At 46.9% G+C, this 229,735-nt stretch carries 223 protein-coding genes and 6 pseudogenes (2 of these 229 running past the window's edge); 140 read left to right on the forward strand and 89 right to left on the reverse strand.

Annotated features, from left to right (window positions below):
- Window positions 1–453 carry the 3' portion of a sensor histidine kinase gene (locus CWM47_RS31455; protein WP_240625544.1) on the forward strand. The gene continues 2,847 nt to the left of window position 1, outside the view, so 453 of the gene's 3,300 nt are visible here — the last part of the coding sequence; the start codon falls outside the window, past its left edge; it ends in the stop codon at window positions 451–453.
- Window positions 454–566: 113 nt separating this feature from the next.
- Here CWM47_RS31455 and CWM47_RS31460 read toward each other — a convergent pair whose 3' ends face one another.
- The gene (locus tag CWM47_RS31460) at window positions 567–1,454 is read right to left on the reverse strand and encodes a helix-turn-helix domain-containing protein (protein ID WP_100992519.1); all 888 of its coding nucleotides are present in this window, start codon (window positions 1,452–1,454) and stop codon (window positions 567–569) included.
- Between the two features lie 212 nt (window positions 1,455–1,666).
- On the opposite strand from CWM47_RS31460, the gene CWM47_RS38990 reads away from it, so the two are divergent.
- From CWM47_RS38990 to CWM47_RS31485, 5 genes are all read left to right on the forward strand, one after another.
- Window positions 1,667–1,960: a cupin domain-containing protein gene (locus tag CWM47_RS38990; RefSeq protein ID WP_206170559.1), complete on the forward strand. Its 294-nt coding sequence runs from the start codon at window positions 1,667–1,669 to the stop codon at window positions 1,958–1,960.
- 7 nt (window positions 1,961–1,967) lie between these two features.
- Window positions 1,968–2,525 carry a DapH/DapD/GlmU-related protein gene (locus CWM47_RS31470; RefSeq protein ID WP_100992520.1) on the forward strand — a complete coding sequence of 186 codons (558 nt, stop codon included), beginning with the start codon at window positions 1,968–1,970 and terminating at the stop codon, window positions 2,523–2,525.
- Window positions 2,526–2,556: 31 nt separating this feature from the next.
- Entirely contained in the window at window positions 2,557–3,093 is a 537-nt protein-coding gene (locus CWM47_RS31475; RefSeq protein ID WP_100992521.1) for a cupin domain-containing protein, read from the forward strand.
- 49 nt (window positions 3,094–3,142) lie between these two features.
- The gene (locus CWM47_RS31480) at window positions 3,143–4,321 is read left to right on the forward strand and encodes an alpha/beta hydrolase (RefSeq protein WP_100992522.1); all 1,179 of its coding nucleotides are present in this window, start codon (window positions 3,143–3,145) and stop codon (window positions 4,319–4,321) included.
- A 478-nt stretch (window positions 4,322–4,799) separates the two neighbouring features.
- Window positions 4,800–6,014, forward strand: coding sequence for a hypothetical protein (locus tag CWM47_RS31485; protein WP_100992523.1), 1,215 nt, complete (start codon window positions 4,800–4,802; stop codon window positions 6,012–6,014).
- A 401-nt stretch (window positions 6,015–6,415) separates the two neighbouring features.
- Here the strand turns inward: CWM47_RS31485 and CWM47_RS31490 are convergent, their stop codons facing one another.
- Window positions 6,416–6,967 carry an RNA polymerase sigma factor gene (locus CWM47_RS31490; RefSeq protein WP_100992524.1) on the reverse strand — a complete coding sequence of 184 codons (552 nt, stop codon included), beginning with the start codon at window positions 6,965–6,967 and terminating at the stop codon, window positions 6,416–6,418.
- 385 nt (window positions 6,968–7,352) lie between these two features.
- Between CWM47_RS31490 and CWM47_RS31495 the strand changes: the two genes are divergently transcribed.
- Window positions 7,353–8,774 (forward strand): Dyp-type peroxidase, encoded by a 1,422-nt coding sequence (locus CWM47_RS31495; protein ID WP_100992525.1) that lies wholly within the window; start codon window positions 7,353–7,355, stop codon window positions 8,772–8,774.
- A 172-nt stretch (window positions 8,775–8,946) separates the two neighbouring features.
- Here the strand turns inward: CWM47_RS31495 and CWM47_RS31500 are convergent, their stop codons facing one another.
- Window positions 8,947–9,324, reverse strand: coding sequence for a recombinase family protein (locus CWM47_RS31500; protein ID WP_100992526.1), 378 nt, complete (start codon window positions 9,322–9,324; stop codon window positions 8,947–8,949).
- A 511-nt stretch (window positions 9,325–9,835) separates the two neighbouring features.
- Here CWM47_RS31500 and CWM47_RS31505 point away from each other — a divergent pair.
- From CWM47_RS31505 to CWM47_RS31515, 3 genes are all read left to right on the forward strand, one after another.
- Complete coding sequence (locus CWM47_RS31505; RefSeq protein ID WP_100992527.1) at window positions 9,836–10,252, forward strand: hypothetical protein; 417 nt, start codon at window positions 9,836–9,838, stop codon at window positions 10,250–10,252.
- A gap of 296 nt (window positions 10,253–10,548) precedes the next feature.
- Window positions 10,549–12,312, forward strand: a complete 1,764-nt coding sequence (argS, locus tag CWM47_RS31510; protein WP_100992528.1) for an arginine--tRNA ligase — start codon at window positions 10,549–10,551, stop codon at window positions 12,310–12,312.
- Window positions 12,313–12,404: 92 nt separating this feature from the next.
- Complete coding sequence (locus CWM47_RS31515; RefSeq protein ID WP_100992529.1) at window positions 12,405–13,685, forward strand: amidohydrolase family protein; 1,281 nt, start codon at window positions 12,405–12,407, stop codon at window positions 13,683–13,685.
- Between the two features lie 141 nt (window positions 13,686–13,826).
- Here CWM47_RS31515 and CWM47_RS31520 read toward each other — a convergent pair whose 3' ends face one another.
- Window positions 13,827–14,480, reverse strand: a complete 654-nt coding sequence (locus CWM47_RS31520) for an alpha/beta hydrolase (protein ID WP_240625546.1) — start codon at window positions 14,478–14,480, stop codon at window positions 13,827–13,829.
- Between the two features lie 176 nt (window positions 14,481–14,656).
- Window positions 14,657–17,047 carry an outer membrane beta-barrel family protein gene (locus CWM47_RS31525; RefSeq protein WP_100992531.1) on the reverse strand — a complete coding sequence of 797 codons (2,391 nt, stop codon included), beginning with the start codon at window positions 17,045–17,047 and terminating at the stop codon, window positions 14,657–14,659.
- A 178-nt stretch (window positions 17,048–17,225) separates the two neighbouring features.
- On the opposite strand from CWM47_RS31525, the gene CWM47_RS31530 reads away from it, so the two are divergent.
- Both CWM47_RS31530 and CWM47_RS31535 read left to right on the forward strand, forming a co-directional pair.
- Window positions 17,226–18,236 (forward strand): sensor histidine kinase, encoded by a 1,011-nt coding sequence (locus CWM47_RS31530; RefSeq protein WP_100992532.1) that lies wholly within the window; start codon window positions 17,226–17,228, stop codon window positions 18,234–18,236.
- On the forward strand, window positions 18,233–18,946 hold the full coding sequence (locus CWM47_RS31535) for a LytR/AlgR family response regulator transcription factor (RefSeq protein ID WP_240625548.1): 714 nt from the start codon (window positions 18,233–18,235) through the stop codon (window positions 18,944–18,946). The genes CWM47_RS31530 and CWM47_RS31535 overlap by 4 nt, the downstream gene beginning before the upstream one ends.
- 129 nt (window positions 18,947–19,075) lie before the next feature.
- On the opposite strand, the gene CWM47_RS31540 is transcribed toward CWM47_RS31535, so the two are convergent.
- Entirely contained in the window at window positions 19,076–19,447 is a 372-nt protein-coding gene (locus CWM47_RS31540) for a hypothetical protein (RefSeq protein WP_100992533.1), read from the reverse strand.
- Window positions 19,448–19,769: 322 nt separating this feature from the next.
- Here CWM47_RS31540 and CWM47_RS31545 point away from each other — a divergent pair, with 322 nt between their 5' ends.
- The 4 genes from CWM47_RS31545 to CWM47_RS31560 all read left to right on the forward strand — a co-directional run bounded on the left by CWM47_RS31545 (window position 19,770) and on the right by CWM47_RS31560 (window position 23,180).
- Window positions 19,770–20,717, forward strand: coding sequence for a polysaccharide deacetylase family protein (locus tag CWM47_RS31545; RefSeq protein ID WP_100992534.1), 948 nt, complete (start codon window positions 19,770–19,772; stop codon window positions 20,715–20,717).
- A gap of 230 nt (window positions 20,718–20,947) precedes the next feature.
- On the forward strand, window positions 20,948–21,748 hold the full coding sequence (locus CWM47_RS31550; RefSeq protein WP_100992535.1) for a penicillin-binding transpeptidase domain-containing protein: 801 nt from the start codon (window positions 20,948–20,950) through the stop codon (window positions 21,746–21,748).
- A gap of 476 nt (window positions 21,749–22,224) precedes the next feature.
- A complete protein-coding gene (parS, locus tag CWM47_RS31555; protein ID WP_100992536.1) occupies window positions 22,225–22,662 on the forward strand; it encodes a type II RES/Xre toxin-antitoxin system antitoxin in 438 nt (145 codons plus the stop codon).
- 17 nt (window positions 22,663–22,679) lie between these two features.
- Window positions 22,680–23,180, forward strand: a complete 501-nt coding sequence (locus CWM47_RS31560; protein ID WP_100992537.1) for an RES family NAD+ phosphorylase — start codon at window positions 22,680–22,682, stop codon at window positions 23,178–23,180.
- A 199-nt stretch (window positions 23,181–23,379) separates the two neighbouring features.
- On the opposite strand, the gene CWM47_RS31565 is transcribed toward CWM47_RS31560, so the two are convergent.
- A complete protein-coding gene (locus CWM47_RS31565; protein WP_100992538.1) occupies window positions 23,380–25,755 on the reverse strand; it encodes an ABC transporter permease in 2,376 nt (791 codons plus the stop codon).
- Between the two features lie 612 nt (window positions 25,756–26,367).
- Here CWM47_RS31565 and CWM47_RS31570 point away from each other — a divergent pair.
- On the forward strand, window positions 26,368–27,612 hold the full coding sequence (locus CWM47_RS31570; RefSeq protein WP_100992539.1) for a T9SS type B sorting domain-containing protein: 1,245 nt from the start codon (window positions 26,368–26,370) through the stop codon (window positions 27,610–27,612).
- A 225-nt stretch (window positions 27,613–27,837) separates the two neighbouring features.
- The gene (locus CWM47_RS31575) at window positions 27,838–28,584 is read left to right on the forward strand and encodes a CPBP family intramembrane glutamic endopeptidase (protein WP_100992540.1); all 747 of its coding nucleotides are present in this window, start codon (window positions 27,838–27,840) and stop codon (window positions 28,582–28,584) included.
- Window positions 28,585–28,993: 409 nt separating this feature from the next.
- On the opposite strand, the gene CWM47_RS31580 is transcribed toward CWM47_RS31575, so the two are convergent.
- From CWM47_RS31580 to CWM47_RS31590, 3 genes are all read right to left on the reverse strand, one after another.
- Entirely contained in the window at window positions 28,994–29,899 is a 906-nt protein-coding gene (locus CWM47_RS31580; RefSeq protein ID WP_100992541.1) for a DUF3667 domain-containing protein, read from the reverse strand.
- A gap of 300 nt (window positions 29,900–30,199) precedes the next feature.
- Entirely contained in the window at window positions 30,200–31,156 is a 957-nt protein-coding gene (locus tag CWM47_RS31585) for a DUF6624 domain-containing protein (RefSeq protein WP_100992542.1), read from the reverse strand.
- 43 nt (window positions 31,157–31,199) lie between these two features.
- Window positions 31,200–33,590, reverse strand: a complete 2,391-nt coding sequence (locus tag CWM47_RS31590) for an ABC transporter permease (RefSeq protein ID WP_100992543.1) — start codon at window positions 33,588–33,590, stop codon at window positions 31,200–31,202.
- A gap of 556 nt (window positions 33,591–34,146) precedes the next feature.
- Between CWM47_RS31590 and CWM47_RS31595 the strand changes: the two genes are divergently transcribed.
- The 3 genes from CWM47_RS31595 (at window position 34,147) to CWM47_RS31605 (ending at window position 38,786) form a co-directional block, all read left to right on the forward strand.
- A complete protein-coding gene (locus CWM47_RS31595) occupies window positions 34,147–34,473 on the forward strand; it encodes a PadR family transcriptional regulator (protein WP_100992544.1) in 327 nt (108 codons plus the stop codon).
- A 3-nt stretch (window positions 34,474–34,476) separates the two neighbouring features.
- Window positions 34,477–37,131 (forward strand): ABC transporter permease, encoded by a 2,655-nt coding sequence (locus CWM47_RS31600; protein ID WP_100992545.1) that lies wholly within the window; start codon window positions 34,477–34,479, stop codon window positions 37,129–37,131.
- A gap of 356 nt (window positions 37,132–37,487) precedes the next feature.
- Window positions 37,488–38,786: a hypothetical protein gene (locus tag CWM47_RS31605; protein WP_100992546.1), complete on the forward strand. Its 1,299-nt coding sequence runs from the start codon at window positions 37,488–37,490 to the stop codon at window positions 38,784–38,786.
- 210 nt (window positions 38,787–38,996) lie between these two features.
- Here the strand turns inward: CWM47_RS31605 and CWM47_RS31610 are convergent, their stop codons facing one another.
- Both CWM47_RS31610 and CWM47_RS31615 read right to left on the reverse strand, forming a co-directional pair.
- Window positions 38,997–39,545, reverse strand: a complete 549-nt coding sequence (locus CWM47_RS31610; RefSeq protein WP_157816101.1) for a CPBP family intramembrane glutamic endopeptidase — start codon at window positions 39,543–39,545, stop codon at window positions 38,997–38,999.
- 624 nt (window positions 39,546–40,169) lie between these two features.
- Complete coding sequence (locus tag CWM47_RS31615) at window positions 40,170–41,315, reverse strand: sensor histidine kinase (RefSeq protein ID WP_100992548.1); 1,146 nt, start codon at window positions 41,313–41,315, stop codon at window positions 40,170–40,172.
- Window positions 41,316–41,496: 181 nt separating this feature from the next.
- Between CWM47_RS31615 and CWM47_RS31620 the strand changes: the two genes are divergently transcribed.
- Window positions 41,497–43,884, forward strand: coding sequence for an outer membrane beta-barrel protein (locus CWM47_RS31620; protein WP_100992549.1), 2,388 nt, complete (start codon window positions 41,497–41,499; stop codon window positions 43,882–43,884).
- A gap of 14 nt (window positions 43,885–43,898) precedes the next feature.
- Here CWM47_RS31620 and CWM47_RS31625 read toward each other — a convergent pair whose 3' ends face one another.
- The gene (locus tag CWM47_RS31625) at window positions 43,899–44,687 is read right to left on the reverse strand and encodes a LytR/AlgR family response regulator transcription factor (RefSeq protein ID WP_100992550.1); all 789 of its coding nucleotides are present in this window, start codon (window positions 44,685–44,687) and stop codon (window positions 43,899–43,901) included.
- 430 nt (window positions 44,688–45,117) lie between these two features.
- Window positions 45,118–45,570 carry a cupin domain-containing protein gene (locus CWM47_RS31630; protein WP_100992551.1) on the reverse strand — a complete coding sequence of 151 codons (453 nt, stop codon included), beginning with the start codon at window positions 45,568–45,570 and terminating at the stop codon, window positions 45,118–45,120.
- Between the two features lie 242 nt (window positions 45,571–45,812).
- Here CWM47_RS31630 and CWM47_RS31635 point away from each other — a divergent pair, with 242 nt between their 5' ends.
- The 3 genes from CWM47_RS31635 (at window position 45,813) to CWM47_RS31645 (ending at window position 46,835) form a co-directional block, all read left to right on the forward strand.
- Complete coding sequence (locus CWM47_RS31635) at window positions 45,813–46,055, forward strand: hypothetical protein (protein WP_100994142.1); 243 nt, start codon at window positions 45,813–45,815, stop codon at window positions 46,053–46,055.
- Between the two features lie 46 nt (window positions 46,056–46,101).
- Window positions 46,102–46,365 (forward strand): IS1-like element transposase, encoded by a 264-nt coding sequence (locus tag CWM47_RS31640; protein WP_100992552.1) that lies wholly within the window; start codon window positions 46,102–46,104, stop codon window positions 46,363–46,365.
- 95 nt (window positions 46,366–46,460) lie between these two features.
- A complete protein-coding gene (locus tag CWM47_RS31645) occupies window positions 46,461–46,835 on the forward strand; it encodes an IS1 family transposase (RefSeq protein ID WP_100992553.1) in 375 nt (124 codons plus the stop codon).
- Window positions 46,836–46,907: 72 nt separating this feature from the next.
- Here the strand turns inward: CWM47_RS31645 and CWM47_RS31650 are convergent, their stop codons facing one another.
- A complete protein-coding gene (locus CWM47_RS31650) occupies window positions 46,908–48,479 on the reverse strand; it encodes a type I restriction-modification system subunit M (RefSeq protein WP_100992554.1) in 1,572 nt (523 codons plus the stop codon).
- 1,046 nt (window positions 48,480–49,525) lie between these two features.
- On the opposite strand from CWM47_RS31650, the gene CWM47_RS31655 reads away from it, so the two are divergent.
- The 9 genes from CWM47_RS31655 (at window position 49,526) to CWM47_RS31695 (ending at window position 62,681) form a co-directional block, all read left to right on the forward strand.
- Window positions 49,526–49,867, forward strand: coding sequence for a hypothetical protein (locus tag CWM47_RS31655; protein ID WP_100992555.1), 342 nt, complete (start codon window positions 49,526–49,528; stop codon window positions 49,865–49,867).
- Window positions 49,868–50,265: 398 nt separating this feature from the next.
- Window positions 50,266–51,591 (forward strand): hypothetical protein, encoded by a 1,326-nt coding sequence (locus tag CWM47_RS31660; protein ID WP_157816102.1) that lies wholly within the window; start codon window positions 50,266–50,268, stop codon window positions 51,589–51,591.
- 12 nt (window positions 51,592–51,603) lie between these two features.
- Window positions 51,604–52,023, forward strand: a complete 420-nt coding sequence (locus tag CWM47_RS31665) for a hypothetical protein (protein ID WP_100992557.1) — start codon at window positions 51,604–51,606, stop codon at window positions 52,021–52,023.
- A 98-nt stretch (window positions 52,024–52,121) separates the two neighbouring features.
- Complete coding sequence (locus CWM47_RS31670; RefSeq protein WP_100992558.1) at window positions 52,122–53,660, forward strand: hypothetical protein; 1,539 nt, start codon at window positions 52,122–52,124, stop codon at window positions 53,658–53,660.
- A gap of 2 nt (window positions 53,661–53,662) precedes the next feature.
- The gene (locus CWM47_RS31675) at window positions 53,663–57,193 is read left to right on the forward strand and encodes an acetate and sugar kinases/Hsc70/actin family protein (RefSeq protein WP_100992559.1); all 3,531 of its coding nucleotides are present in this window, start codon (window positions 53,663–53,665) and stop codon (window positions 57,191–57,193) included.
- Between the two features lie 11 nt (window positions 57,194–57,204).
- Window positions 57,205–58,428, forward strand: coding sequence for a bZIP transcription factor (locus CWM47_RS31680; RefSeq protein ID WP_100992560.1), 1,224 nt, complete (start codon window positions 57,205–57,207; stop codon window positions 58,426–58,428).
- Window positions 58,429–58,456: 28 nt separating this feature from the next.
- A complete protein-coding gene (locus CWM47_RS31685; RefSeq protein WP_100992561.1) occupies window positions 58,457–60,184 on the forward strand; it encodes a MotA/TolQ/ExbB proton channel family protein in 1,728 nt (575 codons plus the stop codon).
- 21 nt (window positions 60,185–60,205) lie between these two features.
- Entirely contained in the window at window positions 60,206–62,077 is a 1,872-nt protein-coding gene (locus CWM47_RS31690; RefSeq protein ID WP_100992562.1) for a hypothetical protein, read from the forward strand.
- 1 nt (window position 62,078) lies between these two features.
- Entirely contained in the window at window positions 62,079–62,681 is a 603-nt protein-coding gene (locus CWM47_RS31695; RefSeq protein ID WP_100992563.1) for an OmpA family protein, read from the forward strand.
- 202 nt (window positions 62,682–62,883) lie between these two features.
- Here the strand turns inward: CWM47_RS31695 and CWM47_RS31700 are convergent.
- The 3 genes and pseudogenes from CWM47_RS31700 to CWM47_RS31710 form a co-directional block, all read right to left on the reverse strand.
- Window positions 62,884–63,156, reverse strand: a pseudogene (locus CWM47_RS31700) (IS1 family transposase); the annotation flags it as partial.
- 732 nt (window positions 63,157–63,888) lie between these two features.
- On the reverse strand, window positions 63,889–64,791 hold the full coding sequence (locus CWM47_RS31705; protein ID WP_206170560.1) for a hypothetical protein: 903 nt from the start codon (window positions 64,789–64,791) through the stop codon (window positions 63,889–63,891).
- 145 nt (window positions 64,792–64,936) lie between these two features.
- Window positions 64,937–65,128, reverse strand: coding sequence for a hypothetical protein (locus CWM47_RS31710; RefSeq protein WP_100992565.1), 192 nt, complete (start codon window positions 65,126–65,128; stop codon window positions 64,937–64,939).
- A gap of 1,208 nt (window positions 65,129–66,336) precedes the next feature.
- Between CWM47_RS31710 and CWM47_RS31715 the strand changes: the two genes are divergently transcribed.
- From CWM47_RS31715 to CWM47_RS38395, 3 genes are all read left to right on the forward strand, one after another.
- Complete coding sequence (locus CWM47_RS31715; RefSeq protein WP_100992566.1) at window positions 66,337–67,464, forward strand: replication initiation protein; 1,128 nt, start codon at window positions 66,337–66,339, stop codon at window positions 67,462–67,464.
- Between the two features lie 163 nt (window positions 67,465–67,627).
- Window positions 67,628–68,116 carry a hypothetical protein gene (locus tag CWM47_RS31720; RefSeq protein ID WP_100992567.1) on the forward strand — a complete coding sequence of 163 codons (489 nt, stop codon included), beginning with the start codon at window positions 67,628–67,630 and terminating at the stop codon, window positions 68,114–68,116.
- A 71-nt stretch (window positions 68,117–68,187) separates the two neighbouring features.
- A complete protein-coding gene (locus tag CWM47_RS38395) occupies window positions 68,188–68,445 on the forward strand; it encodes a hypothetical protein (RefSeq protein ID WP_157816103.1) in 258 nt (85 codons plus the stop codon).
- A gap of 560 nt (window positions 68,446–69,005) precedes the next feature.
- Here the strand turns inward: CWM47_RS38395 and CWM47_RS31730 are convergent.
- Window positions 69,006–69,197 (reverse strand): hypothetical protein, encoded by a 192-nt coding sequence (locus CWM47_RS31730; protein ID WP_100992569.1) that lies wholly within the window; start codon window positions 69,195–69,197, stop codon window positions 69,006–69,008.
- Window positions 69,198–69,309: 112 nt separating this feature from the next.
- Between CWM47_RS31730 and CWM47_RS31735 the strand changes: the two genes are divergently transcribed.
- The 6 genes from CWM47_RS31735 (at window position 69,310) to CWM47_RS31760 (ending at window position 73,724) form a co-directional block, all read left to right on the forward strand.
- Window positions 69,310–69,927, forward strand: coding sequence for a hypothetical protein (locus tag CWM47_RS31735; RefSeq protein ID WP_100992570.1), 618 nt, complete (start codon window positions 69,310–69,312; stop codon window positions 69,925–69,927).
- Between the two features lie 11 nt (window positions 69,928–69,938).
- Window positions 69,939–70,133, forward strand: coding sequence for a hypothetical protein (locus CWM47_RS38400; RefSeq protein ID WP_143100761.1), 195 nt, complete (start codon window positions 69,939–69,941; stop codon window positions 70,131–70,133).
- A 32-nt stretch (window positions 70,134–70,165) separates the two neighbouring features.
- Window positions 70,166–71,842 (forward strand): hypothetical protein, encoded by a 1,677-nt coding sequence (locus tag CWM47_RS31745; RefSeq protein ID WP_100992572.1) that lies wholly within the window; start codon window positions 70,166–70,168, stop codon window positions 71,840–71,842.
- A gap of 43 nt (window positions 71,843–71,885) precedes the next feature.
- Complete coding sequence (locus CWM47_RS31750) at window positions 71,886–72,212, forward strand: hypothetical protein (protein ID WP_100992573.1); 327 nt, start codon at window positions 71,886–71,888, stop codon at window positions 72,210–72,212.
- Window positions 72,213–72,311: 99 nt separating this feature from the next.
- Window positions 72,312–73,100, forward strand: a complete 789-nt coding sequence (locus CWM47_RS31755; RefSeq protein WP_100992574.1) for a hypothetical protein — start codon at window positions 72,312–72,314, stop codon at window positions 73,098–73,100.
- Window positions 73,101–73,190: 90 nt separating this feature from the next.
- A complete protein-coding gene (locus tag CWM47_RS31760; protein ID WP_100992575.1) occupies window positions 73,191–73,724 on the forward strand; it encodes a hypothetical protein in 534 nt (177 codons plus the stop codon).
- A gap of 200 nt (window positions 73,725–73,924) precedes the next feature.
- Here the strand turns inward: CWM47_RS31760 and CWM47_RS31765 are convergent, their stop codons facing one another.
- The 5 genes from CWM47_RS31765 to CWM47_RS31785 all read right to left on the reverse strand — a co-directional run bounded on the left by CWM47_RS31765 (window position 73,925) and on the right by CWM47_RS31785 (window position 77,355).
- Complete coding sequence (locus CWM47_RS31765) at window positions 73,925–74,902, reverse strand: tyrosine-type recombinase/integrase (RefSeq protein WP_100992576.1); 978 nt, start codon at window positions 74,900–74,902, stop codon at window positions 73,925–73,927.
- A 58-nt stretch (window positions 74,903–74,960) separates the two neighbouring features.
- Complete coding sequence (locus CWM47_RS31770; protein ID WP_100992577.1) at window positions 74,961–75,158, reverse strand: hypothetical protein; 198 nt, start codon at window positions 75,156–75,158, stop codon at window positions 74,961–74,963.
- A gap of 417 nt (window positions 75,159–75,575) precedes the next feature.
- On the reverse strand, window positions 75,576–76,220 hold the full coding sequence (locus CWM47_RS31775; RefSeq protein WP_157816104.1) for a DUF2306 domain-containing protein: 645 nt from the start codon (window positions 76,218–76,220) through the stop codon (window positions 75,576–75,578).
- A 178-nt stretch (window positions 76,221–76,398) separates the two neighbouring features.
- The gene (locus CWM47_RS31780) at window positions 76,399–76,899 is read right to left on the reverse strand and encodes a hypothetical protein (protein WP_100992579.1); all 501 of its coding nucleotides are present in this window, start codon (window positions 76,897–76,899) and stop codon (window positions 76,399–76,401) included.
- Between the two features lie 66 nt (window positions 76,900–76,965).
- Complete coding sequence (locus CWM47_RS31785; RefSeq protein WP_157816105.1) at window positions 76,966–77,355, reverse strand: hypothetical protein; 390 nt, start codon at window positions 77,353–77,355, stop codon at window positions 76,966–76,968.
- Window positions 77,356–77,656: 301 nt separating this feature from the next.
- Here CWM47_RS31785 and CWM47_RS31790 point away from each other — a divergent pair, with 301 nt between their 5' ends.
- Entirely contained in the window at window positions 77,657–78,814 is a 1,158-nt protein-coding gene (locus tag CWM47_RS31790) for an acyltransferase family protein (RefSeq protein WP_100992581.1), read from the forward strand.
- Window positions 78,815–78,886: 72 nt separating this feature from the next.
- The gene (locus CWM47_RS31795) at window positions 78,887–79,207 is read left to right on the forward strand and encodes a hypothetical protein (RefSeq protein WP_100992582.1); all 321 of its coding nucleotides are present in this window, start codon (window positions 78,887–78,889) and stop codon (window positions 79,205–79,207) included.
- A gap of 190 nt (window positions 79,208–79,397) precedes the next feature.
- Here CWM47_RS31795 and CWM47_RS31800 read toward each other — a convergent pair whose 3' ends face one another.
- A complete protein-coding gene (locus CWM47_RS31800) occupies window positions 79,398–80,939 on the reverse strand; it encodes a serine hydrolase (RefSeq protein ID WP_100992583.1) in 1,542 nt (513 codons plus the stop codon).
- Window positions 80,940–81,021: 82 nt separating this feature from the next.
- Window positions 81,022–83,508 carry an outer membrane beta-barrel family protein gene (locus CWM47_RS31805; RefSeq protein WP_100992584.1) on the reverse strand — a complete coding sequence of 829 codons (2,487 nt, stop codon included), beginning with the start codon at window positions 83,506–83,508 and terminating at the stop codon, window positions 81,022–81,024.
- Window positions 83,509–83,795: 287 nt separating this feature from the next.
- Between CWM47_RS31805 and CWM47_RS31810 the strand changes: the two genes are divergently transcribed.
- The 6 genes from CWM47_RS31810 (at window position 83,796) to CWM47_RS31825 (ending at window position 90,073) form a co-directional block, all read left to right on the forward strand.
- Window positions 83,796–84,815, forward strand: a complete 1,020-nt coding sequence (locus tag CWM47_RS31810) for a sensor histidine kinase (protein ID WP_157816106.1) — start codon at window positions 83,796–83,798, stop codon at window positions 84,813–84,815.
- Between the two features lie 4 nt (window positions 84,816–84,819).
- A complete protein-coding gene (locus CWM47_RS31815) occupies window positions 84,820–85,587 on the forward strand; it encodes a LytR/AlgR family response regulator transcription factor (protein WP_100992586.1) in 768 nt (255 codons plus the stop codon).
- Window positions 85,588–85,691: 104 nt separating this feature from the next.
- Window positions 85,692–85,823, forward strand: a complete 132-nt coding sequence (locus CWM47_RS39865; RefSeq protein WP_262511984.1) for a hypothetical protein — start codon at window positions 85,692–85,694, stop codon at window positions 85,821–85,823.
- A 148-nt stretch (window positions 85,824–85,971) separates the two neighbouring features.
- Entirely contained in the window at window positions 85,972–86,112 is a 141-nt protein-coding gene (locus CWM47_RS38405) for a hypothetical protein (RefSeq protein ID WP_157627111.1), read from the forward strand.
- Between the two features lie 80 nt (window positions 86,113–86,192).
- Complete coding sequence (locus CWM47_RS31820) at window positions 86,193–89,309, forward strand: lantibiotic dehydratase (protein WP_100992587.1); 3,117 nt, start codon at window positions 86,193–86,195, stop codon at window positions 89,307–89,309.
- 290 nt (window positions 89,310–89,599) lie between these two features.
- Window positions 89,600–90,073, forward strand: coding sequence for a hypothetical protein (locus CWM47_RS31825; protein WP_100992588.1), 474 nt, complete (start codon window positions 89,600–89,602; stop codon window positions 90,071–90,073).
- A gap of 94 nt (window positions 90,074–90,167) precedes the next feature.
- On the opposite strand, the gene CWM47_RS31830 is transcribed toward CWM47_RS31825, so the two are convergent.
- The gene (locus tag CWM47_RS31830) at window positions 90,168–91,430 is read right to left on the reverse strand and encodes a phosphoadenosine phosphosulfate reductase domain-containing protein (RefSeq protein WP_240625550.1); all 1,263 of its coding nucleotides are present in this window, start codon (window positions 91,428–91,430) and stop codon (window positions 90,168–90,170) included.
- Between the two features lie 704 nt (window positions 91,431–92,134).
- Here CWM47_RS31830 and CWM47_RS31835 point away from each other — a divergent pair.
- Window positions 92,135–93,226 (forward strand): NAD(P)/FAD-dependent oxidoreductase, encoded by a 1,092-nt coding sequence (locus CWM47_RS31835; protein ID WP_100992589.1) that lies wholly within the window; start codon window positions 92,135–92,137, stop codon window positions 93,224–93,226.
- A gap of 589 nt (window positions 93,227–93,815) precedes the next feature.
- On the opposite strand, the gene CWM47_RS31840 is transcribed toward CWM47_RS31835, so the two are convergent.
- Window positions 93,816–94,049 carry an integrase core domain-containing protein gene (locus CWM47_RS31840; RefSeq protein ID WP_100992590.1) on the reverse strand — a complete coding sequence of 78 codons (234 nt, stop codon included), beginning with the start codon at window positions 94,047–94,049 and terminating at the stop codon, window positions 93,816–93,818.
- Between the two features lie 461 nt (window positions 94,050–94,510).
- Here CWM47_RS31840 and CWM47_RS31845 point away from each other — a divergent pair, with 461 nt between their 5' ends.
- The 3 genes from CWM47_RS31845 to CWM47_RS31855 are packed head-to-tail and all read left to right on the forward strand — an operon-like array spanning window position 94,511 to window position 95,541.
- Window positions 94,511–94,921 (forward strand): IS110 family transposase, encoded by a 411-nt coding sequence (locus tag CWM47_RS31845; protein WP_240625552.1) that lies wholly within the window; start codon window positions 94,511–94,513, stop codon window positions 94,919–94,921.
- 31 nt (window positions 94,922–94,952) lie between these two features.
- Window positions 94,953–95,231: a hypothetical protein gene (locus CWM47_RS31850; RefSeq protein ID WP_100992591.1), complete on the forward strand. Its 279-nt coding sequence runs from the start codon at window positions 94,953–94,955 to the stop codon at window positions 95,229–95,231.
- Window positions 95,197–95,541, forward strand: a complete 345-nt coding sequence (locus CWM47_RS31855; protein WP_100992592.1) for a transposase — start codon at window positions 95,197–95,199, stop codon at window positions 95,539–95,541. The genes CWM47_RS31850 and CWM47_RS31855 overlap by 35 nt, the downstream gene beginning before the upstream one ends.
- Window positions 95,542–95,744: 203 nt before the next feature.
- On the opposite strand, the gene ltrA is transcribed toward CWM47_RS31855, so the two are convergent.
- The 3 genes from ltrA to CWM47_RS31870 form a co-directional block, all read right to left on the reverse strand.
- Window positions 95,745–97,472 (reverse strand): group II intron reverse transcriptase/maturase, encoded by a 1,728-nt coding sequence (gene ltrA / locus CWM47_RS31860; protein ID WP_240625554.1) that lies wholly within the window; start codon window positions 97,470–97,472, stop codon window positions 95,745–95,747.
- Between the two features lie 387 nt (window positions 97,473–97,859).
- Complete coding sequence (locus CWM47_RS31865; protein ID WP_157816107.1) at window positions 97,860–98,216, reverse strand: IS3 family transposase; 357 nt, start codon at window positions 98,214–98,216, stop codon at window positions 97,860–97,862.
- A gap of 62 nt (window positions 98,217–98,278) precedes the next feature.
- Window positions 98,279–98,578 carry a transposase gene (locus tag CWM47_RS31870; protein WP_100992594.1) on the reverse strand — a complete coding sequence of 100 codons (300 nt, stop codon included), beginning with the start codon at window positions 98,576–98,578 and terminating at the stop codon, window positions 98,279–98,281.
- A 242-nt stretch (window positions 98,579–98,820) separates the two neighbouring features.
- Between CWM47_RS31870 and CWM47_RS31875 the strand changes: the two genes are divergently transcribed.
- Window positions 98,821–99,633 carry a class I SAM-dependent methyltransferase gene (locus tag CWM47_RS31875; protein ID WP_100992595.1) on the forward strand — a complete coding sequence of 271 codons (813 nt, stop codon included), beginning with the start codon at window positions 98,821–98,823 and terminating at the stop codon, window positions 99,631–99,633.
- A 190-nt stretch (window positions 99,634–99,823) separates the two neighbouring features.
- Here the strand turns inward: CWM47_RS31875 and CWM47_RS31880 are convergent, their stop codons facing one another.
- Together CWM47_RS31880 and CWM47_RS31885 are read right to left on the reverse strand one after the other, a co-directional pair.
- Window positions 99,824–100,303 carry a DUF892 family protein gene (locus tag CWM47_RS31880; protein ID WP_100992596.1) on the reverse strand — a complete coding sequence of 160 codons (480 nt, stop codon included), beginning with the start codon at window positions 100,301–100,303 and terminating at the stop codon, window positions 99,824–99,826.
- Window positions 100,304–101,190: 887 nt separating this feature from the next.
- The gene (locus CWM47_RS31885; protein WP_100992597.1) at window positions 101,191–101,634 is read right to left on the reverse strand and encodes a hypothetical protein; all 444 of its coding nucleotides are present in this window, start codon (window positions 101,632–101,634) and stop codon (window positions 101,191–101,193) included.
- Between the two features lie 102 nt (window positions 101,635–101,736).
- Here CWM47_RS31885 and CWM47_RS31890 point away from each other — a divergent pair, with 102 nt between their 5' ends.
- The 5 genes from CWM47_RS31890 (at window position 101,737) to CWM47_RS31900 (ending at window position 106,058) form a co-directional block, all read left to right on the forward strand.
- Window positions 101,737–102,204 (forward strand): low affinity iron permease family protein, encoded by a 468-nt coding sequence (locus CWM47_RS31890; protein WP_100992598.1) that lies wholly within the window; start codon window positions 101,737–101,739, stop codon window positions 102,202–102,204.
- A 797-nt stretch (window positions 102,205–103,001) separates the two neighbouring features.
- Window positions 103,002–103,346: an IS110 family transposase gene (locus tag CWM47_RS39465; RefSeq protein WP_262511985.1), complete on the forward strand. Its 345-nt coding sequence runs from the start codon at window positions 103,002–103,004 to the stop codon at window positions 103,344–103,346.
- A 28-nt stretch (window positions 103,347–103,374) separates the two neighbouring features.
- Window positions 103,375–103,506 (forward strand): hypothetical protein, encoded by a 132-nt coding sequence (locus CWM47_RS39870; protein WP_262511986.1) that lies wholly within the window; start codon window positions 103,375–103,377, stop codon window positions 103,504–103,506.
- A complete protein-coding gene (locus tag CWM47_RS39470; RefSeq protein WP_240625555.1) occupies window positions 103,481–104,035 on the forward strand; it encodes a transposase in 555 nt (184 codons plus the stop codon). The genes CWM47_RS39870 and CWM47_RS39470 overlap by 26 nt, the downstream gene beginning before the upstream one ends.
- Window positions 104,036–104,537: 502 nt before the next feature.
- Entirely contained in the window at window positions 104,538–106,058 is a 1,521-nt protein-coding gene (locus tag CWM47_RS31900; protein ID WP_240625557.1) for an arabinose isomerase, read from the forward strand.
- A 48-nt stretch (window positions 106,059–106,106) separates the two neighbouring features.
- On the opposite strand, the gene CWM47_RS31905 is transcribed toward CWM47_RS31900, so the two are convergent.
- Window positions 106,107–107,021 carry an AraC family transcriptional regulator gene (locus CWM47_RS31905; RefSeq protein ID WP_100994145.1) on the reverse strand — a complete coding sequence of 305 codons (915 nt, stop codon included), beginning with the start codon at window positions 107,019–107,021 and terminating at the stop codon, window positions 106,107–106,109.
- A 267-nt stretch (window positions 107,022–107,288) separates the two neighbouring features.
- On the opposite strand from CWM47_RS31905, the gene CWM47_RS31910 reads away from it, so the two are divergent.
- From CWM47_RS31910 to map, 14 genes and pseudogenes are all read left to right on the forward strand, one after another.
- On the forward strand, window positions 107,289–110,465 hold the full coding sequence (locus tag CWM47_RS31910) for a SusC/RagA family TonB-linked outer membrane protein (protein ID WP_100992599.1): 3,177 nt from the start codon (window positions 107,289–107,291) through the stop codon (window positions 110,463–110,465).
- A gap of 5 nt (window positions 110,466–110,470) precedes the next feature.
- Window positions 110,471–111,964: a RagB/SusD family nutrient uptake outer membrane protein gene (locus tag CWM47_RS31915; protein WP_100992600.1), complete on the forward strand. Its 1,494-nt coding sequence runs from the start codon at window positions 110,471–110,473 to the stop codon at window positions 111,962–111,964.
- Window positions 111,965–112,072: 108 nt separating this feature from the next.
- On the forward strand, window positions 112,073–113,707 hold the full coding sequence (locus CWM47_RS31920; protein ID WP_206170561.1) for a family 43 glycosylhydrolase: 1,635 nt from the start codon (window positions 112,073–112,075) through the stop codon (window positions 113,705–113,707).
- A 220-nt stretch (window positions 113,708–113,927) separates the two neighbouring features.
- Window positions 113,928–114,776 (forward strand): AraC family transcriptional regulator, encoded by an 849-nt coding sequence (locus tag CWM47_RS31925; RefSeq protein ID WP_100992601.1) that lies wholly within the window; start codon window positions 113,928–113,930, stop codon window positions 114,774–114,776.
- 85 nt (window positions 114,777–114,861) lie between these two features.
- Window positions 114,862–115,152 carry a hypothetical protein gene (locus CWM47_RS31930; RefSeq protein WP_100992602.1) on the forward strand — a complete coding sequence of 97 codons (291 nt, stop codon included), beginning with the start codon at window positions 114,862–114,864 and terminating at the stop codon, window positions 115,150–115,152.
- Between the two features lie 175 nt (window positions 115,153–115,327).
- Window positions 115,328–115,864, forward strand: a complete 537-nt coding sequence (locus CWM47_RS31935; RefSeq protein ID WP_100992603.1) for a hypothetical protein — start codon at window positions 115,328–115,330, stop codon at window positions 115,862–115,864.
- Window positions 115,865–116,004: 140 nt separating this feature from the next.
- Complete coding sequence (locus tag CWM47_RS31940) at window positions 116,005–116,745, forward strand: SDR family oxidoreductase (RefSeq protein ID WP_100992604.1); 741 nt, start codon at window positions 116,005–116,007, stop codon at window positions 116,743–116,745.
- Window positions 116,746–116,872: 127 nt separating this feature from the next.
- Window positions 116,873–117,163: a nuclear transport factor 2 family protein gene (locus CWM47_RS31945; RefSeq protein ID WP_100992605.1), complete on the forward strand. Its 291-nt coding sequence runs from the start codon at window positions 116,873–116,875 to the stop codon at window positions 117,161–117,163.
- Window positions 117,164–117,222: 59 nt separating this feature from the next.
- The gene (locus tag CWM47_RS31950) at window positions 117,223–117,816 is read left to right on the forward strand and encodes a hypothetical protein (RefSeq protein WP_100992606.1); all 594 of its coding nucleotides are present in this window, start codon (window positions 117,223–117,225) and stop codon (window positions 117,814–117,816) included.
- Between the two features lie 53 nt (window positions 117,817–117,869).
- Window positions 117,870–118,199: an antibiotic biosynthesis monooxygenase gene (locus CWM47_RS31955; RefSeq protein WP_100992607.1), complete on the forward strand. Its 330-nt coding sequence runs from the start codon at window positions 117,870–117,872 to the stop codon at window positions 118,197–118,199.
- Window positions 118,183–118,605 carry an EVE domain-containing protein gene (locus CWM47_RS31960; RefSeq protein ID WP_100992608.1) on the forward strand — a complete coding sequence of 141 codons (423 nt, stop codon included), beginning with the start codon at window positions 118,183–118,185 and terminating at the stop codon, window positions 118,603–118,605. Before CWM47_RS31955 ends, CWM47_RS31960 begins: the two co-directional genes overlap by 17 nt.
- A gap of 99 nt (window positions 118,606–118,704) precedes the next feature.
- Window positions 118,705–119,136, forward strand: a complete 432-nt coding sequence (locus tag CWM47_RS31965; RefSeq protein WP_100992609.1) for an SRPBCC domain-containing protein — start codon at window positions 118,705–118,707, stop codon at window positions 119,134–119,136.
- A gap of 226 nt (window positions 119,137–119,362) precedes the next feature.
- A complete protein-coding gene (locus tag CWM47_RS31970; protein ID WP_100992610.1) occupies window positions 119,363–120,217 on the forward strand; it encodes an SDR family NAD(P)-dependent oxidoreductase in 855 nt (284 codons plus the stop codon).
- 94 nt (window positions 120,218–120,311) lie between these two features.
- A pseudogene (gene map / locus CWM47_RS31975) lies at window positions 120,312–121,073 on the forward strand (type I methionyl aminopeptidase).
- A 607-nt stretch (window positions 121,074–121,680) separates the two neighbouring features.
- Here map and CWM47_RS31985 read toward each other — a convergent pair.
- The 3 genes from CWM47_RS31985 to CWM47_RS31995 all read right to left on the reverse strand — a co-directional run bounded on the left by CWM47_RS31985 (window position 121,681) and on the right by CWM47_RS31995 (window position 123,763).
- Window positions 121,681–122,085, reverse strand: coding sequence for a VOC family protein (locus CWM47_RS31985; protein ID WP_100992612.1), 405 nt, complete (start codon window positions 122,083–122,085; stop codon window positions 121,681–121,683).
- Between the two features lie 86 nt (window positions 122,086–122,171).
- Window positions 122,172–122,873 (reverse strand): helix-turn-helix transcriptional regulator, encoded by a 702-nt coding sequence (locus tag CWM47_RS31990; protein WP_100992613.1) that lies wholly within the window; start codon window positions 122,871–122,873, stop codon window positions 122,172–122,174.
- A gap of 239 nt (window positions 122,874–123,112) precedes the next feature.
- Entirely contained in the window at window positions 123,113–123,763 is a 651-nt protein-coding gene (locus CWM47_RS31995; RefSeq protein WP_100992614.1) for a hypothetical protein, read from the reverse strand.
- A gap of 378 nt (window positions 123,764–124,141) precedes the next feature.
- Between CWM47_RS31995 and CWM47_RS32000 the strand changes: the two genes are divergently transcribed.
- From CWM47_RS32000 to CWM47_RS32010, 3 genes are all read left to right on the forward strand, one after another.
- Window positions 124,142–124,669, forward strand: coding sequence for a TetR/AcrR family transcriptional regulator (locus tag CWM47_RS32000; protein WP_100992615.1), 528 nt, complete (start codon window positions 124,142–124,144; stop codon window positions 124,667–124,669).
- Window positions 124,670–124,717: 48 nt separating this feature from the next.
- Entirely contained in the window at window positions 124,718–125,551 is an 834-nt protein-coding gene (locus tag CWM47_RS32005) for an SDR family oxidoreductase (RefSeq protein WP_100992616.1), read from the forward strand.
- Between the two features lie 74 nt (window positions 125,552–125,625).
- Window positions 125,626–126,027, forward strand: coding sequence for an ester cyclase (locus tag CWM47_RS32010; protein WP_100992617.1), 402 nt, complete (start codon window positions 125,626–125,628; stop codon window positions 126,025–126,027).
- Window positions 126,028–126,221: 194 nt separating this feature from the next.
- On the opposite strand, the gene CWM47_RS38995 is transcribed toward CWM47_RS32010, so the two are convergent.
- The 6 genes from CWM47_RS38995 to CWM47_RS32035 all read right to left on the reverse strand — a co-directional run bounded on the left by CWM47_RS38995 (window position 126,222) and on the right by CWM47_RS32035 (window position 130,749).
- A complete protein-coding gene (locus CWM47_RS38995) occupies window positions 126,222–126,668 on the reverse strand; it encodes a transposase (RefSeq protein WP_206170562.1) in 447 nt (148 codons plus the stop codon).
- Between the two features lie 120 nt (window positions 126,669–126,788).
- Complete coding sequence (locus tag CWM47_RS39000) at window positions 126,789–127,862, reverse strand: ISL3 family transposase (RefSeq protein WP_206170563.1); 1,074 nt, start codon at window positions 127,860–127,862, stop codon at window positions 126,789–126,791.
- Between the two features lie 556 nt (window positions 127,863–128,418).
- A complete protein-coding gene (locus tag CWM47_RS32020; protein ID WP_100992618.1) occupies window positions 128,419–128,841 on the reverse strand; it encodes a BLUF domain-containing protein in 423 nt (140 codons plus the stop codon).
- Between the two features lie 54 nt (window positions 128,842–128,895).
- Entirely contained in the window at window positions 128,896–129,156 is a 261-nt protein-coding gene (locus tag CWM47_RS32025) for a hypothetical protein (protein WP_100992619.1), read from the reverse strand.
- A gap of 254 nt (window positions 129,157–129,410) precedes the next feature.
- Window positions 129,411–129,776, reverse strand: a complete 366-nt coding sequence (locus tag CWM47_RS32030) for a response regulator (protein ID WP_100992620.1) — start codon at window positions 129,774–129,776, stop codon at window positions 129,411–129,413.
- Between the two features lie 655 nt (window positions 129,777–130,431).
- Window positions 130,432–130,749, reverse strand: a complete 318-nt coding sequence (locus CWM47_RS32035; RefSeq protein WP_100992621.1) for a LytR/AlgR family response regulator transcription factor — start codon at window positions 130,747–130,749, stop codon at window positions 130,432–130,434.
- A 738-nt stretch (window positions 130,750–131,487) separates the two neighbouring features.
- On the opposite strand from CWM47_RS32035, the gene CWM47_RS32040 reads away from it, so the two are divergent.
- The gene (locus CWM47_RS32040) at window positions 131,488–132,225 is read left to right on the forward strand and encodes a hypothetical protein (protein ID WP_100992622.1); all 738 of its coding nucleotides are present in this window, start codon (window positions 131,488–131,490) and stop codon (window positions 132,223–132,225) included.
- A 535-nt stretch (window positions 132,226–132,760) separates the two neighbouring features.
- Here the strand turns inward: CWM47_RS32040 and CWM47_RS32045 are convergent.
- Window positions 132,761–133,282 carry a hypothetical protein gene (locus tag CWM47_RS32045; protein WP_100992623.1) on the reverse strand — a complete coding sequence of 174 codons (522 nt, stop codon included), beginning with the start codon at window positions 133,280–133,282 and terminating at the stop codon, window positions 132,761–132,763.
- Between the two features lie 62 nt (window positions 133,283–133,344).
- Window positions 133,345–133,923, reverse strand: coding sequence for a hypothetical protein (locus CWM47_RS32050; protein WP_100992624.1), 579 nt, complete (start codon window positions 133,921–133,923; stop codon window positions 133,345–133,347).
- A gap of 391 nt (window positions 133,924–134,314) precedes the next feature.
- On the opposite strand from CWM47_RS32050, the gene CWM47_RS32055 reads away from it, so the two are divergent.
- Window positions 134,315–134,881, forward strand: coding sequence for a methyltransferase family protein (locus CWM47_RS32055; RefSeq protein WP_100992625.1), 567 nt, complete (start codon window positions 134,315–134,317; stop codon window positions 134,879–134,881).
- Between the two features lie 200 nt (window positions 134,882–135,081).
- Here CWM47_RS32055 and CWM47_RS40430 read toward each other — a convergent pair.
- Window positions 135,082–135,878, reverse strand: a pseudogene (locus tag CWM47_RS40430) (SDR family oxidoreductase).
- A 136-nt stretch (window positions 135,879–136,014) separates the two neighbouring features.
- Between CWM47_RS40430 and CWM47_RS32065 the strand changes: the two are divergent.
- From CWM47_RS32065 to CWM47_RS32095, 7 genes and pseudogenes are all read left to right on the forward strand, one after another.
- On the forward strand, window positions 136,015–136,308 hold the full coding sequence (locus CWM47_RS32065) for a winged helix-turn-helix transcriptional regulator (protein WP_100994147.1): 294 nt from the start codon (window positions 136,015–136,017) through the stop codon (window positions 136,306–136,308).
- A 645-nt stretch (window positions 136,309–136,953) separates the two neighbouring features.
- On the forward strand, window positions 136,954–137,373 hold the full coding sequence (locus CWM47_RS32070) for an IS110 family transposase (protein ID WP_100992626.1): 420 nt from the start codon (window positions 136,954–136,956) through the stop codon (window positions 137,371–137,373).
- A 31-nt stretch (window positions 137,374–137,404) separates the two neighbouring features.
- Window positions 137,405–137,977 carry a transposase gene (locus CWM47_RS32075; protein ID WP_100992627.1) on the forward strand — a complete coding sequence of 191 codons (573 nt, stop codon included), beginning with the start codon at window positions 137,405–137,407 and terminating at the stop codon, window positions 137,975–137,977.
- 19 nt (window positions 137,978–137,996) lie between these two features.
- Window positions 137,997–139,359: pseudogene (locus CWM47_RS40690) on the forward strand (transposase); the annotation flags it as partial.
- A 324-nt stretch (window positions 139,360–139,683) separates the two neighbouring features.
- Window positions 139,684–140,721 (forward strand): SDR family oxidoreductase, encoded by a 1,038-nt coding sequence (locus CWM47_RS32085; RefSeq protein ID WP_100992628.1) that lies wholly within the window; start codon window positions 139,684–139,686, stop codon window positions 140,719–140,721.
- Window positions 140,722–140,804: 83 nt separating this feature from the next.
- On the forward strand, window positions 140,805–141,212 hold the full coding sequence (locus tag CWM47_RS32090) for a DUF2147 domain-containing protein (RefSeq protein WP_157816111.1): 408 nt from the start codon (window positions 140,805–140,807) through the stop codon (window positions 141,210–141,212).
- 15 nt (window positions 141,213–141,227) lie between these two features.
- Window positions 141,228–142,028, forward strand: a complete 801-nt coding sequence (locus tag CWM47_RS32095) for a helix-turn-helix domain-containing protein (RefSeq protein WP_100992630.1) — start codon at window positions 141,228–141,230, stop codon at window positions 142,026–142,028.
- A gap of 126 nt (window positions 142,029–142,154) precedes the next feature.
- Here the strand turns inward: CWM47_RS32095 and CWM47_RS32100 are convergent, their stop codons facing one another.
- Window positions 142,155–142,997, reverse strand: a complete 843-nt coding sequence (locus CWM47_RS32100) for a helix-turn-helix domain-containing protein (protein ID WP_100992631.1) — start codon at window positions 142,995–142,997, stop codon at window positions 142,155–142,157.
- A gap of 136 nt (window positions 142,998–143,133) precedes the next feature.
- Here CWM47_RS32100 and CWM47_RS32105 point away from each other — a divergent pair, with 136 nt between their 5' ends.
- From CWM47_RS32105 to CWM47_RS39485, 7 genes and pseudogenes are all read left to right on the forward strand, one after another.
- Entirely contained in the window at window positions 143,134–144,015 is an 882-nt protein-coding gene (locus CWM47_RS32105; protein ID WP_100992632.1) for an SDR family oxidoreductase, read from the forward strand.
- Between the two features lie 396 nt (window positions 144,016–144,411).
- Window positions 144,412–145,284: an SDR family NAD(P)-dependent oxidoreductase gene (locus CWM47_RS32115; RefSeq protein WP_100992634.1), complete on the forward strand. Its 873-nt coding sequence runs from the start codon at window positions 144,412–144,414 to the stop codon at window positions 145,282–145,284.
- A gap of 98 nt (window positions 145,285–145,382) precedes the next feature.
- On the forward strand, window positions 145,383–146,315 hold the full coding sequence (locus tag CWM47_RS32120) for a helix-turn-helix domain-containing protein (RefSeq protein WP_100992635.1): 933 nt from the start codon (window positions 145,383–145,385) through the stop codon (window positions 146,313–146,315).
- A 173-nt stretch (window positions 146,316–146,488) separates the two neighbouring features.
- Window positions 146,489–147,079, forward strand: coding sequence for an HD domain-containing protein (locus tag CWM47_RS32125; RefSeq protein WP_100992636.1), 591 nt, complete (start codon window positions 146,489–146,491; stop codon window positions 147,077–147,079).
- 30 nt (window positions 147,080–147,109) lie between these two features.
- Window positions 147,110–147,238, forward strand: coding sequence for a hypothetical protein (locus tag CWM47_RS39875; protein ID WP_262511989.1), 129 nt, complete (start codon window positions 147,110–147,112; stop codon window positions 147,236–147,238).
- Window positions 147,239–147,739: 501 nt separating this feature from the next.
- A complete protein-coding gene (locus tag CWM47_RS32130; RefSeq protein ID WP_100992637.1) occupies window positions 147,740–148,168 on the forward strand; it encodes an Rrf2 family transcriptional regulator in 429 nt (142 codons plus the stop codon).
- A 112-nt stretch (window positions 148,169–148,280) separates the two neighbouring features.
- A pseudogene (locus CWM47_RS39485) lies at window positions 148,281–148,559 on the forward strand (NAD(P)-dependent oxidoreductase); the annotation flags it as partial.
- Window positions 148,560–148,567: 8 nt separating this feature from the next.
- Here CWM47_RS39485 and CWM47_RS39490 read toward each other — a convergent pair.
- A complete protein-coding gene (locus tag CWM47_RS39490; protein WP_240626012.1) occupies window positions 148,568–148,936 on the reverse strand; it encodes a hypothetical protein in 369 nt (122 codons plus the stop codon).
- A 64-nt stretch (window positions 148,937–149,000) separates the two neighbouring features.
- On the opposite strand from CWM47_RS39490, the gene CWM47_RS32140 reads away from it, so the two are divergent.
- The 3 genes from CWM47_RS32140 (at window position 149,001) to CWM47_RS39880 (ending at window position 150,349) form a co-directional block, all read left to right on the forward strand.
- Complete coding sequence (locus CWM47_RS32140; protein ID WP_100992638.1) at window positions 149,001–149,231, forward strand: hypothetical protein; 231 nt, start codon at window positions 149,001–149,003, stop codon at window positions 149,229–149,231.
- 89 nt (window positions 149,232–149,320) lie between these two features.
- Window positions 149,321–150,124, forward strand: coding sequence for an MBL fold metallo-hydrolase (locus CWM47_RS32145; protein ID WP_100992639.1), 804 nt, complete (start codon window positions 149,321–149,323; stop codon window positions 150,122–150,124).
- A 102-nt stretch (window positions 150,125–150,226) separates the two neighbouring features.
- Window positions 150,227–150,349, forward strand: coding sequence for a hypothetical protein (locus CWM47_RS39880; RefSeq protein WP_262511990.1), 123 nt, complete (start codon window positions 150,227–150,229; stop codon window positions 150,347–150,349).
- A gap of 108 nt (window positions 150,350–150,457) precedes the next feature.
- Here CWM47_RS39880 and CWM47_RS38430 read toward each other — a convergent pair whose 3' ends face one another.
- Both CWM47_RS38430 and CWM47_RS32150 read right to left on the reverse strand, forming a co-directional pair.
- Window positions 150,458–150,613 (reverse strand): hypothetical protein, encoded by a 156-nt coding sequence (locus CWM47_RS38430; protein WP_157816112.1) that lies wholly within the window; start codon window positions 150,611–150,613, stop codon window positions 150,458–150,460.
- Window positions 150,614–150,641: 28 nt separating this feature from the next.
- Window positions 150,642–151,334 carry a methyltransferase domain-containing protein gene (locus CWM47_RS32150; protein WP_240625559.1) on the reverse strand — a complete coding sequence of 231 codons (693 nt, stop codon included), beginning with the start codon at window positions 151,332–151,334 and terminating at the stop codon, window positions 150,642–150,644.
- A 642-nt stretch (window positions 151,335–151,976) separates the two neighbouring features.
- On the opposite strand from CWM47_RS32150, the gene CWM47_RS32155 reads away from it, so the two are divergent.
- The 4 genes from CWM47_RS32155 to CWM47_RS32170 all read left to right on the forward strand — a co-directional run bounded on the left by CWM47_RS32155 (window position 151,977) and on the right by CWM47_RS32170 (window position 154,497).
- The gene (locus CWM47_RS32155) at window positions 151,977–152,336 is read left to right on the forward strand and encodes a VOC family protein (RefSeq protein WP_100992641.1); all 360 of its coding nucleotides are present in this window, start codon (window positions 151,977–151,979) and stop codon (window positions 152,334–152,336) included.
- A gap of 37 nt (window positions 152,337–152,373) precedes the next feature.
- Window positions 152,374–153,264, forward strand: a complete 891-nt coding sequence (locus tag CWM47_RS32160) for an SDR family oxidoreductase (protein WP_100992642.1) — start codon at window positions 152,374–152,376, stop codon at window positions 153,262–153,264.
- A 271-nt stretch (window positions 153,265–153,535) separates the two neighbouring features.
- Window positions 153,536–154,003 (forward strand): MarR family winged helix-turn-helix transcriptional regulator, encoded by a 468-nt coding sequence (locus CWM47_RS32165; protein WP_100992643.1) that lies wholly within the window; start codon window positions 153,536–153,538, stop codon window positions 154,001–154,003.
- Window positions 154,004–154,230: 227 nt separating this feature from the next.
- Entirely contained in the window at window positions 154,231–154,497 is a 267-nt protein-coding gene (locus CWM47_RS32170; protein WP_100992644.1) for a hypothetical protein, read from the forward strand.
- Between the two features lie 64 nt (window positions 154,498–154,561).
- On the opposite strand, the gene CWM47_RS32175 is transcribed toward CWM47_RS32170, so the two are convergent.
- A complete protein-coding gene (locus CWM47_RS32175) occupies window positions 154,562–155,530 on the reverse strand; it encodes a hypothetical protein (RefSeq protein WP_157816113.1) in 969 nt (322 codons plus the stop codon).
- A gap of 133 nt (window positions 155,531–155,663) precedes the next feature.
- On the opposite strand from CWM47_RS32175, the gene CWM47_RS32180 reads away from it, so the two are divergent.
- Both CWM47_RS32180 and CWM47_RS32185 read left to right on the forward strand, forming a co-directional pair.
- Window positions 155,664–155,891, forward strand: a complete 228-nt coding sequence (locus CWM47_RS32180; protein WP_100992646.1) for a transposase — start codon at window positions 155,664–155,666, stop codon at window positions 155,889–155,891.
- 40 nt (window positions 155,892–155,931) lie between these two features.
- Window positions 155,932–156,168: pseudogene (locus CWM47_RS32185) on the forward strand (integrase core domain-containing protein); the annotation flags it as partial.
- A 141-nt stretch (window positions 156,169–156,309) separates the two neighbouring features.
- On the opposite strand, the gene CWM47_RS32190 reads toward CWM47_RS32185, so the two are convergent.
- Window positions 156,310–156,621 (reverse strand): hypothetical protein, encoded by a 312-nt coding sequence (locus CWM47_RS32190; RefSeq protein ID WP_100992647.1) that lies wholly within the window; start codon window positions 156,619–156,621, stop codon window positions 156,310–156,312.
- Between the two features lie 129 nt (window positions 156,622–156,750).
- On the opposite strand from CWM47_RS32190, the gene CWM47_RS32195 reads away from it, so the two are divergent.
- The 4 genes from CWM47_RS32195 to CWM47_RS32205 all read left to right on the forward strand — a co-directional run bounded on the left by CWM47_RS32195 (window position 156,751) and on the right by CWM47_RS32205 (window position 159,801).
- Window positions 156,751–157,032 carry a hypothetical protein gene (locus tag CWM47_RS32195; protein ID WP_100992648.1) on the forward strand — a complete coding sequence of 94 codons (282 nt, stop codon included), beginning with the start codon at window positions 156,751–156,753 and terminating at the stop codon, window positions 157,030–157,032.
- A 52-nt stretch (window positions 157,033–157,084) separates the two neighbouring features.
- A complete protein-coding gene (locus CWM47_RS39005; RefSeq protein WP_157816114.1) occupies window positions 157,085–157,228 on the forward strand; it encodes a hypothetical protein in 144 nt (47 codons plus the stop codon).
- A 648-nt stretch (window positions 157,229–157,876) separates the two neighbouring features.
- Complete coding sequence (locus tag CWM47_RS32200) at window positions 157,877–158,467, forward strand: recombinase family protein (protein ID WP_100992649.1); 591 nt, start codon at window positions 157,877–157,879, stop codon at window positions 158,465–158,467.
- Window positions 158,468–158,586: 119 nt separating this feature from the next.
- Entirely contained in the window at window positions 158,587–159,801 is a 1,215-nt protein-coding gene (locus tag CWM47_RS32205) for a tyrosine-type recombinase/integrase (RefSeq protein WP_100992650.1), read from the forward strand.
- Between the two features lie 566 nt (window positions 159,802–160,367).
- Here the strand turns inward: CWM47_RS32205 and CWM47_RS32210 are convergent.
- From CWM47_RS32210 to CWM47_RS32225, 4 genes are all read right to left on the reverse strand, one after another.
- Window positions 160,368–161,237 carry a ParB N-terminal domain-containing protein gene (locus CWM47_RS32210; RefSeq protein WP_100992651.1) on the reverse strand — a complete coding sequence of 290 codons (870 nt, stop codon included), beginning with the start codon at window positions 161,235–161,237 and terminating at the stop codon, window positions 160,368–160,370.
- 1 nt (window position 161,238) lies between these two features.
- The gene (locus CWM47_RS32215) at window positions 161,239–162,183 is read right to left on the reverse strand and encodes a ParA family protein (protein WP_100992652.1); all 945 of its coding nucleotides are present in this window, start codon (window positions 162,181–162,183) and stop codon (window positions 161,239–161,241) included.
- Window positions 162,184–162,299: 116 nt separating this feature from the next.
- Window positions 162,300–163,676: a replication initiation protein gene (locus tag CWM47_RS32220; protein WP_100992653.1), complete on the reverse strand. Its 1,377-nt coding sequence runs from the start codon at window positions 163,674–163,676 to the stop codon at window positions 162,300–162,302.
- An 875-nt stretch (window positions 163,677–164,551) separates the two neighbouring features.
- Entirely contained in the window at window positions 164,552–165,481 is a 930-nt protein-coding gene (locus tag CWM47_RS32225; RefSeq protein WP_100992654.1) for a PDDEXK nuclease domain-containing protein, read from the reverse strand.
- A 297-nt stretch (window positions 165,482–165,778) separates the two neighbouring features.
- Between CWM47_RS32225 and CWM47_RS38440 the strand changes: the two genes are divergently transcribed.
- Window positions 165,779–165,937 (forward strand): hypothetical protein, encoded by a 159-nt coding sequence (locus CWM47_RS38440; RefSeq protein WP_157816115.1) that lies wholly within the window; start codon window positions 165,779–165,781, stop codon window positions 165,935–165,937.
- Window positions 165,938–166,223: 286 nt separating this feature from the next.
- Here the strand turns inward: CWM47_RS38440 and CWM47_RS38445 are convergent, their stop codons facing one another.
- The 9 genes from CWM47_RS38445 to CWM47_RS32270 all read right to left on the reverse strand — a co-directional run bounded on the left by CWM47_RS38445 (window position 166,224) and on the right by CWM47_RS32270 (window position 174,828).
- Window positions 166,224–166,397 (reverse strand): hypothetical protein, encoded by a 174-nt coding sequence (locus CWM47_RS38445; RefSeq protein ID WP_157816116.1) that lies wholly within the window; start codon window positions 166,395–166,397, stop codon window positions 166,224–166,226.
- A 568-nt stretch (window positions 166,398–166,965) separates the two neighbouring features.
- The gene (locus tag CWM47_RS32235) at window positions 166,966–167,370 is read right to left on the reverse strand and encodes a hypothetical protein (protein WP_100992656.1); all 405 of its coding nucleotides are present in this window, start codon (window positions 167,368–167,370) and stop codon (window positions 166,966–166,968) included.
- A gap of 3 nt (window positions 167,371–167,373) precedes the next feature.
- Window positions 167,374–167,643 carry a hypothetical protein gene (locus CWM47_RS32240; RefSeq protein WP_100992657.1) on the reverse strand — a complete coding sequence of 90 codons (270 nt, stop codon included), beginning with the start codon at window positions 167,641–167,643 and terminating at the stop codon, window positions 167,374–167,376.
- A 600-nt stretch (window positions 167,644–168,243) separates the two neighbouring features.
- Window positions 168,244–169,578: a HupE/UreJ family protein gene (locus CWM47_RS32245; RefSeq protein ID WP_100992658.1), complete on the reverse strand. Its 1,335-nt coding sequence runs from the start codon at window positions 169,576–169,578 to the stop codon at window positions 168,244–168,246.
- A 75-nt stretch (window positions 169,579–169,653) separates the two neighbouring features.
- The gene (locus CWM47_RS38450) at window positions 169,654–170,262 is read right to left on the reverse strand and encodes a DUF3500 domain-containing protein (RefSeq protein WP_157816117.1); all 609 of its coding nucleotides are present in this window, start codon (window positions 170,260–170,262) and stop codon (window positions 169,654–169,656) included.
- Window positions 170,216–171,241 carry an IPT/TIG domain-containing protein gene (locus tag CWM47_RS38455; RefSeq protein WP_157816118.1) on the reverse strand — a complete coding sequence of 342 codons (1,026 nt, stop codon included), beginning with the start codon at window positions 171,239–171,241 and terminating at the stop codon, window positions 170,216–170,218. Before CWM47_RS38455 ends, CWM47_RS38450 begins: the two co-directional genes overlap by 47 nt.
- 260 nt (window positions 171,242–171,501) lie before the next feature.
- A complete protein-coding gene (locus tag CWM47_RS32260; protein WP_100992659.1) occupies window positions 171,502–172,236 on the reverse strand; it encodes a LytR/AlgR family response regulator transcription factor in 735 nt (244 codons plus the stop codon).
- The gene (locus CWM47_RS32265; RefSeq protein ID WP_100992660.1) at window positions 172,233–173,426 is read right to left on the reverse strand and encodes a sensor histidine kinase; all 1,194 of its coding nucleotides are present in this window, start codon (window positions 173,424–173,426) and stop codon (window positions 172,233–172,235) included. The genes CWM47_RS32260 and CWM47_RS32265 overlap by 4 nt, the downstream gene beginning before the upstream one ends.
- Before the next feature lie 520 nt (window positions 173,427–173,946).
- Window positions 173,947–174,828, reverse strand: coding sequence for an alpha/beta hydrolase (locus CWM47_RS32270; protein WP_100992661.1), 882 nt, complete (start codon window positions 174,826–174,828; stop codon window positions 173,947–173,949).
- 18 nt (window positions 174,829–174,846) lie between these two features.
- Between CWM47_RS32270 and CWM47_RS32275 the strand changes: the two genes are divergently transcribed.
- Window positions 174,847–175,236, forward strand: a complete 390-nt coding sequence (locus CWM47_RS32275) for an NUDIX hydrolase (protein WP_100992662.1) — start codon at window positions 174,847–174,849, stop codon at window positions 175,234–175,236.
- Between the two features lie 30 nt (window positions 175,237–175,266).
- On the opposite strand, the gene CWM47_RS32280 is transcribed toward CWM47_RS32275, so the two are convergent.
- A complete protein-coding gene (locus tag CWM47_RS32280; RefSeq protein ID WP_100992663.1) occupies window positions 175,267–176,391 on the reverse strand; it encodes a Kelch repeat-containing protein in 1,125 nt (374 codons plus the stop codon).
- A 482-nt stretch (window positions 176,392–176,873) separates the two neighbouring features.
- Between CWM47_RS32280 and CWM47_RS32285 the strand changes: the two genes are divergently transcribed.
- A complete protein-coding gene (locus CWM47_RS32285; protein WP_157816119.1) occupies window positions 176,874–177,320 on the forward strand; it encodes a DoxX family protein in 447 nt (148 codons plus the stop codon).
- A 483-nt stretch (window positions 177,321–177,803) separates the two neighbouring features.
- On the opposite strand, the gene CWM47_RS32290 is transcribed toward CWM47_RS32285, so the two are convergent.
- From CWM47_RS32290 to CWM47_RS32315, 6 genes are all read right to left on the reverse strand, one after another.
- Window positions 177,804–178,259, reverse strand: a complete 456-nt coding sequence (locus CWM47_RS32290; protein ID WP_100992665.1) for a hypothetical protein — start codon at window positions 178,257–178,259, stop codon at window positions 177,804–177,806.
- Between the two features lie 269 nt (window positions 178,260–178,528).
- On the reverse strand, window positions 178,529–179,164 hold the full coding sequence (locus CWM47_RS32295) for a hypothetical protein (RefSeq protein ID WP_100992666.1): 636 nt from the start codon (window positions 179,162–179,164) through the stop codon (window positions 178,529–178,531).
- Window positions 179,165–179,266: 102 nt separating this feature from the next.
- Window positions 179,267–180,259: a hypothetical protein gene (locus CWM47_RS32300; protein ID WP_100992667.1), complete on the reverse strand. Its 993-nt coding sequence runs from the start codon at window positions 180,257–180,259 to the stop codon at window positions 179,267–179,269.
- A gap of 40 nt (window positions 180,260–180,299) precedes the next feature.
- On the reverse strand, window positions 180,300–181,154 hold the full coding sequence (locus tag CWM47_RS32305; protein ID WP_100992668.1) for a hypothetical protein: 855 nt from the start codon (window positions 181,152–181,154) through the stop codon (window positions 180,300–180,302).
- Between the two features lie 148 nt (window positions 181,155–181,302).
- Window positions 181,303–181,665, reverse strand: coding sequence for a hypothetical protein (locus CWM47_RS32310; protein ID WP_100992669.1), 363 nt, complete (start codon window positions 181,663–181,665; stop codon window positions 181,303–181,305).
- Window positions 181,666–181,979: 314 nt separating this feature from the next.
- A complete protein-coding gene (locus tag CWM47_RS32315; RefSeq protein ID WP_100992670.1) occupies window positions 181,980–182,225 on the reverse strand; it encodes a hypothetical protein in 246 nt (81 codons plus the stop codon).
- Window positions 182,226–182,672: 447 nt separating this feature from the next.
- Here CWM47_RS32315 and CWM47_RS32320 point away from each other — a divergent pair, with 447 nt between their 5' ends.
- Genes CWM47_RS32320 through CWM47_RS32330 form a run of 3 tightly spaced genes read left to right on the forward strand, consistent with a single transcriptional unit; the run spans window position 182,673 to window position 186,104 of the window.
- Entirely contained in the window at window positions 182,673–183,194 is a 522-nt protein-coding gene (locus tag CWM47_RS32320; protein WP_100992671.1) for a hypothetical protein, read from the forward strand.
- Window positions 183,194–184,267 carry a phosphotransferase family protein gene (locus CWM47_RS32325; protein ID WP_100992672.1) on the forward strand — a complete coding sequence of 358 codons (1,074 nt, stop codon included), beginning with the start codon at window positions 183,194–183,196 and terminating at the stop codon, window positions 184,265–184,267. Before CWM47_RS32320 ends, CWM47_RS32325 begins: the two co-directional genes overlap by 1 nt.
- 4 nt (window positions 184,268–184,271) lie before the next feature.
- Window positions 184,272–186,104 (forward strand): T3SS effector HopA1 family protein, encoded by a 1,833-nt coding sequence (locus tag CWM47_RS32330; protein WP_100992673.1) that lies wholly within the window; start codon window positions 184,272–184,274, stop codon window positions 186,102–186,104.
- Here the strand turns inward: CWM47_RS32330 and CWM47_RS32335 are convergent.
- Both CWM47_RS32335 and CWM47_RS32340 read right to left on the reverse strand, forming a co-directional pair.
- Window positions 186,031–187,953: a tetratricopeptide repeat-containing sensor histidine kinase gene (locus CWM47_RS32335; RefSeq protein WP_100992674.1), complete on the reverse strand. Its 1,923-nt coding sequence runs from the start codon at window positions 187,951–187,953 to the stop codon at window positions 186,031–186,033. The genes CWM47_RS32330 and CWM47_RS32335 overlap by 74 nt on opposite strands.
- 389 nt (window positions 187,954–188,342) lie before the next feature.
- Window positions 188,343–188,999 carry a response regulator gene (locus CWM47_RS32340; RefSeq protein WP_100992675.1) on the reverse strand — a complete coding sequence of 219 codons (657 nt, stop codon included), beginning with the start codon at window positions 188,997–188,999 and terminating at the stop codon, window positions 188,343–188,345.
- A gap of 928 nt (window positions 189,000–189,927) precedes the next feature.
- Between CWM47_RS32340 and CWM47_RS32345 the strand changes: the two genes are divergently transcribed.
- From CWM47_RS32345 to CWM47_RS32355, 3 genes are all read left to right on the forward strand, one after another.
- A complete protein-coding gene (locus CWM47_RS32345; protein ID WP_157816120.1) occupies window positions 189,928–191,118 on the forward strand; it encodes a hypothetical protein in 1,191 nt (396 codons plus the stop codon).
- 345 nt (window positions 191,119–191,463) lie between these two features.
- The gene (locus tag CWM47_RS32350; RefSeq protein WP_100992677.1) at window positions 191,464–192,336 is read left to right on the forward strand and encodes a hypothetical protein; all 873 of its coding nucleotides are present in this window, start codon (window positions 191,464–191,466) and stop codon (window positions 192,334–192,336) included.
- A 40-nt stretch (window positions 192,337–192,376) separates the two neighbouring features.
- Window positions 192,377–193,669, forward strand: a complete 1,293-nt coding sequence (locus tag CWM47_RS32355) for a metallophosphoesterase family protein (protein WP_100992678.1) — start codon at window positions 192,377–192,379, stop codon at window positions 193,667–193,669.
- A 201-nt stretch (window positions 193,670–193,870) separates the two neighbouring features.
- Here the strand turns inward: CWM47_RS32355 and phnN are convergent, their stop codons facing one another.
- Window positions 193,871–194,425, reverse strand: coding sequence for a phosphonate metabolism protein/1,5-bisphosphokinase (PRPP-forming) PhnN (gene phnN, locus CWM47_RS32360; RefSeq protein ID WP_100992679.1), 555 nt, complete (start codon window positions 194,423–194,425; stop codon window positions 193,871–193,873).
- A gap of 22 nt (window positions 194,426–194,447) precedes the next feature.
- Window positions 194,448–194,948 (reverse strand): DUF6169 family protein, encoded by a 501-nt coding sequence (locus CWM47_RS32365; protein WP_100992680.1) that lies wholly within the window; start codon window positions 194,946–194,948, stop codon window positions 194,448–194,450.
- 657 nt (window positions 194,949–195,605) lie between these two features.
- Between CWM47_RS32365 and CWM47_RS32375 the strand changes: the two genes are divergently transcribed.
- The 5 genes from CWM47_RS32375 to CWM47_RS32395 all read left to right on the forward strand — a co-directional run bounded on the left by CWM47_RS32375 (window position 195,606) and on the right by CWM47_RS32395 (window position 198,744).
- Window positions 195,606–196,589, forward strand: coding sequence for a glycoside hydrolase family 43 protein (locus CWM47_RS32375; protein ID WP_100992682.1), 984 nt, complete (start codon window positions 195,606–195,608; stop codon window positions 196,587–196,589).
- 217 nt (window positions 196,590–196,806) lie between these two features.
- Window positions 196,807–197,463, forward strand: coding sequence for a recombinase family protein (locus tag CWM47_RS32380; RefSeq protein ID WP_100992683.1), 657 nt, complete (start codon window positions 196,807–196,809; stop codon window positions 197,461–197,463).
- A gap of 39 nt (window positions 197,464–197,502) precedes the next feature.
- On the forward strand, window positions 197,503–197,781 hold the full coding sequence (locus CWM47_RS32385; RefSeq protein WP_100992684.1) for a type II toxin-antitoxin system RelE/ParE family toxin: 279 nt from the start codon (window positions 197,503–197,505) through the stop codon (window positions 197,779–197,781).
- A gap of 27 nt (window positions 197,782–197,808) precedes the next feature.
- The gene (locus CWM47_RS32390) at window positions 197,809–198,126 is read left to right on the forward strand and encodes a HigA family addiction module antitoxin (protein WP_317046741.1); all 318 of its coding nucleotides are present in this window, start codon (window positions 197,809–197,811) and stop codon (window positions 198,124–198,126) included.
- 120 nt (window positions 198,127–198,246) lie between these two features.
- Complete coding sequence (locus CWM47_RS32395) at window positions 198,247–198,744, forward strand: DUF6088 family protein (protein WP_206170564.1); 498 nt, start codon at window positions 198,247–198,249, stop codon at window positions 198,742–198,744.
- 234 nt (window positions 198,745–198,978) lie between these two features.
- Here the strand turns inward: CWM47_RS32395 and CWM47_RS32400 are convergent, their stop codons facing one another.
- Window positions 198,979–199,932, reverse strand: a complete 954-nt coding sequence (locus tag CWM47_RS32400; protein ID WP_100992686.1) for a helix-turn-helix domain-containing protein — start codon at window positions 199,930–199,932, stop codon at window positions 198,979–198,981.
- A gap of 94 nt (window positions 199,933–200,026) precedes the next feature.
- On the opposite strand from CWM47_RS32400, the gene CWM47_RS32405 reads away from it, so the two are divergent.
- Both CWM47_RS32405 and CWM47_RS32410 read left to right on the forward strand, forming a co-directional pair.
- Complete coding sequence (locus CWM47_RS32405; RefSeq protein ID WP_100992687.1) at window positions 200,027–201,187, forward strand: FAD-dependent oxidoreductase; 1,161 nt, start codon at window positions 200,027–200,029, stop codon at window positions 201,185–201,187.
- Window positions 201,188–201,200: 13 nt separating this feature from the next.
- Window positions 201,201–202,385 carry an MFS transporter gene (locus CWM47_RS32410; RefSeq protein WP_100992688.1) on the forward strand — a complete coding sequence of 395 codons (1,185 nt, stop codon included), beginning with the start codon at window positions 201,201–201,203 and terminating at the stop codon, window positions 202,383–202,385.
- A 158-nt stretch (window positions 202,386–202,543) separates the two neighbouring features.
- On the opposite strand, the gene CWM47_RS32415 is transcribed toward CWM47_RS32410, so the two are convergent.
- Window positions 202,544–203,308 (reverse strand): DUF3800 domain-containing protein, encoded by a 765-nt coding sequence (locus CWM47_RS32415; RefSeq protein ID WP_206170565.1) that lies wholly within the window; start codon window positions 203,306–203,308, stop codon window positions 202,544–202,546.
- Between the two features lie 206 nt (window positions 203,309–203,514).
- On the opposite strand from CWM47_RS32415, the gene CWM47_RS32420 reads away from it, so the two are divergent.
- Together CWM47_RS32420 and CWM47_RS32425 are read left to right on the forward strand one after the other, a co-directional pair.
- The gene (locus CWM47_RS32420) at window positions 203,515–203,979 is read left to right on the forward strand and encodes a helix-turn-helix domain-containing protein (RefSeq protein WP_100992690.1); all 465 of its coding nucleotides are present in this window, start codon (window positions 203,515–203,517) and stop codon (window positions 203,977–203,979) included.
- Window positions 203,967–204,653: a transposase gene (locus CWM47_RS32425; RefSeq protein WP_240625991.1), complete on the forward strand. Its 687-nt coding sequence runs from the start codon at window positions 203,967–203,969 to the stop codon at window positions 204,651–204,653. The genes CWM47_RS32420 and CWM47_RS32425 overlap by 13 nt, the downstream gene beginning before the upstream one ends.
- On the opposite strand, the gene CWM47_RS32430 is transcribed toward CWM47_RS32425, so the two are convergent.
- Window positions 204,646–204,936 carry a DUF3800 domain-containing protein gene (locus CWM47_RS32430; protein WP_100992692.1) on the reverse strand — a complete coding sequence of 97 codons (291 nt, stop codon included), beginning with the start codon at window positions 204,934–204,936 and terminating at the stop codon, window positions 204,646–204,648. The two genes, CWM47_RS32425 and CWM47_RS32430, sit on opposite strands and share 8 nt — an antisense overlap.
- Window positions 204,937–205,107: 171 nt before the next feature.
- Here CWM47_RS32430 and CWM47_RS32435 point away from each other — a divergent pair, with 171 nt between their 5' ends.
- From CWM47_RS32435 to CWM47_RS32460, 7 genes are all read left to right on the forward strand, one after another.
- A complete protein-coding gene (locus CWM47_RS32435) occupies window positions 205,108–205,692 on the forward strand; it encodes a hypothetical protein (protein ID WP_100992693.1) in 585 nt (194 codons plus the stop codon).
- Between the two features lie 318 nt (window positions 205,693–206,010).
- On the forward strand, window positions 206,011–206,787 hold the full coding sequence (locus CWM47_RS32440; RefSeq protein ID WP_100992694.1) for an SDR family oxidoreductase: 777 nt from the start codon (window positions 206,011–206,013) through the stop codon (window positions 206,785–206,787).
- 7 nt (window positions 206,788–206,794) lie between these two features.
- Window positions 206,795–207,613 (forward strand): helix-turn-helix domain-containing protein, encoded by an 819-nt coding sequence (locus CWM47_RS32445; protein ID WP_317046673.1) that lies wholly within the window; start codon window positions 206,795–206,797, stop codon window positions 207,611–207,613.
- Window positions 207,614–207,715, forward strand: a complete 102-nt coding sequence (locus CWM47_RS40085; RefSeq protein WP_317046742.1) for an AraC family transcriptional regulator — start codon at window positions 207,614–207,616, stop codon at window positions 207,713–207,715. It begins immediately after the preceding gene.
- 319 nt (window positions 207,716–208,034) lie between these two features.
- On the forward strand, window positions 208,035–208,553 hold the full coding sequence (locus CWM47_RS32450) for a heme-degrading domain-containing protein (RefSeq protein ID WP_100992695.1): 519 nt from the start codon (window positions 208,035–208,037) through the stop codon (window positions 208,551–208,553).
- A 306-nt stretch (window positions 208,554–208,859) separates the two neighbouring features.
- Entirely contained in the window at window positions 208,860–209,273 is a 414-nt protein-coding gene (locus CWM47_RS32455) for a UPF0158 family protein (protein ID WP_100992696.1), read from the forward strand.
- A gap of 21 nt (window positions 209,274–209,294) precedes the next feature.
- Window positions 209,295–209,801 carry an integrase core domain-containing protein gene (locus tag CWM47_RS32460; RefSeq protein ID WP_100992697.1) on the forward strand — a complete coding sequence of 169 codons (507 nt, stop codon included), beginning with the start codon at window positions 209,295–209,297 and terminating at the stop codon, window positions 209,799–209,801.
- A 280-nt stretch (window positions 209,802–210,081) separates the two neighbouring features.
- On the opposite strand, the gene CWM47_RS32465 is transcribed toward CWM47_RS32460, so the two are convergent.
- The 5 genes from CWM47_RS32465 to CWM47_RS32485 all read right to left on the reverse strand — a co-directional run bounded on the left by CWM47_RS32465 (window position 210,082) and on the right by CWM47_RS32485 (window position 214,408).
- The gene (locus CWM47_RS32465; RefSeq protein WP_206170566.1) at window positions 210,082–211,383 is read right to left on the reverse strand and encodes a glycoside hydrolase family 2 TIM barrel-domain containing protein; all 1,302 of its coding nucleotides are present in this window, start codon (window positions 211,381–211,383) and stop codon (window positions 210,082–210,084) included.
- Window positions 211,384–211,581: 198 nt separating this feature from the next.
- Window positions 211,582–211,953 (reverse strand): DoxX family protein, encoded by a 372-nt coding sequence (locus CWM47_RS32470; RefSeq protein ID WP_100992698.1) that lies wholly within the window; start codon window positions 211,951–211,953, stop codon window positions 211,582–211,584.
- A gap of 191 nt (window positions 211,954–212,144) precedes the next feature.
- Complete coding sequence (locus tag CWM47_RS32475) at window positions 212,145–212,933, reverse strand: helix-turn-helix domain-containing protein (RefSeq protein ID WP_100992699.1); 789 nt, start codon at window positions 212,931–212,933, stop codon at window positions 212,145–212,147.
- Window positions 212,934–212,948: 15 nt separating this feature from the next.
- Window positions 212,949–213,374, reverse strand: a complete 426-nt coding sequence (locus CWM47_RS32480; RefSeq protein WP_100992700.1) for a DUF2147 domain-containing protein — start codon at window positions 213,372–213,374, stop codon at window positions 212,949–212,951.
- The gene (locus tag CWM47_RS32485; protein WP_100992701.1) at window positions 213,371–214,408 is read right to left on the reverse strand and encodes an SDR family oxidoreductase; all 1,038 of its coding nucleotides are present in this window, start codon (window positions 214,406–214,408) and stop codon (window positions 213,371–213,373) included. The genes CWM47_RS32480 and CWM47_RS32485 overlap by 4 nt, the downstream gene beginning before the upstream one ends.
- 594 nt (window positions 214,409–215,002) lie before the next feature.
- Here CWM47_RS32485 and CWM47_RS32490 point away from each other — a divergent pair.
- The 6 genes from CWM47_RS32490 (at window position 215,003) to argS (CWM47_RS32515) (ending at window position 222,478) form a co-directional block, all read left to right on the forward strand.
- Window positions 215,003–216,064, forward strand: a complete 1,062-nt coding sequence (locus CWM47_RS32490; RefSeq protein ID WP_100992702.1) for a sensor histidine kinase — start codon at window positions 215,003–215,005, stop codon at window positions 216,062–216,064.
- A gap of 12 nt (window positions 216,065–216,076) precedes the next feature.
- The gene (locus tag CWM47_RS32495) at window positions 216,077–217,573 is read left to right on the forward strand and encodes a TlpA family protein disulfide reductase (protein ID WP_100992703.1); all 1,497 of its coding nucleotides are present in this window, start codon (window positions 216,077–216,079) and stop codon (window positions 217,571–217,573) included.
- Window positions 217,570–218,292, forward strand: coding sequence for a LytR/AlgR family response regulator transcription factor (locus CWM47_RS32500; RefSeq protein WP_100992704.1), 723 nt, complete (start codon window positions 217,570–217,572; stop codon window positions 218,290–218,292). The genes CWM47_RS32495 and CWM47_RS32500 overlap by 4 nt, the downstream gene beginning before the upstream one ends.
- Window positions 218,293–218,646: 354 nt before the next feature.
- A complete protein-coding gene (locus CWM47_RS32505) occupies window positions 218,647–219,231 on the forward strand; it encodes a hypothetical protein (RefSeq protein WP_100992705.1) in 585 nt (194 codons plus the stop codon).
- Window positions 219,232–219,480: 249 nt separating this feature from the next.
- Complete coding sequence (locus CWM47_RS32510) at window positions 219,481–220,266, forward strand: bestrophin-like domain (protein ID WP_100992706.1); 786 nt, start codon at window positions 219,481–219,483, stop codon at window positions 220,264–220,266.
- 448 nt (window positions 220,267–220,714) lie between these two features.
- Entirely contained in the window at window positions 220,715–222,478 is a 1,764-nt protein-coding gene (gene argS, locus CWM47_RS32515; protein WP_100992707.1) for an arginine--tRNA ligase, read from the forward strand.
- Window positions 222,479–222,592: 114 nt separating this feature from the next.
- Here the strand turns inward: argS (CWM47_RS32515) and CWM47_RS32520 are convergent, their stop codons facing one another.
- On the reverse strand, window positions 222,593–223,561 hold the full coding sequence (locus CWM47_RS32520; protein WP_100992708.1) for a helix-turn-helix transcriptional regulator: 969 nt from the start codon (window positions 223,559–223,561) through the stop codon (window positions 222,593–222,595).
- Between the two features lie 97 nt (window positions 223,562–223,658).
- On the opposite strand from CWM47_RS32520, the gene CWM47_RS32525 reads away from it, so the two are divergent.
- On the forward strand, window positions 223,659–224,822 hold the full coding sequence (locus CWM47_RS32525) for an FAD-dependent oxidoreductase (RefSeq protein ID WP_100994149.1): 1,164 nt from the start codon (window positions 223,659–223,661) through the stop codon (window positions 224,820–224,822).
- Window positions 224,823–225,039: 217 nt separating this feature from the next.
- Here CWM47_RS32525 and CWM47_RS32530 read toward each other — a convergent pair whose 3' ends face one another.
- Together CWM47_RS32530 and CWM47_RS32535 are read right to left on the reverse strand one after the other, a co-directional pair.
- Window positions 225,040–225,711 carry an ElyC/SanA/YdcF family protein gene (locus CWM47_RS32530; RefSeq protein WP_157816122.1) on the reverse strand — a complete coding sequence of 224 codons (672 nt, stop codon included), beginning with the start codon at window positions 225,709–225,711 and terminating at the stop codon, window positions 225,040–225,042.
- A 273-nt stretch (window positions 225,712–225,984) separates the two neighbouring features.
- Entirely contained in the window at window positions 225,985–226,944 is a 960-nt protein-coding gene (locus tag CWM47_RS32535; protein WP_240625563.1) for a nucleoside hydrolase, read from the reverse strand.
- Between the two features lie 56 nt (window positions 226,945–227,000).
- Here CWM47_RS32535 and CWM47_RS32540 point away from each other — a divergent pair, with 56 nt between their 5' ends.
- Window positions 227,001–227,663 (forward strand): NUDIX hydrolase, encoded by a 663-nt coding sequence (locus tag CWM47_RS32540; RefSeq protein WP_100992710.1) that lies wholly within the window; start codon window positions 227,001–227,003, stop codon window positions 227,661–227,663.
- A gap of 106 nt (window positions 227,664–227,769) precedes the next feature.
- On the opposite strand, the gene CWM47_RS32545 is transcribed toward CWM47_RS32540, so the two are convergent.
- Window positions 227,770–228,402 carry an HD domain-containing protein gene (locus CWM47_RS32545; protein ID WP_100992711.1) on the reverse strand — a complete coding sequence of 211 codons (633 nt, stop codon included), beginning with the start codon at window positions 228,400–228,402 and terminating at the stop codon, window positions 227,770–227,772.
- A gap of 79 nt (window positions 228,403–228,481) precedes the next feature.
- Window positions 228,482–229,735: the 3' portion of a YeiH family protein gene (locus tag CWM47_RS32550; protein ID WP_100992712.1), read on the reverse strand. Its footprint extends 24 nt past the window's final position; only the last 1,254 of its 1,278 coding nucleotides appear in the window; its start codon lies off the right edge, out of view; it ends in the stop codon at window positions 228,482–228,484.

Below are 229,735 nucleotides of genomic sequence, written 5' to 3' on the forward strand. Positions count from 1 at the left end.
TTGTGCCAGCAAGTCATAGCGAGCCATTTTAGTCACCAGCGGGACGGCCGGGTGGTCCAGCTTTCGGTGCAAGGTGTAGCCTATACGACGTTCCTGGATGAAAAGTTGCTGGGGCATACGCTGATCAATTTGCTGTCTAATGCCTTTAAGTACTCCCAAAGTGACCCGCACTTAGTGCTTTGCTATACAACCGAAGCGGTCATGATTCAAGTCATTGATTGGGGTATTGGTATCCCGGCCAGCGATCTTTCATCCTTATTCCAGACCTTTTTTCGAGCGGGTAATACTGAAGGTATTCAGGGTACGGGTTTAGGACTGGTCATTGCCCAGCAGTATGTGGCGCTCCAAGGAGGCACCCTAACGGTTCAGAGTGAAGAAGGTATTGGCAGCACGTTCACTATTGTTTTACCTAATGGGACTTCCGGGTCAAAACAGGATGCTAAACCCACCTAAAGTATGGCTTTAAGACCAGCAGGTCAGAGGGAAACGCTAAACGCCCGTTTAATGAAGTAGACAAATGAAGGCCCCTTCGTCTCAAGGGCGAGCGTTTAGCGAGACATGCAATTTTAGTTCAAACCTCGATACTCAATCGGCGAAACCCCCACTTTTTGTTTGAAGAACCGGGTAAAATGTTGAGGATACTTAAACCCTAGTTCATAGGCTATTTTGCTCACCGATTTACTGGTGTCGAACAGCCGCTCTTTCGCTAGGTCAATCAGATGCAGTTGGATGAATTCCAGGGCCGACTTCCCCGTTTCCTTCTTGATCAGATCGCCGAAGTAATTGGGCGATAAGTTCAGCGCCTGGGCGAAGTAGGCGACGGTGGGCACGCCCTCGGTACCTAATTTTTCGCCGAATAAGTACTCGTTTAGTTCCGCTTCGAACTGCTCCAGGATGCCGTGATTCGCGTGCTCCCGAGTGATGAATTGCCGATCATAAAAGCGCAAACAGTACTTCAAGAGCAATTCCAGGTTCGCCACGATCAACTGCTTACTGTGGCGATCAATGTTTTGGCTGACTTCGCTGGTTATATTATCAAAGCAAGTTATCACGACGTCCCTTTCTTTGTCGGAAAGATGCAAAGCCTCATGAGACTGGTAACTGAAAAATGAATAATCGTGGATCTGTTTACCCAGACTGGTGCCTTTTATCAGGTCGGGATGAAAGACCAGGGCCTTCCCATACGGTTGATGCGGTTCCCCTTCCGGCTCATTGGTGATGATCTGCCCAGGCCCGAAAAAGACCATCGTTCCTTCGGCATAATCATAATACTGGTTGCCGTACCGCAGATCACCGCAGTTCGTCTCTTTAAGGATAATGGCGTAAAGGCTGAGCGTAAACTTCTCCCGGAGAAGGGGCTTCGACTGATTAAAATCAACCAGACTGATGAGCGGATGCTGGGTTCGATTGTTGAACCTATCCGCATATTTTTTGATCGTGTCATAGTGGATCATGGGCGATGTTTTGGTCAAATCTACAGACGAAAATCGGGCTTAGGTAGGCTACCTGTAAAAGTGGTAGGCAAAACCGTAAAATGTATAAAACAGCGTACGTTGGCACAGGGTACCTTTGCACCCTACTGAAAAAACTGTTTCGCAAACCCCTGTCAATGAGACTACCGGGTGATTCGACAGTTCGTTTAGGAAACATCATTCCATTCAACGCTATGAAACCAACCCAGATGCTGCTACTGCCGTTAATGCTGGTTTTCCTCCGTATCCTGGCTTGCAAAACCGACGATCCCATGACCCAGCAGAACCCCATTCTGCCAGCCGGCAATACAACGGCTGCCAACCCCAGAATCCATCCCGGCGATGTCGTATGGTTCAAACCTAACGAAAAGCATTGGCATGGTGCTTCGCCAACGAAGGCCATGAGCCACCTAGCCATTCAGGAAGAGGTAAACGGTGAGGTGATAACCTGGCTGGAGAAAGTAAGTGAGCGTGAGTACGCAATTTGACCCCAACATGACAACAATTTTTCAACGGATGCGGGCTGGTGAACCGCTCCGGAAAGATGATCCTGACTATGCCCGGTTTAGCGAGGTCGTGGCCCGTACCATTCGGTTATGCGTCCGGATGAACGCCACGGCCACCAAGCTGGATCAGGTTCGCAGCCAGTTGAGTGCCATCATTGGTACTGAGATCGACGAATCGACAACGATTTTCCCTCCGTTCTATACCAACTTTGGTCAGTTCATTCGCTTGGGCAAAAACGTCTTTATTAATCATACCTGTTCGTTTCTGGATAGTGGTGGGATTACGATAGAAGACGATGTGCAGATTGGTCCCAGCGTCAAGCTCACGTCCGAAAATCACCCGCTAGACCCCGCTGATCGCAAAACACTCCTTCTGCGACCTATTCTGATCAAACGGAATGCCTGGATTGGTGCAGGTGCCACCCTTCTGGCGGGCGTTACAGTTGGCGAAAACGCGGTGGTTGCCGCCGGAGCTGTCGTCAGTCGGGACGTACCACCCAACACGGTCGTTGCCGGCATACCGGCGAAGGTGGTGAAGACCCTATAAATGAAGCAACAGAAAGACAAACGAAACGATCATGGAAAATTCAATCGACAACCAGATAACCCACATCACCAGTCGTCCGGTGGCCAGGCCGCAGCTTGCCGGCCGGGCATTTAACCTGCTGTTCGTATTCATCGTCTTAGCCCTCTGGCCTGATTTGGCTTCAGGCCAGACAACGAACACCGTGACCGGTCCGCAGGCAGCGAAAAAAGGTCCTGCTGACACGTTTACGGGAACCGTTTGGGTGACGAGCCTGGTCCCCAATGACTCGATCTTTACGACTATTTCGGGCAGTGTCGCCTTTGAGAAAAGTGCCCGCTCGCACTGGCATTCTCATCCGGCCGGGCAAATCCTCATTGTTACGGATGGGATCGGTTACCACCAGATCAAAGGGGAGCCCAGGCAAGTGATTCGCAAAGGCGACGTCGTGAAATGCCCGCCTAATGTAGTTCATTGGCACGGAGCCAGTCCCAACAGTAAAATGACCCACCTGTATATCATCCCAAACACCGAAAAAGGGATCGTCAAGTGGCTACTGGCCGTCACGGATGCGGAATACAATCAAAAATAAGCCGTTAGTCCATTTTCAGTCAAACCAATCGAGTTCACTCCGTTTACCCATGAAACAGTACGCCTTACTCGTTTTATTGACTGGACTTTTGTCCACCACCAGTCAAGGTCAGCAGGCGCTGACTAGAGAGCCTCCGCTCGTTTCTCCTGAAATCCATGACAACCATTCGGTAACGTTCCGGCTAAAGGCGCCAACGGCTACGACGGCTACCATGTCGGGTAACTGGATGCGCAGTGAGGGATTCGCTCGTCCTTCCGCAACGATGCAAAAAGGAGCGGATGGAATCTGGTCTTATACCACGGACGTTTTGTCACCTGAGTTCTATACCTACTCCTTCACCGTGGACGGGTTGAGAGCCATTGATCCTAACAATGCCCATGTCATCCGGGATGTTGCCAATGTGTCGAACGCGCTGCTGATTGATGGAGAGTTCGCCAATCTGTACAAAGTCAATGACGTGCCTCACGGATCAGTGAGCCGTCGCTGGTACAACTCACCCGGTAATACGAAGCGTCGTCGGATTACTATTTATACCCCGTCTGGCTATGAAATGGGCAAAGAAACGTATCCGGTACTGTATTTGATGCATGGGATTGGGGGCGATGAGGAAGCCTGGATGGGTTTAGGCAGAGCTTCCCAGATTTTAGATAACCTGATTGCCCAGGGAAAAGCAAAACCCATGATCGTGGTCATGACCAATGGCAATGTGTCGCAGGATGCTGCGCCCGGTGAAGGAAGTGATGGGTATACGAAACCCAGTTTTATGCTACCCCAAACAATGGATGGCAAATTTGAAGAAACCTTCGGGGATATACTCACCTTCGTGGACAATAATTACCGGACCCGGAAAACCAAAGCCGGGCGAGCGATTGCCGGGTTATCTATGGGCGGATATCACACCGCTTACATCTCGCAGAACTACCCAAACACCTTCGACTATATGGGCTTATTCTCTCCCGCCCTTAACAATAAACCGGAAGATCATCCCCAGTCACTGGCGTATCAGAAGCTGGATTTAAAGTTAAAAAAGCAGATGGACAATGGCTACAAATTATACTGGGTGGCTGTTGGCCGGGATGATGTCCCCATCTTACTGGCTGGTATTGGGGACTTCCGAAAGAAAATGGACACGATTGGTATGACGTATGAATTTAAAGAAACCGATGGGGGCCACACCTGGCCAAATTGGCGTAAATACCTGACGGAATTTGCACAAAAAATTTTTTAACTAAACATCGGATCACCATACTGGTATGTGCTACTAGCAATTCATTTCAATCTGATAGAATCATGACGATTTTACGTTTTATGACCTTTAGTCTGGACGTTTTTTTGACGGTAACCAAGTACCAGGAAGGTTGTCGCAAACTGGCTTTATTGCGGCTAGAAAAACCGCTCAATTAAGTGGCGCACGAATTGTCGTATGCTACGGGTAGCCGTTGACAGTTATTAAAACGAGCCATCTCCTGAAATGCCCAATTAATGAAGCAGATACATGAATAATCCTTCGTCTCAGGAAGGAGGATTTAATGAGACAGTGAGTTTTTAATAACTGTCAACTTCAGCCAGTAGCATACGCTCGTTAAGTTGGTAAGTTTCGTGTCCGGATTTTTAGGACCATACCCTTATACTGCCGATGAATAAATTGAACAATTTAGCTGTGGGTCATATGCTTACCTTTCTCAGCAACTAACTTCTTTCTGCTAATGCGCCATATATACTCCTTCTGTTTACTGGCTTTTTGGCCCGGCTCACTAGTGCTGGCCCAAACGAACTACCTCGTCCTCAAAGGCAATTCATACTCACCCGGCGCTTACAATATACTGATAGGGCACTTTGCAGGCAACACGGAAATGCCGGGTCAAGGTAATGTATTTGTCGGCGCTCAGGCGGGCCCCCAAAACTCAACTGGGACGCTCAATGTGTTTACGGGCTATCAAGTGGGTTACAGCAATACGACGGGTTCCAACAACGTCTTTTTGGGCTCGTGGGCAGGCTACAGAAATACGGCGGGTAATTATAATGCTTACTTGGGCAATCAGGCGGGTTATAATAGTACGACCTGCCAGTTCAATGCCTTCGTGGGCAGTGATGCGGGCTATAAAAACACCTCCGGCGGGTTGAATACCTTTTTAGGCTATCAGTCTGGCTATAACAATACCATTGGTGGGAGCGACACATTCGTCGGCTACCGAGCGGGCTATGCCAATACGACCGGCTTGTACAACACGTTTGTCGGCTATCAGGCAGGCTATAACACCACCACGGGCAGCAACAACATCATCATTGGCCCCAACTCAGGTACGGCCATCACCACCAGTGATGAGAATGTACTCATGGGCTACAATAGCCAGGCCGAGGATGGGCTGCACAACGCCACCGCGATTGGTGCGGGTTCCCGAGTGGCCATCAGCAATGCGCTGGTGCTGGGCAGTGGGGTGAACGTCGGTATTGGCACCTCGGCGCCAACTGCCAAACTGGAGCTCGTGAGTGAGTCACCCCATGAAAGCGGCCTTCGACTAACGAACCTGACCAGCCAAAGCCCACCTACTGCCCAGACCGACCAATTCTTGAGTGTCAATCAGCGGGGAGAGGTCATCAAAGCCCGTTATCAGCTTAGAATCAACAACGCTACCGAATGGAGCGACAAGGTATTCAGCCCGGCTTATCCGCTTCGCTCCCTCTCCTCAGTAGCTTCCTATGTGGGCCAACATGGTCATTTGCCGGGCCTTCCTTCCGCGCAGGAGGTCGTTCAACAGGGAATGGATCTAACCAGGCTGAACACCCTGCTGTTAGAAAAGATTGAAGAATTAACCCTGTACAGTATTCAGCTTGAGCAGAAAGTGAATAGACTTGACGAACAACAGGCCCAAGTGAATGAATTGAAGAGCCTTGTCAAGCAGCTTCTGGATAAGAAATAGAAAGCTACATCAGCACGCTTAGCTAGCCGCAACTATCAATCAGGTGAACTGGACTGGCTACGTTAAACTAAACCGTAAAATCATGCTTACTTTCGTGCCCGCTTAAATGTAGCACGTTCAACAATTAATTCTGATGTATTGGTGGAAGAAATCAGACGTTGAGAAGGTGTGTCCTGGACAGATCCCAGAAAATAGGCGTTTGAGGCCTTTAAAGCGGTAGATGACCTGCTTTTGACGCCGGTCCTGGCAATTGGCTGCGAGTAGGTAAGCCGGAAAGAAGCAGACACCTGTAAGCTCACGTGTCTCGCATAGGTGCGTTTGTTGAGCATGTACTTTTTAATTATCTGTCCAACGCTATCCGTCGCATACGTTCAGGTTCAGTACCTTTCTGTTTACAGACTCTATCGTTTTTCCGCCGTCAGATAAAACTGATAGGCTTTCTGCCGGGTTCGCTTCAACCGCATCTTAACGGCGCTTTCCTGAAGACCCAGCTGCTGGGCAATCTGTTGGATGGACAGCCCCTGCTGGTATTTTAGGCGAAGCAGACTTGCCTCCATAGGCGAGAGTTGCTGGAGTGTTTGGGTAAGCAGTTGCAAGCGCTCTTCCAGGGGTTCCTGCTCGGCTGGATCGGCGAACTGATAAGCCTCCTCAACGTCCAGGTTTGCCATCGGCAATCGCTTGGCGACTTTAATTTGATCCAGGCAATAGTTGAAGGATATCGAGTAAAGCCAGGTAGAAAACGTGGATTTCTCCTGAAACCGATCCAGTCGGTCGAAGGTGCGGATAAATATATCGTGGGTATAATCCTGGGCTTTTTCCGAGTCTTTGGTCATGGATAAACAACGATTATAGACTTTCCCCACATAGCGGCTATAAAGCTCTTCAAAGCAGGCATTGGGATTGGTGGCGAACTGCTGGCGGATCAGGTCTTCGTCGTTAAGTTTGGTTTTCATCGTCTCGGTAGTGAATAAAAATTCTGGGTATCAATAAGTTTCTGATTGGCGTTTATTGATACAAATTTGTTTCTATTGACTGCCCGTTGAGAACTTGATTCGATGAACTGACTGTTTTGCCCGTTTTTCGGTATGAATTACCGAAATATACAGCCGAAAGGGAGTATAAGCAATTGAAATACAGGTGATTATATATTAATTAGATCATATGAATAGGGGGCATATTAATAATGCAAACTATTCATTAAACCAGAAAAAAGGGTGTTTCTCCCATTACTAATAGCCTCACTATTCCTTTTCATTGTACTGTCGAAACTCTTGCTCTAAGCCCAAACTTGTTTAGTGCAGGATCTTAACCTGTTGTTCCACACTAAATTAAAGGGCAATGAAACCTGTTGATCCAAAAGCTTTCGCTACCGACCGCATTCTTAAGAACCTTCAGGGTAATACGATAAAAGGCCATGGACGTGAACACACAACCCATATTTTTATCCATTTTAACGCCAATTGTATTCCTGCGGTAAAAGAATGGGTACGATCCTTTGCAGAAGATAACTTGACCAGTTCCAAGAAGCAATTAGAAGAAAGAGAAGCTTTCAAGAAGGAGGATAAGCCTGGTGGTTTATTCTCCGCCCTTTTCCTGTCAGCCGCTGGATACAAGGCGCTGGGATTTACCGACGTACAAACAAAATTCAGCGATCCGGCCTTTAAAGCTGGTCTGAAAGCCCGCCGTACACAAACCAATGATCCTACAACCAATAAATGGGAGGAGGGCTACAGGCACGAATCTCATGCCATGATTTTATTGGCCGATGATGATCCGAAACGTATGGGTAATTTCACCAAAGTCTTGCTCGACGTACTTGATAAATTTAGCCGAATCGATGTAGTCGAATATGGCGACGCTATTCGAAATTCAGCCCTTGCAGGAATCGAACATTTTGGTTACGTCGACGGCACAAGCCAACCGCTTTTCTTAAAAGATGAAATCGAATCTTATGAACAACTTCATGGGGTCACACTTTCTCCTCCATCTCCTAATCTAAAATTTGATCCTTCTGCCGACACTAATTTAATTCTGATTCCTGATCCTTATGTAACACCCCATCCTGAAAAACCATCTTTTGGCAGTTATTTCGTTTTTAGAAAATTGGAACAGAATGTACGGGCATTTAAAGAAGCGGAAGAAAAAGTTGGAAAGAAGTTGTTCCCTAACTTAGGAGACGAATCGAAACGGGAACTGGCTGGGGCCTATCTTGTCGGCCGTTTTGAGGACGGTAGTCCAGTACTAATGGATGATGAAGATTCTATTCTGAATAGTGCAAGTTTTAACAATTTCGATTACAGCAATGATCCTAGCGGAGGTCGCTGTCCTCATTTTGCCCATATCAGGAAGGCAAACCCAAGAAGAGATGCGTTCGATAAATCTAAAACTATGGCACGGCGTGGTATTCCATTTGGCCACCGAAATGTGGATACAGAATTGGACCCTATTGCCAAACAAACGCCTGAAAGTGGAGTAGGTTTACTGTTTATGAGTTATCAGGCAAGTATAGAAACCCAGTTTGAGTTCATTCAGCAATCTTGGGCAAATAGTGCCGGTTTCCCTACTGGTGGCACAGGTATTGATCCTATAATTGGCCAGTCTGCTGCTGGTGCACCATCATCCGAACGCACCTACAAACTTCCTCAAGCGTATGGCACTCCTGTACCTGGTGTTGAGGCAACTTTTGATCAATTTGTAACCATGAAAGGGGGCGAATATTTCTTCGCGCCAAGTATTACTTTTCTTAAAAGTCTAGTTTAACTACTGATTGTCAGAGGCCCGTTGATTGTTCTCAATTTCAGTCACTCATCAAATGTTTCCCGCTGCGTAAACTAAATTTGTTGACGTGTAAAATAGTCTGGACATTTTACACGTCAACTTTCAGATGTACAACTGTAACTGGAAATTGAGGGCACAAACAAACTCATGCATACTAAAACGGCGATGAATTATATGTCGACTTATTTATTAGTCGCTGGACCTTCACCCGCTGGAACAAATGGCCCTTAGCCGTTCGGAAACCCGACGCATTCAATTCGTCCGCAATTTGCTGTAAAGTTTTCCCTTGATGTAAATATTCTTTGATGGTCAGCAAGGCTAGCTGATTATGTTTGTTGGTGAGCGCTTTTTGCTTAATGGCTTCCACCCCTATCTGTTGCGCTTGTGGCGTCAGATTCTGGGGTGAGCCTAAGACAAAGCCTTGTTGCTTCTTAACGGCTAAGGCCTTTCTGGTGCACTCGCCGATCAGCTCCCGTTCATGGTGGCCCAGCGTAGCGAAGATGCCGATGGTCAGGGTGTTGGCGTCCGGCATATCAACGCACTGGAAATTAACACCTGAATCTCACAGGGGTAAAAATGAACGAGGCATTACGGCTCAACCGGTCGAGGTCAGGAGCCGAAGAAAATAAGCGGCATGGTAGGCGATGTAGTTAGGAAGCTCAAGTCCTGATTGGTAGTTTTATAAACCTTCGCACTAATACCTAAATGTGTATTTGTGTGAAAAGGGTGGGTGAATTAAAAAAAGTACAGCACAGATAGATCTAAAGAACACGGTCAGCCATTATCTTCATAACATCCCTGTATCTATACAATTCCAACCCTAATTGCGTGTGGCCAGTTGTAAAAGAGCTGTAGCATCTCGTTAAAAGAGCCTTTTTCGATATTTAGACACGAGCCGCTAACTGGCTAACTACCTTTTCCAAACGTTACTTCCCTAAGTACGAAAACTATATAACTAGGCTAAATAAATTTGCTTGAAGTTAACCTAAACCTAAGGCGAAGTAAGGCGTTAATTCGTTACAGTAGTCAAATGAACATGCACTATGAATCGCTCCTTGTTTTGGCTGGCGTTACTGATCGTTGCGGCTCCCACCTGTATCGCCCAACGGGTGATTTATTCGAGTCAACTGATTTCGCAATCCTACCAGGGGCCTGCCATCAAGAAGATTCGTGCCCCAGGAAGATTTTCCTCAACGATTACGGTGAAGTATACCGATGGCCGCAAACAGATTATCCCCAGAGACAGCATCTGGGGCTATGAAGACGCGCGGGGTCGGTTGTATCGCAATTACAAGCGTGAGTTCTACCGAGTGACGGCAGTCAGCGATTTGGTTCGCTACGTCGTCACGCGCTCTAATGGCCGGGGTGTGGTCAACACCCGTTACTTCAGCCGAGACTTTGACAGTGCGCTGTATTGGGGTAAAGCCAAGGCCCGCCGTGATTCTAGCCAAGCACTTTAGTGGCTATCAAAAGAAAACCCATTCAATAGGGTTGTTCTTCTTCCCAATCCCGTATGCTAGGGATAGAAGTTTACAGTTAATTGAACAAGCCGTTTCTTGAAATGCCCCTTCGTCTCAATTGGGAGCATTTAGCGAGATGCTGAAACACAGTCGGTTTCTGTACTTCTTCCCGATCTATTTTACCAACCCAACAGGTCACCAGCCACTTAATGGCTCCGGCATTGACGCTTTATGAGTAGATTTGCCTGCACTGGAAAGCTCCATTAGAAGGATGCTTTTCAAGCACCTATTTACCTATGCAATCGATTACTGCCCTGTTGACCCAAAAAATAGCTAACGCTTTTCTTGCCTGTGGATATGACCAAGAGTACGGCACTGTTGTCTTTTCCAAAACCTCGTTTAGTCAATTTCAGTGTAATGGCGCACTGGCAGCCGCCAAACGGCATAAGCGTAATCCAATGGACATCGCCCATGAGGTTAAAGCAACGGTAGGGCAACAAGCGTTTTTTACCGTTGATGTCGTCAATCCAGGATTCATCAACCTAAACCTAGCCGATGATTTTCTAGCCGGCTATTGTTCTCAGATGCTCCAACTCGACCAGTTGGGTTTTGAGCCGAGTGTCAATCCGCTCTCCATTATCATTGATTACGGGGGACCCAACATTGCCAAACCCCTACACGTAGGCCACTTACGATCCGCCATTATCGGCCAAGCCATCAAAAACACGGCGCGCTTTATGGGCCATACCGTCGTTGGCGACGTTCATCTGGGGGATTGGGGCTTGCAAATGGGCATGGTCATGGCCATGTTCATCAAAAGCGATGAGCACTTGGCCTCATTAATCAATCAGAATCGGACAGAGAACCTAATAGTTTATCCAATCGCCATCCAGGATCTGGAGACGATTTACCCTCAAGCCAGTGCGTTAGCCAAACAAGACAACTTGTTTTTAGCGGAATGTCGACGGATTACGGCCGAACTACAAAAAGGAAATGAGACCTATACGGCTCTGTGGCGTAACATTGTCCGTACGTCGGTGGCCGATCTAAAGAAAAATTACGCCAAACTGAATGTCGACTTCGAGGAGTGGAAGGGGGAAAGTGATAGCCAACCCGTCATCCCATCAATGGTCGACGATCTGAAACAGCGGGGTTATGCCTACCCCAGTGAGGGGGCGTTGGTGGTTGATGTCGCTTTACCCACGGACACCTCCCCGATTCCGCCCCTCATCCTGTCAAAGTCAGACGGCGCTTCACTTTACAGTACGACCGACTTAGCCACGATTATTCAACGAAAGAGCCAGTACGAACCAGACTATATCCTGTATGTGGTTGACAAGCGGCAAGACACTCATTTTCAGCAAGTCTTCCGCTGTGCGGATAAGGTAGGCCTTACCCAGCCGGACTTAAGGCTTGAATTCATTGCCTTTGGGACCATGAATGGCAAAGATGGCAAACCCTTCAAAACCCGCGATGGCGGGGTCATGAAGCTAAGTCTGCTGATTGATTTGATTGTGGCCGAGTCCCAAACTCGCCTACAAACTGTCAGCACCTCCACGATCAGCGCGGGAAGTGAACAAGCGGCTATTGCTCAGGTGGTAGGCATTGCGGCCTTAAAATTTGGCGACCTGATTAACGCCCGCGAATCGGACTATATTTTTGATGTGGATAAATTCACCGCTTTCGAAGGCAAAACAGGCCCTTATCTGTTGTATAGTGCGGTACGCATTAAATCCATTTTAGCCAAGGCCGCCGTCCAGCAGATACCGCTGACCGAAGCGATCCAGGTTAACTCCGCCCATGAACGAGCATTGCTACTGAAGATAACGGAACTCTACGACGTCATTCATAGCACGTTTGATAAGCGAATGCCGAATGTACTAGCCGAGTATGTGTATAGTCTGGCGAACCTCTACAACTCGTTTTATCACGAGAGTCATGTGTTGAACGAAGTGGATCAGGCGATTCAGCGTTCGTTGGTTAGTATTATGTCCTTAAGTCTAAAGTGCATCGAAACTTGCGTCGGGTTACTGGGCATTTCGGTTCCGGATCGTATGTAGTTGGATTTCAAGAGCGCAGCATAGTCTTTGACTTTCACTAGGGTAATGGACAGTATTAGGCTGCTCTAAGCAACACACATAGACGTATTATAATGATTGACAGAATTCTGGTCACCAGGATAAAGGGTTACGTTCTACTTTTACTCTACTTGTGCGCGTGGCTCATACCTTTTTCATCGCGAGCCCAAAACACAGTTATCAAAGCCGGGCATTTATTTAATTTCCGCACGGGAGAGTTTAGTCAAGATCAAACTGTCCTTGTCAAAGAGGGGAAAATACTGGCTGTAGGACGTAATTTACCTTACAGTCGCACCGATACGCTGATTGATCTCTCCAATGCCTGGGTACTGCCCGGTTTAATCGATTGTCATGTGCACTTGACGACGAATTTTCCGTACCGAAACCTGAGTCTCGCTCAAGCCTACACCACGGAAAGCTCCAGCCTGCGAGCCTTACGGGGAGGCCATGTGGCAGGGCAGTTATTGCGGGGAGGGTTTACGACCGTGAAGGAAATCGGTAATGACGCCAACTACGCTTCAGCCGATGTGATCAAAGCGATCAATCATGGCTGGTTGGCAGGCCCCCATATCGTGTATGCCGGCAAAATCATTGCGCCCTACGGTGGCCAAACCTCCGGCGTAAACAGTGAGCACGAACATCTGTGGGATTTTGAGTTCATCGATGCCGATACGCCCGACGAAATCAAAAAAGCCGTTCGAAAGAATATCTACTACGGGGCGACGGTCATCAAATTGGTGAGTGGGGACAACGCCTACTATAACGTGGAGGATATCCAGGCGGCGGTTCAGGAGGCGAGCAAAACCGGCCTGAAAGTGACGGTCCACGTCATGGGTGGTCCGGCCGCCCGCAATGCTATTTTGGGCGGAGCGGCCGCCATTGAGCACGGCTTCGACCTTGACGATGAATTGCTTCGGCTGATGCATAAGCGCGGGACCTTCCTGGTAGGCACTGATTTTTCCTTTGCCAACTGGTATGCCTATGGAATGGATTCCACCGCAGCCCACCAACTAGAGAGTCGGGGCATCGACCGGCTACAACGGGCTTACAAGTCGCAGGTCAAACTGGCGTTCGGCACCGACATTATCGTTGATTTACCCGGGCTTAACCGGCTCCAGACTAATCTAAAAGAGTTGCAAACCTGGAAATTAGCTAAGATTCCTGCGGCTTACACCTTGCAAACGATGACCTTGTATGCCGCCGAACTATTAGGGGTGGGCGAAACGAGGGGCGTTATAGCACCGGCTTACTGGGCCGACATTATCGCCCTAAAAAGCAATCCCTTAGCGGACATTACGAGGGTGGAGCAGGTTAAATTTGTCATGAAAAAAGGGAAGGTCGTACGCTTAGACTAATGACAACAGCGCGTACAGAAGAGCGTGTCCTTGAGTCAAGAAACGTATTTCGCTAGATCAGCAGTTTTAAGCTGTTCGGTAAGCCCGAGTGGAGTGGCCAAGGCATTGTAGACCTGAACGCAGACATGCCCAATGGCTTAATTAACGAAGTATAGCTTTCGCATAGTGACTGTTTGCCCATTGAATGCTAGGCTCAATCCACTCGGGTAATGCGTGAAATAGAAAACCATGCTTCTGATTTGTGTTTAGCTCAATCTCTTCAAACCGAGTTATAGGTAGTCTAGACGTTTTCTTTCGCTCAATAGCCGAAACCCCAAATGGATCGGACCGCTCATAAATGGTCAGAATATTACCGCAGAAGTTAATATTGGGCAAGTCTTTAAGATCTGATTCGCGAAAGCAGCCAATGAAAATAAAATTGAGGGCCGGGTTAGCCGCCAGTGTCGAAACGTGTTGAGCGATGTAACCTCCTTTTGAAGTGCCAATGACTGTAATATAATTTGGTTGAACCCCTTTTCTGAGTAGACTATCAATCTGCTGACCTACTTTATTAGCATACTGGTTGACATCTGTATTGGCCGGACGCTTTTCAGAAATGACCTCAAAGCCCGCTTTTTGAAAAGCCATAATAATCTCGGTATATTCTGCTCGCCCATAGGTTGGCTCAACAGCAGAGAGTTCATGTTCCTCCAAGAAGCGATTATGTAAAAAGAAAACATACCGCTGGGCCATCAGGGAGAAAGGCAAGCATAAGAGAACCAGGCAAATGACAAGATGTTTAAGTGGAAAAGGCAAAATTGACGTTGTTTTAGGGGAGCCTAAAAGTACGAATTAACAATGGCAATTAAGGGGACCTCTACTTGCTGAGTCATCGGTTGACTCTTTCCAAGTATCATAGAGCGTTTTCTTGAGAATAAGTAAAAGGCTACTTCACAAAAACTCGCGGCTGAGTAAACCATGATAACCGACGTTTACTCCTGCTTTAAACGGTCTACTTCGTCAGGGGCAATATCTCGTTTATTGCTCAAGACTACCGTTGAGCGGCCAAACGTGTAGTTGACAGTAATGCGCAACGTCCGGCTCTGCCACTTCCTAAGGGTTTCCTGTTGGACTGATCCATACTGATAGCTAGCCTTATAGCGGTCACTGTAAAAAAGGTCGTTCCCATCCAAGGCGATAAAGCCTTTTCCTTTAGCAATCATTTTTTTTAGGCCCACTTCGACCGTTCCAACCGAGTAAAGTTGCCACAGCTCAAACAAACTGGGGGAGGCATATTTAGCCAGCAACGAGGCCGACCAGCCTTTATCCAATTGCCAATCGGAACTAACCTGAGCGGTCCAACTCCACTGTCCTTGATGAGTGGGTACGATAATACGATTACAAAGAGCCGCTAGATCGGTGCTGACGGACCAACCCTTAGCCAGTTGTAGGGCTTGCCCGGTGGCTATGTACCAGGTTTGGACCAGGCCAATACTCTGGGGGCGGGATTGATTGATTTGCCTCAGCGAGTCGTACGTCAGTACGTCCAGCGTCGCATCCTGCATTTGGATAAAGTTGACTGTTAAAAGTCGGGTATTTTTCAAGATATAATTAAGCTCCCCAATGTGAGCCAACGCCGGATTGAGTGCTGGATTCCCGGCCACGGCATTGTAAGCATCCGTATAGTAGGTGAAGGGATTTAGATTGGTATACACGGGCCGGATCAGGCTCTTCCGATACGAAAACGTCAGTTGATGAGCGCCCAATTGGGTCGTTAACGAAGCCGATGGAAACAAATACCCATACTGACGATTGACTACTTGACGCCTTGGATCAAAACCCACGGTATGTTCATAGCGTAAGCCCGTCTTCAGGTCCAGGCCCTTGAGCGGTTTATGAATCGACACGTAAACGGCCTGAATTTGCTCTCGATAGGTAAAGGCATTAGTATACCCTGGTAAAGGGTGTTGATTGGAGCCTAGCAGCGAATCCAGATTTATCCAGCTAGTATTCATTACCGAACTGGCTTTAAAGCCTGATTCCAGCGTGGCAAACTTTGTTTTTTGGGTCCAATCCACTTTGAGGGCGTAGAGGGCGGAAGAACGAACTTGATCTTGATGGGCGTTAAACCTAGCATCGGGCGCTCCACGCACTAAAAAGGTGTTACCAAACCCATCTTGTTGGCTGGATGCCTGGCGGTAATAGTCCCCATCAACGGATAAACTCGAGCCCAACGTATCCAAACGCCAAATATAAAATGCGTGAAAAGCCCTATTTTGTGCTTGCGCCTGGTTATCCCGTCGCAAGCGAACCAGTAACGGAGTAGCCCCGCCGATCTGAGCCAATTGTCCATCCGTTAGACTGCCCGTCCATCGGCGCATCCCCTTACCGTCCAGGCCAATCACCTGCCCAGGAGCGAGCTGGTAGCTGACGCCCAGCATACCCGTCAGATCCGTTGGCTGAATGACTTGACGGCTTTCTTGCCCAAAGCGCCTGCCCGCTACTTGTCGGTCCGTGGTCTCTCGTTCATACGTCGGGCTATGATCCAGGCCAAGCTGACCATAGCTCTCCCACTTCCCCCACCGGCTCGTGACCATCGTTGATAGAGTAGATCGGGGCCTGGCTACCGGGACCACCGAGAAGCTCGAATTGACCGAGTACCCATCGTCGGTTCGCTGTCTCAGGTGAATGTCCATCACCCCCCCCGAGCCCGCTGCATCATAGGAAGCCGGTGGCGTCGGCAAAAAATCAATCGAGGCAATATCGCTGGCGGACAGGCTTTTCAAGTAACTCAGCAGAGCGCTCCCCGTCAGATAGCTTTGCTTGCCATTGATGTAGACCAACACGCCCGTCTTGCCCTGTAAGCTCAGCTCTCCTTCCCGATCCAGCTTTACCCCCGGAATGCGCCTTACTAGGTCAACCGCCTGGTCGCCCCGCGTATTCATAGCTTTTACATCCACCCGGAATCGATCCGACTCATAGCGGATCTGGGGCTTTTTAGCCCGAACCACGATTTCGGCTATGGCTTGCTGGCTCACGGCCAGGCTCACCCAGCCCAACGCCAGGGGCTCCCCCTGGCAAGCGAGCGAATCCATAACCAGGGTTTGGTAACCCACGTGCGACAAGGTTAGCCGGTACAGCCCTTCTTTTAAGTGGTCAAAGCGAAAGCGCCCTTCCTGCTGGGAAGTGGCATAGAGCGGGCTGGTGGGCGATGCATAAGGCACTAAAGTGGCATGTACCCCAACCAATGGCTGGTGCTCCGTTTGGCTTTGGACCTGGCCGCTCAGGGACTGACCGTACGTGGTCCCGGTCGAAAAAAGCGGAAAACAGAGCAGGCCGATAAGACTTAGTAGACGAGAAACAAATAGACGTGCTAAGGACATACAGAATGGATTTGGCGCAAAAATTCTGTTTGCTGCTCGCTAGCGCCAATTTATTATGCCAATGCGCTAGATGCCGATGGGAAAGCGGGTCTGACTCGTCTGATCCGCCTTGACATAACCAAATAAGCCATTCACATAATGTTCGGCTCATCGCCCGATAAAGCCGTATTTTTAGCCTATGAAGCGCAGTCATTTACCCTTGATCCTGGTGCTGATTTGGTTTGGCTCCACCCTGTATCTACTGCTGGGGACCCTGGTCTTCAACCGAGGATCGTGGCCAGGTGTCCTGCTCATTGTCAGTTCGCAAATCCTGCAAATGGGGGTTATTCTACCCTGTGCGCTGGTAATCTTTCCCCGCTACTGGAAACGCCAGACCCTACCGGAACTGACAGGCAGTCTACTCGGCCTACTCCTTGGATTTGTGCTGACGCGGTATGTACTGGAAGAGATTTTATTTGTCCGCTGGTTTGGCCTGGCCAAGAATGAGGGGCTTGAGTTGCTCTTTTTCATCTATGAGAATATGTACTATTCGTTTCCGGGCGTCTTTATTGGCTTCATCATCTACCTCTTGACCCAATCCTACAAGACTGAAGCCAATAATCAACAATTAGCCCAGGAGCTTCGGCAAGCGGAACTGTCGTTGTTAAAGTCGCAGTTGAACCCGCATTTTCTTTACAATACGCTAAACTACCTCTACGCGATGGCCTTACCCCTGCCCGGACCACTGGCTCAGGCAGTGCTGAAGCTCTCGAAGACGTTGCAGTACACACTGGCTAAAAATCGGAACGAGGTAGTCAGCTTAGGCGAAGAAATGCAGTTTATTACGGATTACCTCAGCTTGTATGTGCTGCGCTTTTCGCCTACCTTTCACTACCAGCTTCGGGTTGATGGGCCGATTGAGGGGATTCAACTCCCGCCTTTATTGCTTTTGCCCTTCATCGAAAACGCCCTCAAGCATGGGGTCACTAACGACCCCACTGCGCCGATTAGCATTGCTGTCGCCGTTCAGGATTCGCAACTGGTTTTCCAGGTCATCAACCGGGTCAATCGGCAATCGCGTGCCCCCTCCACCGGGATTGGCCTGGAAAACGTTAAACGGCGATTAACGATGCTGTATCCCGGTCGTCACCGCTTGGCGATTCAAGAGGAAGGCGACCTGTTTCATTCATCGCTAGTCCTTTGCTTATGACCAACGCAAAAATTTACCGCTGCCTGGCGCTGGACGATGAGCTCTACGCTACCCATGTGATCCAGACTTATTTAGACCAGTCGCCCGGCTTTCGCTTGGTTAAGGCGACCACCGATGTGTACGAGGGCATACGACTGGTCAATGAGGGGTTGATTGACCTGGTCTTTTTAGATATTCAGATGCCCGAGCTGAACGGGCTGCAATTTGTAAAGATTTGTGGTGCTAAGTGTAAAGTGATCCTGACCACCGCTTATCCGGACTACGCCCTGGCGGGGTTCAATCTGGATGTGGTCGATTACCTCTTAAAGCCGATTGAGCCGGAGCGTTTCGCTCATGCCCTGGCTAAGTTCTTAGCGCTACAGGGCGATCCCTCGCTCCGTTCCGATCCAGCGAAAGACTATATTTTTTTGAAAGGAGACGCTAAGAACACGTTTCACCGGGTAGCCTTCGGGGATATTCTCTATATCGAGGGCTTAAACAATTATATATCGGTGTATACGGCCCAGCAACGAATCGTCACCTATATGGCATTGAAAGACATTCTGGCCCTCTTGCCCGCCACCCAGTTTTGCCGCGTTCACCGTTCCTATATTATCTCCCTGGCCCATATTCGGCTGATTGATGGGGGTAGGGTGTACATTGGCCAAAAGGGTATTTCGATCAGTGATGGCTATAAATCGAGCTTTTACCGATTAATCAATCGTCAGTAGCCCTTGTTGTTTTAGGCTCCATCGTTTATTACCCAAAAACAAGCTACCTATCTGATCAATACCATCTCAATAATTGTCTCAATCAAGACGCACGGACGTCCTTTCGTCCTAACTTACGAATACATAAGCTCAGTACTTGCCTTCCAGTAACGTAACGACTTCTTTTGACCCACTCGTGAAAACATTATAATTGATCCCCCGCTTCCCCAGCGAATTACCCGAGCAATCAAAAATGTAGCTCATCGGTGAACTGACATAGCCATTCTCATTAGTTAAAAAGTACTCATTGTTATAGTAGTTTACCACCACCCGCAAAGGGCCACTCTTGGGTTGTTGAAAAAAAGTGAGTTGGTCTTTCTGCCAGGAAACGTTTTTGAGGGAATCCTGAGTAAAGCAAGACGTATTAATTTCGACTGGGTTAAGTTCTTGCTTGGATGTACACATTTGAGCGGAAACCAGAAAGCTAACTAGAATGGCAATTGCAGGGATATACTTAATCATACGTTTAGCGATACAAGGGTTTGCAACCGATAGACTCTATTAAACACAAAGTGGTTGGAATTGATAGCGAGAACTTTTCATCGCTCCAGCGACTCGGCAATTGTTGTCTAATTCTCACCGTGGTGGCCGACACCCCGGAGCGGGACCTTACACGTCTATTTCCTACAGCAGACCTATAAGACACACTTCGTCTCCTATAAGAGGGTATTGTGAGAAGTTACACAACTTTTTTAAATCAGACAAATTGCCGCTTTTCACTAACATTGAAGCTTAAATAGTTAATCCGCTTCAATCAACTACCTTTCTTCAGAACGACATCGTTATGACAAAACTCTTTATTCTCCTGCTGCTGGCGACGGCTTGTGGCCTAACTAATCCGGTTGACCTGAAGTTCCAGGCTCAATCCCTACCAGCCGTCAAGCCCACGCTAGCCTTTACCTTTGATGACGGCTCAATCAATGATTTCGGTGAGTATAAATTGGAAACCTGGAATCAACGGTTGCTTAACCATTTGAAAAAAAACAAGCTTAAGGCCATCTTATTTTCAGCGGGCGCTAATAAGTCGAGTCCAAAAGGAAAATACGTGCTAAACTCCTGGAACGATGCGGGGCATCTTATCGCCAATCATACCTTCTCGCATGTCAACTTTAACAGTGCACAGGTCAGTCTGGAGGATTTCAAGCTTGAACTAACTAAAAATGATAGCCTCATTAAGGGCTACGCCCATTACACCCCTTACTTTCGATTTCCCTATCTCAAGGAAGGCGACACCAAAGAAAAAGTGGATGGGTTTAGAGCCTTTATGAAGCAGGAAGGCTATAGAAATGGCCACGTCACCATTGACGCTTCCGATTGGTACATTGACGCTCGCTTAACCGAGCGGCTAAAAGAAAGCCCTAACGCGGATCTGACCGGCTATCGAACCTATTATAAAAATCACTTATTGAACCGGGCTCAGTACTATGATTCGTTGGCCTATCAGCTCACTAAGCGGCGTATACATCACGTGTTGCTACTGCATCATAATTTAGCAGCCGCCCTTTTTCTTGACGATTTGATCAAGCATTTTAAAGCCAACGGGTGGGAGGTTATCGACACCGATCAAGCCTATAAAGACAAGATTTATGCAACAGTGCCCACCACGATTCCAGCCGGTGAAAGTTTAATTTGGGCCTTAGCTAAAGCATCAGGCCAATTTGAGTCGGTATTGCGCTACCCTGCCGAGGACGAGGTCTATGAGAAACCAGGGATGGATAAGTTAGGTCTTTGACTTAAACGGCCCGACTTTTGACGCATCACCTATCTGTAAGCTTCGTCGTCTATCAGCGAAAGAAAATCTACCGATGGCTACTCAGACAGCACCAATAAGAAGATTGACCCTCGACCGTATTGTCGCAATTTATGAGCTGTAAAATTTTCTGTACTATTCGCCCTGACTCAATACGTTGCTAAAATCGTACTGACTTAGAGCGAGTACTATTGTCTAATCTACCTGAACCAATGGCGCAAAACCGTTTACTTCTCCTGGCCCTTCTGCTGATTCCATTCATCGCTGAGGCGCAACTTGACCTTATTACTCCTTTTAAAAACTGTCCCGGAAGTGGCAGTACGACTATCTACGATAACAATCGTCACCAGTGGATTTATAGTGATTCGCTGGACGCGCAAAAAGCGACCTTGCCCGCTTCAACCTTCAAAGTCATCAACTTATTGATTGCCTTAGAAACCAACGTCATTCGCGATGAGCATGAAGTAGTAAAATGGGTTGGTAAAGTGGATACGGTACTCTACGGAAATCGCCCTGAAATCTATCATGACATGTCCATCAAAGAAGCCTTCGAGGTTTCAGCGGGTTGGGTCTTCATTGAATTAGCCAAGCGGGTAGGCCGGGATCGATACCGCAAATACTTGACCAAATGTCACTATGGAAATGATGATTTAAGTGAGGCAGGTACCGATTTTTGGAATTTTGGATCATTTGGTATAAGCCCAATCAACCAGATTAATTTTTTAAGAAATGCTTACTCGGGAGAGGTGCCCTTTTCAAGGCGTAATCTAACCATTCTCAAACGAGTGATGGTGACGGAGAAAGGAGGGGACTATACGATACGGTCAAAAACGGGCTGGACGCGCGATGGGGGTAATGATACGGGCTGGTGGGTAGGATATGTCGAAAAGAATGGGAATATCTACTTTTTTGCGACACGCTTAATCAAGAGCTTACAGGTATCGAACCCAAACTTTGGCCCCTGTCGCAAAGAAATAACGCGAACCATCCTTCATGAATTAAAGGCAATTTAAAACCATTTCCTAAAATGTGACAATACCTGTCACTTAAAACGCCAGATTTTTGAAGCAGATATATGAACGCTTCATCGTCGCAAGCGGAAGCATATGCATGGCGTTTTTTCGTCTCATCAAGAAGCGTTTTTAGAGACGGTTATTTTCTAGTAAATGTTCATTCCGGTCAGTGGCATACGCCTTATAGTGTCACTGCTCTATCCTTCCCAGATGGCCTCTAACTATGAAGAGTTTATTTGACAACGACCAGATTGCAGTAGTGCATAGACACTATACGTTGATCCTACAGCCTCAGACTTGATATACCTGTTCAACGATTCATCCACAAGTAGGCTAGACGCGTACCAGCCGGTGTGGAGCAACCGTACGCAGGCCTTTATCTCCTTTCTGCATAATTATTCTTCTTTAAGCAACGTTATGGTGATAACTTGACAAGTGTCAGTTATCTTAGTGACGCTTTTATATCATCTCCTACTATGGCCACTAAAACTGTAGCGACCGGTGCTCGAACCGATTTTTTACCGCAAGCCCTGCGGGGTGAAAGCCGGCCTTCCCTCATCAGCCGTATCCGCCAGGGCGAAGCCCGCAGTCGGGTCGATGAAGTGGCTAGCCGCATTGGCTTGACCGATAAAGAGATGGCCCGTATCCTTAACCTATCCGAACGCTCACTGCATCGGCAAGCCGGGGACAAGACGTTGGATTCTAACAAAACCGAGCGCCTACTGCTCCTGGAGCAGTTGATCGAACATGGACTGGCCACCTTTGATGATCGCCAGGCGGTGTTTGCGCGCTGGCTACGCACCCCGCGCCCTTCCTTGGGGAACGTGGCACCGGTGTCTTTGTTAGATACCATAGCGGGCTTTAGCTTCGTTGACGATGAACTAAGCCGCATTGAAGAAGGCATGATCAGTTAGTAGCCATTATTAGTTTCATGCCTCGTGTATATCGTTTAATCAAAAAGCGTTTCCTGGATACGTCCCTAGCGGGTGGCTCGGCCAAACGGGGCGAGCGTTGGAATCCTATTGGCATTGATGTGCTTTACACCTCCAGTTCCCCTGAGTTAGCTTTAGTGGAGGTGTTGGCCAACTTGATGCCTATTCGCCTGGATGAACTACCTACCTACTTCTTGATTACCATACACCTACCCGACGAGCAAGCGCTGAAGGCGTACCGGGTGGATCAGCTACCGCCTGACTGGAACACGCCGGTGCGAACCACGCAGTTACAAACCTTTTTGGGCGAGTGGTTAGCAGGCACTCAGGAACTGGCTGTAGCCCTTCCCTCCGCTGTTGTTCCCTTTTCGACTAACGTCATCCTACATCGCAGTCATGTGGCTTTCGAACAGGTAAGTGTTGAGTCGATCCAACCCTTCACTGTCGATGGTCGCTTGGTATTACCCACCAACTATGGTCCTCTCTCAGAAAAGAGCTGATGGAGAAGCGAACGAAAAGTATGTCTTTTGATAACTGATGATATGGTTTGGTAATAGGCTCCTTAAAGGACGAGCCCCATCGTCATGCAATATTTTTTAACACTTCAGATACAAACGGTCCCGCTTGTGGCTACCGACCGCCACGCGTTGTTAATTGTCTCACAAATGAGCATTATTTGAGAATAGCTAATTGGTAATGCTACTCGCTTCGTAGGGACTTTACTGGATTTATCAAAGCCGCTTTGATACTCTGGTAACTCACCGTTACCAACGTAAGCAGTAACGCCCCCACCCCCGAGCCTACAAAAATCCACCCCGAGATCGGCGTACGATAGCTGTAGCTTTGCAACCAATCATTCAGAAAATACCAGGCAATGGGCGACGCCAGAAAACAACCCAATACGACCAGTCCTACAAAGTCCCTGGCCAGCAGAGCCCATACTGTCAGCACCGTTGCCCCCAGTACTTTGCGAATACCAATTTCTTTGCGTCGTTGTTCGGCCGTGAATGAGGCTAGCCCAAACATGCCCAAGCAGGAGATGAAAATGGCCAAGCTGGCAAACAACGTGGCTAGTTTACCAATTCGCTCTTCAGCGCTAAACTTTTTACTATACTCCTCATCCACAAATTTGTAGACGAAGGGCATACTGGGATCATACTGATGGAAGATGCCCGCAATTTTAGTTAGTGCCACGCTAGTGGCTATTGTGGGGGAGAGTTTGAGCGTCAGCACCCCCGCCGAAGCATCGTATAAGACAAAGAGCGAGGGCGTGACCTGCCCAAAAGGGCTGTCCTTAATGAGGTCATTGACAATGCCAATGATGGGTAAATCGCGACCATTCCAGTTGATCATCGTATGCAGGGGGTCTTCCAGGCCCATCAATTTTAAGGCAGACTGGTTCAGCACCACCCCCGCCGAATCGCCTCTGAAAGCCCTGGAAAAGTCACGGCCTGCGCTTAGTTGCCAGCCGATGGTCTTACCAAACTGCTGGGAGATTTGATTAGTCATGAACAAGGGATGTAAATCGGGCGATTTACCGGGCCAGGAGACATTGGTTACCCCCGTCTGATCCACCGTCACGGACCCGTTGGAAACGGCCATCTCTTGAATGGCCCCCGTAGCCAGTAAGTCGGTTCGTAACGCGTCGAAATGACCCATTAGACCCGGCGTTCGCATGTTGACCTCGATGAGCCCCTGACGGCTATAGCCCGTAGGCCGGTCTTTAGCATACTTGATCTGGCGGAGCACAATGACCGTACCAATGATGAGCGTTACGGAGACGGTAAACTGAAAAACAACGAGTGCTTTACGGGGGAGGCTACTGTGCCCCCCAGCGCTGAAACTTCCTTTCAGGACACGGATGGGCTGAAAGGAGGATAAGTAGAGCGCGGGATAACTGGCAGCAATCAGGCCAGTCAGCAAGCTAAAGCTGACGCCGATCATCCAGAAGTAAGGATTGACCCAGGGAAGATAAATTTGTTTGTCGGCCAGTTGATTGAAGAAGGACAAGCTCAGCTGCACCAGTACGAGCGCCAAGAGGAAAGCCAGGCTGGTAAACAACAGGGATTCCCCCACAAACTGGGCAATCAGTTGACCTTGCAAGGAACCGACTACTTTGCGCAGACCCACTTCTTTAGCCCGTTGCTGGGAGCGGGCCGTGGAGAGATTCATGAAATTGACGCAGGCCAGCAGCAGCACAAATCCCCCAATCAAACTAAACAGCCACACAAATTGAATCAGTCCCCCGATATTGACCCCATTGTCGAAGTCAGAATACAAGTGCCATCGGGTCATCGGATGCAGGAAGAATTCGGGCTTATAAGGCGGTGGGTTGTCGCGTTTGATACGAACATCTTTGATCTTCGTCGAAGCTTGTTCCAGGGAAGCCTCCGGCTTCAGCTGCGCGAAGACTTGATAGGAGTTTTCATCCCAATTATCCTGGGCTTTCTTGGCCCCTGGATTAATTCCCAGGAACAAGGACCAGGGGGCCAGGTAGTGCACGACACTCCAGGTACTGTTGGGGGAGAAATCCTGGTAAACGCCCGTCACCCGCAGGCTCACCTTACTATCGAGCTGAACCAACTGATTAAGTGGATTCGTAGAACCGAAGAGCGTTCGGGAGAGCGAACGGGACAAGATGATCGAGTTGACATCCGCTAAGTTCTGGCGTGGCCCCTGTAGCATGTGAACCCCCATCATGGGCAAAAAATCAGCCTCTACGAATCGACCCGTTGGGGTGAACTGGTTTTCTCCCGTTGTCAAAGCCACCTCCCGGTCAGCGGTCGCCAGGGCTACACGAGTAAAGTCAGGATAGTTATGGCGCAGTTCTTCCGCCAGCGGAATTGAGGCGACGTTGTAGGCAGCCTTTTCGCCATCAAATTGGACGATCTGCCAAACTTGGGCAATGCGATCTGCGTTCGGATTCTGTCGATCAAAGGAGAGCTCGTCGTAGACCCAAAGCCCAATTAGGATGGTGACAGCCATACCCGTGGCTAATCCAAGGATGTTGATGACCGAGAATGCTTTGTAACGGGCCAGGTTTCGCCAGGCGATTTTGAAGTAACTGCGTACCATAGTCGTTCTCTAGTAAGCGTTCTGATTGGTTATTGAGAAGTCATGGTCAATTATTGTACCACTCTGCTTAAAAGGTCTCTCCGGCTCAGATACGCCTGTTAGTAAAAATTGCATGTCCATTTTTGGACATTGACAGTTCAGAAGTGGACAGTATTAAGCGTCTGTTTTAACGCCCCTTCTCCGACACGAGAATTCCATACGTCTCAATCGGGAGCCTTTTAGGAGACAAGCACTCAAAAGCGATTGACAGAGTTTTTAGGTTTGTAAAGCTAATCTAAAACAATAACTATATAGATAGTTTAAGTCTTAGGTTTTTTACCACCGCATAGCAGGCAACTAGGAAGCTCATTCATTAGGGCATATTCGTCCTTCTGATCACTGCCGGATGTGCCATCGACACGCCTTGAAAGACCCTGGAATACACCGGATTCATCCCAGAAATGAACAGAACAGCGTATCGTTTAGTGAACAGATAAGGGCTTCATTTCGCGCGAATTATCAAGAGCCCTTCTGGGGAATTAGCCGTAACTCTTGCTTGGCTGGATGGCCCTTGACCCACCAACCGGTAGTTTGCCTGAGTCGGCGGGTTGCGTTACGTCAAGCGCTTAAACAATGCCCTTATCAACAGGCTTTACTACAACGCAGTTTGACAAGACAACGACTCCCCTGGCTATGCTAAAAACGCCCCCCTATCTCTGGCTGATCAGCCTGTGGTTGCTGATGAGCGTTCCCCTCTACAGTCAAGACCTGTCCGCCTACTGGCCTGATCTGTCGGGCTACTGGCAGGGCATGGAACATGATACCAACTCCTTTGCCCGGCCTTACCCCACCTCCCTCACGCTGGTGCAATCAGGCACTAGCCTGACGGGCTTTCTCTACCAGTCGGCCTTCTTCTCCGACACGGTGAATGTGCTGTTTGCGCTGGAGAAAGGTCAGTTTGTCAATGAACTGGGCTCCTTCGAGATTAGCACCCCGATTCGCCAACAGGGGCCCTCCGGGTGGTGTACCGGTCAGTTCCTGTTTAGTTATGATGCCGTTCGCCAGCGGCTGTATATGCGGACCACCTACCGCGAGCAGGCGTGTGCTCCTTCCCTTCTGGAACTCTACCGGCCCACCCTCAAAACCAACCAATTCTGCTCTACCGCGCCCAAAGACCTCTACCTCTATGGCTTTGACACCCGTTGGTATGCCGATGCTCAGCGTCAGGTATTCTTGCATCGGGGCAACGCCTACCAGCCCGCCCTGGACTCTACGACTACCCTGTATGTAACTCAGATGATGTATGGCAGCGAAACCCCCGCCGTACCCGTGGTCATCACGGTCGACAAGGTGAGCCTGAGCGTCCCGACAACGGTGGAGGCTCAGTGTCCCGGCGGCAAAGGGCAAGTCGTGGTGCAAGCCAGGGGCCGTCTCCCGTTGCGCTACCAGTTGAACCAGGGCCCCTACCAGGCATCTCCTCAGTTTGAGCTGACCCAGGTGGGCAGCTACTCGCTGACGGTCGCCGACAGCTTAGGTTGTCAGGTGACTCAGGAGGTGGTACTGGTCAATGAGTGTGAGAGCGGGATTTACCTGCCCACCGCCTTTAGCCCCAATGGGGATGGGCTCAACGACGAACTCATTGTGCGGTTCGGCTTTTCGTCGCTAACGGTGGAGGAGTTTAGCGTTTATGACCGCTGGGGCAGTTTGCTCTATCGCAATACGCTGCCCAAGCTGCTGTACAGCGGGCAGGCGCTGTGGAGCAGCCAGGAGTTGGCCCGCCCTTTGCTACCGGGGGTTTATGGCTATCAGTTGCGGGGGAGGACGGCCAGGGGCCAGCTCTTTCGCTTACAACGTGCTCTAGTGGTGCTACAGGAGTAGGCCGTCGTCTTATCTAGCGGATTACCCGAGCGCACCCACTTATACCGTAGTATTGGCTCATTACGCATAAATACCTTAGCTTCTTAAAGCTCTGGTTAAGGCCCGGATCGATCCAGTTATAAAATCATTTGGGTTTCTAAAAGGAGCGTTTAACGAGATGGGTAATTCTTCTACTCTATAACTACTTTTGCCGGATCAAACATTCAAGTAGCCCTTAACTAGCCTGTGGAAGACGAAGTAAGACCAAGTTGGCAAAAACTCGTTCACTTAAATTGGAAATTCGCTCTTGGTTTACTACTGGTCGTTTGTATCCCCCGCTTTATTTTAGTCTTGGCGGCTAACGCATCGGGCAACTATAGTTCAATCGGAACGATTATGGTCATTTCTGCGCTTAGCCCGTTTGTGTTTCTGACTCCGTTTGGACGCCGAAAAATTGGAATGACAAAGCCTAACCGTTACAGCCAGCTATTGATGGCGTTCGTCGCGGGTATTGCGTTCAGTGGGCTATTGTACGCGATAGGACGAATTTTATACGCCACTTCCTTTGAGAATTGGTATGTCTATATCGGCAAATCCTACAAAATACCAGCCGGTATCTCTCAGCCGGATAGAGCAAGCTTATTCACTATCGTAGCGATAACTGGTATGCTGTTTAGCCCCATCGGAGAAGAATTGTTCTTCCGAGGTATCGTTCACACCAGTTTTGCCCGCTCTATTGGGGAAAAAAGAGCTTCTCTGGTGGATAGTTCTGCTTTTGCGCTGACCCACCTGTCTCATTTTGGTCTGGTGTTCATCGACCAGCAATGGCGTTTTTTGGTGATGCCGGCTTTTCTCTGGGTAATGAGTATGTTTTTGGTGAGTAGGCTATTTTTCTGGTTTAAAACGGCCTCAGGCTCGCTCTTGGGCGCAATTCTATGCCATGCAGGGTTTAATTTGAGCATGACTTACTGCATCTTTTATTTATTGTCCTGATCGAAAGAAGATCTGATCTGGAATCGCTTCTACTTGAGATAGACGATTCTAGATGTCTTGTGTGCTCTATAAACGCCGGAATTATAGAGACTCAGATCGCTCATCGTCTCAGACAGAGCCTTATCTGAGATGTGGTAATTAATACCTCGACTGGGGCCTTCTGGTTGAATTTGTTTTGTAAAGAACACCGTCCCCATATCAACTCCTTATGGACCCAGCTTTGGGAGAAGACAATTATGTTTCGTCAGGTGTGTAACACGGCTCGCAGTCAGTCCATTTGTGGGACTTCCATATGAGGACTATGGTAACTTTGTTCCGATTTTAAGTTGATGCCTACCCCCCTTAACTACTCAGGTTTTTTCACCAACCCATCACTCGACTAGAGGTCGTGGTACCAATTTATTGACGATTAAGAGTGAGCATGCTGACTCGTTGCGGGAACGGCCTTTTTGGGTAATGCTTTAGTGGGTTCACTGCTGATCATCAAGACGATCGTATAGGTAAATACGACTAGTCCAGTAAAGAGCATAAAGCTGGCATAGCCCAGTAAATAAGCGCTTACAGAACGGAGCGCAATGCTCAACGGTTTTAATTTACCCTTAAAAAGCTGTACATAGGCAAAACCAATATAGCCGAGCTGGATCAACAAACTGGCCCCCATAATACTGGAAATTACGTTGGTGGAGTCTCCCAGCGCCCAAAAGGCAAGTAGCATAACTAAGGAGAACAACAGATTGAAATTGGCGATAAAGGTTTGGGCAACTAATTGTTCAGGGTAGTTATAGCCGATGCGCCGAAACAGTAGCCAGCACCAGAAGGCCACGAAGGGCACCATGGCCAAGTCGCTAAACTGCTGGTTTTCATCGAGAAACTGAAAATAACTGGTCAGTATTTCCTTTTGCTTTAGATGAGCGGGTGAATCAGCCTTGACTCTTGCGTTGTCATACATACTCTGACTTGTTTTCAGAAAGTCGACGTGTAGGCCTTGCGAAACAAATACGTAAATAGCGGCCAACATGAGCAGTAGGGCCAGCGGTCGATAATGATTGACCCGCCTGCCGGCCAGAAACTCGCGGATCGAGTAGCCCGGCCGAATAAGGAGTTCGCGCAGGGTGAAGAGAATCCCCCGGTCTACACCCCAAAGACTTTCGGTGATTTCGTGCCCAAGATAGCGCCAATCAACCCGATGGGTTTCGGCCTGTTGACCGCATTTATTACAATACTGACCAGCATACGCATGATCACAATTCAGACACGTCACCTGTTCATCGGTCGGGTGCAGGTGCTGTTCAACAATAAGGGAGGGAGTCGTCATTACGGTTCGCGGATATTCTCAAAAATACATACAATTTTCGCACAAACCCGCTCAGATTTCCTAAAATTCTGCCTGCCCTGACCTCCTCGAAAAGCCCCGCTCCAACCGGTATAAAATTAGCCCGGGGCCTTCAACGGAGTAAACGAGCATTTTATACTGTATAAATCTGAAATAGTTTGTAATAATTGTGTTAACTCAGGAAAGAATATTGTTCCATTAATTCCCCATTTGACGAAGCAGATTAATGAACGCTTTTTCGTCTCAAGCAGGAGCGTTTTTTTTAGACCATTTATTGATTAGCTAATTGCTGGGAATTTTGTACTCAAAACCCCAATGTTTAGCATAGGTTGCCAAAGGGGGTAAGCCAACTTCAGCACGGCGTTTATCTACATTTACTTCATCGTCAATGGGTTCAAAACCTATTGGTTGGCCATTCGCATCGTTATGCACCTGTGAGCCATATAATTGTTTTTGCCCGTTCCTCACGCGAATACGGTCAACGGTTAGTGCTACGCTAGCTTTAGCGAGTTGCCCCTGAGCAGCCGCTTCCTGCAAAAGGGGTAAATAGTTTTCTTGAACCGCTAACGGGGCATGTTGAATCACTAACCAAGCCGTCTCATTCTGTTGCTCACCCACCAATCGTTTGCCTGGATAGCCGTACTGACGGATAATGCGCTCAATTTTAGGCAGATTCATCGAGTCAGCTTGGCGCATTTGCTCCCAGATTGGTTGAGCCTGTGCGGACTTAAACCCATACTGTTTGCCGATGGTGTCTAGTTGCAACCGAGGCCGTTGGTCTTCGACGAAGATCTGTTTCAGTTCACGCTCCAGTGTAGGATTTCGTCCTTCGGCAATTTTTTGTTGATCGATGTAATTCTGGAAGGTTTTCACTAAGGAGCTTTGGCGCAGTATAGCCAGTTCGGGGTACTCTTTGGGGTTGTTCCAGATATCTTCACTAGCCCAGAAATCGATGGAGGTTGCTTTACGCAAATAGGTTTTGGCCTGCTCAAGTGGTCCACATTGATACGCACAACTGGCCGCTCGTAGCAAGCTCATCGCACTCTTCTGAGAAATGGCAAACGCCCGTTGGTATTCGCGCAGACAAGCGCGACAAGCGCCCTGCTTGAGCGAGGTAAACGCTTTCTCCACCGCTCGCACATACGCGGTATCGGGTGTGGCGTATTGTGTTTGTCCAAATAAGGGCGTATACCAGCCTATACATACGGTAGTCGTCACGACCCAAACCATTGATTTCATTACTCGCCTATAGCACATATAGCCAGTTGATGAATGGGATAGACTATTCACTTTTTAATGACTTCACCGGATTGACTAAAGCCGCCCGAATGCTGTGGAAACTAACCGTGACTAGTGTAACACCGACCATGGATAGACCCGCAAAAGCGAAGAACCACCACTCTAGTTTGGTCTTGTAGGCGAACTCCTGAAGCCAACTCGTCATTAAGTACCAGCCCAGAACACTGGCGACCACGAAAGCCCCTAAAACCAGTTTCAAAAAGTCTTTCGTCAACAGACTCACCAAACTAAACACGGATGCTCCTAACACTTTGCGCACGCCGATTTCTTTGGTGCGTTGAATGACCACAAACGTTACTAAGCCATATAAACCTAAGCACCCAATCAAAATAGCCACTAGCGTAGCCGTATCCACCAGGCGGGAAACTAACGTTTTCTTCTCATAGTATTGAGCCAGCGTGCCATCCAGAAAGTTGGCTTCAAATACTTGGTTCGGATAGAATTTTTGCCAACTCTGCTCAATCTGTCGCAAGGCTAACGGCACATCCTGACCCGTTAACCGAATCCCCGCTTGTCGGTACAAATCTGCTTTAGCCGCGATGAAACAGGGTTGAACCGCTTCATGCAAGGATTGAAGCTGAAAATCCCTTACCACACCGACAATCGGTAAAGAAACCCCTGATAGATAATATTGCATCGTCTGACGAATGATCTGCTGGGGATCTCGGATGTTCAGCTTACGCAGCAGGGCTTCGTTGACCAAATAGCCATTAATCGTATCACTCGGCGTTAAATTGCGACCGGCTACCAAATGGAGACCATAGGTGGCCAGGTAATCCGAATCGGCAAAGCGCTCACGAATCGGAAACTTTTCTTCTTCGGCCCGATTCCCAAACTTAAAAAAGCCGCCATACATCCCCGGTGTAGAAGGGGGCAGGAACCCAATGCTTACGTCTTGGATCGTGGGGTAGTTGCGCAGTTCCTGCTTAAAGGCTTGCTGAGTGGAGCCCTGTCCGGTCGGCAGGTTGAGTAGGATGATATTATCTTTTTGAAAACCCAGATCGGCCCGTTGTATATAGCGCATCTGAGCCGTGACGACAACCGCGCCAATCAGTAAGAGTTGACCGATAACAAATTGAGCCCCTACTAAGAGTTGCCGCAACGACAAACCGCCCATCGCTTGCGGCGTTAGTTTGCCCCGTAGCGCTAGAATTGGCTTTAAGCCTGATAAGACCAGAGCCGGGTATCCCCCCGCTAATACAATAACGCTACTGATCAATAAGATGAGGAATACAGTCGTCTGACCATCGACCGAAAGGTGTAGGGGTGTTTGAGTCCAACTACCGAATATTGGTAGAAGTACGAGCGTAAGCAGTAGAGCCACTAGCAACGAACCCAAGGTAATCAGACCCGTTTCCACTAGAAACTGTATGGTCAACTGGCTTCGTGAACTGCCCAGCGTTTTGCGAACGCCGACTTCTTTGCCCCGTCGCATGGCTTGAGCGGTCGCCAGATTGATAAAGTTAATGCAAGCAGTCAGGACGAGTAGCCCCCCTAAGATCCCTAATGACCAGAGCATGGATGACCGAATCACGCCCCCTCGTCGTTTAACATCAAAATGCACATCGGCTAAGGGTTGGGCCAGGAAGCTGATCGTCGCCTTTGCGCCAAAGTTCCTCGTCGTAATTTGAGCTAAAGTGGATTCCAGGCTGGGTAACGAACGGACATCCCGGAGCACGACAAACACCCGGTCGGTGCTATTGAGTACCGACCAGTCATCCGCTTTGTATTCGGGCTTGATGGTGGGCAGGGTCTTAGCCGAAATAAAAACGTCCAAATCCAGGTCGGTTACCCCCGGTGGGTCAGCTACCAACCCGGTTACCGTCACATCAACTTTATCATTTAATCGAATCCGCTGACCAACTGGATTGGTATTACCAAAGTAGCGAGCGGCTATAGTCTGGGTCAGCACCATCGTATTGGGCTGAGTTAAGGCTGTTTGAGGATTACCGGCCAGCCACTGATAATCGAAGATATTAAACCATTGAGGTTCGACAAAGGCTGATCCGGCATGCACCAAAAACCGTTTTACGGCTTGGTCAGGCGTGCTCAGGCTGAGGGTTAATTCTCGATTCATGCTCAGAAAGGCGGCTTGCTGGCCACTTGCCAGCTCGGTTCGCAGAGCGTTGGCCATTGGCCAAGGCGCTTCGGAAGCGTACTCGACGGCCCCATCGGGTAGGTGCTGATCATAGACAATCCGGTAGATGCGATCAAATTTAGTTTGATCGCGATCTGTACTGAGGTGGTATCGCACAAACAAAAAGATCAACAGTCCGCCCGTCATGCCAATGGTTAACCCGAGCACATTCAAGGTCGTGTACCGGCGCTGGTAACGTAGATTACGCCAAGCGGTTTTAAGATAATTTTGGAGCATAAACTAAGGGCGTGACTATAGGATGGACCACTCTAGGAGTCAGCTTTGTTAGTGAAAAAGCGAAAGTAATCTATGTCCTCTAAACCAACCTGTTAAAAGAAGTTAACGAGGGGGAAGTTTAGCGATTGAGGGGACAAATGGTCGCTGCTTTTTAAATCTTCAGTGATATGTTTTGTCCTACGCCCCCCCCAATAAAGAAGCAGATACATGAGGCTTTTATCGTCTCAGCTGGGAGCGTTTTAGGAGATGAAGTAAGCCGTAGGTTACAAAAGGTGATCAGCAAATTTGCTCTATAAGCTACCCCTGATGACTAACTGAAAAGTAAGGCTATTCTTTGGCTCATTATTTTCAAATTGGTTTGTTGTCTTACCCACTTCTTGTCTCACCACTAGTCAACCCCTCTTTTCTACCGTTCAACAGCGGACAAAGCCTGTACGTTTTCGGACACCTACATAATCGCATTAAACTATAACGCGTTGATAGTCTTGCAATTAAGATTATGGCATTCGATTTGTTTAGCAAATAGTAAGAAAATAAAACCAGTAAGCATGGCATTATGGGTAGAACCTATTTGGGGGAATTTGAAGAACTTGTCCTATTGACAGTAGCCATCCTAAATGGGACTGCGTATGGACTGGCCATTGCGGAAGATTTAAAACGTCGAACCAACCGCTCCATCAATCTCAGTGGGGTACACGTCGCTTTGTATCGCTTGGAAGAAAAAGGCTTTGTCAAATCGCAACTAGGCGGGGCAATAGCTGCTCGCGGAGGACGTCGTAAGCGACTCTTCTCCATCACGGCATACGGTAAACGCACACTGGATGAGCTGCGGCAGGTTCGCTATGACCTCTGGGAAGCTATGCCGAACCTATCCCTCTCGTAAACCATGGCAAAATCTCCCCCTACCCCGTTGCCGCCAGCCTGGGCCGATCAGTTATTAGGGGTCTTCTGTCCATCTGAGCTACAAGAAGAACTACTTGGAGACCTATATGAACAATTTGAGCAGCAAGTGACCCAGCTAGGCGAATCGACGGCTCGGCGGTTATACGTCTGGGAAGTCATTCGATTTTGTCGGCCTTACCTGATTAGCCGCCAACTCCGAGCACTGACGGCGAACTTAACCTTCAATTCATCTATATCTTTTCTACCTGCTAACATGTTACGGAACTATCTGAAAATCGCCTTGAGAAGCCTGGCTAAAAACCAGGTGTACTCGTTTATCAATATTTCGGGACTTGCTGTTGGCATGGCTATAGCGATGTTGATTGGTCTTTGGGTGTGGGACGAACTCTCATTTGACCGCTATTACCAGAACTACGACCGCATTGTACAGGTGGCGCAACATGGAACCGTTAATGGAGAAACCTGGACGGAAACCAATTTGCCTTATCCACTGGCTACCGAGTTAAAAACTAATTATCCTACTGATTTCAAACGGGTGCTGAAAGCATGGCAAATTCAGGATCATATTGTAGCCGTGGGCAATGATAAGCTTTCGTTAACCGGCGAGTTCATCGAATCCGAAGCGCCCGAGATGCTTACCCTGCACATGCTCAAAGGAACACGGGCGGGCCTGCGGGAACCCGGTTCGGTGTTGCTTTCTGCTTCCGCAGCAAAAGCACTCTTTGGTGACACCGATCCAATGAACAAAGTGGTGAAGATTAACAACGCTATGGACACTAGGGTCACCGGCGTTTACCAGGATCTACCCCATAACACAGCGTTCCACGAGGTGAAATTCTTTGCCCCCTGGGACTTATATGTGTCAGCAAATCCCTATATCAAAGAGCAGGGCTGGGTAAACAATTTCATGCACGTGTACGCTGAGCTTCAGCCCAATGTAGATGTTGATAACGTATCGACCAAGATTAAAGACATCCACCTTAAAAACCTGGTTGGCAATACGGGGCAGTTAGCCTTCAACTTTCAGATCTTTCTGCATCCCATGAGTAAGTGGCATCTGCACTCGGGGTTTGATAAACAAGGCAACAACACGGGCGGTCTGATTCAATATGTCTGGTTGTTTAGCCTCATCGGGGTGTTTGTGCTGCTCTTGGCGTGCATTAATTTCATGAATCTAAGCACGGCCCGCTCCGAAAAACGCGCTAAAGAAGTGGGTATTCGCAAAGCTGTCGGGTCTATGCGTGGTCAGTTGATTAGTCAATTCTTCAGTGAGTCGTTCCTGGTTGTTGGGCTGGCTTTCGTACTAACCATTGGGTTGGTTGCGGTTTCCATCAACTGGTTTAATGAGGTAGCCGACAAGGAAATGGCTATCCTGTGGACCAATCCTTACTTTTGGCTATTTAGTTTAGGCTTCATTCTACTTACAGGTTTACTGGCGGGTAGTTATCCAGCTCTGTACTTGTCGAGGTTCCAGCCCATCAAAGTGTTGAAAGGCACATTTCAGGTGGGCCGTTTCGCGAGCATTCCCCGTAAAGTCCTAGTGGTTGTTCAGTTTACTGTATCCATAACGCTCATCATCGGCACCATCCTTGTTTATCGCCAGATTCAATACGCTAAAAACCGCCCCGTCGGCTATACCCGTGAAGGCTTGATCGATGTGCGCATGAGCGCGGATGATTTTTATACCAAGTTTGATGTACTTAGGCAGGAGTTGATGAATACGGGAGTCGTCTACGAAACAGCCCAGTCGGCCAGCCGAGCGACGGAGCTGTGGTCGAATAATATTGGTTTTGATTGGAAAGGTAAGGACCCGTCTGTGCAAGCTGACTTTGGCACTTTAACCGTTTCGCCCGAATACGGCAAAACGGTCGGCTGGCAGTTTATGGCAGGCCGAGATTTCTCGCGTGATTTTTCCTCAGATTCATCCGCCTACGTCGTTAACGAAGCGACTGTTCGGTTTATGGGTCTAAAAAATCCAGTGGGTCAAACCATCCGGCGTGATGGGAAGCCATTCCAGATCATCGGTGTGATTAAAGACATGGTGATGGGCTCACCCTTTGAACCGGCCTATCCAACCATCTTTTTCCTTCGAGGACCACTTAATTGGATTAACATCAAGATTAAACCGGATGTATCAGCTGCCGACGCTTTGCCTAAAATTGAAGCGGTATTTAAGAAGGTGGTACCTTCAGCTGGCTTCGACTACGATTTTGTTGATCAAGAGTATGGGGCCAAGTTTGCAGATGAAGACCGTATTAGTTCACTCGCCAGTTTCTTTGCGATTCTCGCCATTTTCATCAGCTGCCTGGGCTTGTTTGGGCTGGCTTCCTACGTAGCTGAGCAACGGACCAAGGAAATTGGGATTCGCAAAGTGCTGGGTGCCTCCGTAACTAACTTATGGGCCATGCTCTCCAAAGACTTTGTGGCACTGGTCCTTATTGCTTTCGGTATCGCTACGCCCGTTTCGTATTATTTTCTGAGTAACTGGCTGGCTGCCTATACCTATCGAACCGATTTATCATGGTGGATTTTTGCGGCTTCGGGAGCGGGTGCGCTGGTGGTAACCCTCCTAACGGTAAGTTTTCAAAGTATCAAAGCCGCTTTACTAAATCCAGTGAAAAGTTTGCGAAGCGAGTAAGGGGGAAGCCTTTCCATTTTTAACAGCATTGATTGATGCTCGATGCTGTTTCTTTTCCACCTCGCAAATCGCCCCATTTTTGGAACATATAAATGAAAGCCATTTCGTCTCAGGCGGGAGCAGGTATATGAACGTTTAATTGTCTCATTTGGGAGCGTTTTAATAAGACGCCTTAAGAATCAAAAAAAGCAGATCGTGGAAGGCCGCTTAATCATGTGCTAGCGTACTTGTTAGCTACATGAACTGAAATTGGCCTTGAAGCCTAATCCTCATCATTCGCTTCACTTATAAACACCTCCTGTTAGCCATCCGTTTGCTCAACGGCCTATGAGCCCATCACTCAACGGATAGAACGAATGAAGTACCTATACGCGCTGCTCATAACCCTAGTAGCGCTAAGTGCCTGGGCCCAGAAAACCCCCACCAAAACTGACGCTAAAATTAAGGTAACCGAAATCCTGAAGGACCCCGAAGCCGCCCCGCCCAAGCTCTTTCTGAACTGTCAGAACGTAAACTGTTTTGAGGACTACGTGCGCACCCAGCTTTCGTTTTTTGACTTCGTCCGCGATCGCCAACTCTGCGACATTGAAATCCTAACCACCCAGCAAACCACCGGGGCCAGCGGCTCGGAGTACACCCTGACGCTGCTGGGCCAAAATCGTCACCAGGGTCTACTCGATACGCTCCGCTTCACCACCCGGCAGACCGACACTGACGCTATGACCCGCCAACGCTTTGTGCAAGCACTTCGACTAGGCCTAGTGCGGTTCATGACTCGAACCAGCTTTATGCAACAGGTCCTGGTCACCTTTCCCAAACGGAAAGCCCAACCGGATGACAAACCCCTAAAAGACCCCTGGCACTTCTGGGTCTTTATCGTGAGCGCCAATGTATCAGCCAACGGCGAAAGCAACCATAAGTACCTGGCCCTGAATGAAGATGTAAAGGTCAACCGCGTCACGCTGGCCTCGAAGTTCAACCTCGATACCTATTACAACACCACCCGCAATCGCTACAATGTCAATGGACAAACCATTGATGTTAAAAACATTGAGTTTGGGCTCTCGGCGCTGTATGTGCGTAGTCTGTCAGAGCACTGGTCGGTGGGTGGTTTCTACAAAGGCTACCACTCCATTTACCAGAATATGGCCTTCTCCCAGAGTGTATCGCCCGCCCTGGAGTATAATCTCTTTCCCAACTCGGAAGTGACCCGGCGGCAGTTCCGCTGGATCTACCAGCTTGGGGTTCGCTCCCTGAGCTACCTTGACTCGACGGTCTACAACAAGACGGCGGAGACATTACCGTTTCAACAGCTGACGGGCGTCTTTGCGTTGACCGAGCCATGGGGTTCGGTCAACGCCAGCATCGCGGGTTATCAGTTTCTGCACGATCTGAGTAAGAACCAGCTGACGTTTCAAACGACCGTGTCGTGGCGCCTCCTGGAAGGGCTCATGTTGCAGCTTACGGGGGCGGTTAGTTTAATCAACAATCAGCTATCGCTGGCAAAAGAGGTAGGAGATCCCAACCAGTTTTTGCTGGGCGGGCGGCAGTTGCCCACCCGGTTTACCTATTCGTCGTCGGTAGGGCTGAGCTATACGTTTGGTTCAATCAACAACGCGGCCGTCAATCCGCGTTTTACGAACGTGGATTTTTGAGCATAAGCCTTAGGATAAGGGTTGACAGTTATTGAAACTAGTGCTCAATTAAAGAAGCGTTTGAAGAGACCGGGAAGTTAAAGTAGATCTACTGAAGCTCAGATTCCGACTGCCTCGTGGGAACCACAGCTAAGCTTTATACTGCGGTCCAATTCGTAGTCCATAGATGTCATCCGAAGAAGGGGTTGGTGAGTCACAGACGGGACCCAATTAGGGTAAAAACGTATCGACTAGCGTATCGGTCAGTTGATGGCTTGTCCAACCGGCCCACAAACTTTTTGCCTTTAAGACGGCCCAAGCCATCAAGCCAGCTCCCAAAGCAATACCTATACTCTTTTCCGTTACTCCATGAGCCAAGCCGAACACCATCGACGTCCACACAACGGCCCACAGTTTAGTCCAATACTTAACACAACAAGCCAGCAGCAAACCCCGACAAATGAGTTCTTCATATAGGTTCGTGACACCATTTACGCTGTATCGATAGACGTCTATTTTATAGGAGAATTTGTGGCCACTCGTTGCCATAAGTAGTAAGGGGACAGCGGCCAGTAGTAGGCCACTAATGAGTCCATATTTTAACGAAACCAACTTGAATGTAGTTGTCCCACTCCACTGCTCCTGGTAGTCTAAGTTTAGTAGATACTTGCCAATCAACCCCATAGCAAGCGATAAGGGGAGTAGCCCCAAAAGCCCATTGCCATAATCATAAAAGAGTAAATCATTTATTTTATCCGGAAAGCCCAAGAACTGGATCACAACTGGTCGACTAACTTGAAGTCCATAAAATCCACCGAAAATGAAACTGCTTAAACAAACTGGAATGTAAAATTTGTCATTCAGTAATCGTATCCTACCTAATACAAAAAGGAGCATACTTACCAATAAGAGGCAACTAGACACGACTAAATAGTCATTCATGGGTTTAAGTTATTGAATAATTTGGTCAGTTTGCACTCACTGAGTTTGAGTAAGCAAGGAAATTTGAGGGTAAGATATACCCATCAAGGGGTGTGGGAAAGGGTGGTGGTTCGGTTGAGACCACATGGCATAGCTTGCTCACAAGCAGGCAGGATTGGGGAATTACTCAGTTTCATAAAAATGCTCCATCTTCAACGAACATACATGAATGACCCTTCGTATCAGGAAGGAGCGTTCAAAGAGATAGCTGACCGCTGGCCAAAAACTAGCTCTTACGTACGTTGTCGTAGTAAAAGTAAGTAGGGCTAACCAGTTACCAAAACAAGATTTTCGAAGGCAAGCCACACAAAACGCGTAAGAGCCCGCAAGTGAGAGGACCTCCGGCACTACCTGGTTAAACAGTACGTCAGGGTAAAACGTATCAGCTGGCTGATCGATAGCCCATCGTTTCCAGCCTGTTGATTACCTAACGGCGTCAAACGGGAGAGCCAGATCGACTTGGTAGCAGTCCGGCTCGTTCACTACCTGAAGAACATGACCCGGGTACAACAAAGCCAACCGCTTCCGGACGTTAACCAGCCCTAACCCGCCGATGCCGGCTTCTGGCGTAACGGGTTTGCTGTTACTGATGGTTAACTGTAGACCCGCTTTATCGACCACGACCGCTAGCTTGATCCAGGATTTACGCGCACTCCGTTGAACCCCGTGCTTGAAGGCGTTCTCCACAAAAGGAATCAGCAGAAAAGGAACAATGTGAACGCTGTCGTTGACGGTTTCGGGAAGGCATACCTGAAGATCAACGCGTTTGCCCGTCCGGGTCTTTTCCAGGGCGATATAATCCCGGATAAACTGAAGTTCCTTTTGCAGCGGGACGGTAGGCTCGGCGGTTTCGTACAGGGTATACTGCATCAGGCCGGACAACTGATGGACGAGTTGGGCCGCTGGTGGGCAATCCTCTTCCGTCAGGGCGTACACGCTGTTCAGCACGTTAAACAAAAAATGCGGGTTAATCTGGCTTTTCAGATAGCCCAGTTCTAGCTGCATATTTTGCTGTTTAAGCTGAGCGTTGCTGATCTGGGAGGCCATGTTGTCGTATAGCGCTTTAAAGGCCAGGAGCAGCGCTGGATAGGTGAACGACAGCAGAAAATTCCAGCCGAATAAGGAAACGTTGGTAAAAAGGCCCAGCGGTCCATGCTGCTCCATGCGGTGCCACATAAGCGAAAGATTCGACCAGGATTTGGCGCGGGGTACCGACAACAGGCCATGATCGGGAAAGCCGACGGTCTGATGAAGCCAGCTGAAGCCCGCGTAGTTGGCCAGATAAACGCCCGTGTACGTCAGGAGAATAAGAGCCAGCAGGGGAAGCGGCCTGAATCGATACAAAAAACGGGGAAAAAGCCAGTAGCCCCAGCCATAGTATATCCCCAGTTGCAACAGAAACTGCCCGTTCATGAACCACTGCCCGGTATCACCGTAGCGGTAAATCAAACTGGCCGTTAGTCCATCAGCGCTCACCAATATATATAAGGCAAGAATAACAATGGCATGCGCCAGTAGCCGACGGGCTGCGCCGGTGAGAAAGGGTAATTGAACCAGGGGCAACTTCATTGGTCAAACTTCGCGTGTTTCCCTGATTTATGACCTATTTTTCGACCAAAGTGCCCATTTTTTCGATGAATATGAGCGGAAGGACTTGGTCGAAAAGAACGGTGGGTTCACCGAATTAACTGGGGCTACCGACGGGCCTGGGCTAGGTTTGCCTCATCAATCACATAACGCAAATCACCCCATGAACGCCCGTCTTGCCTTCTTTTTTCTCCTCTTCTCACTACCCGCGTTAGCCCAGCACCAGCTAACCGGCCGAGTTACCGATACCACCAATCAACCCATGCTGTACGCCAGCGTAGCCTTGCTGCGATCGGCTGACTCGTCAATCGTTAAAGGAGCAATCACCGGCGAGGACGGGCGTTTTGTGATGGACAAACTCGCGTCGGGGACCTACCGCACCCGGATCAGCGCGGTTGGCTACAGTGACCGCTACTCGTCCGTGATCACCTTAACAGCCGAGACGCCAACCGTTGATCTGGGTGTGTTGACCGTAGACGCCAGTACCAAAAACTTAACCGAAGTCACCGTAAAAGCGCAGCCATCACTGGTTAGCCAGCAGGCCGACCGGCTTGTCCTCAACGTAGAAGGCAGCGTTATTACGCGGGGCAATAAGGCGGAAGATCTGCTCCGCTACATCCCCCGCGTTCGCTACGACGGCGGAACAATCAGCGTGGGCAACAAATCCAACGTCCTTTTGCTGGTCGATGGGCGGCAGATGGGGCAGGGCAGTCTGGCCAGCTTTCTACAATCGTTCTCGGCGGAAGATATCCTCCGGATCGAAGTCATCACCAATCCATCAGCCCGCTACGACGCCACCGTGGACGGGGTGATCAATATCATCACCAAAAAGAGCCGGGAGCAGGGCATCAATGGCCGCTCGACGCTAACGTACTCGCAGGGCCAATATAGCCGTTCGTCGGCCAACGGATCGCTGACGTATCGGCAGGGTAAATGGACCATGTTCGGTAGCTTGAATGCCACCCTTCCTTCCACGTCATATTCGACACAGGATCTGAACCGGACCTTTCCCGGTGCTACGCAGCAAAACCGGTTGCTTACCCTGAATACGTACCGATCACTGGCGACCAACCTGAGTCTGGATTACACCTTCGATCCCCAGCACGTACTGAGCCTGCGCCTGAACGGCAACTGGCGCCGGGATAACAAAAATACGGACACCCGGACCCGATCGATGGTTGCACCATTGGCTGACTCGACCATCCGCACCGAGAACCGGGGGCTGGAACAGGCTGGCGTGTACGACATGAACCTAAGCTACAAAGCGACGTTCGGCCCGAATAAGAACAAAGAACTGACCGTTTTCGTAACCGAGTCGATGGTCGATAAAGACGCGTCTCAATTTATTGCCTATCAGCGAATTGGAGCGGATGAGGTAGCGAACGGCCCGGTGACAAGGCTCCGTATTCTGAACCCGAATCAGCAGCGAAACCTGATTGGTCAGCTGGATTATGGTACTCCCGTACTGGGCAGCAAGTGGCGATTAAACGTGGGCACGAAATATGTGTTCATCCGTAATAATAACACGCTTCAGCAGGACAATTTTGTAAACGGTCAGTACCAGTTCGATCCGACGTTTAGCCAGTCGGGGCTCTACCAGGAGCATATCTATGCCGCTTACTCGAATCTGAGCCACTCGTTTGGTAAAGGCTGGTCGTGGCAGGGTGGCCTACGCGTGGAGCGTACCGAGCAGCACCTGACTCAATCGGCGCTAGCCCGTAGTTACGCCGGACTCTTCCCGAGTATGGGGCTGAACCGGAACCTGCCGAACGGACGCTCGTGTGGTGTTACATTCAGCCGGAAAGTAAGCCGTCCCAGCCTGGGCAGCCTGGTTCCCTACCGCAACCTGATCGACCCCTACACGATCATCGAAGGAAACCCGTTGATTCGCCCGTCTTTTGCCCACACGTTTGATGCGTTTTACTCACTGGGCAGCCTGAATCTGTTCGCCAACTATTCCTACATCCGCGATCAGATGACCACCGTGTTACGGGCTGATCCGGCTACGTTAGTGTACACCCAGGTGATGGACAACCTGCGAAACGGCAACGATTTCTATGTGGGAGCAACCTACGCTAAGAACGTAACGAAAAGCTGGCAGACGAATACCACGCTGATGGGCATGGGCAATTACACCAGTAGCCCCGTTAACGAACTGAACCGCTACCAATCAACCGGCCTGTGGGTGATGGCTACGTCCTCGAACATTATCTCCCTGCCCCGCGACTGGAAATACGAACTAACGGCACACTACATGTCGCCCGCCCGGTCGGGACTGTTCACCCAGAAAGGATTTGGGGGCGTATCGATGAGCGTAACGAAATCCCTGCTGGCTAAACAGGCGAACCTGCGGATCGACGTAAGCGATGTGTTCCGGACCATGACTAGCCGACTGGAGTCTGCCTACGGGCAGGTGAACTTCACCATGCGGAGTTACAATGACAGCCAACGCGTTAAAGTATCGTTCAGCTATAACTTTGGTAAGAAGACCGTCAAAGCGGCCCGGCAAGGGACGTTAGGCAACGACGATGAGAAGAGCCGGATGCGTTAGTAGCCCGCTGGTTGTTAGCCGATCTGTTCCCGCCGGATGCGCTCTTTAACGGCATCGCGGTAGCTGGGTCCAATGACCAGATTGTCACCGGTCGACAACAGCACCGAGTTACCCTCCAGGACTTTTACATGGCGGAGCTGGATGATGAACGACCGGTTGATTCGCAGAAAGCGGTCCAGGGGCAGGGTTTCGGCCAGTTTATTCATCGTCAGATGCGTCACCACGAACCGATCCGGCAGAAATACCTTGATATAGTCGCCTAACGCTTCGGCGTAGACCAGCTCATGGAGGTGAATCTGTTCGAGTTTCTTATCGGTTTTTAGGTAGATGAAGTCGGCTGTCGGCGAGTCAATGGCTACCGGCCCAGCGTTAGAACGTGTTCTGGCTTCATCCGACAACGGATGGTAGGCTGCGGGGGGCGGAGCCGGAGCCGTTTTGGGCATCCGCTCCTTGACCCGACCGATGGCTTTGAGAAAGCGGTCGAAGGCAATGGGCTTGAGCAGGTAATCAACGACGCCCAGCTCAAACCCTTCCAGGGCATGATGAGGATTAGCCGTTGTCATCACCACGAGGGGATGGGGCAAAGGGTAAGCCTGTAAGAACTCCAGCCCCGTCATCTCGGGCATGTTGATATCCAGAAAAATAACCTCGGGCTGTAGGCCGGGCAGTTGCTCGAACGCAGTGATGGCATCATCGAAGGTCGCCACCAGATCAAGCGAGGGGACACGCCGGACGTATTTCTCGAGTAGCTGTTGAGCTAATGGCTCATCTTCGATAATAGCGCAGCGCAGTGAACCGGTCATAAAAAAGCAGCAAAGGGAGTAACGTTGTCAGATCAAAATTACGGGAAAAAGTGGTAGCAGTTCTAAACGGGCACGAATAGGTTGTCTCGACAAACGACAACTCTGAGCGATTCGATAGGCTGGTCCAACGTGTCGGCGAATGATAAACGCCATCGACTTAACCGAAAGCAACGTTAACGAGGCGTACAAAAGAAGCGTTCAGTGTCTTAGCCCCCTATTCGTTGGGCCAATTTGAAAAGGCGGCCGCGTTACGATGGCCCCTGCGGTTATGTCGTAAACGAGCGGTGCCATTTCCCATTTTGCTGGGGAATATGCTACGGATAGTCGTTGATCATAATTTAAAACAGGCTGTCCCATTAAACGCCCCATTTAAGAAGCAGGTTCATGTAACCTACCTCGTCTCAAGTAGGAGCGTTTCATGAGCCAAAGACTATTTTCCGCCACCATACTCCTCATCGGTTACCCGTTTAAACCAGATGGTTCGGCCCTTGCGGGTCGATGTCGTTGCGATGTAGGTGACCCCACTGGTGGGGGTGGCCCCGTGCCAATGCTCCACCCCGGGTTGGCATTTGACCACTTCGCCTTTACGAACCGTTCGTAGCGGCTTACCCCGTTCCTGGTAGTAACCCACCCCATCGGTGTAGAGCAGAACCTGGCCGTCCGGGTGCGCATGCCAGTGCAAACGGGCTCCCGGCGCAAACGTAGCCATCGCGATCGAGTAGTTGAAGGTGCTATCGGCGGGGCTTAGTTCGTTGAGCCAGATGGTTCCGACCTGGTGATCGGTCATCGCCTTTTCGCCTTTGGGGAAAATGACCCCATCTTGGGCTAAGGCCTGAGTAGTGAGGGCAATGACCAAAGCCATAGTGGATACGAGCAATTTCATAAAGAAGCAAATTAGTCAATCTCTCGATTTAACGTCCTAGCCTATTTGGTTGTTTTCCATGATGAAAGTTCGAAGTGTATAGGCGAAAGATCTTGTGGACGTTTGGATGTCTATTTCTTAAATGAGGGTTTGTTGAGATGCTGGTATTTAGTACCTGTCCAACGTCATCAGTAGCGTTCGAACTCACGAACCGGCTGTTTTCGTTAAGTTTGTATATCAGTTTATCTTTTCTCGCTATCGTTATGGTTGTCTCGCCACGATTAACCAATGCTCAATTGGCCTTACTAGAAATGTTCAGCTTCGAGATGAGCGAAGCCGAAGTGTTGGCCATGCTCCAAACGCTGATGCAGCATTTCCGGACACGGCTCGAAGAAGAGACTCAGAAGGTCATTCAGCAAAAAGGACTGACCACTGCTCAACTTGAAGAGCAAATGAACTTTGAGAACCGTACCCAGCGGCTTGACCAAATCCGGGCTGCTCAGTGAAAGTAGTGGTAATGGCTTAACTGCGTTTATTCAGGTATCTTTGTGAATGGTCTTAGAAGCAGTTTCCTGTAAGCATTGTGGGCAAACCCAACACGTCAAACGCTATGGTACTACCCGTGCAGGCACCCAACGCTACCGATGCTTTGACTGCGGTCGAACTTTTGTCCAAACCTACACCCATAAGGCCCGGGATCCCTCGGTCAAAGAGCAGATCACTCAGATGGTCCTCAACGGAGCAGGCATACGCGATACCGCCCGTATCCTAGGCGTCAATCGAAACACCGTCAGCGCTCAGTTTAAAAAAAAGTAGTCAAGTCATTCATGTAAACCCCTTGTACGTTGATAGAGGCTTGAAAATGAGTCTCAAAGTCGACGAGATGTGCCGGGCCGCCGGAGCGGTCTTACGTGGGTAAGAAGAAACAGCCCCGCTGGCTGTGGTGGGTCGAGGATGCGGTGACAGGCGAGATCATTGCCTTTGTTTTTGGCCGCCGTACCAACCAAACATTTCGTCACTTATTACATCTATTGGAGGAGGCCAAAATTGAGGTAATCAGATGGATAACGGACTCCTGGTGGGCTTACTTTGATTGCTTAGATCAACGCTTACGCTTAGTTCGAAAAGCCTCTTTACAAGGTCTTGAACGGAAGCATTTAACCCTCCGAACGCGCTTAAAACGGTTAACACGCAGAACCATTTGCTATTCGAAATCAATCGTGGTTCACGACACAGCAATTGGTCTGTTTATCAATCAATTTTTCTTTGCCGATCAACGCAATTAAGCCACTACCAAATATTTCCGAAAGACACTATTTCCCAACCTTTGGGATAGAATTCACTATTTGATCTGTTGCTCATAATCCAATCTCCTCCAGCAGACTTTCTAATTTGGCGTCAATGAGGGCTTCTTTGGCTTCCAGTTCGCGCAGGGCCGCATGAGCGGCAGCTAATTCAATCACTTCGGCGGCTACGCTCCGGTCAATGTAGCGCGAGATGTTCAGGTTGTAGTCGTTGGCTTTGATGTCGGCTACGTCCACCACCTTCATAAACTTGTCGATGTCCAGCCCCGCGTCGTAGGCCGCCAGAATATGCTGTACATGCCGGTCTTCCAGTTCGTTCTGGTTTTTGCCTTCCTTAAACTCCTGGCTGGCGTCGATGATCCGTACCCGCTTCCTGAGGCTGGCCGGTTTGGATTTGGTCAGCACCCAAATGGCCGCCGGGATGCCCGTGTTGTAGAACAGGGCCGAGGGCAGACCCACAATCCCTTCCACGAGGTCATCTTCCAGCAGTTTCTCGCGAATGCTTCCTTCCGCACCACCCCGAAACAACGTACCGTGGGGCAGCACCACGCCTATGCGCACATTCTGCCGCAATACCGCCAGCATGTGCTGCAAAAACGCCATATCGGCGTAGCCTCTGGGGGGCGTACCGTAATGCAGTCGGCCAAAGTTATCGACCACGGCGGTGGCGTAGTTGGGTGTAACTTCCTTTTCCTTACCGTCTTTGTCCAGCTTTTTGGGCAGGTTTATTTCGGCGGGCGTCCACCAGCGGTCCTGCGAGAAGGGCGGATTGGCGATAACCCGATCAAACAGACGTAGTTCGGTATCGGAGCTTTTGTGTTGCGGATTCACCAACGTATCGCCCTTTCTCAGGTCGGCACTGTCGAAGTTGTGCAGCAGCATATTGAGCTTGGCAATGGCCCAAGTGCCTATGTTCTTCTCCTGCCCAAACAGCGATACGTTGATGAGGTTGTTTGGTCCATCAACCTTACCGCCATGCTCCGCTATGTACCGCGCCGATTCGATGAGCATCCCACCAGACCCGCAGGTGGGGTCAAAAATTTCGTTGCCCGGTTGCGGCTTAATCAGGCCCACAATCAGTTTCACCACGCCACGGGGCGTATAGAATTCACCCCCTTTCTTCCCGGCGTCATCGGCAAACTGCTTGATGAGGTATTCGTAGGCATCACCGAGCAAGTCAGGCGTATATAGGTCAGCGTTACGTAACGAATGCTGGTTGAAATGACGGAGCAGCCGTTGTAGCGTGTCGTCGTTCAGTTTTTCCTTATCCCCAAATTTGGTAGCTGTCATCACGCCCTCCAGCTTCAGGTCTTTATTATTTTCTTCGATGGCGGCAAACGCTTTATCGAGCACCACCCCGATGTTCTCGGTCGCCTTTTTCACTTCACCCCAACGGGCTTCGGTGGGCATTTTGAAGTACGTAGCATCTTCGGCTTCCTCGCGGGAATAATCTTCTTCACGCGCCATGATGGCTTCGACTTCCTCATCGAACACGTCATTGGCTCGTTTGAGGAAGAGCAGCCCGAAGATGTAATTTTTAAAATCGGAGCTATCAATGCTGCCCCGCAGGATATTGGCCGAATCCCAGAGCCAGGATTCGAGGGTTTGCAGATCTAATTTGGGCATAGTTGAAAAAGGAAATTCAGAGCGAGATATACCAGTTTGGCCAAGGTATTTTTAATCAGTGTTCACTACGTTGACAGGATGGTGTCGTACTCATGTGCTATAGGTAATCGTAAAATTTAGTTATGTCCTATGCTTCCTAAACAACACTGGTCGAATTCAACGCAAAGTTCAGTGCGGCCTTTTGTTGTTAATAGTAGCTACCCGTTTGTAATTACAAACGGTGAATATACTGGAAAGACGACTCACTCGGATAACGGAAACGACCCGAAACAGGCAAGTTTGAGCGCTTACGTAGCCAAGTCCATGATCTTCAGGAGAAAGCAAATTCAGAACGAAGGACGCCCACTTTGCAAAGCGGGTGTAGGAACTGCTTCTAACTGAACTAGAAAAAAGTATTTCTTTTAACACGAATCCAATAACGAGCCGGGGGAGTGAAAAAAACGGCCAGTACCCGGGGGCGATTAAATCGGTAGCCCCTGGTCTTGCTTGTGTAACACCGTTTTCCTTATCCGTTTCCAGTGCCCCTTTCCGATAAGTTTAAGTGCATTTTTTCTTTCGTAAACGTTTTTGCGTACGATTTTCGCTGCTGCGTACTTGCGAAAGGAATATTGCGCCTAAAAGTGGCGATATAAGTTATTCTATGATAAGATCTATTTTCTGGCAAATACTGCTATAAGCTACTAGTAAAATAAACTTTACGGGCTGACTGCCTTACTGACTCATAAAGAGTGAACTGTTTTTTAATTCGTGATAAGGTTATGTGGTTTTTATGATAATAGTGTATCAATAAGAAATGTATAATTTCAACCCGTCAAAATGATCTTAGAAAGGCCCATTTGGCGCATGTTGGCTTGCTAATGAGGTGATTAATAATCAAAATTAATGTAAAACGGCAGCCATAAAGGCGGTTTTCGGGCCTTAATCTCTGGAATTCTATTGGCGTAGGTGTTAATCGCTGATAGTAAGACAATTAGCGCTATTTCAGTGTTCTTATATAGGCCAAATATTCAGTGTATTTACAACCATAAATCTTAACAATTTACCAAATGGCTGCAAACGTTCTGACAAATTATAATCAAAATCCATATAGGATTGGCAAACGAACTCAACACCTGGTTCTGTTTACGGCTGTTGATCATAAACTAAGCCGCCTGCTTGGCCAGAGCTCCATCGCCTTACGGACCATGATCGTCTTGGCTAGTAAACTTAATGCGGATGGCTATGCTTGTGCTACCCTTAACGAATTAGCGGAAATCCTTGGGACTCGTCGCAGTTATGTCAATAAAGGTGTTCTGGAGCTGGCTAGGTGGAATCTGATCACCAAAAAGAAACGCAGTCAATATTGGATTGGGCCGGACGTGTTTCGGTCTGCTCAGATCGAAATGTAAATAAGTTTATAATTGTAAGATTTCTATGGAAATGGTTTTGGCCTTTCTACTCAGAGGTGGGCTGATGAAAGTGTATTTTGGACGTCTAAACACAGATTATTACAGAGTTACAACTGAACAGTAGTATAATGTCGAATGAGACTGCAAGTAATTAAACCTGAATCAGGATAAAGTATTGACTATTAGGTGACGTCACAGAATAAACAACACTCATCTTAGTTTTCAGTCTTCTCTTTTACTCGCTTACTTTAAAAAATGGGGCAAGTATAGTTATTAAACTGAGGTAAACGAATACATAAAATTGTAATCAAACACCTACCAATTAATAAATATAAGTAGACAATATTGTCATTGTATGTGAAAATATGCTACTTGGAAACGTTTATTCCACATTATCCATGCCCTCTCTTCGTTTTTACTTTCTTGCTCTAGCAAGTTTACTTCTATGTGGCTTACTCACTGTTAGTTGCAGTTCGAGGAGAGGTCGGACTGATAGACATGAAGCTGACAGTGTTTATAAGGTAAGCAAAACTGCAATTGCTAAGCCTATTTTACCAAAACTATATTTAGAACATAGCGGTAGCATGTTTGGCTATGATGGCCCAACAGTCAATGGAAACTTCAAAAACACAATTACCAAGCTGTTAAATCAATTTGATAACCCACAGGCAACATCAATTTTCATTGTCAACGATAAAGTCTATCCTTACCCTAAATCATATAGTGATCTAATCAAATCGGCTACATTATTTCAGTATAAAACGGGTAATGCAGCTTACACCGATTTTGGGCAGATTTTCCAGACTATTGCGGATGACTTAGAGGAAAACCAGTTAGCTATTCTAACGACAGATCTGATCTATTCAGAAAAGTCAGCTACAGGACAGAATGCAGCTAAGATTATGGCAACGGCTCAAAATCTTGCTCAAATTGCCCTTAAAAACTACACTAAAACTGGTTCGTTACTGGTTCTGAAACTCCATTCGGATTACAGCGGACGTTATTATCCGTATAATTCACCACAAAAAGGAAAGCAGTATAAGGGAGATCGTCCCTTCTACGTATTGTTATTTGCTAAAAATGCTACGATGGATCGGTTGTTGACTGAGAACCAGTACGCCGGATTACGTAATTTTAGTAGTTATCCGTCTTTTGAAAACCAGTATTTATTTAGTAGTAGTACACAGGCTCGAACGCCATTTTATACCCTTCTTGAAAATCATCCTAGTGCTAAAGGGACTTATGACAAAGACCGTGAAGGGGATAATTCTAAGGGCCTGCATATAATTAAAAACGTAGAGCCCCCCCATAAATCTACTGAGAAACTGACTATCGTTGTAGCAGTAAAATTGCCAGTGGGAGCATATGGTGAAGTATTTATTCGCAATCCAGCTAACTATACAGTCGAATCAATTAAAGATAACTTCAAAATTAAAGCCATTCAGCCAAGTACTAATCCTGGAACTACGCATGATATTATTCTTGAAGCGTCCAGTCCAGCCTCTGGAGAACGTACAGCTATAATTCGACTTAAACGAATTTTTCCCCCTACATGGATTATATCCAGCAGCAGCGATGATGACACAAATGTAAATCCCAATACAACCTTTGCAACAACAACATTCGGTCTACAGCCAATGATGACGGGGATTCATCATGCATATGAAGCTCATATCACCGATAAGAATTATTTATTCTCTCTTTCTTTACACTTGAACGATTAACCCACACCTATAATGGAAGACATTGCAATCACCATTTACGACTGGTTCACAAATGGAGCTCTCTTAGATGATCTTATAGATCAAGAACTCGTACTTCCCCTGTTTTGGAGTTTATTTGGTGTCAGCCTATTAAGTGTTATTGTCTATTATTATTTGATCAATAGTCCACGTTTCAGTAAGCTGAGCCACTGGTTTACTACACTGACAATTAGTAGCTTACTTATTAGCATCATCCATTTCTCAACCTGTACATCAATGGCTAATCAGCAAATAATACGTACTCCTGGATCGGCTGTGTACTATTTCAATCAGGGATCATCCGTATTTTTTACGTTTGCCTTACAAGTGTTTTTTTTTGCAGGTCTCCTTTTCCTACTCTTTTCTGCAGCATTTAAATGGTGGAGTACAAACGCTCGCAAAACACCATTCTAATCAACGGACCAACTAAGATTAACTCATTCACATTTAGCTGAGGCAATTGTTATGCTTGGCTAATTCTTACTAGTGACTGCCTGTTCACTTATCTTATTATGGCTTCTAAACTATTTATCTTCGCTATCGGTGGTACGGGTTCGAGAGTTGTCAAAGCCCTAACGATGTTACTTGCATCGGGTGTTGAACTCAAAAACACATCGGTTGTGGTACCAATCATTGTCGATCCGCATAAGGCGAATGAAGACCTCAAACGGACCGAAAATTTGCTAAAAACGTACCAGCGCATCCGGAACGTCAGTAAACCGAAGCCGGGCGAATTCTTCTCTACCGAGATTAAAACACTCAGCAACATTATTTCCAATGCAGATCGTATTGAGGATGCTTACACCTTTGAATTAAAGGGGGTGGGTAATCAGAAGTTCGGCGATTACATCGACCACGGCAATCTCGATGCTGCAAACAAAGCCCTTGCTGATCTACTGTTTTCAGCCAGTAACCGCGATACCGATATGGACATTGGTTTCGTAGGAAATCCCAATATGGGAAGCGTTGTACTGAATCAGTTCAAAGAATCAGAAGCATTCCGTCAGTTTGCGGCCAACTTTAATCCGAACGACCGGATTTTTATTGTCAGTTCGATTTTTGGCGGTACGGGTGCGGCTGGTTTCCCGATTATTCTGAAAAACATTCGTGGTGCGGCAGAAGAGCATCCCGATACTCGGGTCGAAAACCCAGAACACCTCAAAAAAGCCAGAATCGGTGCGTTGACAGCCCTTCCTTATTTCGGGCTTGAACCCAGCGATGATAAACGGGTCGATCAGGGAACATTCCATAGCAAGGCCAAAGCGGCTCTGCACTACTACGCACGAGGTGTCGGAAAGTCGGTCAATAAACTGTATTATATTGGTGATCAACTGACCAAGAACTACGAATACGATCCAGGCGATGGTGACAAAGCGCAGCAAAACGATGCGCACTTAATTGAACTAGCCTCAGCGTTAGCCATTGTCGATTTTGCCAATTTATCTGACAATGAATTAGTTACCGATGATATGGGGAGGCCTGTTGGGCCGGTATATGCCGAATATGGCTTACACAATGACGCTGAAACAGTAACCTTCAATGATCTCGGTCAGGGAACACTGTCCACCATTGCCCGTCCCCTGAGCCGCATGGCTCTTTTTAGCATGTACCTGACCAACAATCTCCGTCAGGCAGCTGGCGTGGCTACTTGGACAAAAGATGCGCCTGTAATCGACAGCAGCTTTATGACCGGCCAATTTGTGCGGGTAAATCTGAATGATTTTAACACCGCTTTTCGCGACTGGCTACGTGAGATGGCGACTAATCGGCGGAGTTTTAAACCGTTTGGTACAGATTCCAACAATGGCCTTATATCCGACCCAGCACAGGTACTGGCGGGCTACAAGCCTAAAAGTGGTTTTCTGGGTATTGGTGGTAAAACCGATTTCTTGACAATGGACGAAGAATTGAATGCGTACACCAAAAAAGACAAACAGATTGGCTCAGCGGAAGAAAAACTGTTGCGGTCAATGACACGCGGCTTAGACAAATTTTTGTCAAACCGATTCCCTGATTTGTTCAATAGTTTACCAACAACGCTTAACGACTAACCATGCCAACCAAACCACTAACCCTGCATAATCAAACGAACGGCGAAGACTGGTTCAGTCGGGGCACGGAATATGGTAAAAGAGAAATTGAAGGTATTTCCGACGGCGTAGGCGGTAACACAAAACAGCCCCCGACTTCCATACCAAGCCCATTCGCTCGCTTCGATCTTGTTCGCACAGCCTTTTTGCGGCTAAGCCAGAACGCCCAACTACGAGGTGAACCCAACGACGAACGTTTGGTATCGGAATGCTTCGATGTAAGTCAGTTGTTTTTTCATTTCGACAAATTCCGCGATCAGTTGGAAATTATTCGTTGGAACAGGGAAGAGGATTTAGAAAAATTGGCTGATTCCAGGTCACAAGGTCATAAACGTTTTGGCAAAGCACTAAACCTGTTTCTGGATCAGGATGGTGGCACGGCCAAAACCGATAACGGCTATAATTTCCATAAACTAAAAAGCCTATTTATTCTGCGCTACAACGGAGAAAAGCAGTCGGTTGTGTTGGGAGGTACGTCGACGTCAACCCTATTTTTTAGTTCGCCCGAAGACTTATCGTTCATTGACGATCTGCAGTTAGGCAATTATAAACTCTTTACCCGAAACTTTTGCCCATTGCACCGGCGTAACGACCCGGATTTTCAGAAATTTTGGTATGGATTACTACGTCGTCCAAATTTTTCCGATTATTTCCCGGAAGTAGCCGCTTACCTGCGAAAAAGCCTAACGTTGCTTCAAACGGAGTTCAATGCGACATGGAAGGAAATTGGCAATGAAGCCGATTTGCTGGCCGGTGAAGCTTACAATAAACTGTTCGATGATCTGATTACCCCGGATGGCGGCTATCGCGTTGAAATTCTCGATGAATACTACGTAAAGAAGGCCAAAGCGAATGAGAGCCTGCTCACTAACAGTGATTTTGTGCTTCATTCCGACAAGTTTGATCGGATTTATGGTCCTACCGCTAAGAAGCCAATGCTCCTGCAACATAACTACCAGGGCAAACTCCAGTACACCCGCGACCTCTGGAATCCGGCCCAAGAAGTTAGCCCTTATGTTGAAGACAACTGGAGAGATAATAAACGAAAACTACCTGGGCAGGCCGACTATTACCCCTATCTTACGGTCAGCGATTTTCTGGAACCGTATATTATCCGATTGGTGTATCCGATCAATAGTGAGAAATTTTATGACGGTGGATTTTCGGGCAATGACATCACCAAAAGCTATTTGTTGCCGTTAACCGAAACTTTTTTTGATTTTTTCGATGTCGAAGATCTGTATGCCGGGCAGGGCCGGAAAGTGAGCGTCGATTTTCAGAGGCTCGGCTCCGATAGCGTCAAAGTAACACTAACTATTCCCTTGAAGAACAATGAGTTGCCAATTAAATTTGAGCGGACGTATTATGGTCTTGACGTATCAGGGAACCCGCAGTTAGCTGTTGAAAAAGAGAACAAAGGAGCCATTATGGAATGCCAGTTCGGGGTTAACCTAATGCCTTTTGTTCGTGTCGAAAATTCGGCCTTTACTCCAACGTATCACATACAGGTCATTGACCGGGACATCAGCTACTTTACGGTTGGGAACGATTATCAGCTTCGCTTTATCGACCGGCAGAACACGTCCATCGCACTTGGGCCAGACCAGCCCCGCGAAAGAAGCCGCAAACAGCAGGAAGATCGAAAAACGGCCACGACAAAATACTACCGACTTACCAAAAATTTCGAGTATATAGTCGTCCAAGTGAATGGCAAACGGGGCATTATCGTTCCAAGGTTCGATAAGGTAAGAAAAAGTGTTGGCAGTGAAAAATTCACTTTTGCCGTTGATTTTGGCACTACAAACACGCATATCGAGTATAAGACAATTAACAATCCTACTCCGCAAGCGTTCACGATTGGAGCGGCTGATGCACCCGTCGCTACGCTTCACGATCCGGCTTTTGTTGGCAAAGATTCCTCATTCAACGGCTCTGGAGCCGATAGCCTTTACAAATTAGTTCCAATTGAGTGGCTGCCCGATAGGGTTGGTCGCCCCGCGCCAGCTTCGTTTCCTACCCGCACAGCACTGCTCGAAAACCAGCCAAACTGGTCGCAGAATCTGTATGCATTCAGTGATTTCAATCCGGCTTTACTCTACGAGAAACAGAACCTTTCGGAGCCGTATCATATTGAAACAGACTTGAAATGGTCGAATTACAAACAGGATGACCATGAGGAAAAACGGGTCCGGGGTTATATCGAATCGTTATTACTGATGATTCGCAACAAAATCCTACTGAATGGCGGCAATCTGGCCGAAACAAAATTGGTCTGGTTTTATCCGCTTAGTATGCTAGAAACCAGGCGGGTATTTTTTGAAACACTCTGGAATGAGCAGTACCAATCCACTATCACTGATCAGAATTACCCACAGCGTATTCCCGAAAGCACTGCTCCCTATTACTGGTTTGGTAACAAGGTCAGTTCGGGTACATATCCGGCGGTTAGCATCGACATTGGCGGTGGCACCAGCGACGTAGTGATTTTTGAGGATGAAAAACCAACGCTCATTACCTCATTCCGATTTGCGGCTAATGCTATTTTTGGCGATGCTTTTGCCGAAGAGGGTGATGCTGACAGCAATGGCTTTGTGCGCCGGTACGAAGATGATATCCGCTCTAAACTCAAAGCCAATAACTTCACCGATCTAAGCAATGCTCTAGAAAGTATTCGAAACCGGCAGCGTTCAGTCGATATTGTGGCATTTTTCTTCTCCCTCAAAGATAATCAGGAGGTACAGCAGCGCGTCCAAATCGACTTCAACGAGATGCTAGCTAAAGACGAGCGGTTTAAGGTTGTATTTCTGATTTTTTACATGGCTCTGATTTACCACGTAGCCAGAATCATGAAAGCTAAACAGCAACCCATGCCACGTTACATTGCTTTTAGTGGAAATGGCTCCAAAGTACTAAGGATTCTAAGCACCAAACCCGCCCTACTATCTCAGTTAGCTCGGTGGGTATTTGAGAAAGTGTACGAAACGAACTATCACGAGGACGGGCTGGATATTGTGGTCGAGCAAAAAGAGCCTAAAGAAGCGACTTGTAAAGGTGGTCTGAAACTAAGTAGCAGTTTGAAATTTGACCGAGAAGACGACGGCACCAACGATGAAGTAAACGACAAGATAAAAGCAGTACTGATTGGGACCACCGACGATAAATTCGTTGTTCGGATGGGGGCGCAAAAAGATACTTATCAGAAAATAAATGAGGATAATACCACGCTCAACAGCGTAGCCGAAGAGGTTAGGGCCTTTATTGAATTGCTTTTTAAAGTGAACGACGACATCAGTCTGAAAGATAAATTCGGCATCCGGACAGGCGACTTGGAAACGTATAAAAGGACGCTGTTACGGGATATGGGCGAACGGGTCAAGAACGGATTCAAAGACAAAAAATCCAAGTCGGACGTAACGGACCCTATCGAGGAAACTCTGTTTTTTTATCCCCTCATAAAAGGTCTTAACACACTAGCATCCGAATTGGCTAACTAATCCAACCGACCATGAGAATCTTTTTAATATGCGGACTCCTCATTGGCCTTTCGGCTGGTGTAGTTTGGGCTAAATGCGATCCAGCGAATAGTATTCCAATAAGAAAAGAAGGCTTATACGATTGGGGTACTGATTTTGGCAAACTGGCGAAAAAATACAAAACTCTGCCAGTCAACAATATTAGTCCATTTTTCCAAGATCAGGGGGGCAAAAAGGAATGTATTAGTTTTACCGATCTTCAACAACTTTTAACAACAGCCGATGAAGTTTTCAAAGGACATAGAAATGCTGATGTGAAAAGTTTCTTGATAGCAATCGCTGGAGCGGCAAAAGCAAACAAGCCTGGTAAAAGTGGCGATACAATTCCTAAAAAAGTAGATTCAAGTGTACAGAAAACTTCCTCTACATCTCTATCAGGAAATGGGACGGAGGGGACTCCGAAGAATGATGGTAGTAGTACAAACGGTAGCACTATTGCTGCGGAAAAGAAGGCCAAAGAGATAGAAGACAAATTCGACAAAGTTGCTCAAGAAGTTATAGTATGGCGTGGGATAAGTATAGCATTGGGTATTATTGTATTGGCTTTAATTGGATTGGCTCTGTGGTTAAATTCTACAATTAAAGATCAGGGAAGACAATTCAAGGCTAATTCAAAAGATCAGGAGCGTTCCATACGAGACGATTTACAGCGTCAATTTGATAAAACCAGTAAAGAGAAGATAGCCCGTCTGACCGCCGAAAATCAGAAACTTCAACAGACAAATGACGAGTTGTTACGAGATCTTAACAAATTGGAGCGCCAGGTTGAAACAGATATGTTGGCAACACGAGAAACTCCTGTTGCTTCAGCCGAACTAGCTATTTCCCCTCCACCTGTTCCGCCCACGCCTGAACCACCAATAGCTAAAGCTTTTTTCCTGTCCACTCCCACGCCCACGGCCGACGGCTTATGCACCTTTCTCGATCATCGCAAAGCTCAGTTCGATCCGACTAGTTCGCTTTACCGGTTCGAGTTGGTCAATAACAACGAGAATCAGGCTCAGTTTCGATTTGAAAGCACATCGGGAACCGTTAGCGGTGCCCTCTCTTACCCGGATACGTATCTGCAACCCGCCTGTGAGTACACCGGCTTAGACTCAAAAGCAACCCGAATTGACACCGTCCAGCCTGGCAAAGCTACACGGCAAGGCAATGTTTGGAAAGTGATCGAAAAAGCACGTATTAAATTTTTCTGATTTTTTGCCCATATCCACCACTTCCTTTATGAATGATTTTTTAAACACGCTACTTAGTACCGGCAGTCTGCTTTTACAGGTTCCGGCCAGCGGTGAGTCGTCAGCTATTAGTGAGATAAGTCAGGCTCCATTGACTCAAGTTTCAGGCTCCTTCGTTGAACTGCTCGAATACGGACTGGTAGCAATTGTCATTTTGCTTCAGCTTTGGTTCTTTAATCAAACACGAGGCACAATCCGAAGTTTCAAAAAAAGTCTGCCTGATTACAAACAATTTTCGCTTACTAATGCTACGGTTTTCCGCAGTGATTTAAAAGACGTTCCTCCTCAACAACTATTAGACAATCTAACTAATTACACCAAGCGCGCACAAGCCTCAGCCCCTGATCTTGAAGCATTACGGTATACCCGACTTCAGGAGTATATAGGCCAGGGTATGACTTTCGATGAGGCTGATGAACAAGTGCAGGAAGAATTTGGCAATGAAGGAACTTTAGCTTCTGTACCCATCAACGGTAAAACTACACTGACACTACTTACTATAGCTACAGACGAAGAGAGCCCAATATTGACCAAAATTCGGCGAGCAATCAATACTTATCTAATTAGTAATAAAGGTGCAGTTGCCGACTTTAATTTACTGCGCGATATTATTCAGCGAAATCTTGATACAGTTGAGGAAGAGATTGCGGTTACAACGCCCATTCCAGTTTACCTAGGACTAGTTGGTACAATGCTCGGAATCATCATCGGGCTATTCAGTCTGCCCGATATAGGTTCAGAAAGCTTTATTCAAGGTAATGGTATTGCCAACCTACTGGGTGGAGTTAAAATCGCCATGATTGCCAGTGCCGTAGGGCTAATTCTGACCATTTTCACAAATGGCATACTCTTTCGTGGATCAAAAATATATACGGAAGGTAATAAAAATGATCTATTCACTTTTCTGCAAACAGAACTTCTACCTGTTTTGTCTGATAGTGTCAATGCGGGTGTGAACAGTTTAAACCGGAATTTAGACCGTTTTAGCGCCCAGTTTTCAGAAAGTATACAGCAATTAGATGGTTTGGTTCAAAAAAATTACGATTCGATGCGGGCACAGCAAAGTGCTTTGGATACACTCCAAAAAATCGACGTGTCGAAGGTAGCTAATTTCAATATTAAGGTGCTAGGCGAATTAAAGCAAAGCATGGATGCCCTTGAACGGCTGGCATTTGGACTTAAAAATGTTGATACGTTTGTGCTCAATGCTCGTGCCTTGGTCGAGCGTTCACAGGACGTAGTGGGGTTAACTGATAAGATTGGTCAGGTTCTGGATTACACAAAAGAACTTCAGTTTTACCTAAATGGTCATTTCCAAGAATTAGAAAGTCGGGGTAGTCTCATCACAAATACCGTTACGAAACTTGACAATGTGATCTCGCGCGAAATAGAAGGATTGGAAAAAAATATTCATGCTCGAATTCAAGCTGTTGGTGAGATCAAGATTGAAGAAGATGCTTGGTTGCAACAGGCCATGCGCGAAAATCAGACTGCATTGAGCAAGCTGCGACTACTCGAGCCTTTACAAGCCAGTTTAAATGACTTTATCAAAGAAAATACAACAGCACAACGCAGTTTAGCTACAACAATGCAAAACGTAGCTAAAAAATCAACGGAAACAAATGAAATATTAATGCTCATACTAACAGATCAACAGCAGGGAAAAATTTTCAAACGTTTATCAAGCTGGCTTTTCGAAAAAAAAGATAAATCATAAGTATCATTTATCAGTAAAGACATGAAAATATTGTACGAAAGTGATTTATTGATTTGGCTTCAGGGCGCAATAGTGGCCATTCTATGTGTTATAACATTAAATAAAAAAGCATTTAGTTTAATTAGCAATGCTATTGATGAAATACAACATGTTAAATTATTAATTGGTCTAACAGCATCATGCCTTCTGATGATAGGATTTGTTATTAGCTTTCACGCAGAAGTATTCACATCACACGATCATTATAATATTGCTAAAACAAAAGATGGATCTAAAAGAAACGGATATAATTGGTTTAACTTAGGTCATATTTTTAGATTTCCTGTCGAGCAACTCGTGCCGGAGAGTTCTATTATACAAATCAATACATTTGACATTAGTATGTCTAAAAAGAATAGGTTTAATAACTATCTATATATTGTTGATAAAACAGGCTCGACTGAGGAAACTGTTTTTATGAAAAAATTAGCTCAATCTGTTAAAAAAAATTTACAAAATGGATTATCCCGCGAAAATGCTACCTATAGAGAATACATAAATAGCTTAAATGATTTAGCTGACTTATTACTTATTCAATCTATAAATGAGATTGCTCACTCTAATCCAAATGCTAAATTTAGAGTTGGCCTATATACCGGAAATGATCCCAACCAGCCCATAGACTATTTAAGTGATTACAAAATAGCCTCTTCCGAAAATGTTGGAAATTTTATACAACTTTATAAAACACAAAGTATAGGTGAGAAAAATTCATTGAATTATAAAATTAATTCCCAACAAAATTACAAATACCCATCTTTGTATAGAGTTCATTCTTACCCAACAGATTATGTTGAATTAGTACAGGATATATGCGATTATGGTTGCCATGACTTTAACAAAGATATAGATTCCTTATCTATATCTTTAATTGGTGATTTATGCCACGAAAAAGAAAATAACTTACAAGGACTAAAAAAAAGCTTGTATGCGTTAAGTAGCAAAAATGTTGAGCAAATAAATCTATTTAGATTACCTTTTAATCCACATAGATTGCCATACGGCTGGGACTCAACAAAGGCTGATATTATTGCATCTCAAGTGGCAAATAACTTCAAACAAAATTTCCATCGTGGTTTACTCTACACAGAGATAAACACATCTAACATTATAGCTTCGGAGTACCCGAAAGACTTTATAAATAGCCAAATTATCCAGCCTAATAAACCAATAGGACAAGAGTCAGAAATAAGTGTTTACTTTCCCTTCGCTTCTGCATATTATCTAAACGAGTCCATGTCGAAAATTGAAATCACAAAAGAAAATACCCCCTTTTATGGAGAAATAATTGTGGCGCTAAAAACTTTTGATGGGAAAGAAGATTTAGCAGAAGTAGAGGTAAATGATATTAAAATTAAAGTAGATAATATTGAAAAAATAAACTTAGCTAAGGGTAGCATCAATCTTAATTTTCGTAGTGAGTCAAACCAAGAAAATTATTATTTAGATATGTACTTTCCTAGTGATAAAACTAGAATAACAGCTCCACTTGTTTTTAGAGAAAGACTGACCACAACGGCTTCTTTATGTTTAATATTTTTATATACTTTATTATATATGTCTATTACCCTGCTAATTTCCATAATAGGGTTATTAATCTATAGATTTCCCGTAAGATATCCTAAATCAGTTAGCTCTTTATTTGGAATAATTCTTATAGCATTTCCAATTATTATATTTTGCATTTCATACCTTCCAACTATTTTAGCTATTCCAAAAACAGATGAATCGTTAGCATTATCTATTTCATCTTTATTTCCATTTATATATTTATCTTTTTTTTCCGTTCATATTTACGCAAACACAATAAATTATATAAATAATATTTCCACTCAAAATAATGTTATAATTTAATATGAAAGTTAAAGAAGCCAGTTTTTTCTGGACTAGTTATACAGACCTGATGACAAGTTTATTTTTTGTCATGCTAGCACTTTATGTACTAACAGTTGCTATCCTAAAGTATCAACAGAAAGCCACTGAGGAACAACTACAAAAAATAAAAGAAATACAGAATGCAACGCAACAATTGCCCAGAAAATATTTTCAATACCAACCCGAATATAAACGATTTACGCTTAACCGACAAATTCAATTTCCACGAGGTAAAGCTGATATTCCAGTATCAGATTATGCCTATCTAATTACAGTGGGAAGAAGTATTCGACAGTTAGTCGATACGCTAAAAGTTAAATATAGCAATGAAAAAATAAAATACCTGATTGCAATTGAAGGTATGGCCTCTAATGATCAGTATCTATATAATAATCAGCTAAGCTATCAGCGAGCACTAGCATTGCGAACGTTCTGGATTCAGCAAAACATTCGGCTTGACCCTACTATTTGTGAAGTAATAGTGGCAGGTAGTGGTATCGGGGGTGTCGGTAGAGAAATTAATGAAACAAAAAATCAAAGAATTCTAATTCAAATCATACCCAAAATTGGCGAAATCGAGTAACATATGTTAATGCTTTTTTGTCAGCTTGTTCTGAAGTCTTCGATGTATAAATGGGAGAGTAATCCATTTATCAACTGTAAGTCACAGGTTACTAAATATAAACCTTCTAGTGCCTAACTTCCATACCTTGAACGAACAAGTCCAAATAGGTCTTGGACGGATTGGCTAACTGTTTAAATAAGTGTGACAAGTCGGTAGTGGCTTAATTGCGTTGATCGGCAAAGAAAAATTGATTGATAAACAGACCAATTGCTGTGTCGTGAACCACGATTGATTTCGAATAGCAAATGGTTCTGCGTGTTAACCGTTTTAAGCGCGTTCGGAGGGTTAAATGCTTCCGTTCAAGACCTTGTAAAGAGGCTTTTCGAACTAAGCGTAAGCGTTGATCTAAGCAATCAAAGTAAGCCCACCAGGAGTCCGTTATCCATCTGATTACCTCAATTTTGGCCTCCTCCAATAGATGTAATAAGTGACGAAATGTTTGGTTGGCTAGCTAGCTAGTGCTGGTGGTGCTGGTGGTTGGCCTGTTTCTCGCCTTTGGCAGGAAAAAGTAAGGGCAACCCTGACCAAGCTTTAGCTGGTTAATCATTGCAGATTAATTAGCTACAGCTTGAGGTTAGTGTCAGTAAAGCGTAATCTATCTACGTTTAATTTATTGTTTAGGGTAGTGGCTAAGATCGGGAAGCTATGAGCAATCATAGTCGAAATGTACCATTTTCGAGGTCTCAAATTTCTACTGAAATTTATCGTCTTCTTCTAGAATAAATACAAGTTATAATTTTACTTGATTCGTTCACGAAAACGCTTCTTTAGAAGGAGGCAATAAGGGTCTAACGTATTAAATTCATTTCATTATCATGTCGGCAAAATGGTTTGCAACGAGAAGTGGACGAGCTTATCCATACCACATGGTAACTCAGAAGCGTACAATGCGGACAAGTTCGCTCAGCCGAAACGAATTGAACACTTCACCGAAGAACTACTTCGATAAATCTACATGGTGAGAGTAGTCCGGGCGGCACCTGACAGAAAGTAGGTATTCGACTGTTATTGGATACATATATTCCAAAATCTCCATATAGGCCTTATTCCTGCGACGGCTATAATTACGATAAACGGTCCGCCGTGGCGGTCGGAAATTTGCCCTCTCTGTTTGGTTATGCCCATACTTGTCATCGGCAAGTGGGTTAATTTCAAATTACTATTATTATTCGACTGATTGATCAAATAATGGTGTAGGCTTTGGCTTTGACCTTCTCCGGGAAACCGCGCTCAGCGGTTCAATATTGGGCTGACCATTTAAGGTCGATGTCGATGCTTCGAACGACGCTGTACTATCTCCTTCAGGCCTTAATCGAGCATAAAGAGTGTATAGACCGGCCTGTGATTTGAGCCCGAATCTACCCAAGTACTTATCGATTTGTTTGCTTTGATACGGATGATTCCGCCTAATATGATCCGTGTCAACAAAAATGATGTTATACCGTGGTTGATTGATAGTACCGGTTCTATCTTTCTGCGGATTGAGCATGTGTTCCTGCTCATTGGCAAAATCCCCCTCCTCATTTAAGATAAACTTGTAGTTGAGCGTAACATACTTATGAACTCTTTCATAATTAGAGATGGCCATTTCAATCGTATCAACCTGAGCCATTAATTCCTTCCAGGCTGTTTGTTCCGATTGCCAGAGCGCGATATTAGCTTTGGCCTGGGTCAGCTCCGATCCTGACAGTTTATGAAGCTTGCTCAGCATCCGATCTTCTTTGGAACCCAGATCATTGAGGTATAACTGGATCCGGGCAATTTTCTCATCTCTGGGTAGGTCTTTATCTTTAAGCACCCAGAATTTATGCTCCTTAAAGAAGCTCATACGGACGGCGGGACGGCCGAAATTGACGATTTTGATGGAACGGCAATCAAAATCCGTAAAGCGGGTGAAATACGGCTGGTAGGCTGCATCTACAAAATGAATGGTTCCGGTATCGGCCCAGTCGCCCTCAATGTCCCAGCTATCCCGGTCCGCCCGTAATTTGGGAACCTGATTCATGACTTGGGTTAGATCCTCAAGCATGAGCGCGTAATAGGCCGCGTCATATTGTTTTCTTTTCACCTGTGGCATACCAATTATCGAAATTTTGCCTGCAACGTCACGGATCGCGCCGTTGCAGGCCCGGACTGTCTGTTTAGCTACGGCCTAATTACTTATTTATTTAGTAGAGGAGCTGAAAAAATCCAAATGGGCTTTTACGGATGAATTATTCCGGCCACTTCTCTAATCCAGCTGCAATACGTAAGGCGCGTTGTACATCCTCCCAATATAAGCCGCTTTCATAACCGTTATTGAGCCGATCACAAATTTCCAAGAAGTCATTGGCTGATTCGAGTCGTCGCTGCTCCTCTAATTGCTGCTTATCTGGCTCGATGCTTGAATTGTCTACTGATTCCATTAAGGGTCAAAAGCATTTTCCTAAGACAAATATCTCTATATTAAGTTTCGTTTCAAACGAAACTTAATATTTGTTTGCTAACCTTCGGTTGAACTTTATTATTTTTTTGTCTCCAATCAAAAGTCCTTTTTTAGTTTTTTCACCCTATTGACCTTTTGATCTTTTATAATAGAGGAAAGAAAATAATAAAAATCTTTTAAATAATGATTTAGATATGATAATAATAGGTTCCAAATTGGCCTTGCTAAAGCCTGCTAATCAAGTATTTACAGTGTGGATAACTGTGCTATTGTAAGGAATTGTAGTGATTCGGTAAGGGATTATAGTTGGTTTGTAAGGAATTATAGTTTTGAAAGTAAGGGATTATAGTCACAAATTGGCTCTACTGTAAGGGATTATAGTATCCTACTGTAAGGAATTGTAGTCGTGTGAAAATTAATAAAATGCAATTTTCAATTGGTGCTGGACAGGTCAAGTATAGGTAATGAATCAATCAATTTAATTATGGTAACTGTTTGATTTTAAGAAGTTTAGTATTCAAAATCGGTTATTTTTAGTACCTTATTGTAGCGTTACTTTGCAACGATGACAATGTATTTACTTCCATAATATACCCTAACTATTTAATTATCAGATATATACTACCCTTACTGTAAGGAATTATAGTCATAGTTTGGTAAGAACTTTCCGAGTTAGCCGAGTCCATATAGCCGCCTCTGATTTACAAATTATAAAACATCAGTTTCCCTTTAGGCATTAATCAATCGTCTGTTTATCAAATGATTATGGCTCTATTGTAAGGTCGTATAGTAATCTATTGTAAGGAATTATAGTCGCTTTAAATGCGTAAAAATTCAGCGATTTCAGTGAAAAGACAAGCGAAATGAAGCGATGTAACGCGATAATTAAATGAAATTTCTAAAAAAAAATGTTTAATAGTTTGATATACAGTAAAATAAAGACGTTTTCAAATTCTATTGTAAGAAATTATAGTCATTCAAAATATAGCTAATCAGGCTTTTATGCATGGTAAGACGTATTTCACATTGCTGAGCCTTTAACCGTTATTCTATACGAAGAGTGTGAATTGTTATTTATATATCATTTAACAAACAACGTTATTATTGTAAGTACTTTTTTTGGGTTGCCTTACAATTTTCAGTAGATTTGTTCCAATTAATAAAGTCAAGTTACACAGCGTTAAGTAGATGGCTAAGATTTCACAGGACCCGGCAGTTCAGGAGCGTGGTACTCAGTTAACTTTAGACTTTGTTTCAACTACAGTTTCTTCTTACCCTAAGCCCGGTAAACCTACTCCGGCAACTGTACCACACTCCTCCAATACTCTAGTACGGGAGCCGTTATTATTACTGGAAATTACCAAAAATTTCTCACTGCTGGAACGTAGGCTTTATATTCTGGTACTGCGTGAGCTGAAAAATCTTCAAAAAATCGAGCGTGAGCAAATCCAGCCTTGGACGGAGTTACGTTTTCAGTTTCATTATTCAGAAATCATCAATGGTCACACAAACGCCTCAATCAAAGCGCTGGTTGATAAAATACGTATGCGGGACATAAGCTGGACTGATCATGATAATCAAACCTACAAAAGCGTTGTAATTTTTCCGGAAACGGAGTATCAACGCAATAAGGGGACGATTATGCTAACCATGTACCATAAGGTAATCCCGCTATTTCTAGATTTAAGCCGTGGTTTTTCCACCTACCAACTTGAACTGGCACTCGCGTTAACATCAGACTATGCCCAGGTTATTTATCCGTATATCGCTCGATTCCGTAAAACAAAAGTTTGGCGAATAAGCATTGATGAATTCCGTAGGATTGTTCGCGCAGAGGACAAATACAAGAACTTCGCCCATCTTCGTCAGAACGTAATTGATCCTGCTCTAGCGCAAATCAATGCAATGACGGACTACAAAGTTAAGGTGAAAACAAAATTGCAGGGTCGAGCCATTATTGGCCTGGAATTTTCAATCAGCTACACATCAACGTTAACCGAGCCGGAAGAAGTTGTTAGCAAAGAAGATATTGCGCAGCAACTTGACGTTATTCTGGGAATGGAACCCACGGCCGCTGCGGAATACGTTGCCCGTGAACTTTCTTACTATTCCAGTTTGACGCAGGATCAGAAGAATCAGATTCTCGCTGGCGGGGAAAAATTGATGTCCTTTCTTCGGGCTAATTTATATGTGCAGACAGGGAACGTTAACAATCCAGATGCTTATATGGCGGAAGCGGTCTTTCATTTTAAGGATAAAGGTAAAAAATCCAAAGATTTCGTCTACGACGCTCAACCTACAGGAAGGATCAAATAATGGTACACCTAACGCTAATTCAAAGTTATTTTCTACATACATTGACGGGCCGCCAGGAGGATGTGACTAACTAAGCATGAACTGTTTGATTAATTTTAAAGAGGCAATTTGGCGAACGTCGTTATTTACTTAATTTAGTCAAACGCATCTATTTTCATTTATTATGAAGCCCTCTGAAGAAACCTTTCTATTCAAACAGCTCTGTCAATTTGTTACCTCCACTTTAAGTCAATCTGACCGCTATTATGAATTTCCCGAAGTGGCCAGGAAGCGGATTGTTTCTTTTTTAGCCGCCTGTCTGATGGTAATCCTCTTAGCGACCGCCTGGGGAATTATGTACCTGGTAGCCAATGTACTGCCGGACAATCTACTAGGAGCTGCTCTATATACTAGCGCACTTTATGCAATGGTATGCGCTAATTTCTGGGTAGCCTGGCTGGTACTGACGCGCTTATCGATTATGATTAATTACCTGCCGAGTAGCTATGGACCGTTGTTGATCAGTGGGGTCATGTTGATGTGGCTGATGTTATCAGTGAGTGATAGTTCTAACGCTGATCTGAATCAACATGAACGCTATGTTTTGGTGCTTGCCTGGGCGTTAACCTGTTTACGGCCTGCTTTATTTGCCCGCGTATCCCCCAACCAATAAATAACCAGACTGCAAGGGGTAGCAAAGAAGGGTGTCTAAAAAAGCAACCGCAACAGAACAGACAAATCATTATGGCCAGGAGAAGACCCCGATCCCTTTTATCACCAGGCAAAGGGTTTGATGGCGGAGCCAAGATCATGGGAACGGTTCTGATCAATTCTTTTAATATAGGCAAGGCCCTAACGAAAGCAGGGCAACGCTCGATGGCCAGGTCGACCAAATCAGCTGCTTACAGGAGGCCCTCAACTCCTCGTTCGAAAGGTTCGTCCAGCATCGGCTCCTGGCTGGTACTGGCCATTGCTCTATTCCTTTTCTTGATCCTTATGTAGTTCTCCGGTGAGGGCGGGGGCCATCTGAGCGGACCACCTCGGAGTTGCGCTCTGCTTGGCCTGTGGTGGCCCGGTCATAAATGCAACTACATCCTTAAAAATTAGATTTTGATTTGTGCGATAGCAATTTGATCGGACTTAAAATATAATTTAAATTTCATTTAAATTAAACTAATTTAATCGAATTAATAGTACTTTTAATCACTTAATCTGCCAGACGTTAAACCGCTGGTTTGCGTTGGCGGATATGGTGTGGATAGAATCAGAAAGCAGGATGATAGTATTATCCTGCTTTTTTTTGCGACCCAACAATTTTAGACTTCCATGACTGTATATCGCAGTTGAATGCAACCCTGGAGCTGCTGGTATCCATTGTGCTTAAGGTAATCCACTGTCCATCCTTCACACTGTGACAGGTCTTCTAACCTATCATCTGTTAGACTGCCGACTAACTCTACAGGCTCTTGTAACACCTTAACTATAAGGCGCTCGCCCTGACCTACCACTTTCCCCAACCAGATTACCAGTAAGTGTCCCGGCTGAAGCCTTAAGAGCGCCTGTTAATGCCAGGGTTTTTTTTTATACCATTCTTTCTTCCGTAAGGTGGCCGTTCGTTTACCCGCTTTGACCGCTTCGAAGGTGGTCGTATAGGCCGCATAATCAGGCCGTTGCTGGCCCTGATACGCAAAATACATGGTCAACTGCAGACGTACCCTAGGGAGTGCCGGAATGAATTCTGATCCAGTAGTCATAATATGAGTCGGCCGGTTACTGAAAATTATGGCGTTAAAAACGACAAAATATTAGGATGTAAAAATATTTAAAATTTATTTTAATAGTCACAAAAGAAATGAATTTTAGATAATGACACTGGCTCAACACTGGCTTATCGGTATACTGCTACTTCTGCTGGGGATATGGTTACTTTGGGTCTGGTTTAGCTTCGAACCCGATTTGACCAAAAACCCCAGGAGTTTGCAATTTGCCAGCTCAGCGGCTTACACTGATTTCCTGACCTTGGCTAAACCTAACCTGGAAGCCCGGCGTCTGAGGTTTTTAAAACAGGTAGACTGTCCCATTTTCGTTGAAATTGTCAAGCTTGGCTTTCGCCGTTTGGTTACCGACGATCTACAGGTTGAGCTAGCTACTGACAAATTAGCCTTCACTGTTTTTGCCCTAAAAGGGACTAATGGGGAACGGATGCTGGTTGCCTGTTGCCAAGGTTCCCTCCGCAAAAACCCTACCTGGGTCAACGAGTTCGGCCACCTGTGTCAGCTCAATCAAGTCGGTGGTCTTTTTATCCATCTGGGGGTGACCAACCGTTGCCACGGGGTACACCTTAGCTGTACCTGCTCGATACACCTACTATCGGGCAGCCGCCTAATCAATTTACTGACTCGTCAGGATAATCGATTGGCCTGGCTCTTCCAGGTGCTGGAAACAAACCTATCTACGCCTATATCAGCTCGTATTACCACTTAACTAGCTATATAATGAAATCCAGCTCACTTACCCAAAACCGGCCTTACCGGGTCTGGCTTTTTAGATTGGTTGCCATCGTTCTGTTTTGCCTGCTCGGGGGGGTAAGCATTGCGCATTTTATTGTCCATGTGTGTGCCAAGCAGCATCCTGCCCCACCTGCTAAACGCCCTGTTCAGACGCTTTACCGGATTCACTTGACTTTTTAACCAGGGTTGTTTGCCCATTAGATCCGACGACTATGGATTCTCTACAGGAAAAATTTGATTTGTTGAAGCAGTTCACGGAACGGCAGTTAAACAGGGCTGATACAGTAATAAATCGATTTATCAACGAAGGGCTATTTCTTTCGTCGACTTCACCGGTTGAGGTCAAGCACTCGGCTTGGAACGTAGGCAATTTTCTGAAGTCCAAACGCAGAACGCTCGAAAACCAAACAGAATACGATCCGTCAAACGCTTTCTTGCTACGCTATCAGGTAGCGCAGTTTCTGGTTGACCTAACCCAACTGGCCTATGATGAGAACGAGTGTATTGACCACCTGAAATCAATGATAGCCAAAGCGAAACCAACCGTTCAACGCTATTTTGAAAACGATGGCAGGCGGGCCATACCGGCCCATCAATTCAATTATACCTTAAGTCGTTACGCGTACCTGGTATTAAACCGATGGCTTGTAGCTGATTCACCTGAGCTGGACCAAATGCTGACTGAGTTGGATACCCGCTTGCAAAATGACGATCAGGTAGATTTAGCCGTTGATTTGTCAACGAATACTATTGATGCTAGCTACGAATCAGCGCTTACATCCATTGCCGACTGCATTGAGGTCGCTTTCAATGAGCAGAATAAGGGTAATTCTATAGACTGGGATTCTCTAATCCTGGCTAATCAAAATTTTACTTCATTGCTTCAGAAGGCAACTGCAGAACCAGTATTTGAAGCCGATGCGTATTCTACTGACAATTTATCCGGGGAAAAAACACATCCCGATCAATTTTTGGATGAAGTGCCCATCGATGAAATTGTTTCCAACAACCAGTTAACTACGTATTACCGAAACCAATATTTAGATCGGCTCGCCTTACCGGACTCAGAATTACTTAGTTCACTGCCAACCCGTGAGGTTAAGCTATGCCCCGAGTGTTTTGGCCGGTCGCTGGTCGAGCGTAAACGACCGGTAAATGAGATGACAACCAATTGCCAGACCTGCCGTACACGCGTTGAAACGGTCTATGGACCTTATTATTATCAATCATACACGGCTAATCCAGCGGTTGCCATAACTCGCCATCGTCAGTTTTTAGTCGATCGGCTGAAAACCCGCTACTTCGCTCCGGAGGTGTCATTCAAGTCGCCACCTTCATCCCAACCTATAATACCTGCGGTTTCGAAGGTTTACTTTTTTAGCATTGCGGCCATCGATGAGAAAACCTATAAAAGATTGGAAGCTAAATACAATGAGTTTCTAGCGGATTATGCCCATCGCGTTCCGCTCAACCGGGTCAGTCCAGACCGGGTATCTATTCAGATATGCTCAACAGGGGGTAGCGTTTTTCAGGTAAAGCGACTGATTAGTCTGATCAATTCCCATAAGAATTATACAACAGTTACTGGCGACGTACTCTACAGTGCAGCCTTTCGACTTTATTTCTCATTGAACTGCCCTAAATCACTAGCCTCACACGCCGTTGGCATGTTTCATTTAGCCCGCACGGTCGAATACGTGCTGGAGAGCGGAAAAGTACTCGACTGGTCGGCTCAAACCCATAGCGATGAATCACTTGCTTTCTGTCGATCGCTGGGCCTGAACGGTCAACAGATTGCAACGATTGCTGAAGGGGGAGACGTGTATTTCGGTCGATTTGAATTAGAGCAGATCGATAAGCTATCTGCCGGTAAGATGGCTCAGTCCTAAACACATTCGCACCACCAAATACAGTCGTTAAAATTCACTAGTTATGGAAGCGTTTAAAAAGATAACCTATTATCTCCATCCTGATGATGAGCAGCCTCGTCCGGGACAATTCCTGGTCACAATCAGTCGAAGCCGCAACCGACGGCCCCAGAAGTATGATGGTGTGCTTTCCGTCATGCTCATTAAAACGGTTCGAAAAATTCGTCACAAGCTGATTAGTGATTCCCAGGGGTACGCCCTTGAATTACATGATAAACCTGAATTTAAGCCGCTTACGGTTGTCGAACGGCTGAGCGATGGGGTTCAGGTCTGGGTACGTGGTGAAGAATCCTTGCCTTGTTTTTGGCTACCCAGGGGTAAACCTACATGATTTACCAGCAGCTGCCTACTAAAGCCCTGCCGTTTACTCGTACCCCAGTTGTCAACGTACCACCTCATAAAACAGCCTTGTGCTGTATAAAAGACCTTTATGAAAACATTGCTTTTTCTTTTTTGCGCCGGAACCCTGGGTTTTCTAGGCTACATGGGCTATAGGTCAAATCCACCTGCAAAAGCGGATCACCATGCGGCTAATTCATTTGCCTATAAGCCATTTCGGTACGGTAAGGCTGCTGGCTCCTATCTGTATGCTCCCCCAGGTAGTACCCTTACTGCCGAGTCTGATCTAGTGTCAGCAACGATTTTTCCAAATCACATTAAGCTCTCCAAAAAGGATAACTATCAGTTTAAGGGGTTATTCGATTTGCCTAGAGAAAGTTTTATCTACGTCGCTAAACGCTTAAGCCAGGACGATCTCAACCGGCTTATACTGTACGGGATAACACTCATTCGGCAACAACCCAAAAAAGCCAACCAGTATGCCTACCGACTTTCGGTATGCCATTTGCTACATAATCCGCTACCCGACGAGTTTGCTCACCCGTCCGATGTAATGTCTGAACCTTTTGGCCGAACCCATTATCTACCGGGAAGCAGTCCGTTACGGGGCGGAGTCGGTGGTACTGATTTAGTTGATTTATTACCCGGCTCAACCTTCATACCCTATAAATCACTGGTTGATTTTCTTGGCTCTTTACTAATCTTTCTCTACTACTGTACTACAGGTTTGTGCTGTTTGTTGGTAGCAGGGTTTATCGGGTATTACCTCATGCATTTACCCTGGCAGCAATCAATAAGCCTGAGCTTGACTCCCCGTCCCGAAGAATTTTTCGGTCCTTACCGTGAGCCTGACAACGATTCAATGAATTCGTCAGGCTAATACCTTTTCTCGTCTATTCACTCGTTCACAGCCTTATTAATTTCCCCCGACTTATAAGTCTTTTTTCACCTTTTAACCGGTTAAATCGCCATGGATATTTTTCGAATTAATGAAAGGATTGATCGTCTGACTACTAATCTGGAACAGAGGTATCCGTTTTTTACAGACCTGACCCAGCCGATCGCACGAATTGTATTAGTTACTCTGCCAGTTGCGGTTGCTGATCTTTATAGTAAAATATTTTCCTTTTGTTGGTCGGTAATCGAGCCACTTCATTTGTTTGCTTCAGGGACTGAAACCGAGTACTCGCTTGGCTACCTTTTGCTTTTTGTACCAGTAATGTGCCTGATATCCATTTCACTAATTTTGCCATCCTGCTGGGCGATTCGTAATTTAGATTTGACTGATAAAAATTCTGTAATTGACCTTATCGGTGCGTTAATTATCCTAATGATTTTAGGGTGGGGTTTACCTATGGCCAACCAAGAAATGCTAAAGGCTTTAACTGTCATAACAGCGGACAGAGCAACGGTACTGAGCGCGGTATGTTATGTTTCGGTAGCCCTAACCTTTGCTTTTTGCTACTGGCCACGCCAGTTACGGGTGAGGAAATCATTCGTATAAGTTAAGTACTGAAACATCATACCAAACCGGGAGAGGTTAGCCTTCGTAGTCGGGATGGCGCTTTTTCCGGTTTTATCTTCAACGTTGATTATCGAGTATAGGCATGACTTCTGAATGCTGTGTTGATTGATGGCCATCAATCCGGCGGCATAGGACGTATTTACGAATAAGTGCTCGTTCGTTGTTTTCTTGGTAAAAAATTACAAATCGAGTTCCGTTGATGCGTTCTGGTAAATGACATCCCGCCGACGATCGTATCGATCAATCATCTGGGTTGTTTTATGCTTGGTTTGATTCTGAATCTTCCGGTTATCGACGCCCGCGTCTTTGGAGATGGTCACAAAGGAGGCGCGCATGGAGTGGGCGGAATAGTACTGACCGAAGGCAGCCTTGGCCAGCAGATTCACGTAATCATCGGATAAACGGTCCAGGGTTGGTCGTTCTCCCTTGCGGATGCGAACAAATAAAGGCCCTTCGGCCCGGTTGATGAGCGTCAGCCACTGTTGAAGGGTACGAAGAGGACAATACGCTTCCTGTTTTGCTTTCGCTACAAATTTGGCTTCTTCAACCCCATCCTGATTCGTCTTCGAATGATTGATTGTAATTAAGACACCATCGGAACGACACTCCAGATATTCTACATTGATATCGACCAGCTCCTGACGCCGGAAGGCACCCGTGAATCCCAACAACAAGATAAGCCGGTTACGTAGACCGGTAGGCGTCAGGGGTTGGCTGTCGACCGCTTTTCTAAACTCGTCCAGGGTGAAGGCCAGGGCCTGTTTTTGCCGAATCGTCTTTTCTCGCCTTACCCCCTTCATAAATAGCTTAAACTGCTCATGGGTTGTCGGCGAAGGCAGGTTATGAATCCGGTGGTATTTGGCAATACTGGCCAGCCGCCGCTGAAGCGTAAAATAGCCTTTGTCGGTTGAAAGTTCGGTCATGTATTCAGCCAGCGCCTGAGACGTCGACGGCAGGGCTTCGTAGCCTTTATGGTGGTACCAGGCCAGGTATTGCTTTACATCGGATTGGTAGGCTTTTTTTGAATTGGGTGCTCCGTAGAGTCCACTTTCATAGAACTCCCGTGCTTTTTGTTGCTGTTCATTCAGGCCCGGCAGTCGTTGACCATCGGGTGTGATCTGGCTATAAACAGCCGGTAGTGATTCACCTGTTTCCATAAAGTAAGGTGGGGCGATGGCCGAAGTAAAAAATGATTGCAGCAGGGCTTACCCACCGTTACAGTAAGGTCGTTCTACCCTCCCGTATCTCCTGCTTTAGTTCTTTCAGGAGCGGATCTAAGCGGCCGCTCTCCAGATCCTGTTCGATCTGTTTATCCCATCTGGCGAAATCGTGTTCGGTAATCCATTCGGTGAGTCGTTTATACTCGGCCTCTGGTAAATTAGCAATTGCCTGTTGGATTTGGTTTAGGTCCATGATATGATTGATGTTTTACGAATACAGCTTTTAGGCCTGGTTCTCTTCTTAGCTTTATGGTAGTTGACCCGTAACGACAGGACCACCACTGACGCCCTAGTTGCAAGCGGCAATAAACGCGCCACTAGGGCGACGATACAAAGCAACTTGCCCGTTAATCTAGAATTGACGGGCAATGTACAGAAAAAATAGTTACCTACGATAAGTAAGGGTTATCGTAGGTAACGACACCTGTAGTTATAGTTATAATGCTTTCTGATGTAACGAATTTTCTTGGATCCGCGTGAACCGTATCGGGGGCTATCGGGCAGTCTCCCGCGCATACGGTTCGCTTAGGGCCATAAGCATCATCGACTTCACGCTTGAGTCGCCTGGGAAGTGAAGTGTACGAAGTAAAATCATCTCCATGCGAATTAATTATAGGGCTCTTTTTTTCTTTAGTTTCCGGCTCCAGTACACGATAATGGGCACGCCCAGCAGAGTTGGCAAAAACCAGCCCACCAGACTCACCCTGGATGAACTGTTGACGACCAGAAACGCCGTGTAGGCAGCAATACTCGTACCGATCATGCGCGTTAGGTGAACCAGTAACCAGGTGGATGGTGCTACTCCCTGTTGTTTGAATAAGCGCCAGTCCTGCCACAACATGCGAAACGAACTTTGGGCGAAAAAGATGAAGACTAACCCAAAATAATCGCGCTGAAAAAGAATGTAAATTCCGTAGCCCAGGAAGTAGAGGCTAAACAGCAGCATTAAAACGGAAGTGACCCGCTCTAGTAGACCCGTTTGGTTGAGAAATCCCTGCCGTTTTTGGCGCAGGATCGCGTAACCGGTAATGTTCATGTAACCGCTGAAAATACCCACTGCAAACAGAAACGGGATGTTGTGCAGGATGGCCAGTACCAGGGCTGAACTAGCCACCACGAGCATGGCATAATAAAAGACGATACCGAGGCGGCGGTGAGCTAGCCCCCCTTTTTTGACCGCTATGGCCAGGGGCCCCATCAGCAGGCCAATACTGCCGGCGAGAATATGAACTAGTAAAAAAGATTGGTAAAGCATGGTTGTTAATGGCCCCTGTTGGGTAGCTGACAGATTACCAGACTCCAGTCGATGAACCTGGCATTTAGTAATCAATTTAAGATGGTGATCAAGGGGGCCGCCAATTCGACTTAGGCAGGCCATTAATTAGCTGTTATCTTTTGGCTAGCGCACGGGTATGCTTACCTTATTTAGTGATTTAATCTACGGACTCGCCCTGGCTGAAGGACTGACGGGGACCCAAGCAAGTGGGGATAATAACACTGACCATAAAGGCAATTAGTAGCGAAACGGTTATGATCTCCGCGTACGTTGCCTCAACGGTACGGTTTACAAACTGAATGGCACCCATCACCAATATCCAAGTCAGCACAAAGGCTGAGTTAGCAGCTGAAAATAGCGATTTCGGATGCGGGTGAAAGGCAAAATCTATAGTCTGTACCAGGCCGTACCAGATTCCCCAAAACCATGAACCATACCCAAGTGTCTCCAGACCCAGATACGTACAGTATTGCCAGGTATTATCGATTGGTGATCCCAGTACAGGTTCTACCAAGTCAATTAAACTCTCCAGGCTACGGCTTAACAGAAAAGCCAGTAAAATCCTGGTCCAAAAATCTCGGGCTGGATGAGCCGGAATGATTTGGCAGATGAATGGGGAAAAATATTGATAGTAACGGGTTTGTGTAAAGAGCTTCATGTGATTAGATTTTGTCGGTTACAATCAGTTTTTAATACTTATGATTTGAGTTAAGTTCTCAAAATTTTATTGAAAATGTTGCCAGATGCTTTCACCGAATAATAATTTCATCGTCTCAGGAAAAATCCTGTAGAACCGGTAATTTACAAAAGCTAATACAACTGCCCCAAGCAGCACATTTGGATAGTATTTCGCTAATAACAATCGAGGTGTAGGGCTTATTTCTTCTATAGTTTGCTCAATTTTCTTAAATTCTTCCTTCTCTTCAAGCGTGGCTAGTCCCTGCTTTTTTATCGACTTAAGTACTTTATAACGGTCTATAATGATCTTGAAATACGGTTCCTTCTCCACGTTTATGTATAATCCTGGCAGTAGCCGGACCGTGTGAGATACTGGAGAATGCCACAGCCAATAAGAGGCAATGACAAAATTCAAGAATGCACTTCCTGGAGGCATGGTGAAACAAGTTCCAGATAAATATGTCCTTGGGCATAAGATCAGTGTAAGGACGATCAAGACTCATTGTTGCTGCTTGCATAGGGATATTCAAGTATAAATGATTCTATATTTTTTGAATGATCTTCACTTCTTCTGACGAATGGCAGGTACTTAGATTTCGCTGACTTTCGTTAAAACGAAATAATTTCCACATCAATTTAGCAAATTTAAATAAAACATAGTTTAATTTTAGGATTATACTGACTTTTTATCAACCCTATCATCCTAGTATTTCGTTAGCAGTCTAACAGCTTTACCTATGCATAAACACCTAACCCTTAGGCACATTCCTGCGTTAACCGGTCTTCGAGCCTGGGCTTTTGGTTTAGTACTGCTTGATCACTGGGTACCTATTTTTCACCACGTGTTGATGGCTGGAAACGGGGGCGTTTCATTATTTCTGGTACTAAGCGGATTTTTAATCAGTCGACTCCTAATCGAGTCAAAATTGACTAATACCAGCTTTAACGATTATCTGTTGCACTTTTACCGCCGACGGGCTCAGCGAATTTTTCCGCTTTATTTTCTGACCCTATTAATCCTGTTGTTAGCAGGAAATGACGTAGTGCGTCAGAAGTGGGTTTATTTTTTCACGTTTACGGCAAACTACTACTTAATTAACAACCCTAATTCGCTCCTAGACCACTTCTGGTCGTTATCTGCTGAAGAACAACTTTATATTTTCATTCCACTTTTAATCTGGTTGTGTCCCCTCAATCGGTTGCCAGTACTGGCCCTCCTCCTTATCAGTTGCAGCTGTGTATTTCGGGGGGGCGCTTATTACTGGAAAGGTGAACCCAGTTGGTGGCCATTCAGCTACGAGTCCGTTCTGGGATGTTTAGATTGTTACGGCATTGGCTTATTGGTTGCTTATCTACAACTAATCAAACCACAGTGGGCAAGCCAGTTTTTTTCCTCGGCACTTGTTCTCAGAACCCTGTTTTTACTCTGGTTAACGGTGCTCCTGCTGGGAATTTACTGGGAAGTGAGTGGATTTGGGGCTTATTGCAATCCCGTCACGGCAGTGAGTGTGCGGCTGGCGGTTGCGCTCTTCGGCGGTTACCTGATCGGGTACTGTCATCAGAGTTTAGGTCGCTGGGGGGGATATCTGTTGTTAAACCCAGTTTTTCAATATTTGGGGTCGATCAGCTACGGACTTTATATAGTTCACAATCTAATTTATAACGCGCATATGTCCGTAATATACCCGACGCGTTACGCCTGGAGCGAGATTGAGCAGCTTCTTTTTTCCAGTAATTCGACGACCATTATACAGCATCATACCCTTGAACTAACTTTTTACTTTCTGTTGACTGTCTGTCTGGCTAGTATAGCTTGGTATGCCCTAGAAAAGCCGCTCCTTAATCGTTATACAACAAAACCTAAACCGTCCCTTATTTTGTCCTCTAGGCAATAAAAATCAGTTCACTATCTAAATTCTATTTAGTAAGTTGTTTCCACTCAAATCAACTTATAAACGCTAGCTGTTATGATGACTCGAAGCGAAAAACAATTTATTGGTTTCATGTTGCTAACCACCGCTTTCAATGGGTGGTCTTGGCTCGTGCTAAAAGCCCCCCTTACGCTCCTTTCCCATGTGAACCAAACTGCTTACATGAGCAAACAGGGCTGGATTCAAGGTCACTCTCTATTGGGTATGATTCAACAGCTGGTTAATCACCTGGTCATCCTTTCGGAGATTGGGGCGGTTGTCCTTATCGGGATCTGCTTTCTCTGGCTGGCTTACCAGTCTATATACTTCCCTGGTTCATTACCGATCAGAAATCAAACCGGGTGTAGTTCCAAATAGGCAACTGTTTGTTAAATTGTTCACCCGCTTGATCGCTTCCTGATGGGTATCTGTTTTATCCTTTATTCTGTTTCTTACCACTACAAACGTATGAAACTGAGAAGTTCGGACGACCAACGTATCAATTTAAGGTAGTATAAAAAAAGGAAACCAGATCTGGTTTCCTTTTTTAGTAATGAAGCGGGTTACATCAGCGCGTGAACCGGTAAGGTTCGAAATCGACAAAATCAGTTGCTTTCACGTCAACGCTCACGCCTTTACCATTTTGGGTACTAAATAAAGCAGGTGCTATGCCAAAACGGGGGTTAGAAAATGTAATCCGGAATTCATCCTTATCCATATAATCAAGTCTGGCCGTTAAATCTGGATGATGTTGAAAATGAATCAGTAAGCCATTTTTCGATTTGCTTTCGGTGGCTACTTCTATCCTTATCGTTCCATAAAGTGGATTTCGGTAAGTTCCAGTATAAGCCGATAGCGGTATTGGGGGTTGATTATTTTTAGCGACTCTAGTTTCCAGTTCTTTTATATCCTGGCTTTGCTTTTTATCCCGACGGAGGCTTCGTTCATAGAAGTAGGCATTCTTGTCCTCATAGGGCGCTTTTGCATAAGCATCCAGGATTTGAAAGCGTAGTGATTCGTGAAAATTACTGTTATCCTGATTTATTAAAACGACGATTCCCAGTTTTCGGGATGGCACAAAGGTTGTATTGGTATGAAAGCCAAAGGCTCCTCCAGCATGAGAATAGACGTCCATATGCTGATAGTCAAACAAGCCAATACCCAGACAATAAAATTCATAGGTAAAGGGCGCTATTGGGTGTTTTTTGTACGTAATAATTGTACTAGCCCGGCGGGTAGCCTCAAGAACGGAGTAGGGTAAGATACGTTTTCCTTCATAGCGACCCGAGTCCAGCTGCATGATTAACCACTTGCTGATATCGTTGACTGATGAGACCATTCCTCCGGCAGGCCCCAGATTGTCAAGATTGTCAAAGGCTACCTGCATTAGCTCCCCCCCACTTGTACAGCAGTTTGTATAGCCGTAAGCAATATTTTTTTGCTTGGCATAATTGGCCGTTAAGAGGTAAGTATTAGCCATTCCTAACGGTTTGAGTATAGTCTGGTCAACGTATGAATTCCAGGACTGCCCCGTCACCTTAGGAATGACTAACCCCGCTGTTACAAAGCCGGCATTGGAATAACTATAATCCTGTCGAAACTGGCCCGCTGGTTTCACTAATCGCAGATTCTTCATGACGTCCTGCATGGTATAATCTGAATTCCAGTAGACAAAATCTCCTTCGTACGATTTTACGCCAAGTCGGTTCGCCAGTAAATCACGAATGGTCACCATTTTTGTGGCCAGCGTATCATACAAGGCAAAATCGGGCAGGTGTTTTAGTACCTTGTCGTCGAGGGATAATTTCTTTTGATCAGCTAAGCTGGCTAGGGCGGTAGCTGTAAAAAGCTTGGTATTGGAAGCCATGTAAAAGAGCGTATTGGCATCAACCGAATCAGGTTTACCAACCTGTCTGAGGCCGTACCCTTTGGCTACAATTACCTTACCGTTTTCAACGATGGCAACGGCCAACCCCGGAATTTTGCTCGCTGCCATATTCCGTTTAATGTACGTATCGAGGCTATCCGTAACAAAAGCAGGCGTTTGGCCGAAGAGTTTGAGTTGATGGAGTAATAAAGCAAGAATCAGTCTGTAAGTTGTTTTATTCATGTGTTAAGTCAGTTTATGAGTAGAGAGGTTGTATTTGGTATGCCCTTATTAAGCGTATATACCCCTGCAAGCGGGAAGGTAACTATTTGCGTGTTCCGTTTCCCTGCAAACGGTCCTGTTCAGTCTGGGAGCCAAAAGAGCGTTCCTCCACGCTTTTGGCTTTTAAATTTCCGAGACGGTAGGTGTAGGTCAGCAAAATCTGCTGGCTTTCGTATCGATGCGCAAAATCAATTCGGTTGTTTAGGTAAACGCCATGATTTTTTATGATCGCTGTATGAAATATATCCGTAGCGGCCAGCTTAAGTGAACCTCGTTCCCCTACTGACCTTTGTACTCCGGCGTCTATATTCCATAGGGGATCGTATCGGAAATACCCGATGACGGCTCTGGTTCGACCAATGAAATTAAGATTTGCCGTAAAATACTTTGTTTTAAATGTATTAAAAATCCTAAGAATGGCCGTTGATTGACTTGTATAGACATCAATATCATTGTAATTAGAATAATAGCGCGTGTTATGCGCCGTTACTGCGGCTTGCAACTGCCAACCAGTTTTGATAGTAAATGGGTAAGAAAGCGTCATTGACCAGCGGCGCTCCCAGGCAAAGTTTATGTTCGTATTTAATGTAGTGGCTTGGATTGAATCAATTCGATAAACGACTTCAGTAATTCTGTTTTGCGTTTCATAGTGCAGTAGGGTTAAACTCAAGCGTTTAGGAGTTGTCAGCGTAGTTTGAACGGTTGTCGTGTACTGCGGGATTAACAGTGGATTGCCCGTATAAAGGGTTAGGGGATCGAAATAGAGGTAAGCAGGATTAAGTAAGTCAAAGGCCGGGCGGACGATACGACGATTCGCGGATACGCTTATACCATATTCGCTCTTACTTCGATAATTTAGAGATAAGGAGGGAAATAGGTTGGTATAATTTCGGGAAACGGCTTCGTTACTTGTTGAACGGCCATCATAGCTAGTGTGCTCAAGCCGTAATCCGGCTGAAACATTGACTTTCTTTACGCTGAACGACAGATTACTGTAAGCCGAGCTGGTGTTTTCCTGGTAGTGAAACCCGTTGGCAAGTTTAGCTTTTACATCCAAAAAACCATCTGTAAGGGTATTTACAAACGGTTGATTATTCATTAAAATCGTGCTGTATTTTACGCCCGTTTCAAAACTGCCTTTTTTCATGAAGGAAGATTGATAGTCGATTTTAGCCGTTTTAATGGTGACCCGGTTTGGATAGTTTATATTAAATAATTCGGTAGACGGTACGTTATTTTCCCGCTCATTAAACAGAGCGATAGATCGGTACTTGTCATCATAGCTGGCAATATCAATATCACCCGTCAGCAACCTGGTGCTGGTAAAGTTGGTACGAAAATTAAGGTTAGCCGCCAGATTCCACGTTTTTTGCTGCAATTGGTTCTGTGCATCGATATGCATTAGGGGCGCGTTTGGCGAGGAGAGCCGGTAATCGAGCGATGCTACCGGATTTTGCGTTTCGTTATTGTGGGATCCTTGAAGCACGCTGCCAATCACCGTATTTTTACTAACCGTCCAATCCAGGCTGGTCCGTAGTAGTTGACCAAAGCGATCCACGTAATTAAACTGACTGCCCGATGAATAGCCATCCGCTCTATTGGCGTTAAACAGCGTCTGCTGCCGTTGCCAGCTGTAATAGGTCGGTTGATAATTCGGGGCAAAAAATAAAGCGGCTTGAAGCTTTTTGGTCTGTAAACCAAGGGAAAGTGATGCGTTACTTTTTACATAGCGGCCGGCTCCCCCGGTCACACTAAGTTCTCCCGTTAATCCTTCCTTGATCATATTCTTGGTTTGGATCAGGATAACACCAGCGCCAGCTGCGTCGTACTTTGCCGGTGGAGATGTCAATATTTCAATTTTTACTACGTTAGCCGCGGGTAACGTTTGAAGGTAAGCTATACTCTCGCTGGGTGTCGAATAGAGTTGCTTTCCATTTACATACAGCACTAATCCCGTTTTGCCGTCTAAGCTAATGGACTTGGAAATAGGGTCTATCGTCAGACGGGGAGCTGCTCCCAGCGCATCAAATGTGTTCCGACCGGCATAAGCGGGATTATCTTCCAGATTTACGAGTATACGGTCTCCGTTTAATTCAAATAGTGGCTTTTTAACTTTGATGGTAACTTCACTTAGCGAAACAGACTTGGGTTGTAACGTTACATTCATCGGAACGGGGGCTACCGAATCGGACCTTATAAGGAGTTGCTGCAGGGGTAAAAAACTGAGGTGTGAAATGATGAGCTGGAGCGTGTCCTGTGTGCTGTAACGAATACTAAAGGCCCCTCTCTCGTCTGAGAACGTTGCTTTAACCAGGCTGGAATCTTTTTTTAAAAGGGTTACTAACGCATTCGATACGAACTCACCCTGCATGTTTTTTAAAGTGCCATATAGTATCTTTACTGGCACAATTGTAGTATCGGTTGCATCCCCTGTTTTTTGTGCATTAACACGACAAACCGACACACTCATCAGCAGAATGAAGATGATGAGGTCTAATTGGCGTGTTCGGCTTAATTTAAAATTTATCATATTAATTTATGCTGCATTTCAACTTTAAAACTACTACAAAATTGTTATTTTCGGATGGGCCTCAGGTTTACCTGCCCAAAAGAGCCTGGAACTGGCTGCGAATTGTCTGCCATATCATCTTCTGGGTTTACAATTTTTCAACATCCTTTTTTGCCTTTAAAAAACAGCTACAGCCTTCACCGGACGAGCCTGCATCGACAAACCTGTTAGTGTTTGTTGCGGGCGTCCACATGGTAAGTACGCTATTAGCTTTTTACATAGTAGGTTATAGAGTTGTTCCGTCATTTATGAGGTCCTTACTGGCTTTACGGTGGAAAAATGAAATTTTACTCGCCAATGTGGCCTATGTGGCAGGTTGCTGGTTTACCATGCTATGCCTGTTTAACATCATGGATTACTGGTCATTTGACTACGCTTTTCATCATTTTACGCCCCCTCCCCCCTACGTAACGCGTGTATGGACGTTTTTGGAGAAGACGGGACCAATCGGCTGGCTGACAGAAATCGTCAAGGGCGAATTTTTTATTTATACGGTTGTTTCGGGCTTTAACGTGTCTTACGTGTTGTTACCACTGCTTCTCCGTATCATTCGGTTATCCATCGCTTATGGCTATGATGGAATTTCAGCAACAGAAAAAAATAAGATGCTGATCGCGGACCAACTACAGGTAGTGCAGGTAAATCAGCAATTGCTGGAAGATCAGTTCAAAACGCTCAAGGAGCAAATCAATCCGCATTTTCTGTTTAATGTCTTTAATAATATATACGCACAGATTCACTCAACCAATAAGCGTGCGGCTTCGTTACTAGGAAATTTATCGAAGTTAATGCGCTATACACTCTACGAAACAAGTGATCTTTTTGTGCCCCTTTCAGGCGAGTTAACGTTTATTCGTAATTACATAGATATTGAAAAAACGCGTATTTTCTCACCAGAGCGCATAGAACTTACCCTCGAAGGCAATCCAAGCAATTATTTAGTGCCCCCCCTGTTGTTGATCACCTTTATTGAAAATGCGTTTAAACACGGCATCGATAACAGCTATTCGGAAGGTTGGGTGCGCATTAAAATAAGCATTAACGAACATAAGGATTGCCTTGAAGCGGAAGTAACAAATTACGTCGCCAGCGATGAGCCTGCGGATGGGTTGCCGGCAGTTAAACAACTACCTAAAGTAGGAGGGCTTGGTTTGAAGAATGCCAGAAAGCGCATGGATTATCTTTTTAAGGATAAATACACATTACTGGTTAGTGAGCCGCAAAATGAGTATCATCTTCAATTAAGTATCCCTTTAAACCGGGCTTAAATATATGAACATCGTCCCTAAGATTAAATGTCTGATAGTAGAAAATGAGCCGTCTGCCCAGGAATTGATGCTGGATTTTGTTGAGTCAACGCCAAGCCTGACGCTGGTTGGTGTAGCGTCGAACGCTCAGGAAGCGAATCAGTTATGCGTGACAAAGAAGCCTGACTTACTGCTGCTTGACGTACAAATGCCCCGGTTTTCAGGTTTTGACTTACTGGAAATGCTTCCCAAGCCCGTTCCGCTGGTAATTATAACGACGGCCTATAAAAAGTACGAGTATGCAATCAAAGGCATTAAATTCGCCGTTGTCGATTACCTAACCAAACCGTTCGATTACAAAGAGTTTTCGGATGCTGTTCAAAAGGTAGAGCTGCAGATGGGTGTTAAACGATCCGATTTTGATGCCGGCATCCAGGAATCCCACATTGAGAAGTCTTCGCGGATTTTAACCGTCAAAGTGGATCGGGTTGATAAAGACATTCCCATTGAATCAATCATTTATTTAGAATCAGCCGATAATTACGTAAAAATTCACCTCCTGAATGCAGCCAAGAATAGCCTTATAACTAAAGTCACGATGAAGGAGCTTGCCTCCTTGCTTGGTAATACAGAGTTTGTGCAAATCAATCGTAGTTACGTAGTCAAAATCAACCAGGTTAAAAAAGTTACCTCAACTAGTGTCAGATTGGCTTCAGGTCATGACTTACCAATCGGTTCTAGTTACAAATCGTACATTAAAGATTTTTTCGGGTACCTGACGAGTTCGATTTGAACCTTTAATTCGCCAACTAACCAACTATTCTTCAAATTCGCCAACTTTTTAAGGTGTGCAGCATGATTTTTCTTCTACTTGCAATCAAAAAAAGCAAAGTGATTATGAAAAAAAGTCGAACTCAACCGGAAGTAGGCTTCAGACTGGTGAAGCGTCAGATTGCCAGCCGCCAAACCATACCTAAAGGCGATGGGCGAATTATTTCAGGCTCAACGATTGTCAACACAATTGCCTGAGGACGTAAGGTTGTTAGCTGATAACTGAGGAATATGGGGTTTAAGGATGGTATAAGTACTTTTCGTATGATTACCAGCAGATAGTTTGGTAACAAAAATGGAAATTTATTACTTTTACTACTGTTGAAACCTAATTCGTATTGATCCTATGGAAAAAGTAATGCCCTTTTCAGCTCAACAACTTCTTGGTAAAAAGAAGCTTAATTCAAGGATGACCCGCATTAAGGGCTGCAATAATCCAAAAGCAGTTGGCGGTAATTCAACGGGTAGTGTTAATACCTACGATTAAATTTGCTTAGCTTTTTTACCTACAAAAAATCCCGCTTAGTCCTCGATTAAGCGGGATTTTTTGTAGACCTTTTGCTACTTATGGACCCTGTATTTACTCACTTTGACTTTTTTTGCCTGCGGGTAGCTCAGAAGCCAATCACCTACCTACGCGAGAAGATTGATGAATTTCTGGCAACGTCACCAACGCCTGATAGCTACGTCCTGCTTGAGCCTATTTTGCAGCTATCCTGGTTTAAAGAAGCCTTATATTTGGCATCTCCTAGCTTATACACCAGTTGGTTCTCAGCCCTGGAATCAGGTAAGCAACCGGGGCAGGCGGTAGCACAAGCCCTTTGGCGGTACGTATTTAGACTCTTCAGTCGATCAACGCCCTTTGGTTTATTTGCGGGTACTGCAGTGGGCACGCTCACTACTGAATCAGTGATCAGCTTTGGCCCGACCCCCTGGCAACCTTACAGCCGGCCGGATGCATCGGTTTTAATCGGTATTGTTCACGCTTTAGACGTGCAACCTCAACTTCGTCCCTACCTGACCTATCGACTCAACAATAGTGTTTATAAAGCGGTCGATTCTTTCAGGTACGCGGAGGCTGTTTACGATGGAGATGATACCAGGATTATTTTATCTTCCGTCGAAAGCAGTCCTCAATTGGAAGGCCTATTAACCAAGCTCTCACCAACCCGATTTGATACGTACGATCAACTCCTTAAACTGGCTCAAGGTGTTGAACTATCTTCCGATATTATCGATGCATTGATTGAGGCCCAGGTATTGACTAGTAATTTACAATTGGCTGTAACGGGGCGTAATCTGCATGAATCGCTTCTGGAGCAGTTAATGCCAATAGAGCACCTGGAACAGGTTGACCAGTGGACCGGGAAGCTTCAGGCAGCCCTTCAGCGGCTTACTCCGGCGCTGACTCTTCAAAACCTGTTCAGCGCTCAGCATATGTTGGCTAAGCTAGCGATTCAAACGAATCCAGGCGCCAAAGCACCAAAATCATTGATTCAGACTGATCTTTATTTTAAACCAGCGATATTATCCTTGGATAAGTCACTGGTTCAATCGATTGCTCACCAGTTTAACGAGGTTCTTCCCTTAATTCAATCGACTATAAATCCACCTTTTCAACAATTTCAGTCTCAGTTTAAAGAACGGTACGGTCACCAAAGTGTAGCGTTGCTCGAAGTCCTGGATCCCGAGATTGGCATCGGATACAATTCTGACGAATTAGCCAAGTATCCTCTACTAACCGAACTGGCGCATGTTAACAAGAAATCGACTTTGGTAAGCACATTACCTGCTGATCTGGATGAATTCAGAAAAAGTCTGTATAAACGATATTTATTCGGGGAAAACCATGAACTACGCCTTACCAAGACGGATATAGATTGGCTTCGGGAACGTAAAGCTCCGTTGCCGTTACCACCCTGCTGGTTTGTACACGGTGAAATGTTCCGGAGCAAGGAAAAAACCATCAAAGCTGCCGGAGCGGACCCATCGTCCAATTGGTCGTTTCTGGTCAATCCTAGTATAGGCAATAGCCCTTCTTCGCTCCTGGGTCGATTCTGTTTGGGAGATCCCGAACTCTCAGACCAGGTGCACCGTATGTGCGTCTGGGAACAGGCGCAGTTTCCGAACGATATACTGGCTGAATTTGTCCATTTACCGACTAAATCAACCAGTACAGGTAACTTAATTATCCGGCCAGTGCTTCGGCCTTATGAAATACCCTACCTTAACCCTTCCTCGGTGAATGGCCCGCACACCCTGTTGCTAGCGGATTTGTACGTAAGCGTAGGGGTTGATGATCAGGTTATTCTGACGCACAAACCGACCGGAAAGCGCGTACGGCCCCGCCATAGTACCGCCCATAACTCCCTACGCGGTGATGAAGTTTACCAGTTTATGGCTCACCTGCAGCAGGCAGAAAGTAACGTGCATTTCTGGAGTTGGGGGCATTTTGAACAGATGCCCTTTTTACCCAGACTAGTGTATAAAAATCTAATTATTGCTCCCGCTCAGTGGACGCTTGACCGGATTGCCTCCTCGAAGGGTCAATCCGCTACTATTGATGATCTGCGAACGCTTTATAAACTACCTCGTTATGTTCTATTGATTGAGGGTGATAATAAACTGCTACTCGATCTGGAGTTTGTCCCCGCTCAAACTATTTTACTCGACGCATTACACAAACGAATTGTGCTTCTCTACGAATGGCTGGGTGATCAATTGGAACAGTGGGTAAGCGAGGGGAATAACCGGTATGAATCTGAATTTATTATTCCTTTTCGAACGGCAAATAGTCCTGTCAACTCTAGCAAATTACCCCAGCTTACGGCCATTAGACGCAATTACTTTCCTGGGCAAAAATGGTTCTATGTCAAAGTATACTGTCAGGAACTAGCCAGTGATGAAGTGCTCTTGAAAGCGATCTTGCCCTTTTGGGAACAAGTTCAACGGCAGGGTTGGAGTTCACAATTGTTTTTTATCCGCTATACCGATCCTGGGTACCATCTCCGGATTCGGCTTTTATGTGATCCGGCTAAGACAGATGCGATCTTTAAGCTTCTCCCCGGCTGTCTTTCACCCTTTTTGGATTCTGGGCTAATTGAACGGTACCAGATTGATACCTATCAACGAGAACTTGAACGGTATAACCCGGATTTGATAACTTATAGCGAGGCCATTTTTGCGGCAGATAGTCAACTGATGCTCCAGTTTCTGCAGCAAACAGAACAACCCGATGAACTCGAACGCTACACGTTAGCGATGAGTAGTATTGATCAGTTATACGCCGATTTTGGCCTGTCGATGGAACTTCGGGGATTTCTAAGCACTAAACTGCAACAGGCATTTTGGCAGGAACACGGCTCAGTCAAAGAAGTTAAACGTAAACTTAATGATACCTACCGATCCTGGGAAGCTTCGCTAATTGAGGGGATGCGCGATTTGGCACCTCTGTTTCATACACGGAGCGGCAGCATTCACAACCAGGTAACTTACGTTCAGACCTATTTTGAGAGTCGACCGGATCCTAATGCGCTGTGGGACTGGTTAATGCACCATAATCACATGAGTTTAACCCGAATATTTACGGGTCAAAACCGACAGCATGAAATGGTGACCTACCATTTCTTAGCTCGGTATTATGCCGCAACGTTAGCGAAACAAAAATTGGTTTTTGCGAAGTAATTTATTGCCATATTTAGTAGGCAATAAATTGGTAATCAATTCATTGCGGCCTGCATAAGTCATCTAAAATAGGCTAAAGATCTGCTTATTCAGTCTAGAACCTTTGGCTTTTACCAGTATTTTGTACGTGACAGAATCAATTTCACCCCCGCAAAACCCCGTTTTGAATCGAAATTCACCCCCCGGCCAACTTTTATCGTAGTTGGCCCACTTTATTTCTGCTATTTCTTTTTTCATAGCAACTTAGGGCTGTAAAACTTACTTTCGGTAACCTATAAATGACCCGAGTCATGTCTCTTTATCCTTCCGTTATCCCTAAAAGTGAATCACAGCTTCATGATCAATTTTTGACGTATCAGCGCCTGTCTTCTGTCATTGCTGATTCACAGCTGCAAATTCTGTTTGAATACGCGCAAGAACGTCTGAATGGGTTACGACTAACAAATCGTTTGAGTTCGCTTCAGGCCATTCTGCTTCGAAGCGGCTTGCAGATTTTTCGTATTGAGATGGAACTGGCCAGCCAGGATGATTCTGGCGAGGCTCTTCCTGGCTATGACTTAATCAATTTAGAATGTTGCGATGATTTAGTTCTGGAAACAATAGCGACTGAAATCAGTAGCGCTAAACACATTGTGAATCAGTGTGGCCAGGAAAAACTACTGGCTAGCTACGAAGTCACAATACTACTTTGTGCTTTAGAATTACTAAGTGCTCAACTGGAAAAGTTCGGAGATGGTAGACTTGATAGCGTACAGGAACAATAAGAACTTAATTAATATTGCCTAGAATGAATATACCCGCGCACTACTACAGCGCGGGTATATTTTTTGGTTTTATTGGCAAACAAGTTTACTAAAATTAGATAATGTAAGGAGTTAGCAGTTCAGGCCCATGGTGGCTGATTGCTTCAACAGATTCATTTTGTTGCACCTTCTTACGCTCTTTCTCCGCCATTAGAAATTGGTATCGATCAAGAATGGTAGCCTGCTTGTTGTAGTGAATGGCTAACTCCAGCAGATCTGCTATCCGGTTTCGTACTGAGGCCAATAAACAGGCCTCTGCTGGCGTGGGCATCACCACGGGCCAACCTTTTTCGTAAAGCAGATGACCTGGTATTGCCGCCTCGATTCGTTGACGCTCTCGACTTTTCCGTTTTGCTTCAACCAAACCAGCCCTTTGAGGCTCCGTTAGCCAGGCGGGTTTAATATCGGCAAGCCAGTGCCCCTCTCTAAAACTGAATGACGATTCAATTTCTAAATCTACCAGTAACGAGTAAGCTACCCGATTACCGGTATACGTCGCTGCGTTGAGTAGATCCGTCTGACTCGCCAGAATACAGAAAGCGCAGGAAACCCGGCTCATACTATACTCCGTGTATGCCTCATGGATTGGGAGATTATAGCGATGATGCAGTGCCCAGACGTCCGTATGCTTCCACTCAATTATTGGATTCCAATTCATTCCAGCGGTGGGCGGACTATTACGAGGGGTACGGCTTAAATCATTACTCCAGGAGGCAACCGGTTTCTTTTGTCGCTCTCTCGACTCCTGACGGCGTATACCCGTTACGGATAAGATGGTCTGACCCGGAAAACGCGTGGTTAAGTATTGACTGATTATTGATGTTTTAAGCTCACTTGTACAAAATCGCATTCCGGAAGTGGACCAGGGTAGTAGCACCTTCACTAAGTCAATATTCGCATACCGGAGTGTATTATCCTGCCAACGTTTTTGCCAGCGATTAACCATATCACCCTGTTTCCATTGAACAACCACTAACTCCAAGCCCAGTTGCTGAGCCAGCTTTTCACAGATTTGGATTGACTGTTCCCATTCCACGCGGCCTAAATCCGAATGAATTAACAGCCGGGGCCCTTTGTGTCCCATCTGATCCAGATACTGAACCGTTGCAAGTGCAGCCGCCCCCGAATCCTTTCCTCCGCTTACGCCAATGGCAACGGGTGCATCCTGAGTAATCAGCCCTCTAACCTCGTCAGTGCAGGCAACACCAGGAAAGACATATCCCGATATATCACCACCTTTTGGGCCGATTTGGGATGAAGAAAACTCAAAGGTTTCAAATAGCTGGGTCTGACATGAACTAGGTAATTTAGCTTTCATAAGTGGGCTTGCTACTTGTATCAATTTACGCATACCCCCCCCGAATTTCCTGGCTTAAGCTGCTGTTAATGAGCACTATAACCCCCGCCCTTTCCCCTTTATCGCTTTGAATGTGTTGGTGGTGTTTAGTGTCTGTTACGTGCCGTGTGGGTGCTGAGTTTTCCGCTATGCGTTCGGGCAAGCCTAATCAGTTCAGCTACCTGGCCCGTTACGGATAAGGAGTTTTATCTACAAATCCCAGGGTAGTCAATAGATTCGTCACTTGGTTTTTTGCCTTTTTAGCGGATAATTCACGACCCGCCTATTAGAAAGCTGTAGCAGGAATTTAGCATTATCTGAGATTAAGTAAGAGGGGCTTCTTGGTACCAGCAATCGTTGACAAAAGGCTGCTGCAAGGATTTTCAAGCTCAGAATGGTTGTAGACATGAGTTGACTAGCATCTCGCCTCTGTATAGCCATTGCCATGTGATGGTGATAACCTGTAAAATTTGACAAGAATAAAATTGCCCCTTCTCTACAGCGCCATGGTAAGACTATCCACTAAAGCTATCCAACTAAATTGTCCCTACTAGCCGTAAAACCGGTAAATTGTCCCTTGAAAGCCGCCGAGTCTGTAGCAGCGTTAACTGGTTTGACTGGTTTCTTCAACCAGCACGACTCTTATAACACGGGACGGGTACTGATCATTGAAAAGGTGAAACTAGATGATCAGCAAACAGCTTCATATTGTGGTGATTGGGGCAGGGATTATGGGGACTAGCCTGGCCTACCATTTACAACGGGGCCAGGCACAAGTTACCTTACTGGATAAAACGCACACTCCAGTAGATGGGGCAACGGCCAACTCGTTCGGCTGGATTACGGTTAACCCCGACTCCCCGCAAGCCTACATCACCCTCAGACAACAAGCTATACCGGACTGGCACCGACTGGATGAGGAGTTGAAGGGACAACTCAAGCTGAACTGGTCGGGTGCGTTGACTTGGCGGGATGATCCCACTGAAACCGAGCGTATGGCAAATAGGCTCATGGAGGCTGGTTATGCGGTACGCCTGATCGATCAACCATACATTCAGCGGATGGAGCCCCATCTAAAAAAGGTGCCTTTCCGGGCCATGTGGGCAGAGGATGAAGGGGCAATAGATCCACATCTGACCTTATCCGGATTAATCACAGCCGCTCGCCAGGCGGGTGTTAGCTGTCAATTGGGGAATGAGGTCGTCAGCTTGCGGGTAAGCGGTTCCCGCCTTACAGGGGTGCTTACGGCTCATGGTATGATAAGCGCTGACATGGTTGTCTTAGCCAACGGGGTGGAGGCAACGGCCTTATGCCAGCCACTGGCCGTCCACCTGCCCCTGACCAACTCGCCCGCTATACTGGTGGGGTTCCATACTGCCCGTCCGTTTGTAAACCGGATCGTTTCTTCTCCTTCGTTAGAACTACGGGCGGCTTCTCCTGCGCTGACGCTGTGTGTTGAAGAGTATCTGGATGATTCTATCGAGAACAACCCTCAGGCGATAGCTCGACGAAGCCTGGACACCATAAAAGCCCAGTGGCATCATGCGGAGTCAGTGGCCTTAACGAGTGTTAGGGTAGGGAATCGACCCATTCCTGCGGACGGCCTCCCCATCATTGGTCGCATCAGCAGCATCGACGGACTCTACGTGTCCGTGATGCATGCCGGTGTAACGCTGGCAGCCGTGGTTGGCCGACTGATAGCCAGCGAGTTACTAAGCGATCATGAGGAAGCTCTGCTAACTTTTTATCGTCCTGGCAGATTTTCTTACTTGAGGTGAATACCTATTAGGTATGAAGGATTCCAAGCGGGGATAAGCACTACTAAATCAGGCTAATCATCGCCAACTCGCCTATTGATTGCTCGTTGCTCCTTTTTGATGGAAGGAGAATGCTAAGGTAACCGCAGTATATCAGCCAGTAAGCCCTTCCAAGAACACTGGGTAAACGAGGTTTCACTTGGTTAAGAAAGGAGCGTGGCTGTTGCACAACTCAATTAGAGTCCTGCTTGTGGTCGATAAAGGTTCGATCTGCCAAAATCATGTGTTTCTTAGTGGTCAAGATAGCGCTGATAAGAAGCTAGCAGTAACCTATTGCCGTCTGGTTGGAGTTGTGCAACAGCCACGAGCGTTATTTGAGAATTCGACATTTTCCTAGCTTACCAACTAGTTCTTAAAAAGATTAACTCATTTGTCATTGTATAGCCCAGGAGGGAGGGGCAATTCTATGCACATCCTTTTGACAAATTGACTGTTTAAAATGGCACTTTTCTTAGTCAATTTGCATAATTAATTTTATTTTGATGAACTACTCCAAGAGTTGACCGACTACTAGTCACGCTATGTCAACCGGTTTTTGAGGTGGTCCGGTTTAGCGGCACACTGAATTTGTCAGATTTGTAATGTATTCCTGCTCAAACTGCTCAGGGCTTTTATAACCCAGCGACGAATGCTTTCTCTCCCGGTTATAATAAATCTCAATGTAGTCGAAGATTTCCGTACGTGCATCCTCAATACTCAGAAAGACCCCACCCTCCAGTAATTCCGCCTTTAGGCGGCTCCATAACGACTCCGCAAAAGCATTGTCGTAAGGATCGTCGGCCACCGTGGCGCGGCCCGACTCATGCTGGGCCTAATGTGCCACAACCGGATTAACTCTTTTAACGCTGCAGATACATATTGGCCCCCTCGATCTGAATGGGTAATCAGGCCCACGGTAGGCTGGCGTAACTGCAAGGCACGACGTAATGGGAGCACAACCAATTCATCCGCTCCGGCCTTTAGGTTTGAGGGCCGGTAAGAAACCAAGATTTAGGTAGCTTGCCAGACAGACAACCGAGCGGGCTTCCCTAGCGTCTCCGGCCAGGCTCGCAACCTATGGGCCGATTCAGGTCCCGCTCGGTCTTTCTTACTTAACCTCGACCGGGTCGCCGGAGCGATAGAAATTAGGGTGTTGTGACCCATTAGCAAGCGGGGCGCCCCGTGGCGTAGCGAGTGATGAGTAAGCGTCTGATTGTCTAATCCTAAAATTAAGTACTTCAATGGACATTCGCCACTTTATTGGTATTGATCGGGGCCGCCCGTGCGGTTTCTAAAAATACACTCGATTGGGCGGTCTATGCTAATAAAGGCATTATCTGGCAAACTCAATCTGAAAATTCACCCCCAGCTATCCGAGCCGTGATCAAACAACTCCAGGCACTCCCTGATTTTGATGGCTCAAACTGCGTGGTTTGTATGGAACACACGGGTCTTTACAACGCACATGCCTTGGACGTGTTTTTTCAGGCTCAGTTACCGATCTGGCTCGAAGCTTCTTTACATATTAAACAAGCTGGCGGACTGCAACGAGGCAAGTCAGATAGTATTGATGCTCAGCGGATTGCTGAGTACGCTTATCGCTTTCAAGACCGGACTCGGCTCTGGAAGCCTGCTCGACCCGTCATGAAAAAGCTGTGGGACCGCCCATGCGGCTGAATTTACTCGACTCCGTCAGCGTCTGCAAGGTATGATCAGCCAGTTGAGAGTGCCTTTAGCCGAGCAAAAACGATTTGGTGACAAAGCCCTGACTACCCAACTAGGTCAGCATTGCACTAGCTCACTAAAGGCGCTACTAAGTGATTTAAAAGGGGTCGAAAAGGCAATCAAACAGCTTATTACTGACGATCCTACTTTGAAAGCGCTTTTTGAATTGGTTACTTCAATCCCCGGTGTTGGTCAAGTCGTGGCCACTGAATTAATCTTGGCCAGTGATGACCGGGCCGCCGGTGCGGTTCAAAGCTATTGATGACCCCAAAAAGCTGGCTTGCCATGCGGGCGTAGCTCCCTTCGAGCACTCCTCGGGCAGTAGTGTACGGGGGAAGACCCGCGTGAATCATCACGCTCGAAAATCACTAAAAACCTTACTTCATATGGCGGCTATGTCGGCTCTTCAAGTGCCCGGTGAATTACAGGAGTATTATCAGCGAAAAGTCAAAGAAGGCAAGAATAAGATGTTAGTTATCAACGCACTAAGAAATAAACTCATCCATCGGGTCTATGCAGTGGTCAAACGGGGCAAAAAATATAACAAAAATTATACGCCCGCCCTTGTTTGATCCATAGAAATCGGCCCGGTTCCATCGTTTCACCTACCTGCCAGCCCACTACTTTACGCGAAAATAAATCCATCCAAGTGGCTAAGTAGCCCCATTCACCGTTGACCAGCGGCAGATACGGTAGAGTAGAGCAAGCGCGCCTAAGTAGTTTCACAACTACTGGTTTCGCTTGCCCTCTCTCCGAACCGGACGTGCACCTTTCGTTATGCATCCGGCTCTCCAGGAACCATCATGAACTCAGGCGGTTTCATCCACCCCCGTCGATAGTGCATTACCTTCTGCCAACCCATTTGATAGTGTTCCACCGCCTGACCCCGCCAAACTTTCCAACGAGGTCGGAGTTGACTGGGTTGACGGTGTTTTAAAATCAGTTGAGCATTGGCTTTGGGATACTTCTTTCGTAACCATCGCCAAATACGATCCCGTCCATACCAATCTAGGCTTGACAGGATTTTCTTGGCACCGGTACAATACTTGTAGAAGTTGCCCCAACCGCGCAGGATGGGGTTCAGTTTTTGAAGTAACTCATCCAGTGACCAACCCAGCGTAGCCCGGCCCGTCAACTGTTTGATGCGATAGCGCAAGTCCGCTGCTTTCTGTTTGGGTATTTCTAGCCGAGGTGTCCAGCCATAACGATAGTCCCACCGCATGCTAACTCGATGACCTAAGAACTCAAAGCCCTCGGTTAGGGGGGTGATCTTGGTCTTTTCCGGAGAGAGCGTTAAGCCCATTTTCTCTTGGAGTAGCTTTTGGAGGACCTCTCGCTCAGCTTGTGCATTTTCTTGAGTACCACTCACCAAAATGACAAAATCGTCTGCGTACCGGAAGGGGAAGTAAACCGCCCGACCCGTCTGACGATCCACACTTCGGGACATCAAGGCCGCCTTGATGCCGTCACACTGGCGACTTTGGCGACGTTTTGTCTGATGGTTAACCCATCGTTCATAGCGTTCTTCAATCAAGCCCAGAGCTACATTGGCCAATAACGGAGAAACGATCCCTCCTTGCGGAGTGCCTGCATCGGTTCGCAGGAATTGTTCCTCTGACAGAATGCCTGCTTTTAAAAACTGAACCAGTAACTGGTTTACCCGTCGGTCATCCGAATGCTGCCGAATCCGGTTCATCAATTGGTGATGATCGATATGATCAAAACAGGCTTGAATGTCGCCTTCGATGACCCATTGATAGGGCATCTCATGACGTTTGTTATCCTGTTTATTCACCTTTCGGGGACGCATACTCATCCGAATATGCTCCAAGGCGCCATGGCAGCCTCTTCCCGGCCGAAAGCCATAGGAGACATGCCAGAAACGCGCTTCCAGAATGGGTTCCAGTACTTGTTTGATGGCGCTTTGCACCACCCGATCCGCAATCGTCGGAATGCCCAGTGGACGGAACTGCCCTGGTTTACCCGCTTTAGGGATCAACTTCCGGCGGCAGGGACTGGGTTTATAACTTCCAGTCCGTAACTGCTGCTGAAGAGTCGCTAAGAAGGGGGCTTCGCCAATGCGCTGGCGAATGCTTCCGACGGTCATCCCATCGATTCCTGGTGTGCGTTTGCCCTTATTCTGAGCTACGCGACGCCAGGCTTCTCGTAAGTTACGCAGGTCTGTTAACCAGTTCCATAACTCCCGATAGGCTTCGGTGGGATGTGTCTGACTCCATTGATACAGTTTTCGTTGCACGCTGAGTACCCAGGCGTAATCTGCCTGGTGAGCCAAGTCCATGGCTCGCTTCTCCGGCTTTGAAAGCGTATCGATTCCCTGCCCGCCTTCGCCATGTGAACGGCTTTCCCGTTCTCGGACTACTACGCGGGCTCCGCCCTGAGAATGACCCCTCCCGAGTCGCTGTCGATAGCCTGTTTTCCTGACAGGCGAATCACCCCCAGTTCCCATGTTCCGATTGTTGACCTGTGAATCCTTAGATGGCATGCTCTACCCCTGGTGGTACGGGATGATGGCTAAGGGGAAGCTCCATCATCGAATAAGTTAGACTCATTCTGGGATCAGCAACATAAAGACCGATCCGCTCAGGCCACAGATTCCCTCTCAGCCAGTTCTGAAGGCGAGGGTTGGTGAGTAAGTACAGAGGCTTCCGGCACATGCTTCGTTGTCTCATCATCGATTCGGTGGTAGCCCGGCCGACAGGAAATGGCCTGTCTCCGGTACAGTTCAGGCTGCTCTGCTTATGACACCCGCTTGGCAGCACCCAGCGAGCTTTGCAGCCCCCTTCTATCTAACTTCCCTTGTTGGATAGGGCAGTATTACAACTGCCGGTCAACAATCAGCCGACACAGTCTTCAAAAAAAAACTGCGTCTTCATGGCGCACTAATGTCGCTAACCCAGACTAAATTGGGAGCTTTCGGTAAAGGCTGATTTAACAATAAGTTTGGCCAGTAGCCTCTACCATGTGTGCTATCCGTGGTTCGTGGTACAAATGATTTAGGTTGAATAGCCTGTAAGCCAACCAATTTCATCAGCGTTCGAACTTGACAACGTCCTACTGAATGGCCTTTTTCCTGTAACTCTGCCGTAATGCGTCGACTGCCATACCGTCGTTTATGTTTAGCAAAAGTCTGCTCGACCAACTGCTGGTACTCAGCTTTTTCAGAAGTTAGTTGATAACTGTCGCCCCGTAGATACCTATAGTAAGCCGTCCGACTTACTTTCAGCACTGAGCATAGGGTTTCAACCGCAAACTCAGAGGCCAACTCTTGAACCAGCTTATAGCGTAATCTCAGGTCTGTCGGCTGATAATGGCTAAGGCTTTTTTTAAGATTTCGCTTTCTGTTTCTAATTGACTAATACGCTGTAGTAGCACCTGATTCTCAAGTAGTGCATCAGAAGCCGGACTCGAAAGGTGGTGTTTTTCTTCCCTTTTCATCCGTTGTTTCCATTTGTAGATGAGTGCTTCACTAATACCCAGTGCTTGAGCCACGTAAGCCACGCTTTGTCCGTTGGCAATCATTTTCAGCACGTCGGCTCTAAAAGTAGCGTCGTATTTACGACGTTTAACGAGTTTGTTTTTAGGCTGCATGATCTTGCGAAATTAGACAAGTTCACTGTGCCGATTAATTAGACCATCTCAATACAACGAAAAATTACCGTAGCCTAAATAGTACGTAGATAGCATTATAGGTCTTACTTAATTGGTACTCTATTTCTATGAATATCGTCTACATCAAAAGAAAATCTAGCAAAAACATTTTTGCTAGGCATACGTATGTAGCCTTGGTTTTCATTAAAGACCGTTTCTAACGTTCAATTCGCTGTTCTAAGATGAATCCAAACAAAGCTTTATGGGAAAAAGGGGACTTCACCCAAATTGCCCAAACCATGCGGGAAAGCGGTGCAGCACTGGTCGCCCAACTTGGTATCACTGAAGGCCTTAAAGTCCTTGACCTGGGTTGTGGTGATGGAACCACGGCCATACCAGAAGCAAAACTGGGCGCTACTGTCTTAGGCGTTGATATTGCCTCCAATCTGGTTGAAGCGGGCAACGCTCGGGCAAAAGCGGAAGGACTTACCAATTGCACTTTCCAAGAAGGAGATGCAACCGATTTGCATGAGTTGAAGGATCAGAGTTTTGATCTGGTCGTGAGCATATTTGGGGCTATGTTCGCGCCAAAGCCATTTGATGTAGCTAGGGAAATGGTTCGTGTTACTCGTCCAGGTGGACGAATAGTGATGGGAAACTGGATACCGGGCGATCCTACACTAGTAGCCCAAATCTTAAAGATCAGCTCTGCCTATACACCCCCACCGCCAGAAGGTTTCCTTAGTCCCATGTTATGGGGTGTAGAGAGCCATGTAATTGAACGTTTTGAACAAGCGGGTGTGGCCAAAGAAAACCTAACTTTCCTTAAAGACACGTTTACATTTAACACCTCTTATCCACCATCAGAATACGTCAATACGTTCAAAACCTATTACGGCCCTACCATGAATGCATTTGAAGCCGCTGAGAAAAATGGTAAGGCAGTGGAATTACAGCACGAATTAGAAGTTTTGTTTACTAGTCAGAACAAAAGCGTCGACAAGAATAAAACATCCATAGTAGTTAATTTCTTACGGGTAACTGTTACACGTTGAACATTCAGTAAGAGCTTTTGGTAAAGGAAACCTAATTGATTTTTTACAAGAAGACAGTTGTTGAAGCTATTATGAGTTTCTATCAATAATCTATTAACATAATCGTAGTTATAGAACGACTCCTTAAAAGTACAACGCCTAGCTGTTTATCGAGGCAGCTAGGCGTTGTACTTTTTGACGAAGTGGCTTGTTAATTCGCGCCCATGATCTGCTTGGCAATTTGAGTATGCTGCTCATCCGCTTGTTTAGCCTCCTCCAAAGAAGTCTGCAACGCCTGCTCGGTTTGACTCAGGCCCGCTTGAGCTGCGTACGTACGCAGCGTGCCAAAGGACGCAATCCAGTAGTGGAGCGCTAATTGACCCGAGGCAATGATGCCTAAATCACGCGACACCCCATCAGGAGCCTGCTGGCGAATGCGTTTGCTGACTTCGTAGTGCGCTTCTAAAATCGGATTCTGTTGTTCGTCTCCGCCACCCGCTTCTTGCAGAGCCCGGTCGATTCGGCTTACCCATTGCTTAGACGTTTCATTCCCTTGAGTAAGAGCGTCTTTGAGTTGCGTGTTTTGAACGTCGTTTTGAATCTCGTCGGTGGCTGCAGCGGCCACTTTACTACCGGCTTTCAAGGCGGTCAGGCCTTGTTTGATTAATTCTTTTATTGACTCGTTTTCCATGGTCTACTTCTTTGTGGTTTGTGACTCGCTCACTCAACTAATTATAGAAACGAAGCCTCTTCATAGGGCGTAAATAGTTAGGGTTTGGTCGTTATAAATGGGGAAATATGTCCGCCTACTTAGCTAAGTGGTTGGACATTGTACTTTTTGACGGGCTGTTATCTAACTAACTTTTTAGCATAAGTTTGAAAGGGCTCCTCTCTTAGATTAGCCCTTTTTCGTGTTCTACGGCCACGGGATTTTTCTGAGGCATAGACCACCTCAAGTTTACCGAAAAAAGTATTTGATTAAAGTAGTATTTTTGTCTGTCTAACCCATTGCTTGAGCAAAATGACTATTTTATTCACCCTATGTATTGTCTTATACCTGTTTGGAGCCATTGGTTTTCTAAACAGGAAAGATTTATTAAAGCCCTAACTTTTTGGTAGTATAGTTTCTCTGGTACAGTTGGGGTGGTCCATGCCTCAGAAAAATCTGGGGCTTTGGGCCGGGCATCCGGGCGGTGAAACCTCAATCACTTAAACAGCGTCGCAGACTCGTATTTTTGTAGGTATGGAAGATCTGTTTAGTTCGGTGCGGTTAAGGTGGAGGGAGCGATCCGGTTCTATACGGTTCGCTCGAGTCAGAAAACAGCTTGTGAGAAGGAGTTAGTCGGCCAAGGCATGAGCGTCACGGTTTAGGCCAAAGCAGGTACCGAACATGTTGCAATGGGCCGAGCTATGCAACTGGTAGCCTTACAGATGGCCAACCGCTCAAAATAGAGAAAGTGCAACGCCTGGCTGTTTATCGAAGCAGCCAGGCGTTGCACTTTTTAAGTAGTCGCTTTATATTATTCGACTTTCACAGAATCAGGAAAACGTTGCAAAATGGGTAGGGACTACGTTTTCTTATAAATCTTCTATTCGTTTATCCAGCATATAAGCTTTGTAAGTGCTCAAATGGTACTCTTCTGTTTTGACAAATAGGACCGAATTAAACAGAATAAAGACCATCACTGACCAAAAACCGTAGTTCTGACTTAGCCAGCTCGAAGCTCCCCAAGTATGAGCTAGTAAGACAAAAAGGATAAAGATCTTCAGGTACTTATAGTGTATAAAGGAACCGATTAGCCCTATAATAATCAACCAGGCAGCTGAAATTAAAAAGATGCCTGAAACATGGATTGCCATTAAAAAGGCGTCTACTGGATTGCCTTCATTTGCCTTTTTTAAGTCTCCATTCCAGTACTCTTTAGATTGATAAGCAATGGTTATAATTTCACCGAACAAACAAGCCCAATAAGCTGGAATAAACAGTATGTACCTAGTACTCAGTTTGGATGATACATTCATCTGAGATTGTTGTATAGGTGAGCTTATAGTAAGGTATCTTGGAAAGAAGTAGGTACTTGTTGAGTTAGTAAAAATTAGTAGAACAAATCGATTTAATCACATATGAAAAAGTCATTCACGCAGTACTTTGAGCGGTTTGCATCCGCCGTCACACAAGCAACCGGTAGTTCATGGGCTTTTCTGACGGCTCTGACCGTTATTGTTGTCTGGATTGTTAGCGGCCCGCTCTTCAACTTTTCTGATACATGGCAACTCGTTATCAATACTGGCACAACTATTATCACCTTTTTAATGGTGTTTTTGATTCAAAAGTCTCAGAATAAGGATTCACTCGCTACCCAGATTAAGTTAAACGAATTAATTACTACCCACGCAGAAGCCAGCAACCGGCTACTCAATGTGGAGGATTTATCGGAAGAAGAATTGCGGGCACTTCATAAATTTTTTGGTCGGCTAGCTGACAAAGCCAAACAGGATAATAGCCTGACTGATACTCACTCGTTAGACATCGCTGATGAGCTACATCAAGAGAAGCAACAGAACAATCGAGTTCGTCGAGGATCAAGGTAAAGAATATCATTAGTGCAGATGCTCGACGCTTAGCCAGGCATTACGCTAAACTTGTTATATAATCTACGTGGCTGTTGCAAAAGTAGATAAGGACTTATTTTTTGGTTTTCAACCAGCGATTTCCAGCTCAAAATCGTCCCTAGTCTGGCTGGCTTCTTGACAACCTGAACAGCTAACGGACTTTTGCAACAGCCACCTACGTTATGTTCACCTAAACGAAAAGTTAAACAAAACTGGATTCTGCTATACAACTAATTTAGGTGCTTTTTACTGAATTTATCGTTTATGAAAGCAGCGTTTCCAAGGGATGGCGAAGGCCGCTTGGAAATTTAACGGCTGGCCATTGTCATCACCTTTTTAGGTTTACCCGCTGTTCCCTGACACATGGACTTACTCTACAGTTTCTTCGCCCTAATTTCGGACCGGTTATATCTTCTAGTCTCATTTAGGAGGGATTTGTGAGAATTTTCCTTTTTCAATTGCTGCTTACTACTTAAATAGCGGTCCAGTGGTCCCGCTTCGGCACGGTCCGCCGTCCATATCTTTGTTTTCAGTTGATCTTATCAGAAAAAATACAATTTTTGAGTAAGGTCTGAAAAAGCTAGCCAGCACCCTGAGTTCCGCCGATAGTACGTCCCAACGATACTGCACCGCTGGTTGCTCTGGCTAGCTTGTCTTTTCCCTGTAGCTCCAACATTACCCATAGACGTAGCTTCTGGTTACGATCTGGCATTCATGTGCAACAGCGGGAGAAGGCCGTCGGTCAACCAACGTATTCATTCTTTATCCCCTTTTCTATGCTACAGCTACGCTATTGTGTTGGACTGGACATCAGTAAAGAGTCGCTTCAAGTCTGCCTGTCGGTGATCGACACTGATGGCCGAGTCGTCGTCAAAGGGTCGACTAAAGTGGCTAACAAACCGCTTGCTTTTGCTCACTTAGAGCACTGGGTTAGCAAGCATCGTAAAGTGGACGGCCTCCCGCTACGCTACGTGATGGAGTCGACAGGCGTCTACCATGAGGCCGTAGCCTGGCACCTCCATCAAAGGGATCAGTCGGTTTGTATTCTATTGCCTAACAAGGCGAAACACTACCTGAAAAGCTTAGCCGGGGCGCCGGTGCGACTACAAGTCCAAGAATGATAAAATTGACGCCCAGGGATTGGCTCGAATGGGTCTGGAACAACAACTTAATCTATGGAAGCCTTTATCTAAAAGCATCTATAGTTTACGCTTGCTAACCCGGCAGCATCAGCGGCTTCAGGACCGGGTCGCCGGTGCGATGGAAAACCAAGTGCCGTAACCAGCAACATGCCCTGGATTACAGCGTGATAGGCGATGATTTTATCACAAAACAGAACGCAAAACTACTAGCCGTCTACGATCAACAGTTAGAGTCTTTAGAGGCAGCCATTCACCAACTTATTGAGCAGGATGCTATTCTGAAAGAACAGGTTGAACGCTTGACGGCCATCAAGGGGTTAGCACTTTTATCGGTGGCAGTTTTGATTGCAGAAACCAATGGGTTTGAGGGCTTCGCTAACCAACGACAATTGGTGAGTTATGCGGGCTACGATGTGATTGAAAATCAATCAGGCAACCGGTCAGGCAAAACCCGGATCTCTAAAAAAGGCAACAGCCGTATCCGCCGTATTCTTCATTTACCCGCCTTCAATGCGGTTCGCTCTGGGGAGCCAACTTGTCAAGCTCTTTACGAACGAGTCTATCAAAAGACCAATACCAAACCGGGTCGCCGGAGCGATGAAAGCCTATGTGGCTTTTCAAAAGAAATTACTCCTACTAGCTTATGCATTATGGCGTCATCAAACTAAGTATGTCCCAAAACAGTCGACTCCGGCGGAAGTGGAAGCTCCGTTAACTAGCCAGCCAGATCAGAGTGACAAAAAAATAGTCCCGACTAGCGGGACTACACAGGATCAATCCACCGTGGCAGAGTTGTCTTTTGGATGAGGCAAAGATATTGAAAAAATCCTAACGCAAAACTTGCTTTCCACGACAGTACCAGCGGTACCGGCCAACGCGGCTCAATCTGTAGCATACAAGTACAAAAAGTAAGCATTCAGTTGACAGCTCACGGGCGGCTTTCTGAAGAAATCCTGTTGCATGCGATAACCCTACGCCAGTGCCTAAACCGATGAGAACCTGCTGAGCGAATAAAACGGACTGGATATGGGTTGATTTGGGCACTTACAGGTGTTTGTTACGCTGGATTACTTCCTATTCAGTTCGGTATCAAAACAGCTAAAGAATAGACCAAAACGTCTATTGGACTACAGCGTAATAAACCCTTTCTTTGCTTGAGATTACCCAGCCATGTTTCTTATCAATAGTAATCAGGCATTGGCCTACTCCATGACTACATCCCAGACAATACCCTTTCCACTTTATACGAACGGTACCCAACCCATTACGCCCGCCCTGAAAGTGGGCTTATTCGGCATTGGCTTAGACACCTACTGGCCTCAGTTCGAGGGTCTGGAAAGCCGGTTGCTGGGCTATTTGCAGCAGGTGGCCCAGAACCTACAGCGTCCCTACGCGCAAATCGTCAACATCGGCCTGGTCGACACACCCGATAAAGCCATGCAGGCGGGCCACTATTTCCGGCAGGCCGACGTGGATATCTTATTTATCTACGTGACTACCTACGCGCTTTCGGCGACGGTGCTGCCCGTGGTGCAACGCGCTAACGTGCCGGTCATTCTGCTCAACCTGGTGCCCGAAGCGGCCATCGACTACGGCGCGTTTAACCAACTGGGCGACCGTACGCGCATGACGGGCGAGTGGCTGGCGTATTGCTCGGCCTGCCCCGTGCCGGAAATCGCCAACGTATTTCGGCGGGCGGGCATTCCCGTCCACCAGATCACCGGCCTGTTGCAGAAGGACTCCGCCTGCTGGCGCGAGGTCGACGAATGGATTGAGGCCGCGCACGTGGTACAGGTGATGGCCCACAATCGCTTAGGGCTGATGGGCAATTATTACAGCGGGATGCTGGACATCTATTCGGACCCCACCCTACAGACCATCACCTTTGGTGGTCAGATGATTATTCTGGAGGTGGATGAACTGTCAGCTCTGAAAGAGGTCGTTCCGCAAAAAGCCATTCGGGAGCGTGTAGAAACGTTTTTTGATCTATTTGACGTGCAGACCGACTGCGCCCCGGCGGAGCTTGAGCGGGCCGCCCGCACCTCGGTGGCGCTCGATCAACTGGTTGCCAAATACCAGTTGGGATCGCTGGCCTACTACCACAAAGGCACGGGTAACCCCACCAATGCCGATACCATGAGTTCAATCATTCTGGGTACGTCGTTGCTGACGGGGCGGGGAATTCCAGTGGCTGGGGAGTACGAAATTAAGAACGCGCAGGCCATGAAAATCATAGATACGTTCGGGGCGGGCGGCTCCTTCACCGAATACTACGCCCTGGATTTTACCGATGACGTCGTGCTGATGGGCCACGACGGACCGGGACACGTCCGGATCGCTGAGGGAAAGACAAAAGTGCGCCCGTTGCAGGTCTACCACGGTAAAGTCGGGGCGGGGCTATCGGTCGAAATGTCGGTCAGGAACGGCCCCGTTACCTTGCTGTCGGTGGTGGAGGATGGAGGGGGGAAACTGCGGCTATTGGTCGCCGAAGGCGAGTCCGTAGCGGGACCCATTCTGGAAATTGGCAATACCAACAGCCGCTACCGCTTTCCAATGGGTGCCCCTCAGTTTGTCAACGACTGGAATAGCCACGGACCGGCACACCATTGCGCCGTGGGGGTTGGCCATATCGCCTCGAAACTAAAAAAGCTGGGCCAGCTTCTCCGGATTGACGTTGTCCAGGTCGGTTGAGGGGTCAGACAGGTTCGTCGGCGTTAACAGTCTGAAGCCCAATTTAACTCATGTTTTTTCAAGGTTTATAACCGGTCGTTTAGCCCGGTATTCCGACGGGGACAGGGCCGTCTTTTTGCGAAAGATCCTCGAAAAGTAAAAGAGCGACTCGAAGCCCGTCTGGTAAGCAATTTCGGATACAGACAGGCTTGTTTCCCCCAGCATCTGAATGGCCTTGTCTATTTTTAGATTCAGGTGATACTGCCCCGGGGCCACGCCCATCACCTCCTTGAACGCCTTTCGGAGCCATACGTAGCTGACGTTATTTTCTTCGGCCAGCTTTTCAAAATCAATGGGTTGCGCCCAGATTCCCTGAATCCTGTACCGAACCTGATGCACGATCTGCTCCCGGCGATTGCGGCTGGTATCGCTCATCAGGGCCGAGGTGTATACCAGTCCCAATAGTTGAATGACCTGACAGGTGGCAATCTGCCGGTAAGCCGTTCCTTCGTATTTAAGCGTGTCGATCAGTCGGGTAAACACGTTAAGCAGCTCCGAGCGGAAGCCAATGGATATCAGCGACTTCTCCGGACTGAAACACTCCTGCCGCATCAGATACTCCGCGTAATGCCCCTGGAAACCCACCCAAAACTCTTCCCAACCCGTTTCGTAGGACGGTTTAAACCGGTGCCAGACACCGGGGTAGAGCAAAAAAGCGGTGCCGCCCTCCACTAAGGTAGGCGGAATGGTCTGCGACTCGAACACACCCTGCCCGTTGGCGATGTACACCAACTGAAACTCGTTGAGCGTCCGGCCTTCGCTCCAGTCGAAACAGTACTGATTAGGGTGGTTATGGTCCGGATACGCTTTTTTGGCCGGGTGCAGATTATGCCCAATGGTCAGCATGTCGACGCCCCAACTCGGTGTCTGGGCCGACAGTAGGTGTAACTGCTGTTCATTAAAATACTTCCGGTATAGGTCCATATCAAAATAGCTAAACATTTAGCCAAAATGTCCATTGAACCGGGCATTGGCAAAGTTTTATTTTTGTAGCAAATTATGCAATATTCTTCAATAGTGCATTCCTATCAAGTGAAAAACACTCAACTGGCTTATTCTGGTTAGCTGAAGTCATGTGGGGTACTTGTTCTTTTTGATAGGCCTAATTTGTGTTTTTAGCCCCAATCCCGCTCTTTTTCGGAAAGGAACACAATGTGTTTAAGCCCATTTGCTAATTAACTCTTACCGATTATGAAGAAAATTTATCTGTTAACGCTGCTTAGTCTAACGGCGGTCAGCGTCAGCACGCTGGCGCAACCATCGACGATGGATACGCGGAGTGGTGCCGCTCCGGCTAGTCGGCAACTACTGGTCAAATACGTTACCCGGCCCCAGACAGACGCCCGTTCAGGGGCAATCGATATAGTCGTGTCGGGGAAAGTAGTCGATGAAAAAGGAGCCGAATTACCCGGCGTAAGCGTGGCCGTAAAGGGGTCAACCCAGGGCACTACCACCGATGGCACGGGCCGTTTTCGCATTACTGTGCCTAACCCGTCAGCCGTGCTCGTATTTAGTTTCGTCGGCTACGTCAGCCAGGAGATTGTGGTGGGTAGTCAGACCGCGCTGACCGTCGCCCTGTTGCCCGGCAACCAGACCCTGAGTGAAGTGGTCGTGGTGGGCTACGGCTCGCAGCGTCGACAGGATATTACCTCGGCCGTGTCGGTCATTAACATGCGCGATATTGGCGAGCAGCCCGCCAACAACCCGAACCAGATTCTTCAGGGTAGAGCACCGGGCGTTGTGGTTAAGCAGACCAGCGGTACGCCCGGCGGGGAATTTCAGGTGCGGGTGCGGGGAATTGGCTCCCTGGGTGCCGGCAGTGATCCACTCTACGTCATTGACGGATTTGTGGTCGGCACGTCGGTGGGGCAGAATTTAAATCCCAACGATATTGAAAGCGTCTCGGTTTTAAAAGATGCCGCTTCTACCGCCATTTACGGGGCCCGAGGGTCTAACGGCGTGGTACTCATTACCACCAAACAGGCTAAGGACGGAAAAGTAAACGTCAATTTAGCCCTCGACTATGGCATTCAGACGGTCCCCAGGTCGAGACGGACGTCGATGATGAATGGATTCGAATTCGCCCAGTTCAAAAAAGAAATTTTCCAGGATCAGATCCGGATTCTTCAGAAACGGGAGCCGACAGAGAATGAAATCCCCATCGGCATCCGGTTTCCGGAGCAGACCAAGTATTCGACCAACTGGTTTGATTTAATTACGCGCGATAACGCGCCGTATTCCGACGCTAACCTGACCATTTCATCGGGGGCGGGTCCCATCAAAGCCCTGGTATCAGCGGGCTACTACAAAGAAAATGGGGTTGTCAAGAATACGAATTATGATCGATTCTCCCTGCGGACCAACTTAGGCGGGCAGGTGACTAAATTGATCAATTTTGGCGTGAACATCAACGGTTCCTATACCCGTCAGAACCTGGCTAACACCGTTGGGCGGGGGGGCGTTGTGGGTAGCGCTTTAGTAATAGACCCCCGGGCAACGCCTTATAATGCCGATGGCTCGCTGGTTCCCTACATCAATGGGATAGATGGCGTTTTTGGTTTCCCTAATCCACTCTTCGTGCTGGAGAATGTGCAGCGACGACGAAACATCGCCGATCTGCTGACCAATGGATTCATTGAACTCTCGTTTTTGAAGTATTTTAAGTTTAGAACGTCCGCCAATATCAGGCTAAAAAATAATACCTTCAAAGAATACGTTCCCTCCACCATCGGTTTAGGTGTGGCCTCGGGTTCATCGGGAGCACCACCCCGGAATGCCACGGAAACGGATAATACGGAAGAGCTAACCAATTATTCACTTGATCAGCTGCTTACGTTTAAACCACAGTTACCGGTTAACCATACCCTTGACGTATTAGTGGGTTACACGGCGCAGCAGGAACGGGTACGTGGCTTCACGGGCACGGGTAATACGTTTCCCGATGATTTAGTCCCCTTCCTGGGATCGGCATCAATCCGCTCGGCTAATTCCTACGAATACGGGTGGTCACTGCTGGCTTTTCTGGGCCGGGTTAACTACTCCTACAATGACAAGTACTTACTGTCGGCAACGTTCCGGCGGGAAGGTAGTTCGCGTTTCGGGGCCAATAGCAAGTACGGCAACTTTCCGGCAGCGTCTATCGGCTGGCGCCTGACCGAAGAATCCTTCATGCCGAAAACGGCGTGGCTTTCCGACCTTAAACTTCGGGCAAGCTGGGGGGTAACGGGCAATAATGACATTGGTAATTACCCGAGTCTGGCGTTCGTGGGGGCGAACAACTACATTCAGGGCAATGCGTTTGCCCCCGGCAAAACCGTCAGCTCATTCGCCAATCAGGATTTAAAATGGGAAATATCGAATCAGGTCGATATTGGCATGGATCTGGCCCTGTTTAACAGCAAGCTGATTTTCAACGTCGAATACTACAAAAAGATCACCAACGACATGCTGTTGCCGGTTTCGATCCCTTCGGTTTCGGGCTTCACCACCAGTCTGGCTAACATTGGTAAAGTAGAAAACCATGGGTTTGAAGTAGGGGCTGAATACCGCACGAGCTTTGGGCAATTCAATTTCCGGACGAATGCCAACATCAGTTTCAACCGTAACAGGATTCTGGCCATCAAGGGAATTAACGATGCCCTGTACTACGGCGAATTCTACAGCGGCTACAATGTTCAAAAAGTAGGACGCCCGGTTGGGATGATCTATGGGTACCAAAAAATAGGCATATTCAATACCCAGGCCGAAATTGATGCCGCCCCAAAACAGGATGGGGCCATTCCCGGAGCGATGAAGTTCGCCGATACGAACGGTGATGGCATCATCTCCTACGATACGAAGGACATGGTCGAAATTGGTAACCCGAACCCGGCCTTTACCTGGGCCTGGACGCTGGCGGGTGATTACAAGAAATTCGACTTTAATATCTTGTTTCTGGGGGCTCAAAACTTCGCTATCTACCGCAACATTGAGTCGTCGACCATGAATATGGACGGCGTGTTCAACGTGCAGACGAAGGCAAAGGATCGGTGGCGTTCTCCCGAAAATCCGGGACCAAACCCATCCGATGTGCATTCGCAGGGGGGCACCAGCTACTTTAAGTGGTCGCGGGAGAGCAGCAATCGCTACGTCTATGATGCCAGCTACGTTTGGCTCAAAACCATCACCATTGGTTACAATCTGCCCAAGTTTAAGTCGGTGCTGAGTAATGCGAGGATTTTTGTCACCGGCAACAACCTGTTCCTCTTCACAAAATACCCGGGTAGTAACCCCGATGTAAGCACCCGCAGCACGACCGAGCCGAACATTGATGACGAGGCCTATCCCGTTCCCAGAACAATTGCCACCGGTATCAAGCTTAACTTTTAACCATCATGAACAAAAAACTCATTGTTATAGCACTGGTTCTGGGGATGGGTCAATTCTCGTGTAAGGAGGATTTCCTGGTAACGACTGACCCAACCCGGATTGGTACCGAGGTATTTTATAAAAACGAAGCGCAGTTCCGCCAAGCTCTCAACGGCGTGTACGGTCAGTTACAGACGATCACGAATTCGGCCTACGTCTTTGAGGAGTTGCCTTCTGATAATACCACCGTCGATCTCAATCCGTCCGATCGGGGGGATGCGGTGCGCTGGGAAGCCTTTGAATTCTCGACCGTCAATGCCGGTAATACGGAAATTTCCGGTCTTTGGTATCAGTATTACTCCGCCTTGTATAATACCAATTATACCCTGGAGAAACTAACCGCCAGTGGGCTCGAAGCGACCGCAAAAGCGCCCATCGAGGGGCAGTTGAAGTTCCTACGTGCTTACTTCTATTTTCATCTGGTTCAGTACTTTGGCGACGTTGTCCTGGTTACCTCGACGTTAGCCAATCCTGACCAGGCCTTTGACCTGGTACGCTCACCGCAGGCTGAGGTCTGGGCGCAGATTGAAAAAGACCTCAACGAGGCTATAACGGGCTTACCGGCAACCTATCCGGCGGCTCAGCTGGGCAGTGCGACAAAGGGCGCTGCGCTGGCTTTATTGGGTAAAGTGTATCTCAAGCAGAAAAAATACAGCGAGGCCGTATCGACCCTGAAGCAGGTGACGGGTTATGCACTGAACCCGGTTTACGCAGACAACTTCAACCCGGCCAAAAAGAACGGACCCGAGTCCATTTTCGAGGTTCAGTACCAGGGAGGCAACGATCTGGGTGAGTGGAGCAGTTTTGCCTATACGTTTGCCCCCCGGGCGTCGGCGGCCGCGATAACCGGCTTTGCCAACACCCCGCCCGGCGGGCGAAACATACCGACCAACGACCTGATTGCCGCCTATGAACCCGGTGATTTACGGAAGGATGCCTCGCTAAAAACGAGTTATACCCTAAACGGTACGGTCGTCAACATTCCCTACATTATTAAGTACACGCATCCGCATACCCTTAGCGGACGAACGGACGACAACTGGCCGGTACTTCGGTACGCCGACGTACTGCTGATGCTGGCGGAAGCCATTAACGAGCAGTCCGGCCCGACGCCGGAGGCGTATGGCTACCTGAATCAGGTGCGGAGACGGGCGGGTTTGAAGGAGGTGTCCGGTCTTGACAAAGCCACGTTTAAAACGGCGGTACTGAAGGAACGGCGCGTCGAGCTGGCCTTTGAAAACCAGCGCTGGTTTGATCTGAAGCGAACCATGACCCCGGCAGAACTGGCCGCGTTCATGAATGCCTATGGGGCTAAAGAGAAGGCGAATCCGACCGTTTCCAGGGGAGGTATTTCCTTCACCGCCCAGGATTACGTCTATAGCGATTATGAATATTATTTACCCGTGCCTGCTCCGGAGATTCTACTAAACAGTAAACTAACTCAGAACCCTGGTTATTAGCCGGGAGTTAACCTTTTCGGCTGGTTGAGTAGGACCTGTTGCTGATGACACTCCGCCAGGCTGACCCGCCGGTGTATACCCGGCATGAACAACGCTAAAAAAACTCGTATGGTAATCAATATTCCAGTGCGTCCAGTGGGTGTGGTGCTCCTGCTGATGGGCTTATTTAGCTCGGTTAGTCAGGTAGCGGTTGCGCAGCTAGACCATCCCAAAGCCACAAAGGCGCGAAAAGCCGCGAATGGGTCGGTAACCCCTTCCGTTCGGTTACGAAATTTCACCGCAGACGGCAAACAACTAACCCGGTTCGATGCCGTTGGCGATGCCATCGACGCCCACGATGGGGAAATTGCCCACTTTCGGGGTACTTACTACCTGTACGGCACCAGCTACGACTGCGGTTTTGCCTGGCAGAATAAAAAAGCCCCTTTCTGTGGTTTTAAAGTATATTCCTCCCCTGATCTGGTCAACTGGACGGATCAGGGGTATTTGTTCGATGCCAAAACGCCCGTATGGCAAACCCGTTGTAACGGGAATACCTACGGCTGCTTTCGCCCGCACGTGATCTTCAATCAAAAGACCAATCAGTACGTGCTGTGGATCAATGTCTATGATAACAAAGTTGGCTTTCGGGTTTTTACCAGTTCCTCCCCGACCGGTCCCTTTAACGAGGTCGCCCAGCCCACGCTCGCGGTTAATCGCGATGCGCCCGTGGCCGGGTTGAACAACGGCGATCACGATACGTTCGTCGATGAAGATGGCACGGCTTATCTGGCTTACACGGACTGGCGGGCCAAAGGGGCGATTGTAATTGAACAGTTAACGCCGGACTACCTGTCGGGCACCAACCGGTTCGTCAAAGACGTAACAAAGGAAAAAACGGAAGCACCCGGCCTCTTCAAGCGCCGGGGAATTTATTATATTACCTACTCCGATCCGAACTGCGGGTATTGCTCGGGCACCGGCACCTCGTACCGCACGGCCTCATCCCCCCTGGGTCCCTGGTCGGAAGGTAGAAAAATCAGTGATAATTCGTGTGGCGGGCAACCTTCCTTTGTTTTTACCATCCAGCTCGCCAACGATTCGCTGTTTCTCTACGGGAGCGATTTGTGGAACAACGCGGCTCGCAATGAGGCTCTGGCCAACTATTTCTGGGCACCCCTGACCTTTAATGACGACGGCTCGATCCAGCCCATTGCCTGCGAGCAGACGCCCGCCCTGTCGATCCGGGTTGGCCAGCCCGATAAGCGGATGGCCAACCGGCCAACAAATCGCTCCGTTTCGGACCAGTCGGCATTAGACTACACTATCGGATGCGATATTGCCCACAATCACGCGCAAAGCCAGACGTTCACGGCTTCCCAAACGGGGCTACTATCTGCCGTTTCGGTAACGGCCTATAAGAAGGACAATCCGGACGCAGCTCTTGAGCTGGCCATTTTCTCCGAAAAAGACGCATCGGGCTCAACGGCGCGACCCCTCTACAGCACATCCCTGCCGGCAGATTCCATTAGCTGGGCGGCCCGGAATCGATTTATCCAGCCTAACCTGCGCGTTTCGGCGGGACAGCGCTACGTGCTACGGGTAAGTTCGGCGGCTTCCGTCGGCTGTTACGGCTTAGCCTATGCAACCGGGGAAACGTCAATCGGCCGTGGAACGCCGGGTCGTGGTAACGACGACGTATCCAGAGCGCACGAAGCCAAGCGGACCTTGAAATTTCAAACGGTTATTCAGGCAAAGAAATAAGCCAATCCTCCCTTCAAACGGTGTAAGCTTCCTTTGAAAGTAGGGCAGTGAAAAGTAGCGGCTGCCACAGCGGAGAATTTTAACTAACTTTTCATCCAGGCGGCCGCTGCGCAGGGAAGAGAACGTGATAGGCATTGGAAATGCGAATTCACATGCTCTATCTTAGAATTTTGTCTTTGCTAAAAATGAAAAATAAATCAACTATTACGGTGTAAGCCATATGAAAGTTGTACCTGTTCATCTTTTATCCGAATTATCTGGGTTAAAAATTGACATCATGCGCTTTACTATTGATGATATACCTTATGCTTACGACGCAGTTAATATTCAGCGCAATGACCACTATGTTTTTCTTCTTTGTGAAAAAGGTAGTGGCAAGCTTATGGTTGATTTTGAAAATATCAGTTTAGATACCGGTTCAATATATTACGCATTGCCGGGGCAAATCCATCATCGCATGTATGATCAATGCGTAGCAGGTTGGTATCTGGCAATTGATAATCTGTTAGTGTCTGCCGAATTTAGAACTGTTTTTGAGGGTAAGTTAGGATTACAAACGCCATTACTACTAAATCCAAATTTATTTAATCAATGCCAGTCAATCCTGAGTATAATCAACAACAGAATTGGCGATAAGGGTAACACCAAATTTGACAGCCACGTGACGAACACACTTTTACAGTCATTTATTGGCATTGTTGCGGGCGGCTATAGCCAACAGGGTAATTTCGTTCGGCAAGAGTCAAGATCTAACCACTTAACTCATCAATTTAAGTTGATGCTTGCCGAGAATTTCCGCTCTCTGAAAAGCCCGTCTTCCTATGCAAAAAGATTGAATGTTACGCAAAATTATCTGAATGAAACCATTAAAAAAAATACCGGCTTTCCGGTAAGTTACTGGATTACGAGTGAAATTTTAATGGAAGCGAAAAGATTGCTGTTTCATACGACAGTAACCGTTAAAGAGATAGCATACGCAGTTGGTTATAATGACGCGGCTTACTTTTCTAAATTATTTAAAAAGCACGAAGGCGTAAGCCCGTTAAGCTTCCGAAATAAAAAACAGTGAATTGTACAATCATAGCCATGATTCTGCCATTGTAATAGCTTAACCGGCCGGATAGCTTTGCTTTCCTTTCAAAAACACTAAAATTATGAGCGTAAAATCATTCTTTGATTTCAAATTTTCCGCCGATACCATTGGGGAAGGTCTCCCGCTTGCACAGTCTATCGGAAATGACATGCCCCCACTGGATGGCTATATTGGACACGAGGTAATCCGGGATGCCACCGACGCCAACCATCTAATGGTAAACACGCACTGGACCGACCAGCAAAAGGCTGAGGCAGTTTTGACAAAATATAATGAAGACGCGAAGATTAAGCGCGCCAAGGAGCTTTTAAAGGACGGTCCAACAGGCTTCATCGGCGAGATTCTTGACTAATGCCACAATCGTGATACAATCTTCCTGAGAAGACGAATCAAGGAAGATTCAAATCGAACCTTCCTTGATTCATTACGTCAGAATGAAGTTTCTTCAATGATTTACGACTAAAATGACTTTCGTTATTTTAGTCGTAAATCATTTTTTTTATTCAATACGTTCAACTATCCAAAATATGCCGAACGCAGATATTTTATATTTTCTTTTTTCCGCAACGGCAACAATCATTGCAACCTTAACAGGGCTAATTGGTGTTTTTTCAACTTTCCGTCTGCAAAATATTAATGTTGAAATAAGTCTTTTGAAAGATCTTATTTTAAACAGAAAGCTTGATGGAGATACGTCGCTTAACGAATATATTACGGGGGAAAGTTACCATTTACTTGAAAAAATTTATGACCGTAATATCGCGGGCATTGACCTGTTAGATGAGGTTATTAAAAAGAATAATGTAGGCCAAAAAGCCAACGAGTTTGAGTATGATCTAAGCAATCTTCGCACCAACCAAAAAAGCTATGACACGATAAAGGGAATGACCATAAGAAGTTTCGCTCTTTCACTGATTTTTGTATTGGGTAGTTTAGTGCTGCTGGTGTTAGCCAATTCAATAGTAAATCTTTCCGGCGTGTATTGGTATATGGCCATCTATTTTTTACTAATTTCTGTATTGATGGTTCTGTATATAAAACAAATATCAACGCTGATAGAGTAGCCTTGTGGCTAGATGCCAGGGGCCGCCACCAACAAAGTAAATTACCGCTGGAGGCATGTTGGCATAATTTCTACAGGTATCGTATAAACTTCGGTATAATTTTTTCTTGCATGGTGAGATTCTAACGTAAACAATTAAAAATGAAAAAAGCATTAATTACCGGCGCTAACAAAGGCATTGGTCTGGAAGTTGCGAAACAACTCTTGCAAAAAGGGTTTTATGTATATATCGGCAGTCGTGATTTACAAAATGGCATACAGGCTGTTGAAGGCTTGAAAAGCGAAGGGCTTGATAATGTAGAAGCCGTACATCTGGATGTAACAGTCGACGAGTCTGTAAAAGCTGCCCGCACGGAGATTGGTAAAAAGACAGAGGTGCTGGACGTGCTTGTCAACAATGCAGGTATCAGCGGGGGCGGAACCCATAGCGCACTTGGTGCCGAGCCTGATCGGTTTATGGCAGTGCTGGACACCAATGTCATTGGCGTAGCAAGAGTTACGAATGCGTTTAATGACTTGTTGCAAAAATCGGCCGAGCCAAGAATTGTAAATGTTAGCAGCAGCGTAGGCTCGCTAACGTTGCAGAGCGACCCCAACTGGTTTGCCTACAACTATGCAAAATATGCAATATACGGTGCGTCAAAAGCAGCCTTGAATATGTACACCGTTCATTTGGCCTACGAATTGCGCGACACAGCCTTTAAAGTGAACGCAGTTTGTCCGGGCTACACCAAAACCGATTTTACCAATCATCAGGGGTCGGTGACGGTGGATGTAGCCGCAGGGCGCATTATAAAATATGCCTTAATTGACAATGACGGGCCAACGGGCAAATTTTTCAGCGAAGAAACCAATCCTGAAACAGGTGAAATACCGTGGTAATGGCTCAAGGCCAGTATGGAAGAACAGCCGATAGTTTATAACTCAATTAGTCTCAATTTGCGGCACGGCTAAAAAACAATAACCTTTCGGCTATACAGTCCCGACGTTAACGACAAAACTACACACGATGGAAGACAACAGAGCAATCTTAAACGCAGGAAATGCCGCCATCAGCAATGCCAATTATGAAGGTTTTCTGGTTCGTTGCACTGAGGATACCGAATGGGTGTTTGTAGGCGACCAGACGTTGCACGGCAAGGAAGCGGTGCGCCAATGGATGGCAGAAAGTTATTTAGAACCGCCACAAAACGAGGTGGATGCGCTGATTGCAGAAAGAAATTTTTTAATTGCCACCGGCAGCATAAGCGTGAAGAATAAGGCCGGGAAAACGACTAAATCTTCGTACTGCGATGTATAGGAATTTCGCGATGGTAAAATCGCCAGACTGAATGCATTCGTTATTGAAAATTGACTATCATGAAACAGAAAAGTTCAAACAAGCAAACCGGCGATAATAAGTCATCTTCAGCCAATAATCAGGACAAGTCTTTTCTAACGGCCCCTGTCGCTTCAGACAGTCCGGAATTTAGCGCTGCGTTGCGTCAGGTAGTCCGCTATCATCCCGCCGACATCAAGGCACCCAATCACAACGACGTTATATCGTTCATTCATTCCTGGTTTGCCAGCTTTGACCACATTGAGCCTGCCGAATTTTTTCTTGCCCACTTCGACGATGCTGATATGACTTACAACATGGATGGTCAGGTACTTGCGCATAACCATCAATCATTCAGAGATTGGTTTGACGATGCCCTTACGCATATTCCCTGGGATTACCATGATATTTTGGATACTACCGTGACCGGAACTTTTCAAACGGGTTGGACGGCGGAGTTCTTTATCCGTCACGTTGGTGAATGGCACGATAAGCCCTTGAGTGATAGTGATACCGGCCCCGGCCGCCCCTTTAACCGGATTATCCGTGTCAACTGGAAGCTTGAACATGATGGCGATAAATTTATCATCCGCCGGTATGAGCTGTCTATGGTACAGAACATTATTCCTCAATAAAAAAACAAACCGAAGATTTCAGCATCAAATATTTCACATTAAGCATCACAATTATGACAACCATTGACGGTAACAAGAAAATCTGCACACTCATTAACGTTTTTACGGTAGAACCTGCCAAGCAGAAGGAGCTATTTGACAGCCTGGTAGCGGCCAGCGAACAAGTAATGAGCAAAATGCAAGGTTATATTTCTGCCAATATCCACATGGGCGACGACGGCAAAACGGTAACCAACTATGCACAATGGGCATCATTGCAGGATTATCAAAAAGTGCTTACGGTGCCGGAAGTAATGGAGCACTTGAAAAAAGCAGCAGGCCTTGCTCTAGAATTTAAGCCGGTTACCTACAATACGATCTGGACGGATGGCAAAGACGACTAAATACTTTCTTATCTCTGCAAGCCGCGACCATGTACTCAAGGGCGTGGAAGGCGGCTTTGTGCAGGCAGGGCATGGCCGGAGAGATTTGGTAAGCAAGCTATCAAAAGGGGACTGGATTGTATTGTATTCGGCAAAAGATGAGTATGAGGGCGGTAAGCCACTACAAAAATTCACCGCCCTCGGGCAGGTAACCGATGAGGAGCCGTATCAGCCGGACGCGGCCGAAAACTTCAAACCATACCGGCGGGCGGTAGCATTCCAGGAAGCAACGGAGACAGAAATCCGCCCTTTACTGGAGCAGCTTTATTTTATGAAAAATACAAAAAGCTGGGGCTTATATCTCATCAGTGGTTTTCGTGAACTTTCAAAGGCCGACTTTGACGTGATTCAGGCCGCTATGAAATAAACGCCAGACGAAAAGGTGGCTGTTGAGCATTGTTGGCTATGCAAGACCTGCCGTCCCTATTTACACGATATCCTCACTGCATAATTCTTAAACAAAACAATGGAAATCAAAGCAGAAACACTCATTAATGCAACCCCGGAAAAAGTCTGGGCTGTCCTTACTGATTTCACGAGCTATCCAGCCTGGAATCCGTTCATAAAATCAGTGGAAGGCAAAGCCGAAGTAGGAAACAAGCTCACCGTAACAATCATGCAATCGGGAGACAAAGGCACCACTTTCAAGCCCAAAGTTTTGACAGTAGTACCATCTAAAGAACTAAGCTGGTTGGGGCGGCTGTTGCTGCCGAATATTTTTGACGGCGAGCACAAGTTTGAACTTAGGAAGAACCGGGACGGCACTACAACCTTCCGGCAAAGCGAAAAATTCAGCGGAATACTGGTGCCGTTTTTCAAAAAGCAGCTGGAGAACAATACCGCTAAGGGCTTTGAGGGGATGAATGCAAAGTTGAAAGAACTGGCTGAAAAGAAATAAACACCACCAATAGTTATGATCTTCCTAATAAGTTGAACAGCTTTTAAGTTAATTCAGACTTGATGAAGACCATACCGGGCTGTTAGAGTAGTCACCCCGTACCGGCTACAGTTGATAATTGCCGATTAAGTGAAAGGATCAGATCTGGTTATCAAGTAGATGGATTTTGGTGAATAGCCTTTTCTTGTCAGTCCAGAACTTTGTGGTGTTAAAAAACAAGCAACTAATGAAGGCTATCGACAAAACCTTAGCGGGTAAAGTATTTCTGCTTACCGGGGGATCATCGGGCGTTGGAAAAGCCACGGCACTAAGCTTGGCTCAAAAAGGGGCAAAAATCGTCATCATTAGTCGCCAGGCTAAAAATGCCGAGGAAGCCCTCCGTGAAATTGCCCAGAAAACCGGCAATGACCAGGGCGACTATTTAGTGGCTGACTTGGCCGTACAGGCTTCCATACGAAAAGTAGCGAATGAGTTTAAACAGCGCTATAGCAACCTGCATGTGCTGGCTAATCTGGCAGGGGGTATTTTCTTTGAACAGCAGCTAACGCCCGATGGAATCGAGCGATCGTTTGCGGTGAATTATCTGAGCCATTTCCTACTGACTAATCAACTGCTGGACATGCTGAAAGAGAGTGCTCCCGCAAGAGTAATTACGGTTGGGGGAAACCCTTCGTTTCTAAAGCATCCGACCATTAACTTTGGCGATTTACAGAGCCTGGATCGATTTAGTGGGATGAATGCCACTGCTCAGGCCATGTATGCCCGCGTCTTTTTTGCCTTTGAGTTAGCCAGAAAACTTCGGGGAACCAACGTAACCTCCGTTGTTTTTAATCCGGGCGTGATCAAATCAAACCTGATGAGGCAGACACCCTGGTACATGAAACTGATTGGTGCTATGTATGAACCTTTTGCCAGGGAAGTTTGCGAAGTCGGCGGCTATCTAGCGACCTCACCCGACATTGAGTCCACGACGGGGGTTTTCTTTAACGAAAACAGGCAGATCGTACCGCTTCACCAACGATTTGACGTAGCTATTGGCGAAAAGCTATGGGCGGTTAGTCAGTCACTTATAAACGAATAATACGCATCTTTTCGGGCCTGCCGGGCAGCCATATCGAACCAAAACTGTTCGTGAACATTGTATCAATAATTATCAACATAAGCATTACTCCGTCATGTCATTAAAGTCGAATGAAGAATTGATCGGTATGCAGCAGGTTAGCCAGGTGGTTGGCTTGACGCTCAAGCGCATGCAGGCGTACGCCCGGCCGGGCATGTCAACTTACGAGCTGGACCAGTACGGACGAACCCTGCTGGAACTGGACGGTGCCCGATCAGCCCCCAAACTTACCTACAACTTTCCGGGCTGGACCTGCATCAGCCTGAACGAAGAAGTCTGTCACGGTATACCCTCCACCAAACGGTTTCTCAAAGAAGGCGATCTTATCAACATCGACGTGTCAGCCGAACTAAACGGCTACTGGTCAGACAACGGCGGGTCCTTTGTTTAAGGACAGGATATTCACCGGCACGGCACGTTGGTGGAAGCCTCGAAGCGAATTCTGGCCCGGGCGATCAGTCATATCCGGGTTGGGGTACAGATTGCTAAGATTGGGAGCTTCATCGAGACCGAAGCCAGGCGCAGTGGGTACCGGGTCATCAGGAACCTGGCCGGACATGGTGTAGGTCGGAGCCTGCATGAGGAACCCCACGAGATTGCCTGTTATTATGATCAGTCTAACAAAGCGCATTTCCGGAAGAATTCGGTGGTAGCCATCGAGACGTTTATATCAACGAAAGCCTCTTACGCTGAGAACAAGGGGGATGGCTGGACACTAATCGCCAGGAAGGGTTTTTCCGCGCAGCATGAACACACCATTGTCGTTACGGATAGGGAACCCATCATTCTAACGGCGGCCAATCAATTGTGGGATTAAATACCTGGTTGGCCCATCATCCGGTTGACCGGACACGTAATCACCACAAACACTGATGACAATCAGTGTAAGGAAGCTAATTGACTGGTTCAAATCAAGGCTCATCCGGCTGCATCCACTCATTGTCTTTGGGTCAATAGCAGGCTTACTTACCTTTCTATTTGATCCGTTTGGCATTCCTTCTGAATCGAATAGTATTGGTAAAACCGTAGCACTGTTCGTGAGCTCCAGCTTGCTGATCCCGCTCATACAAGAGAGCGCATTCAATTTATGCTTAAACTCCAGTCAAAACTGGGTAAGGACAAAGCTAAGCTGCCCGTCGCTATGAGCTTATGGGCTCAATTCGGTCGAATTTCTTATCCGGCATTGGGTAAAAGAGAGTTAATTCCCATTGTAAGCAAAGTTAGATTCATTAGTTATGGCCAGCATGTAAGGGGGCGGGCTTTGAGCCGGACACGATTAGGTGCCCAATTTGATTTTTAGAGCCATGTTACCTGGTTTTTTGTCCGGGCCAATCGCGCGTGGTGCGGCATTCCGATTGACCCGGCCCGGACATCAGCTACCGATTAAAGGGCCAAGGTATTTGTGAAATACACCTGCCGTGGCCCTATTCATCGGCTCTTTTAAGGGATTCTGCGGTAACCGGCGTGAAGAAATTAACCAGATTGCCATCCGGGTCCCGGAACAGGAACGAACGGTTCCCCCAGGGCATGGTCGTTGGCTTCTGAATGACTGACTCACCGAGGATGTCGACTAACTTTTCGTAGTCGGCATCCACGTCGTTAACCCGGAATTCGATAATGACCGAGCGATTACTGGCGGCTGTGACCACCTGATTATTGCCGAACAAGGGCGAGGTGCGTGTACTGGCGATGGCCAGGGTGACCGAAGGCGTACGTAATTCCGCAAAATCATCGGTATGCTGCGTCAGAGTCATACCGGTTACTAACTCGTAGAATTGGACCAGGCGATGATTATCCGCCGTAATGATCCGGATGGAGGAAAACTGCATAAGTCAATGGAGTTTGTTTGAACGAACGCAAAGAAAGGTACGCCCACTGACAACCCTATGGCAGTCTGATTTCCGGGAATAAAAATTCAGGCTATTTGTGTATCGACTAAGTGCAGGCTAGCGATGTATTCATTCAGGGTAATGTGAGGTCCTTTTCGAAAGGCTACACCCGTTGGTGACAGCCGACTGATACGCACGACGTTGAAATCGCGATACGCATTTCGGAGATGACACCAAGCAATCACGTGCCAGGCCGCCCCGTAATACGCCAGACCTACTGGCTCTATTTGGCGTGTACTGGTTAGACCGTCTTTGTTCTGGTAATCGATGTTCAGGATCTGCTGACCTGATAGAGCCGCTTGTAAGGGAGCCAGGTATTGAGCAGGCTGCTGAAATTGCGCCGACACCTCAATTTTAATGCGATCGGTGAGTTGCTCCAGCCGGTTTTTCTCCGCACTGCGGAGCACGGTTTTAATTTTGTTGAGGACGCTGGTGTAATGCGCCATAATGGATTTATCGGCTAAGCCATAGATTAGTTTCTCCAGCAGCAGTAACGTATCCGCTTCCTCGGGAGAGAAGGATACAGGCGGTAAAAAATAGCCTTGCACCAAGAAGTACCCCCGGTTGGGTTCGTAGCTAACGGGAATTCCCTGTTCGCCCAAGGTCTTCACATCCCGATAAACTGTACGAACGCTGATACCGAATTTTTCGGCCAGTTGCTCCGTCGTTACATATTTTCGGGACTGTAGCAGGGTTACCATGCCGAAAAGGCGGTCAATCCGGTTCATCGTATGAATGATCTGTGTGGGCAAAAGTGCGCGTCCGCTGGCCGGTCGCACCAACAGCTCTCAATTTATAGTGTACTACCTACGCTTGACTTTAGCTATTTACGTTGATGATCTGAACTACACGGGGAAAGATATACTTAAAAAGCCGGACGGGGGTAAAGATTCAACTTTACCCCCGTCCGGCTTTTTAGGGTGTGGCAACGGCGGCCCGATTTTATAAGCGCGTCGCCTGCGCGTTCTTACACCATCTCCCGGTTGGCATCAGCCCAGTAAGCCAGGACTACCGGCAGCCAAAATAGCTGACCACCCCAGGCAAGAGCCGAAACGCTGGCCGGGGCCGGGCCCAATTCAGAACCTAAGTAAGAGAGTACCAGAAAGGCAATCAGGCCCCACAAAACAAAGCGTCCGGTGCGGTTGCGCGGCCGGGTGGAACGCACGTACGCCCACAGGCCAAACGCCAGCAGGCCAAACTCAACGAGTAGTGTTCCGGGCAGACTATGCCACAGACCCAGGCCCTCTTTTGGGGAGAGACCGGGGTAGAGGGGCAGGTCAGGACGGTGCATGACCAGATCAAGCAGCCAGTGGCTGGGTACCAGCAGGCCCACCAGTAGTGCCCCGCGCCAGTTCTTTTTCACCAGGCCATACAGTAGCCCGAGTGCCAGGCCGAGAGCGACCTGCATCAGCAGGCTATGCGAAAAGGGATAATAAACGAAATCGAAGGGCGAGGCAGCCATCAGGCCGGGGCGGATGGCAACGCGCTCTATATTCAGTAAGAGTAGCGTGGGCCAGAGCAGATCAGCCAGCTGGGCGGCTAAGAACAGCGTGCCCAGCGACACGCGTGGTTGCAGGGGTTTCGCCGCCAGTCCAACCCCAAAATGACCTAAATACATAAGAGTTATCGAATAAATGGTGGTACGCTGCACGGGTACAGTGCTTTGAGCAAAGGTGCCGACTCTTTAGTAGTTGCTCACTGACCAATTGCGAAAATCGACTGACTTTTCGCGCAATAACTTTGGCTGGCATGGAAAAGGGTGTCGGGCGGTAAAGTTCTCAACATGAATGTAGTACCGATTAAATCGGCGGTAATCAATCCGCCAAAAGGCCTGACAGCAAGTTTCGCCCCGGCTAATTACTCGCCCTGCGCCCCAAGTCGTGCAGAAAAACCGTTGTAAACCTTCGTTTTAGGCGGGTTAACTCAACAACTTTTCAACCAGAAGGAACAAATAACTGATGATCCCCGTTAGCGTTGTAAGTGATTACTCACAAACATGACAACTAAACAGGAAGACATTCTACAGGCAGCTTTGACCTTATTTGCTACCGAGAGCTACCATGCTACTTCCACCAGCCGGGTAGCCAGGGCAGCGGGCGTATCCGAAGGGCTTATCTTTCGCCACTTCACTAATAAGGAAGGTCTGTTGACGGCTGTTCTTGAAATGGGGGAGCAACGGTTTAACCAACTGTACGCTACTTTACTTTTTGAGACGGAGCCAGCGAAGGTAATCCGCCAGTACATCGAGCTACCTTTTTCTGTTCCCGAATCAGACTACACATTCTGGAGGTTGCAATTCACCCTAAAGTGGGAGGTCAACTACGATTCCTCCGCCAAGGCAGCCCCTGTCAAACAGGCGTTGATCAACGCCTTTGCCCAGTTAGCGTACCCGCAACCCGAGTTAGAAGCTCTCCTGCTGATGCATTCTATGGATGGCATCAGCAGCGATTTCGTCCAGCATACGCCCACCCCGACGGCCCAAAAAGCCATTAAAGAATTTCTGCTCGATAAATACAAGGTCTAAAAAATTTGACCCAATGAAAAGTGATTACTCACATATAATTAACTAAGTATGAAAACGTCCTCTCAGGTAAAAACTATTTTGATTACGGGTGCCTCCACTGGCATCGGCCGGGAAACCGCCCGTTACTTTGCCGGGCAGGGCTGGAATGTGGCCGCCACCATGCGAACGCCCCAAAAAGGGGCTGATTTGCTGGCGATGAAAAACGTAAAAATCTTCCCATTAGACGTGCTGGACGTGGCCAGTATTGACGCAGCTATCCAGGCCACACTCGATCAGTTCGGCGGCATCGACGTGCTGTTCAACAACGCAGGTTTCGCCATTGCCGGAGCCTTTGAAGCCATCAGCCCGGAACGCATCGAGAAGCAGTTTGCCACCAACGTATTCGGGGTAATGAACACCACACGAGCTATTTTGCCGTACTTCCGCCAAAAACGAAGCGGACTCATCATCAATACCACCTCCAGTGGTGGCCGCATTACCTTTCCCCTCTACAGTGTGTATAACAGCACCAAATGGGCCGTGGAAGGCTTTATGGAATCGTTGCAGTACGAGTTGAAACCCTTCAACATCCGCATCAAGAACATCGAGCCGGGTACGGTCAAAAGTGATTTTGAGAACGCCATCGAGTACGTACCCGCCCCAGCTTATGATCCGTATGCCCAGCGCGTGCATCAGAATACGCTGGCCAGCTACAACGATGCCGCCGAACCAGTGGAGGTAGCCCAAGTCGTCTACAAAGCGGCCACCAGCACCGATTTCAGACTACGCTACGCGGCTGGCCGTCAGCCCAAACTGGCGTTCTTCCTGCGCTGGCTATTGCCCCTGAACACCTTTAACAAGTTGGTGGCGGGACCCGTCGAGAAGCCGGTAGCCAGCGCGTGAGCCGGTATTGGCAATTCATTCAACAAGTTTAGTCAAACCAGTATAGTTTCTAATCAATTAAAACAACAATTCCCATGACAACGCAGGAGAAAAAACAATTAGTCATTACGTTCCTCGACTTGATGACCACTGGTCAATCAGACCAGTTCGAACAGGTATTGGCCGAAAATTATCACCAGCATAAACCCGATAGCAAGGACGGGCTGGCCAGCATTCAGGAGCAAACGAAACAGCTCGAATCCGTTTTCGCCGACGTTACGGTAACCATTGATGATTTGGTAGTCGAGGACGACAAAGTAGTCGGTCGTTTCACCTGGACGGGTACGCAGGTTGGGCCGTTCATGGGCATCCCTGCCACGCACAAGCGCGTGTCCTGGTCGGGCACGGACTGGTGGCGCATTGAAGATGGTAAACTGGTCGAACACTGGGACAACGTCGAATGGGCATCACTGATGCAACAATTGCAGGCCAAGTAAACGATTAGTCAGGCTCCTCGGCTCCTCACACGGGGAGCCTGACTCGTTTTTGAAATTGGTTGGCGCAATCGTCGTGTCGATGAATTTAGTGATTGTGCCAGCACATCGATAATATACTCACTATATAACGTTTTGGGGTGAAACTACACCTTTCAAGGCCCTATTTGAGTATTTCGGAGTAAACTGGTTCAGCGTCACTTTGGGGGAACAGTCCAATGTCGGGCCAACACCCGAAGCCGTAGTAGGTCAAAGTTAGCTTTGCCATACATCTGCCGCTTGATGGTCTTTAGCCGATTTACCTGGCCCTCTGTCTGCCCATTGCTCCACTCAGAACGGAATGCTTCTTCAACAGCGGCAAAATCCTGACGCATACCTCGCACAAAACCACTTAAGATGGGGAGTTTTTCGGCATCGGCACACCAACCCGCTAACTCATTGGCTTGTTTAGTTTGCATAAGCAGCCTGAAGTGCAAACTTAATCGATGGACTTGAGTGATCGACTCATTACAATTAAGTAAGTATTCCAAAAATGGCCGATCTGTTTCGGGCCAATCAACTTCTGGCTGGCCTAGGAGGCGACTGAGCTGACGACTCGAATAACGAAGCTCCTTTTGGGCGGGCGGCAAAGTCGGTTCATGCATAGACCGCGGGTAATGAGCTAAGAAGACAGCCAAGATAGTATAGCGTCCATTATAACCCTATGCCTTGATTTCTTCAAACAGCGTTTTAATACAAGTTTCACCGGATTGCCAGCGCTCTCGTTAATAGGGTTCATAAGTGAGTAAGTTCGAATGCTTCCTTCTGGTTTTAGGCACAAAACAAGCCTGTTTGCAATACTTTTTAACCGTGTTGCGTGAGCTGCCCAAATGAACCGCAATAGCTCGAATACTATGCCCTTGTTGCTGTAATTCTTTGGCACGTTGATATAGCGCATACCGTTTTTCCGTAAAGATCGGCTGTCCTATCTGCTGATCATCAATCAATTGCATGCTAACTGGTTTGGGCAAATCCATTTTTGGTACCGGAACTGGAGGGCTAGTCAGTTGAACCGTCGATTGTTGGCTAAAGAGTTGAAGGGTTTCTCGAATGGCTGGACGTTGGCTGTCTAAAAAGCGTTCGATGTCTTCGGACAAATTCTTCAGCAGATGCCAGCGATCAACCACTTGAGTAACATCGGGACAGGCCGAAGTGACGGCGTTCGCATAAATACTGGACCGGTCGCGAGTGACCAACTCAACTCCCGGATGGGCGCGAAGCCAATCTTCCAGTGTCTTGCCCTCTCGGTCCGGCAATAGATCGATAGGTTTGTGTTGATCCAAGTCAATCAGAATCGTGCCATAATTGCGTCCCCTCTTGAAAGCGAAATCATCCACGCCTAATCGCTTGGGGGTTTCCACTACCGGTGGTGGAGTTTTGCGGATGACCCGCAGGACGGTCGAGGCACTGACCGACTGGCCTACAATATGGCATAAACGAGCCCCCGGCTTGGCTCCGGCCTGTAATCCAATGGCCTGGATCTGTTGATCCGCTCTGATGAGTCGACGGGCATAGGGCTTGTATACGGAGTTACATGATTGGGCAAATACTTTACGGGGGCAGTCGGCTAGTAGGCAGAAAAATTTGCGCAGCCGCACCTGGAGCTTGATGCGTTTACCACTCATAGATAGGTCAGCGAAAGTGGGTTGGTAGAAACTATGCACCCGGTTGGTGGTCGTCTGACAGAGCGGACAAATGCCCATCGCATCGCTGGCAAGCAGCTCAATGGTGAGCGAGTCGTTGGTAACTTGTTGGTTGCAGAACAGGAATCCAGGGGGCAAAAGTGGGGTCAGGTCCATACCCACTCAACAAAAGAAAGTACCAGACTTCACCTAAAGTGACGCTGAACCACTTTGGCCGGAATACATAGTATGCAAAGCTGTTCAGCGGTCTACATAACCACTAAATATTGCTAAAATACAACGTTCGGCCCTGTTTAACATGCAGACCACTTTGTAAAAAAAAATAGCTATTAAACGGTCTTATTTGAAAAATAGTGAAGATATTTTTCAAATAAGACCGTTTAATAGCTATGCTATAGGAATACGAGTTATGGACTTGGTCTTTTTTCCTAGCGTTTAGAACCAGGTATATGAAAAATAAGGCTGATGATTAGTAGACAAGCATTTAGTCGTAAAGCCGTCGTAAAGAACCCACCAGGAAATTGGGTCGGGGTTAACCCACTCCACAAAACAAGAATACTAAAAGGAGCCGCTGTATAGCGAAGCAGGCGAGCAATTTGAAAGGCGCTCATTGGCTGTTCTATGGGGAGTAATTAGGGTAATGTACTGGTTAAGAATACCATTTCTGTAGGCTGTTTCTTAGTCTATCTAATCCATATAAGCAGATAAGACCCTAACCTTGATGGTTAATTTTGTAGAATGCTTTCAGCGTTTTTAGGATGGCAGGCTCATTTTCCTCGGCTGGTATTTCCAATCGCTGGTCTACATCAATCATCGTTCTAATCTGGCCGAACTGTTGCGTGGTGAGCGTCTCGTAACCCATACGCCATTGAGCGAAAAGACGCTCCGCTATGGACTGATTCAGCACACAAGCAACATTCTTATGCCGTGGATCCATCTCAATCCGCTTAAATAAAGCCACTACGGCTTGTTGCTCGCCCTCTACTACTTGGATGATATGGCCATGCATGTAGAGCAGAATACCGGTAATGCCGGCTTGAGCATTATGCTGGTGACTTTGTTGAAGGATGTTCAGGATATCTTCCTGGTCGAAGAGCCGCACCGACGTACTGAAATAAACGATACAATGGGCCACTGGTCGAGTTGCTTTAGTTAGGGATTTGTTACGGGAAGCGAAGCTAAGTAAAGATTAACTGCCGTTAAACGGTTTGGTCAAAATTCGTTGCCAATCTTCTTCTAACTGTCTGATGGCGGGCAAGACAGGGTGTTCATCAAAGGCTTCGAGCGGAAGCTGAGTCCAGCTACTCTCCTCAAAGAGGCGTGCTTTAACCAGGATATGGCCTTTATCGGCTAGTTTACTCAGCAAATCAAAGCCAGGGCTATTTACCCCTGATGTCCAGTAATCTGGCGGATATACCCTGAATGTATTAGCTACCCTTTTTTTAAGCATAAGCCACCCCTATTATAAAGCAAAGGCTGCTATTGATAATTTATTCGTAACTGCTTGCAAAGGAGGTAGGAAGTATACTTTGCAAAGAAGTAATCTATTGATTAGTTAACTCTACTATGGTTTTAGTTGAATACCATATTTTCTAGTTACACAACGTCGCTTAAAGCTACTTTACCTTTAGATTCACTTAGCTCTTACAGCTCTGAATAGTTACACTTCCCTTCTAACCACGTCTGGCGCAAGTGAAGCACTAGTTAGTTTAACCCCTCTATTGTAGCAGGTTTGGTGATAAACCCGTCGGCTTTCAAGGCCATCGCCTCTTGATGATCAGCCGCTTGATCGGAGGTCGTCAATATGATAACGGGTATGGAGTCATACCTTACCTGTTGCCGCAGCAAACGAAGCACCTCAAAACCGCCCATGAGCGGCATGTTCAGATCGAGCAAGATCAAGGTGGGTAAGTCAACGCCCGTTTTTAGCGCTAGCAGGAGTTCTTCTCCGTTATGAAGCGGTTTCAGTCTGCACCCAGAGCTATACTGCTTGAAGACTTCTTCAACTAAGAAGCGGTCGTCTTCGTCGTCATCGACTAAGAAGACGCATTCAGTAGCTAATGATTTCATTATACAAGTCGGTCGGTTAACTCACTTAAGACGACAAACAGTCAATAAAGTCATGTTGAAAAAGTACAATCATGTTTAGATTGAGGTTATACGAGTATATTTTAGTAAGACTCGTTGTATAACTGATGTGGCTCCGGGCCGCCCTTTAGGTTTGCGGGCTGGCAAGCTACCGCGGACCGTCAAATCTTGGTTTCTTACCAGCCCGCAAACCTAAAGGGCGGCCCGTCAAAAAGCAATAAATTACCACCATTTTCTCCGGCATAGTTGGTCCGGTTTACTTCTGTTTTCGCACTTCAACGGTAATCTGAGTCGGCTATTTCTTTTTTTAGGTCAGATTAGGGACCCTTCATGCAACTTGAATTAGTTAATAAACACCAAGCTAGATATAGTAACTAAACGGCTGGAGCCAGAACGCCCGTTTCATACTACCAAAGAAGCAGACAGCGCCTTTAACATCAATTGATCAGTTCCCTGGTTTAGCCCGTCGCCTGCTTAGGCGGCTACATTAATGGATGGCACCCATAGATTGGGACAAATTAACATCAATAGATAACGATACTCACGAACTAAACGCTTGCTTTACAACGGATTTATCTCGTCTTACTTATCCAGCAGGGGATCTTCAGTTGGAGCACGAGCGATGAGTTTTACGGACTCAAATACCTAACTGATCGGCAATCGGTTGTACCCGTCGCCGGGACACCAGCAAGGTTACCCCATTACTTAAAATTACCTTGGCCTGCCGGACATGTGTCCGCTTGAACTGCACCAGATGATCGGAATTGACTAAACTTGACTTATGTACTCGTAGGAAGCCGGGTAGTTGACGAGCAAACCACTTGAGAGTTTGAGCGGAGAGGAACTTGGGACGGTCAACAAAGTGAATCCACACATAGTTACCATCGCCTTCAATCCATATGATCAAGTCAGTCGAGCAAGGTTTTTGCAAGCCTGGAACTTTTAAGATAGCCATAAGGGGAGAAGATGGTACTACTAACCTAACCGGCACGCCCTATAGTTTTGTTTATTAGGCCAATCAAATTGCCCATAAAGCCTACAATTCGATACACCTATTTGCCCTATGCGATCTGGCCACGGAGCCACTATTATTAGGCGTACCTGATGCGTAGGCGACTGATAACGAGCCCGCCGTCGCACCGCCGGCGGATCATCGCCGAAGCGGTGCGGTTGGCCTGGAATGGTATTATAAAGGGGATATTCCATAACGCTCCTTCGTCTAGGTTAGGAGCGCTTTTATAAAACTAGCAGGCATAACCAAAAAAAGAGGCGGCTGATAGATCAAATTTCTGACCGCTTCGGCGGCCCGGCCCAGCCGGGGACGGTCACCATAACCCATATAGCGGAAAGGGACCGTTCGTGTCGGAAAAGTTAATCGGGTAGTTTAAGCGAAGCAAGAGCGAGTGAACTAATCGGTTCGCGAAAAAACTTGGTGCACTGAAACGGAACCTGACGTTAATTTGCTTAAAAAGCGTGCGGGTGTCATCATCAGTATACATACGGTTGTCAGGCTGGGTGTCTACTAGTTAACAGTCGTTAGCCACTTTAACTGTGACTTGGCCAACCCAGTATAGGGGCTTTCAGGGAGAATAGACCCGAAGTAACCAAAAATAAAACTATAGCCTATGGTAACCTCTCAACCCAAATTGTCCTAATTTTGAGCCACACTCACCCCAACAACCTGTCCTTGCCCATGAGAAGAGCCCTCATCAGTTTGGCCTTCACCGCCTGCCTCACCCACGCCTACGCCCAAGCCATCAAAACGCCCACCTCGGCCCAGGCCACCCCCAAAGCGGCTGCCCCCGCCGTGTCGACCGCTACGGAAAGCGAAGCCGACAAGGCGGGCAAGGCCGAACTGGTCGAACGGGTGTTTACCGAGCAGTCCTACCTTTACAGTCAGCTGATCGAGAAGTGCTTTACCTTTAAACTCTCGCCAGCCTGCTGGGCTAAGTTTAGTGACCCGGCCAACACCAGTAACCAGAGTGGTTTCGGGGCCATGCGCTACTGGTGCCGTTTCGTGACGGCGTACGCCAAGCGCGAAGGCTTGGGGGATCTGGAGGCCCTGAAGGGAAACAGCAAGGAAGAAGAAAAGGACAACCGCCCGCAGATGGACGAGATCATCAAAACGCTGCGCGAGAAGTTTTCGCTGACGGTGGAAGCCCCCACCAACTGCACTACAAAGGGCTACGAACTGATGATGGGCTACCCCTACGAGGTACTAGACCGCATTGGTGAGCGCTCGCCTTATTGGTCGTCCAAGAGCGGCGAAGCGCATTTCAGGGTCATCGCCAGCCCGTCGGTCAAGGATATATCCGTTCGCATCAGTCCTGACGGCAAGCAATTTACCGTTAGCGGCCCCGCCTTAGTGGAAACGGTCAACCAGGGCAGCAACATTCAGAATGGCTTAGAGCGGGCTAATAAGAACCGGTGATACAAACCAAGATCAGGACTGGCCAGCGAGTTTGTGTTGTGGGTGGGCTGGACCAATTTATGGGCATGTGTAAGGCGCTTTAACCGGCTACCTTATTCTGAGCGGGCCCTGGTTTGGCCGATCGCTGAGCCAGGCCCCTGCTTATCACTACTGTGTATACCTTAGTTACTACCCCTAAACGCGCGTCAACTAGATGCATAGCTAGTTACCTTTTTAGCTTATGTTTTGGTCTACTTGCGGCTTTAAATCACTTTAAAAAAATGACCGTTCTGTCAACCCTATTTACCAGCCTTTACCTGCTTAGCGCCGTCTATTTTATTCAGAAGAAGGCTATTTTCAGGCCATAGATGGGGGATTGGCTGCTAACGTGGCCCGGCGGCCGGCTACTGGGTTGCAAAGCGCCACAGCGGCGCGGCCACGGCCGGTGAGCGTTCTAGTTTGTCGTATCTCTTCGCTCGATCTGACAAAAAGGAGGGTTTATTGAGAACGTGCCTTTTTCATTATCTGTCCAAGGCAATCCGTAGCATATACCAACTTACTTCAGCCTTGCTAACAGTTCCTGCTGCTGACCTTCTCCATTTCGCAAAACAAGCCGGTAGTTACCAGGGGGTAAGATGAGGGCCTTTTTATCCCCCCAATTCGTTATTTCTAGGATGTCGAGGGGAACACCTTGGTGAGTAGGCTGCATGGGGTCTGCGGGTTCTTCTCGCGCATAAGCCTGTACTAAGCAGGGCAGCTTAAGCTGACATTGAGTAGGGTCAAGAAAATAAGGCTTCCGACGCCCCGCCTGTAACAACCAACTTGGACGGCCATGCTGGTATTGAGTGCGGGGATGAGCCACTTGAATATCGGTGCGCCCTACGCTCAGACCCGGATACACTTGGCCAGTCGCATCCGTAAACACCGACGCTTGTGACAGCGTCATCGAGCGGTACAGGGGGTGTTCCTGGGCAATCTGGCTCTGCTCGGTCCATTGTTGTTGATCAATCGTCAAGGGGTCGATGCCGGTGAATTCTTTCAGCCGACCCGCCATTGCTTTTTGCCAACTGTTGGTCATGGGCACTTCTACCACGTGGTCGTACCCACAGTGAATCAGAATTTTGGCCTTGGGGTCTTTCTTCAGGATCTCTTCCAGGTGGCGGGCTTGGGCAATTTCCCGGTTTTTACCACTGGCAAACTCCTCGTTGGTTCGCGCGTATAATACCCCGAACCGATCAAGGGATAACCCCGCTGATTTAGGGTGGAGTCGCTTGCATAGAGCGTTTCGGCGGCCAAATACCGAAAGCCCGCTTGATAGAGTCCTTTGAGCAAGGAGGCCGTAAATACCCGGTGTGGCGGGTTGTGATGGGCCTCATTGATAATGACAAGCTGTTCGCTCTGAGCCCGTTGGATAATGTACTCCTGGGCGGGAACGGGCTTACTATGCTGGATGGCTAACGTATCGGCATGTTTTATGAAGCCTTTTAGGGTCCACTGGGGAATCGTATTTTTGTCATTAAAGCGCAAGGCTTGCCCGTAGTCGCCAATGCAGGAAAAAGCAAAGGCGGCCTCATCAGTGTTACGGCGCGAAGAATCCTGCTGAAGGGAAGCTAGTATTTGCGCTTTAAGCGGATAGGGCCAGGGCTTGTCGAAGGGTATGAACGCCAGGCAAGCTACCAAAGCAATCAGGAGCAAAGCCCATATTGGTGAACATTTCATTGGTTTAATTAGCCATTCCTGTTTTGCTGTTTACTAGGAAGCTGGCTTATTACTGAAAATACTCAAAAAACAAGCTAATATGCCGAGGCAATCTTGATGCTGTAGCCCAACGCGACAGCTAGTGAGGGAGTATGAGATGATATACTTTTAAGTAACTTCCCTTGGCACCGGTACGACCGCTCACTGCTCAGTAAGATGGTTCTAGTATAATTATTGTTTAATATAATGCCCAGTTTAAGATGCAGATGAATGAAGGTTTTATCGTCTCATTTAGGAGTAATTACTGAGACGGAACATACACGAGTGTTTGCACAAAAGTTGTACTTTAGCTAACAGAAGTGAGATGACAAAATACCAAATAGTTAGTTGTTAACTCGCTTTCTGTCACACTATGGTCCTCTACGTCTCTACTCTGATTGCTTATGCGGTACTTATACTCGCTGAGGTCGTACTAAAGCGGGCGCTGGGGTCTAAATCAACCGATAAACAGGCCGTTGATCGGCATTCGATTACCCTCATCTGGATTACCATTCCAATCGCAATTTTCCTCGCTATCTCCTTAGCCAGCTATGTGCGCTTCCCAATTTATAATGATCCCTCGGGTCAATACATCGGCGTAGGTGTCATAGCCCTGGGCGTGGTGCTCCGGCTGCTAGCGATATACTCGTTAGGCCAGTTCTTCACCGTTGATGTAACGATTCGACCGAATCATAGTATCAAGAAAGACGGCTTATATAAGTATCTACGCCACCCTTCCTACGCGGCTTCCCTACTTTCCTTTATTGGTATGGGCATTACGTTTAATAATTGGCTCTCGCTTTGGTTACTGGTGACGGCCGTGCTGGTGGTGTTTATCAACCGAATTCGAGTGGAAGAAGCGGTATTGATCGATCATTTCGGAGCAGAATACTTAGCCTACAAGAAAGCGACCAAGGGCTTGATTCCCTTCATCTATTGAAGCCACTTTTTAGTCCTAGTTGACCTTAAAATGGGGTTGATTTCGATCATTTATAATTGAAGCTCCTTCGTCTCGAGTTGGAGCGTATTTGTGAGATAATGCCAAAGGCAAACAGATAGGGCCGCAAACAGCAGGGTGTATTAGATCCGCTTATATTTGCGGCCCTATATCATACTCAAAAATAGGTTGTCAGTTAGTAATTAACCGTTTTGTAAGCTCAAAAACCACTGAGTTGTTTCTTGTCGTGACGCTTCTGGTCCAATTTCTAACCGTCTTGCATAGGTCTGTTGAGCAGCACCGCCAGCCGGGTAACGCAATTGGTCTTTATTATCAGTGGCCGCCTGATAAATAACTTCGGCAATCTCTTCGGGCGGAATAGAGGCCGCAATCCCGCCCAACATTTTTTGGATGGCCCCCTCATACAAGGGGTTGGAAACAACATCCGCCGAGGGGAATAAATTGGTATTTGTAGCATCAGGAGAAACGGTCTTAACGCCAATGCCAAACAGGGACAACTCAATGGATAAACATTCGCTGAAGCCTTCCAGCGCCCACTTAGTGGCGTTATAAATACTGCTCAAGGGGAAGCCAGTAAGTCCTGCCATCGAAGTGGTGTTAATAAATAAGCCTTTTCCTTTTCTCTGAAATAAGGAATAAAGGCTTGAATGATATGCACTGGACCCAAAACATTCGTATCGAATTGCCGCTGAATCTGTTCGTCGCTCACCGCTTCCACCGGGCCAAACAAACCATGCCCTGCATTGTTGAGGACGATGTCAATGTTACTTACTGAAATCGCTTTCTCGACCGTAGATTTTATTTGATCCCTATTTGTCACGTCCAACGGCAAGATCATTACATTTTCGAGTTGGGTTAATTCGGTTTCCTGTTCAGGATTGCGCATGGTGGCAATGACCTGCCAACCTCTTGACTGAAATAATTTTGTGGTGGCTTTGCCAATGCCCGACGAGGTACCGGTAATGAAGATCGTTTTCATTTGAATTTGATTTTAGTTTACTGCCCCAAACGTAAATCGAAAACGTATACATTTGATACTTGTATACTAAAGGATACTTAGAAGGGTGGAAAACGACGAATCATTTCAGGAAAAAATAAGAGCCATACAGGACACTATGTTTGTCATTGGGGGCAAATGGAAAATCCCCATCATCTTGTCGATTTATAGCGGAAACAGGCGTTTCAATGATATTGCTCATTCCATCCCGCACATCACTAATCGGGTACTCTCCAAAGTACTGAAGCATTTAGAAGAGAATTTGATGATTAAGCGGACAATCGTGGACGACTATCCGGTTCGCATTGAGTATACGGTGACTGATCATTGTTTAAGCATAGAGAGTGTCGCCGGGCCCATGGAAGAGTGGGGAAAAGGCCACAAAAAGAGAATTGCTGAGCCCTTGGAATAGCTGTCCCTCTCTGGCTGTCTTACCCCCTTATGAAACCTGCTAACCGTGCGACTGATCTGACCTAGCCTAATACGTTATCTGCCTAATTTATTGTATAGTAAAACGCCCGTGGCTGTTTCACAACTCTGTCAGTGCCTAAAACCTGGGGATAGATTGATTTTTTGTATCTTCCGCTATGCAAGGCAGAAAAGACGACCGCGAAAAACTCATCACCGGTACGCCGGTGCGACTCGTTTCAGCTTTCCAGTTGTATACCCAAGCATAACCGCTCCAGCGGCCTGGTTCTACCGTCGGCTGAAGGAGACGCTTGACCTTACTTTCCTGTATAAACATACCAAAGAATGCTATGGCTCAGCTGGTAATCCCTCGACTGATCCAGTGGTATTCCGCTCCGGCCTTTAGGTTTGAGGGCTGGTAAGAAACCAAGATTTGGGTAGCTTGCCAGACAGACAACCGAGCGGGCTTCCCTAACGTCTCCGGCCAGGTTTGCGCCCTATGCGGGGCCGCCCGTGCGGGCCGATTCAGGACCCGCTCGGTCTTTCTTACTTAACCTCGAATAGAAATTAGGGATAGCAGTCCCATTAGCAAGGTAGCGAGTGATGAGTAAGCAGTCTGATTGTCTAACCCTAAAAATTAAGTACTCTAATGGACATTCGCCACTGCATTGGGATTGATGTTTCGAAGAACACGCTGGATTGGGCTGTTTATGCTAATAAAGGTATCGTCTGGCAGACCCAATCTGAAAACTCACCAACGGCTATCCGAGCGGTGATCAAACAACTCCAGGCACTCCCTGACTTTGATCGCTCAAACTGCGTGGTGTGCATGGAGCATACGGGTCTTTACAATGCACACGCCTTGGAGGTGTTTTTTCAGGCTCAGTTACCGATCTGGCTAGAAGCTTCCCTACATATTAAACAAGCTGGTGGCCTGCAACGAGGCAAGTCAGATAGTATTGATGCTCAGCGTATTGCTGAGTATGCTTATCGCTTTCAAGACCGGACTCGGCTCTGGAAGCCAGCTCGACCAGTCATGAAAAAGCTGTGGGACCGCCCATGCGGCTGAATTTACTCGACTTCGTCAGCGTCTGCAAGTTATGGTCAGCCAGTTGAAAGTGCCCCTGAATGAGCAAAAACGATTTGGCGACAAAGCCCTGACAACCCAACTAGGTCAGCATTGCAGCAACTCACTGAAGGCGTTACTGAGTGATCTAAAAGGGGTTGAAAAGGCGATCAAACAGCTTATTACTGACGATCCTACTTTGAAAGCACTCTTTGAGTTAGTGACTTCTATCCCCGGTGTTGGTCAAGTCGTGGCCACGGAATTAATCCTGGCCAGTGATGAGTTCAAAGCCATTAATGATCCCAAAAAACTAGCTTGCCATGCTGGTGTAGCTCCTTTTGAACACTCTTCAGGCAGTAGTGTGCGGGGCAAAACCCGCGTGAATCACCATGCCCGAAAATCACTTAAAACATTACTTCATATGGCAGCTATGTCGGCTCTTCAGATACCCGGTGAATTACAGGAGTATTATCAGCGAAAGGTAGCTCAAGGCAAAAATAAGATGCTGGTCATCAATGCATTAAGAAATAAACTCATCCATCGGGTCTATGCGGTGGTCAAGCGGGGTAAAAAATATGACAAAAATCATACGCTCACCCTTGTTTGAACCATAGAAATCGGCCCGGTTCAAGTTCATGCTCATCGGCTATTTGGAGAATATTACTTCTGACAGAAAGCTAATTGAGCATTGCTCCATGCGCCCGCGACGGCGTACCGTTGGATATGTTATATTTCTTGGGCTACAACCTTGATGGACCATTGCCCTGGCACTCCACGCTGAGCCGTACCCGCCAACTTTACCCGGAAGCACTTTTTGAGCTACTATTTGACAAGATATTCAGCTTGTGCGTGGCCAACAATATGACCGTCCGCGGCTGCGGTGGCTGGTCGGCGGGTTGCCATTGACTCAGCCCCGGTCAAAGCGAATGCTTCTATGGAAACGCTCTTAGAAAAACAGCCCCATCGACCTGAACCCAAGTTGCTACCTCAGGCTGAGGATCAAAATGGGCCAGTAGACTCGATCCCCAAACTCAACCCCCGTCAGGTTGCGTCGGTGATTACCGCAGCCGATCACCAATTAAGACGGTTGAAAAAGCATCAGCAAAACTTAAAGAGTGCTCCTACTACGCTGGGAGCTGGTAACGAAAAAGCCCAGTTGCTGAGCAACAAGACGCACTACAGCCCCACTGATCCCGATGCCCGTATCTCGATTAAGCCGGGTAAAGCTCGCAAACTCAACTACCATTGTAGCTTGGCGGTCGATACCGCCGAAGGTGTCATTAGTCATGTGCAGGCTGATTCTGCCGATGGCCGCGACAGCCAGTGTCTACCCGCTCCGGCGGCCCGGCGATATTACGCTGAAGCTTCAACAGCGGCTAGCCTCAAACGAGCTGCGTTTAGAAGAGATATTAGCGGATACCGGCTACTCCAACGGTAGCAACTACGCTTTGCTAGAGCAGTGGAAAATCACAGGCTGGATACCCGTCTTTGGTCAATATAAGCCCCAAATCGAAGGCTTTCCCTATGATCCTGAAGCCGATCACTTTACCTGCTCGCAGGGTAAGCGTTTACCCTTTAAGACATTTGACAAGAACGCTGATGGCGGCTGGCTGAAAGTTTACCGGGCGGATTATCAAGACTGCCAACAATGCCCACTTAAACCCAGTTGCGTTCCTAAGAGGTGGTCCGCCACCGCGGCAATGCCGACAAATTATCCGGACGGCCTATGATCCCTTCTACCGGCGAGCCCTGGAGCGCCAGCAGAGTCGGCGGGGCCAGCGCATGAAAAAGCTTCGCCAACGGACTGTGGAACCGGTCTTAGGCAGTCTAGTTGATTATTATGGGTTGCGAAAGATCAATGTACGGGGCAAAGCTGGGGCTCACAAGGTGATGCTGATGGCAGCTATTGCCTTCAATTTGAAAAAATATATGAAGTTTACGACTAAATCTACCGTCAGCCAGTCCATAGGGCTGAAAGTGGAGTGGTGATTCGCTTCTCAAAGTACGTTTTGGGGCTTTGGCTTGCTTTTTCTCAACTAAGAAGGGCAGACGATGGTAGAAAATCCTATTCGCCAATTCAGACGCTGAAAAATCGATATGGAAAGCAGAGTTGTGCAACAGCCACGGGCGTTTTACGCGACGCTTCTGTCATTAGTCATCCTTTAAAGTCGGCATTGGAACAGCCTTCAAGTTTCTTGTTACTCCCCATAAGCCCTCATAAATCTGAACTTTCTAAGACAGTATCTTTGGCCTTTTCAAGATAACTCCTGGAAGGACCAAACGGTAATTTTGCCTCAACAAAATTTACTTGGAATGGAAAGTTCAACTACAGTTCTGGTGACCGGGGGTACAGGTGCCCTTGGCGTACATTGCATCCTGCAATTGTTGGATAAAGGCTACAGGGTAAAAACAACGATACGCTCAATCAACAAGAAAAATGTCGTCATTGAGATGCTTAAGACAGGTGGTATCACCTCCGCTGACAACCTGACATTTATTGAAGCAGACCTGACAAAAGACACTAACTGGGACCAGGCGATGAACGGTTGCCAGTATGTTTTACACATCGCTTCCCCAACGCACGCTGACGCAAAGGTATCAGAAGACCAAATGATACGCCCGGCTGTAGAAGGCACACTACGGGTCCTAAAAGCAGCCAGAAAGGCAGGTATAAAACGGGTTATCATGACGTCCAGTTTTGGAGCGGTCGGTTTTAGCAACAAAAAACAAAATTCGGAAACGACCGAAGCCGATTGGACTGACCCCCATGAAAAGGGCTTATCGGCTTACGAAAAATCAAAAACATTAGCCGAACAAGCGGCCTGGAATTTCATCAGGCAGGAAGGGGGAGGACTGGAATTAGCGACGATCAATCCCGTGGCGATTTTTGGTCCGTCATTGGGGGCTAGTAAATCACCTAGTCTAGGCATACTAACTTTTTTATTGGCAGGCTCCATGAAAGCGATTCCGGATATTGAGCTTAATGTGGTTGATATTCGGGATGTAGCGGATTTACACATTCGAGCGATGACCAATCCTGACGCGAAAGGCCAACGGTTTATTGCCACAGCCGATGGCAAGATTTCGATGCCCGAAATTGCTTTATTACTTAAAAACAAACGGTCTGATGTAGCGCAAAAAGTCCCAACGGGTATTTTACCCAACTGGGTATTATCCATAGTGGCCCTATTTAATGCGCAGGCTAAGCAGTCGGTTGCCTTGTTGGCCATAAACCGGAACGTAAGCAACGCGAAAGCCAGAAACGTATTAGGCTGGACGCCCAGGGCTACCCAGGAAGACGCTATTCTGGCTTCAATGGACAGTATCATTCAACAGGGAGTTGGTCAATGAGCGATCGCATATGGGTAAACAGCACTCATTTATTCTTACTAAGTTTTATAGCCCTGGCTATATTTCTGATAACGACTACGGATATGGCACAACCATCGCCTTTTGGGAAGACTGACGCAGATGACGTGATTGGGATCTGGGTTAGTGAGGCCCAGGACTCCAAAATGGAAATCTACCCATGCGGTAACACCTATTGTGGTAAATTACTAGCGGGTTGGGGGAATAAGCTATACGAAAAAGATGGAAAAACGCTCAAAAAAGACACGAAAAACCCGGATAGGAAGGGACGAAACCGCCCCCTTCTCAACATGGAATTTATAACGGACCTGACCTATGCGGATGGTCAATTCAGGAATGGTAAATTGTACGTTGCCCAACTAGGCCGCACGGTTAGCTGCCAGATGAAAATGAACCATCGTGTATTAGTGATGCGCGTGTATGTGGGTCTTCCTTTCCTGGGGATGACCAAGAAGTGGACTAGAATTAATTAAATTCGGACGTGTACCATGACCTCAACTGGACCAAAACCCGCGTTTAGTGAGCCAGAATTCTTTCCGGAGCAATTTGTTCCCGATCATGTCTTTGTCTATATCGAGACGGGAGGTATACACTGCTATGATGGCAGCAAAAACCATCTTTTAATCCCCGGTCAGTATTACCTGTTCCGTAAAAACCAGTTGATCCGATACGCTGTCAATAAAAGCGATGGAACCGGGTTCATCCGCCTCTGTTTAGAAGAGACGTTTCTGAAAAAATTCCGGGAACTGCATCGCCCATCCGTCGTCAAGTTTACCTCGCCAGATGCCTTTATTAAGCTAAAAAAGAACAAGCTGATCCCTGATTTCATTCGTTCGTTAAGGCGGATTTACCATCAAGGTGAAATTGACGAAGCCTTCACCGATGTCAAACAGGAAGAATTACTGATTATTTTATTGCAACATCAGCCTGAACTGGCCGGTATCCTGTTTGATTTTGCCAAACCGGAGAAAATAAACCTGGAAGAATTTATGCTTCGTAATTATAAATTCAATGTAGGCCTGGCCCAATTTGCCTATTTGACGGGACGTAGTTTATCCGCCTTCAAACGGGATTTCAAATGCCTGTTTAACGAAACACCCAGTCGATGGTTGGTTCAAAAACGATTGCAGGAGGCTTATTTCCTGCTCAATGAGAAGCACAAAAAGCCCTCGGAGATCTATCTGGATTTGGGCTTTGAAGCCTTTCCACACTTTTCGTATACTTTCAAAAAGCAATTTGGATTGACGCCAAGCGAATTAGCCGAGCGGAAGCAAACGAGCAGTCATTAAAGCCAGGGATCAATCCGTTTTCCATCTCAAATTACGCTCCCCAAAGAGACGAAGTAGGGTTCGAGAGTAAGCTTCTTTAAAAGGACGTTTAGAAGGTTTAGATTCGGGTTAGTATATCAAGTAACATTAATAATGCTTCCCGGTTTGAGGGATGCAGACATCCTGACGGGCGAGTTGCCGGATAAACTCGGTTGGTGTGATGGCCATAAACTGCAGAAAATCTTTGATCAAATGACTTTGATCATAATACCCATACTTCAGCACCAGATCGGTCCAGTCCGGAGCCATTGGAAACTGTTGCACTACCAACGCCACTACGTTCCTGAAACGCAGAAAGCGAGTCAGTGCTTTGGCCGAATAGCCCAGCTGGGTTTGGAAACGAAGCTGAACACCCCGGGGTGAGAGTTGATGGGTTTGCGCCACTGCTTTGACGGGGTCGATGGCCGTTTGTCTAAAATGAGGGATACTGGTTATCAGCGAGCGAGTAGCCTCGTCGGTTGGTGTTAGATAAACTGAGATAAATTCGTTAATCCGTTGCAGACGGTCGTTGAGTAGGTTCATCGATGCTAGTTGCACCCTGAGCGTTTGAAAACAGCCGTCTTTCAGGAGTACATCAGGATCAAAAAAATCCGTTCCCCGAAGTTGGTGCATGGGCATCCCCAGCAGCCGATAGAAGCCATTGAGGGTAAAGTTCACGATGAGTAGATCGGCTCCGGGGGGCAACTCATAGCGCAACAACTTTTGCAACGGACCGATAAGGGCCGTTTGTTGAATCACATGCGGTTCACGGCCTAGTGAAATCGGTATGTCAGGGCCAAAGTTGACCACCAGCAGCATCTCGTAGTTAGGCACTAGTAGATGTTGAGTTGGGAGCGCATGAGCCGATTGTTGCACGCAGTAAACATGACTGTACACCTGATCGAATCGTGGATCCGCCTCAACGAGTTGCTGGCTGATGGTCGACTCCATATTCGTTTTCTTACAAGTTTTTGCGACCAGGGCTAGCGAACTTTGTCGTCGCCATGGTCAACCGATAAGCGATCAACCCGGCGATAGTACGCTTGGTTTACGGTATTGGTTTATTCGTCTCAAAACCAATTAAAGCATGAACACAAAGGCAAGTTCACCCACGATGCTGATTACTGGGGCTACGGGCAACATCGGTGGCGAATTAATCAAACGACTCGCCGAACGGAATATTCCGTTTCGAGCCATGATCCGCTCGGCAAAAGACCGGTATAAACTGGCCGATCTGCCCGGAATAGATATCGTTGAGGGTAATTTCGATGAGGCAGCCTCGCTGAGCCGGGCATTGGCGGGCATGGAAAAGGCTTTTCTAGTAACTAATTCCTCGGAACACACCCAGCAGCAGCAACTGCGTTTCGTGGCCGAAGCCAAACGAGCGGGTATCAAACACCTGGTTAAGCTTTCTCAGTTAGGGGCCGATCCGGCCTCACCCGTTCGTTTTCTGCGCTACCACGCCGTGGTGGAAAAAGCGATTCAGGAGACCGGTATGGACTACACCTTCCTGCGGCCGAATCTGTTTATGCAGGGCCTGCTGGGCTTTCGGGACTCCATTGTGGGACAGAACCAGTTCTTTGCCGCTATTGGTGCCGCCAAGGTTAGCCTCGTCGATGTGCGGGACATTGCGGCCGCTGGGGCTGCCGCGCTGACGGAATCGGGACACGCGGGTAAGATTTATACCCTCACGGGTCCTCAGGCGCTGACTCATACTGAACTGGCCACTGAACTCTCGACGGCGCTGGGTCGAACGATCACTTTTACCAACGTTACGCCGGAGGCCATGCGGGGTGCGCTGGCCCAAGCGGGTTTTCCGGTCTGGCAGGCGGACGGCCTCCTTGAAGACTACGCTCATTACAGCCGGAATGAAGCCTCGGCCATTACCCCGGATGTGGAGACGTCGACGGGCCAGTCGCCCCATTCCTTCGCCGAGTTCGCGCGTGACTACGCCCAAGCTTTTTCGTAGCGCCTGTCAAACCGTATAGTTACCGTACATTCAGGATTGTTGTGACCCTACCGGCTATATTAATCCTCATTTTCGTACAGCTGAAGTAAGCCAGTCGTACAAACTAAAATCCCAGCTTGAAACCGCTCCGGCGGCCACCGTGCGGTTCCCCGCCGGGACGCGGCCCGGCGATAAGTCTCGCCTGCACGGGCGGCCCCGCGTTTGCCATATATACCCCTATAAGCTCGCATGCTGGTAACCCGATCCTGGTTCATCCAGTAAGCCATCAACCAAGTCGGTTGCCGGCATCAGGGAAGAGGTTACCCGTCTCGTTTTGACTACAACTATCCGGATTTAGACTACAGCAACCGAATCGTTTAGGCTGACCTTTGACGCAGAAAAAAATGGCAACCTATCATGAGCGATCAAAATGAGAATGCGGGCCTACAGCCTGCGCCAACGCCTGTAACCGTTCCTAAAGTCTGGTTCATCACGGGTTGCTCGCGCGGTTTTGGCCGCGTCTGGGCCGAGGCCGCCCTGAAGCGGGGTGATCAGGTAGCGGCTACCGCCCGCCAAGTGGAAAGCATTGCTGATTTGACCCAAAAGTATGGTGAGAATGTGCTCACCCTGGCCCTTGACGTGACCCGGCCCGAGCAGGTAAAAACGGCCGTCGAGCAGGCACACGCCCATTTTGGCCGGCTCGACATTGTGTGTAACAATGCCGGTTATTCACTAGTCGGCACCATTGAGGAAGCCAGCCCGGAGGCTATTCGGGCCCTGTACGAAACCAACATCCTTGGCCCGGTTTCGGTGATTCAGGCGGCCCTGCCGTTCCTCAGAAAGCAGGGGGGCGGTCATATCCTGGGCACATCCAGTGGTCTGGGTCAGGTCACCTTACCGGTAATTGGCTACTACTGTTCGTCAAAATGGGCCTTCGAGGCCATCCACGAAAGCCTGGCCGCCGAGGTCAAGCCCTTTGGTATCCACGTAACCATCCTTGAACCGGGGAGCTATGCCACCGAGTCCGACAGCCCCGAATCGATGAAATTCGCCCCGGGCCTGGACGTTTACGCTGAGTTTAAGGCCCAGTTTTTCGCCGGTTCAGGCAGGATGGCAAAGGGCAACCCGGCGGCCACCCCCGAGGCCCTGTTTGCCCTTGTAGATGCTAAAAACCCGCCGTTGCGATTCTTTCTGGGCCGCTATAGTTTGCCGTGGGTGCGCACAACCTATGCGGAGCGTCTGGCGACCTGGGAAGCCTGGGAAGACGTTTCCAACGCGGCTCAAGGGTAATCGAGTGGCGGAACTCTCAAACCGGAAAATAGCTTACCCAGGAAGCCAGGATAACCGATATTGGTTTTTCGTTCGGTTATCCATTTTTCGACTGTGCAATGAAAAAAGAAGAGTTCAGGCCGGCTAAAATTGACTCGCTGACCGATGCGCACCGCGTCTTTGGTTGGCCCACCCCTCAGCATCCATTGGTCAGTCTGATCAAGGGTTCCCATTCGCCGGTTGAACCGGATAGAATACCTCCAAACCAAGGGCTGGGCTTTTATAAAATAGCCTACATACCAGCCCTTCGTGGCCAATCAATCTACGGCCAGCCGTATTGCGATTTTGAGGAAGGGGGGTTGTTATTCGCGTCGCCCGGTCAACTTAGTCACAGTCATAGCAACGAGGGTAGCGTGGGTTCGGCGTATACGTTGCTGATTCATCCGGATTTCCTGTTAGGCTACCCCCTGGCCAAAACCATTCAGCAGTATGGCTTCTTCTCGTATGCCACCCATGAATCGTTGCATCTGTCGGAAGCCGAGCAGGCAATTATCCTGGCGATCTTTACGATGATCGAGACGGAATTATCCAACCGAATCGATGACTCCAGCCAGCCGGTGATTGTCGCCCAACTCGAGTTGCTCCTGACCTACGCCCATCGGTATTACAACCGGCAATTTATCACCCGCCAAGCCGTAAGCCACGATCTGCTACAACGACTGGAGCACTTGACTGAACGCTACTTTACGGATAAAACGGTGCTCAAGCGGGGGTTACCGACCGTCGGCTGTCTGGCCCAACACGTAAACCTGTCGCCGAGTTATTTAAGTGATATGCTGCGGTCCTTAACGGGGCAAAATACCCAGCAGTATATTCACGATAAACTGATCGCAACCGCTAAAGAACAACTGTCCACCACCCATTTATCGGTCAGTGAAGTGGCTTATGATTTGGGCTTTGAGCACTCGCAATCGTTCAGTAAACTCTTTAAAACGAAGACCAACCTGTCGCCAGGAGCATTCAGGCGGTTGTTTAATGCTGAATTTTCTTAACCAGTACCTTAGGCTGGCGAATCGTATTCCGCTCCAAGGATTGGCTTCGTTTTCGGGGACAGTCCCATCCCCGCTCAGTCGGATACGAAAAAAAGCTACTATATTTCTGGCCAGTTGACCATGGCGGTTACAAGCCGATTGCCCAATTTTGCCTGCTCACCAACTATAAACCGATGGAACCTTCCCCTCTTTTACAACAAATTGAGTTTATCAAGGAGGTCGATAAACTCAAATATATTCTTCGCAAAACCAAGCTATTTAACAGTGATCGGGCCGAGAATGACGCCGAACACAGCTGGCATCTGGCCTTAATGGCGCTTATATTAGTCGAACATGCGAATGCGGAGCTGGACTTGCTCAAGGTGCTAAAGATGCTGCTGATACACGATATTGTCGAAATAGACGCTGGGGACACCTTTATCTATAATACGCAAAAAAGCCACCAGAATACGGTTGAAGAGCGAGCCGCTGCCCATCGGATCTTTGGGCTGTTGCCCTTGCCGCAAGCTCGTGAATTAATCGCCATTTGGGAGGAGTTTGAAGCGGGGAAAACGCCCGAAGCTCAGTTTGCCCGGGCCATGGATCGACTCGAGCCCCTGCTTCAGAATACGTCCAATAACGGAGGTACCTGGAACGAGTTCGGTGTTAACTACGAAACCGTATATGCCAAAAAACAAGTTATCCAACACGGATCGGCGACAATCTGGAACTACGCCGAGCAGCTACTCAATGAAAGCGTCGAAAAAGGAATCTTGAAGAAATAGGCAGGACCCGTTGGTTCCTAACCTTCCATCATGACGATTCAGAAACCGACGAACGCCAACCGGTATCCGGTTAAGACAGCTCTCAAACGGAGAATGAAACTGCGTTTTCATTCCCTGGCTTCGACCCTGCGATGGCCGGTTCAGCCGCTAGCCGCTTAGCGGTGCGGTATCACGCCAGTTTTAACCGCCTCTACCAGTAAACTACACACTTAACTAGTACCCCGGTGACGCGACTTTTCGTAAGCTGGTACTAACTAGTGTTGCGGATGAATCGCTCAGGCAGCGAGTAGACGTTAAGCGAAATTGTTCAACTAATCCTCCGATTGCCGGTGATACTAGTTAGGATGAAAATGAGGAATAGAGAAATTTTTTGTTCTCTTTTCAACGGAGTGTACCTAAAAAACCATTCCGGGTAGAAGCTGAGCCAGTCAAATTTGAACGCGGCTTTTTTTGGTCAACTATTGCACGACCAAAACTACCGGATTCGGTGTTACTTCGTGGTTACTCGTGCCGCCAGGCACGGGCCATTATGCGAAATACCAGTAATCATCCCAAACTTGCCTAACTTGGAGCCACTACTAACCCGTAGTGGGATGATTCAGTTCGAATCAAAATGCTTGAGTTACCTCATCCGAACTACTTCCTTCTCAGCCCTATACGATGCAGATCAGTAGTCGATTTTCCGTGGCCGTACACGTCCTTACCCTGCTGGCCACCAACCCGCCCGGCGAATTGCTGACGTCTGATCGCATGGCCGACAGCGTCAACACCAACCCGGTAGTCATCCGACGCATTTTGGGGCAGCTCAAGAAAGCGGGCCTGGTGGAAGTGCGGGCAGCGGCCGGCGGTACGTACCTGCTTCGTGACCCGGCCACCATTACGCTGCTCGAGGTGTATCGGGCCGTGGATGTCGTGGAGACCCACCTGTTTAGTATCCACCAGAAACCTAATCCCCACTGCGTAGTGGGCCGCACCATCCAGGCCGCCTTAGATACTACGCTGGGGCGCGCCCAGGCCGCCTTAGAGGGGGAACTGGCGGCGACTACGCTGGCCCAGGTAGTCGCCAGTGTCCGCCAACCGGCAGACTAAATTTATTTACCGTGTACTGTAACCAAGTTAGTTACAATCAAGAAAATGAGTGTACCTTTGTCAGGTCGTCCGCTACGGGGCGGCCCACTCATTTCATTATTTTTTCAAAACGATGACCATTGCGATCCTGGGTGCCACCGGCTTTGTTGGTACCGCCCTGTTGTCCGAAGCCCTCACGCGGGGCCACCATCTCACGGCCATTGTGCGCGACCCGACCAAACTGACCACGTACAATGACCGGCTGATCGTTGTGGCAGGCGACGTGAACCATCCCGCGCAGCTCGCCCGCCAACTGGTGGGCCATGACCTCGTGCTAAGTGCGTTCAACCCAGGCTGGACTCCCCCCGACCTGTACAATGCCTTCCTAACCGGCTCCCGGACTATTGAGCAAGCCACCGCTCAGGCCGGTGTGCCACGTCTGTTGGTGATTGGGGGGGCGGTAGTCTTTTCATCGACGGTCACCAGGTCGTGGATAGTCCGCAGTTTCCGGCTGTGTACAAGCCGGGATCTACCGCTGCCCGCGACTACCTGAACGAGTTGAGAAACCATACGCACCTGGACTGGACCTTTTTCAGTCCCGCCCTGGAGATGCATCCGGGCATCGACACGGGCCGCACCGGCCAGTATCGGCTGGGCACCGAAAGTCCGGTTTTCGATGCTGATGGCCGCAGTTTCCACTCGGTGCAGGATCTGGCCGTGGCCGTACTGGATGAGGTCGAAAGGCACCAGTTCAGCCGTCAGCGCTTCACCGCGGCTTATTAACCTCATAACCAAAACCACCAACCACGGCGGGATTATTCGGTTGCTGGGCCTGCTAACGGCCTTCGGACCGATGCGTATCGACCTGTACCTACCCGCCTTTCCGGCCATCGCCCAGGAGTTTGGCGTTACCATCGCGTTGGTGCAGTACACGCTGGGGGCTTACGTGGGCGGGCTGTCACTGGAGCAACTGCTCTATGGTCCCTTAGCCGATCAGTACGGGCGCAAACCCAACCTGCGGGCCCTACCGCTGGCGGGTTGGGCAGTACCCCCCGAATCTGTCCACACCGGCGTCGCGGCCTGATATGGCCGACCGGCTGGCCCAGTAATCACTATTGGTCCGGGTTTCAAAAATGGGCTATCACCCCTTGTATCCTACTTAATAAAAAAATAATGAAAAAGACTTTGGTAAAAATGCGACGATTGGGTTGGGCGGGCGTCGAGATCGAATGCGACGACCAGACGCTGGTCATTGATTACATCCAGGACACCTCACCCCTCTTGCCGCTTCGCAGCCCCCACGAACCCTTTCCGCCATCGTCGCGTCCGGGCACCGCAGCCGTAGCCCTGCTAACGCATCTCCATGCCGACCATGCCGATCCGGGTGCATTAGCCGGGGCCCTTCGCCAGGGCGCGTCGGTGTTTCGCCCCGCACCGGCAACCGGAACAGAGTCCGATCTCGCCCTGACTGCTCACGCCGAGGCCCAGTTCGCCGGGCACAACCTCGCCACTGAAGTGGTTGGCGTGTGGGAAGAACGCAGCGTTGGCCCATTCCGGCTGTTCACGGCCCCGGCGGTGGATGGGTTTGGCGACCCGCAGCACAGTTGGATCGTTGAGTGCGGTGGACGTCGAATCATCCATGCCGGAGACACGCTGTTTCATGGCTATTGGTGGCGGATCGCCCATCGGTTTGCGCCTTTCGACGTGGCGTTTCTGCCCATTAACGGCCCCGTGGTCGAGTTCCCTTTCCTTCAACCACCAAGCCCGCTCGAAGCCGTGATGACGCCCGAGCAGGCGGCCATTGCCGCGCATATTCTACAGGCAGGGTCGGTGGTGCCGATTCACTACGGCTCACTCCACAAACCGCCGATGTACAGTGAAACACCGCACCCCGCCGAGCGTCTTGGCGCCAAGTTGAGCGGTCTGGGCATCCGGGCTCTGCTTCAGGAGCCGGGTAGCTGGTTTGAATTGGACTGATCGGTTTATCCGTTTGCCCGATTCATCCAGAGACCATCCATGCCCAGATCCTGGAGGATCAACGACAAGCCGGGTTAAGGGAGACCAACATTACGCAAACCGGTGAGGCAGCAACTTGATAAGCAGAATGTCTACGGAACTTGGAAATACCAGCCAGCGTGTTGCCTGACGGCTACGTATGGCCTGATCATTGAGCAAGAACAGACGGCCAAAAAGTGGATGTGAAACGGAATCTGTTGCGGGTTTAATGCATTCAGCTGGATTGAAAAAATCAGGCAGCCCGGTAATACTTACCCAGTTTTTTTGAGATGGCTTGGGCCTCTCACGATCGGCTCAATGGTCTAACTCCCAGCCGGGCGGTAGGATGTGCCACCAGGCCGCTGGAGCGGTCCGTTTTACACGCCAGCAAGCTACCGCACTGGCGGCCCAGTCTATTCCTGGAATAGTCTCCTCCGACAAACCTAAAGGCTGGGCGGTAAGATTCTGCAAAGAGACCCGGGGTCAAGACAAACAGGAATTAATGAGGTTTTCGTCCCCAGACACCAAAGGCAATATCACTGATGTAAACCGATTTAGTGTTTTCTCGCTCAGTCAACAGCCGTTGTTCGAGTGTTCCAATGTTGACTTCAGCCTCACTCACTACAGCATGTTCGACCATGCGGGGAAGTACGGATCGGACAATGGTTGCTAATGGATAGGCGGTGTTCTGTCCCTGAATGATGGCTTCAGCCCGAATATGTTCTACCGCAAGCCCAGCTTGGGTTAGAACATTAGGCAGATGGAAGCCCATGTGAATGTTTGCCCCTTCGCGTTCAACTGTCTGCCAAATCCACTGATTTACTTGCTCATGCAAGGGCCAGGACTCCACGCGACCGGGAATCATCGTTGAATCGCTTTCTTGAAAAACCATGATCCCACCGGGTCGTAAGTTCGGCATCAGCCGACGGATTGTCGCGTCGGGATCTGGTAAATACATCAGCACCCGCCTACCTACGATGGCATCAACGAACTGAAGGTCGAGTGGGTCATTCGTTAGATCGCCTACCTGAAATGTAACATTGGTGAGTGCCATTTTATGCGCGCGTTCACGAGCCGAAGTTAAGGCGGATTCATGCTGATCAATGCCGACTACGTTCCCGGTTTCACCGACTATTTTTGCGACTAACAACGTCACTTCGCCGTTTCCACATCCTACATCTAAGATGCGCATACCTGGAACAATACCGGCGTCAATTAAGAGTCTTTCCGTAAACGAATTGGGGTTGATTTCCATATAAGATTTTTCTCGGCTCGGTTACTGGTCAGCTTAAGAATGAACTGATTTACCATCTTAACGTAAGGTTGCTCTGTTATGCTTTGTTAACAGGTAAATGGACGTATCAATCTGGCTCAATTGATATAGTAACGTTATTTATCTAGTTTCTTCTACCTACTACTGTTGAAGAAGCACTCGTTAGTAACCACTATTTTGCTAATTCTCCCTAAACTGTTAAGGTTGATTCAGAGACGAAACGGTCTCTTTGCCATGATTGTAAATGGATTATAGTCGCATAGGATACGTCCATAACTAATGAACTCGAACGTAGTAAGCCGTAGTTAGAATAGCGCAGCCGAAGTAAGCTACCTTAGGCGCACTCCATGATTTAGCGCGCAGGGCATCCTTAACAAAACCCATTCAGCCTGGGCAAATCTGCTGCTCTAAAAACTAGTTAGTTTAACTATATAATAGTTAAGTGACTCTATTATAACAGGTTAACGCGCTGTTTTTGAGCAGAAGAGCAGGCGAACAAAAAAATAGTTATTTATTGTTGTCGAGTATATTATATTTGTGACAACAATAAATAAGCAAACGATGAACCAATTAACCTTTGCGTCATTGCAGGTCCAGGACTTACCCGCCGCGGTTGACTTCTACCAACAAAAATTAAGCTTTGACGTGGGCGACCTCAGCCCACAAGCCTGTGTATTCAAGTACAATCAGGGCCAAGCCAGTTTCGCCATTCGCACCCCGCTCGAAGCTCTGGAAGGACGCGAGTTGGGCATTGGGGTGGCGATCTGGTTTGCCGTTGACAAAAACATAGACCAATTGAAACAGGAGTTCATAGGCAACGGCGTCACCACCGCAGGGCCTGTGATCCAAACCCCTTTTGGCAGAGCCTTCCACGTCATTGATCCGGACGGCTATAAGCTCACGTTTTTAGAGGCCAACTAAACGGGATCACTTCTTCACTACAAATCCAGTTAAAAACATGAACGACAAACTACTAATCACCGGAGCCAGCGGCGACTTAGGCCGGCGAGTGGTTAATCGGCTAAAAGGGAAAATAGCCCTTGAAAACCTAACGGTTCTGGTACGGGACGAAAACAGTGAATTAGCACAACAGTATCAGCACGCAGGTATTGAGGTGAAGATGGGTGATTACGCCAAGCCAGCCAGCTTGCTGAACGCTTTTGAAGGCATTGATGTGTTGTATTTTGTGTCGGCAGGCGACGATGACCAGCGGGCTCAACTCCATCAAAACGTCGTGAAGGCAGCCAAACAAGCCCGCATCAAGCACATCATCTATACGAGTGCCGTATGGAAGAACGAAACCGATTCATCCCCCTTGGCAACGCTGGTTGATTCGCATCGACAGACGGAGAATACCATTAAAGCATCAGGCCTCCCCTACACTCTACTGAAACATAATTTGTATGCGGAGGTCATCCAAATGCTCATCGGCGACAGAAGTCAACTCCTGAAAACAAAAACTATTTATTTGCCTACGGCCAATGGCGTGACCTCGTTCGTTGCCAAAGACGATTTAGCCGAGGCTGAAACTACGATTCTGCTGAATCATCAGCAGTACGCAAACCGAACCTTAGCGTTTGATGGCAGTGAAGCCCTAACGTTTGCTGCCATTGCCCAACAAGTGGGGGCGATTCTCAACGAACCTATTGCCTACAGTTCGCCGGATGTGGCTACCTTTGAAAACCAGATGAGTCAGCTTGGTTTACCCCATCCAGTTATTGAGCTACTGAAGACCTTTAGTATCGCCATTGCGCAAGGTGAGTTTGACCAACAGTCGACGGATCTGGCCACCGTCTTAGGTCGGCCGACACGCCCACTAGCCGACTTTCTCGCCGAAGCGTATCGGTAGTGGATAGGAGAAGTTCAAGGCTGGACAAAGACGCGATGCTTACCCAAAAGCAACCCACGCGTGCTTATTAACTTAGCTTGGGCCATGAGGGGCATAAACCAGCGTCTAGCTATTCACTTCGTTTAAGCCCCGATGAAGAGGGCCTTAAACCGACTAACGCCTGTTGGAAGGTACGTTAGCTTGATTGATTGGTGTCAAATGGTAGTGATTTAGCTAGAATAAATCACTACCATTTGGGCTTGCTATAAACACCACTATCTTTAAGATCGGTATGCACCTAGAAATTGATTTCCATTTTAAGAGTCCCGCTGATAGCCCAGGCTATCAGCTTGGCCAACTAACCATGCTTTGGCAACGCAAGCAGAAGCGGGTACTTGACCCCTTAGACTTGACCCAAACCCAGTTGGTGTTACTGGCCGCTCTAGGCTGGCTTTCCCGAACCAGCGATGCGGTGACTCAGGTTGATATTGCCACCCAAAGCAATGCAGACCGCATGATGGTCTCTAAAGTCTTACGCACCTTGGAAGACAAAGGCTTCATCCACCGGAAAGAGCACCCTACCGACACCCGCGCCAAGACGATTACGCTGACCGATAGCGGCGCGGTGGTTTTACAGCAAGCCCTTCGGGAGATCGAGCAGGCAGACGTCGCTTTTTTTTTATTACCTGAGACTGCGCTCACTGGCTTCAACCAAACGATGGCGTTGCTGATCGATCAGAACAAGGACGCCAACCAGTAGGTCTGGCAATAGCGCTATTGCGCTTATGGGCTGGGCCTATTATAGTGATCAGCCACAATGGACAAACTTAGTACCTTACCTGAGTGGTCATTAAGGTAAGCCGTTGATGGTCTCTAAGCTAATGAGCTAAGCGGTGTATGGGGCCAGGTGCTTCTTCTTATTTCCGTCGCTGAAGTGTTGCTAGCCTGGTGGGACCAAAGTCGGTATAGCCTAGCAATCGTTCTGGGATGGCCTTGCTTAACCTACCGGCAATAAATCCACGGTTGCAGGCCACTAAACTACTCGACTATACGGCGAAAAGCAGCTTTCTCAAAAAAGGCTTGTGGCTGTTGCACAACTTAGGGGTAGTCAGGATTTTGGTTGGGAAGGCCTCTAGCTGGTCAACATTCCGCGTTTATGGAAGCCTAAAACGGATTTTTCAATACATCTATAACGCCGAACTGCCCTTCATGGCGAGTTGTGCAACAGCCACGCTTGTTTTTATGAACAACTAGCTATTAAGCAAACCATTTTTGTGACTACCTTAAAAACAGATTATACATAATCAGTAGCGATGGACTACCGTTTCTGCCAGTGCTGGGTGCCGTCTGCACTCAGCAAATTACCCGCCATCGCTTCGCCCAATTCGTGGGTCAGCATGCTGAAGCCTGGATTCCAACTCACTTCCAGATCAGCCTCCTGGAGAGCTTCAAATTTAGCCCACCATAAGGCGGGCGGGTGACAGTCGGGGCGGTAGATATTGGCCGTCTCAGCTACCACAATTTTCTTGCCCGCAAACAGATGCCGGGCGGCCACCAGCATATGGGCAATATCATGCTCGAAATAGATATTTAACCCGATAATGTCAAGAAGTCCCATCTGGCCTTGCTGCCAAGTTAAACAATTGTTTTGCCTGGCTACCTCATCGACTTGCCCCAACACGGTAGCAAAAGGCCGGGCCTGATCAGGATAAGGCATATCGCCCCAGCCCCAGGGTTCGCTCATGGCGGTCAGACAAGCCGGGTCTCCGGCTTTGAGCCCCCTGGCAATCGCAATGGTGATGGCGCTGGTCTGCCGGTAGACCTCCCACCAAGGCCGACCGCCGAAAGGCCATTGCCGGTTATTGGGCGCGGCAATCCAATCGGTCCAGATGCCCAGTTCCACACCAATGTTGTAGCTGCGAAAAGCGCCTTGGTATCGATGAGCAATCTGGTAAGCTTGTTGGTACATAAGCTCAGCAGCTTGCCCATCCCAAAACATGGCCTCGTTGATCCACTCGGGTAGTCCGTAATGATTCAGGGCTAATTCAATCTGGCCGTTGCTAGTATTTTGTAAGCGGTCCAGCCAGGCATAATCCGGGCAGTGCTTCGATTCGTCCCAGAGCACCGTATCGCGGAAGAGAGTAAGCCCCATCTGGCGGCCCCACCGGTAGTTGTCCTCCATCTGATCTTTATGGCCGGTGGCCCAGGTGTTGGAAAAATGGAGCGGGCGTCCGTCGTCACCCCGCCCCCTGACGACGCTACCGTCGAAGCACATGCCATACCTCATAGCCCTATTAGTTGTTAAGCCTGTTTAGGAAAACAACACCTACATTCTAATCTAGTTTGAATCGGTTATGAACTTGCTACATTTGACTGGAGACTTTTTTTAGGCAGATTTGAGGACAAACTTCAATTTGACTATGGTTAAACGACGTGTATTTGACGAAGCCTTCAAGGAAATGGCCATCGAATTATCGTATGCAAAAGGATCAATTCAAGATGCCGCCCGCGAATTGGATATTGATCCAGGACGAATTCGCAAATGGAGACAGCGGCATAAAAAGAACGATCAAATGTTGCCTGCCAATACCACACTCACTGACGAACAGCAACAGATCAGAAGGTTGCAACGCGAGCTCAAAGACTAGCTAGCTAGTTAGGGATGAACTAAAGGACTTACCGGTGGCGCAAAGTATGAGCCGCAAGGGAAATTGCTGGGATAATGCGGTTGCTGAGAGTTTTTTTAAGACCCTCAAGTGCGAGATGGTCAATCATACTTATTTTGCCACGCGGGCAGCGGCTCGGTTGGCTACTTTCGAGTATATCGAGGGATGGTACAACCGCCGACGGAAGCATTCAGTATTGAATTACCGCACGCCCAGTCAACAGGAATCTTATTTTTACACTTCCTCAATGGCCGCCTAAAAAATCTCCACTATACTGTTGCAAGTCCATATATGTTCCGTTGCTGAATAGGGGTTAAGCTTGCTCAATCGGTATGAACTGGCTAACAAGCAGGCATTTCGGCCAGTTTAAGGCTGATTCTGGCCTGTTGATTGAGTTGATTTATGATTGCGGTTGAGCCGCTAATCTGTTGAAAGCTGGCTGGCTGGTGGCTGGGGTGTCTCTCGGAGGTTGGTCCAAGTCTTGCTCTAGTCTTGCTAACTCTTCGTGCATGGTTTTAGCTAGTTGCACCAGTTGGTAAACGGGACATTGACCTATGTAGGCATCAGTCGTTGAATGAGTAGTCAACCGAACATGTAAAGCATTGAAATACATGAATAACCCCGTGATGGCTTCACACCAGCGGGTTAGTACCCGACTGGGGTCGAGTTCACCATCATGGTTAATATGGGTGTCTGTGAGGGGTGTATCCATTCAATAGGTGCTTACTTTTACTGACGATAAGTTAAGTGAAAAAGTAATTCAGATGGACATAGGATAGTGTATTAATTAATTGCTTATTGACCGGTGATTATAGTAATACAAACTTTACTCTAACGAATAATGGATGCGATCTGTGGGGGATTGATTGCTTTTCTTCTCGGCTATTTATTGTGCCTGGTTCTGGCCAGTTTAGACGCTCAACTTGGGGCTAAGGGGGAAGATAACCTAGGCGAGTTGTACAAACAGCAGCTGGAGCAGCAGGCCAGCATCCAAAAACAAAATCAGTTAATTGATCAGTTAGTGAAGGATAAGATAAAGCTGACAAACAGTGAGAAACGGTTGAGCAATCAGTTGAATGAACTTCGAAAGCAACACGAACGCACGCTCTCAGCCCTGAATTAAGAATTCACGCCAGTAAAGACATGGCTGGTTTTCGGTAGAAAAGGCAATATTTATGACTGATGAACGAATGGAACGACTCCGCTCCGAGTTACATGCGTTTAATAAACTTAATCCGGCCAGTTCACTGATGCAACGGGGCGGGAAATTCTACATCAATTCGAACGGCAATAAGACGTATCTGAGTAGTAATCAATGATCCGAGCGTGAAGTTTAATGGGACGCGGTGACCGAGTAGCACGAGCGTAGAATCATTTCCGTCCAATAAATAGGAACTACTATTATTTAATGAACTAGACAAGATACTAATAGTGAGTAACTTGTGCTAAGGTTATGTGTTAGCAAAATCGTCCACGAAAACCTCCTTTTCTTTTCAGTATAGTCATTTCAATCGGCAATCACTTACGATAAACCCTTTGCATATAGACGTTTATGGGCAACTTTAGCAATTAAGTTATCCACTTAAAACACGCACTACACCTTTAAGAACGCAAAAAAGGCACGACTTCCAATCGTGTCTTTCTTCTTCATCATCCTTTATGCCTAATTATAGTCCTGAAATAGATAGTACTCCCCGACGAGTTCAACTATATAAATTATTTTAGTGAAGCCAGCGATCCACAGTTAAAGACATTTAAAAGTACTCCATTAACAGCAATCATACAACCTGAGTACGTTTGGTTCGTCTACCTAATTAAACAAAAGAGATTAGCGCTGTCAATCAACAAATTTTTACTTAAGTTGATGCTATTTTTGTACCTTCAAGGCTGATGAACAGGCAGTTAGTAGGTAGCGACTTAATTCATCAACCGTATACAGTCAGTCGATCTACTTGTCCCTTCAGGCCATGAAACTAGGTTACGCTCGAGTTTCCACTACAGACCAAAATCTATTCCTTCAGCTAGATGCCCTGAAGCTGGCAGGCTGTGAAAAAGTGTATCAAGAAAAAACTAGCGGCTCGCGGGTGGAACGGCCTGAGTTAAATAAACTTTTGGCCCTGATTCGGGAGGGCGATACGCTCGTAATTTGGAAACTGGATCGATTAGGTCGATCATTGACTCATCTTATTGACTTAGTAACGGATCTAGAGCAGCGGCATATAGGCCTGCTGAGTATAAATGATCCGGTCGATACCACGACGGCACAGGGTCGGTTAGTCTTTCGCATTTTTGCCAGCTTAGCAGAGTTCGAACGGGAGGTCATCCGGGAACGTACGCTGGCAGGCTTAGCCTCCGCCCGGCGACGCGGCAAATTGTTAGGTCGGCCTAAAGGGCTTTCTAAGTCCGCCGAACAGAAAGCCCGCATTGCCGAAAGCTTGTACAAAGAAGCCACGTATTCGGTCGAGCAGATAGCAGCCGAATTAAATATCTCCAAAACAACCTTATATAAATACCTTCGCTTACGAGGAATTCCCATTGCTGGTTTACCTTCGTTATAAATTCTAGGGAACGATCGATTTCAAAAAATAATTACAATTTTTCACCGTCTTGTAAATTAGTCTTTGCATGAATTGGTGAAAGACTTATTTTTTGCACCTTTGAACAAATTTTTAGCCCAATGGATGATTCATTACAAATGGCTCAAACCCCTGACCCGGACAACAGGCAGCAGGCGATTGGAAAAACGATTACCCGTTACACCCTGAGCCAACTGATCCGTTATTTTGCCGCTAATCTGCCCAAGTCAAGTAACTATCCTCGCCATGCCCGGTCATATGTCGAGTTTTGTCTCAAGCACCAGTTTGGGATCGACGGGTTCAGCTTCACCCGCTACACGGCGGAGCTGCCGCCGAACCGGGTGTCACCCATTCGCAAATTTCTGCTGTTCTATCAAACAATTGGCAGTCCGGTCATTCTGGTGGATCCGAAGACCACGAAAATCCCTCCGGCGGCCAATGAGTTAGTACTGCGCTTCATTCGGGAAGCCAAAAGCCTGCGCGGAGATCGCTCCAAAGAAACCTATACCAAAGCCCTCAATGCTTTTTTCGTGTACTTGGATCAGCAACTCGCTCTGGGACAACCCGCTTCGCTGGGTGGCCTGACCGTGTCCGACTTTGTACAACAGCTGAAAGACCAGCAGTACTCAGCCTTTACCATCAACCTCTACCTGTCCGCCGTCAAGCAATTAGCCGCCTGGAGTATTCGTCGACGCACGGACCTTCAACTCAATGAAGACCAGCTCAATGCGTTGCGTGATATCCACGACGTACGGGGTCTGGCGATTGAACGCACATTCTATAAAGATAGCCTGGAGGTTGACGAGCGACAACTGGTTTTAGGGGATGTAGAATCCAGTCGTGATAGGGCGGTTTTGGCCTTACTGGGCTTGGAGGGTCTACGAACCGTGGAGGTGACGCGGCTGAAACTGGGAGATTTAGACTTTAACCGCCAGCAGCTTCTGGTACTGGGAAAAGGCAAGGGCACCAAAAAAGCCATTAAATTCTTTGCTTCCTGTCGTCATATTCTCCAAACGTATCTGGAAGAAACAAGCCGCTGGCCCATTGCCAATGATCAACGGAGCGAGTACCTGTTTGAAACCTTAAAGACGTACCAAATTCGGTATATCGTTGATAAACAGTTAAAAAAACATGGACTCAAACGCACGGGTATGTCGGCCCACAGCCTGCGGCACACGGCTGGCCAGCTGCTGCTGGACGAAGGGGTCAGTCTGGAGCATGTCCAACAACACCTTCGGCACGAGACACTCGAAACCACCCAGTTTTACACTAAGAAAAAAACGCTAAAGACCTACTTTCAGCAAATGCCGGATTGAGGACGATTTGGTTACATTTTTGCAACCAAACTTTTATCTGCATGCCATTCCTTTTAGCGGTAAGCCTGCCTATTCTCTTGGCTTTAATGGGTAGACAGTCACAAAAGCGATAGACCAGTCAATTATATTTTTTTTTACTATTTTTTTACGACTACCCAATTCAGTTGGCCAGTTAGCCAACAGCATACCTTATAGTCAGAACCAGTTAACAGTGTATATTTTTCTTAATCCAGTTATTTTACTTTCCGTTTCTGGTAGAGGATTTCAATCAAAGGGCGGTCTGAAAGAGGAAGAAAAACCATGTAATAAAACCAAATTACCAATATTGACCGAGGCACTACCAACAAAAGGCTAAGTATTTTTTTTAGTTACCAAGCATTTAGAAGTGCTTATAGTTGACCTATTTGGATTTGATTTACCCCTTTTTAGCAATATCACATATAAAGAGTAGGCTAATCTTAAGTAAGCAGTTCTATTAAGCGCTCGGGGCGGAGCAAAGTGACATCGTGTCACTTTGCTCCGCCCCGAGCGCTTAATAGAACTGCTTAGACCAAAGTGACATCGTGTCACTTTGGTCTAAGCAGTTCTATTAACTGATTTGCTTTCTTTATGAGCACCTCACAGGCTTCATATGTAAGATCCACAGAAATTAGCTTCCTAATTTCGTTTTCAAGTGTTGTAGCCCTCCCCTTCTTGGCTTTTGGCTTTACTAGACTTTCAGAAACCGTTGTATTTCCAACTCTTTCTTCGGCTAACTCCTCAATATTTTCAACGGGTTTATCTGATTTAGCAACAGCTTTAATCGTTGATTTTGGCAGTTTCTGTTTTCCAGATAGTATCTCTTTTTTCAAGTCTGGAGAAAGTTTATCCAGACTTGCTGCATAGTCTCCATCGCGTTTGATTGTACGACTACTAACACCATACTCTTTTCCTAAGGCAACTGAAACATCCGCTTGTGAATGATCAGAGATTTTATTACCCCCCCTCATCGATTTCTGCTGCAAGTAACGTAATCCTCGAAGGTATGAAGTTTGTTCAGCTGATAGATTTCTTCGACCCAACTGATAGTCGATCATATAATCTTTAACCTCGTCTAGGGTCGAAAATCGTATAATATTGATACGATAATCTAGATTAAACTTTTGGCATATTTTATAACGGTTATGGCCGTCAATCAGGACGAAAACTGGGTTATTATCTCCATTAATCTGGGCTATAGTAGACGTAGTCTCCCAAACCATAAGTGGATCCTTTACTCCATATTTTAAAATATTTTGCTGCAATTGATCGTATTCGTCAACTTTCAAAGGCGGAATCAGTTCACGTAAATTGTCCAATACCAGAATTTGACCTTTTATATTTTCTTCAGTTGACAGAAGAGAAGGACGTAAAGTAGACGTCTTCTCTTTCATTGAGTTCATGAAATCCTTTTTCATATCAGATCGTCATTATTTCGGTTGCCAAGTGATGATATTGTTGCCATGAGGGGGATTTGGCCGAGTAGGTAAATAAGTCTTCTTTGGCCACTTGTGATTGCTTGATAACTGTAGACACCTCAATGATTGCTTCGTAGATATGGAAATTATGAAACGTATCTCGAATGTGTGCCATCATACTTTTATGAACACTTTGGTTCTTATGCACCATTGTAAATACAATACCTTTTACCGTTAACGTAGGGTTGATATACGTTCGAACTTCAGCTATGCGGTTAAAAAGACTTTCAACTCCATGATAGGCACTGGCTTCTGGCTGAATTGGTACGACGCAATAATTAGAGGCAACTAATGAACATGTAGTACAGATACCCAGGCTTGGGGGACAGTCAATAAGTATATAGTCGAATTTATCGCGAGCTTCCTCTAATTTAAGCGACAACCGTCGATCTGCCCCAACTGCATTTGCCAACTCTGACTCCCTATACGCCATCCGAATATCTGATGGCGTTAGAAATAAGTTATTGGCTATTTCAATCATTGGAAGGGGAGTTCCGCCCAGCAATGCATCGATTACTTGTTCATCAGGAACATGAATACCAAAGCATTGGGAAAGATTACCTTGTGAATCCATATCGACCAATAACACGCGATTACCTAATAAGCTTAAGGCTTTACCAACGTTGATGGTCGTTGTTGTTTTACCAACTCCGCCTTTATGATTCACAACAGAAATAACTTTTGCCTTATCAAATAAGGTTTCAGAATAACCATATCGACGAACAGCCTCATCTAAAGCAGGAAGATGTTTGGCCGGAATACCTTTCTGTTCAGAAAGTGCTTTATGCAGTGTCTTAGATGGTATTCCGGCTTCTTTCTCAATTTGGGACAGGTTTAAGGCAGGCTTGGCGCGTAAGAACCGCACTAGTTTTTCCTGAGTGATCATAATGTTTAGGATAAAATTTTATCTTTCGTAAATATATAAATAACTTTTTTTATCTAAAACATTAAAAATGAGAAACATGCGAATGAATCAATTTTCTTTTTTGCTGTATCGTCTATTCACTCAATACCAGCAAACACGTCGGGTTTTAGTCGTTCAATACTCTGAAAAAAGGGGCCATACATAACTGGGTTTTTTATATTCTCCAGTAAGCTGATATTTTGATTGTAAAACTTTCCAAATAAACCTGACTGCATATGGGCTGTTACGGATTCTTTCCACTCAGGGTGCATTGACAACTCCTGTAAGGCAGTTTGGTATTTATGGTCTGTCAATGCTTTCAGTCGTGTCTCTTCGGAAAACTGCTCCGCTTCTGCCTTAGCCTTCTGTTCAGTTGTATTCTTGACAGAAGTTCCAGTTGAAGTCTGCTTTTCAAAAGACAGAGGCAGTGATGTATTCACCATCTTTTGAAGGTAACCACCGACATTTTTTATTGATACTCCCTGTTTAAGTTGCTTTAGAGTATAGTCAATAGCTACGCGAACTTGAGCCTCTGAAGATTGATGCAACCATTTACGAACGGCTTCGCGCCCTACATATTTTTCGACTAATTTATGAATATCATCAATCAATAAGCTTGTTGTCGAATCATCAACTTCAACTATTGTGCTAGTTTTTTTGCTTGTAGATATTTCAGGAGAAGTTATTTTGGCCGTCGGAATAGCATTGTCCTGATCTGCTAGTGGTAGATCCTGAGATGACATGTGGAATACAACAGCAACAACTTTGCGGTTGCTGCGTTCTTCCTCCATTTTGTCAATACGAATATTTGTAGTAGTATTTAAATCGATACAGGCTCTAACTAAAACCTTTTGTTTGAAATTACCATACAGTGGATAATCCTTATCCCCAATTTCAAAAACCTCTCTTAAGCGCTCTACGGTATAGCGTATAGATGACTTTTTAAGATTCATTTGATGCCGTAACATCATATATAATCGAATTGAGTACTGACTTTGCACTCGGGCAAGATTTCGGACATCAAACTCCAAATATTCAGAACGAAGCTGAAGTAGGAAGGGTTTTAGTTCAGGATGAAATGTAACACGAATTGATTCCATCTTAACATCCCCAATCTGAGAGCTGGCACTAGTTAAAAATGGAATGACAGTTCTGTAGCGGTTTCCATCTTCTTTTGTATGGTAAATAATCATCGTTTTGTTGACCAACCTTTCCGCAGCTTCCTTAATTGTTTCGTAGCTACGTCCATCCCGGTTCAAGCTGAACAATCGAATTATATCAGCTACCCGTAGTTCATATTCACAAAACGTGACATCATCCGGGCTGATCATGGTTAGCATTGTAAAAAAAACCCGAAATTCTACCACATCCATACGATAAGTAGCTTCAATGATCCCATTTCGCCCCGCTTTCATGCGAGCAATAGTTCGCTCGCCAATATCTGAACGTTTACGAACTTTAGTTTCCTTCGCCATTTTAAACCAAATAAGATAGTCAACTTACAATAACCACTGCCTTTTACTAAGCTCTTCACCCTGATAAATTTACATTATTTAGAGAGGATTTACTTACGTGTTTGAAGTTATAGTACGATCAATAAAATAAACCATTTCTCTTGCAGCACGGCTGTAAGTACCCTAGGATACACTATTCTTACCTTGTAAACAGGGTACAAATCTCCTTACCTGACCACTATGGAACGCAAATTTGTATACAAATACACATTATCTGGTTAAACAGGGCTAAAAAGCTATCGAATGTATAGTCAGACAATCTACGTGATACAGGTTATATCTAAACGTGTTATAGGTTATAGATACGTGTTGTAGGTTATAGACATACGTGTTATGAGTTATATCTAGACGTGTTATAGGTTATATTTAGACGTGTTATAGGTTATAGATAAACGTGTTATAGGTTATATTTAGACGTGTTATAGGTTATAGATAACTACTTTAAATATCTATTAATCAATTAGTTAGTGAGGCCTAAAAAGAAACTAAATAAAACATATAAAAAGAAACACACACAAGACGAACTTATTTGTGTGTGTTTCTTTTTTTTCCTTTTTTCTTAAAAGAACTGTACAAATTCCTATAATACGGAAGAAAGTTAAAGAAGAAAATAGTGTAACAAATACGTGTTATAGGTTATAGTTCGATGTGCTATGAGTTATAGCAGTACGTGATTTAAGTTATACTTGGAGGTTTGCGTGTTATAATCAACTGCTAATCAGATCTAATACAGAAATGATAGTTTAGCTAGAGAATTACAGTACTTGCTACCAAAAAGCAGATCATACAATAACGTCTAAAATAGACGTATTTACTTGTAATTCAAATTGAAGGAACTATATATAACTGATTACTAATGGTATCAAAACTTGTTCTTCAAGTGCTAAACCAGTTTCAAAGCTGGCAGTGTGCAGATTAACTCGCCCCTGTAAATCAATTACTAAGCCAACGGGAGGCTTAGTAATTGCTGATGGTTGTTTTGTAAAGTATGCATCCAGCAGCCGGGTCATGGCTGCGCTGGAAGTAGGTCCAACCTCGCCGGGTTGAACCAGAACAAACCGCTGGAGAATGATGTGAAAAAAAACCAGCTCAATCCAGTTGTCTTTTCCGTCTAAAGAGATGAACTGCCGTTGAGCCACGAAGGCATATCCGACGTGTCGTTCGAGTAGTGTTTTTTTGATACTGGCCAGCCGGGTTCGTAATGAGAGCGTGGCAACTTCCTTGAGTGGAGGAGGGGCGGCACTTATTTTCTTGGGATTTTCTAGGAGTTGGTCCTGTCCGAGGGCTGTTTGAAAATAGTACCGTGCTCGGATGAGTTTTTGGGTGAGTTTGACGGTCCATCCCTGATCGGCGGCTTGGTTGAGATAAAAAGCGCGTTCCTGTAAATTTTTCAATTTCATCAGGGTTCGGTAGTGCGACCAACAGAGTTCAATGCGGAGATGTTGCTGAAGGTTAGGCAATTCTCTCCCGTTTGTGGAGAGAATTGGAAAGGCCAAATAAAACTGCTTAAAGCGCCATATATTCGGTAAACTATAACCCGGCCCGAAAGTCACCGTTAACCGTTCAGAGAGTTGTTCAATCAAATGAATTCCATAATCAGCACGCTCGGTGCCCGCTTGTTCGGTTTCTACCACGATCCGACCGATATGCCAGTAGGCTTCCACTAAAGCAAACTTGGGGTAAGTCTCACGCCCCTGATTAACCGTATCAACCAAAGTCCGCAGGTAACGAAACAATTCCAGATGGGTAGTAGAGGATGTATCCATAAGAGGTAAAAAAAATAGATCAAATTTACTTGTTACCAGGCATTTACAAAAGCATGATAGTGAATGTTGCTTGATACGCGTTTTCTTCAAAAGACAACTCACTCAATCTTATTCAGTCAGAGAGGAAAAATATTTGGCGAACAAGTTTACCAGACGGTGTTGCGGTGTTGCGCTGACCACGCCCAAATCCAGAGCTCGTAATTGAACTTCCTCTTGGGCCAAGTGACGAATTATCCGGGCAGCCCGTGCCGTACGATTCTGCAAAGCTACCCTTAAAAGCCCAATCGATTTAGCCCGATGCCAGCGGGTTCCAATCAATTCCAGCCCGACTCCAACGAATTCCAGTCAGGTTGCATGGACACCGATACCGGTTTGGGCGGCTCGATGGGGTTAAACCCGCGTGCCGGGTCGAAAAAGCCTACGCCTCGTCCCCGCTGGCGGGACCCCCAAGGGTAAGCCACAAAAAACCAGTCAACGGGCGAATTAACCAGAAAAGACACTTACCCGACCATTAACAGGAAAGTATCCCTTAAAAGAGGGCATGCGAAGGATTAGCAACAAGAATTGCAGCAACTGATCCCGTCTCGGAAACGTATGACACCCGGACGTATCACGTCTGTGATACGTCTCCCATGAACGGTCAGCTAAGCCGGACACACCTCCACCGGCTCACTCCCCCTCACCGGGTTGCACCCGCTCAACCAGGTCATGAATAGAGGGGAGGCCAAGCTGCCTTCTGGGTTTATCGCGGAAGGCCTGAATCTTCCCGGCTAGGCGGGCTGATCAGGCGAATGGAGATGATGTATTGGTGGAGGCAGGACATGGTCTGGAGCCGGGCGTTCCTCATCAGCCGTTGCGGCATCGACGAAGGGGAGGACCTGGGCCTGGCCAGCGCAGCCAAATGTTGAGTCCGCATAGTCTGGCGATCCTTGGGTAAGGAATTACTAAAGGCCATCGGTATCCATCTATGCCGCCGGGTGGCTGAGCGGCTTGCAAGTGGATCGGATCAATGGGGAGGGAGATCTCAACAAGCGGTATGCCTGGGCCCGTTGGCCAATACCAGCGAAACGGCGCCCAATCGCCCGACGCCTTTGGGCTGGCTTAACCGGTTGCCAGCAGGTAAGCCAGCTACTTTTCGATAGGTTTACCTACCTTTTACGACCGCTTAAGCCTTGTCATAAACGAGAAAAGCCCTACTTTTATCGACAACTTACTCCTTACTAATCAAACCAAACTGTATTCCATACCCGGTCCACCTACCTCCTCGACTTCACCTTATCACCCACTGGCGCAGATCAGCAGCCGTCAGGCCGGATTTAACTAAATCCAATTTGATAACAACCCTAATAGGAACGCGCTAGAGGCTAACCCGAGCAGCCCCCTTCGCGTCGTTCATTCGAGACAACAACCTCGAAAGGGCACCCTAAAACTGCCAATGGATTCCGGACTGGTTGTGGCCCATCGCCTAACAACTTCAGAGACCCTTAGAGCTTGGCCTCCACACTCGCTTTAAACTCATCCAGAAGGGGCCAAAACTGGCGGGGAATGTAATTGATTGGGCTTTCATCGTGCAAGGCGGTAAGCTTCTCCAATACGTCGAGGGCTTGCTGCCTGAGGGCGGCCAACTCGGCCTTGATCGCATTGGACTCACGCTGTAGTTTCTGATTTTCAATGGTCTGAACGTCATTTTTTGCCTTTAGCTGGGCCAGATCAACTTGCTGTCGGGCCAGCGTCTGCTGCTGGGTTTTAATCGTCTGCTCCAGATCGGTTTTCGCCTCCTGCAAAATAGTTGAATGCCTTTGCCATTCGCCAGCGGTCTTCATTAGTTTTTCCCGCTGAACTCGCTCCTTTTCGAGAGCCAATTGCTGGTCCTGCTGAAGCTGTGTCATTTCTCATCGGAGATCGATCCGCTGCTGATCGGCCTGGCAGGCCTGCTCATGGGCCAGGTTAGCCTGCTCCTGGGCTTCCAGTTTGAGTTGCTTCACTAGCTGACTAAGAGCCACAAGCTGGGCTTCAGCCTGAACCACCCGGTCCCCATCAGACAATTTTAAGTGTAGGTACTCGCTCATCGAGAGTTTGGCCTCCGTAGCGTCTCTAAGTCGTCTTAAATATTCATCATAGGGTATGCGAACAGCGATTGTTTTGGTAGCGTTAGTTGCCATTACTTTATGGATTCTAGTTTAGCATAAAACTACTAACTTCCACTTATGAAAACAAGTGTAACACCTGGAAATGGCACAAATACAGCGATAATCAACTGTTTCCAAACCGGTCGGAATTCAATATTACAAACAGGCATAGTATCAATAACCGGTTTGGAAAACAAGGTGGCCTCCTGCCAATCGCTTTGTCTTTTTCTGGTTTAACTGGCTGAGGGGGATACTAATTGGTTCCTATTGACAGCATTGTCGGATCCAATTGAGGACTTCCGTGAATCGATACAGGCTTTAGCCCGTGGGCAAAGCGCTAAAGTACGGGCTTGGGCAGTCTGTGGGAGAGGATTTCAATCGTTCTGCCCGGCAAACTAGGTTGAGCCTACCTGATAGTGTCCGATAGTGACTGATCGCTAAACAACTAAAAGCCAATTTTTTGTGTCTTTTCCTGGAAATAAACCGACGTTTTCGTAAACGATTTTTGAGGATGTTAAAACAAAAGGCAAGTCGTTATCTTACAAACGGATAACAAGTTCATAAAATGTCAACAAGTGGACTTTTGCTACACGAATCAGTGATTTCTCAGGTTGAGACAGGTTTAAATTACAATCATTCTGTTATCATCTTTCTTTGCCGCCTTTCTCGCCAAAAAAGCAGTAAGGACGCACTTACCAATACGATAATAAGCCAGGGAGCATACCCGGCTCCTTTCGTAATTAATGCGGTCAGAAAATTCGATTGGCCAAACGTGCGTTCACTCAACCAGGCTAGAGCCGCTACACCGGCTAAAACGGCACCCGCCGTTCGCACGAACGGATAAACCCTCGTTTGGCTTAGTAACATTAGCCAGGGAACCGTTAGGGCTACAACCAGTAGCTGCATCAATTCGATGCCGATATTGAAACCCAGGATGCTAAGCGCCATTTGGCCAGGGGCCAGATTGAGATTGGCCAGCGTACTAGCGAACGCTAGTCCATGCACAAGCCCAAAACTGGCGGCTATGTAAGTCTCCCGACCCGGAAACAGCGGTCGCCAGGCATGGATGGCCGATACCAGAATCGAAAAAGCAATGAGAATTTCGACGGGTTGGACGGGAACATTCACCCAACCCAGTGCCCCTAAAAGTAAGGTCAGCGAGTGGCCCAGGGTGAAGGCCGTGACGACTTTAAGTAAGCGAATCAGGCTATACCGCCATCCCCCAAATCCAGTCCATCGTTTTTTCTCGGCTAATAAAGGAGCAGGTAATAGGAGTACCAAGAGAAATAGTAAGTGGTCAGTCCCTTCGGCGATGTGCTCAATACCCAGCGAAACCATTCCCCGAAAACCCTGCCAAAGACTTCCCTGATCTAAATTAATCAGCAAGGGATAAATCAGCGTCGTTTTGGTATCGACCCGAATAACGCCGACCTCAGCGGGCTGATCATCCGTTTTTCCCCGTTCCCAATCGTTTCGGATCGACACCAGCGCGCTATGGGTAACGAGTTGATGCATAATCACATCGTAATCAAAGATAAACTTCCGTGTGCTGGCACCCGTGGGCGGAGTCATGATTAAATGGACGGTAATTTCCTGATAAGGGCCACTGTAGGTTTGTTCGGCCGCTTCAACGTGCATATCCGTAACGTCTACCAACCAGGGTTGGTCTTTAGCCACCATGGGGTGAATATGGGCCAGCAGGTATTCGGCTAGCTGAGGCCCTACCCGGGCAACCAGATTATCCGGGTTTTTATAGACATCGTGCCCAAAGGCTAGTTCCAGTTCGCCCAAAGGCAGCTGTAATTCAACCGCCACCTTCGTTGGACTTACATCCAATATGACGATGGTACTGGGGGTTTGATGGGCAAAGACATCGGGCCCTAAAGCGACCATGGCGCCCATGATAAAGAATAAAAACAGCCGCCATCTGGAGAATAGGCGGCTGTTTGGAAAAAATGTATTGATCATTGGTGGCAAAGAATAATGAATGAGCCTACAGTTCGCCTAGATTTTTCGCTAAAGCGAGATCGGCACCCTTACCCATTATAATCCGATATAATCCCGGGTATGATCCCGGTAGACGCTGTGGTAGTGAATCTGATCCCGGTAAACGACCCCCGTTTGACAGATAAACTCGATCCAGACACTGGGCCCATCGATCCGTACGTAATCCGTATTGGTGGTAAAGAAGGAACTGGCGTCGCCCGATTTTCCACTGGTATTGCTAGCGTAGGTCACATAGGTATTCGCTAATTCGTTGGCGTAAAGCGCTTTAAATGTAGCTGCGGTGGCATCATCCAAATCGTTCAGCCAGGGAGCCATGGCCGCGATGACATTGGCCTGGGCGGTGGCACTCAGCGTACTCACTTTAACGCCCAGTTTCGTCGTCGGAAAGGTGTTGGTCGTTGAACCCGGTACCATCGTGACATCCGAGAATGTAGACGAAATCTTCGCCGAAGCGAGCTCGGCCGTCGTAAACAAAGCCAGCATAGCGGCCATACCGGCTACTTCCTGGGCTAGTGGTGCATAGGTTACCCCACCCGACGTCCAGGATTTAGGTTCTATACCCTGGTGCGAAGGCGTTGTACTGACGACCGCACCGGCCTCATAAGTAACACTTTGGGCATAGTGGTGCCCGCCAAATTGTAGCATCCATTTGCCCGTTGAACTGGGCGTTCCCAAAAAAAGCAATGATGTAATTGCCGGATGAATAGCCCGATCCACCCGTGGTGGCAAGCACATCATCCGCGGCATCGATCTGGATAAATTCACTGTAGCCTTCATTGGCTACCGTGCCACTGGCGGCTTGAATGACCGCTTTAGCCGCGGCTAACTGCGTGGCACTAAGGGTGCTAAAGGCAAGACCATTTCGACACGACACCCCACAGGGAAGGTTCGACCATTTTTTGGCATTGGTCAGATTTAACGCCAGAACGACCGTAGCTTGCTGAGTGGTCGATAAGGTGGCCAAAAACGCATTTGCCAGGGCAACCACTTGAGCGGGTGTGGCTGTGGTTCCGGTCGTACTAACCGTAAAATCGCTGGTCGAGGCAACCGTATTGGTGCCAACGGTGACCACGAGCTTACCCGTTGTCGCCCCGGCGGGAACGGCTACGGTCAGTGATGTACCGGTGGCAGTAGAAACCGTAGCGGCAACGCCATTAAAGGTGACCGTATTGCTGGCTGGGGTGGTACTAAAATTAGTGCCGGTAATAACGACGGCGGTGCCGACGGCTCCACTGGTGGGGCTGAAGGTGGTAATCGTTGGGGAGGTGGTCGTACTGGTGGTGGTCACCGTAAAGCTGGTCGATGAGGTCGCCGTCTGCCCATCGACGGTTACGATTATGGTTCCGGTAGTTGCCCCAGTGGGAACGGTGACCGTCAAGGCAGTCGCCGTTGCCGCCGTAACGGTGGCCGCTACGCCATTAAATTTGACCGTATTACTGGCGGCCGTGGTACTGAAATTAGTGCCAATGATCGTGACCGTGGCACCAACAACCCCCGTAGTCGGCGAGAAACTGCTGATGGTCGGCGCAATGGTCGTAACCGAGTCATCCGTTTTTTTACAGGAGACCACCAGCAGTAGGAAGCAACCGACGAGCACAACTAAATTGTTGATTCTGTTTTTCATTCAATTCGATAGATTAACGCTTGTAAGATTTCGAATAAGAGTAGAAGTCTTGCGTAGCGCTATAGTTTGGTAGTTACCTGATTTACTTTTTTTAATCCTACGTTGGGACAACCCCTTGTGTTGCAATTAGGTCAGTGTTTGTGGTCAATTGGATCAATGGTGGGGTGAATGGACTCGAAACAGACCACTAAACGGTAAGCTCGGTTTGACGCGGGCAACACAAAATTGGTTTTGATCGGTAGTTTTCCCTGGCCTGCTTATTACCCATTCGGCGACTTACTGAAGCGCCGGAAGAAGGACTCCTCATATAGGCTGCTAATGGGGATTTCTTCTTCACCCATGCGAATGAGCTTATGGCGCACCGACTCCACTTTATGAAGGGCCACAATGTAGGACTTGTGCACCCGGATAAACTCCGCAGGCGATAGCTGCTCCAGCATCGCTTTCATGGTTAGCCGGACAACGATCGGTCGTTGTGAAACCAGATGAATTTTTAGATAGTTATCCAGCCCTTTAATAAAAAGAATATCCGCCACAGCCACTTTGACGATACTATACTCAACCCGTAAGAACAGGTAGGGAGCGTACTCGCTTTTAGAAGACTCTCCGACTGATGGGATAAGTAATCGGTGATAGTCGGCTGCTTTCTGGACGGCCTGGGAAAACCGCTCGAAGGAAAAGGGTTTTAGTAAATAATCCACCGCAGCTACCTCATAGCTTTCCACGGCATACGCACTATAGGCGGTCGTAAAGATGACGAGTGGCTTTTGGGATGGCGCCAACGAATCGATGGAGCGATAAAAATCAATGCCCGTCTGAGTGGGCATATTGATATCCGAAATAAGCAAATCAATGGAATGGGTCGCCAGGTAATCGCGGGCTTTGATGGTACGCGTAAACCGTTGACACAAGTCTATAGAATCAAGCTGATTACAAAACGCGTCAATAATCTCTAGGGCAGACTCTTCATTATCCAGGGCAATCGCACGCATCATGGCAACGTCAGGTTAAGGTGAATTAAAAAGTGGTCAGCAGCATCCGTGACACGCAGTTGGTGCTTATTCTCATAGAGTAGCCGAAGGCGCTCTTTGACATTCTGCAGGCCAATGCCAGTCGATAGTTCCCGTGAATTGTTGTGCACTTTTTTATTGAAGACGACTAATTCCAGGTGGTCCTGCTCAATCGTTAGACGAATGCGAATACTCGACTCCTCATCGGGATTGACCCCGTGCTTAAACGCATTCTCAATAAAGGTGAACAACACCAGCGGGGCAATCTGTTTTCCGGCCAATTCTCCCTGCACCACATACGTCACCTGAACGGTATCGCGCAGCCGGGCGCGTTGCAAATCCAGATAGTTTTGAATATAGCCTACTTCTTTGGTCAGGGAAACCTGGTGGTTGTGTGCCTCACTAATGATGTAGCGCATAAATTCGGCCAGCTTCACGATCGTCTCGGCGGTGCGGTCATCCTTGCGGATGGCCAGGGCATAAATGCTATTGAGCGTATTGAATAGAAAATGCGGGTGAATCTGCGCTTTCAGGTGGAGGAGCTCCGTTTGCAGTTTATCGTTTTCCATCCGTCGCAAGCGCCGATCAGCCTGTACGGCAAGCGAGGCAAGCGTGCTAACGACACCCAGCAAAAAGATAAGGCTGAATTTTATGGACAGTGGGGGAGACGCGAACCAGCCTGCTGATTCACCCGGTTCATGGTGTTTCTGCTCAGGCAGCCGGGAAGGATATGGCGACCGATCAGTTATAGGGGGCCCTTGCTGATCGAACGGGGGCGGAGGGCGATGGCTTCCCCCACGATTAGGTGGGAGTAGATTTTCGGCCCAAAAAATCTGCCGAATCCAACCCATCGTCGTTGGGTTAGCCGGGGGTTTAAGAAATACCCATTGTTCGACTCGCTGCGGGATTACCAAAACACCCAGTAGACAGACCAGCACCAGAAACGTGTATTTGCCATACCGACGGGAAAAATACCATCGGGGTATCAATACCGTATAATTCAGATACGCGAAGAGCAGTAGTAAAAAGTAGGTTAGCAGATTTTGAATCTCATGGTTGAACGGATCGGGTCGAGCCAGATCCGAATCAATACTCACCAGATAGAGCCCCGGCAAAACCAGCAGGGTTATCACCGCCAGTAGCGTCAGGGTGTTTGCTTTCATCCGCTTATTCATGGGTCGAAGTGGGTAAGCCAGTAAAATTACTCGCTCTTCTGTCAACCCAGTTCACCATGTGGTCAATGGCGTACATGTTGGGGTAAAGTTGACCGTGCGGGCTACGCAGAGAGGGAGCCTCAGTCTGTCATCAGGCTATGTACTGCCCCCATCAGATAGTGCTGCATACGAATCGTAAATTAGCTGATGGTGCGACGGGTAGTCTGGTTCTTGATGCCTGGCTGGGCAAAGGGCAGCCTGCTTCTGGTTGAGTAGGCCAGGTAATAAAGTAGGTGCTGTAGATTGAGGGGTAGTGGCATAGGTCGGTACGGGACTGTCAATGTTCGCAGATTTATTTCTATCTAACTAATTCATAGACAGGAATTTCGATCTGTTTAGTTCCTAATGGGCGATGTGGCGGTTCACGGTAAATAACTGCCTATCTTACGCTCTAGGGCCTACAAAAAAAGCATCGATAGGATGCTTTTTTTGTTTTGCATGACTCGTCATTCGTTTTTGCAAGATTACGGCTTAACAGCCTTTATTGAGGAACGCTGCCATTGGCTTTTAAAACCTTGTGAAAGAACAGCAGGTGATGGGGTAGTGAAGTCTGCCAGTAATCCCAGGTATGACCACCGGGTCGTTCGCTATACTCATGCTCCGTTTTGTTATACACCAGCCGACGATGAAGTTCCCGGTTGGGCTCGATCAAAAAGTCATCAACGCCACAATCAATGATGAGTTTGAGCCCATTCGCTTTCAGTTTATCCGTCATCTGTATGACTGAATAAGCCGCATAATTGGGCGTTGAGCCAGTAGCGCCTATAAGCCCTGTGAGGGTGCCATCAACCTGTTTCTTAAATTCGGGCGGCACAGTCCAGTTCACAGGATTCAGATCGATCGCACCGCTCATGCTGCCCGCTGCACAGTACAAGTCAGGATGGCGCGCGGCCAGATACATGGCCCCATGACCGCCCATGCTCAACCCCGTGATGACCCGGCCCTTACGGTCACGGATCGTACGGTAGGTGTTGTCAATTTTTTCGATAACCTCTTTAGCAATATACGTCTCGAATTGATTATCGGGCTTAAGGGGACTGTCCAGATAGAAGCCCCCCGGTTCACCCTCGGGCATGACCACAATGAGGTTGTATTGGTCAGCCAGCTTTTGAACCAGCCTTTTATCGGGTGTTTCCTTCAGCCAGTCGCTGAATTTGCCACTGCCCCCGTGGAGCAGATACAGAACCGGATAGACCGTCTTGCTTTGGGTTGTGGGTTGATAGGATTCAGGAAGCACCACGGCTGCCCGCAAATTTTTTTTCATGGCCGCACTCGGCACGTCGAGCGTATCAACTTTGGCACTGAAAGCCAGGAAGGGTAGCACTTGTAAGCCAAGGCAAGCTACCAGATAGTTTAATCGCATGGAATATAAATTGGTTAAATGAAAAAACGCTGGTGGACGATTGACCAGATTCCCCCATTGCTGTTTGACCACAACGACATGATCCGTTTGGCCCTCAGGACCCTTCGGCTGCAACTGAGTTATCAGCCCGTGGGCTATAATCTATTGCCCGAAAAGTTCACTATGAATGAATTGCGAGGCTTGTATGAAACAATTTTGGGCCGCAGCCTGGACCGAGGGAATTTCTATAAGCAGATGATGAACTACGAGCTACTGGAACAATTGGAGAAGCGCCCCACGATTCCCTCGAGTAAAGCGCCTTATCTGTACCGCTTCCACAAGGAGCGGTATGAGCAGCTCCTCCAACATGAGGATTTGGCGATTGGCTGGCCATCCAAGCGACCACGCCCCGATATACCTACGGATTGACAAGCTTGCTACGGTTTCTCATTGACCGGCTTAAGGGACATCAAAGGAGAACACCTCCAGGGAAATATCCCCGCCCTCGCCCGGTGGTCTGTTGCCGGGCGGTGGCCCAGGTGGCCTTCCATTCGAACCCGGTGGTGGTCCTGGTGGACCGGGTTGAGCACCATTGGGCGGAGGCCCACCCGGCCCCCCGCCAGCTCCCCCCGCCACATAGATTTGATGGTTAAAGACCGTCGCACCCACTCCATTGCGCGCTTTGGTCAAATCACCCGCCTGTATCCACTGGGTTGGGTTGGCCAAATCCAGGTAATAAGTCTCTTTTTGGGCCCCATTGGGCGAAGTGGCGGTAGCGCGTTCTCCCCCCATATACACCAGCTTGCCATCCAGATTCACCAGGTTGCCCCCGCCACTACCCATCGGTAGCTTAGCCGCTAAGGTTGACCAACGGCCGGTTTTAAAATCGTAACAGTCCACTTCCAGCACCGTTTTGCTCATGAAGGCCATAAAATTATCTGGCTCATGATAACTCGTGTTGCGTCCACCCACGGCATATAATTTATCGCCGGCGACAGCGGCCATCGAGTGATCCCGGATGTGGGGGGCATCGGGTAATTGTTTCCACTGACGGGTTACCGGGTCATACTCATCAAATTGGTTCGTTGTGCCACTCGAATGCCCATACTGAATGCCATTAACCAGATACAGCTTCCCCTTATAGGCGGCTGAGCCGCCACTGGCCCGGCGACGGTCAACGGGTATTTCGGCTCCTTTTTCCCACCGGTCAGTTTTTGGGTCGTAGCTATATACATTGGTCATGGGAAGCTGCGTGGGAAAATTGCCCTTCGCGAAAGCCCCAAGCAGGTAAATTTTGCCGTTCTCGCTGACGGGCTGAACGTGGTGAAACGCTAAAGAAGGGCTCGCTTTGGGTGTCCAGCTTAGGGTCGTAGGATCAAACTCTTCGACCCCAGCCAGTGGTCCATCTCCACCCAGCAGGTATAGCTTCCCATTTACGGTAGCCAGTCCACATTCACTACGTGCGGCCAGCTTGGTCTTAGTCTCAATGGGTTTCCAGTGCCCCACAAGCTGCCCCTGAGCGGGAATGACCGGAGTGAATACCAGCAGGAGCAAGCCGATGAACGAAGTGAATTTAAAGGTCATACGTGTAGGGGTGAAGTCGATTAACCCTCATTTTTCATCTCAGCTATCCCAATCGTATCGTAAGTCATTCGACCCAGATTTTGGCCTACGATTGATCAGACGATATAAAAAATAGCTTTTAGTTAATGTTTGTCCAAACGAAGGTAAATCAATCACAATCAGAAGTATAGTTTAGGCTGCGGTTTGTGGTGAAAGGGCAAAATGTAGGGGTGATTATCCTAAAATAATAGGACGTTTAAATGATCACCCGTTCGGTTGGGGAGGAATCGGTAAGACAAAAATCAACTGTTTATATCTTACCAAACGCCACTAGTGTTGGCCATTTTGCTCTACATCAAGGGGCGGGAACGGTTTACTCTGCTTAGCCAGCTTTGGCTTGACTGGCTAAACTACCGAAGTCGACTTAATCTTTTGTATTTTTATACAGCGATACTGTAGAGCAGATGATTTTTAACTACTCACCCTCCGACAAGCCGATAACGTTGGCAGCAATTAAAATGACTATGCGTGTAAACAGGATTGTAGCCGTATTAACGACCCGATTATTATTAGGATTTATATTTTTAATGCAAGGGTATGGCAAGGTCTTTACCTGGGGAATAGAAAAGTTGTACCATATGGACTTCTTCCAGGAGACCTATAAAAATATATTACCAGAATTCATCACCCGAGGAACAGCCTATTACACGTCTTATATTGAGTTAATTGGGGGTTTTTTGCTTGTTTTAGGTCTAAAGAAGAATTATGCTCTTTATGGGCTGGCCTCAGATCTTATTATAGTGACCTTTGGACACGGTTTAGCCACACCAATTTGGAACTTGTCCCATGTGATGTTTCGCGCTATTTTGTTAGTTTGCCTGCTTCTTCTCCCAGAAGAATGGGATAGATTTTCCCTTGACTATTATCTCCGTAGGCCCTCCACCCAATAAAACATGGTAGGGTACTAAACTGAACTATTGGCCAATCTCTTCGACTCCTCTAGATTTTGGTCCTTAGAAGGTTTCGTTGTTTGTCTGACGATTCGGCACTTTTTAGTGTTCAGAGTGATCTGATGAAACACTTAGAACGAATGTTGGCTACCCCCGAGTATAATCGAGGTTTTGCTGAACCAGGGAGAAGTCTATTGGCCAATCGGAGAGCAGCAAAACCAATGGGCTCCTTTAAAAGCAGTGTCACAACGTTTGCTGGTGCTGAGAACAATCGGAGGTTTTCGTGGACGATTTTGTCTCCAGTTAAACTTAAGTCTAACTATTCATTAATAGCACCTTATCCGTTCAATAAATAACACTATTTGCCATTTAATTGAACGGGAATGGCTTGACCCGTCCAGAAATCGAATGATTATGCGGGGCTCATTGAATACTCCGTACAAATCAAACTGCTTAATAGTAAATCGACAACGAAAATAATGATTAGGTATCTTTCTGTATCGTCATAGGACTGGGGGCCAGTAATCCCGTCAGGAATGCAGCGGCTGTAGTAAATACGGTAACCATTATTTGAACCCTTGCTTCATCGGGAGTTTTCTCAGGTGTAAATAAGCTAATAGACAACGCTATAAATGAACCAACAATCAGAATTACAAATGCCCAAATCACTACCATCCAAATTCGGTCTCGTATTTGGCCAGAAGGTGGAGCCAGAGCGATGTTTTGCGCAACTGTTTTTCTATCATCAACAGACAGACCTTTAATGCTTTTGGTTAATATATCAACCTTTGCACCATCCTTTGTGGCATTGAGAGATGAGGTTGTTAAATGGTTTTGGTCGTCGGAATCTAATTTTTGGGGTAGTTTACTTAAGAGATCAGTTCGTTCGACTGTGCTTAATCCGCTAACTTGCTCAATGAGTTGATCAGACGCTTTCATAGAAATTAAGATTTAGTGGTTTGTTAGAAGATAACTAATGGGCGCTATTGGTAATAGATGGTCAGACTTTTTTATCCCGCCAGAACCTCTCTATTTCTCCCCATCTCCTACAACTTTTCGTAGATATACTCTAAGCGTTTTGGATAGTAGTTAAAAACGCATTTACTAGCTCGCCAATGCTTAGATAATCGCTTGCACAATCTGGTGAAGCTAATGACATTGTATAGGGAGTAGGCTGACGGCTGAACATTTTGGGGAAAATATCTTACTCAATTCGATTTCCTTCTCAGATACTTGATTGTATCCGTCCCGCTCTTTTCAAAGGCAATTTCCCATTGTACACTGTCGGCAGCTGTGTTGGGATTTACACCTTGCGAAGTTTGATTATAGGCTTGCAGCATGCCAAGAAATAATCCACCTTTAGGTCTAACTTTTATACTGCGCATTGTTACAATGAAATCTTCACCATCAGATCCAAATGTGATGGTACAGTTGCGGTCGGCTTGAAGCCCGTTATATTTAGCCTCTCCTGAAGAATGGACATAATTCCACGTACCCGATATTTCGGAAGATTGTCCATGCCTTCGTCCGGAAAATACCTCCTGACCATCGCTCAGAATCGACACGTTTGACTCATTGTCATTAATGTGATCCTCTTCAATCTGAAGTCGCCGCTTGATATTACCTATAATCTGACCCTCACTTTCAATAAAATAGGTACCTGATAAATCTTTAAATCGATTACCGGCATCCTGGCAAATCGCCTGATTAGCGAAGCATAGAAGTGTGAGAAATATCCAGCCCAAATAATGGGTGGACCGGCTAAACTTATAAACGCCCTGCTGGCCATTTAATAAATCTGTCGTCGAGGCATTTTTAGGTGTACTGGCGTGTAAAGCTTTCATTATCTTGATTAGTAAAGTGTGGAAAAAATAGAACGTTATAATAAGCAATGGCAAGTAAGATATTAGGGGATAACAGGTTTTTAGTGTACAATACTATTTACATCACAAATCTGCTGGGCAATCGGGTATCTCATCTGCTGGCGGCAGTCCGCAATTCCCGCCTTTGAGGGTGCACCGGCTGTAAGTCGCCAGCTTTCGATAAGCAGCAGCCGTAGCAGGACATTTGGTCAGGCGAGCCAGTTCCTCTAATTCATTTATCGCTTTCTCCGCTTGGCGTGTAGTCCATTTTAAAACCTCCTCAGGGTTAGAACTGTCTATTTTGCTGATATCATCATCTTCAGCTTTTTCATTATTATCATGCTGAAATTGCTGACGTGCCGGACCGGGGCCTGCGGTTGATGCAATCATGGTCAGGTTGCCGTAGGTCTTTGCGTTTCCATAAGGGATTCCTTTTGGTTTATTAGATAGCGGTGGTAATGGCACACGTTTTTCATTGCCGCAGTTCAAGCACTGCATATCGTTGCCATAAGGAATGCCGCGAGGTTGGGAGCCAGCTGGTTTACCATTATAATTATTTCCAGAATTATTTGGTGGTCGATACGTGTAGTTACCCCCCGAATTAACCGGAGGAGAACCACCAGATGGTGGCTGGGTATTATTAGGTGGTATATTCGTAACATCCTTGAATTGAAACGAAGCCAAATTCCAATCGGGTGCAGGTAGCCTAATACCGGCTGGTACTAATACATTGTAAGATCCCCGTTCGGTTGAATTGTTGGGCCAGTTCGATTTCGGATCGAATGTAACGCCACCCGGAAAAGGGGCTCTACAGGGCGAATAATCCAATCCGTTCGAGTAAAAGATATGATCGACGCTACAGTATCCCTTAATGTCAATGGTGTGACTACTACGGTTTTCCAGAAAAGCCGTCACTTCATACTGATCGAATTTTTGGTCTCCGCATTGAATGGTATTGACGTACTTCTCCTGATACGAAAGCGAAATTCCATTTTGCTGTACCAGTACCTGAGCGTTTGTCCGTAGGTTACATGCTAATAGGACAGGCAGGACAATTGTAGAAATTGCTCTATTCATAAGTAAAGAAAAATCTTTGGTGTAGATCGTAATTATTAGATTAGTACAATTGCCACCGTTCCATTGTGTACACAATGGCCTGCGAATCATTTGTACTGTTGGCGGCTACGAAATAGTAGGTGCCAGTCGGCAATTTGATTTCGTATAGACCGGGGGCGGCACCGGTTCCATCGGTATAATCCGAGAATGTTGTGAACTGGCGTCCGTTTTTATAGTTATCCAGTTGATTTTCCGGGATGATATATGTATCGAAGCCAGTATTACATCCATCAAAAAAGTAACGAAACCCAGTCTGTATAGTAAAAGGCTGCCAGAGTTTACCGCCTTTGTTCAGAGCCTTCAAATCATTAATGTAGTAATCGTTAAACTGACACCGATCAGAAGCTGGCAGTGAAATAGTAAAGTCCAGTTCAAGCGATACAATGTTACCCGCCGTGGAGGTATTGCGGATTCCTATGTAATACTTACCAGCCCCAAGAGTAGCGCTCTTCGTACCGTACTGATTATCGAACAGGGCAAATGCCCGAAAAGAATTGTTCGTTTTAAAGTTGTTCAATTCACTCTCACCAATAATTGCCGTCTGAGCTTTATACTGACTGGCCGCTCTGAAAACAAAGTTTGTTGTCTGACTCAGTGTAAATTCCTGAACAGTCCATTCTCCATTCTTAGAATACGTTTTGCGGAGGTCAATAAAATGCGTATCCGGATTGGTTGTCGTTCGCTGTGTTGTGGAGGGCGTAGACGGTGTTGAAGGAGTTGATGGTGTAGAGGGCGTAGAAGGCGTTTTATTTTGCGGTGCAGGATCAGGATCAGTGGTGCATAATCCTGCTATGAACGTTAGTGAACACACAGACAAAGAAATTGTCAGGTAGCGCCGAATTAAATGGTGTTTCATAAATTATTGTCGATGTGGAGTTTACAATGCGTTATCGAAACAGGATTACCGCTCTTTCCCATAATTAGCGGAATATTGGGTTATGACCGCTTAGAGAAATACGAGCCTATAAAAGTGGAGTTAGTTATTTACGATCTTTCTTCAGAAATTAACGGTCGTACCAAGTCGAGTTAATAGAGGGATATTGGCCTCCTCGATTGCGACATTCGGCCATTGCGCGTTCTTTGGCATCTTCCAGATTACTATATCCAACAGCTGCTCCAACAATCTGTCGGCCATCAGAACCACGACCAATAGCTACAGCCCCATACCCTTTTCCATTAGTGCTCACAATAAGTTGTGGATAACGGCCACCCTCATTAATACATTTGTTATAAGCGCAAGTCGTTACATTGGAGTAGCCATAACAACTCCCCCAGGCTCCGTTTTCAGAACATACATATACGGCCGCCTGCCCTTTAACCTGCCATGAGGCAGCAACAAGTAATGAAGAGAAGACTATTTTTTTCATGAGTTTATTTGTTTAAGGTGTGGATAGAAGATCCCATTTCGTAAAGAAGTAAGATCGATACAAAATTCAGGAGGAATCACAGGCTCTTCAATCGCCTAAATCAGGTAGTTTGTCTACCTGATTGCAGGTATTTTATGGGGACAATACAAATTGCTGATATCAACTGGATGGTGATTATAGGTTTTTTGATGGAGTAGGCGTCAGTCTGGAATTAATATTAATTCTCTACCTTTCTACGAACCCGTTACACTCATCGAACAGTACGTATTGACAGCAATGAAAGGAGGTAAGACAGATCGTGATTAACAGGATGTTTATATAGAAGAGGTTGACTGAAACCCATTGAGGTATGGAGTCAGCCCTTTATGGTCATTGAAGGTGCGCAGTTGGCAAATAACTTCTGAGGCAGGATCATACCAAATTTCAGCATAAAAACGCCAAAGCTTAAATACTATAAATGTCTGTTCCAGTATCTCTACATGAATTAGATACTGACCATTTTTCCACAATATTTCTATCTTTTCGTCTTCATCCAGTTGATCATATTCTTCAATAGTCATATTACGAGAGTAGATTTATCCTAAGTATCGTTTTATTATCAATTAAATACTTGCATAGTGGATTAACGAGCCCAAACTAAGGAGATTTTGTAAAACGGATAAATACTGTCTACAAGGTATTTTATCTAAATAGCAGATAACGGAATTTTGTGGTGGTGCGTTTTTAGAGCATTGATAAGTGCATCTATTGAATGTGATTAGGTAAGCTTTTTCATTATTAATACTTATATTGAAAAATTATCAGGCTGAAGTAGTTGATAAAATATGTTGTTAATTTTTTGATTATTCATAAATTTCAATAAAATCTTAAAATCAGTCTGGCGGTAATTGAAAACTATTAGTTACCTCCTTTAGAAGCGGAAAATAATTAAAATAACAAAGGCAGCACGCTTAATAAAGAAATCGTTAATAAAATAAAGTCAAACGTTCACATTAACTAATCAAACCATGTCTAAACTAAAACCAGTAGATCAAAACGGAAATGAGTTTCACCAAATAGGATTTAATGCTTATTGGGAAAAGGTTGGTGATTTTATTCAAATTCATAGTTGCCGGATGACAGGAACAACCACCGACAACAAGCAAAAGATAAAAGATTTAGCTGATAAAAATCCAAAAGAAATACCACCTATAAATCTTCAAAATGATGAGATACTTAACCTATACTTAAAAGATATCGAACTATATGAAAACGGATCAAAAGAGATCACTGTTAGTGGGCAGTGTGTATATTTTGTATACCATAAAAAAGATACAGATGGAGGTATTAATGATCAAACTAAACTTGGAATTTTACCAAGTGTTCCTTTTTTTTATAAAAAAGCAGGAAGTCAAGAATTCAGTTATAATTTTTTTAGCAACCTTACGAATATAGTGTTTGACGAAGGCCCTTTCGCAAATTCGTCGTCTCCATCATCTAGTCATAATACATTTCATCAAAAAATTCGCATATTTCCTTCTCAGAAATAATGATGTTTCTGCTTAACACTTATCACCTATCTCATTATTTAATTGGCCTATCTCATCATTTACTTGGCCAAAACGGTGTTGGCGTTATTCCAACGACAATGCGTAATATTAACAGTGATCCATATATGATTTTTAGTGCCGAGTGGCCAGACGGAAAAAAATGGTTTATTAAGCAACCGCTGCAGTTTCGGATTAATGAACGGGTTAGCATTGTAAATGAAGCTAATGTAACTAATCAGATAAATCAAATAGCTTTAATACGTTGCTATGCACCTGGATATATCTACTCTGATCCTGTTAATAAAATCCTGATAACAGACTATTTTCCAGATAGTATCAATTTGTCTCAGAAGAGCAGTATCCCTCTTTCCCAACTTCTAACAAGCAGTAATCTAGTAGAAAAAACTGCAAAAATAATAGCGAGCTTTCACGTTCATTTAACCAAAGCAGCAAAAGTCTCGGTTAATGATTCTCATTTTTATTTTTTTAAACCTCCTTTTCTAGTTGATAACATTGCCTTTTTAAATCCTTTTCTAAAAAATGAGCATATTTCGTTCATTAAACGAAAATGGCTAGCTTCATTAATTTTACAATCTCAAGTTAGCGATACTCTTCTTGAACTAAATCAATCCTGGAGACCTGATTTTATTATTCACGGTGATGCTACATTTGATAATATTTTAGTCCATTTGAACGGCAAATCCATAGAGAAAATAAAACTATGTGATTGGGAGTTTGCTGGGTGGGGAGATGTTGATTGGGATGCTGCCGGCTTTTTTCAGGGTTTGTTACAGGCTTATATGGATATGCGTATTAATCATGCTATATTGTTAGAGGCCGGTAGAAGATATTACAACACTTATATAAGCATAAATCAATTCATTAAATTTGATTCTTTTGACAATTGGTTCGTCAAGATTTTGAGGCTCTCTGCTGTCAACTTCTTAGAAAGACTATTAGGTAGCAGTATGAAAATAATTACGAATACTGATCAAAGCAGAAGATTAGATGACAGAGTAGAATTTCTGCTTACCCGCGTCCTAACAAACCCACATCTTCTTAAATCATTTTGACAAAATGACTAATGATAAAATTATTTGTGAACTGCTGAAGCATGTACGTTATTATAATGGCATTTTACAAGTATTAACTGCTTCAGGAAGCTGGGTTGCACTCGCCGATTGGAGCACTCAAGGGGCACGATTTTCTACTTATCGTTTAAATTCTATAAATTACACCGAGCAAATAAATCAACTCAGTAGATATTTTTATTGCAATTTTTACGTAAATGGGCGATTCGTTATAAATCAAGCTCCAAAGCCCACCCTTTTATCGAATCTATCTCTTACTGATTCAAAATTAAGTAATAGGCCTAAAGTAAATAATGAAGCCATTCTTCAGGCTCAACTAGATGACGGTACAGTAATTATAGAACAGGATACTACTCGATTTACTACAAAGGCAGGGGATTACGTATATATAGCAGGCTCTAAACCAGAAATGGTCAAAATTTTCAATGGGCTTCCTAATCCCCAAATAGATATTCTTGTAAGAACTAAGGAATGTGCGGGAGGTGAAGAATTCAAGGATACTTTTTATTGGTCATATAGCGTCCAGCCTGGCTATGATAGCGAAAATCAACATATCCGTTTTTATATACATCCTTACCCCGACCAAGCTCCGGCAGTAACTCACACACTAATCACTTATCTGGATTCCTACAAAATACCATTTCGGGTAAAATATTTTAATCCAGTTTTGGAGACTAACCGTTGCGACCGCATTGTTCTTTATGTACCTCAACGCCAATTTGTAATTGCGAGCTGGGTAATTATACACACTTATACTATTCATAAGGGTCACTTGCAGGATCATTTGCCTTTATTTGTTAAACGATTGCTCCCGGGGATAGGTTTTGCAGAAGATCCATTTTCAGCTTTTTCTGATGAAAGCTTTGGTGAAAGTCGTTGTACCTGGATTGCAGATGCTGTAGTTCAATGGGTCAGTAGCCTACCCACAGGGTCTTCAGCTCAACCTCCTCCTAAAAAGTTGATTAACGATATATTGAAAAACCAGAAAATCAATAATTTAGAAACAATGTTTCTAAATCCCGGTTCTTTTTATCCATATGATTTTGAGTTATTTCAATCTAATGTTTCTATAATATTAAAACACAAAAAAGTATCCTTTTGGCTTCAGGGAGCTATTGATATCGCCAATTTTCTATGTAGGGAAGCAGTTTGGATAAAATATGATCAATGTACTTATCGATGTACTTGGATTGGGGCTGGACCAGATGATGATGAAGTGCCAATATATAAACCTCTAGAAAAGGATTGGGAAAGAGGTATTCTTGGGCCGGTATTATTTCTTTATATCTTGATGAAATATATTGATGACCCTCTTTATAACTATATAATAGAACATACCGATGTGCCCAATTTAAAAGATGTATTATCTAAAGCAGAACCATCTATTCGTCCAGATTTGCTGAGGGTTTATGATTATCAAAAGAATTTTTCGTTTTTATTTATTTTTTATAAAGTAAAAATATTTTTTGCTAACTGTATTTTAACAAAGGATAAAGAATTTTGTCAGGACAAATTATTAACCGAAGGAGGAGTAACAGCAGATAGTAGAACTAAGGGACCAGACTACAAAATTTATTGTTGTCTTCTCTCAATTTTAGTTGAAAATGCTCAGAAACCTCACTGGCGGCCAAAGGAATTCTATCAAAAATTAAAAGAAATTCATATAAAATCACGTGAGTTTCTCACAAATGAATGGGGATGGGGTGACTTTTTCCCGGGTATGAATGGCCTTACGTTGGTTGGATTCAGCTATTTACTGGCTTATGATCCACTGCTTCCACCGATTCCGACGGGGAATTTGAGTAAGGAATGTAAATAATAATTATAGTCCCCTCGTTTTCGATGGAACGTATGTTATAGCGCCCGCCAATTGCTTCTAAGCGACTCTGAATGTTTTTTAGACCCATACTTCCTTTTTTCGCGTCGGAAGTCATACCAACGCCATTATCACTAACACTCATGATTATCTCTTGCTCAGTTCGATTTAGCAATAAATAAGCTTCTGAAGCCTGCGCGTGTTTTAGAATATTTGTACATAATTCCAGCGCGATGCTATAGAGTTCAAATTTTTGTTGGGTAGTTAGATAAGGGCTGACCTGTTGTGTATCAACATTAAGATGCAGGCGTTTCGATTTATTTATTGGAGTCGCAAGTTCTTGGAGAGCAACCTCTAGCCCCTCTTTTTCCAAGACCTCTGGCATCATATGGTGTGCTAATAATCTAACTTCTCCATAGGCGCGGGAAATCATATTATATAAATCATCATAATTCTGATCCAGCTGACTGTTCATATCCTTGTCAAGTAATAGTGACTCCATATACCATTGAATAGCAGTGAGCGTTCCCCCTAAATTGTCATGCAACTCTGAAGCAATGCGCTTTCGTTCAAGGGTTTGCCCCTTTAGTAACGCTTCCTTTATCTCACGGTTTGTTCGTACTAACTCATCATTGGCATATTGTAATTCAGCTGTTCGTTGTTCAACCCGAAGTTCGAGTGAGTTATTAATTTGGGTAATTTCATTTTTTTGTAATTCTATCTCTTGTCGTCGTTTCCGTAGCAGGTAATTGAAAAAGAAAAGTATGCCTACCAAGATACCAAAGAGCATCAAGCCTACCCATAAAAGCTGGTTATTTCTTTGTTCTGTCTGAAGCTCAATTCTTCGTTTTTCACTTTCATATCCCACTTTAATTCCCTCAAGACGCTGTCGCTGCTCTTGAGAAAGAATACTGTCGCGCCAGGAACGATACTGACGCTCATAAAAAAAAGCTCGTTTCCAATCTTTTTTAGCTTGATAAGCATCTGAAAGTGTCTGACCTACCAGCGAACGCGAGTAGTGACTTCGAGCACGGAACATAATCTGGTTAGCCTTTAACCCGTACTGTAAACCCAGGTCTACTTTACCTAACTTGAGGTATAGCTGACCAAGTCTTGCGTAGATTTCGGTACTGTCTTCGCTTGTAAAATATTTGCCAAATTGGAATAGCTCTTTATACGTTTTCAGAGAGACTTCTAATTGATTTAATTCCTGATAGGTAGCTGCCGTATTAAATAAAAACCAACTCTGCCGGACTGAATCAACCGGTTGGTTCTCTCGCAGGCATTGTTGATAATACGGAAGTGCTTTGTCGTAGTTTTTAGTCTGAAAATAAACGTTCCCAATGTCATTGATGGATGATAAATAAAGGTTGCGATCCACACTTCTAGCCAATTTGATCGCCATATGGTGGGCTTCAAGGCTTTTTGTAGTATCGCCTGCTTGGCTATAAGCAACGCCTAGTGACTGATAACTGAAAACCTGATATCGGAGGTCATTGACTTGTTCTGAAAGGTGCAGACCCTGTTGGAAATAATAAGCGGCTTCAGCAAACCCTCCTTTATATCGATAATGTAGTCCCATTCCTTGGTATCCTTCCAATTGACCAGCTACCCAATTACGTTTTTCAGCTAGGTCGATAGCCTGCTGCCAGTAGTTGCGAGCTTGTTCCCAATTTTTGGTATTCTGGGTCAGCTTAACTAACAGGCGAAAGCGAGTGGTATCGTGCGAAAAATCTGAACGTAAACGCTCCACATGAGCCAATTCACGTCTCAGGCTATCAATCACTTTCTGAGCTTTTAGCGTTAACCCAGACAGCAACAATGCTAGCAGCAAACCAATACGTATCTGCATGAATTTCAAGTGGATATATCACAAAAATACACGCATAATATATAAGTAACGCGATCAATCTGAAAAAGCCGGGAGTTGCTTTGATAGTTATTCTGCTACTAGGTACTATCAAGACTAATATTGTATCTGTCTACATTTTTCAAAAGCTAAGATAGTAGGCCACACTATGAAGTGTAGCGGCAAATCGTATGAACCTGGCGCATATCCAAAACTTCACCCCGAACGAAATATAATTCATTAATAGATGCAATGGGCAACGGTTTATCTTGTTCCTGACTATAGATTCAGAGGGCGGTCAGGAATTAGATAATCATAATTTATTGCAGGATTTTCTTTATTTACGAGTGTAAACTTGTCGATCATTCGTAGCAATTTCAGAATGTGTTGGTTCAGCTAATCGCTATTCCGTTTCTCAGGGCATAGCGCATAAGCCCGAGTGCGCTACTAACGTTCAGTTTGCGAAACAAATTACGCCGGTGGGTTTCGACAGTAAGAGGACTAATGAAAAGTTGCTCTGCAATTTGCTGATTAGTTAAATCCTGAATAATCAGAACCAGTATTTCGCGTTCACGATGAGTTAGAGTCTCGATCTGATTGGTCTCTAAATGACCTGTCGTTGATTTCTCGTTGGGAAGTTGAGCTAATTGACGTGTGATAGCAACACTGAAATAGGTCTGTCCTTCAGCAACTGCACGAATAGCCCGTTCAACTTCGACCCGATTCGACTTCTTCAGTAAATACCCATCTACACCTATCTGAATTGCTTCCCGAATCTGGGCTGCTTCTTCCACCATTGTCAGTAGAATAACACGTACTTTCGGATGGTGTTGTCGAATTTCACTAACAAGACCTAAGCCATTAAGAACAGGCATATTTAAGTCAGCAAGGACAATGTCTACTTCATATTGCTCCAGAAATTGTAAGGCCTGCTTCCCGTCACTTACAGTCCCAACAATGGCAACCTGTTCAATTTGACTTAATAGAAGCGCCAAGCTTTCCAGTAGCAAATCATGATCATCGGCAAGCAATACCCTTATCATTTCCATAATCAGAAGATTTATAGATAATTTTTACTTGTTCAGGGTCGCAAATTGGCTGGAAGTATAAGCTATTTGAACCTAACTAGCAATTAGTTAAAAGTAAAAACAATACGTGCTTGTCAGACCTCATTTATTAATTTTCATTCCTTTAACTGAACGTGCAGCCTCACAAATTTCTGGCTAATCTTACTGGTGAGAAATACTGTCAGGACAGTATAATTAACTGTATTTATCTACCCTGAGGGAGGTAGAAACTGATGTGGTATCATCTGGCAGAGCACCGTTCGTGATAGCATAAGGGACAAAAAAAGAATCAATATCGTCTAATTAATGATCAAAATTCAGCCTCTTAGGTTACTGATAATTACCAGGAAGAGATTCGCCAGTAACGAACGATAGTTGAAGGCCACAGCTATGATTCGTTACTGTTATGGCAATTTTCGGTTAAATCCGACTCGACATCAATCGGTCGGTCCTCAATAAGAATCCTTTTTTAAGCGTATCCCGAAAAATACCTTCTTAAGGGTAGAGAAACTACAATCGGCAAGGGATTGAAGGGCGATCTAGGTAGTCCCAATTTTGTATCAACCATTCACGGTGGCCCCACTATATCCCTAGTATTCAGTGGGGCGTATCAAAAGCAGGTTATTAATCCTATTTCCATACCTCTATCCACACCGTTTTTCTAACCGTGAATACTACTGTTGTTGAGTGTAACTCTATTGGACTAATCTCGTAGGGACCATAGCAGAACTAAGCCTATGAGTTACGTGCCCAGTCTCGTTTTTGAAATTTAATTGATCGCTTAACTCACGAGTATGGGAGCGAGTCTTGTGGGAACATAGGAAAAGTCAATACCATAAATTTAAAATAACAACCAAAAACCATGAAACAGACCGTCTTCGTTCTTATTCTATTTCAAATCTGCAGCCGAATGTACGCACAAACTGTAGGGTTTAGTATAGCAACAAGTGATGCACAGGAACAGGCAAATGTTCCTAAAACGTTTTTTGTGGAGGTATCCGCTGCTGCCTTACCCGCAGTAGGCAATACGTTTACGGTGACCATAACGGATTTACATACAGGCTCCGCAAGTGCTCTAGACTATACGATCACCTCGCCTGCTAATTTGGTTTTTACCTCCTCGTCTCAGCTCACTCAGGCCGTCCTGATTACGATTAAGCCAGATGCGGACCTTGAACCCGACGAAACAATTAAGCTAGGTCTCACAGTAGTAGGTGGTGCTACGGCTGGCGTCGCTACGCACACAGTAACAATTAAAGATGCCAGTCAGCTAACCAGTTTAATTCCCCGTTTTTTGTTATCGGTGGGTACCAATTTTGACTACTTGGATCAGACCATTACTCTAAAGAGCCTAAATTTTGGGGCTAATGCTTTTTTGCCCCAACTAAATGGTCGATTTGGATTGACATTTGGGTTTAATCAAAATCGAAGCTTTTCCTTTCAATCGGACTCGGCAGGTAACCTGAATGCCAATGTACCCGTTGGGCTAAATTACTTAAAATATACTACGGATAGACCGATTGGGAAAGACTCGGTATGGGCAGTACGGCAGTATCGGCAAGTGCTTAATAATTCACAAATTGATAATACAAGTGCATATTTAGGATTTACGTATTTATGGAAGAAGGTATCGAATGATAACTTTAAAGTGTACTGGCAAGGTCGAGGTGAGGTATTGCGACGTAAGATTACAACCGAATATAAAGTCAATATTTTAGAACAGGATACGCTGAAGATACCTGCTCGCCAATACACAACCTCACCCTTGTCTTCGGCTAAAGGGATACAGCAGACCTCATTAGACGGGTATTTTGGAGCTGGTCTATACGCTATCTACAAAAATGACGATTTTTGGATACGGGGCCAGGTATTAGTGGGGTATACAGGCCACAGCTTAGAGTTTCTCCAGGGAGCACCGGGCAGTTCCAAAGTATACTATTATTGTGAAGGGAGTATTACCGAGAACAAGGTATTAGGGCTAACCTTTGGCGTTGAAGTACGTGGGTACATGCCTAATTATGCACCAACTGTTGGGGTAACGTTATCAAAAGTCTTCACTTTAAATAAACTCACTGATTTTATTAAAGCACCTGGTGGTTGATCTCTCTCTTTTATGGAAGCTACTAATTAGCTGCTGTTACTGAAAGGTGTATATAAGGCTGACAAGCCGAGATTATACACGGGGGAATTGCATACGCTCCTGGAAAAACTAATGGTAGTAGTAGGGAGATCGTAACCGGATGTTGTTGGCTTGACCGTATCCGGTCGCTAATTCGCTACTGTTTTGCGGGTCTACCCATGCCGGAGCTTTATCTATTCTACATTTCTGTCAGGGTCTATCTGAAGTGCAATCGATTAAACCCAGTTCGGTTCATCAACTAAAGAATGGACCGTAGGCGTATCGATTGAGTATCTTAATTCACCTCTAATACTCAATTCTCCACCCATGAAACGCCTTGCCTACATATTCATGTTAATGGCTATGCTCACCAGTTGCTCCGTTCAAAAATGGATTGATGGCAAGTTTGGGCGCGGTTCAGCCAGCAAAGCGACGATCGATACGGCCGTTTACGACTTGGGTCGAAGCGCTATGGCTGGAATTAATCATGACGTGCCTGCTATCACTTATCAGCTCATAAAGAGCTTGAAAAATGCCGCTGACACACTTGATCCACTTGATCCATTGACCCGAAAAATTAAACGTCAGATTGATAGCTTAGGTCACTTGACCAACACGCAGGTTGACAGCATCGCCGAAACCGTTATTGCGAAAGTGGTGAAGTTGAAAGGAGAAATAAAAGATGATCAATTAAAGCAATTTTTTCTGGATGCCATTACTAAAGCTGGCACAACCCTTGACAGGAAAACCCGTAATCTGCTTGCCAATATGATCGGAAGCGCCGTGGACCGGCTGAATACTGATGATACGCGCCAGAAATTAGCATCGGTGCGAGACAGTTTACTCAACCCGGCAACGCAGCATAAGCTCCAAGAAACTGTTCGCTTGTCTCTTCAGCCCACTATAGATACATTGACCAACCGGATTGCGCGGATTGTTCATGAGGATTTACCGACGGTGCAAAAATACGCTACCCAATTTTTAATTGCTTTAGGACTTATTATGAGTGCCATTATTGCACTGGTATGGTACCAACGGCGCCGGTATCTGCGACTGGTACAAGTGTTAACCAATCAGATCCACCAGATACCGCAGAAATCTGAATACGACCGAGTAGTCGGTCATATTCAGCGACAGGCACAGTTGGAAAATTTAGAACCGCTGCTGCGAGATGTGCTAAAAGATCAGGGAATTAATTAAATTAGTTTTGTTCTGTACACCCTCAACTCGACTATAGTCAATGACATACCGTAAACAATCAGAAATTACTAAGAGTCCGGAACGCACGGGTAGGGATTACTTGGATTCATCCCGCTGGGAGGTCTATAATCATTATAAAACAGAGCTTACCAAAACGAAAGAACCTAATAAGCCCGGCCATTTCATCACGGATTTTCTAGCCAAGTCATTTTGGCCCTGGCTCATTCATTACGTAAAAAGCCGCTTTGGGAGAAAATACCCCTATCCTTCTTATCCACCAGGCGAAACGGGCATTTATAATGTCGTTCCGAAACAGTCAGTTAGTATTGCCATAACCAGTGACTGGGCAACTGATACGCCTGATTCATTTGCGATTGCCCGAAAAATGAGGGAGCATGATCCTGATTATACTATTCATGTGGGCGATACCTACTATGTAGGTGCACCCTCCGAAATTCGCAGTAACTTCACCGTAGACGGTGCTCCTTGGGTACGGGGAAATGCAGGAAGTTTCGCCGTTTTGGGGAACCATGAGATGTACGCGCGTGGCACAGCATTTTTTACAAGTTTGCTGCCTACGCTGGGAGTTCGCGATGCGAACGGCATATATCTGGGTCAGTATGCGGGATATTTTTGTCTGCAAAATGAAAACTGGCGTATACTGGGACTGGATACAGGATATCATTCATCGGGGACGCCTATCGTTGAATTTATTCCTGGATTTGGTCCTGATTGTCGGCTCGACCAATCACAGTTGGATTGGTTGACCAATGTTGTACGGTTGGACGATCCTTCTGATAAACGGGGCCTGATGATTCTTACGCACCATCAACCTATTACGGCCTTTGCGAAAGAAACCGAATACCCTCGACCCCACCAGCAGTTAACCAGTATTTTAGGGTCTGAAAAATCAGTTATCTGGCTATGGGGGCACGAGCACAAGTTGGCTTTTTACGAAAAATTGCAGTTAGACAAGGGGCTAACTATCCACGGTCGATGTATCGGGAATGGTGGAACGCCGGTTGATACCAGTGATTACGGTAAAAACTTTAAGCTTGGTCCGCAAAAAAAAGGGTTTCCCTATTTGATTGCTGCCGATAGACGTACCCAAAAAACTCTTGAAAACACACCATTAGGATTCAATGCGTATGCAGTTGTCGATCTCAATGGCGCTGATTTGTCGATTGGCTACTGTGACAACATATCGCCCATTGTAACCGAATTATGGCGAGTTGATCCACAAACGGGCACCATTAGTGGTACGATTAAGGGACAACCGGCGAACAATCTGACTTTTTATAACCAGAAAACCTGGGACGATATCGTGTCCTAGTACTAATTTTCAGTTGTATTGTCCGGATATTATTCGGACGTTTTTCTGAACGATGGTCGGGTAGGAGGGAAGGGGATAAAAACGGCTCTTTTTGCGTTCAATAATCCCGTTCAGTTTAGTCGTTCAGCGTTTTGAACCTTTATACCGTTTACTTGGACGATTTTGGCTACCAGATTACATAAGCTACGGGATCCCTATTAATCAATCTCCCCCTTTGAGTAAAGCCATCAGTTTAACGCCTGCTTCAGCTAGAGAGGAGTCATTATTGAGCACATACAGGTGGGGATGCTCAACGGGTGGAAGTTGCTGATTATGGGCGATACGCGCGTCAATTTCTTGGGCCGTTTCCCGACCTCGTTCCACTAAGCGTTGGCGTATAGCATCTGAATTTACTTCTAGTAAGATGACCCGCATTTGCGGATACCGCTGACTGGCTTGGGGTAAGTACTCCCGTGATCCGTTGATCACGACGTGAGCGCCTGCCTGTAGCCAGGCGTCAATTTCAACCCCAATCCCATAAGCAAACTGATGACTTTGCCAACTTAGGGCGAACAAACCCAATTGCTGTCGTTGGTCAAACTCAGCTTGCGTCAAAGCAATATGATTCTCTCCTTCCTCTTGGCTGGGTCGAGTGATATATCGATGACTAAATACAATGTTTTCTGAACCTGTCAAGTGCTCACGAGCATACGCCAGCAACGCATCTTTGCCCGCTCCAGAGGGGCCAATCAGACAAAACAACGTGGTTTGACTCATAGAAAGGTCCTGTATAGGTAAGTTATTTATGTTGTTCGACGGCCTGTAAAATCGCTAACTCCACGCGCCAACTCTCGGGGAAATCTCGCCGAACGATAGCCGACATATATAAGTGTTGGCTAGGATAATGGAAATCAAACTTTTCAAAGCCTTTTTGATGGCGGGAGAACCATTGTCCAAACAAGCGGCTTCTGACCCGCTCCTGATCATTTTCGGTACTACACACGTATAGCAACACCGCTTTTGGAAAGGAGGCAAAGAATACCTGTAATGCCTGAATGACGGTAGGCTCAATACGAGGATCTTTTCGGTCAAAGGAGCCAGATCCGGCTACTGGTAGGATGGAGAATGAATAAACCGAATCCGCAAAAGGGGTGTCAGGCAGATAATCGGAATCGGATGTAAAGTCTAAATGGTAAACAGCCCCTCGTTCGGTTGTAAAAGCAAAGCCTGTTTCAGTCTCGCTTAGCGGGTAAGGAGAAGGGTTTGACGAACTTAATGCCGACGGGTTTTCTAGACTCATCGCCACTTTGATAATAGGCCTCTAACTGCTTTTTGTCTTGCATCAGCTTCTGAGCCAGATCCACCAGACGTTTTGTTTTGGTTGCCATAGCAATTCCCCCTGTTTATGTAGTCTATGGGCACTTCAGATTCTTTGTAATTACTTTTCAGTATCGTAACGACCCAGCAAAGAAACGCAAATTTTGCGTATTTAGTTGACCTGTTATGTAGACGCTTAGTAACTCCTCGATGGGTGGCACTTATTAACGAGGACAAGTTGACTATAAATCAAGCTTCCTTAAGCAAGCGCCGACAGATAATGGCAGCAACATCAGCGTCACGCTTTAGCAACAGTAATGGACTTTTACCCGTAAGCTTTCCGACTTCAATCCCTTGCTTATGAGCAATCACCCTGCTAATGGTATGGAGCTTAATTGAAGTAGTTTTGAGCCGACCCACGATTAGGATACGTTTATTGGTCAAATACAACTGGCCAACATCAATTTGCGTCAATAACTCAAACCGGGTTTGGTTAGTTGGTGAATTGGCATGAAGATCAATTTTCTCACACTTTATGGACTCATTTGGGTTTTGTACCGATCCGCTGGTGCGAGAAATTGAATAGTCAGTTTTCCTTAAAACGACCCAAATTGCAGTTAGTATACTATAATCACCAAAAATGAAATCATTTTTTATTTATTCGATTCTTTTACTGGCTGCTCTGCAGGCTTCAGCACAGGCAAAACAGGAAATATTTTTTGCTGATGTAACTATCTATACGGAGGCAGGAAAGTATTACCTAACCGGCTCAAGAGGGGGGAGCGAAGGGCCGCAGGGATTTGCCTTGCTAGAGTCAAAGGACCTCAAAACATGGGTAGTGCCAGCGCAAGCAAACGATTCGCTGGGTATGATCCTCACTAAAGGCGACCATACGTTCGGCACCAAGGGCTTCTGGGCACCCCAAATTTTCAACGATAAGGGTGCCTATTACCTTACCTATACCGCCGATGAACAAACCGTATTAGCTAAGTCAACATCGTTATTGGGGCCCTACCAACAAAAAGAAGTTGGGCCTATTGATGGCTCTGAAAAAAATATAGATTCCTATATTTTCAAGGATACCAATGGTAAATACTACCTCTATTGTGTACGCTTTAACAAAGGCAATTATTTGTATGTAGCCGAATTTGACCTGAAAACCGGAACCATAAACCCCCAAACCTTGAAACGATGTTTTGACCAGACAGAGCCTTGGGAGGCAACGCCTAATTATCAATCAGCACCTATCATGGAAGGCCCTACCGTGATTAAATTGAATAATAAATATTACCTGTTTTATTCGGCCAACCATTTTCAGAACATCGATTATGCGATTGGCTATGCCGTGGCCGATTCGCCCTACGGGCCTTGGGTAAAATATAAAAATAATCCGATCATTCATCGATCGATCGTTGGCGAAAACGGATCAGGCCATGGTGACTTGTTTGAAGGAACCGACAAGCAATTGTATTACGTATACCACATTCACAACTCATCCGACAAAGTAAGCCCCCGCCGGACACGTATTGTACCGGTCGTCAAACAATGGGATAAAAAAGTCAATGTTTATCAATTTAGTGTAAAAGGAGATCAGGTAATTGTACCGTTAATGGCCAAAAAATAACGCGTGTTGTTCAAGAGATGGAAGCTCTATAAGTTAGCTGAAGCCTCTCAAACCCATTTTACTTGCTACCTAGCATTAGGGTTTTAGAAATGGCGCAATCGTGTTGCATCAACAATTGTCTCTTTTTCAGAACGTCCGTTCGTAAAATGCCATAAGACCCTATATTTGATAATTCAGGCCGTGGAACATCTGTTTTCTACGTGATATAGGTTATAGTATGCACTACATCTGTTACTACCGAGTATCCACTAAATCACAGGGCCGCTCCGGGCTTGGCCTGGGGGATCAGCGGTCTATCGTGAATCGGTATCTCCGGGATGATGATAAACTGCTTCAGGAATTTACGGAAGTAGAGTCCGGAAGGAAGGGGGATCGGCCAAAGCTCCAGGAAGATATTCGAGCCTGTCAGCGACTAGGGGCAAAGCTACTGATTGCAAAGCTCGACCGGTTAAGCCGGAACGTGGCCTTTGTGATGACACTACGGGATTCAGGCGTTGATTTCATAGCTTGTGATCTGCCCGATGCCAATACTCTTACCGTAGGCATGATGGTTACGTTTGCTCAGTATGAAGCCGAACGTACTTCCGAACGCACCCGTGCAGCCCTAGCGCAAAAGAAGGCACAAGGTTTCAAGTTAGGTAAGCCTGAAAACCTGACCTTAAAGGCTATTCAGAAGGGAGAAGCTATACGGGTTGATAACGCGGCCACTCATAAGGCCAATGTCCAAGCTACCGAGCTGGCTACGCTTTACCGAAGTAAAGGAATGACCTATGCTGAGATTGCCGATAAGCTGAACCAGACCCATTATCAAACTAGGCGTAATAAGCAGTTTGAAGGGAAAGCAGTGTTCCGGCTGCTGAAAAAAATAAAATAAATCTAGTAACACATAACGTTATGTGTTACGTTCGTTGTTATGATTCAGAGTTTCAAGCATAAAGGATTACGGTTATTCTTTGAACAGGATGATGCTTCCAAGTTACAACCGCATCATGTTGAGAAGATCCGACGTATCCTGTACCGACTAGATGAAGCTAAAACCATTGATGATATGAATGTGGTGGGCTGGGCATTGCATCAACTCTCCGGTACATTGAAAGGGTTCTGGTCAGTGAAGGTAAACGGTAATTACCGCATCATTTTCCGTTTTGAAGAAGGTGATGCCTATGACGTTGACTATGTAGATTATCATTAAAAAGGAGAAACAACCATGAAAAGAGGAATGAGGCCACCACATCCAGGCTCGATGATAAAAGACATTCTGGAAGGAATAAAAGAGGAAACGGGCGATGCTTTGACTATCCGTCAGGTTGCTAAAGGGTTAGGCACGACCCCGAAAACGCTGTCAAATATATTAAATGAGCATCAAGGAATTAGCTCAGAAATGGCTATCAGGCTTTCAGAAGCCTTTGGTAGTAACCCTGACTTTTGGCTAAAGTTGCAGCGTGATTTTGAACTCTGGCATGCTGAGAAAAAAGTGAATCGTTCTAACATTGAACATTTTTGGCCGGTAGCTAAACATGGCTTACAACCAGCATAACCCAATCGTGTAAGCTTTACAGTCTGGCTTGAACAGGGTGTGGTTATGCTAGACCAGAACTTAACCGGATGATAACCAGTGCAAAGAAATAGAACGTTAGAAAGTAAGATCCTTGCCCGAGTGATTCGCAAGAAGTCTATGATCCTACTGCGGGAAGATTTCTTGGATCTGGGCGGGTATGACCAGGTGGGCAGGGCATTGAAACTCCTAATCTTCAAAGGAAAGATAGTTAGGCTAGGTTACGGCCTTTATTGCAAAACTAAAATATCATCTCTGACAGGGGAAACCGTACTAGCAGCCCCATTAACAACAGTAGCCAAAGAAGCATTAAGCCGATTAGGTGTACAGGTTATTCCTTCTAATGCAGAGATCGCTTACAATGCGGGTCGATCAACCCAAGTTCCAACTGGCCGCTTACTTGGTGTAAAGGTTAGATTTAGCCGTAAGATCGGCTACAATGGAGGTTATATTCACTATGAATATATTACACCCGAAAAAGAAAGAGAAAGACTTTTTAGCAGTTTATTTGGAAGCTGGGAAAGTGAAGAAACTGGCGATGAATTGGTTAAACTAATTTATTCCGCTCGTTCTAGTAGTATAAAGAATATAGAATTATAAAATCTTCGGCATAAGAGTTCTGTTAACGCATCGGATAGCGATTTATAAACGTATGACGCTGGTAGTAGATTTGTAAAACGGAAATTTTGCCGTTTCGTACAAAACACGGTCGCCATTGTGGTCATTTACATTGTATCTGGCTAGCTCAAGGCTTCTTACGATAAGAGCAGATTATGCAACAACTACAGCCTACTACTACCTTAAAGTATTCGTAACAAATACTTTATTAAGCAGTTACATGGCCGAATATTTCTTCGGTTTGAGGCCCATATGCTCCTCGAACACTCTTGAGAAATGACTCAGGTTAGTAAATCCAAGTTGATAACCTACCTCTGAAATAGACCGCTTCTCCGTTGTCAACAAACGGGCCGCTTCTTTCATCCTGAATGATTGATAATAACTGAATATACTGTTGCCGAAAATTTGCTTGAATAAACGTTTCAGTTTGGTTGGACTCATGTGAGCACTACTGGCTAATTCAGTAATCACCGGTGGTGTATCCAGCCGGTTAAGCAGTTGCTCTTTTACTCGGTAAATAGTTTGTAGATCATGAGTATTTAACGCATAAAGCTGTTTTTCAGCCCGCTTTTCCAATGCCATTAACAAGCGGCAAATCAATTCTTCTGCCTTTATCCGCATAAAAAACAGTTCAAACGGTTCACCAACCGACTCGTTCACCATTTCATCGACAATGGTTTGTAAAGACGGAAAGATTATTTCTTCAAATAACAAGGGCTGCGTATTGGCTAACAGGCTTTGCAACACCGGCGATTTTTCAGACAAGTCAACGAGTCCCTTCAGGTAACTGGCATCCACCTCAATATTAATCGTCTCCGTATTGGTATGAATCGGAATAACGGCGTCGGTATTCATACGGCTGGTCGCAATTAAAACGGAAGGTATTTCCTTGCCCCTTGATACGGTGTTGGGTTTAGGGATCACGTTCTGAAACTTAAAAAGGATCATTCTCGCCGTAGCATTGACATCCGGGTTGTCAACCTCCCATTTTTCCCTGAGTTCATAATTTAGGATCAGCAGGCGGATATGTTCATTAAACACAAATCCGGCACAATAACCCCTACCGAATCTTTCGGGGATTTCTATCCGTTGGTTATTGACTTCTGTCCCTAATAGATAAGCAAGATTGATTAGGACCTTCGGAACGGTTGCTTGTTTGTCGCTATCCATATAAAGTCTTTTACGACTGTTTTTTGGTCAAATATAGCTATTTTACCTTTAAAAGACCCGTTAATTTTGCATTGAAATCAAACTGAGCAAAATCATGGTAGTGAACAAGAAGCAAGTAGCCATCATTGGGGCTGGTCCGGGAGGGTTAACCTTAGCCAAGCTTTTACAGATCAAGGAGGCAAACGTAACCGTGTATGAAAGGGATCTTAATAAAGATTCTCGTGTGCAGGGTTCACCCCTCGATATGCACGAAGAATCTGGATGGGCGGCTTTGCGCCAGGCAAATTTGATAGACGAGTTTAAAAACAATGTCCGTCAAGGTGCCGATAAAAAGGTCATCGTAAATGAACAGGCAGAAATCATTTTCAGTGACCATGAAACCAAACTCAGTGGAGGTCTGGGCAATGAATCTGCTCGTCCTGAAATAGATCGCGGTGCATTGAGGAAAATCTTTTTGGCGTCTTTACAACCAGAAACCGTTGTGTGGGACAGTCATTTTATATCAATGGAAGGCCAAAATGAAGGCTGGATGTTACACTTTAAAAACGGCTCATCGGCTTACGCCGATCTGGTAATTGCCGCGGATGGAGCTAATTCTAAAATCCGTCCATACGTCACCAACATCAAAGCTTTTTACTCTGGATTTACCATGGTCGAAGTCAATGTTGACGATGCCGCAAAAGCAACACCTCATATATATGCCCTGCTGAATGGCGGAAAGATTATGGCTTTCGGAAATGGAAAAAACATATTGGGTGGTCAGAAAGGCATTGGCGGTCTGGGGTTTTACGCAAGCTTTAAACCCGATGCTAGTTGGGCAACAAACAGTGGTTTAGATTTTTCCGATAGATCGCAAGTGCTGGGCTGGTTTAAGAAAGAATACAGCGGATGGAACAGTATCTGGTATGAACTGTTCGAGAATGCCGCAATGCCTGTTATTCCGCGCCCGATCTATTGCATGCCTTTAGATCAAACCTGGGAAACCCTGCCTAACGTAACATTGCTTGGTGATGCCGCGCACGTAATGCCTCCTTTTGCAGGAGAAGGCGCGAACACATCTATGTTTGACGCTTTGGAATTGAGCGACTGTTTAACGTCTGATCAATACAACACATTGCCCGAAGCCATTGCTGATTACGAAGTACGTATGCGCAAAAGAGCTGCACTGGCGGCAAAACAGTCGCTTGAAAATGGCGAGCGGATGCATTCAGCCGGTGCGCTCGAAAAAATGCTGGCTGTTTTTGGCGCAAAATAATTTATCCAGCAAAATGAAATCGAAAAAACAACTGTGGATCGTCATAGGCATCGTCGCGCTGAACTCCATCGGTATGTCAATCGTGCTGCCGCTTTTACCGTTTATAGTCGGCAAATACCTTCTTGATTCACAAGTAGTTGTGGGCATGAGTGCGCTCATGTCAGTATTTGCTGGCTGTACCTTCTTTGCCGCTCCCGCATTGGGCGCATTGAGCGATCATTACGGGCGCAAAATTATCCTCCTGGTCAGCCTGCTGGGTTCTGTTGTCGGCTATGTATTGTTTGGGATTGGTGGAGCGCTCTGGATACTTTTTCTTGGCCGCATCATTGACGGCCTTACTGCTGGTAATATCAGTACCCTGTTTGCTTATATATCCGACACCACTGAACCCAATGAGCGGGTGAAATGGTTCGGTTATCTTGGCTCAGCCATGAGCATCGGAAAACTGGGCGGGCCTGCTTTAGGGGGTCTGTTAGGCAGCGTCGCTATTTCGCTCCCTTTCTACGTCACTGCGGGATTGATATTATTGTCAGGTCTGGGGGTATATTTCCTGCTACCGGAATCGTTGGCACCCGAAAAACGGACCCGGCAGCTAACGCTACAAAGCTTTAACGCTTTCTCCCACATGAAGGATATATTTGGCCTTCGAGCGATTACCTTACTACTTATTACAGGTATCTGTTTTTACGCTGGCCTGGGTGTTTTTCAATTCAACTTTATTATTTTTCTAAAAGACGTTTATAACTGGGGACCTGCATTTATTGGCACGATACTAACGCTTGTCGGCGTTTGCGATATTGCGACACGGATATTGCTATTGCCTTGGCTCCTGAAGCGTTTTAGTGAAAAAAGTATCGGGATAGCCGGATTGATTTGTTTGGCAACCGGCCTGGCGTTGGTTGTAGCTAGTGCCATACAACCATCCGTGATGACGGTTTCTGTAACATTGAGCTTCATTATTTCAGGAGCCGGTCTTTTTGAGCCTACCTACAATGGAAAGCTATCACATTCCGTCGATCAAAGCAGTCAGGGCAAACTTCAGGGCGTCAACCAAAGCTTGCAGTCGGCCAATAACGTGCTTGTCCCGCTCTGTGCCGCTGCCATCTATATCTACAGCCCCGGTGTGCTGTACGCCATCGCAGCGCTAATTGTACTGGTAGCCGCTGTGCTGTATGCCTGCAAAGCTCAAACTAAATAAAAAACATCACCAATGCTAATTCAAATGATTGTGATGATAATGGCGCAAGCTTTGATTGCTACGTCTAACGACTGGCTTGTAAAACATTGAAACACAAAGGTTATTAAAGAAAAGATTACGGTTACAAACCTGCAACGGTCGTTCCTGGTTTGTAACCCCTACCTATTACCGCCAAATCCAGTTAGCGCTGGATCGGCTAACAAGTGTTTTAGATTTGCATACTCCTCCCGTTCTAAAAGGTCAATCGTTCCTCCAGTGGCTAAACGAATTCGATCCCGGCATTTACTGATCCGAGATAGCAGCGGCTGAATGATCGTGTTGCTGTGATTGATGAAATCATAAAGGTCTCCCTCACAGGAGGGAATTTTGTAGCCTTTGGTGCTACTGGCAATGATGACACCGGCATCCCGGAGCGGAGCAATCACTCGCGTTTGAAAGTAGTGCAGGCTGGGCAAACTGCCGCGCCGTTCCTCAATGTGCGCTATTAATTCCCGGCTCGAGATGTAACGAGCGGGATCAACATGGCGGAAGTGAAACAACAAATAGTTTAAGCAGGTAACCTGGTCAATTTCTTGAGGGGAACGACTAGCCAGTTTACGATGCAAAAAGTCTTGGCCTAGGCCCACACACAGTTCAGCTAAACCAGCATTGTAATTGGCTTGATCGGGCACGCCCTGAGCCACCACGGGGGCAAATACGTCTGGCCAATATTTTAGAGTAAGTAATTTAGGTTTTAATAATTGTACGAAGCTCGCTCGTTCGGATGATAGAACTGTTTCATCATAACACCGGGCTACGGTACCCGCTACAAAATCAGCCGTCTGGACGAGCAAACTAGCTTGGCTATTGACAAAGCGAAAACTAGCCTGGTTAAATAGGGTGGGTACGTGCCCATTATAAATGTACTGGGTAAAGCCTTGCATGAAACTCTCATCGCCGTGTCGATCCGCCACTAATTCCAGATTGGGGAAGTTCCGGTAGAGTTCTCGATCCGCTAGCCCATGCAGAAACTTGTAGAAGGACCCTTGGTAATAAAAACCCTCCCCGCACAATTCTCGTTTATCGACAACGAGGGCAACTAGTGCTCTTCCAATTTAGATATTAGAATAAAGGTGATTAGCTTTATAGCATGGGCCCAATCGCTACACCGTTCGTCTTGTCCGAGGTTGACCTGACAACGCTTGATCAATTAGTGAGTAAAGGTAAAGAGTCCGTTCGTAAACTGAACCGAATCAGAACCTTACAGTTTTCGCATCAGGGCCAGTCGCCTGAGCAGATCAGCACCTTATTAGGCATCAGTGTAGCGACGGTATACAATTTGCGAAAACGCTACCGAGACCAGGGAATACAAGGGGCCATTGGCGAAAAAGCCCGTCCTGGCCAGCCCCGTAAAGTCACTCAACAGGTTGAAGCACATATCACTCAAATCGCTTGTAGTGAGGCTCCTGATGGGCGAACGCGCTGGACGGCGAGCCTGATCAATGAGAAACTGATTAAGCTTGAGATTCATATTGATGACGAATCGGTGCGTTTAGTATTAAAAAAAGTAAGCTCAAACCTTGGCTCAAAAAGCAATGGTGCATTGGGCAGGTAGATGGGGAGTATCTGGCCAAAATGGAGAATGTTTTGGCCCTTTACAACCAAGAACCCTCACCGGGCAGAGCGCGATTATGCTTTGATGAACGCCCTTGTCAGTTGCTTGATGATGTGGTTGCTCCGTTACCAGTCAAGCCCGGGAAAATAGCCAAAGAAGACAATGAATATATCCGACAAGGGACAGGAGTTGTGCTGCTGGCTTACGATCTGGACAAGGGCGTCCGGTACACCCAGACGCGAAAGCAACGTACCAAAGCGGGTTATGCTCAGTTTATGGATCACATCGTGACCACGTACTATTCTCACGTTGAGTACATTGATTTGGTTCAGGATAATCTAAACACGCATAAGTATGGCTCTTTTTATGAACATCTACCATTGGCCCAAGCCCGTGTTTTAAGTCGAAAACTAGTCTTTCACTATACGCTCAAACACGGCTCCTGGTTGAACATAGCGGAGATTGAGTTTTCGGCTATGGCTCGTCAATGTCTGAATCGGCGTATTGGTAGTCTGGACGAGTTAGGTCGCCAAGTTGAACTGTGGACGGCTGAACGTAATGAGCGGTTGGTCAAAGTACATTGGAGTTTTACTGTGGCTACAGCTGAGGATAAACTCAAACGGTGGTATGAGCAGGTAAATCCGGCCAATAAGCCACTAGAATCTATTAATTAAATTGGAAGAGTACTAGTTGAAAGGGCACCGGTAGCAGTTGTTTTAGAATCAAGATACGGCGCTTATCGTCGCTGCCTACTTTAGCTGATTGGATAGGTCCTGTTTGGAAGAAGCGTTTACGCACGGCTTCTACTTGAGCTTCAGCCTCACTTAGCTGTTCTTTGCGCAAGATGATGGCGGTAACGATAAAGTGAGTGGAAACCGGTACGCCGGCGCGGCCTGGCTTAGTAAAGTCAAGGCCATTGTTTCCCCACTCATCTAGAAAAGCGATATGGTCATGCATGGCGTAGCGGACTAAATACAGGCAAGTTAATCAGTCAGCCAGTTTATATTCCCTTTCAAACCCACTCAACCAAGTTTTTTAACGAGTTGGACTGAAGCGGCAGTTAGAAAAACGTTGACTAACGTTTAGTAGCGTACTGGCGACAGTCCTTGGCTCTCGATAACATCAACCATGAATAAGGATCTTAACCAATTAATCAGTGTATACCGGCGTGTTTGGCAGTCCGTACGCTGGCAGCCTTACCCCTTCGATGAAAACATGGTCTACACATCGGATGACACCGTCATTGAGAATGTGTTAGTCCGGCTTAACCAGCTTAATCCCGCTAGCAACCCCCATCCCAGTGTGATGGAAAAAATGGCTACCGATGCCGAAGTACATTACATTGTGGTCGGTTATGACGAAGAGATGATACTCTACTGGTTTACCTACTTCCTCAAGGTAGGGGACAGTGGTTATCGTCTGTACCGCATCACTAATTTTACGGGTCCGGCGGTTAATCTATTAGAGTACGGCCACCGCTTTGGCTTACCGGAATCCTCGATGGCTGCGTTTTATATGGATGTATTTAGTCGGCTCAATGAGTGGGCTAGACTGCTGGACCTACCTTACCGATATGAGGTCGAGCTACAAGACGAGTATATGGGTTTTGAGCAAGTTGACAAGCCATCCCGTATCTTTCCTGAGCCAGACACATCCCCTACCCGTAACCGTTCATTCTGGCGTAGGTTGTGGGATCATCTGTTCCATACTTAATCCTTTATCTGCTTGAGGTGTATTTGTCGTCCCTTGCGGTACATGTACTCATCGATAGTTATCGGGCCGGGGCGCATTATATGTCGCTTCGACTAGTCAATGTGGCAAAAATGGAGGGTTTTCACGAGACGATTACACGCAGTTATAAAGGGTAAGTAACCGTGATCCTTGTCCCGTTTGCAAGTAAATGGAAGTTCCATGGCAACCGATTGAATTCATCGCCTCTCCTACCCCATATTTGACTAAACCATACATAGATTTGGATAAACCTGTCCTGTCTTGACTTCCGACCTTTGTCCAGGTAAACGTTAACTAAAAATGGACATCAAAAACAGTACGATCCTAATCACAGGCGGAACCAGCGGCATTGGTTTAGAAATGAAAAAACAGTTGTTAGCCCTCGGTGCTTCTGACATCATTATTACCGGCCGGGACGCCGACAGGCTCAGCCAGATTAAACTAGAGATTCCTCAGATCCATACTTATCAAAGCGATGTAAGTAAACCGGATGACATAAGAAACTTATATGTCTTAGTTACCAGGCAGTTCCCTAAACTTAATATCATCATTAACAATGCGGGTATTATGCGCAACCTTGATGTGAGCGACCAGAGTCTGAGTTTGGAGAATATCACAACTGAAACCGACATAAATCTTTCCGGTACCATTCGAATGGTGCATCAATTCCTTCCCCATCTCCTGACCAAGCCGGCGGCCGCGATCGTGAATGTCTCTTCAGGTTTGGCGTTCATTCCTTTTCCGGTATCGCCGATTTATAGTGCTGCCAAGGCAGGCGTTCACGCCTACACCCAGGTGTTACGGCTGCAATTAAAAGAAACCAATGTAAAGGTTATTGAACTGGCGCCACCCGCCACCGACACACCCCTGGGAGATCCTTTCATCGGATTGGTCGACAGCAGCCAAACGATGAAAACGGATAAACTAGTTAGGCTTGCCATCAAGGGCATTAGGAATGGTACCAGCGAAATCAAGCCCGGTTTGGCCAAAGTGCTAAAAGCGATGAGCCGGATTGCCCCCAATTTCACCTTAAAAATGCTTGATGCAAGTATCCAAAAAGCAAAAGCTAGAAACTGAATCCCCAATGGCGACTACAACACCGCTTCGAGTAAAGTCGATCACCGATTTCCACCGAGTGACCGGTTTGCCTTCCCCACTTCACCCGCTGATCAGTCTGGTTGACTATTCCCTCATCTGGAAGGTGCAGGCCAACAATCCAACCAGCGCCGTCTTTGATTTTTATTCGATTTCGGTAAAGCGCGACTTGAATGCAAAGCTCATGTATGGTCAGCAGCCTTATGATTTTGATGAAGGGGTTATGTACTTTCTGGCTCCCGGGCAAGTACTGCGTGTAGAAACGGTCGAAGATACGACCGCCGAGCCATCGGGTTGGCTGCTGCTGATCCATCCCGATTTTCTTTGGCACACCAGCTTGTCAAAAAGCATAAGTGGCCACGATTTTTTCGGCTATGCTTGTCATGAGGCCCTTTTTTTGTCGGAAAAAGAAGAGGAAATCATCCATGGAATCAGTCAAAATATTAGCCGGGAGATCCAGGACAATATCGATCAGTTCTCTCACCAAATCATTATTACCCAACTAGAAGGGCTTCTTGGCTATGCTGACCGGTTTTACAATCGTCAATTTATGACTCGACGGATCAACTCTCATCGTGTGCTTTCGCAACTGGAGACCTTACTGGAGGGCTATTTCAATAAAAATGAACAGCCGTTTACTGGCGCTCCGTCGGTTCAATTCGTTGCCGAACAACTCAATATGTCCCCCAACTATTTAAGCGGGTTGCTCAAAACACTGACCGGTCTAAACACGCAACAACACATTCATGAAAAACTGATCGCCATCGCCAAACAGAAGCTTTCGACAACTGACCTAACGGTAAGCTAAATTGCTTACGAGTTAGGCTTCGAACACTTACCATCCTTTAGCAAGTTGTTCAAGAATAAAACCAACCAGTCCCCGCTTGAATTTAGGCGGGCGTTTCAATAAATTTATCTATATCCAAGATCTATACATAAGAAGGATACGTCTCAGAAATGAGCGTATTAAGAGATTATTACACACATATGGTTTGGCTATTATCTACTTGTACTATCTTTCTTAGGACGCGGTCCCCGGGACAATGTTTCCTAGTTTTTTGTCCCGTCGACCGCGTCCAGTAAAAGATAGCAGGTCCAGTTACTTTATACCATGTAAACCGTACTACCAGAAAATGCAGTGTTTATCGATTTGTCCAATCACACCGGTTTCTTGAGAAACCGGCGGGTAGTCGACCATCATTTGGCCAGAGTTTTAGTATGTTTATCGGATGAATTCACCCCTTGATACCGATCTGGCGCTACTGACGCTTCAGGAAGAGCAGTTGCAATTTGACTCGTTTAGCCCCGATACCGCCTGGCAACTAGGTACGCGCTTGAAAGTGGCCGTTGAGGCCCGTGGTAAAGCCGCCGCCATTGACATTCAGTTGAAGGGGCACCCCCTGTTCTTTTATGCCATGCCGGGCACGACCCCTGACAACGTTGACTGGATTCGACGCAAGCGAAACGTAGTGCAGCGTTTCCACCGCAGTTCCTACGCTATGCGGCTGGAGCTTAGGAAAAAACAAACCAACCTTCTGGATCAATCGGGCCTGGTTTTGCGCGATCATGCCACGGCGGGTGGTGGTTTTCCCATTGTGCTACGTGGTACGGGCTGCATTGGCACTATTGTGATATCGGGCCTGCCCATGCGTGATGATCACAATATTATTGTCGAGGTGCTGGCTACATGGCTCAATCGTCCAATTAGCGAACTGGCGTTGGGGCCCGCCGAGGATATGGATAATTGATCACCTTCATTTGGAATGTTAGGGAATATATTTTGGCCTGATTAAAACTAGAGAAGACATGATGCCGGGTAAGAAACTCTACTGTTCAGGTTAGTCTGGGTCACAGCCATTCGTCCAATAGAAAGCCGAGCCACCTTTGCGGTCAATAATTGCTATTTATTGGACTCGTAACTAATTATTAATGAAAGTCTTACATTATGTTAATCGCTAAATAAAATCGTTCAGGAAAACGTCCGTATATTTTTCAGGACAACACAAATTGTGAAAATTTCTGTAACTTTTTGCTGATGCACCCAAATTGTAAATATGAAGCCTTGGACTGATGAGCAACTGAAAAAAGTGGCAGACGAGCTGGAAACGGGAATGAAGTGCTATCTGAACCGACAGACCGGTGAACTATTTGCCTTTCCCGATCCCGATCAGTTTCCTGATACCGATGCTTGGCAACAAGAGATAGACCAGGTCGAAGCCGATCCCAATGACTACCGGGAAATTACTCCGATGAGTAGCCGGGAATCGTTTCGAGTTATGGAACAATTTATTGATACAATAGACTCCCCGGCCTTCCGGCATCGGCTCCTGTACGCGCTGGATCAGACAAAGCCCTTCCGGCGCTTCAAACAACTCATTGACGAGTCAGAATACCGGCAGCAATGGTTTTCGTTCCGACAAAGCCAGACCATCGAGTGGTTGCATGAGCAACTAGCACCGGAAAGTTGATCCGCTGAACAAGAATAACTCATGGCCAACCTATCCCAAACTAATCTGCCGGATTGCTGGATCTTCGACCGAGCGCTTTTCAAATGGCAGCGCAAGACCTACGTGATTGTGGGTGTGATGGATCTGCGAAGCCGCAAATTGCTGACTTGGGATTTATTGCGGCCCCTTAAACCTAAGCCCACGGCGGCCGTACTCACTTCAGCCATGAGCACGTACGGAAAGCCACCGGCCCTGGTAGTTGGGATTGATCCGGTTTTCAAAAGTCCGGACGTTCAAGCTATCTACGCCCAGGCCGAGGTGTGGCCCGTTAATCTGCGGCAAGGCAAAGCATCGGTCAGTATTTTCATCCGAAGCTTATGGCGTAATCTGGAGTGGGAAGGGCTAAGCTGGCGTGAGCTACCTGATGAGCCAAGTTTTCGTCAGGTTGTGGCGGACTGGCTGATGCATTACAACAGCGACCGGCCCCATCAAGCGTTGGGTTATGAAGTGCCGGATGAACGCTGGCGTTCAGCACGTTATCAACTCTAACTGGAAATAAACGGATAACTACTATTGGGGGGCGCAATGCCGAATCGTACCGCCCGGCGGCCACCGTGGCGGGGCCCGGATACATCCTCACCATGTCACTGTTCCTCCAGGATAGGGAGCTATTAAGGTACATTTCTTTCTAACGAAGGTTACTCCGTCTCACTTTAGGGAGCGTTTTTTTGAAACTGTTGGGCATAACTAAAAAAAAGAGGTGGCTGGACTCTGTAGGCAAATTTCCGACTACCACGGCCGGTAGCGACTACGTTTTCATCCAGCTAGCTTACTGGTTCACATAAAAGGGCAGATTCGCCGTAGCCACCTTATTGTGGCCATCACTCACATAAACGAACAACCGATAGGCCCCTGGTTTCGCCGGAGCTTTCAACGACGCTTGGCCCTGGTTGTTGGCATGGAAGAAGGCGTTCGCTACCGGCTTTGGCTTGGCTTCATAATCACCCCCTTCACCCACCTTCGTGGGCTCGGGCAACACCTCCCAGCAGTAGCTAAGCGGATCCTGATCGGGGTCCGTGACAACGGCTAAAACCGGATAAGTGGCCCCCATCTTGACCGAAACATTTTGCACCGCCTTTTTACCGTCTAGTTGCAAGGAGTAGAGATGGGGCGCTTGGTTGGCTGGCCAATGACCGCTCCATAAATAGTGCAGAACATCCACCACTTCGGTCTCTTCTCCCTTCTCGGTAAACAGGCCATACCAGGTGGGGGTGCGTTCCTGTTTTTGGCCCCACAGGAAAACATAGGACCCTAAGCATTTATCCCGGTCTTGGTCGATGGAGGCTTCGTACCGGCTTTTGTAGACAGCCGCTTTTTCACTGCTAGTTTCTTCAATCGGCGAGTGCCAGGTAGTAGACAGACCCTCCCAGTGGCCGGTAGGCCCCCACTCGGTGACCATATAAGCCCCTGCCCAGCCAGCACCGGCAATGGCTTTGGGCAGCGTAGCCAACCCGCCATAAGTATTAACCGACAGAAAGTCGATATCGGGACATCGCTCGCGGATGTTGTCCACCAGGACTTTGTTGATGCCCGCCAGCACCGTACAGGTCGGATGGTTGGGGTCCAGGGTATGAATCATTTGGGAAATCTGATTGACGGCATCCCAAACCTTGGGATTTTTGTATTGCAGATTTAGCTCATTGCCAATGCCCCAGGCCAGCAAAGCGGGATGGTTTCTGTACGTCATGACTTCCGCCCGTAGTTTTTCCAGCTGCTTTTTTACCGCAGCCGAATCCTCATAGTTAAACCCATGCCGCTCCCGGGCTACGTCCAGTCCCATCAAGACGGTAAGGCCGTATTTCTGGGCGGTATCCAACACGGCTTGTCCGTTGGTGCTGCCCCAAGTGCGGATGGAGTTGCCTCCGTAGGCGGCAATGCGGTCGGGGTACTGGCTACCGCCTGCGCCTTGGACAAAATAGGGCTGCCCGGCTCTCAGGAGTTGAAACTGATTGCCGTTCTGCTTGACTTCTACATTGACCGGCGTTACCCTCCTGGCCGAAGGGGTAGTCTGGGCCATGCCCGTAAAGACAAAAAGCAATGCTGGGGCTAAGGTGATTATTTTTTTTATCATGATACCGGATCGTATGATGGGATGAGTGGCCATAAACCAATCGCTGGTCTTGACAGCAGGAAAGAAAGCTATTCGTTGCCCGCGAAGCAGAAGCACATTTTACTTGATTAGACTCAACTGCAAAAAGTACGAAGTGATGGCTAGTGTAACGGCTTGTTTGACCAGCGTTTGGAGAGAAGATTATTTTACTTTTTTTGTTTAGGTTGTCGTAGGTATTATGGGTTGCCGCAGCCATACCAGTACGCCTAACAGAATTAAGCAGACTAGGGCCGGTATGCCACCAGCGAGACCGCCCGGAATCTTGGTGGCATGCATGAAGACCGCTCCAATCATGATGATCAGTAAACTCATTGCGATAAAACGGGTCAAGCGCGGTACTAGAAGGCCAATGCCGCCCAATAATTCGGCTCCCCCCACGACATAAGCCAATACGCCAGGTAGTCCTAGGTTACCAAACATAGCTGCCGTGGACGACATGTCGCGTAGTTTGTTAAAGCCTGCAAAAATGAAAAATAACCCTAATACTACTTGTAGAATCCAAGCAATCGTGTTGCGAAGGGAGGCAGACATAGCTGAAGCGATTAACGTGATAAAGGTTATTTATTAATTTGAAAGATACTTAAATAAGACGACTTCAGATGTTGTATAATGAATATTGAAATGTCCAGTACGTAGGCTATTGATTGAGTTGGACAGCTATTAAAACCAGCGTTTTACGAAATAGAAAACGAATTGAAGCCTGGGCTTTAACGGCTGACAGTCTACTTCCGCTCAGTTAGTTTGGTTGGCGTTAACCCAAATTGCTTTTTGAACGCAAACGAAAAGTGCGAGAAAGATTCAAAGCCCAAACCCAGATAGATCTCTGAGGGCTTTTTGTGCGTTTCATGAAGCAGAAAATAGGCCTCCTGCAATCGTTTTTGGACTAACCATCGGCTGGGCGTTTGATTAAATAGGCGGTTGAAATCCCGTTTGAAGGCGGATAAACTACGCCCCGTCAGATAGGCAAATTGGTCGATGCTCACATTGAACTTATAGTGACGCAGCATAAATTCTTCCAGATCTATTTTCTGGGGCTTACCAAAATCAAACAGGATCCCGGCCAGTTCGGGCTGTTGCTGCAATAAAATAATCAGTAACTCTTCCTGTTTGACAGCCGTGAAGGCTTCCTCAATGTCTCCCTGATAGTAAATATGTTTTAACGAACGAATAAAATTAGGAATCAGCTTATTTTTTTTAAGCTTAATAAAGGCATCCGGCGAGGTAAACTCCATGACCGGTGGGCGATGCGCTTCCCAGAATTTTTTCAGTAACGCCTCCTCTAAACAGAGACGGATGAACCCGGTTCCATCGCTTCCTTTTGGTAAGAAATATCGGATCAACTGATACTTACGGAACAGGTAATACTCACCGGGGTTTAACACTTGGTTTTTGCTGCCATCATAGCAGTGGATACTTCCCGTCTCGATATAGACAAAGACATGATCGGGAACATACTGCTCCGGAAAGATTTTAGGTTCACTAAGCGTGGTGTTTGATTCAATTGAGGGCATTGTACACACTAGAATTTAAATGACCCTGGTCCACTTTTTAATCATCCCAAGCAAAGGAAACCCCACGTACGCCCGCATCACTAAGGTACGCTGGTTGAATTTCATTTTGCAGCTAACCGTGCGGCCAAGTTGGGCAACATATAAGTTGCAACCCGTGTATTCTCCCCCCTCATACCTCAGATCCGTTATGAATTCCATGTTTAAAAGGGGGCGGTTACGTAACTTATTATCTGGGTTTTTGGTGTCTTTTTTGAGCGTTTTTCCATCTTTTTCGTATAGCTTATTACCCCAACCCGCTAGTAATCTATCACAATAGGTGTTGCCGGATTTATAGATTTCCATTTTAGAGTCCTGGCCCTCACTCACCCATGTCCCAATTACTTCATCAGGGTTTATCTTCGCCAAAATCGATGGTTGCGCCATATCACTTGTATGGCTCATGGTAGAATGCGATGGCGACTCATACTGTCCAATGAGGCCAGAATAGCTTCTTCCTTCGTTGCAATGGGCGACCAACCCAATACGTTTCTCGCTTTGGCATTGCTCACGTTCCGGTTGATTGTCAACAAGGCAACCGACTGCTTAGCCTGCGAATTGAATAGAGCCGCTATGGATAGTAGCCAGTTGGGTAAAATACCCGTTGGGACTTTTTGCGCTACATCAGGCCGTTTGTTTTTAAGTAATAAAGCAATTTCGGGCATCGAAATCTTCCCATCGGCGGTGGCAATAAACCGTTGGCCTTTCGCGTCAGGATTGGTCATCGCTCGAATGTGTAAATCCGCTACATCCCGAATATCAACGACGTTTAGCTCAATATTGGGAATGGCTTTCATGGAGCCTGCCAATAAAAAAGTCAGTATGCCTAGACTAGGTGATTTACTGGCCCCTAATGACGGACCAAAAATCGCCACGGGATTGATCGTCGCTAATTCCAGCCCTCCCCCTTCCTGCCTGATGAAATTCCAGGCCGCTTGTTCGGCTAATGTTTTTGATTTTTCGTAAGCCGATAAGCCCTTTTCATGGGGGTCAGTCCAATCGGCTTCGGTCGTTTCCGAATTGTGTTTTTTGTTGCTAAAACCGACCGCTCCAAAACTGGACGTCATGATGACCCGTTTTACACCTGCCTTTCTGGCTGCTTTTAAGACCCGTAGTGTGCCTTCTACAGCCGGGCGTATCATTTCGTCTTCTGATACCTTTGCGTCAGCGTGCGTTGGGGAAGCGATGTGTAAAACATACTGGCAACCGTTCATCGCCTGGTCCCAGTTAGTGTCTTTCGTCAGGTCTGCTTCAACAAAAGTCAGGTTGTCAGCTGAGGTAATACCACCTGTCTTAAGCATCTCAATGACGACATTTTTGTTGTTGATTGAGCGTATCGTTGTTTTTACCCTGTAGCCTTTATCCAACAATTGCAGGATGCAATGTACGCCAAGGGCACCTGTACCCCCGGTCACCAGAACTGTAGTTGAACTTTCCATTCCAAGTAAATTTTGTTGAGGCAAAATTACCGTTTGGTCCTTCCAGGAGTTATCTTGAAAAGGCCAAAGATATTGTCTTAGAAAGTTCAGATTTATGAGGGCTTATGGGGGAGGAACAAGAAACTTGAAGGCTGTTCCAATGCCGACTTTAAAGGATGACTAATGACAGAAGCGTCGCGTAAAACGCCCGTGGCTGTTGCACAACTCCAACCGGACGGCAATCGGTTACTACTAGCTCCTTATCAGCGCCACCTTGACCCCTAAAAAACACATGATTTTGGCAGATCGAACCTTTATAGACCACAGGCAGGACCTAAATTGAGTTGTGCAACAGCCACGCCCCATTTATGAAGCAGATACATGAAGAACACTTCGTCTCACTTGTGAGGGTTTTATAAGATTACACCACATTAAATTAGATATACGACTATCCAGCGTCTTGGAGGTATAATTCTGTGCCTGGTCAAGCGGTGGCCTAGTCTCGAACAAGGAGCGGGTCGGCACTCATCAGCCACATGTCAGCCATCACCCCAAACTTAAGCTACTTCACCCCATTTTGTTGCCAGAGGCCCATACCTTGCCGTGATTTGTCCCATGAATCGCAACCGTATGGCTTTCCCCCGCTTGACAATCTGGCAACAGTGGCTAGTGCACGCCTTCCTACTCTGGCTGAGTATGAATCTAGCCGATGCCATGACGTTCTGGTATGAAGTCTATACGCACGGCAGTTATTTGATCAATTCGGACGGCTCCCCCGTCAGCGTTTGGCAACGGTTTGCCAATCACAATGGGGTTCAACTGCTTTGGCTGGTGATCTTAGGGGGCACCTTACTGATTGAGCTAAATTATCATCGGCTATTTAGGGCTCGTTCGTTGCCCACCTTCCTGCTGGTTTCCTTCGTGGCTTCAGCGGTGTTCGTCCGGTTGCTACTAGCGTTTAATCAGTGGCGATTCGAAGGCAGTACAGATCGCTTCTGGGAGCCTACCCTCACGGTCTTCGGCTACGGCATCGCGTATGCCTTAGTCCGTAGTTTTTTCAACCAACGGATCCAGCAGACGCAGCGCCAGGTGCAACAATCGCAAGCCGAGCTAGCCGCCCTGAAAGCCCAACTGAATCCCCATTTTTTCTTTAATACCCTGAACAGCCTCTACGGAACCGCGCTGCTCGAGCAGGCCACCAACACTGCCCAAAGTATCGAGCAGCTAGCCAATATCATGCGCTATACCCTCAGTGAAGCCCAGCGCGACTTTACCCCAGTGGCCAGTGAGCTGGGCTTCTTACAGGACTATATCCAGTTGCAGGGATTACGGTTGGCCCAGACCGACGCCACCCGCTTGCAGACACATTTGGTGTATGACCAATTGCCCGCTCAAATCGCTCCGTTGCTGCTCATCGCCTTCGTCGAAAATGCCTTTCTCTACGGGATCAGTACCGACCTGGATTACTTCATTGCCATTCAATTAACCATTGAAAAAGGACAGCTTGACTTGGTGGTGGAGAACCGACTATTTCCCCAGCGAACGGCCTATGGCCTGGGAACGGGGATCCATAATGCGCGGAAACGACTCGACCTGCTTTATGCCGGGAAATACAACCTGACGGCTGGACCCCAGGCTGACCGCTTCCGGGTACACTTACAGATGAATCTTCACTAAATCGAATCGACTATGTTTTTCCGAATGATCTTGTTTTCCGCTTGGCTAGCTAGCCACTCCCTTCACGCCCAGCTGACCCTCTCCGGCCAGATTGAGGGAACCAAACCCGGTGCTTCGGTATCAGTCAATGTTCCCTACGACTGCTACTATTATCCGCAGAACTCAGTCCCGGTTTCGCTTGACGCGAAGGGTCATTTTTCAACTCGGCTCACCCTGACCAAAGCGCAGATTATCTTCTTAGACTATGCGGGGAAGCGTCTTTACCTCTACGCCCAGCCAGGTCGATCGGTTTCGCTGACGGCTCACGCGCAGAGCTGGCCTGGGACCGTGCGATTTAGCGGTGAACTCGGGGCTGAAAATGCGTTCCGTCAGCGATTGGGCCTGACGATGAATCAACTCGGAAAACCAACCTGGAATGATTCACTGTCCGATCCACAACTGATTCTTCGGGCCTTGCAAACCCAGCAGCAAACCGGACTTTCCTTGTTGAAACAACAACCGAAGAAGGGGTCGCTCGCCTTTCAACAAATGACTCAAGCCGACATTACCTACTTTGCCGTCAGTAAACTCTGGGACTTGATTTGGCAAAATGGCGTGTGGACCCAAAAAAATAAGTCGGTGTATGACCGTAGCGCCTGGCAGCAAACCTTGATCACGGCCTACCAACGGGTCGATCTGTCGAATCCACTTGCCTTGAGCAGTTATGCTTATCAACAAATCATCACCTATTATCCCCGCTACCTGCAACATCAAGCCAGCACCAAAGACGAATTTGTTCCCATTGCCGAACGCGTTTTTGGCAAACCCTTTGCCCAAATTAATCAAGAGATGAAACAAAAAGGGGAGCGCTACTGGGTGTACAGCGCCCTCCAGTATGGGTTGCAAGGACGGGCTTTAGAACGGGCGCTGGCTTCGTTCTTAATTAATGGCATTGAGCAGGGTGACTTAGCCTACCAGCTGGAAGCCTACACCGATTTCAAACAGCGCTTCCCTCAAAGTCCTTACCTGCCCGATGTGCAGCAGTACATGAAGCCCTACCTGGCCAGTATTGACCCGGCTGCTAATCCGCAAGCCGATATTCAATTACTGGCCAATTCGGCGCGATTCGTAAACCTGGATTCATTGCTGGCCACCCATCGGGGCCGCGTGGTGTACGTGGATATTTGGGGCAGTTGGTGTGGCCCCTGCCGACAAGAGTTTACCTACAACCGCGCCTTGAAAGAACGCTTCAAGAACAAGCCGGTTGACTTTGTCTATGTGGCCGTTGAACACGGGGCTCAACCCGAAAAGCGGTGGCGGGAGGCGATTCATTTTTATGGGATAACGGGCCAGCATGTGTTAGCGGGTTCCGACTTGGAAGCCTATCTTCGTGGTCTGTATCCCGAGCAGGATAATCTCCGCTTCCCCTCGTATATCTTAGTGGATGCCTTGGGCCGAATCACGACGGTAGAAGCCAACCGCCCCTCCCAGAAAGAGGCGTTATATCACCAAATCGAATCGTTGTTGTGAATACAGCTGCCGTCCATTCCCTCCGTTGTATCGCGGTCGATGATGAGCCGATTGGGCTGCGTATCATCGAATCCCATGGGGCCAAAGTACCCTATTTAGCGTTAGTGGGTAGTTTCCTGAGCGCAACTGAAGCCTTGGCATATATGCAGGGTCATCCTGTTGATCTTTTATTTATCGACATTCAGATGCCGGACTTGTCGGGCCTGGAACTGGTCCGCTTATTGCCCGAGCCAGTGGTCGTCATATTTACCACGGCTCATGCGGGTTATGCACTAGAAGGTTTCGAGGTAGCAGCCCTGGATTATTTATTGAAGCCCATCAGTCTAAGCCGCTTTTTGCAAGTGAGCAGCCGGGCCTTAGAGAAAGTCACCGCCCAGAAGCGGGTCAATGAATCGGTTCAGGGTGTGGCTGCGGCTGAGTTGTTTGTCAAAACTGGGTACGACTGGAGCCGGGTTAATCTAGCCGATCTGCTGTACATTGAAGCCGATGACAATTATCTAACCTTTGTTGAGTTGGGTAAGCAAACGTTGAGCCGCATGAGCCTATCGGAGGTGCTGGCCAAGCTACCGGTCGGCGAGTACCTCCGCATTCATAAGTCGTATGTCATTGCGCTGACTAAAGTCGATAAAGTGGAGCGGCATCAAGTGAGCCTGGGGGACAAGCGGCTTCCGGTCTCGGCCAGCTACCGGGATGATCTACTGCGACGATTGGCCAAATAGGCCTTAACGAGTGGACGATAGATCATCGCTAATACTACTTCTGTTCACTTTATGTTATTTTATGAGCGTTTTTGTGCGACGCATATTTTTTAATACCTGTCAAGTGGTCCCGCAACGCGGGGCCGTCCGTCGGTGCGACCCCACTTGACAGGTATTAAAACAAGCCGTCCAGTTAAACGCCCGTTGAGGACTGGTCTGTTGATAAGCCTGGAGTAGGAAATCGTTTTGGTTATTGTCCCCCTCAAAAACGAAACCCACCTATAGGTATCCACTTATTAACTACTTCAAAGAGCTTACCATCTTGGGAATTGTTACGTTTACGCAAACTTATATTGCTCGACGATTCGTGTTCCAATGAAAGCTACCCTCACTTACCTGGTCCTACTCCTATCCGTTGCCTGTTCGTCACCCAACCAGGGAAGGGCAACCCAAAGCCCTGATTCCAGCAAGGCAGATTCAGCATCAGTCGCTAAAGCCAAGTCCTCGCCTGCTACAGAACCCCTGAAAATTCCGCTATTCAATGATGTGGCTAGGACCCAAAAAAAACTTGCTACAATTAGCAGGGGGGACATGAGAAACTGGCATTACGATGGGTTAGGCTGGTCGGCTTCAAGTCTTTACGAGTTTGGTTCCCCTGGCATTGGCCAGCTCCGCAATAACCTCACTTTATATCTTGAATCGTCGAGGCAAAATGAGGTGCAGACCCTGAGAGTAAAGGTTAGCATACCAAATATGAACCAAAAATCGAGAGCCTTTACCCAGTATGCATCAACGGTAGAGAAGGTATTTAAGGCTATAGGCGAACCCATACCGGATGACCTGACGACTGCGTTGAGGCGGGGCAAACCCTATGCAAAAGAGACACCAACGATGTCAATCGAGAATAGGCTCGAAGACGGCCAGTACAATTCGTGGGTATTGATTGTTTCTTCGTATTAACAGGGCCATTCACGGGTCCGTATGCTACGGATAGCGTTGGACAAATATTAAAACCAGCGTTTCAAGAGAATCTAAAATTGATATGGAATAGCTAACAGTCATACGCTCTGTTTGCCCTACCTTCCACGGACTCACCTTTATGGCTTCAACACCAATTTACTCAGGTGACTACCCCTATATTTGGTTAATAGTAGCTTTGATAACTGGACTGACCGCCAATTTTCGTTGCAACCCATAACTACAGCCCCTATGTACTGGATGTACAACTTGCCCACCTGGGGCCTCGCTTTACTGATCGTAACTTTCTTTGTGGTCCTGGCCCTGCTGGGACTCACCTTTACCCACCAACGTCTGCATCAAAGCGGTGCCGCCGACTCGATTGATAATGGGACCGTAGGTTGGTTCTTCTCGGCCGTCTCACTACTCTACGGGCTGCTGCTGGGTCTGCTAACCGTGGCCGCCTGGGGAAGTTATAATCAGGCCACCATCATTGCTTCCCAGGAGGCCTCCGCTTCAGCCGAGCTCTACCGGGACTTGGCTGCTTACCCCGACACCACCCGGGATGCTATGCGTAAACAAATCAAGGCTTATGTAACAGTTATTATCAGCCAAACCTGGCCCGCCCAGCGCCGGGGCCTATTGCCCGACTCCGAAACGGTGGTCTTGAATCAGTTCCAAAAACGCTTACTCAACCAACGGGGGCTAACCCCAGAACAACTTGTGGTACATAGCGAAACCATTCGGGCTTTCAATGGTCTGATCGATTTACGACGCCAACGCCAAGAAGCGCTCACCGCTGGGGTACCAGCGGTGCTGTGGCTAGTCGTCCTGTTAGGTGCTGTGGCCACCATTGGCTTCTCTTACTGTTTTGTGGTAACCAGTTACCGGCTCCATGCCTTATTGACGGGAATATTAGCAGGCATGGTGGGACTATTAGTGTTTCTATTAGTGGCCCTGGATCACCCCTACTGGGGTGAGGTCAGTGTCTCGCCGGATGCTTATCAAGGAGTGTTACGTACGCTGATGAGTCAATAAGCCGGGGGCACTGGAGCTGGATCCAGACGCTGTACTGGCGATTTCGGAGGCATAAACCGCGTTCTAACGGGAATCGCCCGGTAGCCATTGCCGTATGATGGAACGGGAATTAAGTGGGGTCACCTGGTGATAGCCACCGTGGCGCGGTCAGTTTAGTAGGGAAAGATTGAATCGCTCCTTGCGGTATCCATTGGCCACTGTGATGCAGTCAGTATCGCCGAAACATTCCCTTAAATTGCCTCATTTAACCAGATAAATCAGAAGTCTCGTTTAGGAGCGGTTGGCGAGATGCTGAAACACAGTCTCTTTCTGTAGCTCATCCCGATCTAGTGTACCAACCCAACTGGTCACCATCCACTTAATGGCTTCGGCATTGACGCTTTATGAGTAGTTTTGCCCTTACTGGAAAGCCCCATTAGAAGGATGCTTTTCAAGAACCTATTTACCTATGCAATCCATTACTGCCCTATTGACCCAAAAAATAGCCAACGCTTTTCTTGCCTGTGGGTATGACAAAGAGTATGGCACTGTTGTCTTTTCCAAAACTGCTTTTTGTCAATTTCAGTGTAATGGCGCACTGGCAGCCGCCAAACGGCATAAGCGTAATCCATTAGACATCGCCCATGAGGTTAACGCAACGGTAGGGCAACAAGCGTTTTTTACCGTTGATGTCGTTAGCCCAGGATTCATCAATCTAAACCTAGCCGATGATTTTCTAGCCAACTATTGTTCCCAGATGCTCCAACTCGACCAGTTGGGGTTTGAACCGAGTCTCAATCCGCTTACCATTATTATTGATTACGGGGGACCCAACATTGCCAAACCCCTACACGTGGGCCACTTACGATCCGCCATTATCGGCCAAGCCATCAAAAACACGGCGCGCTTTATGGGCCATACCGTCGTTGGCGACGTTCATCTGGGGGATTGGGGCTTACAAATGGGCATGGTCATGGCCATGTTCATCAAAAGCGATGAGCACTTGGCTTCGCTAATCAATCAGAATCGGACAGAGGCCCTAGCCGCTTATCCAATCGCTATCCAAGATCTGGAGACGATTTACCCCCAAGCCAGTGCGTTAGCTAAACAAGACAACTTGTTTTTGGCGGAATGTCGATGGATTACGGCGGGACTACAAAAAGGAAATGAGACCTATACGGCTCTGTGGCGTAACATTGTCCGTACGTCAGTGGCCGATCTAAAGAAAAATTACGCCAAACTGAATGTCGACTTCGAGGAGTGGAAAGGGGAAAGTGATAGCCAACCCGTCATCCCATCGATGGTCGACGATTTGAGACAGCGGGGTTATGCCTACCTGAGTGAGGGGGCGTTGGTAGTTGATGTCGCTTTACCGACGGACACCTCCCCGATTCCGCCCCTCATCCTGTCAAAGTCAGACGGCGCTTCGCTTTACAGTACGACCGACTTAGCCACAATTATTCAACGAAAGAACCAGCACGACCCAGACTATATCCTGTATGTGGTGGACAAGCGGCAAGACACTCATTTTCAGCAAGTCTTCCGCTGTGCGGATAAGGTAGGTCTTACCCAGCCGGACTTAAGGCTTGAATTCATTGCCTTTGGTACCATGAATGGCAAGGATGGCAAACCCTTCAAAACCCGCGACGGCGGGGTCATGAAGTTAAGTCTGCTGATTGATTTGATCGTGGCCGAATCCCAAAGTCGCCTACAAACTGTCAGCACCTCCACCATTAGCGCGGGAAGTGAACAAGCAGCTATTGCTCAGGTGGTAGGCATTTCGGCTTTAAAATTTGGCGATTTGATTAACGCCCGCGAATCAGACTATATGTTTGATATCGATAAATTCACCGCTTTCGAAGGTAAAACGGGCCCTTATCTGTTGTATAGTGCGGTACGCATTAAGTCAATTTTAGCCAAGGCCGTCGCCAAGCAGATACCGCTAAGCGAAGCGATCCAGGTGAACTCAGCCCACGAACGAGCGTTGCTGCTGAAGATAACGGAACTCTACGATGTCATTCACAGCACGTTTGAGAAGCGAATGCCGAATGTGTTGGCCGAGTATGTGTATGCTCTGGCGAACCTCTATAACTCGTTTTATCACGAGAGTCATGTGCTGAACGAAGTAGATCAGGCGATTCAGCGTTCGTTGGTTAGTATCATGTCTTTAAGTCTAAAGTGCATCGAGACTTGCGTGGGGTTACTAGGCATTTCCGTTCCGGATCGTATGTAGTACGTACCATGTCAATTGTGTTAGTAATTGAGCCTTTGATGAGAATAAGCAGTTCGTAGCGTTATGAGCGGGATCTAGCGGATAGAAGGTTACGCTCGTTCCAACTACATTTCGCTATCCAACATGCAGGGCTGAAAATTTCTTAGGCTTGCTGCCTATATGCTCCGCAAATACTCTGGAAAAGTGGCTCAGGTTCATAAAGCCTAACTGATACCCTACCTCCGAGACCGTTAACCCTTTTTCTTTCAGCAACCGGGCGGCTTCCTGCATCCGCATACTCTGATAGTACTCGAAGACCCCTTTCCCAAAGGTTTGCTTGAAAAGCTTCCGAAGCTTCGGTTGGCTCATGTGCGCTCGGCGGGCCAACGAAGCGATATCCGGCGCTTCATCCAAATGCGCTTGTAAATGCTGTTTGATGGCATAAATCGATTTAAAATCGTTGATGTGCATTTTGCTCAGTGGTGTAGCTTCCCGCTGCATTAATAAGGCGAATACGTAACACAGTAGTTCTTCACATTTTAGTCTATAGTAGCGGTTTTCCAACTGTTCGGGAACGGGCTGATGCAACATGTCGCCAGCGGTTTTAACCAGATCGGGTGAGAGGTCGGTTTCGAACGCAAAATTGCCCTTGGCTTGCAGAAGACTGGCCACTACGGGATGGTCGATTTCCCCAAATAGGTGACCCAGATACGCCCGGGAAACGGCGATGGTCACACTGCCGAAGAGCGTGTTTGATGGCATTTCCATCAGCGAAGAAAGTGCCTGTACACAGATAAATACATAAGCCCGTTCCGGTGCTAAGTGCTTTTCGGCTTGCAAGAACGAATAAACACCACTCAGCAAAAAAATAACGTCGTCCTGCCCGTCTGCCAGTTCATTGGTACGCTCAATAACTATATCTTCTTTGAGGTAGTAATGACGCACCATCATCCGCAGATCACTTCCCCAAGTGAAGCCTGTAAGGTAGCCTTCGCCCTTGCTCTCGGGGATATGAACAAAACGTCCACTGGTGGTCGCACCAATAGCCTGAGCGAATGCTCGGATGATCCCCGAGCCATTTTTGTCCGTAATGGAAATTTTCATTTATGACTATTATAAGAGCAAATGAGGCTATTTTATGCCTAAAGGTAGCCCTAATTTTGTAGCAGTAAATGAGCACTATTCATTGACACAAAAAGATATGTTAGTAGAAAGTAAACAAGTAGCCATCATAGGCGGTGGACCAGGAGGCTTAACCTTAGCCACTCTTTTACAAAAAAAAGGCGTTGCGGTAACCGTGTATGAGCGGGACGGCGACCGAACAAAACGAATGCAAGGCGGTACCTTAGACCTGCACACCGAATCGGGGTTAGCGGCTTTGGCTAAAGCGGGCTTGCTGGATGCCTTTAAAGCCAATTATCGGCCTGGTGCCGATAAAGTGCGCGTTGTCGATAAGCAGACCCACATTTTGGATGACGACCACACTAAAAATGTAACAACAACTTTCGGAGACGATTACCACAGACCTGAAATTGACCGGGGCGCATTAAGAGCGATCTTATTAGATTCGTTACAGCCTAACACAGTTGTTTGGGATAGTCATGTGATCTCCCTGGAATCGGTTGGCAACCGTTGGAAACTACTATTTCAAAACGGTACCACTAGTGTCGCTGACCTAATTATTGGGGCTGATGGGGCCAATTCTAAAATTCGTTCCTTTGTTACGCCCATCAAACCGGTTTATTGTGGGGTTACCATTGTCGAAGGCCAAGTGTATGATTCAGCCAGGAATGCCCCCCAAATTCACGCCTTACTGAAAGGGGGCAAGATTATGGCCCTTGGCGATTCAAAAACAATAACCATCAGTGCGAAAGGCGATGGAAGTTTAGATTTTTACACCGGTTGGAAAGCAGCAGCCAACTGGGCTAAAGACAGCGGTATTGATTTTAACGACAGTCAACAGGTGCAGGCCTGGTTTAAAAGCAAGTATGCGGACTGGGACACCCTATGGCTTGAATTGGTTGAAGGAGCCAGTTTGCCGCTTATCGCTCGTCCGCAATATTGCATGCCTTTGGACCAATCTTGGGAAGCACAATCCAATATAACGGTGATTGGCGATGCGGCCCACGTGATGCCACCCTATGCGGGTGAAGGCGTCAACATGGCGATGCTGGATGCTTTAGAGTTGAGTGAGAGTTTAACTAGCGACCAGTTCGTGGATATAAAATTGGCTAATGCTCATTATGAAAAACAGATGTTTGTGCGATTTGCCGAAATAGGTCAAGAAACGTTAGACAACACCGACTGGATGCATTCTCCTGGGGGCTTGGAGAAACTAGTAAACCTGTTTAATCCAACTGAATAAGGGACCGCTAAAAATTTTGCCACAAAATCCAATCCGTTCACGCTACGTGCTTCATGAAACGCCCCATTTAAGGAGCAGATGCATGGATACTTTGTCGTCTATGGCGGGAGCTTATTCAAGAACGTCTCCTCGTCTCACGCAGGAGCGTTTTTGTGAGACATAGAATCACCTTGGGCCTGAGTGGATAACTCTCTCAATACCTCGTCGCGAATTCCGTTTAGGAAAGTAGCATCTGAATCTTGTGGAGCGTATGCTCAACCGCTTGAATGGGAAAATCACCCCGCCGACCGTAGGTCTCAAAGCGTAAGTACTCGCCCCAGACTAAGGCTCGGCCCTTTTCTGATTTATACCAGTCTGCCTGACTAACGCTGTAGCCTTCAATCTCTGAGGGTAGTATCAAAGGCCAACCCGTGATCTCACCCTGGGTGTGAAACTTTCGCAGCGTTAGATAAGAACGCATGGTGGCATAGGAATGGGCAATGAACAGCAGTTGAGTAGAGGTTTGAAAATCATACGCCTTTCGGGCTTCTACTACGTTTTCTAGCGTGTTGGTCGAATTAGTCTCCAACATGAAGCGTAGATCGGTCCGATCTCTATACCGGATGGCGGCTAAGATCCGTTCCGATTCGGCCACAGAATCTATTCGTAGATCAGTATAGCGAGCCACGCCACCAGTGATCAGAATACGCTTGACTTCCGTCTGATCGATTGCTTGACTAATAAGCTGTCCTAGCTCGTTGTGCAAGATGTTGGAACCGAACACAAACAGCAGGTCTACTAACGCCACTCGGTCTTGCTGATAAAAACATAAGTTGGTCAACTCGTCAATCAGGGGCTGATTCAGTAAAGGCGGCAACGGAAATCTAGGAATTTCTCGATCACGATTCACGGATTCTAAGGGGGTAGTTTTCGTAGAGGATTGCCTAATGCCGGTAACGAATCAAGGCAATGAACCTAGCGGTCTACTCTTGACAAACGTCGGTTATTAATAAGAAGGTTCTGTTTGAGAAGTGTCACATCAACGCTTATTGTCGCATGAATAAGCCTTTAGGCCAGGTGCCTATCGAACGTGAGATCAATTTATAATGCGCAAGAACTTACTCGTGTTTATTGCGATCAACGTAAACTCTTCCGCTGAGTGATAAAGACGTGTTCAATGAGCCTAGTCAACCCCAACTAATTGATCAAAGAGATAGTCATAAAAGGCGTGTTGATCGACGGCTTTAGCAACTTGAACCCACTGGCCTGAGCCTGCTTGCCGATGGATGCGGCCAGCGCTTGCCCCTTTTGCCACAATGGACAGCTCAATGCTTTCCAGCGTAAACGCGTGAGGAATGCCTAGGTAACTGGTCGCTAATACATCCCACATGAAATAGGTGTATTCATAAGCCGGAATACTATCGATGGTGGTCGCCCAAAATTGACCCGCTAATTGGGTATAGAGGGTTCTTTTCTGCCGGGCTAATCGGTCAAGAAAGGCTAGATCAACCGCCACGGTATTGGTCACATCTAAGGGAATAAGAATAAGCGGGAGGTCATAGGTGAGCAATTTGCTCGATGAGATGGGGTCCCAAAATACGTTCCATTCCGCACTACCGTCGTGGTTGTAGGTCTGCACATTACCCCCTACATCGACCGCGCCACCCATCCAGATCACTTGCTTGATACGAGAGCAAATTTGAGGATTCTCTTCAATAGCCTGCACTAAATTGCTGCAAGGACCCGTCATTAATACCGTTACCGGTTGAGAGCTAGCCAGCAGGCTTTCAATAATCATAGCTTTACTGTCGGGCACTGGACTATGTTCCGTTTCGATCGTGATTAAGTCGGGAAGGGCATTAAGAATTTGGGGCTTTGCTCGCCAGTGGGCCGGAAACGCATTAATGCCGTGAAACTGACCAACGCCCAGGGGAATAGTTGGCCGATTAGTCAGGCTCAAGAGTTTGCGCGTCGTCTCCAATGCACTTTCTTCGTAGCAGTCAGCGGGCGTAATGGAAATACCAATCAGCTCAACATGCTTCATCGACAATACGAGCAAGAGCGACAAAAAATCATCCGCTGATCCATCATGGTCAAAGAGAATGGACTCATTCAGGGATGGTTCGAAGGAACTAACAGCCATAGTTATTGTGTTTTTTACACGAAGATACTGTATAAAATACAATAACTAACCTCCTTATGCAATTTAAGCTGACGGTAGATTGCGTTGTGCTGGCTTACGACCATACCCTGAATCGACTACTGGTCTTATTGACAAAGCGCAGCAAAGAGCCTCAACTAGGCCGGTGGGCACTACCGGGTGGCTTTGTGACTCGAACCGAAGAATTCATTCACACCGCCCAACGCAAGCTCGAAGAAGAAACCGGGGTTCGCGATCTGTATCTGGAACAGCTTAAAGCGTATAGCCTCACCGATGCATCCATTCACAACCGGATCGCTTCGGTAGCGTTCTATGCCTTACTGAAGTGGGCGGATTATGCGCCCATGCTAGTCGATACCAACCGCAATCAGTGGGTGCCGGTGAACCAGATGCCCGCCTTACCCTTCGACCATCCCCAGAAAGTGGCCGATGCGCTGACTCGACTCAAGCAGACCATTAAAACCTCGCCCGTCGCGTTTTATTTGCTACCGATCAAATTCTCGCTCAAGCAGCTCCAACAGGTCTACGAGTTAATCTATGGTTACTTAGTAGACACCCGCAATTTCCGTAAGGGAGTTAAAGGCTTACCCTACATAACGGCTATCAATGAGGTGGAATCGAATGTCTCGCATCGACCGGCTCAGCTTTATCGATTTGACCTAAACAGTTACCAGGTCTTCACCGCCACCGAAACGGTGTAGTCGCTTCACCGCTATTTGACGAAACTGCCGTAAGCAAGATTGGCTACAGGGCGGCTACAAAAAATGAACGCCTGATGAGCGTTCATTCGTAAAGTTATGCGGTGATCTATAGGCTCAACGCTCGTTGTTTAACCTCGTCGGTATCAATACCCGCCAATTTAAGTTTTTGATCCGCTTCATCCTCGATGAGCTGTTTGAGCTGTTGAAGCGTGGTATCAAAACCCACGTGTCGATCCATTTTATAGGATAAATCGTATTCAATTTCTTCCCAAGTGCTCAAATCCGCATGGTTATGTTGGAGTTGAACTTCCAGTTTATCCAACGCATTCGCTACTTTAGCCTCATACGTATCTTTCTCTTCGAATTCATACCAGAGCGTATAAACCTCCTGACCAAGCGGATCACCCAACTGATGGCGTAAGTTATCAATGGCTTGTCCTTCTCGTTGCTGCTTGACCAGCCTCAAATCAGGGTTGCGAATCACATCCAGCACCGGAATATCACCCGCTTCCGCTTCGACCAGATCATGAATAATAATCAGTTTCAGCAGCTTCGCCATATCGACCGTCTGCGTTAAATAGGGTTCGATCAACACGGCCATCAACGCCATGCGCCAGGTGTGCTCGGCTACGCTTTCCTGCCGCCCACTGGAGGTATAGCTATGTCGTAATTCAAATTTAAGTCGTTCGGCCAGTTTTAGGGTGTCTAATACCGCTTGGAGTTGAGGAATCGTTGCCATAGTAGTTCAGTGAAAAGTAGCCTGTCGCAGGGCTGGTTCATCCGGTAGGAAGCAAAAAAACATAGCTTCACTAGCTGGTTTACCCAAATAAACAGTAAGCAATAACTAAAGTGATAGCGATATTGAAGACCTGTGCACTCAAAAAGGCGTACAGCGGACGACGATTATCGACCTTAATTAAATCGGTAAATCGCGTTTCTAAGCCAATGCTGGTAAATGCCAGGGCAAACCAAAGGCCCTGTAGGCTTTTTAGGCTCCCTTTGATAGGCTCAGTAACCGATGGACTCAGGACAAACGAAAACAGCAGCGAAGCGCCCAGAAAGCCCAGCACAAACTTAGGGAATCGCTCCCAGATTACGGCTAAGGTTGGCTTATCGTGTTGGACGCCCTCCGCTTGATTGGGGCGGTAGGTCCAATAGACGCTGATGGCGAATGCCGCTATTCCTAACAAAACATTTTGAGAAAACTTGACAATCGTACTGATCTTGAGCGCCTGTTCACCGGCAAGCGTACCCGCCGCCACCACGGCCCCACTGGTATCAATGGTCCCTCCGAGCCAAGCCCCGGTTACTTCCGGGGATAACTGCATGGCTTGAGCGGCATAGGGCATGAGCAGCATCATGGGAATAGCCGTTATCAGCACCAGTGAGATGACGTAGGAAAGCTTTTTGCTGTCGCCATGAATGGCCCCCGACGTAGCGATAGCCGCCGACACGCCACAAATGGAAACCGCCGAGGCTAACATCATGGTTAGCTCCTCATCAACCTTCAAGCGCTTACTGATCCAGTAGGCAAAATACCAGACCGATACCACCACGGCTAATGCCTGCAACAGGCCGAGTGATCCCGCTTTGAGAATATCGCCGAAGATGACGGTAGTGCCCAACAAAACGAGTCCGATTTTAACAAATAGTTCAGTAGCCAGCGATTGACGAAGCCATTGAGGAAGGGCCACTAAATTACCAATGAGCAACCCGATAGAAAGACTGAAAATAACGGCCTCTAGATTGAGGTCTTTCAGGGTTTTATTACCGGCTAACCATAGAGCAATCAGCGTAGACATAAATACAACAGGAAAGCCCAGAAGCGTCAAGCGAATGGGCTTTCCCACCAAGAGGGTCCCGGCCAGAGCGATACTATACGTGAGGCCAAATTGGGCAAGGATGGCGAAGCCATTACTTGCCGTCAAGAGGGACGTGGTAATGTCCGCCGGTTGTTGCCAAACAAACGAAGGGGCCGGTATAATAAAGCCAGCCAGAGAGATCGCAATCAAGCAGGCGCCTAGTACCACCACGGTCCAGTCTTCACTCAGGAAGACGGTATTGCGGGGAGG

Source organism: Spirosoma pollinicola, from assembly GCF_002831565.1.
GTDB lineage: Bacteria > Bacteroidota > Bacteroidia > Cytophagales > Spirosomataceae > Spirosoma > Spirosoma pollinicola.

What these genes read in the sequence shown, in the direction of transcription:
- CWM47_RS31460 (WP_100992519.1), bottom strand. Translation starts at nt 1,454, where the DNA reads ATGATCCACTATGACACGATCAAAAAATATGCGGATAGGTTCAACAAT.
- CWM47_RS38990 (WP_206170559.1), top strand. Translation starts at nt 1,667, where the DNA reads ATGAAACCAACCCAGATGCTGCTACTGCCGTTAATGCTGGTTTTCCTC.
- CWM47_RS31470 (WP_100992520.1), top strand. Translation starts at nt 1,968, where the DNA reads ATGACAACAATTTTTCAACGGATGCGGGCTGGTGAACCGCTCCGGAAA.
- CWM47_RS31475 (WP_100992521.1), top strand. Translation starts at nt 2,557, where the DNA reads ATGGAAAATTCAATCGACAACCAGATAACCCACATCACCAGTCGTCCG.
- CWM47_RS31480 (WP_100992522.1), top strand. Translation starts at nt 3,143, where the DNA reads ATGAAACAGTACGCCTTACTCGTTTTATTGACTGGACTTTTGTCCACC.
- CWM47_RS31485 (WP_100992523.1), top strand. Translation starts at nt 4,800, where the DNA reads ATGCGCCATATATACTCCTTCTGTTTACTGGCTTTTTGGCCCGGCTCA.
- CWM47_RS31490 (WP_100992524.1), bottom strand. Translation starts at nt 6,967, where the DNA reads ATGAAAACCAAACTTAACGACGAAGACCTGATCCGCCAGCAGTTCGCC.
- CWM47_RS31495 (WP_100992525.1), top strand. Translation starts at nt 7,353, where the DNA reads ATGAAACCTGTTGATCCAAAAGCTTTCGCTACCGACCGCATTCTTAAG.
- CWM47_RS31500 (WP_100992526.1), bottom strand. Translation starts at nt 9,324, where the DNA reads ATGCCGGACGCCAACACCCTGACCATCGGCATCTTCGCTACGCTGGGC.
- CWM47_RS31505 (WP_100992527.1), top strand. Translation starts at nt 9,836, where the DNA reads ATGAATCGCTCCTTGTTTTGGCTGGCGTTACTGATCGTTGCGGCTCCC.
- argS (WP_100992528.1), top strand. Translation starts at nt 10,549, where the DNA reads ATGCAATCGATTACTGCCCTGTTGACCCAAAAAATAGCTAACGCTTTT.
- CWM47_RS31515 (WP_100992529.1), top strand. Translation starts at nt 12,405, where the DNA reads ATGATTGACAGAATTCTGGTCACCAGGATAAAGGGTTACGTTCTACTT.
- CWM47_RS31525 (WP_100992531.1), bottom strand. Translation starts at nt 17,047, where the DNA reads ATGTCCTTAGCACGTCTATTTGTTTCTCGTCTACTAAGTCTTATCGGC.
- CWM47_RS31530 (WP_100992532.1), top strand. Translation starts at nt 17,226, where the DNA reads ATGAAGCGCAGTCATTTACCCTTGATCCTGGTGCTGATTTGGTTTGGC.
- CWM47_RS31535 (WP_240625548.1), top strand. Translation starts at nt 18,233, where the DNA reads ATGACCAACGCAAAAATTTACCGCTGCCTGGCGCTGGACGATGAGCTC.
- CWM47_RS31540 (WP_100992533.1), bottom strand. Translation starts at nt 19,447, where the DNA reads ATGATTAAGTATATCCCTGCAATTGCCATTCTAGTTAGCTTTCTGGTT.
- CWM47_RS31545 (WP_100992534.1), top strand. Translation starts at nt 19,770, where the DNA reads ATGACAAAACTCTTTATTCTCCTGCTGCTGGCGACGGCTTGTGGCCTA.
- CWM47_RS31550 (WP_100992535.1), top strand. Translation starts at nt 20,948, where the DNA reads ATGGCGCAAAACCGTTTACTTCTCCTGGCCCTTCTGCTGATTCCATTC.
- parS (WP_100992536.1), top strand. Translation starts at nt 22,225, where the DNA reads ATGGCCACTAAAACTGTAGCGACCGGTGCTCGAACCGATTTTTTACCG.
- CWM47_RS31560 (WP_100992537.1), top strand. Translation starts at nt 22,680, where the DNA reads ATGCCTCGTGTATATCGTTTAATCAAAAAGCGTTTCCTGGATACGTCC.
- CWM47_RS31565 (WP_100992538.1), bottom strand. Translation starts at nt 25,755, where the DNA reads ATGGTACGCAGTTACTTCAAAATCGCCTGGCGAAACCTGGCCCGTTAC.
- CWM47_RS31570 (WP_100992539.1), top strand. Translation starts at nt 26,368, where the DNA reads ATGCCCTTATCAACAGGCTTTACTACAACGCAGTTTGACAAGACAACG.
- CWM47_RS31580 (WP_100992541.1), bottom strand. Translation starts at nt 29,899, where the DNA reads ATGACGACTCCCTCCCTTATTGTTGAACAGCACCTGCACCCGACCGAT.
- CWM47_RS31585 (WP_100992542.1), bottom strand. Translation starts at nt 31,156, where the DNA reads ATGAAATCAATGGTTTGGGTCGTGACGACTACCGTATGTATAGGCTGG.
- CWM47_RS31590 (WP_100992543.1), bottom strand. Translation starts at nt 33,590, where the DNA reads ATGCTCCAAAATTATCTTAAAACCGCTTGGCGTAATCTACGTTACCAG.
- CWM47_RS31595 (WP_100992544.1), top strand. Translation starts at nt 34,147, where the DNA reads ATGGGTAGAACCTATTTGGGGGAATTTGAAGAACTTGTCCTATTGACA.
- CWM47_RS31600 (WP_100992545.1), top strand. Translation starts at nt 34,477, where the DNA reads ATGGCAAAATCTCCCCCTACCCCGTTGCCGCCAGCCTGGGCCGATCAG.
- CWM47_RS31605 (WP_100992546.1), top strand. Translation starts at nt 37,488, where the DNA reads ATGAAGTACCTATACGCGCTGCTCATAACCCTAGTAGCGCTAAGTGCC.
- CWM47_RS31615 (WP_100992548.1), bottom strand. Translation starts at nt 41,315, where the DNA reads ATGAAGTTGCCCCTGGTTCAATTACCCTTTCTCACCGGCGCAGCCCGT.
- CWM47_RS31620 (WP_100992549.1), top strand. Translation starts at nt 41,497, where the DNA reads ATGAACGCCCGTCTTGCCTTCTTTTTTCTCCTCTTCTCACTACCCGCG.
- CWM47_RS31625 (WP_100992550.1), bottom strand. Translation starts at nt 44,687, where the DNA reads ATGACCGGTTCACTGCGCTGCGCTATTATCGAAGATGAGCCATTAGCT.
- CWM47_RS31630 (WP_100992551.1), bottom strand. Translation starts at nt 45,570, where the DNA reads ATGAAATTGCTCGTATCCACTATGGCTTTGGTCATTGCCCTCACTACT.
- CWM47_RS31635 (WP_100994142.1), top strand. Translation starts at nt 45,813, where the DNA reads ATGGTTGTCTCGCCACGATTAACCAATGCTCAATTGGCCTTACTAGAA.
- CWM47_RS31640 (WP_100992552.1), top strand. Translation starts at nt 46,102, where the DNA reads ATGGTCTTAGAAGCAGTTTCCTGTAAGCATTGTGGGCAAACCCAACAC.
- CWM47_RS31650 (WP_100992554.1), bottom strand. Translation starts at nt 48,479, where the DNA reads ATGCCCAAATTAGATCTGCAAACCCTCGAATCCTGGCTCTGGGATTCG.
- CWM47_RS31655 (WP_100992555.1), top strand. Translation starts at nt 49,526, where the DNA reads ATGGCTGCAAACGTTCTGACAAATTATAATCAAAATCCATATAGGATT.
- CWM47_RS31660 (WP_157816102.1), top strand. Translation starts at nt 50,266, where the DNA reads ATGCCCTCTCTTCGTTTTTACTTTCTTGCTCTAGCAAGTTTACTTCTA.
- CWM47_RS31665 (WP_100992557.1), top strand. Translation starts at nt 51,604, where the DNA reads ATGGAAGACATTGCAATCACCATTTACGACTGGTTCACAAATGGAGCT.
- CWM47_RS31670 (WP_100992558.1), top strand. Translation starts at nt 52,122, where the DNA reads ATGGCTTCTAAACTATTTATCTTCGCTATCGGTGGTACGGGTTCGAGA.
- CWM47_RS31675 (WP_100992559.1), top strand. Translation starts at nt 53,663, where the DNA reads ATGCCAACCAAACCACTAACCCTGCATAATCAAACGAACGGCGAAGAC.
- CWM47_RS31680 (WP_100992560.1), top strand. Translation starts at nt 57,205, where the DNA reads ATGAGAATCTTTTTAATATGCGGACTCCTCATTGGCCTTTCGGCTGGT.
- CWM47_RS31685 (WP_100992561.1), top strand. Translation starts at nt 58,457, where the DNA reads ATGAATGATTTTTTAAACACGCTACTTAGTACCGGCAGTCTGCTTTTA.
- CWM47_RS31690 (WP_100992562.1), top strand. Translation starts at nt 60,206, where the DNA reads ATGAAAATATTGTACGAAAGTGATTTATTGATTTGGCTTCAGGGCGCA.
- CWM47_RS31695 (WP_100992563.1), top strand. Translation starts at nt 62,079, where the DNA reads ATGAAAGTTAAAGAAGCCAGTTTTTTCTGGACTAGTTATACAGACCTG.
- CWM47_RS31710 (WP_100992565.1), bottom strand. Translation starts at nt 65,128, where the DNA reads ATGGAATCAGTAGACAATTCAAGCATCGAGCCAGATAAGCAGCAATTA.
- CWM47_RS31715 (WP_100992566.1), top strand. Translation starts at nt 66,337, where the DNA reads ATGGCTAAGATTTCACAGGACCCGGCAGTTCAGGAGCGTGGTACTCAG.
- CWM47_RS31720 (WP_100992567.1), top strand. Translation starts at nt 67,628, where the DNA reads ATGAAGCCCTCTGAAGAAACCTTTCTATTCAAACAGCTCTGTCAATTT.
- CWM47_RS38395 (WP_157816103.1), top strand. Translation starts at nt 68,188, where the DNA reads ATGGCCAGGAGAAGACCCCGATCCCTTTTATCACCAGGCAAAGGGTTT.
- CWM47_RS31730 (WP_100992569.1), bottom strand. Translation starts at nt 69,197, where the DNA reads ATGACTACTGGATCAGAATTCATTCCGGCACTCCCTAGGGTACGTCTG.
- CWM47_RS31735 (WP_100992570.1), top strand. Translation starts at nt 69,310, where the DNA reads ATGACACTGGCTCAACACTGGCTTATCGGTATACTGCTACTTCTGCTG.
- CWM47_RS38400 (WP_143100761.1), top strand. Translation starts at nt 69,939, where the DNA reads ATGAAATCCAGCTCACTTACCCAAAACCGGCCTTACCGGGTCTGGCTT.
- CWM47_RS31745 (WP_100992572.1), top strand. Translation starts at nt 70,166, where the DNA reads ATGGATTCTCTACAGGAAAAATTTGATTTGTTGAAGCAGTTCACGGAA.
- CWM47_RS31750 (WP_100992573.1), top strand. Translation starts at nt 71,886, where the DNA reads ATGGAAGCGTTTAAAAAGATAACCTATTATCTCCATCCTGATGATGAG.
- CWM47_RS31755 (WP_100992574.1), top strand. Translation starts at nt 72,312, where the DNA reads ATGAAAACATTGCTTTTTCTTTTTTGCGCCGGAACCCTGGGTTTTCTA.
- CWM47_RS31760 (WP_100992575.1), top strand. Translation starts at nt 73,191, where the DNA reads ATGGATATTTTTCGAATTAATGAAAGGATTGATCGTCTGACTACTAAT.
- CWM47_RS31765 (WP_100992576.1), bottom strand. Translation starts at nt 74,902, where the DNA reads ATGGAAACAGGTGAATCACTACCGGCTGTTTATAGCCAGATCACACCC.
- CWM47_RS31770 (WP_100992577.1), bottom strand. Translation starts at nt 75,158, where the DNA reads ATGGACCTAAACCAAATCCAACAGGCAATTGCTAATTTACCAGAGGCC.
- CWM47_RS31775 (WP_157816104.1), bottom strand. Translation starts at nt 76,220, where the DNA reads ATGCTTTACCAATCTTTTTTACTAGTTCATATTCTCGCCGGCAGTATT.
- CWM47_RS31780 (WP_100992579.1), bottom strand. Translation starts at nt 76,899, where the DNA reads ATGAAGCTCTTTACACAAACCCGTTACTATCAATATTTTTCCCCATTC.
- CWM47_RS31785 (WP_157816105.1), bottom strand. Translation starts at nt 77,355, where the DNA reads ATGCCTCCAGGAAGTGCATTCTTGAATTTTGTCATTGCCTCTTATTGG.
- CWM47_RS31790 (WP_100992581.1), top strand. Translation starts at nt 77,657, where the DNA reads ATGCATAAACACCTAACCCTTAGGCACATTCCTGCGTTAACCGGTCTT.
- CWM47_RS31795 (WP_100992582.1), top strand. Translation starts at nt 78,887, where the DNA reads ATGATGACTCGAAGCGAAAAACAATTTATTGGTTTCATGTTGCTAACC.
- CWM47_RS31800 (WP_100992583.1), bottom strand. Translation starts at nt 80,939, where the DNA reads ATGAATAAAACAACTTACAGACTGATTCTTGCTTTATTACTCCATCAA.
- CWM47_RS31805 (WP_100992584.1), bottom strand. Translation starts at nt 83,508, where the DNA reads ATGATAAATTTTAAATTAAGCCGAACACGCCAATTAGACCTCATCATC.
- CWM47_RS31810 (WP_157816106.1), top strand. Translation starts at nt 83,796, where the DNA reads ATGAGGTCCTTACTGGCTTTACGGTGGAAAAATGAAATTTTACTCGCC.
- CWM47_RS31815 (WP_100992586.1), top strand. Translation starts at nt 84,820, where the DNA reads ATGAACATCGTCCCTAAGATTAAATGTCTGATAGTAGAAAATGAGCCG.
- CWM47_RS39865 (WP_262511984.1), top strand. Translation starts at nt 85,692, where the DNA reads ATGAAAAAAAGTCGAACTCAACCGGAAGTAGGCTTCAGACTGGTGAAG.
- CWM47_RS38405 (WP_157627111.1), top strand. Translation starts at nt 85,972, where the DNA reads ATGGAAAAAGTAATGCCCTTTTCAGCTCAACAACTTCTTGGTAAAAAG.
- CWM47_RS31820 (WP_100992587.1), top strand. Translation starts at nt 86,193, where the DNA reads ATGGACCCTGTATTTACTCACTTTGACTTTTTTTGCCTGCGGGTAGCT.
- CWM47_RS31825 (WP_100992588.1), top strand. Translation starts at nt 89,600, where the DNA reads ATGTCTCTTTATCCTTCCGTTATCCCTAAAAGTGAATCACAGCTTCAT.
- CWM47_RS31830 (WP_240625550.1), bottom strand. Translation starts at nt 91,430, where the DNA reads ATGAAAGCTAAATTACCTAGTTCATGTCAGACCCAGCTATTTGAAACC.
- CWM47_RS31835 (WP_100992589.1), top strand. Translation starts at nt 92,135, where the DNA reads ATGATCAGCAAACAGCTTCATATTGTGGTGATTGGGGCAGGGATTATG.
- CWM47_RS31850 (WP_100992591.1), top strand. Translation starts at nt 94,953, where the DNA reads ATGATCAGCCAGTTGAGAGTGCCTTTAGCCGAGCAAAAACGATTTGGT.
- CWM47_RS31855 (WP_100992592.1), top strand. Translation starts at nt 95,197, where the DNA reads ATGACCGGGCCGCCGGTGCGGTTCAAAGCTATTGATGACCCCAAAAAG.
- ltrA (WP_240625554.1), bottom strand. Translation starts at nt 97,472, where the DNA reads ATGCCATCTAAGGATTCACAGGTCAACAATCGGAACATGGGAACTGGG.
- CWM47_RS31870 (WP_100992594.1), bottom strand. Translation starts at nt 98,578, where the DNA reads ATGCAGCCTAAAAACAAACTCGTTAAACGTCGTAAATACGACGCTACT.
- CWM47_RS31875 (WP_100992595.1), top strand. Translation starts at nt 98,821, where the DNA reads ATGAATCCAAACAAAGCTTTATGGGAAAAAGGGGACTTCACCCAAATT.
- CWM47_RS31880 (WP_100992596.1), bottom strand. Translation starts at nt 100,303, where the DNA reads ATGGAAAACGAGTCAATAAAAGAATTAATCAAACAAGGCCTGACCGCC.
- CWM47_RS31885 (WP_100992597.1), bottom strand. Translation starts at nt 101,634, where the DNA reads ATGAATGTATCATCCAAACTGAGTACTAGGTACATACTGTTTATTCCA.
- CWM47_RS31890 (WP_100992598.1), top strand. Translation starts at nt 101,737, where the DNA reads ATGAAAAAGTCATTCACGCAGTACTTTGAGCGGTTTGCATCCGCCGTC.
- CWM47_RS39465 (WP_262511985.1), top strand. Translation starts at nt 103,002, where the DNA reads ATGCTACAGCTACGCTATTGTGTTGGACTGGACATCAGTAAAGAGTCG.
- CWM47_RS39870 (WP_262511986.1), top strand. Translation starts at nt 103,375, where the DNA reads ATGGGTCTGGAACAACAACTTAATCTATGGAAGCCTTTATCTAAAAGC.
- CWM47_RS31900 (WP_240625557.1), top strand. Translation starts at nt 104,538, where the DNA reads ATGTTTCTTATCAATAGTAATCAGGCATTGGCCTACTCCATGACTACA.
- CWM47_RS31905 (WP_100994145.1), bottom strand. Translation starts at nt 107,021, where the DNA reads ATGGACCTATACCGGAAGTATTTTAATGAACAGCAGTTACACCTACTG.
- CWM47_RS31910 (WP_100992599.1), top strand. Translation starts at nt 107,289, where the DNA reads ATGAAGAAAATTTATCTGTTAACGCTGCTTAGTCTAACGGCGGTCAGC.
- CWM47_RS31915 (WP_100992600.1), top strand. Translation starts at nt 110,471, where the DNA reads ATGAACAAAAAACTCATTGTTATAGCACTGGTTCTGGGGATGGGTCAA.
- CWM47_RS31920 (WP_206170561.1), top strand. Translation starts at nt 112,073, where the DNA reads ATGGTAATCAATATTCCAGTGCGTCCAGTGGGTGTGGTGCTCCTGCTG.
- CWM47_RS31925 (WP_100992601.1), top strand. Translation starts at nt 113,928, where the DNA reads ATGAAAGTTGTACCTGTTCATCTTTTATCCGAATTATCTGGGTTAAAA.
- CWM47_RS31930 (WP_100992602.1), top strand. Translation starts at nt 114,862, where the DNA reads ATGAGCGTAAAATCATTCTTTGATTTCAAATTTTCCGCCGATACCATT.
- CWM47_RS31935 (WP_100992603.1), top strand. Translation starts at nt 115,328, where the DNA reads ATGCCGAACGCAGATATTTTATATTTTCTTTTTTCCGCAACGGCAACA.
- CWM47_RS31940 (WP_100992604.1), top strand. Translation starts at nt 116,005, where the DNA reads ATGAAAAAAGCATTAATTACCGGCGCTAACAAAGGCATTGGTCTGGAA.
- CWM47_RS31945 (WP_100992605.1), top strand. Translation starts at nt 116,873, where the DNA reads ATGGAAGACAACAGAGCAATCTTAAACGCAGGAAATGCCGCCATCAGC.
- CWM47_RS31950 (WP_100992606.1), top strand. Translation starts at nt 117,223, where the DNA reads ATGAAACAGAAAAGTTCAAACAAGCAAACCGGCGATAATAAGTCATCT.
- CWM47_RS31955 (WP_100992607.1), top strand. Translation starts at nt 117,870, where the DNA reads ATGACAACCATTGACGGTAACAAGAAAATCTGCACACTCATTAACGTT.
- CWM47_RS31960 (WP_100992608.1), top strand. Translation starts at nt 118,183, where the DNA reads ATGGCAAAGACGACTAAATACTTTCTTATCTCTGCAAGCCGCGACCAT.
- CWM47_RS31965 (WP_100992609.1), top strand. Translation starts at nt 118,705, where the DNA reads ATGGAAATCAAAGCAGAAACACTCATTAATGCAACCCCGGAAAAAGTC.
- CWM47_RS31970 (WP_100992610.1), top strand. Translation starts at nt 119,363, where the DNA reads ATGAAGGCTATCGACAAAACCTTAGCGGGTAAAGTATTTCTGCTTACC.
- CWM47_RS31985 (WP_100992612.1), bottom strand. Translation starts at nt 122,085, where the DNA reads ATGCAGTTTTCCTCCATCCGGATCATTACGGCGGATAATCATCGCCTG.
- CWM47_RS31990 (WP_100992613.1), bottom strand. Translation starts at nt 122,873, where the DNA reads ATGAACCGGATTGACCGCCTTTTCGGCATGGTAACCCTGCTACAGTCC.
- CWM47_RS31995 (WP_100992614.1), bottom strand. Translation starts at nt 123,763, where the DNA reads ATGTATTTAGGTCATTTTGGGGTTGGACTGGCGGCGAAACCCCTGCAA.
- CWM47_RS32000 (WP_100992615.1), top strand. Translation starts at nt 124,142, where the DNA reads ATGACAACTAAACAGGAAGACATTCTACAGGCAGCTTTGACCTTATTT.
- CWM47_RS32005 (WP_100992616.1), top strand. Translation starts at nt 124,718, where the DNA reads ATGAAAACGTCCTCTCAGGTAAAAACTATTTTGATTACGGGTGCCTCC.
- CWM47_RS32010 (WP_100992617.1), top strand. Translation starts at nt 125,626, where the DNA reads ATGACAACGCAGGAGAAAAAACAATTAGTCATTACGTTCCTCGACTTG.
- CWM47_RS38995 (WP_206170562.1), bottom strand. Translation starts at nt 126,668, where the DNA reads ATGCATGAACCGACTTTGCCGCCCGCCCAAAAGGAGCTTCGTTATTCG.
- CWM47_RS39000 (WP_206170563.1), bottom strand. Translation starts at nt 127,862, where the DNA reads ATGGACCTGACCCCACTTTTGCCCCCTGGATTCCTGTTCTGCAACCAA.
- CWM47_RS32025 (WP_100992619.1), bottom strand. Translation starts at nt 129,156, where the DNA reads ATGCTTAAAAAAAGGGTAGCTAATACATTCAGGGTATATCCGCCAGAT.
- CWM47_RS32030 (WP_100992620.1), bottom strand. Translation starts at nt 129,776, where the DNA reads ATGAAATCATTAGCTACTGAATGCGTCTTCTTAGTCGATGACGACGAA.
- CWM47_RS32035 (WP_100992621.1), bottom strand. Translation starts at nt 130,749, where the DNA reads ATGGCTATCTTAAAAGTTCCAGGCTTGCAAAAACCTTGCTCGACTGAC.
- CWM47_RS32040 (WP_100992622.1), top strand. Translation starts at nt 131,488, where the DNA reads ATGAGAAGAGCCCTCATCAGTTTGGCCTTCACCGCCTGCCTCACCCAC.
- CWM47_RS32045 (WP_100992623.1), bottom strand. Translation starts at nt 133,282, where the DNA reads ATGACCAACAGTTGGCAAAAAGCAATGGCGGGTCGGCTGAAAGAATTC.
- CWM47_RS32050 (WP_100992624.1), bottom strand. Translation starts at nt 133,923, where the DNA reads ATGAAATGTTCACCAATATGGGCTTTGCTCCTGATTGCTTTGGTAGCT.
- CWM47_RS32055 (WP_100992625.1), top strand. Translation starts at nt 134,315, where the DNA reads ATGGTCCTCTACGTCTCTACTCTGATTGCTTATGCGGTACTTATACTC.
- CWM47_RS32065 (WP_100994147.1), top strand. Translation starts at nt 136,015, where the DNA reads ATGTTTGTCATTGGGGGCAAATGGAAAATCCCCATCATCTTGTCGATT.
- CWM47_RS32070 (WP_100992626.1), top strand. Translation starts at nt 136,954, where the DNA reads ATGGACATTCGCCACTGCATTGGGATTGATGTTTCGAAGAACACGCTG.
- CWM47_RS32075 (WP_100992627.1), top strand. Translation starts at nt 137,405, where the DNA reads ATGGTCAGCCAGTTGAAAGTGCCCCTGAATGAGCAAAAACGATTTGGC.
- CWM47_RS32085 (WP_100992628.1), top strand. Translation starts at nt 139,684, where the DNA reads ATGGAAAGTTCAACTACAGTTCTGGTGACCGGGGGTACAGGTGCCCTT.
- CWM47_RS32090 (WP_157816111.1), top strand. Translation starts at nt 140,805, where the DNA reads ATGGCACAACCATCGCCTTTTGGGAAGACTGACGCAGATGACGTGATT.
- CWM47_RS32095 (WP_100992630.1), top strand. Translation starts at nt 141,228, where the DNA reads ATGACCTCAACTGGACCAAAACCCGCGTTTAGTGAGCCAGAATTCTTT.
- CWM47_RS32100 (WP_100992631.1), bottom strand. Translation starts at nt 142,997, where the DNA reads ATGGAGTCGACCATCAGCCAGCAACTCGTTGAGGCGGATCCACGATTC.
- CWM47_RS32105 (WP_100992632.1), top strand. Translation starts at nt 143,134, where the DNA reads ATGAACACAAAGGCAAGTTCACCCACGATGCTGATTACTGGGGCTACG.
- CWM47_RS32115 (WP_100992634.1), top strand. Translation starts at nt 144,412, where the DNA reads ATGAGCGATCAAAATGAGAATGCGGGCCTACAGCCTGCGCCAACGCCT.
- CWM47_RS32120 (WP_100992635.1), top strand. Translation starts at nt 145,383, where the DNA reads ATGAAAAAAGAAGAGTTCAGGCCGGCTAAAATTGACTCGCTGACCGAT.
- CWM47_RS32125 (WP_100992636.1), top strand. Translation starts at nt 146,489, where the DNA reads ATGGAACCTTCCCCTCTTTTACAACAAATTGAGTTTATCAAGGAGGTC.
- CWM47_RS39875 (WP_262511989.1), top strand. Translation starts at nt 147,110, where the DNA reads ATGACGATTCAGAAACCGACGAACGCCAACCGGTATCCGGTTAAGACA.
- CWM47_RS32130 (WP_100992637.1), top strand. Translation starts at nt 147,740, where the DNA reads ATGCAGATCAGTAGTCGATTTTCCGTGGCCGTACACGTCCTTACCCTG.
- CWM47_RS39490 (WP_240626012.1), bottom strand. Translation starts at nt 148,936, where the DNA reads ATGAGGTTAATAAGCCGCGGTGAAGCGCTGACGGCTGAACTGGTGCCT.
- CWM47_RS32140 (WP_100992638.1), top strand. Translation starts at nt 149,001, where the DNA reads ATGCGTATCGACCTGTACCTACCCGCCTTTCCGGCCATCGCCCAGGAG.
- CWM47_RS32145 (WP_100992639.1), top strand. Translation starts at nt 149,321, where the DNA reads ATGAAAAAGACTTTGGTAAAAATGCGACGATTGGGTTGGGCGGGCGTC.
- CWM47_RS32150 (WP_240625559.1), bottom strand. Translation starts at nt 151,334, where the DNA reads ATGCGCATCTTAGATGTAGGATGTGGAAACGGCGAAGTGACGTTGTTA.
- CWM47_RS32155 (WP_100992641.1), top strand. Translation starts at nt 151,977, where the DNA reads ATGAACCAATTAACCTTTGCGTCATTGCAGGTCCAGGACTTACCCGCC.
- CWM47_RS32160 (WP_100992642.1), top strand. Translation starts at nt 152,374, where the DNA reads ATGAACGACAAACTACTAATCACCGGAGCCAGCGGCGACTTAGGCCGG.
- CWM47_RS32165 (WP_100992643.1), top strand. Translation starts at nt 153,536, where the DNA reads ATGCACCTAGAAATTGATTTCCATTTTAAGAGTCCCGCTGATAGCCCA.
- CWM47_RS32170 (WP_100992644.1), top strand. Translation starts at nt 154,231, where the DNA reads ATGGCCTTGCTTAACCTACCGGCAATAAATCCACGGTTGCAGGCCACT.
- CWM47_RS32175 (WP_157816113.1), bottom strand. Translation starts at nt 155,530, where the DNA reads ATGAGGTATGGCATGTGCTTCGACGGTAGCGTCGTCAGGGGGCGGGGT.
- CWM47_RS32180 (WP_100992646.1), top strand. Translation starts at nt 155,664, where the DNA reads ATGGTTAAACGACGTGTATTTGACGAAGCCTTCAAGGAAATGGCCATC.
- CWM47_RS32190 (WP_100992647.1), bottom strand. Translation starts at nt 156,621, where the DNA reads ATGGATACACCCCTCACAGACACCCATATTAACCATGATGGTGAACTC.
- CWM47_RS32195 (WP_100992648.1), top strand. Translation starts at nt 156,751, where the DNA reads ATGGATGCGATCTGTGGGGGATTGATTGCTTTTCTTCTCGGCTATTTA.
- CWM47_RS39005 (WP_157816114.1), top strand. Translation starts at nt 157,085, where the DNA reads ATGACTGATGAACGAATGGAACGACTCCGCTCCGAGTTACATGCGTTT.
- CWM47_RS32200 (WP_100992649.1), top strand. Translation starts at nt 157,877, where the DNA reads ATGAAACTAGGTTACGCTCGAGTTTCCACTACAGACCAAAATCTATTC.
- CWM47_RS32205 (WP_100992650.1), top strand. Translation starts at nt 158,587, where the DNA reads ATGGATGATTCATTACAAATGGCTCAAACCCCTGACCCGGACAACAGG.
- CWM47_RS32210 (WP_100992651.1), bottom strand. Translation starts at nt 161,237, where the DNA reads ATGAAAAAGGATTTCATGAACTCAATGAAAGAGAAGACGTCTACTTTA.
- CWM47_RS32215 (WP_100992652.1), bottom strand. Translation starts at nt 162,183, where the DNA reads ATGATCACTCAGGAAAAACTAGTGCGGTTCTTACGCGCCAAGCCTGCC.
- CWM47_RS32220 (WP_100992653.1), bottom strand. Translation starts at nt 163,676, where the DNA reads ATGGCGAAGGAAACTAAAGTTCGTAAACGTTCAGATATTGGCGAGCGA.
- CWM47_RS32225 (WP_100992654.1), bottom strand. Translation starts at nt 165,481, where the DNA reads ATGGATACATCCTCTACTACCCATCTGGAATTGTTTCGTTACCTGCGG.
- CWM47_RS38440 (WP_157816115.1), top strand. Translation starts at nt 165,779, where the DNA reads ATGCCAGCGGGTTCCAATCAATTCCAGCCCGACTCCAACGAATTCCAG.
- CWM47_RS38445 (WP_157816116.1), bottom strand. Translation starts at nt 166,397, where the DNA reads ATGCGGACTCAACATTTGGCTGCGCTGGCCAGGCCCAGGTCCTCCCCT.
- CWM47_RS32235 (WP_100992656.1), bottom strand. Translation starts at nt 167,370, where the DNA reads ATGACACAGCTTCAGCAGGACCAGCAATTGGCTCTCGAAAAGGAGCGA.
- CWM47_RS32240 (WP_100992657.1), bottom strand. Translation starts at nt 167,643, where the DNA reads ATGGCAACTAACGCTACCAAAACAATCGCTGTTCGCATACCCTATGAT.
- CWM47_RS32245 (WP_100992658.1), bottom strand. Translation starts at nt 169,578, where the DNA reads ATGATCAATACATTTTTTCCAAACAGCCGCCTATTCTCCAGATGGCGG.
- CWM47_RS38450 (WP_157816117.1), bottom strand. Translation starts at nt 170,262, where the DNA reads ATGCTACAATTTGGCGGGCACCACTATGCCCAAAGTGTTACTTATGAG.
- CWM47_RS38455 (WP_157816118.1), bottom strand. Translation starts at nt 171,241, where the DNA reads ATGAAAAACAGAATCAACAATTTAGTTGTGCTCGTCGGTTGCTTCCTA.
- CWM47_RS32260 (WP_100992659.1), bottom strand. Translation starts at nt 172,236, where the DNA reads ATGATGCGTGCGATTGCCCTGGATAATGAAGAGTCTGCCCTAGAGATT.
- CWM47_RS32265 (WP_100992660.1), bottom strand. Translation starts at nt 173,426, where the DNA reads ATGAATAAGCGGATGAAAGCAAACACCCTGACGCTACTGGCGGTGATA.
- CWM47_RS32270 (WP_100992661.1), bottom strand. Translation starts at nt 174,828, where the DNA reads ATGCGATTAAACTATCTGGTAGCTTGCCTTGGCTTACAAGTGCTACCC.
- CWM47_RS32275 (WP_100992662.1), top strand. Translation starts at nt 174,847, where the DNA reads ATGAAAAAACGCTGGTGGACGATTGACCAGATTCCCCCATTGCTGTTT.
- CWM47_RS32280 (WP_100992663.1), bottom strand. Translation starts at nt 176,391, where the DNA reads ATGACCTTTAAATTCACTTCGTTCATCGGCTTGCTCCTGCTGGTATTC.
- CWM47_RS32290 (WP_100992665.1), bottom strand. Translation starts at nt 178,259, where the DNA reads ATGAAAGCGTCTGATCAACTCATTGAGCAAGTTAGCGGATTAAGCACA.
- CWM47_RS32295 (WP_100992666.1), bottom strand. Translation starts at nt 179,164, where the DNA reads ATGAAAGCTTTACACGCCAGTACACCTAAAAATGCCTCGACGACAGAT.
- CWM47_RS32300 (WP_100992667.1), bottom strand. Translation starts at nt 180,259, where the DNA reads ATGAATAGAGCAATTTCTACAATTGTCCTGCCTGTCCTATTAGCATGT.
- CWM47_RS32305 (WP_100992668.1), bottom strand. Translation starts at nt 181,154, where the DNA reads ATGAAACACCATTTAATTCGGCGCTACCTGACAATTTCTTTGTCTGTG.
- CWM47_RS32310 (WP_100992669.1), bottom strand. Translation starts at nt 181,665, where the DNA reads ATGAAAAAAATAGTCTTCTCTTCATTACTTGTTGCTGCCTCATGGCAG.
- CWM47_RS32315 (WP_100992670.1), bottom strand. Translation starts at nt 182,225, where the DNA reads ATGACTATTGAAGAATATGATCAACTGGATGAAGACGAAAAGATAGAA.
- CWM47_RS32320 (WP_100992671.1), top strand. Translation starts at nt 182,673, where the DNA reads ATGTCTAAACTAAAACCAGTAGATCAAAACGGAAATGAGTTTCACCAA.
- CWM47_RS32325 (WP_100992672.1), top strand. Translation starts at nt 183,194, where the DNA reads ATGATGTTTCTGCTTAACACTTATCACCTATCTCATTATTTAATTGGC.
- CWM47_RS32330 (WP_100992673.1), top strand. Translation starts at nt 184,272, where the DNA reads ATGACTAATGATAAAATTATTTGTGAACTGCTGAAGCATGTACGTTAT.
- CWM47_RS32335 (WP_100992674.1), bottom strand. Translation starts at nt 187,953, where the DNA reads ATGCAGATACGTATTGGTTTGCTGCTAGCATTGTTGCTGTCTGGGTTA.
- CWM47_RS32340 (WP_100992675.1), bottom strand. Translation starts at nt 188,999, where the DNA reads ATGGAAATGATAAGGGTATTGCTTGCCGATGATCATGATTTGCTACTG.
- CWM47_RS32345 (WP_157816120.1), top strand. Translation starts at nt 189,928, where the DNA reads ATGTACGCACAAACTGTAGGGTTTAGTATAGCAACAAGTGATGCACAG.
- CWM47_RS32350 (WP_100992677.1), top strand. Translation starts at nt 191,464, where the DNA reads ATGAAACGCCTTGCCTACATATTCATGTTAATGGCTATGCTCACCAGT.
- CWM47_RS32355 (WP_100992678.1), top strand. Translation starts at nt 192,377, where the DNA reads ATGACATACCGTAAACAATCAGAAATTACTAAGAGTCCGGAACGCACG.
- phnN (WP_100992679.1), bottom strand. Translation starts at nt 194,425, where the DNA reads ATGAGTCAAACCACGTTGTTTTGTCTGATTGGCCCCTCTGGAGCGGGC.
- CWM47_RS32365 (WP_100992680.1), bottom strand. Translation starts at nt 194,948, where the DNA reads ATGAGTCTAGAAAACCCGTCGGCATTAAGTTCGTCAAACCCTTCTCCT.
- CWM47_RS32375 (WP_100992682.1), top strand. Translation starts at nt 195,606, where the DNA reads ATGAAATCATTTTTTATTTATTCGATTCTTTTACTGGCTGCTCTGCAG.
- CWM47_RS32380 (WP_100992683.1), top strand. Translation starts at nt 196,807, where the DNA reads ATGCACTACATCTGTTACTACCGAGTATCCACTAAATCACAGGGCCGC.
- CWM47_RS32385 (WP_100992684.1), top strand. Translation starts at nt 197,503, where the DNA reads ATGATTCAGAGTTTCAAGCATAAAGGATTACGGTTATTCTTTGAACAG.
- CWM47_RS32390 (WP_317046741.1), top strand. Translation starts at nt 197,809, where the DNA reads ATGAGGCCACCACATCCAGGCTCGATGATAAAAGACATTCTGGAAGGA.
- CWM47_RS32400 (WP_100992686.1), bottom strand. Translation starts at nt 199,932, where the DNA reads ATGGATAGCGACAAACAAGCAACCGTTCCGAAGGTCCTAATCAATCTT.
- CWM47_RS32405 (WP_100992687.1), top strand. Translation starts at nt 200,027, where the DNA reads ATGGTAGTGAACAAGAAGCAAGTAGCCATCATTGGGGCTGGTCCGGGA.
- CWM47_RS32410 (WP_100992688.1), top strand. Translation starts at nt 201,201, where the DNA reads ATGAAATCGAAAAAACAACTGTGGATCGTCATAGGCATCGTCGCGCTG.
- CWM47_RS32415 (WP_206170565.1), bottom strand. Translation starts at nt 203,308, where the DNA reads ATGCAAGGCTTTACCCAGTACATTTATAATGGGCACGTACCCACCCTA.
- CWM47_RS32420 (WP_100992690.1), top strand. Translation starts at nt 203,515, where the DNA reads ATGGGCCCAATCGCTACACCGTTCGTCTTGTCCGAGGTTGACCTGACA.
- CWM47_RS32430 (WP_100992692.1), bottom strand. Translation starts at nt 204,936, where the DNA reads ATGCATGACCATATCGCTTTTCTAGATGAGTGGGGAAACAATGGCCTT.
- CWM47_RS32435 (WP_100992693.1), top strand. Translation starts at nt 205,108, where the DNA reads ATGAATAAGGATCTTAACCAATTAATCAGTGTATACCGGCGTGTTTGG.
- CWM47_RS32440 (WP_100992694.1), top strand. Translation starts at nt 206,011, where the DNA reads ATGGACATCAAAAACAGTACGATCCTAATCACAGGCGGAACCAGCGGC.
- CWM47_RS32445 (WP_317046673.1), top strand. Translation starts at nt 206,795, where the DNA reads ATGGCGACTACAACACCGCTTCGAGTAAAGTCGATCACCGATTTCCAC.
- CWM47_RS32450 (WP_100992695.1), top strand. Translation starts at nt 208,035, where the DNA reads ATGAATTCACCCCTTGATACCGATCTGGCGCTACTGACGCTTCAGGAA.
- CWM47_RS32455 (WP_100992696.1), top strand. Translation starts at nt 208,860, where the DNA reads ATGAAGCCTTGGACTGATGAGCAACTGAAAAAAGTGGCAGACGAGCTG.
- CWM47_RS32460 (WP_100992697.1), top strand. Translation starts at nt 209,295, where the DNA reads ATGGCCAACCTATCCCAAACTAATCTGCCGGATTGCTGGATCTTCGAC.
- CWM47_RS32465 (WP_206170566.1), bottom strand. Translation starts at nt 211,383, where the DNA reads ATGATAAAAAAAATAATCACCTTAGCCCCAGCATTGCTTTTTGTCTTT.
- CWM47_RS32470 (WP_100992698.1), bottom strand. Translation starts at nt 211,953, where the DNA reads ATGTCTGCCTCCCTTCGCAACACGATTGCTTGGATTCTACAAGTAGTA.
- CWM47_RS32475 (WP_100992699.1), bottom strand. Translation starts at nt 212,933, where the DNA reads ATGCCCTCAATTGAATCAAACACCACGCTTAGTGAACCTAAAATCTTT.
- CWM47_RS32480 (WP_100992700.1), bottom strand. Translation starts at nt 213,374, where the DNA reads ATGAGCCATACAAGTGATATGGCGCAACCATCGATTTTGGCGAAGATA.
- CWM47_RS32485 (WP_100992701.1), bottom strand. Translation starts at nt 214,408, where the DNA reads ATGGAAAGTTCAACTACAGTTCTGGTGACCGGGGGTACAGGTGCCCTT.
- CWM47_RS32490 (WP_100992702.1), top strand. Translation starts at nt 215,003, where the DNA reads ATGAATCGCAACCGTATGGCTTTCCCCCGCTTGACAATCTGGCAACAG.
- CWM47_RS32495 (WP_100992703.1), top strand. Translation starts at nt 216,077, where the DNA reads ATGTTTTTCCGAATGATCTTGTTTTCCGCTTGGCTAGCTAGCCACTCC.
- CWM47_RS32505 (WP_100992705.1), top strand. Translation starts at nt 218,647, where the DNA reads ATGAAAGCTACCCTCACTTACCTGGTCCTACTCCTATCCGTTGCCTGT.
- CWM47_RS32510 (WP_100992706.1), top strand. Translation starts at nt 219,481, where the DNA reads ATGTACTGGATGTACAACTTGCCCACCTGGGGCCTCGCTTTACTGATC.
- argS (WP_100992707.1), top strand. Translation starts at nt 220,715, where the DNA reads ATGCAATCCATTACTGCCCTATTGACCCAAAAAATAGCCAACGCTTTT.
- CWM47_RS32520 (WP_100992708.1), bottom strand. Translation starts at nt 223,561, where the DNA reads ATGAAAATTTCCATTACGGACAAAAATGGCTCGGGGATCATCCGAGCA.
- CWM47_RS32525 (WP_100994149.1), top strand. Translation starts at nt 223,659, where the DNA reads ATGTTAGTAGAAAGTAAACAAGTAGCCATCATAGGCGGTGGACCAGGA.
- CWM47_RS32535 (WP_240625563.1), bottom strand. Translation starts at nt 226,944, where the DNA reads ATGGCTGTTAGTTCCTTCGAACCATCCCTGAATGAGTCCATTCTCTTT.
- CWM47_RS32540 (WP_100992710.1), top strand. Translation starts at nt 227,001, where the DNA reads ATGCAATTTAAGCTGACGGTAGATTGCGTTGTGCTGGCTTACGACCAT.
- CWM47_RS32545 (WP_100992711.1), bottom strand. Translation starts at nt 228,402, where the DNA reads ATGGCAACGATTCCTCAACTCCAAGCGGTATTAGACACCCTAAAACTG.